Source organism: Piscinibacter sp. PDB1-1, from assembly GCF_056675995.1.
Genome location: NZ_JBWVZJ010000001.1, coordinates 970553 through 1193047 on the forward strand (window position 1 = coordinate 970553; position 222495 = coordinate 1193047).

218 protein-coding genes and 1 tRNA gene (2 of these 219 only partly in view) are annotated in these 222495 nt (G+C 66.7%); 105 read left to right on the forward strand and 114 right to left on the reverse strand.

The window, feature by feature from the left end; genetic code table 11:
- A protein-coding gene (gene rimM, locus AC1KAR_RS04345; protein WP_480314815.1) for a ribosome maturation factor RimM crosses the window boundary here: on the reverse strand, window positions 1–573 show its 5' portion. 21 nt of this gene lie to the left of the window's left edge; only the first 573 of its 594 coding nucleotides appear in the window; it begins with the start codon at window positions 571–573; the stop codon falls past the left edge of the window.
- 8 nt (window positions 574–581) lie between these two features.
- Window positions 582–830 (reverse strand): 30S ribosomal protein S16, encoded by a 249-nt coding sequence (rpsP, locus tag AC1KAR_RS04350; RefSeq protein WP_480314817.1) that lies wholly within the window; start codon window positions 828–830, stop codon window positions 582–584.
- A gap of 178 nt (window positions 831–1008) precedes the next feature.
- Here rpsP and AC1KAR_RS04355 point away from each other — a divergent pair, with 178 nt between their 5' ends.
- Together AC1KAR_RS04355 and AC1KAR_RS04360 are read left to right on the forward strand one after the other, a co-directional pair.
- Window positions 1009–1545 (forward strand): N-acetyltransferase family protein, encoded by a 537-nt coding sequence (locus AC1KAR_RS04355; protein ID WP_480314819.1) that lies wholly within the window; start codon window positions 1009–1011, stop codon window positions 1543–1545.
- Window positions 1542–1985, forward strand: a complete 444-nt coding sequence (locus tag AC1KAR_RS04360; RefSeq protein WP_480314821.1) for a TM2 domain-containing protein — start codon at window positions 1542–1544, stop codon at window positions 1983–1985. The genes AC1KAR_RS04355 and AC1KAR_RS04360 overlap by 4 nt, the downstream gene beginning before the upstream one ends.
- Window positions 1986–1997: 12 nt before the next feature.
- Here AC1KAR_RS04360 and AC1KAR_RS04365 read toward each other — a convergent pair whose 3' ends face one another.
- The 11 genes from AC1KAR_RS04365 to murJ form a co-directional block, all read right to left on the reverse strand.
- Complete coding sequence (locus AC1KAR_RS04365) at window positions 1998–3011, reverse strand: inorganic phosphate transporter (protein WP_480314823.1); 1014 nt, start codon at window positions 3009–3011, stop codon at window positions 1998–2000.
- Between the two features lie 19 nt (window positions 3012–3030).
- Window positions 3031–3678 (reverse strand): DUF47 domain-containing protein, encoded by a 648-nt coding sequence (locus AC1KAR_RS04370; protein ID WP_480314825.1) that lies wholly within the window; start codon window positions 3676–3678, stop codon window positions 3031–3033.
- A 94-nt stretch (window positions 3679–3772) separates the two neighbouring features.
- Window positions 3773–4435, reverse strand: a complete 663-nt coding sequence (locus AC1KAR_RS04375) for a deoxynucleoside kinase (protein WP_480314827.1) — start codon at window positions 4433–4435, stop codon at window positions 3773–3775.
- Window positions 4435–4791, reverse strand: coding sequence for a DMT family protein (locus AC1KAR_RS04380; protein WP_480314829.1), 357 nt, complete (start codon window positions 4789–4791; stop codon window positions 4435–4437). Before AC1KAR_RS04380 ends, AC1KAR_RS04375 begins: the two co-directional genes overlap by 1 nt.
- 1 nt (window position 4792) lies before the next feature.
- A complete protein-coding gene (locus tag AC1KAR_RS04385; RefSeq protein WP_480314831.1) occupies window positions 4793–5989 on the reverse strand; it encodes a serine hydrolase domain-containing protein in 1197 nt (398 codons plus the stop codon).
- The gene (gene folK, locus AC1KAR_RS04390) at window positions 5986–6483 is read right to left on the reverse strand and encodes a 2-amino-4-hydroxy-6-hydroxymethyldihydropteridine diphosphokinase (RefSeq protein WP_480314833.1); all 498 of its coding nucleotides are present in this window, start codon (window positions 6481–6483) and stop codon (window positions 5986–5988) included. Before folK ends, AC1KAR_RS04385 begins: the two co-directional genes overlap by 4 nt.
- A 13-nt stretch (window positions 6484–6496) precedes the next feature.
- Entirely contained in the window at window positions 6497–8074 is a 1578-nt protein-coding gene (gene pcnB / locus AC1KAR_RS04395) for a polynucleotide adenylyltransferase PcnB (protein ID WP_480314835.1), read from the reverse strand.
- A complete protein-coding gene (locus AC1KAR_RS04400) occupies window positions 8074–8739 on the reverse strand; it encodes a histidinol-phosphatase (RefSeq protein WP_480314838.1) in 666 nt (221 codons plus the stop codon). Before AC1KAR_RS04400 ends, pcnB begins: the two co-directional genes overlap by 1 nt.
- Window positions 8736–9410: a DnaA regulatory inactivator Hda gene (gene hda, locus AC1KAR_RS04405; protein WP_480314840.1), complete on the reverse strand. Its 675-nt coding sequence runs from the start codon at window positions 9408–9410 to the stop codon at window positions 8736–8738. The genes AC1KAR_RS04400 and hda overlap by 4 nt, the downstream gene beginning before the upstream one ends.
- Window positions 9411–9576: 166 nt before the next feature.
- Window positions 9577–10446, reverse strand: coding sequence for a SirB1 family protein (locus AC1KAR_RS04410; RefSeq protein ID WP_480314842.1), 870 nt, complete (start codon window positions 10444–10446; stop codon window positions 9577–9579).
- Window positions 10447–10455: 9 nt separating this feature from the next.
- Window positions 10456–12012, reverse strand: a complete 1557-nt coding sequence (gene murJ / locus AC1KAR_RS04415) for a murein biosynthesis integral membrane protein MurJ (protein WP_480314844.1) — start codon at window positions 12010–12012, stop codon at window positions 10456–10458.
- Between the two features lie 120 nt (window positions 12013–12132).
- Here murJ and rpsT point away from each other — a divergent pair, with 120 nt between their 5' ends.
- Window positions 12133–12429, forward strand: a complete 297-nt coding sequence (gene rpsT / locus AC1KAR_RS04420; RefSeq protein WP_027693218.1) for a 30S ribosomal protein S20 — start codon at window positions 12133–12135, stop codon at window positions 12427–12429.
- Window positions 12430–12476: 47 nt separating this feature from the next.
- Here rpsT and AC1KAR_RS04425 read toward each other — a convergent pair whose 3' ends face one another.
- From AC1KAR_RS04425 to AC1KAR_RS04440, 4 genes are all read right to left on the reverse strand, one after another.
- Window positions 12477–12821, reverse strand: coding sequence for a DUF3579 domain-containing protein (locus AC1KAR_RS04425; RefSeq protein WP_480314847.1), 345 nt, complete (start codon window positions 12819–12821; stop codon window positions 12477–12479).
- A 93-nt stretch (window positions 12822–12914) separates the two neighbouring features.
- Window positions 12915–15407: a branched-chain amino acid ABC transporter ATP-binding protein/permease gene (locus AC1KAR_RS04430; protein WP_480314849.1), complete on the reverse strand. Its 2493-nt coding sequence runs from the start codon at window positions 15405–15407 to the stop codon at window positions 12915–12917.
- On the reverse strand, window positions 15404–16282 hold the full coding sequence (locus tag AC1KAR_RS04435; RefSeq protein WP_480314851.1) for a branched-chain amino acid ABC transporter permease: 879 nt from the start codon (window positions 16280–16282) through the stop codon (window positions 15404–15406). Before AC1KAR_RS04435 ends, AC1KAR_RS04430 begins: the two co-directional genes overlap by 4 nt.
- Window position 16283: 1 nt before the next feature.
- The gene (locus tag AC1KAR_RS04440) at window positions 16284–17480 is read right to left on the reverse strand and encodes an ABC transporter substrate-binding protein (protein WP_480314853.1); all 1197 of its coding nucleotides are present in this window, start codon (window positions 17478–17480) and stop codon (window positions 16284–16286) included.
- Between the two features lie 178 nt (window positions 17481–17658).
- Between AC1KAR_RS04440 and AC1KAR_RS04445 the strand changes: the two genes are divergently transcribed.
- The 12 genes from AC1KAR_RS04445 to AC1KAR_RS04500 all read left to right on the forward strand — a co-directional run bounded on the left by AC1KAR_RS04445 (window position 17659) and on the right by AC1KAR_RS04500 (window position 28817).
- A complete protein-coding gene (locus AC1KAR_RS04445) occupies window positions 17659–18561 on the forward strand; it encodes a polysaccharide deacetylase family protein (protein ID WP_480314856.1) in 903 nt (300 codons plus the stop codon).
- Between the two features lie 9 nt (window positions 18562–18570).
- Window positions 18571–19341, forward strand: a complete 771-nt coding sequence (locus AC1KAR_RS04450; RefSeq protein WP_480314858.1) for a GntR family transcriptional regulator — start codon at window positions 18571–18573, stop codon at window positions 19339–19341.
- 16 nt (window positions 19342–19357) lie between these two features.
- Entirely contained in the window at window positions 19358–20014 is a 657-nt protein-coding gene (locus AC1KAR_RS04455; protein WP_480314860.1) for a flavin reductase family protein, read from the forward strand.
- A gap of 118 nt (window positions 20015–20132) precedes the next feature.
- Window positions 20133–21344: an acetylornithine/succinylornithine family transaminase gene (locus AC1KAR_RS04460; RefSeq protein WP_480314862.1), complete on the forward strand. Its 1212-nt coding sequence runs from the start codon at window positions 20133–20135 to the stop codon at window positions 21342–21344.
- Window positions 21344–22273: an ornithine carbamoyltransferase gene (gene argF, locus AC1KAR_RS04465; RefSeq protein ID WP_480314864.1), complete on the forward strand. Its 930-nt coding sequence runs from the start codon at window positions 21344–21346 to the stop codon at window positions 22271–22273. Before AC1KAR_RS04460 ends, argF begins: the two co-directional genes overlap by 1 nt.
- Window positions 22274–22353: 80 nt before the next feature.
- The gene (locus AC1KAR_RS04470; protein WP_480314866.1) at window positions 22354–23097 is read left to right on the forward strand and encodes a metallophosphoesterase family protein; all 744 of its coding nucleotides are present in this window, start codon (window positions 22354–22356) and stop codon (window positions 23095–23097) included.
- Entirely contained in the window at window positions 23087–24601 is a 1515-nt protein-coding gene (locus AC1KAR_RS04475; protein ID WP_480314869.1) for a protein kinase domain-containing protein, read from the forward strand. The genes AC1KAR_RS04470 and AC1KAR_RS04475 overlap by 11 nt, the downstream gene beginning before the upstream one ends.
- A gap of 24 nt (window positions 24602–24625) precedes the next feature.
- Entirely contained in the window at window positions 24626–25258 is a 633-nt protein-coding gene (kynB, locus tag AC1KAR_RS04480; RefSeq protein WP_480314871.1) for an arylformamidase, read from the forward strand.
- 31 nt (window positions 25259–25289) lie between these two features.
- Entirely contained in the window at window positions 25290–26558 is a 1269-nt protein-coding gene (gene kynU, locus AC1KAR_RS04485; RefSeq protein ID WP_480314873.1) for a kynureninase, read from the forward strand.
- A complete protein-coding gene (gene kynA, locus AC1KAR_RS04490) occupies window positions 26555–27409 on the forward strand; it encodes a tryptophan 2,3-dioxygenase (RefSeq protein ID WP_480314875.1) in 855 nt (284 codons plus the stop codon). Before kynU ends, kynA begins: the two co-directional genes overlap by 4 nt.
- Before the next feature lie 15 nt (window positions 27410–27424).
- A complete protein-coding gene (locus tag AC1KAR_RS04495; RefSeq protein ID WP_480314877.1) occupies window positions 27425–28285 on the forward strand; it encodes a DUF6597 domain-containing transcriptional factor in 861 nt (286 codons plus the stop codon).
- A gap of 52 nt (window positions 28286–28337) precedes the next feature.
- Window positions 28338–28817: a VOC family protein gene (locus AC1KAR_RS04500; RefSeq protein ID WP_480314879.1), complete on the forward strand. Its 480-nt coding sequence runs from the start codon at window positions 28338–28340 to the stop codon at window positions 28815–28817.
- A gap of 25 nt (window positions 28818–28842) precedes the next feature.
- On the opposite strand, the gene AC1KAR_RS04505 is transcribed toward AC1KAR_RS04500, so the two are convergent.
- On the reverse strand, window positions 28843–29358 hold the full coding sequence (locus tag AC1KAR_RS04505) for a carboxypeptidase regulatory-like domain-containing protein (protein ID WP_480314881.1): 516 nt from the start codon (window positions 29356–29358) through the stop codon (window positions 28843–28845).
- A gap of 98 nt (window positions 29359–29456) precedes the next feature.
- The gene (locus AC1KAR_RS04510) at window positions 29457–30980 is read right to left on the reverse strand and encodes a Do family serine endopeptidase (RefSeq protein ID WP_480314883.1); all 1524 of its coding nucleotides are present in this window, start codon (window positions 30978–30980) and stop codon (window positions 29457–29459) included.
- Window positions 30981–31180: 200 nt separating this feature from the next.
- Here AC1KAR_RS04510 and AC1KAR_RS04515 point away from each other — a divergent pair, with 200 nt between their 5' ends.
- Entirely contained in the window at window positions 31181–33352 is a 2172-nt protein-coding gene (locus AC1KAR_RS04515; protein ID WP_480314886.1) for an FUSC family protein, read from the forward strand.
- Between the two features lie 19 nt (window positions 33353–33371).
- Here AC1KAR_RS04515 and AC1KAR_RS04520 read toward each other — a convergent pair whose 3' ends face one another.
- Both AC1KAR_RS04520 and AC1KAR_RS04525 read right to left on the reverse strand, forming a co-directional pair.
- The gene (locus AC1KAR_RS04520) at window positions 33372–34271 is read right to left on the reverse strand and encodes an ion transporter (RefSeq protein WP_480314888.1); all 900 of its coding nucleotides are present in this window, start codon (window positions 34269–34271) and stop codon (window positions 33372–33374) included.
- Between the two features lie 55 nt (window positions 34272–34326).
- Window positions 34327–35454: an aminotransferase class V-fold PLP-dependent enzyme gene (locus tag AC1KAR_RS04525; RefSeq protein ID WP_480314890.1), complete on the reverse strand. Its 1128-nt coding sequence runs from the start codon at window positions 35452–35454 to the stop codon at window positions 34327–34329.
- A 133-nt stretch (window positions 35455–35587) separates the two neighbouring features.
- Here AC1KAR_RS04525 and AC1KAR_RS04530 point away from each other — a divergent pair, with 133 nt between their 5' ends.
- The gene (locus AC1KAR_RS04530) at window positions 35588–36751 is read left to right on the forward strand and encodes an HPP family protein (RefSeq protein ID WP_480314892.1); all 1164 of its coding nucleotides are present in this window, start codon (window positions 35588–35590) and stop codon (window positions 36749–36751) included.
- A 38-nt stretch (window positions 36752–36789) separates the two neighbouring features.
- On the opposite strand, the gene AC1KAR_RS04535 is transcribed toward AC1KAR_RS04530, so the two are convergent.
- A complete protein-coding gene (locus tag AC1KAR_RS04535) occupies window positions 36790–37245 on the reverse strand; it encodes an SRPBCC family protein (RefSeq protein ID WP_480314894.1) in 456 nt (151 codons plus the stop codon).
- Window positions 37246–37439: 194 nt separating this feature from the next.
- Between AC1KAR_RS04535 and AC1KAR_RS04540 the strand changes: the two genes are divergently transcribed.
- Window positions 37440–37868, forward strand: coding sequence for a VOC family protein (locus AC1KAR_RS04540; RefSeq protein WP_480314896.1), 429 nt, complete (start codon window positions 37440–37442; stop codon window positions 37866–37868).
- A gap of 22 nt (window positions 37869–37890) precedes the next feature.
- Here AC1KAR_RS04540 and AC1KAR_RS04545 read toward each other — a convergent pair whose 3' ends face one another.
- On the reverse strand, window positions 37891–38061 hold the full coding sequence (locus tag AC1KAR_RS04545) for an oxidoreductase-like domain-containing protein (protein ID WP_480314898.1): 171 nt from the start codon (window positions 38059–38061) through the stop codon (window positions 37891–37893).
- 54 nt (window positions 38062–38115) lie between these two features.
- Between AC1KAR_RS04545 and AC1KAR_RS04550 the strand changes: the two genes are divergently transcribed.
- From AC1KAR_RS04550 to AC1KAR_RS04565, 4 genes are all read left to right on the forward strand, one after another.
- Complete coding sequence (locus AC1KAR_RS04550; RefSeq protein ID WP_480314900.1) at window positions 38116–39336, forward strand: helix-turn-helix domain-containing protein; 1221 nt, start codon at window positions 38116–38118, stop codon at window positions 39334–39336.
- A 58-nt stretch (window positions 39337–39394) separates the two neighbouring features.
- Complete coding sequence (locus AC1KAR_RS04555; protein ID WP_480314902.1) at window positions 39395–40087, forward strand: Vgb family protein; 693 nt, start codon at window positions 39395–39397, stop codon at window positions 40085–40087.
- A gap of 125 nt (window positions 40088–40212) precedes the next feature.
- A complete protein-coding gene (locus AC1KAR_RS04560; RefSeq protein WP_480314904.1) occupies window positions 40213–40980 on the forward strand; it encodes a DUF899 domain-containing protein in 768 nt (255 codons plus the stop codon).
- Window positions 40977–41111, forward strand: coding sequence for a hypothetical protein (locus AC1KAR_RS04565; RefSeq protein WP_480314906.1), 135 nt, complete (start codon window positions 40977–40979; stop codon window positions 41109–41111). The genes AC1KAR_RS04560 and AC1KAR_RS04565 overlap by 4 nt, the downstream gene beginning before the upstream one ends.
- Window positions 41112–41129: 18 nt before the next feature.
- Here AC1KAR_RS04565 and AC1KAR_RS04570 read toward each other — a convergent pair whose 3' ends face one another.
- The 4 genes from AC1KAR_RS04570 to AC1KAR_RS04585 all read right to left on the reverse strand — a co-directional run bounded on the left by AC1KAR_RS04570 (window position 41130) and on the right by AC1KAR_RS04585 (window position 44975).
- On the reverse strand, window positions 41130–41909 hold the full coding sequence (locus tag AC1KAR_RS04570; protein WP_480314908.1) for an ABC transporter permease: 780 nt from the start codon (window positions 41907–41909) through the stop codon (window positions 41130–41132).
- On the reverse strand, window positions 41906–42898 hold the full coding sequence (locus tag AC1KAR_RS04575; protein ID WP_480314910.1) for an ABC transporter ATP-binding protein: 993 nt from the start codon (window positions 42896–42898) through the stop codon (window positions 41906–41908). Before AC1KAR_RS04575 ends, AC1KAR_RS04570 begins: the two co-directional genes overlap by 4 nt.
- A 171-nt stretch (window positions 42899–43069) precedes the next feature.
- Entirely contained in the window at window positions 43070–44269 is a 1200-nt protein-coding gene (locus tag AC1KAR_RS04580) for a pectate lyase (protein WP_480314912.1), read from the reverse strand.
- Window positions 44270–44588: 319 nt separating this feature from the next.
- Window positions 44589–44975, reverse strand: coding sequence for a hypothetical protein (locus AC1KAR_RS04585; RefSeq protein WP_480314914.1), 387 nt, complete (start codon window positions 44973–44975; stop codon window positions 44589–44591).
- Between the two features lie 79 nt (window positions 44976–45054).
- Here AC1KAR_RS04585 and AC1KAR_RS04590 point away from each other — a divergent pair, with 79 nt between their 5' ends.
- Window positions 45055–45576, forward strand: coding sequence for a YgjV family protein (locus tag AC1KAR_RS04590; RefSeq protein ID WP_480314916.1), 522 nt, complete (start codon window positions 45055–45057; stop codon window positions 45574–45576).
- A 54-nt stretch (window positions 45577–45630) separates the two neighbouring features.
- Here AC1KAR_RS04590 and AC1KAR_RS04595 read toward each other — a convergent pair whose 3' ends face one another.
- Entirely contained in the window at window positions 45631–46533 is a 903-nt protein-coding gene (locus AC1KAR_RS04595) for a hypothetical protein (protein WP_480314918.1), read from the reverse strand.
- A gap of 129 nt (window positions 46534–46662) precedes the next feature.
- Between AC1KAR_RS04595 and AC1KAR_RS04600 the strand changes: the two genes are divergently transcribed.
- The 6 genes from AC1KAR_RS04600 (at window position 46663) to AC1KAR_RS04625 (ending at window position 55193) form a co-directional block, all read left to right on the forward strand.
- Window positions 46663–47520: a M15 family metallopeptidase gene (locus AC1KAR_RS04600; RefSeq protein ID WP_480314920.1), complete on the forward strand. Its 858-nt coding sequence runs from the start codon at window positions 46663–46665 to the stop codon at window positions 47518–47520.
- A gap of 80 nt (window positions 47521–47600) precedes the next feature.
- On the forward strand, window positions 47601–47873 hold the full coding sequence (locus tag AC1KAR_RS04605; protein WP_480314922.1) for a PAAR domain-containing protein: 273 nt from the start codon (window positions 47601–47603) through the stop codon (window positions 47871–47873).
- Window positions 47874–47959: 86 nt separating this feature from the next.
- The gene (locus tag AC1KAR_RS04610; RefSeq protein WP_480314924.1) at window positions 47960–49519 is read left to right on the forward strand and encodes a hypothetical protein; all 1560 of its coding nucleotides are present in this window, start codon (window positions 47960–47962) and stop codon (window positions 49517–49519) included.
- Between the two features lie 25 nt (window positions 49520–49544).
- Window positions 49545–53417, forward strand: coding sequence for a type VI secretion system membrane subunit TssM (gene tssM, locus AC1KAR_RS04615; RefSeq protein ID WP_480314926.1), 3873 nt, complete (start codon window positions 49545–49547; stop codon window positions 53415–53417).
- Window positions 53414–54394: a type VI secretion system-associated protein TagF gene (tagF, locus tag AC1KAR_RS04620; protein ID WP_480314928.1), complete on the forward strand. Its 981-nt coding sequence runs from the start codon at window positions 53414–53416 to the stop codon at window positions 54392–54394. The genes tssM and tagF overlap by 4 nt, the downstream gene beginning before the upstream one ends.
- Before the next feature lie 4 nt (window positions 54395–54398).
- Complete coding sequence (locus tag AC1KAR_RS04625) at window positions 54399–55193, forward strand: OmpA family protein (protein ID WP_480314930.1); 795 nt, start codon at window positions 54399–54401, stop codon at window positions 55191–55193.
- A 12-nt stretch (window positions 55194–55205) separates the two neighbouring features.
- On the opposite strand, the gene tssA is transcribed toward AC1KAR_RS04625, so the two are convergent.
- From tssA to AC1KAR_RS04655, 6 genes are all read right to left on the reverse strand, one after another.
- A complete protein-coding gene (tssA, locus tag AC1KAR_RS04630) occupies window positions 55206–56273 on the reverse strand; it encodes a type VI secretion system protein TssA (protein ID WP_480314932.1) in 1068 nt (355 codons plus the stop codon).
- A gap of 100 nt (window positions 56274–56373) precedes the next feature.
- Complete coding sequence (locus AC1KAR_RS04635) at window positions 56374–58200, reverse strand: winged helix-turn-helix domain-containing protein (RefSeq protein ID WP_480317759.1); 1827 nt, start codon at window positions 58198–58200, stop codon at window positions 56374–56376.
- Between the two features lie 2 nt (window positions 58201–58202).
- Window positions 58203–58601, reverse strand: coding sequence for a VOC family protein (locus AC1KAR_RS04640; protein WP_480314934.1), 399 nt, complete (start codon window positions 58599–58601; stop codon window positions 58203–58205).
- Window positions 58598–59389 carry a methanethiol S-methyltransferase gene (mddA, locus tag AC1KAR_RS04645; RefSeq protein ID WP_480314936.1) on the reverse strand — a complete coding sequence of 264 codons (792 nt, stop codon included), beginning with the start codon at window positions 59387–59389 and terminating at the stop codon, window positions 58598–58600. Before mddA ends, AC1KAR_RS04640 begins: the two co-directional genes overlap by 4 nt.
- Window positions 59390–59499: 110 nt before the next feature.
- The gene (locus tag AC1KAR_RS04650) at window positions 59500–59772 is read right to left on the reverse strand and encodes a DUF4242 domain-containing protein (protein WP_480314938.1); all 273 of its coding nucleotides are present in this window, start codon (window positions 59770–59772) and stop codon (window positions 59500–59502) included.
- A 196-nt stretch (window positions 59773–59968) separates the two neighbouring features.
- Window positions 59969–60568 (reverse strand): nickel-binding protein, encoded by a 600-nt coding sequence (locus AC1KAR_RS04655; protein WP_480314940.1) that lies wholly within the window; start codon window positions 60566–60568, stop codon window positions 59969–59971.
- Window positions 60569–60770: 202 nt separating this feature from the next.
- On the opposite strand from AC1KAR_RS04655, the gene AC1KAR_RS04660 reads away from it, so the two are divergent.
- The 5 genes from AC1KAR_RS04660 (at window position 60771) to AC1KAR_RS04680 (ending at window position 64484) form a co-directional block, all read left to right on the forward strand.
- Window positions 60771–61604 carry a glucose 1-dehydrogenase gene (locus tag AC1KAR_RS04660; protein WP_480314942.1) on the forward strand — a complete coding sequence of 278 codons (834 nt, stop codon included), beginning with the start codon at window positions 60771–60773 and terminating at the stop codon, window positions 61602–61604.
- 61 nt (window positions 61605–61665) lie between these two features.
- A complete protein-coding gene (locus tag AC1KAR_RS04665) occupies window positions 61666–62625 on the forward strand; it encodes an MBL fold metallo-hydrolase (RefSeq protein WP_480314944.1) in 960 nt (319 codons plus the stop codon).
- Window positions 62622–63410: an SDR family NAD(P)-dependent oxidoreductase gene (locus AC1KAR_RS04670; protein ID WP_480314946.1), complete on the forward strand. Its 789-nt coding sequence runs from the start codon at window positions 62622–62624 to the stop codon at window positions 63408–63410. The genes AC1KAR_RS04665 and AC1KAR_RS04670 overlap by 4 nt, the downstream gene beginning before the upstream one ends.
- On the forward strand, window positions 63410–63985 hold the full coding sequence (locus tag AC1KAR_RS04675; protein ID WP_480314948.1) for a TMEM165/GDT1 family protein: 576 nt from the start codon (window positions 63410–63412) through the stop codon (window positions 63983–63985). The genes AC1KAR_RS04670 and AC1KAR_RS04675 overlap by 1 nt, the downstream gene beginning before the upstream one ends.
- Before the next feature lie 13 nt (window positions 63986–63998).
- Entirely contained in the window at window positions 63999–64484 is a 486-nt protein-coding gene (locus AC1KAR_RS04680) for a GFA family protein (protein WP_480314950.1), read from the forward strand.
- A 3-nt stretch (window positions 64485–64487) separates the two neighbouring features.
- On the opposite strand, the gene AC1KAR_RS04685 is transcribed toward AC1KAR_RS04680, so the two are convergent.
- A complete protein-coding gene (locus tag AC1KAR_RS04685) occupies window positions 64488–65756 on the reverse strand; it encodes an MFS transporter (RefSeq protein WP_480314952.1) in 1269 nt (422 codons plus the stop codon).
- Entirely contained in the window at window positions 65749–66258 is a 510-nt protein-coding gene (locus tag AC1KAR_RS04690) for a MarR family winged helix-turn-helix transcriptional regulator (protein WP_480314954.1), read from the reverse strand. Before AC1KAR_RS04690 ends, AC1KAR_RS04685 begins: the two co-directional genes overlap by 8 nt.
- Before the next feature lie 50 nt (window positions 66259–66308).
- Between AC1KAR_RS04690 and AC1KAR_RS04695 the strand changes: the two genes are divergently transcribed.
- Together AC1KAR_RS04695 and AC1KAR_RS04700 are read left to right on the forward strand one after the other, a co-directional pair.
- Window positions 66309–66875: a PaaI family thioesterase gene (locus AC1KAR_RS04695; protein ID WP_480314957.1), complete on the forward strand. Its 567-nt coding sequence runs from the start codon at window positions 66309–66311 to the stop codon at window positions 66873–66875.
- Window positions 66876–66884: 9 nt separating this feature from the next.
- On the forward strand, window positions 66885–67304 hold the full coding sequence (locus tag AC1KAR_RS04700) for a VOC family protein (RefSeq protein WP_480314959.1): 420 nt from the start codon (window positions 66885–66887) through the stop codon (window positions 67302–67304).
- Between the two features lie 6 nt (window positions 67305–67310).
- Here AC1KAR_RS04700 and eda read toward each other — a convergent pair whose 3' ends face one another.
- From eda to AC1KAR_RS04720, 4 genes are all read right to left on the reverse strand, one after another.
- Window positions 67311–67934, reverse strand: a complete 624-nt coding sequence (gene eda / locus AC1KAR_RS04705; protein WP_480314961.1) for a bifunctional 4-hydroxy-2-oxoglutarate aldolase/2-dehydro-3-deoxy-phosphogluconate aldolase — start codon at window positions 67932–67934, stop codon at window positions 67311–67313.
- Between the two features lie 51 nt (window positions 67935–67985).
- Window positions 67986–69803: a phosphogluconate dehydratase gene (edd, locus tag AC1KAR_RS04710; RefSeq protein WP_480314963.1), complete on the reverse strand. Its 1818-nt coding sequence runs from the start codon at window positions 69801–69803 to the stop codon at window positions 67986–67988.
- A 112-nt stretch (window positions 69804–69915) separates the two neighbouring features.
- On the reverse strand, window positions 69916–71988 hold the full coding sequence (locus AC1KAR_RS04715) for an AsmA family protein (protein WP_480314965.1): 2073 nt from the start codon (window positions 71986–71988) through the stop codon (window positions 69916–69918).
- A 124-nt stretch (window positions 71989–72112) separates the two neighbouring features.
- Entirely contained in the window at window positions 72113–72604 is a 492-nt protein-coding gene (locus AC1KAR_RS04720) for an OmpA family protein (protein ID WP_480314967.1), read from the reverse strand.
- A 43-nt stretch (window positions 72605–72647) separates the two neighbouring features.
- Here AC1KAR_RS04720 and AC1KAR_RS04725 point away from each other — a divergent pair, with 43 nt between their 5' ends.
- Window positions 72648–73265 carry a gamma-glutamylcyclotransferase gene (locus AC1KAR_RS04725; protein ID WP_480314969.1) on the forward strand — a complete coding sequence of 206 codons (618 nt, stop codon included), beginning with the start codon at window positions 72648–72650 and terminating at the stop codon, window positions 73263–73265.
- Window positions 73266–73284: 19 nt separating this feature from the next.
- Here AC1KAR_RS04725 and AC1KAR_RS04730 read toward each other — a convergent pair whose 3' ends face one another.
- Window positions 73285–73908 carry a nucleotidyltransferase family protein gene (locus AC1KAR_RS04730; protein WP_480314971.1) on the reverse strand — a complete coding sequence of 208 codons (624 nt, stop codon included), beginning with the start codon at window positions 73906–73908 and terminating at the stop codon, window positions 73285–73287.
- Between the two features lie 249 nt (window positions 73909–74157).
- Here AC1KAR_RS04730 and AC1KAR_RS04735 point away from each other — a divergent pair, with 249 nt between their 5' ends.
- Window positions 74158–74832 carry a Smr/MutS family protein gene (locus tag AC1KAR_RS04735; RefSeq protein WP_480314973.1) on the forward strand — a complete coding sequence of 225 codons (675 nt, stop codon included), beginning with the start codon at window positions 74158–74160 and terminating at the stop codon, window positions 74830–74832.
- An 81-nt stretch (window positions 74833–74913) separates the two neighbouring features.
- On the opposite strand, the gene AC1KAR_RS04740 is transcribed toward AC1KAR_RS04735, so the two are convergent.
- From AC1KAR_RS04740 to AC1KAR_RS04750, 3 genes are all read right to left on the reverse strand, one after another.
- On the reverse strand, window positions 74914–75309 hold the full coding sequence (locus AC1KAR_RS04740; RefSeq protein WP_480314975.1) for a group II truncated hemoglobin: 396 nt from the start codon (window positions 75307–75309) through the stop codon (window positions 74914–74916).
- Window positions 75306–76076 (reverse strand): MinD/ParA family protein, encoded by a 771-nt coding sequence (locus AC1KAR_RS04745; RefSeq protein ID WP_480314977.1) that lies wholly within the window; start codon window positions 76074–76076, stop codon window positions 75306–75308. The genes AC1KAR_RS04740 and AC1KAR_RS04745 overlap by 4 nt, the downstream gene beginning before the upstream one ends.
- A 102-nt stretch (window positions 76077–76178) precedes the next feature.
- Entirely contained in the window at window positions 76179–76901 is a 723-nt protein-coding gene (locus AC1KAR_RS04750) for a GGDEF domain-containing protein (RefSeq protein ID WP_480314979.1), read from the reverse strand.
- A 215-nt stretch (window positions 76902–77116) separates the two neighbouring features.
- Between AC1KAR_RS04750 and AC1KAR_RS04755 the strand changes: the two genes are divergently transcribed.
- From AC1KAR_RS04755 to AC1KAR_RS04765, 3 genes are read left to right on the forward strand one after another with little or no spacing between them, the layout of a single operon-like run.
- On the forward strand, window positions 77117–77992 hold the full coding sequence (locus AC1KAR_RS04755; protein ID WP_480314981.1) for a CheR family methyltransferase: 876 nt from the start codon (window positions 77117–77119) through the stop codon (window positions 77990–77992).
- A 58-nt stretch (window positions 77993–78050) separates the two neighbouring features.
- Window positions 78051–78695 carry a chemoreceptor glutamine deamidase CheD gene (gene cheD, locus AC1KAR_RS04760; protein WP_480314983.1) on the forward strand — a complete coding sequence of 215 codons (645 nt, stop codon included), beginning with the start codon at window positions 78051–78053 and terminating at the stop codon, window positions 78693–78695.
- Between the two features lie 32 nt (window positions 78696–78727).
- Window positions 78728–79819 (forward strand): protein-glutamate methylesterase/protein-glutamine glutaminase, encoded by a 1092-nt coding sequence (locus AC1KAR_RS04765; protein WP_480314985.1) that lies wholly within the window; start codon window positions 78728–78730, stop codon window positions 79817–79819.
- A 7-nt stretch (window positions 79820–79826) separates the two neighbouring features.
- On the opposite strand, the gene AC1KAR_RS04770 is transcribed toward AC1KAR_RS04765, so the two are convergent.
- Window positions 79827–80096: a hypothetical protein gene (locus AC1KAR_RS04770; protein WP_480314987.1), complete on the reverse strand. Its 270-nt coding sequence runs from the start codon at window positions 80094–80096 to the stop codon at window positions 79827–79829.
- A 105-nt stretch (window positions 80097–80201) separates the two neighbouring features.
- On the opposite strand from AC1KAR_RS04770, the gene AC1KAR_RS04775 reads away from it, so the two are divergent.
- The gene (locus AC1KAR_RS04775) at window positions 80202–81134 is read left to right on the forward strand and encodes a LysR substrate-binding domain-containing protein (RefSeq protein ID WP_480314989.1); all 933 of its coding nucleotides are present in this window, start codon (window positions 80202–80204) and stop codon (window positions 81132–81134) included.
- Here the strand turns inward: AC1KAR_RS04775 and hemW are convergent, their stop codons facing one another.
- The 5 genes from hemW to AC1KAR_RS04800 all read right to left on the reverse strand — a co-directional run bounded on the left by hemW (window position 81135) and on the right by AC1KAR_RS04800 (window position 85720).
- Window positions 81135–82355, reverse strand: coding sequence for a radical SAM family heme chaperone HemW (hemW, locus tag AC1KAR_RS04780; protein WP_480314991.1), 1221 nt, complete (start codon window positions 82353–82355; stop codon window positions 81135–81137).
- A 60-nt stretch (window positions 82356–82415) separates the two neighbouring features.
- On the reverse strand, window positions 82416–83021 hold the full coding sequence (rdgB, locus tag AC1KAR_RS04785) for an RdgB/HAM1 family non-canonical purine NTP pyrophosphatase (protein WP_480314993.1): 606 nt from the start codon (window positions 83019–83021) through the stop codon (window positions 82416–82418).
- A gap of 2 nt (window positions 83022–83023) precedes the next feature.
- Entirely contained in the window at window positions 83024–83749 is a 726-nt protein-coding gene (rph, locus tag AC1KAR_RS04790; protein ID WP_480314995.1) for a ribonuclease PH, read from the reverse strand.
- Between the two features lie 81 nt (window positions 83750–83830).
- Window positions 83831–84745: a PP2C family protein-serine/threonine phosphatase gene (locus AC1KAR_RS04795; RefSeq protein WP_480314997.1), complete on the reverse strand. Its 915-nt coding sequence runs from the start codon at window positions 84743–84745 to the stop codon at window positions 83831–83833.
- A 6-nt stretch (window positions 84746–84751) separates the two neighbouring features.
- Window positions 84752–85720 (reverse strand): serine/threonine protein kinase, encoded by a 969-nt coding sequence (locus AC1KAR_RS04800; RefSeq protein ID WP_047498909.1) that lies wholly within the window; start codon window positions 85718–85720, stop codon window positions 84752–84754.
- A 28-nt stretch (window positions 85721–85748) separates the two neighbouring features.
- Between AC1KAR_RS04800 and AC1KAR_RS04805 the strand changes: the two genes are divergently transcribed.
- From AC1KAR_RS04805 to AC1KAR_RS04850, 10 genes are all read left to right on the forward strand, one after another.
- Complete coding sequence (locus tag AC1KAR_RS04805; protein WP_480314999.1) at window positions 85749–86681, forward strand: YicC/YloC family endoribonuclease; 933 nt, start codon at window positions 85749–85751, stop codon at window positions 86679–86681.
- A 79-nt stretch (window positions 86682–86760) separates the two neighbouring features.
- Complete coding sequence (locus tag AC1KAR_RS04810) at window positions 86761–89658, forward strand: monovalent cation/H+ antiporter subunit A (protein ID WP_480315001.1); 2898 nt, start codon at window positions 86761–86763, stop codon at window positions 89656–89658.
- 37 nt (window positions 89659–89695) lie between these two features.
- Complete coding sequence (locus AC1KAR_RS04815; RefSeq protein WP_480315003.1) at window positions 89696–90040, forward strand: Na+/H+ antiporter subunit C; 345 nt, start codon at window positions 89696–89698, stop codon at window positions 90038–90040.
- A gap of 71 nt (window positions 90041–90111) precedes the next feature.
- Window positions 90112–91686 (forward strand): monovalent cation/H+ antiporter subunit D, encoded by a 1575-nt coding sequence (locus tag AC1KAR_RS04820; RefSeq protein ID WP_480317761.1) that lies wholly within the window; start codon window positions 90112–90114, stop codon window positions 91684–91686.
- Window positions 91683–92171 (forward strand): Na+/H+ antiporter subunit E, encoded by a 489-nt coding sequence (locus AC1KAR_RS04825; RefSeq protein WP_480315005.1) that lies wholly within the window; start codon window positions 91683–91685, stop codon window positions 92169–92171. Before AC1KAR_RS04820 ends, AC1KAR_RS04825 begins: the two co-directional genes overlap by 4 nt.
- Window positions 92168–92446, forward strand: a complete 279-nt coding sequence (locus AC1KAR_RS04830) for a K+/H+ antiporter subunit F (protein WP_480315007.1) — start codon at window positions 92168–92170, stop codon at window positions 92444–92446. Before AC1KAR_RS04825 ends, AC1KAR_RS04830 begins: the two co-directional genes overlap by 4 nt.
- Complete coding sequence (locus AC1KAR_RS04835; RefSeq protein WP_480315009.1) at window positions 92443–92784, forward strand: Na+/H+ antiporter subunit G; 342 nt, start codon at window positions 92443–92445, stop codon at window positions 92782–92784. Before AC1KAR_RS04830 ends, AC1KAR_RS04835 begins: the two co-directional genes overlap by 4 nt.
- 109 nt (window positions 92785–92893) lie before the next feature.
- Window positions 92894–93514 carry a guanylate kinase gene (gmk, locus tag AC1KAR_RS04840; RefSeq protein WP_480315011.1) on the forward strand — a complete coding sequence of 207 codons (621 nt, stop codon included), beginning with the start codon at window positions 92894–92896 and terminating at the stop codon, window positions 93512–93514.
- Window positions 93515–93538: 24 nt separating this feature from the next.
- Window positions 93539–93742 (forward strand): DNA-directed RNA polymerase subunit omega, encoded by a 204-nt coding sequence (gene rpoZ, locus AC1KAR_RS04845; protein ID WP_480315014.1) that lies wholly within the window; start codon window positions 93539–93541, stop codon window positions 93740–93742.
- Between the two features lie 101 nt (window positions 93743–93843).
- A complete protein-coding gene (locus AC1KAR_RS04850) occupies window positions 93844–96129 on the forward strand; it encodes a RelA/SpoT family protein (RefSeq protein ID WP_480315016.1) in 2286 nt (761 codons plus the stop codon).
- Between the two features lie 26 nt (window positions 96130–96155).
- Here AC1KAR_RS04850 and AC1KAR_RS04855 read toward each other — a convergent pair whose 3' ends face one another.
- The 11 genes from AC1KAR_RS04855 to AC1KAR_RS04905 all read right to left on the reverse strand — a co-directional run bounded on the left by AC1KAR_RS04855 (window position 96156) and on the right by AC1KAR_RS04905 (window position 111678).
- Complete coding sequence (locus AC1KAR_RS04855) at window positions 96156–97577, reverse strand: alpha/beta hydrolase domain-containing protein (RefSeq protein WP_480315018.1); 1422 nt, start codon at window positions 97575–97577, stop codon at window positions 96156–96158.
- 121 nt (window positions 97578–97698) lie between these two features.
- The gene (greB, locus tag AC1KAR_RS04860) at window positions 97699–98268 is read right to left on the reverse strand and encodes a transcription elongation factor GreB (RefSeq protein WP_480315020.1); all 570 of its coding nucleotides are present in this window, start codon (window positions 98266–98268) and stop codon (window positions 97699–97701) included.
- Window positions 98265–99566: an NTP/NDP exchange transporter gene (locus AC1KAR_RS04865; protein ID WP_480315022.1), complete on the reverse strand. Its 1302-nt coding sequence runs from the start codon at window positions 99564–99566 to the stop codon at window positions 98265–98267. Before AC1KAR_RS04865 ends, greB begins: the two co-directional genes overlap by 4 nt.
- Window positions 99563–100537, reverse strand: a complete 975-nt coding sequence (locus AC1KAR_RS04870; RefSeq protein WP_480315024.1) for a peptide ABC transporter ATP-binding protein — start codon at window positions 100535–100537, stop codon at window positions 99563–99565. The genes AC1KAR_RS04865 and AC1KAR_RS04870 overlap by 4 nt, the downstream gene beginning before the upstream one ends.
- Window positions 100534–101502, reverse strand: a complete 969-nt coding sequence (locus tag AC1KAR_RS04875) for an ABC transporter ATP-binding protein (RefSeq protein WP_480315026.1) — start codon at window positions 101500–101502, stop codon at window positions 100534–100536. Before AC1KAR_RS04875 ends, AC1KAR_RS04870 begins: the two co-directional genes overlap by 4 nt.
- Window positions 101503–101578: 76 nt before the next feature.
- Window positions 101579–102475, reverse strand: a complete 897-nt coding sequence (locus AC1KAR_RS04880) for an ABC transporter permease subunit (protein WP_480315028.1) — start codon at window positions 102473–102475, stop codon at window positions 101579–101581.
- Window positions 102476–103240: 765 nt separating this feature from the next.
- Entirely contained in the window at window positions 103241–104269 is a 1029-nt protein-coding gene (locus AC1KAR_RS04885) for an ABC transporter permease subunit (RefSeq protein WP_480315030.1), read from the reverse strand.
- Window positions 104269–105858, reverse strand: a complete 1590-nt coding sequence (locus AC1KAR_RS04890; protein ID WP_480315032.1) for an ABC transporter substrate-binding protein — start codon at window positions 105856–105858, stop codon at window positions 104269–104271. Before AC1KAR_RS04890 ends, AC1KAR_RS04885 begins: the two co-directional genes overlap by 1 nt.
- Before the next feature lie 98 nt (window positions 105859–105956).
- Window positions 105957–107984 carry a M13 family metallopeptidase gene (locus tag AC1KAR_RS04895; protein ID WP_480315035.1) on the reverse strand — a complete coding sequence of 676 codons (2028 nt, stop codon included), beginning with the start codon at window positions 107982–107984 and terminating at the stop codon, window positions 105957–105959.
- A gap of 3 nt (window positions 107985–107987) precedes the next feature.
- Window positions 107988–110003 (reverse strand): M13 family metallopeptidase, encoded by a 2016-nt coding sequence (locus AC1KAR_RS04900; protein WP_480315037.1) that lies wholly within the window; start codon window positions 110001–110003, stop codon window positions 107988–107990.
- A 73-nt stretch (window positions 110004–110076) separates the two neighbouring features.
- The gene (locus AC1KAR_RS04905; RefSeq protein WP_480315039.1) at window positions 110077–111678 is read right to left on the reverse strand and encodes an ABC transporter substrate-binding protein; all 1602 of its coding nucleotides are present in this window, start codon (window positions 111676–111678) and stop codon (window positions 110077–110079) included.
- 186 nt (window positions 111679–111864) lie between these two features.
- Between AC1KAR_RS04905 and AC1KAR_RS04910 the strand changes: the two genes are divergently transcribed.
- Together AC1KAR_RS04910 and AC1KAR_RS04915 are read left to right on the forward strand one after the other, a co-directional pair.
- Window positions 111865–112254: a nuclear transport factor 2 family protein gene (locus AC1KAR_RS04910; protein ID WP_480315041.1), complete on the forward strand. Its 390-nt coding sequence runs from the start codon at window positions 111865–111867 to the stop codon at window positions 112252–112254.
- A gap of 12 nt (window positions 112255–112266) precedes the next feature.
- Window positions 112267–112560: a hypothetical protein gene (locus AC1KAR_RS04915; RefSeq protein WP_480315043.1), complete on the forward strand. Its 294-nt coding sequence runs from the start codon at window positions 112267–112269 to the stop codon at window positions 112558–112560.
- Window positions 112561–112791: 231 nt separating this feature from the next.
- Here AC1KAR_RS04915 and AC1KAR_RS04920 read toward each other — a convergent pair.
- The 5 genes from AC1KAR_RS04920 to hemC form a co-directional block, all read right to left on the reverse strand.
- Window positions 112792–112869 (reverse strand) — tRNA-Arg (locus AC1KAR_RS04920).
- Between the two features lie 34 nt (window positions 112870–112903).
- Window positions 112904–114148 carry a heme biosynthesis HemY N-terminal domain-containing protein gene (locus AC1KAR_RS04925; RefSeq protein WP_480315047.1) on the reverse strand — a complete coding sequence of 415 codons (1245 nt, stop codon included), beginning with the start codon at window positions 114146–114148 and terminating at the stop codon, window positions 112904–112906.
- Between the two features lie 8 nt (window positions 114149–114156).
- Window positions 114157–115269 carry a uroporphyrinogen-III C-methyltransferase gene (locus AC1KAR_RS04930; protein ID WP_480315049.1) on the reverse strand — a complete coding sequence of 371 codons (1113 nt, stop codon included), beginning with the start codon at window positions 115267–115269 and terminating at the stop codon, window positions 114157–114159.
- Entirely contained in the window at window positions 115266–116018 is a 753-nt protein-coding gene (locus AC1KAR_RS04935; protein WP_480315051.1) for a uroporphyrinogen-III synthase, read from the reverse strand. The genes AC1KAR_RS04930 and AC1KAR_RS04935 overlap by 4 nt, the downstream gene beginning before the upstream one ends.
- Before the next feature lie 5 nt (window positions 116019–116023).
- Window positions 116024–116965, reverse strand: a complete 942-nt coding sequence (gene hemC / locus AC1KAR_RS04940) for a hydroxymethylbilane synthase (protein WP_480315054.1) — start codon at window positions 116963–116965, stop codon at window positions 116024–116026.
- Window positions 116966–117100: 135 nt separating this feature from the next.
- Here hemC and ppc point away from each other — a divergent pair, with 135 nt between their 5' ends.
- The 4 genes from ppc to AC1KAR_RS04960 all read left to right on the forward strand — a co-directional run bounded on the left by ppc (window position 117101) and on the right by AC1KAR_RS04960 (window position 122704).
- Window positions 117101–119860, forward strand: a complete 2760-nt coding sequence (ppc, locus tag AC1KAR_RS04945) for a phosphoenolpyruvate carboxylase (RefSeq protein WP_480315056.1) — start codon at window positions 117101–117103, stop codon at window positions 119858–119860.
- Between the two features lie 253 nt (window positions 119861–120113).
- On the forward strand, window positions 120114–121013 hold the full coding sequence (locus tag AC1KAR_RS04950) for a hypothetical protein (RefSeq protein ID WP_480315058.1): 900 nt from the start codon (window positions 120114–120116) through the stop codon (window positions 121011–121013).
- Between the two features lie 156 nt (window positions 121014–121169).
- Window positions 121170–121808 carry a hypothetical protein gene (locus AC1KAR_RS04955; protein ID WP_480315060.1) on the forward strand — a complete coding sequence of 213 codons (639 nt, stop codon included), beginning with the start codon at window positions 121170–121172 and terminating at the stop codon, window positions 121806–121808.
- Window positions 121805–122704: a helix-turn-helix domain-containing protein gene (locus AC1KAR_RS04960; RefSeq protein WP_480315062.1), complete on the forward strand. Its 900-nt coding sequence runs from the start codon at window positions 121805–121807 to the stop codon at window positions 122702–122704. Before AC1KAR_RS04955 ends, AC1KAR_RS04960 begins: the two co-directional genes overlap by 4 nt.
- A gap of 12 nt (window positions 122705–122716) precedes the next feature.
- Here AC1KAR_RS04960 and xdhC read toward each other — a convergent pair whose 3' ends face one another.
- Genes xdhC through xdhA form a run of 3 tightly spaced genes read right to left on the reverse strand, consistent with a single transcriptional unit; the run spans window position 122717 to window position 127525 of the window.
- Window positions 122717–123529, reverse strand: coding sequence for a xanthine dehydrogenase accessory protein XdhC (gene xdhC, locus AC1KAR_RS04965; RefSeq protein ID WP_480315064.1), 813 nt, complete (start codon window positions 123527–123529; stop codon window positions 122717–122719).
- Window position 123530: 1 nt separating this feature from the next.
- Window positions 123531–125945, reverse strand: a complete 2415-nt coding sequence (gene xdhB / locus AC1KAR_RS04970; RefSeq protein ID WP_480315066.1) for a xanthine dehydrogenase molybdopterin binding subunit — start codon at window positions 125943–125945, stop codon at window positions 123531–123533.
- Window positions 125942–127525 (reverse strand): xanthine dehydrogenase small subunit, encoded by a 1584-nt coding sequence (gene xdhA, locus AC1KAR_RS04975; RefSeq protein ID WP_480315068.1) that lies wholly within the window; start codon window positions 127523–127525, stop codon window positions 125942–125944. Before xdhA ends, xdhB begins: the two co-directional genes overlap by 4 nt.
- A 92-nt stretch (window positions 127526–127617) precedes the next feature.
- Here xdhA and guaD point away from each other — a divergent pair, with 92 nt between their 5' ends.
- Window positions 127618–128919, forward strand: coding sequence for a guanine deaminase (guaD, locus tag AC1KAR_RS04980; RefSeq protein WP_480315070.1), 1302 nt, complete (start codon window positions 127618–127620; stop codon window positions 128917–128919).
- Between the two features lie 165 nt (window positions 128920–129084).
- Complete coding sequence (locus tag AC1KAR_RS04985) at window positions 129085–130125, forward strand: ABC transporter substrate-binding protein (protein WP_480315072.1); 1041 nt, start codon at window positions 129085–129087, stop codon at window positions 130123–130125.
- A 776-nt stretch (window positions 130126–130901) separates the two neighbouring features.
- Here the strand turns inward: AC1KAR_RS04985 and AC1KAR_RS04990 are convergent.
- Window positions 130902–131519 carry an ABC transporter ATP-binding protein gene (locus AC1KAR_RS04990; RefSeq protein ID WP_480315074.1) on the reverse strand — a complete coding sequence of 206 codons (618 nt, stop codon included), beginning with the start codon at window positions 131517–131519 and terminating at the stop codon, window positions 130902–130904.
- On the opposite strand from AC1KAR_RS04990, the gene AC1KAR_RS04995 reads away from it, so the two are divergent.
- The 5 genes from AC1KAR_RS04995 (at window position 131518) to AC1KAR_RS05015 (ending at window position 136107) form a co-directional block, all read left to right on the forward strand.
- On the forward strand, window positions 131518–132336 hold the full coding sequence (locus tag AC1KAR_RS04995; protein WP_480315077.1) for an alpha/beta hydrolase: 819 nt from the start codon (window positions 131518–131520) through the stop codon (window positions 132334–132336). The genes AC1KAR_RS04990 and AC1KAR_RS04995 overlap by 2 nt on opposite strands.
- Window positions 132333–133154 (forward strand): ABC transporter ATP-binding protein, encoded by an 822-nt coding sequence (locus AC1KAR_RS05000; protein WP_480315078.1) that lies wholly within the window; start codon window positions 132333–132335, stop codon window positions 133152–133154. Before AC1KAR_RS04995 ends, AC1KAR_RS05000 begins: the two co-directional genes overlap by 4 nt.
- The gene (locus AC1KAR_RS05005) at window positions 133151–133918 is read left to right on the forward strand and encodes an ABC transporter permease (protein WP_480315081.1); all 768 of its coding nucleotides are present in this window, start codon (window positions 133151–133153) and stop codon (window positions 133916–133918) included. Before AC1KAR_RS05000 ends, AC1KAR_RS05005 begins: the two co-directional genes overlap by 4 nt.
- Window positions 133919–133974: 56 nt before the next feature.
- On the forward strand, window positions 133975–134805 hold the full coding sequence (locus tag AC1KAR_RS05010) for an urease accessory protein UreD (protein ID WP_480315083.1): 831 nt from the start codon (window positions 133975–133977) through the stop codon (window positions 134803–134805).
- A 159-nt stretch (window positions 134806–134964) separates the two neighbouring features.
- A complete protein-coding gene (locus tag AC1KAR_RS05015) occupies window positions 134965–136107 on the forward strand; it encodes a DUF6607 family protein (RefSeq protein ID WP_480315085.1) in 1143 nt (380 codons plus the stop codon).
- Window positions 136108–136987: 880 nt separating this feature from the next.
- Here the strand turns inward: AC1KAR_RS05015 and AC1KAR_RS05020 are convergent.
- Window positions 136988–137662 (reverse strand): glutathione S-transferase family protein, encoded by a 675-nt coding sequence (locus tag AC1KAR_RS05020; RefSeq protein ID WP_480315087.1) that lies wholly within the window; start codon window positions 137660–137662, stop codon window positions 136988–136990.
- A 306-nt stretch (window positions 137663–137968) separates the two neighbouring features.
- On the opposite strand from AC1KAR_RS05020, the gene AC1KAR_RS05025 reads away from it, so the two are divergent.
- Complete coding sequence (locus AC1KAR_RS05025; protein WP_480315089.1) at window positions 137969–138733, forward strand: DUF4397 domain-containing protein; 765 nt, start codon at window positions 137969–137971, stop codon at window positions 138731–138733.
- 57 nt (window positions 138734–138790) lie between these two features.
- Here the strand turns inward: AC1KAR_RS05025 and urtE are convergent, their stop codons facing one another.
- From urtE to AC1KAR_RS05060, 7 genes are all read right to left on the reverse strand, one after another.
- Window positions 138791–139483, reverse strand: a complete 693-nt coding sequence (urtE, locus tag AC1KAR_RS05030; RefSeq protein ID WP_480315091.1) for an urea ABC transporter ATP-binding subunit UrtE — start codon at window positions 139481–139483, stop codon at window positions 138791–138793.
- 58 nt (window positions 139484–139541) lie between these two features.
- Window positions 139542–140432 (reverse strand): urea ABC transporter ATP-binding protein UrtD, encoded by an 891-nt coding sequence (gene urtD / locus AC1KAR_RS05035; protein WP_480315093.1) that lies wholly within the window; start codon window positions 140430–140432, stop codon window positions 139542–139544.
- Complete coding sequence (gene urtC, locus AC1KAR_RS05040; protein ID WP_480315095.1) at window positions 140429–141712, reverse strand: urea ABC transporter permease subunit UrtC; 1284 nt, start codon at window positions 141710–141712, stop codon at window positions 140429–140431. The genes urtD and urtC overlap by 4 nt, the downstream gene beginning before the upstream one ends.
- Window positions 141709–143307 carry an urea ABC transporter permease subunit UrtB gene (gene urtB, locus AC1KAR_RS05045; protein ID WP_480315097.1) on the reverse strand — a complete coding sequence of 533 codons (1599 nt, stop codon included), beginning with the start codon at window positions 143305–143307 and terminating at the stop codon, window positions 141709–141711. Before urtB ends, urtC begins: the two co-directional genes overlap by 4 nt.
- 135 nt (window positions 143308–143442) lie before the next feature.
- Complete coding sequence (urtA, locus tag AC1KAR_RS05050) at window positions 143443–144717, reverse strand: urea ABC transporter substrate-binding protein (protein ID WP_480315099.1); 1275 nt, start codon at window positions 144715–144717, stop codon at window positions 143443–143445.
- A 134-nt stretch (window positions 144718–144851) separates the two neighbouring features.
- Window positions 144852–146051, reverse strand: a complete 1200-nt coding sequence (locus AC1KAR_RS05055) for a glycosyltransferase (RefSeq protein ID WP_480315101.1) — start codon at window positions 146049–146051, stop codon at window positions 144852–144854.
- Between the two features lie 21 nt (window positions 146052–146072).
- Window positions 146073–147563 carry an autotransporter outer membrane beta-barrel domain-containing protein gene (locus AC1KAR_RS05060; protein ID WP_480315103.1) on the reverse strand — a complete coding sequence of 497 codons (1491 nt, stop codon included), beginning with the start codon at window positions 147561–147563 and terminating at the stop codon, window positions 146073–146075.
- Between the two features lie 214 nt (window positions 147564–147777).
- On the opposite strand from AC1KAR_RS05060, the gene AC1KAR_RS05065 reads away from it, so the two are divergent.
- Window positions 147778–148374 (forward strand): OmpA family protein, encoded by a 597-nt coding sequence (locus AC1KAR_RS05065; protein ID WP_480315105.1) that lies wholly within the window; start codon window positions 147778–147780, stop codon window positions 148372–148374.
- A gap of 20 nt (window positions 148375–148394) precedes the next feature.
- On the forward strand, window positions 148395–150074 hold the full coding sequence (locus tag AC1KAR_RS05070; RefSeq protein ID WP_480315107.1) for a caspase family protein: 1680 nt from the start codon (window positions 148395–148397) through the stop codon (window positions 150072–150074).
- Between the two features lie 41 nt (window positions 150075–150115).
- Here the strand turns inward: AC1KAR_RS05070 and AC1KAR_RS05075 are convergent, their stop codons facing one another.
- The 6 genes from AC1KAR_RS05075 to AC1KAR_RS05100 all read right to left on the reverse strand — a co-directional run bounded on the left by AC1KAR_RS05075 (window position 150116) and on the right by AC1KAR_RS05100 (window position 157404).
- Complete coding sequence (locus AC1KAR_RS05075) at window positions 150116–150934, reverse strand: c-type cytochrome biogenesis protein CcmI/CycH (RefSeq protein WP_480315109.1); 819 nt, start codon at window positions 150932–150934, stop codon at window positions 150116–150118.
- 124 nt (window positions 150935–151058) lie between these two features.
- On the reverse strand, window positions 151059–151880 hold the full coding sequence (locus tag AC1KAR_RS05080; RefSeq protein ID WP_480315111.1) for a Bug family tripartite tricarboxylate transporter substrate binding protein: 822 nt from the start codon (window positions 151878–151880) through the stop codon (window positions 151059–151061).
- Window positions 151877–152044: a hypothetical protein gene (locus tag AC1KAR_RS05085; RefSeq protein WP_480315120.1), complete on the reverse strand. Its 168-nt coding sequence runs from the start codon at window positions 152042–152044 to the stop codon at window positions 151877–151879. Before AC1KAR_RS05085 ends, AC1KAR_RS05080 begins: the two co-directional genes overlap by 4 nt.
- Before the next feature lie 42 nt (window positions 152045–152086).
- The gene (locus tag AC1KAR_RS05090) at window positions 152087–152776 is read right to left on the reverse strand and encodes a glutathione S-transferase family protein (protein WP_480315122.1); all 690 of its coding nucleotides are present in this window, start codon (window positions 152774–152776) and stop codon (window positions 152087–152089) included.
- A gap of 109 nt (window positions 152777–152885) precedes the next feature.
- The gene (locus AC1KAR_RS05095) at window positions 152886–153866 is read right to left on the reverse strand and encodes a response regulator (RefSeq protein ID WP_480315124.1); all 981 of its coding nucleotides are present in this window, start codon (window positions 153864–153866) and stop codon (window positions 152886–152888) included.
- Window positions 153847–157404, reverse strand: coding sequence for a hybrid sensor histidine kinase/response regulator (locus AC1KAR_RS05100; RefSeq protein ID WP_480315126.1), 3558 nt, complete (start codon window positions 157402–157404; stop codon window positions 153847–153849). The genes AC1KAR_RS05095 and AC1KAR_RS05100 overlap by 20 nt, the downstream gene beginning before the upstream one ends.
- A gap of 81 nt (window positions 157405–157485) precedes the next feature.
- On the opposite strand from AC1KAR_RS05100, the gene ureA reads away from it, so the two are divergent.
- From ureA to AC1KAR_RS05140, 8 genes are all read left to right on the forward strand, one after another.
- Window positions 157486–157788, forward strand: coding sequence for an urease subunit gamma (gene ureA / locus AC1KAR_RS05105; protein WP_480315128.1), 303 nt, complete (start codon window positions 157486–157488; stop codon window positions 157786–157788).
- 44 nt (window positions 157789–157832) lie between these two features.
- Complete coding sequence (locus AC1KAR_RS05110; protein WP_480315130.1) at window positions 157833–158414, forward strand: HupE/UreJ family protein; 582 nt, start codon at window positions 157833–157835, stop codon at window positions 158412–158414.
- Window positions 158415–158424: 10 nt separating this feature from the next.
- A complete protein-coding gene (locus tag AC1KAR_RS05115; RefSeq protein WP_480315132.1) occupies window positions 158425–158730 on the forward strand; it encodes an urease subunit beta in 306 nt (101 codons plus the stop codon).
- Between the two features lie 122 nt (window positions 158731–158852).
- Window positions 158853–160568 (forward strand): urease subunit alpha, encoded by a 1716-nt coding sequence (gene ureC / locus AC1KAR_RS05120; protein ID WP_480315135.1) that lies wholly within the window; start codon window positions 158853–158855, stop codon window positions 160566–160568.
- 111 nt (window positions 160569–160679) lie between these two features.
- Window positions 160680–160979, forward strand: a complete 300-nt coding sequence (locus AC1KAR_RS05125) for an iron uptake protein (protein WP_480315137.1) — start codon at window positions 160680–160682, stop codon at window positions 160977–160979.
- 19 nt (window positions 160980–160998) lie between these two features.
- Entirely contained in the window at window positions 160999–162744 is a 1746-nt protein-coding gene (locus tag AC1KAR_RS05130; RefSeq protein WP_480315139.1) for a PepSY-associated TM helix domain-containing protein, read from the forward strand.
- Complete coding sequence (locus tag AC1KAR_RS05135; RefSeq protein WP_480315141.1) at window positions 162737–163072, forward strand: DUF3325 domain-containing protein; 336 nt, start codon at window positions 162737–162739, stop codon at window positions 163070–163072. The genes AC1KAR_RS05130 and AC1KAR_RS05135 overlap by 8 nt, the downstream gene beginning before the upstream one ends.
- 80 nt (window positions 163073–163152) lie before the next feature.
- A complete protein-coding gene (locus AC1KAR_RS05140) occupies window positions 163153–163809 on the forward strand; it encodes a LysE family translocator (RefSeq protein WP_480315143.1) in 657 nt (218 codons plus the stop codon).
- 2 nt (window positions 163810–163811) lie between these two features.
- Here the strand turns inward: AC1KAR_RS05140 and AC1KAR_RS05145 are convergent, their stop codons facing one another.
- The gene (locus AC1KAR_RS05145) at window positions 163812–164342 is read right to left on the reverse strand and encodes a DUF3016 domain-containing protein (RefSeq protein WP_480315145.1); all 531 of its coding nucleotides are present in this window, start codon (window positions 164340–164342) and stop codon (window positions 163812–163814) included.
- 78 nt (window positions 164343–164420) lie between these two features.
- On the reverse strand, window positions 164421–165002 hold the full coding sequence (locus tag AC1KAR_RS05150; RefSeq protein WP_480315147.1) for a DUF4369 domain-containing protein: 582 nt from the start codon (window positions 165000–165002) through the stop codon (window positions 164421–164423).
- 207 nt (window positions 165003–165209) lie between these two features.
- Here AC1KAR_RS05150 and ureE point away from each other — a divergent pair, with 207 nt between their 5' ends.
- From ureE to ureG, 6 genes are all read left to right on the forward strand, one after another.
- Entirely contained in the window at window positions 165210–165830 is a 621-nt protein-coding gene (gene ureE / locus AC1KAR_RS05155; RefSeq protein WP_480315149.1) for an urease accessory protein UreE, read from the forward strand.
- Window positions 165830–166549: an urease accessory protein UreF gene (locus AC1KAR_RS05160; protein ID WP_480315151.1), complete on the forward strand. Its 720-nt coding sequence runs from the start codon at window positions 165830–165832 to the stop codon at window positions 166547–166549. The genes ureE and AC1KAR_RS05160 overlap by 1 nt, the downstream gene beginning before the upstream one ends.
- Window positions 166550–166566: 17 nt before the next feature.
- Window positions 166567–167283, forward strand: coding sequence for a response regulator (locus AC1KAR_RS05165; protein WP_480315201.1), 717 nt, complete (start codon window positions 166567–166569; stop codon window positions 167281–167283).
- The gene (locus AC1KAR_RS05170; RefSeq protein ID WP_480315203.1) at window positions 167280–168431 is read left to right on the forward strand and encodes an ATP-binding protein; all 1152 of its coding nucleotides are present in this window, start codon (window positions 167280–167282) and stop codon (window positions 168429–168431) included. Before AC1KAR_RS05165 ends, AC1KAR_RS05170 begins: the two co-directional genes overlap by 4 nt.
- A gap of 100 nt (window positions 168432–168531) precedes the next feature.
- On the forward strand, window positions 168532–169422 hold the full coding sequence (locus tag AC1KAR_RS05175) for an intradiol ring-cleavage dioxygenase (protein ID WP_480315205.1): 891 nt from the start codon (window positions 168532–168534) through the stop codon (window positions 169420–169422).
- A gap of 53 nt (window positions 169423–169475) precedes the next feature.
- Window positions 169476–170123 carry an urease accessory protein UreG gene (gene ureG / locus AC1KAR_RS05180; protein ID WP_480315207.1) on the forward strand — a complete coding sequence of 216 codons (648 nt, stop codon included), beginning with the start codon at window positions 169476–169478 and terminating at the stop codon, window positions 170121–170123.
- Between the two features lie 72 nt (window positions 170124–170195).
- Here the strand turns inward: ureG and AC1KAR_RS05185 are convergent, their stop codons facing one another.
- Window positions 170196–172274, reverse strand: coding sequence for a S9 family peptidase (locus AC1KAR_RS05185; protein WP_480315209.1), 2079 nt, complete (start codon window positions 172272–172274; stop codon window positions 170196–170198).
- Between the two features lie 100 nt (window positions 172275–172374).
- Window positions 172375–173301: a LysR family transcriptional regulator gene (locus AC1KAR_RS05190; RefSeq protein ID WP_480315211.1), complete on the reverse strand. Its 927-nt coding sequence runs from the start codon at window positions 173299–173301 to the stop codon at window positions 172375–172377.
- Between the two features lie 81 nt (window positions 173302–173382).
- Between AC1KAR_RS05190 and lysA the strand changes: the two genes are divergently transcribed.
- From lysA to AC1KAR_RS05205, 3 genes are read left to right on the forward strand one after another with little or no spacing between them, the layout of a single operon-like run.
- Window positions 173383–174606 carry a diaminopimelate decarboxylase gene (lysA, locus tag AC1KAR_RS05195; RefSeq protein ID WP_480315213.1) on the forward strand — a complete coding sequence of 408 codons (1224 nt, stop codon included), beginning with the start codon at window positions 173383–173385 and terminating at the stop codon, window positions 174604–174606.
- A 45-nt stretch (window positions 174607–174651) separates the two neighbouring features.
- Complete coding sequence (locus AC1KAR_RS05200) at window positions 174652–175683, forward strand: TolB family protein (RefSeq protein ID WP_480315215.1); 1032 nt, start codon at window positions 174652–174654, stop codon at window positions 175681–175683.
- Window positions 175684–175696: 13 nt separating this feature from the next.
- The gene (locus AC1KAR_RS05205; RefSeq protein ID WP_480315217.1) at window positions 175697–176440 is read left to right on the forward strand and encodes a 3'(2'),5'-bisphosphate nucleotidase CysQ; all 744 of its coding nucleotides are present in this window, start codon (window positions 175697–175699) and stop codon (window positions 176438–176440) included.
- A gap of 15 nt (window positions 176441–176455) precedes the next feature.
- Here AC1KAR_RS05205 and AC1KAR_RS05210 read toward each other — a convergent pair whose 3' ends face one another.
- From AC1KAR_RS05210 to AC1KAR_RS05225, 4 genes are read right to left on the reverse strand one after another with little or no spacing between them, the layout of a single operon-like run.
- Window positions 176456–177484: a S49 family peptidase gene (locus AC1KAR_RS05210; RefSeq protein WP_480315219.1), complete on the reverse strand. Its 1029-nt coding sequence runs from the start codon at window positions 177482–177484 to the stop codon at window positions 176456–176458.
- A complete protein-coding gene (locus tag AC1KAR_RS05215) occupies window positions 177481–177870 on the reverse strand; it encodes a Rieske (2Fe-2S) protein (protein ID WP_480315221.1) in 390 nt (129 codons plus the stop codon). Before AC1KAR_RS05215 ends, AC1KAR_RS05210 begins: the two co-directional genes overlap by 4 nt.
- Window positions 177863–178525, reverse strand: a complete 663-nt coding sequence (locus tag AC1KAR_RS05220; RefSeq protein ID WP_480315223.1) for an HAD-IIIA family hydrolase — start codon at window positions 178523–178525, stop codon at window positions 177863–177865. Before AC1KAR_RS05220 ends, AC1KAR_RS05215 begins: the two co-directional genes overlap by 8 nt.
- Window positions 178522–179529 (reverse strand): RluA family pseudouridine synthase, encoded by a 1008-nt coding sequence (locus AC1KAR_RS05225; protein ID WP_480315225.1) that lies wholly within the window; start codon window positions 179527–179529, stop codon window positions 178522–178524. Before AC1KAR_RS05225 ends, AC1KAR_RS05220 begins: the two co-directional genes overlap by 4 nt.
- Window positions 179530–180195: 666 nt before the next feature.
- Here AC1KAR_RS05225 and AC1KAR_RS05230 point away from each other — a divergent pair.
- Window positions 180196–183258, forward strand: coding sequence for an Rne/Rng family ribonuclease (locus AC1KAR_RS05230; protein WP_480315227.1), 3063 nt, complete (start codon window positions 180196–180198; stop codon window positions 183256–183258).
- A gap of 82 nt (window positions 183259–183340) precedes the next feature.
- Here AC1KAR_RS05230 and nagZ read toward each other — a convergent pair whose 3' ends face one another.
- The 21 genes from nagZ to AC1KAR_RS05335 form a co-directional block, all read right to left on the reverse strand.
- Window positions 183341–184390, reverse strand: coding sequence for a beta-N-acetylhexosaminidase (gene nagZ / locus AC1KAR_RS05235; protein ID WP_480315229.1), 1050 nt, complete (start codon window positions 184388–184390; stop codon window positions 183341–183343).
- A gap of 3 nt (window positions 184391–184393) precedes the next feature.
- Window positions 184394–184789: a holo-ACP synthase gene (acpS, locus tag AC1KAR_RS05240; RefSeq protein WP_480315231.1), complete on the reverse strand. Its 396-nt coding sequence runs from the start codon at window positions 184787–184789 to the stop codon at window positions 184394–184396.
- Window positions 184786–185583, reverse strand: coding sequence for a pyridoxine 5'-phosphate synthase (locus tag AC1KAR_RS05245; protein WP_480315233.1), 798 nt, complete (start codon window positions 185581–185583; stop codon window positions 184786–184788). Before AC1KAR_RS05245 ends, acpS begins: the two co-directional genes overlap by 4 nt.
- Window positions 185584–185593: 10 nt before the next feature.
- Complete coding sequence (recO, locus tag AC1KAR_RS05250; protein WP_480315235.1) at window positions 185594–186391, reverse strand: DNA repair protein RecO; 798 nt, start codon at window positions 186389–186391, stop codon at window positions 185594–185596.
- A 6-nt stretch (window positions 186392–186397) separates the two neighbouring features.
- Window positions 186398–187327 (reverse strand): GTPase Era, encoded by a 930-nt coding sequence (gene era, locus AC1KAR_RS05255; protein WP_480315237.1) that lies wholly within the window; start codon window positions 187325–187327, stop codon window positions 186398–186400.
- 4 nt (window positions 187328–187331) lie between these two features.
- Window positions 187332–188036 (reverse strand): ribonuclease III, encoded by a 705-nt coding sequence (gene rnc, locus AC1KAR_RS05260; protein WP_480315239.1) that lies wholly within the window; start codon window positions 188034–188036, stop codon window positions 187332–187334.
- Between the two features lie 29 nt (window positions 188037–188065).
- Window positions 188066–188434 carry a DUF4845 domain-containing protein gene (locus tag AC1KAR_RS05265; protein ID WP_480315241.1) on the reverse strand — a complete coding sequence of 123 codons (369 nt, stop codon included), beginning with the start codon at window positions 188432–188434 and terminating at the stop codon, window positions 188066–188068.
- A gap of 44 nt (window positions 188435–188478) precedes the next feature.
- On the reverse strand, window positions 188479–189444 hold the full coding sequence (gene lepB, locus AC1KAR_RS05270; RefSeq protein WP_480315243.1) for a signal peptidase I: 966 nt from the start codon (window positions 189442–189444) through the stop codon (window positions 188479–188481).
- On the reverse strand, window positions 189444–191252 hold the full coding sequence (gene lepA / locus AC1KAR_RS05275) for a translation elongation factor 4 (protein WP_480315245.1): 1809 nt from the start codon (window positions 191250–191252) through the stop codon (window positions 189444–189446). The genes lepB and lepA overlap by 1 nt, the downstream gene beginning before the upstream one ends.
- Before the next feature lie 517 nt (window positions 191253–191769).
- Entirely contained in the window at window positions 191770–193197 is a 1428-nt protein-coding gene (locus AC1KAR_RS05280) for a Do family serine endopeptidase (RefSeq protein WP_480315247.1), read from the reverse strand.
- Window positions 193198–193272: 75 nt separating this feature from the next.
- A complete protein-coding gene (locus AC1KAR_RS05285; RefSeq protein WP_480315249.1) occupies window positions 193273–194295 on the reverse strand; it encodes a MucB/RseB C-terminal domain-containing protein in 1023 nt (340 codons plus the stop codon).
- A 20-nt stretch (window positions 194296–194315) separates the two neighbouring features.
- The gene (locus AC1KAR_RS05290) at window positions 194316–194918 is read right to left on the reverse strand and encodes a sigma-E factor negative regulatory protein (RefSeq protein ID WP_480315251.1); all 603 of its coding nucleotides are present in this window, start codon (window positions 194916–194918) and stop codon (window positions 194316–194318) included.
- 72 nt (window positions 194919–194990) lie between these two features.
- Complete coding sequence (gene rpoE / locus AC1KAR_RS05295) at window positions 194991–195599, reverse strand: RNA polymerase sigma factor RpoE (RefSeq protein WP_480315253.1); 609 nt, start codon at window positions 195597–195599, stop codon at window positions 194991–194993.
- 504 nt (window positions 195600–196103) lie between these two features.
- Window positions 196104–197348 carry a beta-ketoacyl-ACP synthase II gene (fabF, locus tag AC1KAR_RS05300; RefSeq protein ID WP_480315255.1) on the reverse strand — a complete coding sequence of 415 codons (1245 nt, stop codon included), beginning with the start codon at window positions 197346–197348 and terminating at the stop codon, window positions 196104–196106.
- 16 nt (window positions 197349–197364) lie between these two features.
- Window positions 197365–197604, reverse strand: coding sequence for an acyl carrier protein (gene acpP / locus AC1KAR_RS05305; RefSeq protein ID WP_201805636.1), 240 nt, complete (start codon window positions 197602–197604; stop codon window positions 197365–197367).
- A gap of 122 nt (window positions 197605–197726) precedes the next feature.
- The gene (gene fabG / locus AC1KAR_RS05310) at window positions 197727–198476 is read right to left on the reverse strand and encodes a 3-oxoacyl-ACP reductase FabG (RefSeq protein WP_480315257.1); all 750 of its coding nucleotides are present in this window, start codon (window positions 198474–198476) and stop codon (window positions 197727–197729) included.
- Window positions 198473–199414: an ACP S-malonyltransferase gene (fabD, locus tag AC1KAR_RS05315; RefSeq protein WP_480315259.1), complete on the reverse strand. Its 942-nt coding sequence runs from the start codon at window positions 199412–199414 to the stop codon at window positions 198473–198475. Before fabD ends, fabG begins: the two co-directional genes overlap by 4 nt.
- A gap of 62 nt (window positions 199415–199476) precedes the next feature.
- The gene (locus AC1KAR_RS05320; RefSeq protein ID WP_480315261.1) at window positions 199477–200469 is read right to left on the reverse strand and encodes a beta-ketoacyl-ACP synthase III; all 993 of its coding nucleotides are present in this window, start codon (window positions 200467–200469) and stop codon (window positions 199477–199479) included.
- Window positions 200466–201575, reverse strand: coding sequence for a phosphate acyltransferase PlsX (gene plsX / locus AC1KAR_RS05325; protein WP_480315263.1), 1110 nt, complete (start codon window positions 201573–201575; stop codon window positions 200466–200468). Before plsX ends, AC1KAR_RS05320 begins: the two co-directional genes overlap by 4 nt.
- 162 nt (window positions 201576–201737) lie before the next feature.
- Window positions 201738–201920 (reverse strand): 50S ribosomal protein L32, encoded by a 183-nt coding sequence (gene rpmF / locus AC1KAR_RS05330; RefSeq protein WP_480315265.1) that lies wholly within the window; start codon window positions 201918–201920, stop codon window positions 201738–201740.
- A gap of 134 nt (window positions 201921–202054) precedes the next feature.
- Window positions 202055–202570 (reverse strand): YceD family protein, encoded by a 516-nt coding sequence (locus AC1KAR_RS05335; RefSeq protein WP_480315267.1) that lies wholly within the window; start codon window positions 202568–202570, stop codon window positions 202055–202057.
- A gap of 95 nt (window positions 202571–202665) precedes the next feature.
- Between AC1KAR_RS05335 and AC1KAR_RS05340 the strand changes: the two genes are divergently transcribed.
- Window positions 202666–203259: a Maf family nucleotide pyrophosphatase gene (locus AC1KAR_RS05340; protein WP_480315269.1), complete on the forward strand. Its 594-nt coding sequence runs from the start codon at window positions 202666–202668 to the stop codon at window positions 203257–203259.
- On the forward strand, window positions 203256–204020 hold the full coding sequence (locus tag AC1KAR_RS05345; protein ID WP_480315271.1) for an SAM-dependent methyltransferase: 765 nt from the start codon (window positions 203256–203258) through the stop codon (window positions 204018–204020). The genes AC1KAR_RS05340 and AC1KAR_RS05345 overlap by 4 nt, the downstream gene beginning before the upstream one ends.
- A gap of 13 nt (window positions 204021–204033) precedes the next feature.
- Here the strand turns inward: AC1KAR_RS05345 and AC1KAR_RS05350 are convergent, their stop codons facing one another.
- Window positions 204034–205437 (reverse strand): DEAD/DEAH box helicase, encoded by a 1404-nt coding sequence (locus AC1KAR_RS05350; protein ID WP_480317763.1) that lies wholly within the window; start codon window positions 205435–205437, stop codon window positions 204034–204036.
- A gap of 182 nt (window positions 205438–205619) precedes the next feature.
- On the opposite strand from AC1KAR_RS05350, the gene rfbB reads away from it, so the two are divergent.
- From rfbB to AC1KAR_RS05435, 17 genes are all read left to right on the forward strand, one after another.
- Window positions 205620–206687 carry a dTDP-glucose 4,6-dehydratase gene (gene rfbB / locus AC1KAR_RS05355; RefSeq protein WP_480315273.1) on the forward strand — a complete coding sequence of 356 codons (1068 nt, stop codon included), beginning with the start codon at window positions 205620–205622 and terminating at the stop codon, window positions 206685–206687.
- Complete coding sequence (gene rfbD, locus AC1KAR_RS05360; protein WP_480315275.1) at window positions 206684–207580, forward strand: dTDP-4-dehydrorhamnose reductase; 897 nt, start codon at window positions 206684–206686, stop codon at window positions 207578–207580. Before rfbB ends, rfbD begins: the two co-directional genes overlap by 4 nt.
- A 21-nt stretch (window positions 207581–207601) precedes the next feature.
- The gene (rfbA, locus tag AC1KAR_RS05365; RefSeq protein WP_480315277.1) at window positions 207602–208495 is read left to right on the forward strand and encodes a glucose-1-phosphate thymidylyltransferase RfbA; all 894 of its coding nucleotides are present in this window, start codon (window positions 207602–207604) and stop codon (window positions 208493–208495) included.
- 2 nt (window positions 208496–208497) lie between these two features.
- Window positions 208498–209055 (forward strand): dTDP-4-dehydrorhamnose 3,5-epimerase, encoded by a 558-nt coding sequence (gene rfbC / locus AC1KAR_RS05370; protein ID WP_480315279.1) that lies wholly within the window; start codon window positions 208498–208500, stop codon window positions 209053–209055.
- A gap of 73 nt (window positions 209056–209128) precedes the next feature.
- A complete protein-coding gene (locus tag AC1KAR_RS05375) occupies window positions 209129–209473 on the forward strand; it encodes a MarR family EPS-associated transcriptional regulator (protein WP_480315281.1) in 345 nt (114 codons plus the stop codon).
- A gap of 41 nt (window positions 209474–209514) precedes the next feature.
- The gene (locus AC1KAR_RS05380) at window positions 209515–210495 is read left to right on the forward strand and encodes an NAD-dependent 4,6-dehydratase LegB (RefSeq protein ID WP_480315282.1); all 981 of its coding nucleotides are present in this window, start codon (window positions 209515–209517) and stop codon (window positions 210493–210495) included.
- Between the two features lie 8 nt (window positions 210496–210503).
- Window positions 210504–211646 (forward strand): LegC family aminotransferase, encoded by a 1143-nt coding sequence (locus tag AC1KAR_RS05385; protein ID WP_480315284.1) that lies wholly within the window; start codon window positions 210504–210506, stop codon window positions 211644–211646.
- Between the two features lie 64 nt (window positions 211647–211710).
- Window positions 211711–212712, forward strand: a complete 1002-nt coding sequence (gene neuB / locus AC1KAR_RS05390; RefSeq protein ID WP_480315286.1) for an N-acetylneuraminate synthase — start codon at window positions 211711–211713, stop codon at window positions 212710–212712.
- Between the two features lie 50 nt (window positions 212713–212762).
- Window positions 212763–213908 (forward strand): UDP-N-acetylglucosamine 2-epimerase, encoded by a 1146-nt coding sequence (gene neuC / locus AC1KAR_RS05395; protein WP_480315288.1) that lies wholly within the window; start codon window positions 212763–212765, stop codon window positions 213906–213908.
- Window positions 213909–213936: 28 nt separating this feature from the next.
- Window positions 213937–215601 (forward strand): ATP-grasp domain-containing protein, encoded by a 1665-nt coding sequence (locus AC1KAR_RS05400; protein ID WP_480315290.1) that lies wholly within the window; start codon window positions 213937–213939, stop codon window positions 215599–215601.
- A 40-nt stretch (window positions 215602–215641) separates the two neighbouring features.
- Window positions 215642–216697, forward strand: a complete 1056-nt coding sequence (locus AC1KAR_RS05405) for a nucleotidyltransferase family protein (RefSeq protein ID WP_480315292.1) — start codon at window positions 215642–215644, stop codon at window positions 216695–216697.
- Window positions 216690–217772 (forward strand): acyltransferase family protein, encoded by a 1083-nt coding sequence (locus tag AC1KAR_RS05410; protein ID WP_480315293.1) that lies wholly within the window; start codon window positions 216690–216692, stop codon window positions 217770–217772. The genes AC1KAR_RS05405 and AC1KAR_RS05410 overlap by 8 nt, the downstream gene beginning before the upstream one ends.
- Window positions 217762–218472 carry an acylneuraminate cytidylyltransferase family protein gene (locus AC1KAR_RS05415; protein ID WP_480315295.1) on the forward strand — a complete coding sequence of 237 codons (711 nt, stop codon included), beginning with the start codon at window positions 217762–217764 and terminating at the stop codon, window positions 218470–218472. The genes AC1KAR_RS05410 and AC1KAR_RS05415 overlap by 11 nt, the downstream gene beginning before the upstream one ends.
- Before the next feature lie 4 nt (window positions 218473–218476).
- The gene (locus AC1KAR_RS05420; protein ID WP_480315297.1) at window positions 218477–219862 is read left to right on the forward strand and encodes a hypothetical protein; all 1386 of its coding nucleotides are present in this window, start codon (window positions 218477–218479) and stop codon (window positions 219860–219862) included.
- An 18-nt stretch (window positions 219863–219880) separates the two neighbouring features.
- The gene (locus AC1KAR_RS05425; protein ID WP_480315299.1) at window positions 219881–221143 is read left to right on the forward strand and encodes a lipopolysaccharide biosynthesis protein; all 1263 of its coding nucleotides are present in this window, start codon (window positions 219881–219883) and stop codon (window positions 221141–221143) included.
- Window positions 221140–221862: an acyltransferase gene (locus AC1KAR_RS05430; RefSeq protein WP_480315301.1), complete on the forward strand. Its 723-nt coding sequence runs from the start codon at window positions 221140–221142 to the stop codon at window positions 221860–221862. The genes AC1KAR_RS05425 and AC1KAR_RS05430 overlap by 4 nt, the downstream gene beginning before the upstream one ends.
- Window positions 221859–222495: the 5' portion of an NAD-dependent epimerase/dehydratase family protein gene (locus AC1KAR_RS05435; RefSeq protein ID WP_480315303.1), read on the forward strand. Its footprint extends 485 nt past the window's final position; 637 of the gene's 1122 nt are visible here — the first part of the coding sequence; it begins with the start codon at window positions 221859–221861; the stop codon falls past the right edge of the window. Before AC1KAR_RS05430 ends, AC1KAR_RS05435 begins: the two co-directional genes overlap by 4 nt.

Consider the following 222495-nt stretch of genomic DNA (forward strand, 5'->3'; position numbering starts at 1 on the left):
GACCGTGATGCGCTTCTCGGCGAGGCTCACGGCGTCGACGTACGCCGCCACGAACGGAATCAGACGCTCGTCTGCCTTGGCATCCGCGGGCTGGGCTCGCAGCACGCTGTGCGGGCCGGTGTCGATCAGGCCGACCACTGTACCCAGGTCTTCGCCCTGGCGATTGACGACTGACAGGCCGATCAGATCGACCCAGTAGTACTCGTCAGTGTCTGCAGTGGGGAAACTCGCGCGGCTGATGAAGATCCTGGCCCCGCGCAGCGCCTCGGCGCCGCTGCGGTCTTCGACCTCTTGTGCCTGAGCGACGACGATGTCGCCATGCTCTTTGGCCTGGGTGATCTTGAGCAGCGCCGGGTAACGGCTGGCTTGGGCGCCCAGCCGCTTCAGAACGGCGTCTTCCGGCGGCTTGATGAACCAGCGGCGGGAAGAAAAAAGCGCCTGGGGGTCAGATGCAAAGGGCTGGATCTTGACCCAGCCCTTCACGCCCCAGGCGTCTACGATGCGGCCGACTTCGATCGCGTCCTCAGGCCAGGCCGGATCACCGGACCCGGCAACCGAGGGCGTCTCGGCCACGATCGATGTCAGGCCGCAGCCTTGGCTTGCGCAACCAGGCGAGCCACCGTCGGCGACAGTTGAGCGCCGTTGTTAGACCAGAAATCGACGCGGTCGAACGCAACGCGCAGCGGCTGCTCGGCACCGGAGGCCACGGGGTTGTAGAAACCCACGCGCTCGATGAAGCGGCCGTCACGGCGATTGCGGGAATCGGAGACGACGATGTTGTAGAAAGGACGCTTCTTGGCGCCACCACGTGCGAGTCGAATCACGACCATGTTGTTTCCTTGAGTATTGAAAACATCCACCGCACCAGGAGACACTCAGGGCGAGCAGATCAAAGGGCAGCAACCACACGTTCCTGCCGGGAACTCGATGTCGTAGATACGCCGGCCATCGGCCAACCGCCATCGAAACCGCGCATTATAAACTCAAGCGCAACTTCTGAGTGCAAACTTGACGCCCCCCTGCATCCGCCCCAGCCAGAACGCCGATCTGGCACGAATTACCGAGATCTACGCCTGGAACGTGCTCAACGGCACCGGAACGTTCGAACTCGATCCGCCCGACTTGGCCGAAGTGACCCGCCGGCGCGACGACGTGATCGCAAAGGGGCTGCCCTGGCTCGTTGCAGAGCAACACGGCCAGGTTCTGGGCTACGCGTACGCGAACCACTTCCGCCCGCGAAAGGCGTATCGGTTCTGCCTGGAGGATTCGATCTATCTGGCCGATTCCGCACGCGGCCGAGGCATCGGCAAGCTGCTTCTCGCCGAGTTGCTGGCTCAGTGCGAGGCGCTGGGCGCCCGTCAAATGCTCGCCGTGATCGGCGATTCGGCCAATGCCGGTTCGATCGGCGTGCACCAGAGTCTCGGCTTCGAACACACAGGTGTTCTCAAGGCCAGCGGCTGGAAGTTCGACGCCTGGCGCGACGTCGTCATCATGCAGCGTGCCCTCGGCGCAGGTGATGGCAGCGCGCCGGCGAGCGACGCATGACCCACTACAAATCAAAGACGCTCGCCACCTGGATCGCGCTGATCGGTGGCGGCCTGGGATTGCACCGCTTCTACCTGCATGGCTTTCGCGATGCCTGGGGGTGGCTGTGGTGGGTGCCGACGCTGCTGGGTGCCTATGGCGTGAAGCGCGTGCTTGACCTCGGCCAGGATGACCAACTTGCCTGGCTGCTGGTGCCCCTGCTGGGCATCGCCTTGTCATCGGCGATGCTCTCGGCCATCGTCTACGGGTTGATGCCAGACGAGGCATGGAACGCGCGGTTCAACCCAAATGGTCGAGCGCATGCGAGTGGCTGGGGGGTCGTGATCGCACTCGTCATCTCGCTGCTCGTGGGAGCGACGGTCCTGATGTCGACCATCGCGTTCAGCGGGCAGCGCTACTTCGAGTACCAGATCGAAGAAGGCCGAAAGATCAGCCAGTGACCCACGCGGGGGTCAAGTGAAGAGCGAAAAGCTGACCCAGTAGAAGACGCCTGCCACGAAGGCGGACGCGGGGATGGTAAAGATCCAGGCCCAGACGATGTTCCCGGCCACTCCCCAACGCACGGCCGACGCGCGGCGCACCGACCCCACGCCGACGATGGCACCGGTGATGGTGTGGGTGGTCGAGACGGGAACCCCCAGCGCCGTGGCCAGGAACAAGGTCAGAGCACCGCCTGTCTCGGCACAGAAACCGCCCACGGGTTTCAGCTTGGTGATCTTCTGACCCATGGTCTTGACGATGCGCCAGCCACCGAACATCGTCCCGAGGCCGATCGCGAGATAGCAGCTCCAGATCACCCAGGTCGGTGGCAGTTTGTCGGCATTCGACGCATAACCAGTGGCGATCAGCAGCATCCAGATGATGCCGATGGTCTTTTGCGCATCGTTGCCGCCATGACCCAGGCTGTAGAGACCTGCCGACAGCAACTGGAGGCGCCGGAACCAGTTGTCCACACGCATCGGAGACGTTCGCCGGCAGATCCAGGCCACCGCCACCATCAGCAGTGAACCCAGCACGAAGCCGAGCAACGGTGACACGAAGATGAAGGCAACGACCTTCATCACGCCAGAGCCCACAAGCGAAACGACACCCGCCTTGGCGATCACCGCCCCGCAGATGCCCCCGATCAACGCGTGCGATGAGCTCGACGGGATGCCGTACCACCAGGTGATGACGTTCCAGATGATCGCCCCCATCAGAGCTCCGAAGACCACGTGGTGATCCACCACACCGGGCTGGACGATGCCTTTGCCCACGGTGGCCGCCACGTTGAGGTGGAAGACCAGGATCGCCAGCACGTTGAAGAACGCGGCGAACAAAACCGCCTGCTGGGGCTTGAGAACGCCTGTCGATACAACGGTGGCGATGGAGTTCGCCGCGTCGTGAAAGCCGTTCATGAAGTCGAAGATGATGGCCAGGACGACCAGCATCACCACCACCCAGAACGCTACCTGGATCGATTCCATCCGAGGCTCCGGGAAACGATCAGGAGTTCTCGAGGACGACGCCCTCGATCAGGTTCGCGACGTCTTCGCAACGGTCTGAAATGGATTCGAGCTGCTCGTAGATCGCCTTCAGCTTGATCAGCTCGCGCACATCGTTCTCTTCGCGAAAGAGCTTGGACATCGCCGAGCGCATCACGCGGTCGGCATCGGATTCGAGCTTGTCGATCTCTTCGCAGGTCTTGATCGCAGCCTCGGCGGAATCTGCCTGGTTCAGCTTGGGCAACAACGAAACCGCATGCTGCACACGCTCGCAGCACTTGGCGCTGAGGTCGCCCAGGCGCATGACTTCATCGGTCATGGTCTTCACGTCATACAGCTGCATGGTTTCGGTGGCGTCTTGCAGCAAGTCGACGATGTCGTCCATCGCGTTGATCAGGCCGTGGATCTGCTCGCGGTCGATCGGCGTGATGAAGGTCTTGTGCAGCAGCCGGTTGACTTCGGCCGTCACCTTGTCGGCCGCGCGCTCTGCGGATACCACGGCGTTGGCGTGCTTCTCGCGCAGGTCGACGTCGCCGTAGTTCTGGATCATCGCCATGAAGGCGTGCGCGCCTTCGACGATGAAATTGGCATGCTGGTTGAAGAGCTCGAAGAAGTTGCCCTCACGTGGAAGCAGCTTGCCAAAGAGCATGGTGTTATCTCCAGGGAATCAGCGGCATCGCGCCGCCTTGTCACAGTTCTGTCACAACGACAAGGCGCGAGTGTAGCGCCGCGTATCCGGCAAATCAGTCGGGAGACAAGTCAAAGACGGCGCGCGAACCGTCAAACGCATTCAAGGCGTCAAGCAGTGCGTCAAAGTCGTCGGCGCGATCGACCGGGTTGAAATGCTCGCTGTTGACGATCATCAAAGGCGCCGCGTCGAAGGCTTGGAAAAACTCGCCGTAGGCATCGCACAAGCGCTCCAGGTAGCCGGGCTCGATGCGCTGCTCCATGGCGATGCCGCGCCGCTGGATCCGCTGCACCAACGTGGCCGGCGTTGCCCGCAGCCACACCACCAGATCGGGTTGCGGCAGCTGCTGCGAGACCTGCGCGTACATCTGGCTGTACAGGCGGTACTCCTCGTCGCTCAGGTTCATGCGTGCGAACAGCGCATCCTTGGCCAGCATGAAGTCGCTGACGATCGCTGGCGAGAACATGCCCGGCTGGGCGAGCTCTCGCACCTGTCGCACCCGCTGGAACAGGAAGAACACCTGTGTCTGGAAGGCATAGCCGGGGCCGTCGGCATAAAAGCGTTCCAGGAACGGGTTCTCATCGGCCCGCTCCAACAGCAGTTCCGCCCCGAGGTGCGCCGCCAGGCGCCGCGCGAGCGAGCTCTTGCCGACGCCGATCGGGCCCTCGATGGCGATATGGCGAAAGCGCTCGAGCCGGTGAGTCTGCGCAGGCTGCATCAGGTTCGGAAGATGAAATACACCGCACCCACCAGGCACAGCCCAGCCCACACGTAATCGAGCTTGAACGGTTGATTCATGTAGAACATGGCGAACGGCACGAACACCGCCAGGGTGATCACCTCTTGTGTGATCTTGAGCTGCGCGAGCGTGAACCCACCGCCATAGCCGATGCGATTGGCGGGCACCTGGAGCAAGTACTCGAAGAGCGCGATGCCCCAACTCACGAGGGCCGCCACGTACCAGGGTTTGTCGGCAAGGTTCTTGAGGTGGCCGTACCACGCAATCGTCATGAAGACGTTCGATGCCACCAGCAGCGCAACGGTCTGCAGGGGGATGGTCAAGTTGCTGCCCACGTCAGTCTCCCAATGCGGCGTACACGAGATTGCGGAACTTCGTGCGAACCTCGTCCGACTGCCCGGGCGCCTGCGCCATGAAGACGGCGTACATCTCCTCCTGGGGATCGATGAAGAAGGTGGTGCAGGCCATGCCACCCCAGTAGTACATGCCCGGCGAGCCCGCGCTCGGCGACAGCCCCGCTTCTCGACGCACGGCAAAGCCCAGGCCGAAACCGAACCCCGGCGGCAGCACCTCGCACACGTTCGGGATATCGCCCAGGTGGTCGCTGGTCATGAGCTCCACCGTCTTGCGCCCAAGCAGGCGGTAGCCGTCAAGTGAGCCCCCGTTGAACATCGCTTGGCAAAAACGTGCGTAGTCGGCCGCGGTCGACACGAGGCCGCCGCCGCCCATGTCCATCGCCACCGGTTCGTGCACGCCGATCAGCCTGACTTCATTTCCGGTGTCGGGATCGGTGGGGAAGGGTTCGGCCAGGCGATGGTGATCCGGCGCCGGCACGTGAAAGCCGGTGTCGACCATGCCCAGCGGCTCGAAGATGCGCCGCTTGAAGAACGCGCGCAAGGGTTCACCCGCCACCACCTCGACCACGCGGGCCAGCACGTCGGTGGCGCGGCTGTACTCGAATGCCGTGCCGGGCTGGTACATCAGCGGCAAGGCAGCCATCGCCTGGCAGAACGTTTCATTGCTCCAGTCGCGGCGGTAGATCTTGGCGCGGACATAAAGCGTGCGGATGGGAGAGGGGGCCAGGATCTCGTACGTGAGCCCTGCGGTGTGGCGCAACAGATCGTGCACCGTCATGGCGCGCTGCACGGGCGCATGCCCGATGCTGCCGTCACCCTGGACCACGCCCACCGGCGTGTCGGCGAATTCGGGAAGGTACTTGGCGACAGGGTCCGACAACAGCAGCCGCCCCTCTTCGAACAGCATCATCGCTGCGACCGAGACCAGGGGCTTGGTCATCGAGTAGATGCGAAAGACGGTGTCACGCTGCATCGGGTCGGGCCGCTGCGGATCGCGCCTCCCATGCGCCTCGAAGTACGCCAGGCGGCCGCGCCGCACGATCAGCGCCACGCCTCCAGGAATGCGCTGCCGCTCGACCTGATCGGCCAGGAAGCCATCGAGCGCATCCAGCCCCGCGGTGGTGAACCCGATCGACTCAGGCGTGGCAGCACGATCGGGCAAGCGTGGCGAACTCATGGGGACTCCTGGCGGTCGATGCGTTGGCCCGCAACGGCTGGGAGCAGCTCGCTCAGCCTGCCGCGCCCCGGCACGTCGAGGGTGGCAGGCGCCACCTCGGCCAGGGGGACCAGGACGAAAGCTCGCTCGTGCATGCGGGCGTGAGGGACGGTGAGTGTGGGGGTCTCGATGACCGCGTCACCATACAGCAGCACATCGAGATCGAGCGTGCGTGGGGCATTGCGATAGGGGCGCTCACGCCCGTGCCGGGCTTCAATACCTTGGAGCCGCTGCAGCAGTGCCTGCGGGTCGAGGCCGGTCTTGATCTGGGCGACGGCGTTGAGGAAGTCTGGCCCCTGGGCATCTACCGGCGCGGTGCGGTAGAAGGACGAGGCCTTGATCAACGCGGTGTCGGGCAGATCGCCAATCGACTGAAGCGCCATCGTCAGCGTGTCTTCGGCATCGCCCAGGTTGGCGCCCAGGCCGACGTAGGCCAGCACGGGCGCAGGCTTCATCGACTGCCCGACGTCACTGCTCGCCGCTGGGCGCCGCGCCGGCACCTGTGCCGGCGGGCTTGCGGCGGCGGCGGCGGCGCTTCTTCGGGGCGTCGCCCTGCTCTTCTGATTCTGGTGCGTCCGCAGGAGACGGGGCGGATGAACCCGCCGCAAAAGAACTCGCGGAAGAACTACCGGCGGCAGAGGCAGATGGCGCACGGCGGCGCGGCGCATCGGTCGTGCGCGCCTGCGCGATCATGCGCGTGCGCTCGTCGGCATCGGCCAGGGAGAAGGCCTCCCACCACTGCGCTAGCGCGGGCTCGATCTCGCCCGCATCGGCACGCAGGCGAAGGAAGTCGAAGCCCGCGCGGAAGCGCGGTTGCTCAACCAGCGTGAGGGGTGCCTGGCCGGTGCGGCGCTCGAAGCGCGTTTGCATGAGCCAGATCTCGCGCATGTCGGCCCCGAGCTTTCCGCGGCCTGAGATGTCGCCGATGCGCGCGTCGAACACCGCGTCGACCGCCTGCTGCAAGGCCGGGTACGGCGCCTCTCCGCGCTTCTTGAGTTTGGCCCAGCCGTCGAGCACGTCGTGCCACAGCATGCAGGCCAGCATGAAGCTCGGCGCCACGGGCTTGCCCTCGCCCACGCGTCGGTCGGTGTCGGACAGCGCCAACTCGACGAACTTGGCGCGCTCGGGGTGCTTCTTCGCGTCATCGAGCACCACGTCGAGGATGGGGAACACGCCCGTGCGCGCACCGACCAAACCCTGCTTGCGCAATTCTTCGATGCTGGACAGCGCGTGGCCGGTCTGCAACAGCTTGATCATCTCGTCGAAGGTGCGCGAGGCGGGCACGCTCTCGAGCAGCGCCGCCATCTCCTGAATGGGAGCGCGAGTCTTGGGATCGATGCTGAAGCCGAGCTTGGCGGCAAAGCGCACCACGCGAATGATGCGCACCGGGTCTTCGCGGTAGCGTGTGACCGGGTCGCCGATCATGCGCAGCACCTTCTTCTTTGCGTCCTTGATGCCGCCGTGGTAGTCGACCACGATCTGTTTCTGCGGGTCGTAGTACATGGCGTTGACGGTGAAGTCTCGCCGTGCCGCGTCTTCGATCTGAGGGCCCCAGACGTTGTCGCGCAGCACACGCCCACTTGCATCCACTGCGTGGTGCTTGTCGACCAGGTCGGCCTTGGACGTCTTTTCATTGCCCTTCACGGGCTCGGCGCCCGCCGCGTCGACCAGCGCGCGGAAGGTCGAGACCTCGATCACCTCATGCTCGCGGCCGCGGCCGAACACCACGTGGACGATGCGAAAGCGCCGGCCGATGATGAACGCGCGTCGGAACAGGCCCTTGACCTGCTCGGGCGTGGCGTTCGTGGCCACGTCGAAATCCTTGGGACGCAGGCCGAGCAGCAGGTCTCGCACCGCACCGCCGACGATAAATGCCTCGTAGCCGGCATCGGCCAGCGTCTTGACGACGCGGATGGCGTGCTCGTCGACCAAGCCGAGGTCGATGTTGTGTTCGGCGAGAGGCACTTCGACCCGCTTGCCCTTCGGATGGGCCGCCTTGGCCGCGCCGGGCTTGCCCAGCAGCTTGTCTATGAGCTTTTTGATCATCAGGAAAACAGCCGAAGAATGCGCCAGCCGCGCTCACGGGCGATTGCCTCGAGCGGCGCGGATGGGTTGGTGGCCACGGGATCGCTGGCCAGTTCGAGCAGGGGCAGGTCGTTGGCCGAATCGCTGTAAACGCTGATGCGTTCAAAGTCCTGCAGCCGGTGGCCCAACTGGGCGAGCCACTGCTGCGTTCGCACCGTCTTGCCTTCTCGAAACGACGGCGTCCCCTGGATCCGGCCCGTGATGTTACCCGCGTGGCCCCGTTCGAGCTCAACGGCCAGCAGATGCTCAACGCCGAAGGCCCGCGCGATCGGTGCGGTGACGAACTCGTTGGTCGCCGTCACGATGGCCACCAGATCGCCCTGCGCCTGGTGGTGCCGGACGAGATCGGCCGCTTCGGGCCGCAGGGGCAGGATCACTTCGCCCATGAAGCGCTCCTGCGCCTGCGCCATGTATGCCGCTGGGTGTTCGCGCCACGGCCGGGTGGCGAACTCGATGTAGGCGTGGATGTCGAGCGTGCCGGCCTTGTATTGCTCGTAGAAGGCGTCGTTGTGGCGCGCGAACTCAGTGGCGTCGACCCACCCCTGGCGCACGACGAACTCGCCCCAGGCGTGGTCGGAGTCGAATGGCAGCAGGGTGTCGTCGAGGTCGAAGAGGCAAAGGTTCATGAGGGGGTTTGCTCCTCGGCAAGCATCTGCTTGAGCAAGGGCACCGTGATCGCGCGCTTGTGCACGAGCGCGAACTCGTCGAGCCGGTCGAGGATGGCCATCAGGTGCTTGAGGTCGCGGGCAAAGCGCGTGAGCAGGTGGTCCATGACGTCGTCGGACAGAAAGAGCCCGCGCCGATCGGCCTCGCGGCGCAGCGCCGCTCGCGCCTCGGGCTCGTTGAGTGGCTGCAGGGCGAACACGTGGCCCCAGCCCAGGCGCGTGCGCAGGTCGTCGCGCAGGGGCAGATCGACCGGCGGAACGTTGCCGGTCGCCACGATGGGGATGCCGTAGGGCGCCGCCTCAACGAACAACGCAAAGGCGGCGTGCTGTTGGGAGGCGTCGAACTGGTCGCAGTCGTCGAGCAGGATCAGCCCGTTGCGCTCCTCGAACGGCCAGGGCGCCGCCACGGCTGCGCTCAGGCAGCTCGCGCGACCGCCCTGCTGCTGCACCTGCCCCGCCAGGGCGTGCAGAAGATGGGTCTTGCCCACGCCAGAGGGGCCCCACAGATAGACCGGCGCTGCCGGCTGCGTGAGCGCACGCAGGTGCGTGACCGCGGGCAGATTGGAACCCGCCATGTAGTTTGCGAACGATCGCAGCGGCTCGCTGCCGATCGCCAGAGGAATCTGCTTCATGCCCGGGACGGCATGCGGTGGGCGCCGAGGGGGCGCAGCCGCGTGGCGAAAGTGAGTTGCATGAGCGATCGTCGGTGGGGGTGCCAGTCAACCGGCCGGTGGATCTGATTCGCAGGGAATGGCGGATTCTAAAGGCAGGCCACCCGCTGCTGGCCATGCATACAGGTCAATGGAGCGGTCCTGAACCGGGCGCTCGAAGCGCCAGGAGCCGCTCGCCGATGGCCGTTCGGTCGGCAGCGTCCGGTGCGTGGGCGAGGTAGTCGCCCAGGTCGTGTGCGGCGGCATCGAGCGAACCCAGTTCGGCCTGCACCAGCCCGCGGTCGCGACGCTCTTCCCACGCCTGAGGCAAGAGCACGACCAGGCGATTCAACACCGCGAGCAGGCGCGGCCAGTCGGCCGCGGCGCGGTGGATTTCCTTCAGATTGCGCAGCATGCGCGCCAGCACGTCCCGAGGCGCGGCCGCCTGGAGGAACAGGCCCAGCGGCACGTCGTAGTCGCCGGTGAGGCCTTGTTGACGGCGGTAAGGCGTCAGGAGTTCGTCGAGTTGCTCGCGCGAGAGCGACTGCCCGGTGAAGGGGTCGATCACGACCTCGCCTTCGGACAGACGCAGCTTGACCAGAAAGTGCCCCGGGAACGAGACGCCACGGGCGGTGAGGCCGATCTGCGTGGCCAGTTCGATGTAGAGCACGGCCAGCGTGATGGGGATGCCACGGCGCGTCTCCAGCACCGTGCTGAGCAGGCTGTTGCCGGGGGCGTAGTAGTCGTTGACATTGCCCGCGAACCCCAGTTCGTTGAAGAAGAACTGGTTCATGAGGCGCAAGCGCTGGCGCGGCCCGGCATCGGCCGGCACGCGCTGCTTGAGCCGCGCCGCGAGGCCATCGATCTGTGCGAGCACCGCCTGGGTGTCGAGCTGAGGATCTTCGTCCTGCCCGATCGCAACCGCCGCCTCGACGAGCGGCAGACTCGCATCGTCGGCCACCAAGGTGGCGAAATACTCGAGCGGCGTCGGGGCTTGGAACTGCAGGCGGCCGGGCATGGCGCAGGATTATCCGCGCCGCATGAACTGACGGAAGTTCAGGCCGCTGCCCAGCAGGGTCGCAAAGTAGACCGCCACGCCGGCGACCAAGCAGCCCGTCATCAGCAGCACACGGCGCCCGTCTTGCGCCTGCATGCCGACCCAGGGCACGGCACCCGCCGCCCACCACAGGAACCCACCCAGAACGGCACTGGCCACCACGACACGCAGCCCGAACGCCAGCCAGCCCGGCGAGGGCTGGTACGCCCCGGCGCGGCGCAGCCCGACGAAAAGCCAGGTGGCGTTGACCATGGCCCCGAGGCTGATCGACAAGGCCAGGCCGGCATGGCCCAGCCGCGGCACGAGCAGCAGGTTCAGCAACTGCGTCAGCACCAGCACCGTCACGGCGATCTTGACCGGCGTGCCCACGTCCTGGCGGGCGTAGAACCCTGGCGCGAGCACCTTGATGGCGATCAACCCGAGCAGGCCGACGCCGTAGGCGATCAAGGCGTGTTCAGTCTGGACCACGTCCACAGCCGTGAACGCCCCGCGCTGGTAGAGCACCGCGACCAGGGGCTGCGCAAAGACCAGCAGCGCCACGGCGCACGGCAAGGCCAGCATCAACACGAGGCGCAGGCCCCAATCGAGCATCGCCGAGTAGTCGGCGGTCGCGCCCTTCCCCTGCGCGGCCGAAAGCTGCGGGATCAGAACCACACCGAGCGCCACGCCGAGCAGGCCGGTCGGGAACTCCATCAGACGGTCGGCGTAGGTCAGCCACGAGACGGCACCGACGCCGATGTGCGAGGCGATGTGCGTGTTGATGATCAGCGAGAGCTGCGCCACCGACACGCCCAGCAGCGCCGGGGCCATCTTCTTGAGCACGGTGTGCACACCGGGGTGGTGCCAGGCAGCTTGCAGCTTCGACCACGTGAGGCCGATGCGCGGCAGTTGCCCCACGCGGCGCAACGCCGGGATTTGCACCGCCAGTTGCAGGACCCCACCCAGCATGACGCCGGCGGTGAGCGAAAAGATCGGCTCGATGCCCCACTGCCTGAACCAGGGCGACAGGCCCCAGGCGGCAGCGATCATCGACAGATTGAGCAGCACCGGCGAGGCGGCCGGCACGGCGAAGTGCTTCCAGGTGTTGAGGATGCCGGCCGACAGCGCCACGAGGGAAATGAACCCGATATAGGGGAACATCCAACGCGTCATCAGCACGGCGCCGTTGAACTCCTTCAGCCCCGAGGCCATCAGCCACACCACGACCGGAGCTGCCACGACGCCCAGAACGCAAGTCAGCAGCAGCGCCCAGAACAGCACCGTCGCGACCGCGCTCACCAGGAGGTGGGTGCCTTCGTCGCCCTCTTTGGCTCGGGTGTGGCCGAGCAGCGGAACGAAGGCCTGCGAGAAAGCGCCCTCGGCAAACAGCCGGCGCAGCATGTTGGGGATGCGAAAGGCGGCCTGGAAGGCGTCCGTCCAGGCGCCGGCGCCGAACAGGGCGGCGACGATCAGCTCCCGGACCAGGCCCGTGATGCGTGACGCCAAGGTGAGCAAAGAGACGATCGAGGCGGCGCGCAGCAGGTTCATGGGCGGCGGGATTATGCCTGCGTGAGATAGCGCCCGCTCACGTATTGGGGCGCGATTTGCGAGCTAGGGGCTTGCCCTGCTATACTCGCGGACTTCGCTCAATCTGGGTACAGATCCAACATGGCCACTTCTTCCAAAGCCAAAAAGACGGTCCGCATCGCTTCGGGCCGCAAGCGCGTTCGCCAAGACGTTAAGCTGAACGCCGCCAACACCGCGCTGCGCTCCAAGTTCCGCACCGTCATCAAGAATGTCCAGAAGGCTGTTGTCGCTGGCGACAAGGCCAAGGCCACCGAACTCTTCCAGTCTGCCCAGAGCGTGATCGACTCCGTGGCCGACAAGGGCCTGTTCCACAAGAACAAGGCCGCTCGCCACAAGAGCCGCCTGTCGGCCAAGGTCAAGGCGCTCGCCGCCGCCTGATTGCCCCCCAGATCGCGAAGACAAAAGCCCGCGCAAGCGGGCTTTTTTCATGGCGCGCCGCCCGCCTTCGTGGGTGCCACCTCCGGCAGCAGGCAGGCCTCGCTCACCTGGAGTTGGTTGTCCCGAGCGAAATTCATCACGAAGTCCCAGGCCATGGGCTCGATCCCGCGCAGCGCCTCGTTCACGATCACGCACCTCACACCGTTGATCGTGCGTGGCACGCAGTACGGCGAATACCCGATGAACGCGCCACGCCCGGGCGCCACCGCGCCCTGCGGACGAAAGCACGACATGGCGCCCGCGAGCCGCTCGGCCCAATCGCTGGGCCGGAAGGTCTTGCCATCCAGGGTGACGCCCTGGATGAAGATTTCTCGGGTGGACGGGCTGCTCATTCGGTGCGCGGGCGGAAGATCAGCATTGTGCCGCTTAAGTGCTGCAGCGCAGCACACGACGCCGTGAACTAAACCCGTCTGCCGGCCGGGTCGCTACGCGGCGCCGAGATAGGCCCGCTGAAGCACCACATCAGCCGACATCTCCGCGGCCGTGCCGCGCGCAACCACCTGCCCGCCTTCGATGACGCAGGCATGGTCGGCCAGCGCGAGTGCGAGCGCCGCCATCTGGTCGACCAGCACGATGGTCATCTGCTCCTCGCGCAGGCGGTCGAGGGCCTGGAACAGCTCCTCGATCACTTTGGGTGCCAGCCCCAGCGAGGGCTCGTCCAGCAGCAGCACCGTGGGCTGTGCCATCAGGCCGCGCGCCACGGCGAGCATCTGCTGCTCGCCGCCCGACAGCAGGCCCGCGCGCTGGTGCAGGCGCTCACGCAATCGCGGGAAGCGCACCAGCATCTCTTCGACCCGCTGCTCGCGCCCTTCGGGCCGCAGGAACGCGCCGAGGCGGATGTTGTCGAGCACGCTCAACTCCGCAAACACCTGGCGGCCTTCGGGTACCAGCACCAGCCCACGCGCCACGACCTGCTCCGCGCCCAGCGGCACCAGGTCTTCACCGGCCAGCGTGATGCCGCCGCGCAGTGGCCGGTGCAGGCCGGCCAACGCGCGCATGAGCGTGGACTTGCCCGCGCCGTTGGCCCCCAGCAGCGCCACCATCTCGCCGCGGCGCACCTGCAGATCGATCCCGCGCAGCACCGGCGCGGCGCCGTAACCCGCGACGAGAGCGCCTACATGCAACACCTCGGGCGCCGATTCGCCCCCCTTGCGCGGCGTGACGCTGCTGCGCTGCAGGCTCAGGCCGCCTTCGCCCAGGTACGCCCTGCGGACGGCCGCGTCGCCCTGCACCTGCGCCGGAGTGCCCGCGGCCAGGCGCTGGCCTGCGTCGAGCACCACGATCTGGTGCGAGATGCCCATCACCAGCGACATGTCGTGCTCCACCAGCAGCACGCCGATGCCCGCCTGTGCAATGCGCTGCAGCAGTGCGGCCAGCCGGGTCTTGTCTTCGGTCGACAGGCCCGCCGCCGGCTCGTCGAGGAGCAAAACTTCAGGGTCGGTAGCGAGCGCCCGCGCGATCTCGACCACGCGGCGATCCACATGCGGCAAGTCGCCAGCGGGCGTGTGCAGCGCGCCCGCGTAGCCGCATGCCGCAAGCAGCGCTCGGCTGCGCGCGCGCACCTCTGCCCGCCGGAACGACTTTGCCCCAAGCAACGGCCCCAGGCGGCCACGGCAGACCGCCAGTGCCACGTTGTCCTCGACGCTGAGCGAGGCGAACAACTGCGAGGTCTGGTACGTGCGCGCCACCCCGCTGCGCGCAACACGGTATGCCGCCAGGCCATGCAAGGCCTGCGGACCCAAGTGGAACCCACCGCCCGACGGTTGGTAGAAGCCGCTCAGCATGTTCAGCGCCGTGGTCTTGCCTGCGCCATTCGGCCCGATCAGGCTGGTGATGGCCGCGGGCGGCGCGGCGAAGCTGAGTTCGCTCACCGCACGCACACCACCGAACACGCGCGACAGGCCCTCGGCGCGCAGCACCTGCCGCCCGCGAGACGACACCGGTAGCGCTTGGCCAGCATCCGCAGGCGGCGGTGTCTCACGGGGCGCCCGCACCCAGCGCGACCACAGGCCAGCCACGCCGTCCGGCGCCACCCACAGCACCACCAGCAGCAGGCCACCAAAGAACAACAGGCGGTATTCCTCCAGCCCGGACAGCAATTCGGGCAGCACACCGACGATCACGGCACCGATCACCGGGCCGAGCACCGAACCGCCGCCACCGATCACGACCACCAGCACGAAGAGGATCGACTGGATGAACGCAAAGCTGTTCGGCGTGACAAAGCCCGACAGCGGCGCGAACAGCCCGCCCGCCAGACCCGCGAGTGCGGCCGAGAGCGCGAAGGCGACCGTCTTCACCTGAAGCGGGTGGATGCCGATCGACTCGGCGGCCGTCTCGCTGTCTTTCACCGCCCGCATCGCCGCGCCCCAGGTGCCGCGCGCGAGGCAGGCGTAACCCACCAGTGCCACTGCCAAGGCCAGCAAGGCAATGACCGCCACGGCACGCTCACCTTCGAGCCAACCGAAGAGACGGGGCTGCGCGATGCCCATGAGGCCGTTCTGGCCGCCGGTGAGGGAGCGCCACTCCACCGCCCCGTGCTCGACGATGAAGCCGAAGGCGATGGTCACCATCGCGAGGTACGGCCCCTTGACCCGCAGCGCCGGCAGCGAAAGCAACCACCCTGCCGCGCCCGACAACAACACCGCCAACGGCCAGGCCAGCCAGAAGCTCAGCCCCGCCTTCAAGGTGAGCGTGGCCACCGCATACGCACCGATCGCATAGAAGCCCACGTGCCCGAACGACACCTGCCCCGTGAGCCCCAGCAGGATGTTCATGCCGACGCCCACGATCGCCAGCAGCGCCACGTTGGCCAGCACGAACACGTAGTAGCCGTTGAGCTGCGAGGCGAGCGCCACGCTGGCGATCAGCGCCGCAGCAGACAGGGCCCACTGCGCGAACCTCCAACCGCCCCTCATACCTTCTTCACGTCCATGCGGCCGAACAGCCCGTTGGGTTTGGCGGCCAGCACCACGATCACCAGCGCGAATGTGATGATCTGGGTGTAGCTTGACCCGAGCGTGGCGGTCACCAAGGCCTCGCTCGCGCCGAACAGCAGACCGGCGAGCATCACGCCCCAGGCGCTGCCGATGCCGCCGAGGATGGCCACGGCGAATGCCTTCAGGCCGAACAGAGTGCCCATGTGCGCCTCGACATTGAAGAGCGGCGCAATCAGCACGCCGGCCATGCCGGCGAAGAGCGTCGACAGCGCGAACGCGCCCGCGACCACGCGCCGGATCGGGATGCCCATCAGCCGCGCCGCATCGCGGTTCTGCACCACCGCGAGCATCGCCACACCCCATCGCGTGCGGCGCGCCACCGCGTGCAGCACGGCTGCGAGCGACAGGCCCACCACCGGGATTAGCAACTGCAGCGGGTACACGCCCAGGCCCACGTCACCCAGGGCAATGGGCGTCTGCGCCAGCGGCGAAGGCAGGCTGCGCGGCTCCTTGCCGAAGGTGAACATCACCACGTTGTCGAGCACGATGCCCAGGGCCACGGTGGACATCAGCCAGGCGTTCGAGCCCCGGTCGGCAAACGGCCGCACCGCAAAGAACTCGACCACCAGCCCGTAAGCCGCGCACAGCAGCAGCGCCAGCGCGATCGCCGGCACCAGGGGCCAACCCAGCGTCTGGGCAAAAGCATAGGTGAGCACGGCACCGAGCATCATCGAGCTGCCCTGCGCGAAGTTCACCGTGCCCGAGACCGCGTAGGTGACGTGAAAGCCCAGGGCCATCAGCCCATACATGCTGCCCAGCCCGAGGCCGCTGATCAGCGCAGAGAGCAACAGCACGTCAGTTGGCCATGCCCACCGGCAGGATGCGGTTGTCGATGAACTGCGCCCACACGTAGTCGTCGGCCGTCACGGCGTCGTGCACCGTCGGCGTGAAGGGCTTGTCGTAGCTCTTGATCAGGCCGTCGTACTTGCCGATCTTGTAGAAGCCCTGGCGCACGGCGTCGCCCTCGGTCGACCCGGCCGCGGCGATGGCGAGCGCCGAGAGCTGCAGGGCGTCGTACGCATTGGCCACGCCCACGGCGGGCGTGATGTCGTCCGGGCCCTTGATGTTGGGATACTTGGCCTTGAGCGCAGCGATCACCTTCTCGCCCACCGGCGACTGCTTGCCGAAGAAGCTGTAGGTCTGCACGAAGTGCACGTTCTTGCCATTGGGGCCGGCCAGCTCAGTGAAGCGGCCGCCCGCCGGCCCCCAGTGCGAGACGATGGGCACCTTCCAGCCCATGCGGTCGAGCGACTTCACCACCTGCGCCGAGGGGCCCACGTTGCCGACCATGAAGAGCACATCGGCACCGGCCTCTTTCAGGCGTGTGAGCTGCGGCACCACATCGACGTCGTTCGCCTCGAACTTCTCCACGCCCACGGCCTTCATGCCCTTGGCCGCGAGCGCGGCATTCAGACCCTTCTCGTTCGACTCGCCCCAGGGGTTGTTCACGAGGATCATCCCGGGCTTGGTCGCCTTGAAGTTCTTCTGCGCGTAGGCCAGCATGCCGATGTCGACGATCTCATCGACCGCCGACACGCGGAATGCGAAGTTCGGGTTGGCGCCGTTCTTGGTGATGGGCGTGCCCGCGGCCCACGGGCCCATGAAGGGCACCTTCTCCTGGTTGGCGATGGGCACGATGGCCATCGAGACCGGCGTGTCCAGCCCACCGAAGAGCACTGCCACCTTCTCCTTATAGATCAGCTCGCGCGCGGCCAGCACGCCCTTGGCGGGGTTGCCTTCGTCGTCGCGACGCACCAGTTCGAGCTTGCGGCCGCCCAGCAGGCCACCTTTGGCGTTGACTTCGTCGATCGCGACCGTGACGCCGCGCGTGATCGCCTCGCCCGCCAATGCCGATTGGCCCGACAAGGCCGTGACCAGGCCGATCTTGATCGGCTCGGCCGCGCGCGCGGCGCTTGCGAACAAGGAGCCGCACGTGAGGGCCGCAGCCAATGCCAGCAGGCCACGACGGGAAGCAAGGAACGAAGAACGCATGAGGAGTCTCCAGAGTCGGCAACAAGGCGATGCCGCGCTCGACGCAAGCTCTGTGCCACGATCGTCCACACCGCGTGTCTGCACCGTGGCTTCGTTCTTGCTCTCACCGATCTATATAGATTGTTGACAATCTAGCCATTCGACTGCGCACCAAAACCAATACCCCGCCGCACCAGACATGAGCCCGCGATTTGCCACGCTGCCCCACCATGGGCGCTTCGATTACTCGGCCATCACGCGCCGCCCCGACTACGACTGGCCCGGTGGCAAGCGCCTCGCGGTGTACCTGGGGCTGAACATCGAACACTTCGCGTTCGGCACCGGCTTGGGCGCCAATCTGGCGCCGGCCCTGCCGCACCCCGATGTCCTGAATTACGCATGGCGCGAGTACGGCAACCGGGTGGGCGTGTGGCGCTGCCTGGAGCTGTTCGACGACCTCGCGCTGCCCAGCGGCGTGCTCATCAACACCTCGCTCTACGACCACTGCCCCGAAGTGGTGGAGGCCTTTGCCGTGCGTGGCGACGAGCTCATCGGCCACGGCCACACCAACGCCGAACGGCAGGGCGAGATGTGCGAGGCCGACGAGCGCGAGTTGCTGCGCCATTGCCGGGAACGCATCGCCACGCACAGCGGCACCGCCCCCACCGGCTGGCTGTCGCCATGGATCTCGGAGAGCCACGCCACCCACGACCTGCTGGCCGAGACCGGCTACCGCTACACCCTGAACTGGTGCCACGACGACCAGCCCGTGCGCCTGCGCACGCGCGATGGCGGCTCGATCTGGTCGATCCCCTACCCGCAGGAGCTGAACGACATCCCCATGATCGTGGCCCGGCAGATGGATGCCAAAGACTTCGCGCAGATGATCATCGACAACTTCGACGAGATGCTCGACCAATCCCAACACCAGCCCCTGGTGATGGGCATCGCCCTGCACCCCTACCTCGTGGGCCAGCCCTACAGGCTGCGCCACCTGCGGCGTGCGCTGCAGCACTTCTGCAACCGGCGCGACGAGATCTGGCTCACCACGCCGGGCGCCATCTGCAATGCGATGGACACTCTTGCCACCTCGACCGCCTGAGCCCGACACATGGCCACCACCACCCGACGAGCCTCCGCCAAGACCACCGCCACGCGGGCCCACGCCGCATCCACCGGGCCGGCGCCTGTGACGCTGCCGGGCCAGGCCAGGGGCACCGACATCGAGCAGCGCATTTACCAATCGGTGTTCGAAGGCGTGATGACGCAGCGGCTCACGCCCGGCACCAAACTGCCCGAGGCAGCGCTGTGCGAGCTGTTCGCGGTCAGCCGCTCGGTGGTGCGCAAGGTGCTGCAGCGCCTCGCCCACGATCGCATCGTCGAACTGCGCCCCAACCGGGGCGCGGTAATCGCGGCGCCCTCGCCCGAAGAAACTCGCCAGATCTTCGAGGCGCGGCGAGCGCTCGAGGCCGCGCTGCTCGAACTCGCGGTGCGCAACGCCACCAAGTCCGACCTCGCCGCGCTGCGCCGCCAACTCACCGAGGAGCACGAGGCCATGCACCGCTTCGACCAGCCCTCGTGGGCCCGGCTGGCAAGCGGATTTCACCTGCGGGTGGCAGCACTGGCGCGCAACCCGATCCTGGAGCGCTATCTCACCGAGCTGATCTCGCGCTGCTCGTTGATCGTGGCGCTCTACGAGCCGCCCGGCAATGCCCATTGCGAGCACCAGGAGCACGCCCAGATCGTCGATCACATCGAGAAAGGTGACACCCGGCGCGCCCTGCACGCCATGGACGCCCACCTGCGCGAGCTGGAGCGTCACATCAGTCTCGAACGCACGCCACCCATCAAGAGCCTGGCCCGCATGCTCGGCCTGGACTGACTTCTCCGAGCGCCCCATGGACATCGACTTCGCCACCCTCACCGAGTACCAGCGCTACAAGCTGATGGCCAGCCTGATCGTGCCGCGGCCGATCGCCCTCGTGACGACGCTCAGCGAGAGCGGCGTCGTCAACGCCGCGCCTTTCAGCATGTTCAACATGCTGGGCGAAGAGCCTCCGATCGTGATGATCAGCATCAACCGCCTGAAAGACGGCGCGCTGAAAGACACGGCCGCCAACATCGCACGCACGAAGGAGTTCGTGGTGCACATCAGCGACGAGGCCATGGCCGAGAAGATGCACCGCTGCGGCGAGCGCATGCCGCCCGACGTGAGCGAACTCGCGGTGGTGGGCCTGCACACCGCGCCCTGCAACGCCGTCAAGCCCTCGCGCATCGTCGAGGCGCCGGTGGCGTTCGAGTGCACGCTGTGGGAGACGCTCGAAACCGACAGCCGGCAGATCTTCATCGGCCAGGTGCGCTGGCTGCACGCGCGCGAGGGGCTCATCGACACCGAGCTCTGGCGCGTGCGCCTGCAGGAGTATTTCCCGGTGGCCCGCTTCGGGGCGAGCTTTTACGTCAATACCCGCGAGCGCTTCTCGCTCGAAGGCCGCAACGAGCCCGGTTCGGCCGCCACCGGCCCGGCCTCGACCACCACGGCCATCGACGAGATGTAGCCTCACGGAGCTGTCATGCAGGGGCATGGCATGCGACCTTAGAATCAAACGCCCCAGGGCCCGCAGATCCTGCGGGCCTTGTCTTTTTCCGAATGGACTTTTCTGCCTGGAGCTCCCCATGAACGCCCCCGACAAAGCCCCCGTTGCCCCCGACCCGCACGTGATGCAAACCTACGGCCGTCTGCCGATGGCGCTCGCGTACGGCCGAGGCTGCTGGCTGTGGGACACCAATGGCAAGAAGTACCTCGACGGCCTGGCCGGCATCGCCGTCAACACGCTCGGGCACGGCCACCCGCGCCTGGTGCCCGCGCTGCAGGAGCAGATCGCCAAGCTGATCCACACCAGCAACTACTACCAGGTGCCGCTGCAGGAGCAGCTCGCCGCCAAGCTCACCGAGCTGTCGGGCCTGACCAACGCCTTCTTCTGCAGCACCGGCCTGGAAGCCAATGAGGCCGCCATCAAGATCGCGCGCAAGTATGGGCACGACAAGGGCATTGACCGCCCCGAGATCGTCGTCTACGAGAAGGCCTTTCACGGCCGCTCGATCGCCACGCTCTCGGCCACCGGCAATGTGAAGGTGCAGGCTGGTTTCGGCCCACTGGTCGAAGGCTTCGTGCGTGTGCCGCTCAACGACGTGGCCGCGATCGAAGGCGTGGCCAAGAGCAACCCGAACGTGGTAGCGGTGTTCCTGGAGGTGATCCAGGGTGAAGGCGGCATCAACGCCGCCACCGTCGAGTACCTGCGCGAGGTGCGCCGCGTGTGCGACGAGCAGGGCTGGCTGCTGATGCTCGACGAGGTTCAATGCGGCATGGGCCGCACCGGCAAGTGGTTCGCTCACCAATGGGCGGGCATCAAGCCCGACGTGATGCCGCTCGCCAAGGGCCTGGGTTCCGGCGTGCCGGTGGGTGCGGTGGTCTGCGGCCCGAAGGCGGCCAACGTGCTCGGTGCCGGGAACCACGGCACCACCTTCGGCGGCAACCCGCTGGCCATGCGCGCAGGTGTGGAAACCCTGCGCATCATGGAAGAAGACGGCCTGCTGGAGAACGCCGCCACCGTGGGCGCTGCGCTCAAGGCCAGCCTGCAAAGGGAACTGTCGGGCGTGGCCGGCTTTGTCGAAGTTCGCGGCCAGGGCCTGATGCTTGGAATCGAGCTCGACCGCCCCTGCGGCGAATTGCTGGGCCAGGCCGCAGAAGCCGGGCTGATGCTCAGCGTGACGGCCGAACGCGTGATCCGCCTCGTGCCGGCGCTGATCCTGAGCGCCGAAGAAGCCAAGCAGATCGTGGCCATCCTGTGCCCGCTGATCAAGACCTTCCTGGGGGCCAAACCGTGATGCCTGGCTCCTCGTTGATCAAGCACTACCTGCAGTTCAAGGACCTGCGCCGCGAGGAGTACGCCTACCTCTTCGAGCGCACAGCGGTCATCAAGAAGCGCTTCAAGAACTACGAGAAGTACACGCCGCTCGTCGACCGCACGCTGGCGATGATCTTCGAGAAGGCCAGCACACGCACCCGCGTGAGCTTCGAGGCGGGCATGTACCAGATGGGCGGCTCGGTGGTGAACCTCACCACCGGCGACAGCCAGCTCGGCCGCTCCGAGCCGGTCGAAGACAGCGCCCGCGTGATCAGCCGCATGGTCGACCTGGTGATGATCCGCACCTACGAGCAGACCAAGATCGAGGCGTTCGCGGCCAACTCGCGTGTGCCCGTCATCAACGGCCTGACGAACGAGCACCACCCGTGCCAGATCCTGGCCGACATCTTCACCTTCATCGAGCACCGCGGCAGCATCGCCGACAAGGTGGTGGCGTGGGTGGGTGACGGCAACAACATGGCCAACACCTGGCTGCAGGCTGCCGACATCCTCGGCTTCACCTTGCACGTGAGCACGCCCAGCGGCTACGAGATCGACCCCAAGGTGGCGGGCGTGTCGAACAGCCGATGCATCAAGGCGTTCAAGAACCCGCTCGACGCCTGCCGCGGCGCGCATCTCGTCACCACCGATGTGTGGACGAGCATGGGTTTCGAGGCCGAGAACGCCGAACGCATGAAGGCCTTCGCCGATTGGTGCGTCGACCGCGAGATGATGGCCGCCGCGCAGCCCGACGCACTCTTCATGCACTGCCTGCCCGCCCACCGCGGCGAAGAGGTCGAAGCCGAGGTGATCGACGGCCCGCAGTCGGCCGTATGGGACGAAGCCGAGAACCGCATGCATGTTCAGAAGGCGTTGATGGAGTTCTTGCTGATCGGCCGCATTGGCTGAGCTCATGACGACCCTCGCATGGCTGCGTTCCTGGCCCCAAGCTGGGCCGGCCCGGCGCTCGGGCGAGTAGTCTTCGTCAGATGAAGCTGGCCCTCATCACCGACCTGCACGCCAACCGCGAGGCGGTCGAGGCCGTGCTCGCGCACTCCCGATCGCAGGCGGCCGAGCAGTACGCCTTTCTCGGGGACTTCGTCGGCTATGGCGCCGACCCCGGCTGGGTCGTCGATTGCGTGCGCGAGCACGTGGCGCAGGGCGCGTTCGCGGTGCGCGGCAACCACGACGCCGCGGCCGTGGCTGGACCGCAGCCATCGATGGTCGAAGACGCGCGCCAGGTGGTGGCCTGGACGCACGAGCAACTCGAGGCGTCGCAGCTCGACTTTCTTGCGTCGCTGCCGCTTACGGCCATCGACGACACCCGCCTGTACGTCCATGCCAACGCCTACGCTCCGGGCGACTGGGGCTACGTGCACTCGCGGCTCGAAGCCGTGCACAGCATGCAGGCCACCGCCGCGCGCGTCACGTTCTGCGGCCACGTGCATGAGCCGCAGCTCTACCACCTGGCCCTCACCGGCAAGGTGGGCGAGTTCGCGCCGGTGCCCGATGTGCCCATCCCGCTGTCGCCACAGCGCCAGTGGCTGGTGATCCCCGGCTCGGCGGGCCAACCACGCGACAACAACCCCGCAGCCTGCTACGCCATGTTCGACACCGAGACGGGCGAGCTCACCTTTCACCGCATTCCCTACGACCACGACACCGCGGCCGCCAAGGTGGTCGCGGCCGGGCTGCCCGCCCGACTGGCGCAGCGCCTAAAAGATGGCGGCTGAGTTCAACGCCACGCCCCCGCCCTCCACCCACCCGCTGCGGCAATTGCACGCGGGCCTGGAGATCGATGGCTTTCGCCTCGAGAAGCACCTGCATCAGGGCGGCATGGCCCACCTGTGGCAGGTAGGCACGGTCGAAGAAGACAGCGCGACCGGCATGCTGCCGGGCGCCGACAACCTCATGCCGCTGATCATGAAGGTGCCCCGCATCCACGGCGGCGAAGACCCGGCCAGCATCGTCGGCTTCGAGGTCGAGCAGATGATCCTGCCGCGCCTGTCCGGCGTGCATGTGCCGCGCTTCATTGCCAAGGGCGACATCACCCGCCAGCCGTACATCGTGATGGAGCGCATCCCCGGCGATTCGCTGCGCGCGCGGCTCGATTCGGCGCCGCTGCCGCTCGACGAGATCGTGAGCATCGGCACCCGCGTGGCCACCGCCCTGCACGACCTGCACCGCCAGCACCTGGTGCACCTGGACGTGAAGCCCAGCAACATCATGTTCCGCCCGATGGTCGACGGCAAAGGCGGCGAGGCGGTGCTGATCGACTTCGGCCTCTCGCGCCACGAGCACCTGCCCGACCTGCTCGACGAAGACTTCGAGCTGCCGCTCGGCACCGCGCCCTACATGTCGCCCGAGCAGGTGCAGTTCGTGCGCAACGACCCGCGCAGCGACCTCTTCGCGCTCGGCGTGATGCTCTATCACCTGACCACCGGCGAGCGCCCGTTCGGCTCGCCCGACAGCGTGCGCGGCCTGCGCCAGCGCCTCTACCGGGACCCGACACCACCCGCCATGCTGCGGCGCGACTGCCCGCCCTGGCTGCAAGAGGTGATCCTCAAATCGCTGGAGCCGCTGCCCGCCAACCGGCAGCAGACGGCCGCGCAGTTCGCCTTCGAACTCCAGAACCCCGAGCAGGTGGTGCTCACCGAGCGCGCCACGCGGCGCGAGCGCAGCGGCACGATGAAAGTGCTGAGCCGCTGGTTCTCGGCCCTCGGCAACGAGCCTTCGCCACGTGCCAACGCCACGGCCCAGCTGGCGCGCAGCCCCATCGTGCTGGTGGCGGTCGACGTCGCCGGCGCGGAGCGCGAACTGCTCGAAACCCAGCGCCTGGCCGTCGAGCGCCTGATGCAGACCGTGCCCGGAGCACGCCTGGCCTGCATGGCCGTGCTCAAGGTCAACCGCATCGGCATGGACGAACTGATGGAAGCCGACGGCAGCAGCAAGCACGTCAACCTGCTGGTGCAGCTCAAGCACTGGGCGCTGCCGCTGAGGCGTTCGCTCAAGCTGACCGCCGACGCGCAGGCCGGTCGCGTGACCTTCCACGTGCTCGAGTCGCCCGATGCGGCGGACGCCATCATCGAGTTCGCGCGCAAGAATCAGGTCGACCACATCGTGATCGGCGCGCGCAGCAGCGGAGGCATCACTCGCTACCTGGGCAGTGTGTCCGCGCAGGTCACGACGCAGTCAGAATGCAGCGTGACCGTGGTGCGCACACCCCGGTCGACGTAGCCCCCCTGGCCCCAGGAGCAAAGCATGACATCTGCCAAGCGCCTGATCGACATTTCGCCCCCCATCGGCCCCGGCACGCCGCCCTTTCCCGGCGACCAGCCCTACACGCAAACCTGGACGGCGCGCATCGGCCCGGGTTGCCCCGTCAACCTGAGCGCAATCACGATGTCGCCGCACGTCGGTGCCCACGCCGATGCGCCGCTGCATTACGCGAACGACGCGGCCGCCATCGGCGAGGTTGATCTCGACCCGTACCTCGGCCCCTGCCGCGTGATCCACGCGATCGGCCCGGCGCGCCTGATCCAGGTCGCCGACCTCGCCTCAGTGGCTCATGGACTGCCGCCGCGTGTGCTGGTACGAACCTGCCAGCGCGCACCCACGGCCTGGTCACCCGAGTTCTCGGCCTTTGCGCCCGAGGCGCTCGCCTGGCTGGCCAGCCTGGGGGTGCGGCTCGTCGGCATCGACAGCCAATCGGTCGACCCCGCCGAGAGCAAGACACTGGACAGCCACCAGCAACTGCTTCGCCACCACCTGCGCGTGCTCGAGAACCTGGTGCTCGACGAGGTGCCCGCCGGCGACTACGAACTCATCGCGCTGCCCTTAAAGCTGACCCAGGCCTGCGCCTCGCCCGTGCGCGCCGTGCTGCGCGAGCTTTGATCGCCGAACAACAAGCCTTCGGGGAGACTCGATGCCCATAACCCGCCAAGACTGCCTCGCGCTCGACGCGCAAGACGCACTCGCCCCCCTGCGCGCGCAGTTCGACCTGCCCGAAGGCGTGATCTACCTCGATGGCAACTCGCTCGGCGTACTGCCCCGTGCCACGGCACCGCGCTTGCAAGAGGCCGTGCGGCACGAATGGGGCCATGGCCTCATCCGGAGCTGGAACACCGCCGGCTGGATCGACCTGCCGCGCCGCGTGGGCGACAAGATCGCGCGGCTCGTCGGTGCGGGAGAAGACGAACTCGTGGTCGCCGACTCCACCTCGGTCAATCTGTACAAGGTGCTGAGCGCGGCCTTGCGCATTGCCCGATCTGACAGCCCCGGGCGGTGCAAGATTGTCTCGGAGCGCAGCAACTTCCCGACCGATCTCTACATCGCCGAGGGCCTTGCGCGCGAGCACGGGCTTCGGCTGGTCCTGGTCGAACACGACGAGATCGCGCAACACCTCGACAGTGACCTGGCCGTGCTGATGCTCACCCAGGTGAACTACCGCACCGGCCGCCTGCACGACATGGCCACCATCACCCGCGCCGCGCATGCAGCAGGCGGCCTCACCGTGTGGGACCTGGCGCACAGCGCCGGTGCCCTGCCGGTCGACCTGACAGGCAGCGGTGCCGACTTTGCCGTGGGCTGCGGCTACAAGTACCTCAACGGCGGACCCGGCGCACCGGCCTTCGTGTGGGCGCACCCGCGCCACGCCGATCGCTTCTGGCAACCGCTGTCGGGCTGGATGGGTCACGCCGCGCCGTTCGAGTTCACGCCCGACTACCGGCCGGCGGCGGGCATCGGTCGCTACCTGTGCGGCACGCCAGCCGTGCTGTCGATGACTGCGCTGGAGTGCGGCGTCGACACCGTGCTCGCCGCCGACATGGCCGCCTTGCGACTCAAGTCCACGGCGCTCACGGAGTTGTTCATCAAGTTGGTCGAATCGCGCTGCGCCGGCCTGCAGCTCGCATCACCGCGCGAGCCCAGCCTGCGAGGCAGCCAGGTCAGCTTTGCGCACCCTGACTCGGGCTACCCGATCATGCAGGCGCTGATCGCGCGCGGGGTGATCGGGGACTTCAGGGGCGGCGACAAGTCTCACCCAGCGGGCGCTCAGGACATCCTGCGCTTCGGCTTCACCCCGCTCTACACCCGCTACACCGATGCGTGGGATGCCGTCGAGCACCTCGTGCAGGTACTGCACAGCGGCGAATGGCGCGAGCCGCGCTTCAATCAACGGGCAGCGGTCACATGAGCGCCAATACGCCGAAAGGCGAGCACGACGAGCAGCGCCACGAAGGCGCGCAACTCGATTTCTCGCGCGACATGAGCTACAGCGACTACCTTCACCTCGACGAGGTGCTGAACGCCCAGGTGCCGCTCTCGCCCGATCACAACGAGATGCTCTTCATCGTGCAGCACCAGACCAGCGAGCTGTGGATGAAGCTGATGCTGCACGAGTTGACGGCTGCGATCCGCTGCGTGGAGAACGACCAACTCGCCAGCGCCTTCAAGATGCTCGCTCGTGTGAGCAAGATCATGGAGCAACTCGTTCATGCCTGGGATGTGCTCGCCACCATGACGCCGCCCGAGTACTCGGCCATCCGCCCCTACCTGAGCAACAGCAGCGGCTTCCAGAGCTGGCAGTACCGCTGCATCGAGTTCAGCCTGGGCAACAAGAACGCGGCAATGCTCAAGCCGCACGCGCACCGGCCCGACCTCCTGGCCTCGGTCGATGCGGCATGGCGTGCGCCGTCGCTGTACGACCACTCACTGCGCCTGCTCGCACGCCGCGGCATCGCCGTGCCCGCCGACCGCATCGAGCGCGACTGGACGCAGCCATACACCGCCAGCCCCGATGTCGAAGCCGCCTGGCTCACCGTCTACCGCAAGCCGCAGCAGTACTGGGATCTGTACCAGCTCGGCGAAGAACTCACCGACCTCGAAGACGCATTTCGGCTCTGGCGCTTTCGCCACGTGACCACGGTGGAGCGTGTGATCGGCTTCAAGCGCGGCACCGGTGGCACCGGCGGCGTGAGCTACCTGCGCAAGATGCTCGATGTGGTGCTCTTCCCAGAGATCTGGTCGCTGCGCACGCAGCTCTGATGAACGGCCTTCGCGATGTTGCTCTCACGCTGCCCCATCGCACCCCTGGCCACCTTTGTCGACACCTTGTGGACCTGCGAACGCGCGCCGCTGCCGCACGCCCGAGAGCGCAACCTGCCCACAGGGCGGGTTGACCTCGTGATCCCCTTGCTCGACGAGCAGCGAATCGGCCGCTTCCGCGATGTCGACGACCTCGTCGGCGAGCACTTCAGAGGCGGAGTCGTCCACGGCGCGCAAGACCGCAGCAGCCAGCGCGCGACGCAGGGCGCCTCATTGGTGGTCGGGGTTCATTTCAAGCCCGGCGGTGCGGCCGGCTTCTTCGGCCCGGTCTTGCCCGAACTGCGCAACACGACCGTGCCGCTCGATGCGCTCTGGGGCCCCAGCGCGCAGCGGTTGCGCGAGCAGCTTCAGGCCATCGCGAACCCGCAGGCACGTCTGCAGCACCTTGAATCCTGGCTGCTCGAACGGCTCAAGCGCGCGTCCGCCGCCGATGCGATGGTGCTGGCGGCACTGGCAACCATGCAGCGCGATCCCGCCTCGGCGGCGGTCGAGCGTATTCAGCGGAGCAGCGGCTTCGGCCCCACGCAGTTCATCGCGCGCTTCGAGCGTGCCGTAGGCCTCACACCCAAACGCTATGCGCGGGTTCTGCGCTTCAACACCCTGATCGACAGGCTGGCGCAGCACATGCCGGGCGACTGGGCGCTGGCCGCGCTCGACGGGGGCTACGCCGATCAGTCGCACCTTGCCAACGAGTTCAAGCGCCTCGCCGGCATCACACCCGGTGCTTACCGGCCGGTGTCGCCCCAGCAGCCGACGCATGTGGCCGTGCGCGCAGCCTCCGCAGCTGTGAGCGAAAAAATCTCCAATACACGGTGAGGCGGGCGGCCTAGCATCGCTCGGTCTGCAGATCGAACTCAAGGAGACGGACATGAGCCAGCCGGATACGACAGCGCACAACGCCGTTCACGAGATGTACCCGTATCTTTGCGTGGGCGATGTACCCCGGGCGGTCGCCTTTTACACCGAGGTGTTCGGGGCCGTGGAGCTTTTCCGCCTCACCGAGCCGTCAGGGCGCGTCGGCCATCTTGAACTGCAGCTGGCACCGAACATGGTGCTGATGCTCAGCAGCCCTTACCCGGATCTGGGCTTCGTACCGCCAGACGCAGGAGCGCCCCGCAGCCTGACCATCCACCTGCACGTCGACAACTGCGACAAGATGCTCGAACGCGGGATCGCGGCAGGCGCGACGATGTTGCGCCCACCTGCGGACCAGTTCTACGGCGAGCGCAGCTGCCTGATGCGCGACCCCTTCGGCCACGTGTGGCTGCTGGGCCATTCGATCGAGAACCTGCAGCCCTCCGAAATGCAGCGACGCTACACCGCTCTGCTGGCGGCGAGCGGCAGCTGATCCCGACTGCGGCGCTCGCGCGCAATCAGCGCTGCGAGACCTGCTGAGACTCAGGCGTGAAGACGAAGATTGCACGCGTCGACCGGCCGCTGGCCACCGACACGCGTTGCTCCTTGGTCACGCCATTGAGCGTGGTCGCCACCTTGTACTGGCCCGGGGGCACCTTGGCCCAGAGGTAAGGGCCGTCTGAGCGGGTGTCGACCAGCACCTTGCCGCTGCGGTCCATCAGCTTGACCTGCGCGTCGGCGGTGAACTGGTTGCGCGCACCGGCCTTCTCGTAGATCTCGATGTTGAGCGGGTACTGCGTGCGCGCCTTGTTGAAGGCCGGCAATTCTTCGTACACCACGCCACCGGTCACGTAGGCCACGCCGCCTTCGCCTTGCTGGGCATCCGGCAAAGGCACGGCCTCACCGGGGGCGACGGACTGTGCCGCCTGGCCCGGGCCCGGTGCAGGCACGGCCTCTTGGGCCCATGCCGACGTTCCGGCGAGGAGAGCCGCGGCGGCCACGGCGGAAAGCAGGTGTTGGGACTGAAACTTCATGACGAGATCCTCATGGTTGATGAGAGACGTTCATCAAATCACAGCCCGATCGCCCTGTGTCGCCGCCGAAGCGCCTTGCGCTCTTGTCCTACGCGAACTCAGCCCAGGCTTACCGGCACGAAGATGCGTTCTCCGTCACGCTCGATCAAAAGGGCCACGCTCTTGGGCTTGGAGGCCATCACGCTCTTCACCAGATCGACCGATGTGACCGGCTTGCCGTTGATGGCCACCAGCACATCACCCGCCTCGACACCCGCCCGCGCGGCCGCACCGCTCACGTTCTCGATCACCATGCCGCCATCGCCCTGGACCTCGCGGCGCTCGTCGCGCGTCAGCGGGCGCAGCGACAAGCCGAGCTGGTTGGCTTGCTCCGCGGGGTCTTTGCCAGCCGCTTGCTTGGATGGCTCGTCGGCGCTGCCGAGCTTGGCGTCGATGTCGATCGACTTCTGATCGCGCCAGACCTTCAGCTTGACCGACTCGCCCGGGCTGCTCATGCCGATCGTGCTGCTGAGCGAGCCCGAGCGGACGATGGGTTCGCCGTTCACCTCGGTGATCACGTCACCCGGCTTCAGGCCTGCCTTGGCCGCCGCGCTGTTGCGCTGCACGCTGGCCACCAGCGCGCCATCAGGGCGCTTCATGCCGAAGGATTCGGCCAGCGACTGGTTCACGTCCTGCACCGTCACACCCAGCCGGCCATGGCTGGCCTTGCCGGTGGCGACGATCTGGTCCTTGACCTTCAGCGCCACGTCGATCGGGATCGCGAACGCGAGGCCCTGGTAGCCGCCCGAGCGCGAGTAGATCTGCGCGTTGATGCCCACGACTGCCCCGCTGCCGTCGAACAGCGGGCCGCCGGAGTTGCCGGGGTTCACCGCTGCATCAGTCTGGATGAAGGGCACCACCGAGTCGCCGGGCAGCGAGCGGCCCTTGGCGCTCACGATGCCTTGCGTGGCGGTCTGCTCGAAACCGAAGGGCGAGCCGACGGCGAGCACGGGGTCGCCCACTTCGAGCTGCTTGGGGTTGCCCAGGCGCACGGTCGGCAGATCCTTCGCGCTGATGCGCAGCACGGCGATGTCCGTCGTGGGGTCGGCGCCGAGCACCTTGGCCGAGAACTCGCGCCGGTCGCTCAACTTGACGGAGACCTCCTTGGCCTCGCGCACCACATGAGCGTTGGTCAGGATCAACCCATCGGCGCTGATGATGAAGCCCGAACCCTGGCCGCGGAACGGCTCCGACGGCGCACCGCCCCGGCCGCGCGGGGCCTGCATGCCCGGCAGGCCACGGAAGAAGCGAAAGAACGGGTCGTTCTCCATGCCCGGCGGCAGGCCCTGCAGGGGCTGCTCGTCGTCCGACACCTTGTGCTCGCCCGACACGGTGACACCGACCACGGCCGGTCCGGCCTGCGCAAAGATGGCGCGGTAGTTCGGCACTACGCTTTGCGGCGGAATGGGCGCCACCGGCGCCACGGCAGCAGCCGCCGCGACGGGCGTGCTCAGCGCGGCCACGGATGTGGCTGGTACGGGCTCGTCCTTCTTCATCCAGTTGGGCAGACCAAAGGCACCCGCGGTGCCCATGGCCAGCGCGCCAGCCGCCACGAGGGTTGCGTTCAGGGGATTGAGTTTCATGGTGAGCCTTTCTTCCGATGCGGCGGGGGAAACATGTGCGGCAGGTTGCCGCGCCTGCAGCGAAAGATAGGCACGCGCGGTGAAGCGTTCATTAGCCGAGCGTTAGGCCAAGGTTAAGACGGCGGCAGAGAAGACGCCGCGGCGCCCGTGTGTGCGGCCAGCATCCCTGTCAGGCGGGTCTGCCCTATGCTGCGCAGCCAATGGCCTCCCTCACCGACCCTGTTCCCCTGCCCGCCCTCGCTCGCCGCGCGCTGGCCCTGCCCGCGCATGTGCTCAACGGCATCACGGTCGGCATCGGCATCGGCCTGCTGCAGTTGCTGTTCGGCCTCGCCTTCGGGGCGCATGTGGCGGCGCTGGCGGTCAGCGGTGCGGTGTATTCCAGCCTGGCCGACATCCCCGAGACGCCCGCGCGCTCGTGGCGGCGGGTGCTGAGCGCGGGCGTCGGGGGCACGCTCGCGGCGCTGGTGATCTCGCTGCTGATGCCCTACCCGCTGTGGCTGGGGCTGGGCATCTCGCTCGTGGTGTTCATCGCGATGATGATGATGGCCTGGGGCCCGCGCGCCGGTGCCGTGTCGTTCGCACCGATCCTCGCAATCGTCTTCACCATGGGCCTGCCTGCGGGCCACGACACATGGCAGGTGATGGGGTGGCACGCCGCGGGCGTGCTGGGCTACCTGCTGTGGTCGCTCGGTGTCGTGAGCGTGCTGCAACGGCGCTATCGCCGCTTGGTGCTGGCCAATGCACTGGGCGCCATGGTGCGGCTGATGCGTTCGCGCGCCGACCTGCTCGACGCGGTGGAAGACGACCAGAGCGGCCCTTCGGCCAGGTTGCAGACCTGGGTGCTCAACGAGGCGGCGCTCGCCGACCGCTTGCAAACGGCGCGTGACCTGAGCTTTCCGGCGGCCGAAGGGCGCCATGCCAGCCGCGAGATTGCGGTCTTGCTGCACACGCTGGAGCTGCGCGACCTGCTGCTGGCCAGCCAGCTCGACATCAACCTGCTCGGGCAGGACAACGCGGGCCGCCAGGTGCGCCGCGCACTAGGTGCGCGGTTGCGCCGCATGGCCGACGAACTCGAGGGCCAGCGGTCGGCTGTGCTGGGCGGCGCCGCACTGGCGCCGCCCAGCACGCCGCGCGAAGCCTGCACCGTGGGCACGCTGTTCGGCGGCGTCACCCTGCCCACCGGCGACGCCCGCGCGCGGCTGCTGCCGGCGCTTGTCAACCGCGTGCTGCACATGGAGCGCGAGCTCGATCAGATGCAGGCCGCGCTGCGCGGCGCGCCCGTCGCGCAACCGTTCTCGAACAAGGAGCTCGCGCAATTCGTCGGCCCCGCGGGCTGGCCGCTCGCAGCGCTGCGGCCACATGCCACGCTGAAGTCACCCGTGATGCGCCACGCACTGCGCGCAGCACTCGCGCTGGGCTCGGCATACTACATCGCGCTGGCCCTGCCCTGGGCCTCGCACCCGCAGTGGCTGGTGCTCAGCGTGGCGGTGGTGCTGCGCGGCAATCTCGGGCAGACGCTCGCCCGCCGCAACACGCGGGTGCTGGGCACGCTGGCGGGCTGCCTGCTGGTGCTGGTGCTCGCACATGTGCCGTCACAGGCCATCATGGGCCTGGTGTTCCTGCTGGCGGTGAGCCTTGCGCATGCATTCGCGGTCGAGCGCTATTTCGTGACCGCCGTGGCCGCCACGGTGATGGCCTTGCTGCAGGCGCACCTCGCCAACCCCGGCGCAGGCTTCCCCATCGCCGAGCGCGTCGCCGACACCGTGCTCGGCGCGCTTCTCGCGTGGGCCTTCAGCTACGTGCTGCCGTGGTGGGAGCGCCGCAGCCTGCCGCAGACGGTGCAGCGCTGCGTGCGGGCCCTTCACGACTACGCGCGTCAGTCGCTCGGCAACCTCGACGCCGCCGCGGCGGTCGATCAACGGCTGGCGCGGCGGCGCGCGTACGACGCGCTTTCTGCACTGGCCGCCGCCTTGCAGCGCAGTGCCGCCGAACCGGCCACCGTGCGCCCGCCCGTGCAAGACCTGACGGTGCTGCTCGACCACGGCCAGCGCCTGATGGCCCACGTGGCGGTGCTGCGACTCATGCTCGCGCGCAACGCGGCAGAACTCGACCGGCCCGAAGCCGCTGACGCCATCGAGCAGGCCACGCGCGTGCTGAGCGAGGCCCTCGCCACGCCGCCCACAAGCGCCACAGCCGCTGAAGGGCCTGGCAGCACGCCATTGGCGGCACCGAGCATCGAGCTTCTGCCAACTGAGCCTCCGACGCAGGCGATGCTGCCGTGGCTGATCTGGCGCCTGCAGATCACGGCACACGACGCACGCCTGACCGGCCAGGCGGCGAGCCGCGTACTGGCCTTGCTGTCGGCTCGGTGAGCTTCGGCCGCTGAGCGGCTCAGCTCTTGTCCGCTGCGCCGGGAATGGCGGCTTCGTGATCGTGGCCGTCGCGTATCCACGCAGGCAGGCGCGCACCGCAATCGCGGCAGAAGCGCGCCTCGGGCAGGTGGCCTTCGCTCAGGCACTCGTGGCAGGTGCGCGTGGTCGGGACGCCGCGGCGCATGCGCTGCGCGGTGAACTCGGCACTCACGATGCCGGTCGGCACGGCCAGGGTGCCCCAGCCCAGAAGCATCATCACCGAGGCGATCAGGCGTCCGAGGTCGGTTTGCGGCGTGATGTCGCCGAAGCCGACGGTGGTCATGGTGGTGATTGCCCAGTACACGCTCATCGGGATGCTGGTGAAGCCGTTGTCGGGGCCCTCCACTACATACATCAGCGTGCCCATGATCAGCACGACCAGCATCACGAACGAGATGAAGACGAAAATCTTGCGACGTGACGCGGCCAGCGCGTGGCCCAGCGCGCCGTACTCCGCCACATAGGCGCCCAGCTTGAAGATCCGGAAGACGCGCAATAGGCGTAGCACCCGCACGTCGATCAACGCGTGCAGGCCGGGCACCAGCACGGCAAGGTAGGTCGGCAGCACCGCCACCAGGTCGATGATGCCGAACACGCTGCGCGCGTAGCGGGTCGGGTGGCGCACGCAGGCGAGCCGCGCGATGTACTCCACCGTGAAGGTCGCCGTGAACACGACCTCGAGCACATGGAAGAGGTCGCCGTACTGCGCATGCACCGACGCCATGCTGTCGGCCATCACCACGCCCACGCTCGCCAGGATCATGACAAGCAGCGCCACGTCGAAGGCACGCCCCGCGCGGGTGTCGGCCTCGAAGATGATCACGTAGAGGCGCAGCCGCCAGCCCTGCAACGGGCGGCCGAACTCATCGGGGACGGACATCGGCTGCCCTGCGTGGGCGGAGCCGGAAGGCACCTCGCTCGACACGGCCCGCGGCTCAGCCGATGCGGCTCAGCGCATCGTCAAGCGTCTGCACGCTGCGCTGGACGTTGCCGAGCTTTTCCAGCCCGAAGAGGCCGATGCGCCAGGTCTTGAAGTCAGCGCCTTCGTCACACTGCAGCGGCACGCCGGCGGCTGTCTGCAGGCCCAGGCCCGCGAACTTCTTCGACGACTGGATCTCCGGGTCGGTGGTGTAGCTGACCACCACACCCGGCGCCTCGAAGCCGGGCGCTGCCACGCTCTTGTAGCCCTTCTTCGCGAGCAGCGCACGGACCTTGTCGCCCAGCTCCTGTTGCGCCTTGCGCGCGTTCTCGAAGCCGAACGCCTTGGTTTCGAGCATCACGTCGCGCACGCGCGTGAGTGCATCGGTCGGCATGGTGGTGTGGTACGCGTGGGCATTGCTCTCGTAGGTCTCCATGATCTGCAGCCACTTGCGCAGATCGCACGCGAAGCTCGTGCTGGTGGTGTGGTCGATGTGCTGGCGCGCACGCTCGCTCAGCATCACGAAGGCGCTGCCGGGCGAGCCGCTCCAGCCCTTTTGCGGCGCACTGATGAGCACGTCCACGCCATTGGCGACCATGTCGACCCAGATCGCACCCGAGGCGATGCAGTCGAGCACGAACATGCCACCGACCGCATGCACCGCCTGGCCGACCGCGCGCAGGTAGTCGTCGGGCAGCAGCATGCCGCTTGCGGTCTCGACGTGCGCGGCGAACACCAGCGCGGGCTTCTCGCGCTCGATGGTGGCGACCACCTCGTCGATGGGCGCTGGCGCAAAGGCCGATTGCGGCTCAGCAGCCAGCGGGCGTGCCTTGAGCACCGTGGCGCTGGAGGGGATGGACCCCATCTCGAAGATCTGCGTCCAGCGGTAGCTGAACCAGCCGTTGCGGATCACGAGCACCTTCTGGCCGGTGGCGAACTGGCGCGCCACGGCTTCCATGCCGAAGGTGCCGCTGCCCGGCACCACGACGGCCGACTTCGCGTTGTAGGCCTCTTTCAGCGTGGCCGAGATGTCGCGCATCACGCCCTGGAACTTCTTGGACATGTGGTTGAGCGCGCGGTCGGTGTACACGACCGAGTACTCGAGCAGGCCTTCGGGGTCGACGGTGGGCAGCAATCCGGGCATGGTGTCTCCGCTGTGCGAGTTCTGTGAACAGCCGGGCAGCTTAGCAGTCCACGCCGCAACCTGCCTGCATGCTGGAACGCCCTGGCCGACAATGCCGCGCACCTGCCCGCCCGCGCCTCGAGCGCTGCTTCGCATGACAACGCCCACGCCTTCCAGCCCCCCCGCCCTACCCGCCCGCGAGCGCGCCCGCGCCTGGCTGCGCGACTTCATCCCTGCGCCCATGCAAGTGGACAACCGCGAGCGACTGCGCGTGGCCGGCGGCGCGGCGGTGGGCCTGCTGGTGTCCGGGCTGCTCGGCATCGTCTTCGCCGGCCAGAGCGCCCACACGCCGTGGCTGATTGCGCCGATCGGTGCCAGCGCGGTGCTGGTCTACGGCCTGCCGGCCAGCCCGCTGGCGCAACCGTGGTCGGTGGTGGGTGGCAACACAGTGTCCGCACTGGTGGGCATTGCCTGCGTGCTGGCCTGGGGCATCACGCCCTGGGTGGCCGCGCTCGCTGTGGGCCTGGCGATCGCGGCAATGTTCGCGCTGCGCTGCCTGCACCCCCCGGGCGGCGCTAGCGCGCTGCTCGTGGTGCTCTCGGGCGTGCACGACCCGGCGTTCGCCGCTGTGCCGGTGCTCACCAATTCACTGCTGCTGGTGCTGGTGGGCATCGCCTACAACAACGCGACGGGGCGGCGCTACCCGCACGGGCAGTTGCTCGCCCCGGCCGCGCCGAGTTCACCCAAGGCGGCCATCACCGACGCCGATCTCGACGCCGTGCTCAAGCGCTACAACCAGGTGCTGGACGTGAGCCGCGACGACCTGCAGGCCCTGCTGGCTCAGACCGAGATCGAGGCCTACCGCCGCCGGCTCGGCGAACTGCGCTGCACCGACATCATGTCCACCGACCTCGCCACCGTGGAGTTCGGCACGCCGCTGCAGGAAGCGTGGTCGATGCTGCGCGAGCGCCGCATCAAGGCGTTGCCGGTGATCGATAAGGTGCGCCGCGTGGTGGGCATCGTCACGCTGGCCGATTTCATGCGCCATGCGGATCTCGACTTCCACCAGGGTTGGGCGCAGCGCCTGCGCCATTTCATCTCTCCCACGTTGACAAGCCACAGCGAGAAGCCCGAGGTGGTCGGCCAGATCATGGTGCGCCAGGTGCGCGTGGCCAGCGCTGACCGCCCCATCGCCGAGCTGGTTCCGCTGTTCGCCGACACCGGCCACCACCACATCCCCATCATCGACGCGGAGCGCCGGCTTGTGGGGATCATCACGCAATCGGATCTGGTGGCGGCGCTCACGCGCGCGGGTTGAGCGCGCGCGCTTGGTTCTCGCGCGCCGGCTGAGCGCACTCACTCGTCGGGGATCTCGGCCTCGACCAGCGCAGCCAGCAGCGCGAGCGATTCCTGCCAGCCGAGCATGCAGCCGTCAGCCGGAATCACGGCGGGGATGCCTTCCTGCGTCACGTGAACCGCCGTGCCCACGCTCACCTTCATGAAGGTGATGCTGGTCTTCATCTCGCCCGGCAGGTTCGGGTCGTCGAACACATCGGTGTGCACCAGGCGCTCGCCAGGTTTCATCTCCAGGTAGTTGCCACCGAAGGAGTGCGTGTTCCCCGTCGTGAAGTTGGTGAACGACATGCGGTAGCGCCCGCCTACGCGCGCGTCCATCTCGTGGACCTTGCCGGTGAACCCGTTCGGCGGGAGCCACTTGGCCATCGCGTCAGGGTCGATGAACGCGCGGTACACGCGATCGGGCGGCGCGCGCAGCACGCGGTGGAGGTGGACGGTATGCGTGGAGATGTCCATGGAGGTGGCCTTTCCTTCTGGTTGATCGGGGGCGCGAGCGCGGCCCTCTGAAAGCACGACGAATCGGCATCGCGATGATCGACATCCTCTGCCCAGAAATGCTCGGCCACTGACAAGGCCTGACAGATCGCAGGGTGCAACCCGGCACGGCGATTGCCGACTAGCATGGCTCGACCCACTCCCCGGAGGCCATCATGGAAACCAACGAACTCCACCGCGGCCGGATGCTCGACCACCTGCAACTCGTCGTGCGTGACCTGCCCGTGAGCCAGCGCTTCTACACCGCCGTGCTCGAGGTGCTGGGCATACCGATCGGCGGCACCGGCGACGGCTTCTTCTGGGCCGACGAACTGTTCGTCTCGACGCCCAGCAGCGACGCAGCGCTTGGCGAGCTGACAGGCCGTTGCCACTTCGCCTTCCAGGCCAAGGACCGCGCTGCGGTCGATGCCTTTTACAAGGCTGCGCTGGAAAGCGGCGGGCGCGACAACGGTGCGCCCGGCGAGCGGCCCTACCACCCGGGCTACTACGCGGCCTTCGTGCTGGACCCGGACGGCAACAACGTCGAGGCCGTCTTCCATGGCCCCGCCAAGCGCAGCGCTGAATCGGTCAAAGTGACGTTCTGAACCGCCGTCGCGCCCGGCGCAGCTACCCCGCCTCGGGGTGGCGCGCCTTCCACGCGCGCAAGGCCTGCCGGTACTGATCCATCGCCATGTCGTGCAGGTCGAAGATGCACGGCTCGCAGCCGTTGCCGCAGCACTGCTCGAAATCGGGTGCTACCGGCGGCTCGGGGCGGGGGTCTTGATCGGGCGAATCCATGCCCCGATTGTCTTGTACCTGTGCGCATCGGCGACTCCCCGCTACCCTTGCGCGGTGGACTCCCTCATCGCCGCCTCGGCCCGCGCCCTCGCGTCGGGCGACGCACTCAACGCACTCAAGCGCATCAGCCTGCGCGACGATCCCCCCGCGCTCGCGCTGCGTGGCATCGCGATGGCGCAATTGGGCGAGCTGCCGCGGGCGCGCGAACTTTTGCGCCGCGCGGCACGCGCCTTCGGGCCGCATGAAGAACTTGCACGCGCCCGCTGCGTGGTCGCCGAGGCCGAGGTGGCCCTGGCCCTGCGCGAGTTCGGCGGCGCACCGCGCGCGTTGGGCGACGCCGTGGCAAGCCTCGAAGCACATGCCGACCATGCCAACGCGCTGCACGCGCGTCTGATCGAAGCGCGCCGCCACCTTCTGCTCGGCCAGTTGGACCGGGCCGCCGATTCACTGCAGGCGCTCGACGGGCGCAGCCTGCCGCCCCCGCTGCGCGCGATTGCCGAGCTGGTGTCGGCCGAACTCGCCTTGCGTGCCCTGCACACCACCCATGCACACGGCGCACTGGCTCGCGCACAGTCCGCGGCCGAGCGCGCCGACGTGCCCGCACTAGTGGCCGAGGTCGCCGAGGCACGCAACGCGCTCGATCGGCCGGCCGCGCGGCGCATCGGTGCCGACGGCGAGACGCCGATGCGCCTCGATGAAGTAGAAGCGCTCTTCGACTCCGGCGCACTGGTGCTCGACGCCTGCCGCCACGGCCTGCGCGCAGGCGAGGTCTGGCTGCCGCTCGCGCGCCGGCCCATCCTCTTCTCGCTGGCGCGTACGCTCGCCGAGGCCTGGCCGCACGACATGCCGCGCGACGAGCTGATCGCCCACGCCTTTCGCACCCGCAACCCCGATGACACGCACCGCGCCCGCCTGCGGGTGGAGATCGGTCGCCTGCGCAAGCTTGCGGCCCCGGTGGCCCGCATCGACGCCACCGCACGGGGCTTCGCGATCACACCGCTCGCCGACCGACCGCTGGTTGTGCTGGTGCCGCCCATCCACGGCGAACAGGCGTCGCTGCTCGCGCTGTTGGCCGATGGTGCCGCGTGGTCAACCTCGGCGCTCGCGCTCGCGATGGACACCAGCCAGCGCACGGTGCAGCGCGCGTTGGCCGAGCTGGAGGCCGCAGGCCGCGTGCGCGCCATCGGCCGCGCCCGCGCGCAGCGCTGGCTCGCCCCGCCCCTGGCCGGATTCACGACGATCTTGTTACTCCCGTCTTCGCTGCCACTCGCCTAAATTGCTTTCACGGCGCCGCGATTCGCAACCCCACACAGGACGCACCAGGAGCAACACCATGCCCATAACTACCCCGCAAACCGACACCCCGCCCGATAACCTGAGGGTCAGGCCGCAGCCCGCGCAAGTCACGCGCGAGTACGGCCCCTACGACGGCCACAACTCCGTGGCTGGCGTCACCCACGACGGCGAGCGTGTGTGGGCCGCCGTCGGCACCCAGCTGATCGCCATCGCACCGGCCAGTGGCCAGATCGAGCGCACGCTCGACTGCCCCGCCGATGCCGGCACCGCGTTCGACGGCAAACACCTCTATCAGATCGCCGAATCGCACATCGACAAGATCGACCCGAGCAGCGGCCGCGTGCTCGGCTCCATACCGGCGCCAGGCCAAGGCGGCGATTCGGGCATGGCCTGGGCCGATGGCAGCCTGTGGGTCGGCCAGTACCGCGACCGCAAGATCCACCAGATCGACCCCGCCACCGGCCGCGTGCTGCGCACCATCGAATCGAACCGCTTCGTCACCGGCGTGACCTGGGTCGACGGCGAGCTGTGGCACGCCACCTGGGAAGGTGACGAGAGCGAGTTGCGCCGCATCGACCCGCACGACGGCGACGTGAAGCAGCGCCTGCGCATGCCGCCCGGCGTGTTCGTGAGCGGCCTCGAATCCGATGGCGCCGACCTCTTCTATTGCGGCGGTGGCGGCAGCGGCAAGGTCCGCGCCGTGAAGCGCCCCAAGGCACAGGCCGCCTGATCCCGGCTCGTTGATCCCCGCGCGCGCCGCACCGCCCTGCGTCGCGCCACATCCGGTTCCCCGTTCGAGCGCGCCCCGCGAGGGTGCTGGGCAGCGCTTTGTCTCAACCCAAGGAGTCCACCACCATGAGCACCACCACCACCGTCACCCCCTCTCAACCCGTCGTCACACCCGACCGCTGGATCGCCGCGCGCAAGTCGCTGCTGGCTCGCGAGAAGGAGCTCACCCGCCTGCGCGACGAGATCGCCCGCGAGCGCCGCGCCCTGCCGCGCGTGCGCATCGAGGCACCCTATGTCTTCGACGGCCCGCACGGCCCGCGCACGCTGGCCGACCTGTTCAACGGCCGCCGCCAATTGCTGGTGCAGCACTTCATGCTCGCCCCCGGCTGGGAAGAAGGCTGCCCTAGCTGCTCGTTCATGGCCGACCACGTCGATGGCGCCCTGCCGCACCTTGCCCAACGCGACGTGAGCTTCGCGGCCGTCTCGCGCGCACCCATCGCCGAGATCGAGCGCTTCCGCACGCGCATGGGCTGGCAGTTCCCCTGGGTCTCTTCGTTCGGCAACGACTTCAACCGCGACTTCCACGTCAGCTTCTTCCCGGGCGAGCGCATCAACGGCGAGGTCTACTACAACTTCGGCATGACGCCCTTCCCGCAGCAAGAGGCGCCCGGCATCAGCGCCTTCCTGCGCGACGATGCGGGGAACATCTTCCACACCTACTCGACCTACGGCCGCGGCGTGGAGCTGATGATGGGCACCTACGAGCTGCTGGACATCACGCCCAGGGGCCGCGACGAAGACGGGCAGCCCTACGCCATGGCGTGGGTAAGGCACCACGACCGCTACGAGACCGCCGGCCAGCCTCACGGCGGTTGCGGTTGCGCCCGGTCATGAGCCGCATCGCCAAGGGTGCCGCGGCCTGTGCGGCGCTGGTGCTCGGCCACTGCGGCCTCACCCTGTTGGTGGCATCCGTCAACGGGGCGTGGATCGCGCTGGTGCCCTTGCTGGCGCTGTGCCGGGCCTGAGGCGCTGCCGAGAGCGCATCAGTTCTTCAGCCGATAGCCGGTGCGAACCATCCACGCGACGACGCCCAGGCACACCACGAGCAGCAGCGTCGTCGCAGCCAGGCTCCAGCCCACGCCCACGTCGGCGCTGTCGACGAAGCTCCAGCGGAAGCCATCGATCAGGTACACCACCGGGTTGAAGAGCGTGACGGTGCGCCACAACGGCGGAAGCATGTCGATCGAGTAGAACGCCCCACCCAGAAAGGTCAGCGGCGTGATCACGAGCATCGGGATCAGCTGCAACTGCTCGAAGCCCTTGGCCCAGATGCCCAGGATGAACCCGAAGAGACTGAACGTGACGGCCGTGAGCACGAGAAAGCCCAGCATCCACAGCGGGTGCGCGATGTGCAGCGGCACGAAGAAGGCCGCGGTCGCGAGCGTCACCAGGCCGAGCGCCACCGACTTGGTGGCCGCCGCGCCCACGTAGGCCAGCACCATCTCGTAAGGCGAGACCGGTGCGGACAAGATCTCGTAGATCGTGCCCGTGAACCGCGGGAAGTAGATACCGAATGAAGCATTCGACAAACTCTGCGTGAACACCGACAGCATGATCAGCCCCGGCACGATGAAGGCGCCATACGGCACGCCATTCACGTTCTGCATGTGCTGCCCGATGGCCGAGCCGAAGACCACGAAGTACAGCGAGGTGGTGATCACCGGCGTGACCAGGCTCTGGCCCACGGTGCGAAAGAAACGCGCCATCTCGAAGCGGTACAGCGCCCACACGCCGTGGCGGTTGAATGTTCCGACCTGGCTCATGCTGCGGCCCCTTCCTTGTTGTCGTGCACGAGGCTCACGAAGATGTCCTCCAACGAACTCTGCTGCGTGTGCACGTCCTTGAAGCCGATGCCCAGTTCACCCAGGCGCCGCAGGATCGGCGCCACGCCGGCACTCGCTTCGCTCGCGTCGAACTCGCGCAGCAAGGTGTGCCCACCTGCCTTGAGCGTGAGGTGGAGCGCCATCAGTTCGGCGGGCAGATCTGAGAGGGGCTGCTCCAGCTCGATGGTGAGCTGCTTCTTGCCCAGCTTCTTCATCAACGCAGCCTTTTCCTCGACCAGGATCAGCTCGCCCTTGCGGATCACGCCCACGCGGTCGGCCATCTCTTCGGCCTCTTCGATGTAGTGCGTGGTAAGAATGATGGTCACGCCGTCTTCGCGCAGGCGGCGCACCATCTCCCACATGTCGCGGCGCAGTTCCACATCCACGCCGGCAGTGGGCTCATCGAGGAAGAGGATTTCCGGCTCGTGAGACAGCGCCTTGGCGATCATCACGCGCCGCTTCATGCCGCCCGAGAGCGCCATGATCTTCTCGTTGCGCTTGTCCCAGAGCGACAAGTCGCGCAGGACCTTCTCGATGCGCGCCGGGTCGGGTGCGCGGCCAAAGAGCCCGCGGCTGAAACTCACCGTGGCCCACACGGTCTCGAAGGCGTCGGTCGCCAGCTCCTGCGGCACGAGGCCGATCTTGCTGCGCGTGGCGCGGTAGTCGCTGACGATGTCGTGCCCGGCCACCATCACGCGGCCGCTGCTTGCCGTGACGATGCCGCACACGATCGAGATCAGCGTCGTCTTGCCAGCGCCGTTCGGCCCGAGCAGGGCAAATATCTCGCCCCGGTGGATGTCTAGGTCCACGCGCTTGAGCGCCTGGAATCCACCGGCATAGGTCTTGGTCAGGCCTTCGATGGAAACGGCGGCTGCATGGGCGGTGCCGGTGACCTTGGAGGCGACGGGGCTGGGCAGGCGGTCTGTCATGGGCGCTTCGTGGGGGTTGAGGCGCGCATGGTAGGCACAAGCCGAAGACCTTGCCGGACTCCGCAGCGATGGCGGGAGGCTGCAGCAGGTGCTGCGAGGTCAGGTCACGGCGCGCAGGCTTCGCCCGCCGCGCTCGGCAAGGCCCCGGCTCCCGCCGGGGCCCTGCTGCGCTCAGCGTTGAGCGCAGCTCGCGTACTTGCCGCCCGAGTAGCACACCGCCCGCACGTTCGACAGCTGCGCGTTCGTCAGCAGGAAGGTGCTGCGGTTGCAGTCCGATCGGAAGACCGCCTCGGAGATGTTGCTGAGCCTTGCGCGGTTGACCGTGACCTTCACCGGGTAGCACTTGCCGCCGTTCTCGCGCACCAGCTTGCCCGCTGTGTTGACGACGATGTTGTCCACCGTCACCGTGGCAGCCGCATTGATCTGGAAGAACTTGTCGCTGGCCGAGTTGCCGGTGATGTTGCGGATCGTCACGGTCGCCGGCGCCTTCACGGTGAGGGCGTCTTCGCCCACGTCGGTCCAGGTGATGTTGTCAATCGTCGCGTTGCCGTACACGTGGATGCCGTCGGCCCCGTTGCCGCCGATGATCACGTTGCGCAGCACGCCACCGGCCTCGACGCGGAACACCGGGTCCTGGCCTTCTTCCTGACCACCGCCGCCGAAGCTCGGGTTGTAGGTTCGGCAACCGCCGTCGAAGGTTTCGCCGGCGCGGATGACGCGGGTTGCGGTGAGCGTCGTCGAGCCAGTCGAGCGGCAGCTCGCACCCGTGGCCGCACCCGTCGTGGGCGGCGTTGGGTCGCCATCGCCAGGTGGCGGGGTCGTGGTGCCGGAGTTGTAGACCTCGAACTCGGTGATGCGCGGGATGGCCGCAGCGGTGTCGATGTACAGATCGAGCTTGCTCGAGTTGACGGCGGCGAACGAGATCACCTTCTGTGCACCCAGCGTGGTGCCCGAGGCCAAGACGCGCCCGCTGTTGTTGTTGATGAGGCGCCAGCTGCGAACGGCGGCGCTCGGCTCATCGACCATCACCGTGTCGACGGTCGCCGAAAAGCCCTTGATCGAGATGCGCTGGCTGCGCAGCCCGGTCGGCGACCAGAAGGTCCCGTCGTTCGAGTCGACCACGTTGCCGTAGCTCGTGCCCGTGGCCTTGGAGGTGCCATCGGCGGCGGTCGCGAGGTTCGTCCCGCTCGAGACGGCAGCCAGCGCTGCGGCCGAGCGCTCGCGCTCTTCGCTGCCGGCATCGGCCGCGCTCGCCGAGGCGACGGTCGACGTCTCGCCACCGAGGTCGCCCCCGCCGCAGGCGCCGAGCATGGCGCCAAGCAGGGCGGCGGACAGCGCACCGCACAAGCGGTTCTTCCGGATCTTCATCATGTATGTCTCCTGGGTCATTGAGAGGGATGCGGCGCAACCCCGACGGGGCAGCGCGAGACCGTGAATGGAAACGCCGGATACCTGATGCGCGTGGTCTGTGGGCCAGACGTCTTCTTGTCTCCTCCACCGCCTTCCGCTTCACGCAACGCCGCGCCGGGTGGCGGGCGAAGAAAATCATTTCAGCACTGGCGTGCATTTTTGATTCGCGGGTATACCCCATTGGAGGTAGGTCGAGAACGGAACGCCTGGATGACTGCTGCCGAGCCTCCCAGAGCAGCACGGTGGCGTGGCGGGCAAGCCGCCGCGCCACCGACGGCCGTCAAGTGGTGCGTGCCCGCCCGGCCCTCAGGCGCCAAACGCCCCACGCGAGCAGGCCGCCGATCGGCCCGATGACAAGCACGTTCCACACAGGCATCACCACCAGGCCCAAGGCTGCCGTGGAACTCTGAGGTGCGACGAAGACCGTGTAATGGACGTACAGATCGGCCAGCAGACAAGCCGCTGCCGCGCCGAGCGCAAAAACGGCCAGACGCGGTTTGATCGTCAGCAGAACGGCAATCACATACGGCAAGGCCGAGAACGCCAGCAGCCCCACCCTGAAGGCGCTGAACCCGCCCTGCGCCAGAAATGCGACCTCGTACACGTGAAGGGCCGCCCCAAGAAGGCAAAGGACAAGAGCGGCCCGGGCTCCTGAGGCATGGGTCATGGGTTCGTCCTCCAGGTGCGTGTGAGTGGCGCGGCCAATCTGCCGCGCCCCCCGAGTATTGCCGGCAACAATCCAGAGCATGACGACAGATTGGTTCTCTGCGGCTCAGTGCGTGGGTTACGTCGCGTTCGTTCTGGGTGTGGGTTGCTTTCTTCAGACCGACGACAGGAGATTCAAGCTCTTCATGGTGAGTGAGTGCGTGGCCTACGTGGCGCACTTTGCCTTGCTGGGCAACCCGACTGCCACGGCCAGTTCGGCGATCTCGACCCTGCGCTCGCTGCTCGCGATGTGGACGCGATCGCTCTGGATCGTCGGGGCGGTTCTCTCAGCCAATATCGGCTTCGGTCTCGTCGTGGCCGCCACCTGGAGCGATTGGTTGCCACTGACGGCCTCGTGCATGGGAACGGTGGCTCTGTTCCTGATGAGAGGCATCCCCATGCGTCTCGTGATGCTGTGCGGCACCGCCTGCTGGCTCGCCAACAACTTGATCGTGGGGTCGATCGGCGGGACAGCACTGGAGATCGTGGTCGCTGCGACCAATATCGCCACGATCGTGCGCATGGCACGACAACAGCCTGCGCAGGAAGCGCGCGTGCCTTGACGACGCGGCGCACACCGCGCCGAGACACCCTGGTCGCTGCTTGCGTGATCCGCGCTACGGAGCCGCGGTCGCCGGGCACGCGGCGTCGCTGCCCTGCCGGCCATTGCAGAACCGCACGCGGCAGCTGGCTTCGGCTTCACCGCTCAATTTGCCGCATCGCTTCTCGTAAGCCGGGCTGGTGGGCTCGCCTGACAGGCGCGTGAGGTGGGGCAGCATCGCCGCGAGCAAGGCCGCGTCGGACTCGATCGACGGATTGGCCTTTTTCGCTGCCGCCTTGGTCTGACCGCGTGAGGCTTCCTTGGAACGCGCCGGTGCGGGCGAGGTGCTTGCTGTGGACTTGCCGGCACCTTTGCCAGGCGCATTGCCAACGGCGACATTCGCCGGCTTGGCTGCGGCTGCCTGCGCAGTCTGGGTGTCGATCTGGGTTGCATTGCCGGACGACCCCTCAAGTGCAAGCTGCAGGCTGCTCGTCGCACCTGTTGTTGCCGAGGCACTTGCCGCGGTCCCGGCCGGTTCGGACACCGTGGGCTGCGGTGCCGGCACACTCACGATGCTGGCCGCGCCTTGCTGTGCGTCGTCGGGCAGTGTGGGCGCGATCTCGGCCGCATCGGTGGGCGCTACCTTCGCTGCAGAGGGTGCTGGCGTGCGTGTGCTTGTCGCGACGGCAACGATCTCGTCCTGCGGGTTGGCGGATGCACGCGCCTGGTTGAACTTGATCCCCATGTACACGGCCGCGATCACCAATGCGAACACGGCCAGCAGCAGCACGCGCCTGACAGGCGATGCGTCGGGCCGCCTCGATGCGCGGCCCTGATCACCGTCGATGGTGGCTAAGATGCTCGGCCCGAAGTCGGCCTGACCCTTGCTGGCGCCCTCGGTGGCATGCGCAGCGTTCGGTGCTGCAAACAGCTGGGGGCGCGCGGCGCGTGAGGGGATGGGTGGGTTGGGCTGGGACATGGCACGGGTTCCGGGCACGGCCGCAAAGTGCCGCCGATGCGCACGCAGGCGCAAATAGGCGGGAATTCTAGAGACGCCCTTCAAGGGGGCAACGCCCTCTTGGGGGACATTGCAAAGCCTGCTTACAACATGATGTGGATCGCCATCGCGGCGTACTTCCTGCTCGCCTGCGTGCTTTCGGCGCTGCTATTGCTCCCCTCGTTTCGTGAGGCAGTGCTGCAGCGCATCGGGCAACTCACGCAGCGCCTGGGCAACGCTCAGCTGCGCGCGCACCGCTCGGCCAGCCGCCGTGCAAAGGACGGCATCTCGCACGCGAGCGGTGCCGCGCGTGGCGGGTCGCAGTGGCTGCAACGGCACTGGGTGATCGTGTGCGTAGCCGCAGCGATCCTGATCGTGCCGCCGCTCGCGGTGTTCTCCCTGCGCAGCCTGCACACGCTCGACGCCTACGACGACAGCGTGACCGCACGCCACGAAGACAACGTGATCGCCGCCTTGCTGCAGGGCGAGCAGCTGGTGCCCCCACCGCCGTTGCCGCCCGAGGTGTTCACGACTGCCGAGGTCGAACTCGTTCGCCCGAAGCTCGGCAGCGCCGATCGCCGATGGGATGCGCTCGACCCCGACTTCCGCCAGCGCCTGCTCCTCGCCTACCGCTTGATGCGCGACGAGTACGGCTACGAGATGGCTTTGATCGAGGGCTATCGCAGCCCCGAGCGACAGAACGATCTCGCGCGGCTCGGAACGCAGGTGACCAACGCCGCTGCATGGCAGAGCTACCACCAATACGGATTGGCGGCCGACAGCGCATTCATGCGCGACGGCAAGCTCGTGATCAGCGAGCGCGACCCATGGGCCGCCAAGGGTTACGAGTTGTATGGCGTTGTTGCGCAACGTGTCGGGCTCACATGGGGCGGACGCTGGCAGAACGCGGATCTGGGCCATGTGGAGCTGCGCAAGGCCATGCCGGCACGCCCGAAAGTGGGGGGCTGAAACACAAGCCCAGCCAGTAGACTCGCCCGCTAGTTTCAAACGGCGAATCGGCCGGAGATTGTTCACAGAGGGAGTAGATGATGGGACGACCTTTCATCGTGCTGGGAGACAAGACCGATCACGGCGGCGAAGTCATCGAAGCATCTGGCGTGACCGACACGCACGGCAAACGCATCGCACGCCTGGGAGACAAGGTCAGCTGCCCCAAGAAGGGCCACGGCGGCACCACCACCATCGTCTCGGGTGATCCCACCATGATCATCGACGGCCAAGCTGCCGCACGCCATGGCGACAAGACCGCCTGCGGCGCCACGCTGATCTCGTCGCAGTCGGTCACCACCGACGCGTGCTGAAGCCCGCATTCATCCGCATCCCCGTCGGGGCCACTCACGCATCGGCCCGCCCGTTGTAGGCGCCCACAGCGCCAGCAGTTCAACCCATGTCCAAAGTCTGGAAGATCCTCGCGCTGCTGCTGGTGATCACCGCGCTCGTGTGGATCACGACGATGTGGCGTTGGCAGTCAGCGCAGGTCGACCCGAGCGCGAGCGATCTGGTCTGGACACTCGGCGTGCTCCCCGTGGCGCTCACTGTGTTGCTGGTGAGTGTCATCTGGTCGGTCGGACGCTTGCGCAGCTACGCGGCCGCGCCCACCATCCCCGTCGCATCGGGGGCCACGCCACAGGCTGCCGCCACCACACCAGAAGCCCCACGCAGCCCGCGCTTCCATGTGTTGGCCAGCGCAGCGCGGGTGCGCGCGGGCACCGAATGGCGGGCCGCGCAGTCGAACATCGCCACCGGCATCTGCAAACCCGATCTTGATCAGCAACTCAAGGACGACGACGGCATCGCGGTCTTCACCGCGCCCATGCCCGACCTGTCGACCGACGGCGTCGCCACGGCGTTGGAAGAGATCGTCGCCCGGTTGCGCGCAGCGCAGACCGCCGAACAGGCCAGCGCCTGGGCCATGTACGAAGCCCCACCCGAAATGCTGCGCGCGCTGGCCCTGCTCGAAGCGGTGGCGCATTCAATGGGCGACACACTCGAGGCGCAATGGCCTGTGCTGAGTGCGCCACCGCCCCCGGTGCGCAGCAAGGCCGCAGCCCCCAGCCTGCCCCCTTGCGTGTCGATCCGCGTGGCGATCCCTGGCCGTTGGTCGGCGCAGTCCCAGCAACTCACTCAAACTTGGCTCGAACAGTCCTTCGAGCCCTACGTCGAAGCCGGGCTCCAGGCGGCTGGCCAATCGCGCGCCATGGCGCACAGCGCGCGCCTTGCGGTGCAACTGCACCTGCACCCCGTGGAAAGCGCCGAAGCCTTTTCGCAATTGCTCGATCAGCAACTGATGCAGTGGCAGCGCGAGAAGGAACCCGGCCTGCTGTGGGTTCTCGCGGCCGACAGCCTCATCAGCGAGAACGACACCACCGCGATGGCCGCGATGCAGCAGCTCTTCTCGGGCGCCAACCAGCGTGGCCGCGTTCCCGGCGAAGGCGCCGCCGGGCTGCTGCTGGCCTCGCCCGACTGGCCAACGCCTGACGAGACCCCCGCGCCGATGGCTCAGCTCCACCGCGCCAACATGCTGCGTCGAGACAAGTCCGCCGATGCCTCGGGCCGGGTTAGCCCGCAGACACTGCTGCAAAGTGCCACCGACGTGCTGCGCGCGAGCGGCTGGCAACCGGCTCAGGTACAGCATGTCACAAGCGATGCCGATCACCGCGCCTCACGGACCGGCGAGGTCTACGAGACGCTGCAAGACCTGATGCCTCACCTCGACACCAGCGAAAACGCGTTGCGGCTCGGGCTCGGCTGCGGTGATCTGGGTGTCGCACGCCTCACCGCCTGCCTCGCCCTGACAGCCGGCCAGGTGAGCGAGTCGCAACAGCCGGCGCTCGTGCTCGGTGCCTTCCACCCCTTTGATCGCTTCGCGGCCGTGCTGACACCGCATGCGGAGCCACCCGCCGCGCCCCCTGAAGCCGCCACCGCATCGGCCGCGCAGCCCGCCTGAATCGAGAGACCCACCGGAAGTACCCATGCAACGAATCTGGCAGTTCCTCCTGAACGCCCGCACCTTGGCCGTGATCGGCCTGTTGGCGCTGGCCGCCCTGCTCTTCATGAGCGCCGACGCACTCAGGCTCGGGGCGATCTGGGTCGTGGTCATCCTGGCGGCGCTGATGCTCGGGTGGCTCACGGTGTGGGCCGTTCGGCGCTACCGCGCTCGCAAGGCCGGACAGCGCCTCGAAGCGGCCATGGATGCCGAGGCCGACCGCGCGATCAAGAGCGCCCCCGACCGCGAGAGCCGTGCCGAGATGCAGGCCGTGCGTTCGCGAATGCACGACGCGGTCAAGACCATCAAGACGTCCAAGCTCGGCCAGACCTCGGGGTCTTCCGCGCTCTATGAACTGCCCTGGTACGCGGTGATCGGCAACCCCGCGGCCGGCAAGAGCACGGCCGTCGTGCGCTCGGGTCTCAACTTCCCGTTCTCGGACAAGACCTCGTCGGTGATCCAGGGGATCGGCGGCACGCGCAACTGCGACTGGTTCTTCACCACCGAGGGCATCCTGCTCGACACCGCCGGGCGCTACTCCGTGCACGAAGAGGATCACGCCGAGTGGCTGGGCTTCCTCTCGCTGCTCAAGCGCTACCGCCCGAAGGCGCCGCTCAACGGCGTGATCATCGCGGCCAGCCTGGCCGAGCTGTCGAGCAATCGGCCAGAGTTCGCCATCACGCTCGCCAAGCAACTGCGCCAGCGCGTGCAAGAGCTCACCGAGAAGCTCGAAGTCTTCGCGCCCGTCTACGTGGTGTTCACCAAGGCCGACCTGATCTCCGGCTTTGCGGAGTTCTTCGAAGACCGCGACCGCGACGAGCGCGAGCGCGTGTGGGGCGCCACCCTGCCCTACGACCCCGCCGCCAAGAGCGATGTGGTGGCGAGCTTCGACCGCCATTTCGACGAACTGCACGACGGCCTGAAAGAGGCCTCGATCGTGCGCATGTCCATGCACCGCGGCGAGAAGCTTCCGCCGGGGGTGCTGACGTTCCCGCTCGAGTTCAATGCGCTGAAGGCGCCGCTGCGCACCTTCATCACCACGCTGTTCGAAGACAACCCGTACCAGTTCCGCCCCGTTTTCCGTGGCTTCTACTTCACGAGCGCCGTGCAAGAGGGCCAATCGACCGGGCGCGCCAGCCAGCGCGTGGCAGAACGTTTCGCGCTGACTCCCGCCGCGAGCTTGGCACCGACCGCCGCCGTGGTCGCCCAGAACGGTTTCTTCCTGCGCGACCTGTTCTCCAAGGTGATCTTTGCCGACCGCTCTCTGGTCCAGCAGTACACGAGCCGCAACAAGCTGCGCTGGCGCTACGCCGCGTTCTTCGGTGGCGCGTTGCTGCTGGGTTCGCTGCTGGCAGGCTGGACGTGGTCGTACGTCGGGAACCGCCAACTCGTCGCCAATGTGCAAGCCGACCTCAACAAGGCCATCAAGCTTCAAGAGGGCCGCATCGACCTGCAATCGCGCCTCGAAGCACTGCAGATCGTGCAGGACCGTGTCGAGCAGTTGCAGCGCTACCGCGACGAACGCCCGTGGACGATCAGCCTCGGCCTCTACCAGGGCGATGCCGTCGAGCAGAAGCTGCGTGCCACCTACCTCGCCGGCCTGGAGGAGGTGATGCTCAAGCCCACCGCCGCCGCCATCGCGGGCTACCTGGGCGAGGTGAACGCCAATGCCGCGCACCTTCAGCCGCTCATCCGCGCCGCCGATGGCAGCCCCACGCCGAGCCGCACGGCCACGACTGCAAGCGCCGAACCTCTGGGCGTGTACTCCGCCGCATCGGCCACCAGCGTCTCGGACGCCTACAACGCGCTCAAGACCTACATCATGCTGGGCGATCACAGCCGCATCGAGGCGGGCCACATGGGCGACCAGATCACGCGCTTCTGGCGTGGCTGGCTGGAGGCCAACCGCGGTTCGATGCCACGTGAAGAACTGATCCGCTCGGCCGAGCGCATCCTTTCGTTCGCGCTCACGCAGGTGTCTTCTCCTGACTTCCCGCTGACCCAGACCAACCTGGCGCTGCTCGACTCGACACGCGAGAACCTGCGCAGGGTCGTCAAGGGCATGCCGGCGCGCGAGCGGGTGTACGCCGAGATCAAGGCACGCGCCGCCACGCGCTTCCCGCCCATGACGGTGGCACGCATCGTCGACGACGCAGACCGCGACATCGTGGCCGGCAGCTATTCCATCTCGGGCACCTTCACGCGCGAAGCCTGGGACGGCTTCATCGACGACGCGTTCAAGGAAGCATCTACCAAGGAGAGCAAGGCCGACGACTGGGTGCTCAAGACGGCCACGCAGGACGACCTCACGCTCGAAGGCAGCCCGGAGCAGATCCGCAAGTCGCTCACGCAGCTCTACAAGACCGAGTACGTGCAGGAGTGGCAAAAGTTCATGCAGGGCGTGAGCGTCAAGGAGTTCGGCAGCTTCGAGCAGGCGGTGGCGCGGATGAACCGGCTGGGCGATCCGGCGGCCTCGCCAGTGGGAAAACTGATCCAGACGCTCTACGACCAGACCTCGTGGGACAACCCCAGCCTCCTCAACGAACGGCTTGCCAAGGGGCAGAAGAGCTTCGTTCAATGGTTCAAGCAATCGATTCTTCGCATGTCGGCCTCGCCCGTGGAGGTAAGAGTCGACGTGGCCACGGGCCAGGCGGCCATTCCGATGGGTCCGATCGGCAAGGAGTTCGCGGGGCTCACGCGCTTGATGATCAACCGCGACAACAGCCCGACGCTGCTGCGCAACTACCTTCTCTCGCTGTCGAAGATCCGCACCCGTTTCAACCAGATCAAGAACCAGGGTGACTACGGTCCGGCAAGCCGCCAGCTGATGCAGCAAACGCTCGACGGCTCCTCCGAGTTGAGCGAATCGCTGCGGTTGGTCGAGGAGCAGATGCTCAATGGCCAGACCGAGGCCGCCAAGGCCACGCTGCGGCCCCTGCTCGTTCGCCCGCTGATCCAGTCGTACGCGGTGATCGTTCCGGCCGCAGAAGACGAGCTCAATCGCATCTGGGTGGCCCAGGTGCACGAGCCCTTCCTGCGCACACTCGCCGGCAAGTACCCGTTCGACAAGGCCTCTCGGCTTGAAGCCACCAGCGGTGAGATTGCCAAGATGTTCGGCCCCGAAGGCAGCGTCGCGAAGTTCGGCAACGATGCCATCGGGGCGCTCGTAGTGCGCCGCGGCGACACCGTCTCACCGCGCACCTGGGCCGACATCGGCCTGCGCCTGCGGCCCGAGTTCTCCAGCGGGTTCCCGACCTGGGTAGCGCCGATCGGCGGCCAGGCGGGTGGTGGTGGGGGCAACGGTGGTGGATCGGGCAGCGGGTCTGCATCTGCAGCCGACCAGCAGACGCACTTTCAGATGCTGCCCACGCCGGTGCCCGGTTTGTCCGAGTACACGATCGAGGTCGATGGCCAGCAGATGCGGTATCGCAATGCGATGGCCGAATGGAACAACTTCGTCTGGCCGGGCCAAGGGCAACCCGGCGTGCGCATCAGCGGCATCACGACCGAGGGGCGCACGATCGAGTTCCTGAGCGAGCCCGGCGGCTACGGTCTCGAGAAGATGATCGGCAAGGCCAAGCGCCGCAAGCTCGACACCGGCGCGTTCGAGCTCACCTGGGCGAACGGTGCCCATGCGGTCACGGTGCAACTGCGCCTCATCTCCAGCCCGGCGGTGGGTTCGCCCACGGCAGCCGGCTCGCCGGATACGCCCAGCGCATCCGGCGGTCTGAAGGGCGTGCAGCTGCCGCCTCTGGTGGTCGGCGTGAGTACCGACCTGCCGAAGGCAGCGGGCGCGCCAACGGCGAACGGAAACTCAAGCAGCAACACAAGCGGCATCAGCAACGGAGCGCGCCCATGAGCGCAGTCATGGCGCAATCGCTCTACTTCGGCAAGCTGCCTTCGCGCGGCGATTTCGTGCGCAGCGCGGCAGGTTCAGCGCTCATCCACAGCATCGATCAGTGGATGTCGCAGACCATGGAGCTGCTGGCCGGCGAGACACGATGGAAGATCGTGTACGACGCGGCGGCCCCGGTTCACTTCGCGATTCTCGGCGCACAGAGCCGGGCCGGGCTGGTCGGCCACATGGCGGCGAGCCAGGACGCATCGGGCCGTCGATTCCCCTTCGTGATGGCGGCGTCGTTCGAAGTGAACGACCCGGCGAGCTTTCTGCCTTACAGCCCGCAGGCGCTGAGCCCGATGTGGGGGCGCCTGGACATCAACGTGCGCCAGGCCTTGCAGGCGGATGACTTCGCTCAGGTGCAAGAGCAACTCAGCTCCCAAGCAGTTGAAATGGAGCAGCGCCGCGAGATCCTGCTGGGCGCCTACAAGGAGTTCGCGCAGCAGTTCACCCTCGAACGGCTCGAAGCTGCGGTGTCACCGCCTGGCGAGCCGATCTCGTTGCGCCAAACCATGCTCGCGCTGGGCTTGCTGTTGCAACCCGTTCTCTCTCAAGGCCACAGCGATCTGACCAAGGGCCTGTTGTTGCCGTTGCCACGCGACCCGCTGCACCTGCCGCAGGTGCTCACGCTGTGGGTCGATCTGGTGGCGCGCTTCTTCAAGCGCACCTCGGCCGAGACCGCCATCTTCGTCACCCTGCATGGTGACAAGCCGGTGCTCGTGCTCGGCTTTCAGGGCGCCTCTGCGGCCACGCTGCGCTCGGTGCTCGACCCCGAGGTGTCGCGCGCCGAGAACGTGGCGATCACCGAGGCCGAATGGGTCGAAGACTGGATCGGCAACGACTACGGACTGCGAAAGCTTTCCAACCATCTGCGCGACCCCTCCTTGTCGGTCGCGGCCGCGGTCGACATGTTCCGCGAAACCTTTCTGGGGGAATGACACCATGAGCATGCCGCGATGGATGATGCGCGCTGCACCGGCGTTGGCGCTGTACTGCTTGGCCTGGGCTGCAGCAGCGCAGCCCGGCGCGAACACGATCGCCACACCCAACCAGGTGGTGGTGGCAGGCACGGTGCCCGACGAGGCCACGCGCAACGCGATCCTCGCGCGAGTGCGCGAGGTGTACGGTGCCGAGCGCGTGGTCGACCAGCTCGGCGTCGGCTCGGTGGTCGCGCCACCCAACTGGAGCGGCTACGTGCAGAAGATCGTGTCGCCGCAGCTCAAGCAGGTGTCGCGCGGCCAGTTGTCGATCAACGGCAACAACATCGAACTGAAGGGCGAGGTCACCAACGAAGCCCAACGCCAGCAGGTGGCTGCTGACATGGCCACGTCGCTCAACCCCACCTACGCGGTGCGCAACGCCCTGCGCGTGGCCGTGCAGGAGCAGGCGGTACTCGACGCCACGCTGGGCAACCGCATCATCGAGTTCGAACCGGGCAGCAGCCTGCTGCGACCCACGGGCGAGGCCATCCTCAACGAGATGGCCGTCACCTTGCAGAAGATGGGCACTCGGCAGGTCGAGGTGATCGGCCACACCGACTCGGTCGGATCGCGCGACGCCAACATCGTGCTCTCGCTCGCGCGGGCCGACACGGTACGAAGCTACCTCGCGAGCAAAGGTGTCCCGTTCACGCAGATCAGCACCTCCGGCTCGGGGCCCGACCGACCCGTGGCAAGCAACGACACGCCCGACGGGCGCGCGCGCAACCGGCGCATCGAGTTCCGCCTCGGGCAGTAAGGGCCGATTCGCTCAGGCGCTCGGGCTGTCGCCTCGCGGCTGGAGCCCGAGTAGCTCTTCGACGTGCGCGAGCGCTGCGCCGTCCTTGACCACGGCGCGCAGCCACTCGTGCAGGGGCATGTCGCCCCAGTGCACGGCCTTGTCGGCCAGGTAGGCGACGGGGCTGTGCGGCTCCGTGGCGCGAAAGAAGGCCGCCACCTCGCGCAATTGCGCCAGTGCCTGCTCCCGCGTGCGCAGCGGGCCCGCCACCTGCGATACGCCAACCCCGGTACGGCTATCTGTGCTGCCGGCCGCACCATGCGCAGCGCCTGGTGCTGCGGGCGAGAGCGCACCCACTTCGCGGGCCAGGCCCTGCGCCTCGTGGAGAGCACTGGCCAGCGCCTCGCGCGCCGGCACGAAGCTCGGCCCGTCGGCACCCAACTTGGCATCGATCACCTGCTGCCACGCAGCGAGCGCCTCGATGCTCGCCTGGATGCTTGCCAGCACCTGCCGAATGTCGTCCTTGGGGCTGTCGCGCAGCGCACGGTTGAACTTGTCCAGCGTGACGGCATCGGCCGGCACCTGGGCCGCCTTCTCGGCGCCGCGCTCGATCGCAGATTGCAGCGAGCGAGCCTGATGCAGTTGCTGCAGCGAATAGACCGCGGTCTTGCCGCGCACCAGCGGGGCCGCTGCGGCCAGCGTGACCACGCGCCCGAGGAACCAGCTGACGTTGCCCACGCGCTGGTCGATGTCACCGTCTTCGATTTCGGGGTAGAGGCCGTCCCAGAACTGCTCGCACAGTCGCGAGCACAGCACGAGCCCCTGCTGCAGGCCAGGGTAGCCGTCGGTCAACGTGGCGGCTTCGGCCCACCACATGGCCAGGCGCAAGTCCTTGGAGCGGTTGGACAGCAATTCGGCGCAGCGCTCCTTCACGGCAGGCCAGTCGGCCGTCTTGAGGGCCGTCACCCACTCGCCCTGATCCAGGGTGGGATCGTCTTCTCGGCGCGACTCGGCGATCTGGTCGAACTCGCTCGAGAACGACAGGTCTTCGCCGCAAGGGGCCGCCTCGGACATGGGGAGAAGGAGTGCATCGATGTTCATCGGGCCAGTTTAGCGGCGCCCCCTGCGCACGAACACCGCCAATCCGGGCGTGTCCAGGCGCGCAGGTGTGAACGTTTGTGAGCGGAGCCTGGGAGCGAGTTCAAGCACTGGAGGCGAGCGCGGCGCGCAGGCCGTCCACCCGCGCGCGATGGGCGAGCACGCCGGCGGCGAACCTGGCCTCCAGCGCATGCACCTCCAGCTCGCACCCAGCGGCGTCCTCGGCCAACCACAGGCACTCGGCCAGGCGCAAGCGTGCCTCGGCTTCGCCTACCGGCGACCCCAGCTCGCGCCAATGTCGGATGGCTTGCCGCAGCTTCTGCAAGGCGAGCTTGAACTCGCCGTCGTGGATGGCGACCTCCGCCTCGGCGCTGCAATGCATGGCCTTGAGCGCATCGGTGGCCAGCATCTCCGGGTCGGTGGCCAGGGTGCGCAATGCCAGGCGCGCGCGCTGCGCATCGCCGCACAGCACGGCGGCATGCGTCAAGAGGCACAGCAACTGCCCGCGCCGCTCACGCAAGATCCAGTCGGTTTCCTCCAGTGCACGCTCCAGTTCACGCTGGGCCAGCGCGGCACGGCCCGTGAGCAGGTACAGGCGCGCCAGGCCGGGCTGAGGGTCCCAACCCAGCGCATGGGCCTGGCGGAACGACGCCTCGGCGCCTTCGAAGTCACCGTGGCTGATCTGGATGTTTCCCAGCACGCAGTAGGCATCGCCTTCGGCCCAGGGTGCGGCGCGCGCCAGCAATTCGGCAGCGGCGCGCACTTCGGAGGTGGCCCGATCGAGCTCGCCTTGCACGCCCAGCACCGCGGCGCGGTGCAACTGGCACGTGCCCGGAAACGCCGGCATCTGGCTCGCTTGCGTCCATTCGACGAATGCCTCCGCGAACTGCGCGGCACGCAGCCAGTCGCAACGGTTGCGCGCGGCGTAGAGGATCGAGCACAGGGCCCACCCGGCCACCCAGGAGCGCACACCGCCGAGGCGGATCACGGCCGCGGCCTCTTCATGCTGCGCCAGCCCAGATGCCACCTCGCCCTGCGCCATCAACGCATGCCCGCGGTAGACGAGGCCCAGGCACTCGACATCGGGGTCGCGCAGGCTGCGCCCGAGCTTGCAGGCTTCGTCGGCGAGCGCGAGTGCCAACGCGGCATCGCCGCTGCCGATCGCCATGCGGCTCGCCATCCAGGCGAAGTGGCCGCGCTCCATGCTGTCGGCCCGGCCCTCGAGATAACGAGAGGCGCGCTGCAGCAGGCCACGCGCGAGGGCGGCCTGCTTGTGGTCGATCCGGATCTGCACCAGCAACAGCGTGGCACGGGCCGCAGCGAGCACGTCGCCGGCTGCATCGCACTGCCCCACCGCGCGCTCCAGAGCAGCCACGACGCTCGGGCCGAGGCCGGCGCAGATGGCGGCACGCGCCCATTGCTCCACGTCGTCGGGCGGCAGCGCCGACTGAGCATCGGCGGCGGCATAGGCCTCGCACGCGGCCACCCAATCCTGGCGCTCGCCGGCACGGCGGGCCTCGCCCAGGCCGGGCGCACCCTCGCCGGGCTCGGTGCTTTCGTCGAGACAGAAGCGGTAGCCGTGCCGCGGATACGTTCGCACCGCCTCGCCGAGCCCCACCTCGGCCAAGGCCGCACGCGCCAGACTCACCACGCGCTGCAAGGCGTTGTCGACCACCACCGTGCCGGGCCACAGGGCGTCGAGGAGTTCGTCCTTGGTGACGACGCGATCGCGGTGGCGCGCCAGGTAGCACAGCACGTCGAAGACGCGCGGCTGCAACTTGATCTCCTGCCCGTGCGCGAGCAGAAGGCGCCGCGCCTCGTCGAGTTCGCAGGGGCCAAAACGGAAGATCGTCGCGTTCGTCACGAGCACCATCGCAGGGGCAGCCACGGGGGTGGGCGAATTGTGCCGCAGCGTGCGCAGCGCAGCCATGCTCACTGCGCGCTCCCGTCCTGCCACAGGCCGAGCAGGGCGCCGACGGCATCCTCCACGAGCGCGATGCGGGCCATGCCGCCCACTTCGAAAGGCGCCACCACCAGTCGACCGCCCGCCTCGACCACGTGCCGCACCGATGCATCAACGCGCTGGCAACGCAGATAGGGCGTCCAGTGCGAGGGGGCGCCGAGATCGAGTTGCGCTCGCTGCATGGGGTAAAGCGATGCCACGTCGTGGCCGCCGGCCTGGCACACGGTGAAGTGCCCGCCGTTGGCCCGCCGCTCTTCGAAGGTCCAGCCGAAGGCCTCGGCGTAGAACCGCCGCGCCCGCGAGGCGTCGGTGGCCGCGAGGTCTAGCCAGCAGAAGCCTCCCGGCACGCGCGCGGCTACCACGCTCACCGCCGAGCCTCACCGTGCCGGCCGCCCACAGCCGACTCGCCGCCGTTGCGTCGCAGTATCCGTGGCAGCAGCATGCCCACCTGTTCGCGGTAGTCGCGGTAGCGTTGGCCGAACTGCGCCACCAGATCACGCTCCTCGAACCAGATCCCTACCAGGATGTAGGCCGTGGTCACCCCCGCGAACAGCAGGTGGCCGGTTGTCATGCGCGGCGCGCCCCAGAACGCGAAGATGAATCCGAGGTAGATCGGGTGCCGCACGTGACGGTAGAACAGCGGCGTGCGGAACACCGGCAGCGCCGCGTAGCGCCCGGTGAGCCGGTGCCAGACCTGCTTCAGGCCGAAGAGCTCGAAGTGGTCGATCTGGAAGGTGCTGATCAGCACCAGTGCCCAGCCCAGCACGTACATCAGCGAGAGCAAGGTGCCGCCGGCGTTGAGCGAGGCGTCCCAGACCACGGCGCCGAGTGGGCGCCACTGCGCAAAGAGAAGAGCGAGCGCCAGGCTGGCCAGCAGCACGAAGGTGCTGCGCTCCATGGCCTGCGGCACGAATCGCGTCCACCAACGCTTGAAGGCGGGGCGCGCCATCACGCTGTGCTGCACGGCAAAGAGCGACAGCAGCAACAGGTTGACGAGCAGCGAGGTACCGAGCGGCTCGCCGGCTGCGCCCGCAGGCACGCCGATGTCGACCGACTTGGGCACGAACAGGTTGCCGGTGAAGCCGGCGGCATAGACGAAAGTGGCAAGGAAGATGGCATACGCCACCACGCCGTAGAGAGCAATGAGCAGGCCCATGGCGAGCACTCCAGAAAGAGGGATGAGGAAGGGGGTGAAGCAGAAGCTGACGGAAGAGACGGGCCGCCCCGCGCCGAAGCACACGGGCGGCCCCGCGGACCGTGCCGGTGTCAGATGGCAGTCATCGGTTCGATGATGGTGCGCACCTCGGTCACCTTGTTGGCAGGGAAGCCGCTCAGCTTGGCGTGCTCCTGCACATCGGCTTCGTGGTCAGCGAGGTAGATGCAGAAGGTCTTGTCGTCGACGACGTACGAGTGAACCCACTGCACCTTGCCCGAGAGCTTGGTCAGCGCGGCGTTCGAGGTGGCCGAAGCCTCCTTGAGCTGCTGCGCGGTCATGCTGCCCACGGCGGGGATGTGGCGTTCGATCAGATAGCGTTTCATGGTGTGTTGCCTTGAAGTGAATCCCGCAGAGAAATGAAGAACCTGTGAGCCGCGCTGCGGGGTCGCGGCCATGGGTTGTGGCGCCTTGCAGGCTGCGCATCGGCAGGTGATCGGGCCATGGGGAAATCGTAGGAAGCGGGGGCGTTGGCGTCCTCTGCGCAAGCTGATCGTTTCCTGATCCATCGCCCCTACGCGATCAGGCCGACGCGCTGCCGGCGGCCTCGGGCAGGCCTTGCGCCTGGGCGCGAAACACGATGCGACCCAGCACCGGATGGATGACGTCGGCAGGGATACCGGCGCGTGCCGCGTGAGCGCCCAATGCGATGGCGCTCACGCCCTGGTACAGGCACACCGATCCGAGGCTGCCGTCGGGCTCGCGCACGGCGTAGCTGTGCAACCAGCTCACCAGGCGCGGCATGTGCTCTTCGGCCACATGGCGGGCGGCGGCTCGAGCCAGTTCGAGATCGGACATCGTCGACCAGCCTCGGCGGCGCCGCACCAGATGCACCAGCGCCGGTGCGAAGGCACGCTCTTTCTGCAGGCTGGCCACGGGGAGGATCTCCTGCGCAGGCAGCTGGCACCGCTCGGCATGGCGGTGCAGGGTGCCGAGTTCGTCGGCGCGGAACACACAGGCCAGGCCGAAGCGGCCGTCGGGTTCTCGCAGCACGTACGAGTGCAGCCACTGCGCGCGCAGTGCCGAGGGCGCTTCTTCGAAGTCGCGCAGCCGCATGAATGCGGCGTCGAGCTCGCACGCGTTGGCGGCCACGCCGACGCGCCGAACGATGAAGGTGTGCATGGTCAGATTGGCTTCGTGGTTCACGGATGTGCTCAGCCTAGGCAGCGACGCCGTGCCTGTCCTTGTCGGGCGCTGATCGATTCCTGATGCTTCGGGCCCGCATCGCAACGGCTGTCGGGAATCAGCAATCGATCAGCGCCAGCGCAGGACGCCACGCGCGGCCCTGCCTAGGCTGGAAGCTCATCGTTCAAGGAGCTCTCTCATGGCCAACGCCACCCTTGCCGCCACCCGCGCGCGCAGCCCTCTTTCCACCCTGCGCCCGGCCACCGGCCGCAGGCTCGACAACAAGGTCATCCTCGTCACCGGCGGCAGCTCAGGCATCGGCCGCGCCACCGCCGAGGTGCTGGCGCGCGAAGGCGCCACGGTAGTGATCGCCGATTTGGACGAAGCCGGCGGCGCGGCCGTGGCGCACGCGATTCGGCAGGCTGGCGGCGAGGCGCACTTTCGCGCCATGGACGTGCGCGATGCGGCGCAAGTGCAGAGCACGCTGCAGTACGTGATCACCCACCACGGTCGGCTGGACGGTGCCTTCAACAACGCCGGCGTGCTGGACGGCACCTTTCTCGCGTCGGCCGACCAGGCCGAGCCGGTGTGGGACCGCGTGATCGACGTCAACCTGAAAGGCGTGTGGCTGTGCATGAAGCACGAGATCCCGCTGATGCTGGCGCGTGGCGGCGGCGTGATCGTCAACCACGCGTCGGTAGCCGGTCTGTTTGCCAACCGCATCGTCGGGGCCGCGTACATCGCCAGCAAGCACGGGGTGGTCGGCCTCACGCGGGCCGCGGCGCTCGAGTACGCGAACCAGGGGCTGCGCATCAACGCGGTGTGCCCAGGGATCATCGACGACACCACCATGAGCGACGTGATCTTCGGGGGCGATGCCGAACGCGAGGCGCAGATCAAGGCGCTCTACCCGGCCGGGCGCGTGGGCGCGCTCGCCGAGGTGGCCGAGGCCGTGGCCTGGCTTTTCTCGGACGCCAGCAGCTTCATCACCGGCCACGCGCTGCCGATCGACGGTGGCCTGCTGGCGGCATGACGAGCGGGCGCGCATCACCCACGCGAGAGTGCGGCGCACGACCCCGCTCCTAGAATGCCCCATGCCTTTATCCACCCCCTCGGCGACGGAGCTGCCGCGCGGCATCCACGTCATCGACACCGCCTTCCATCGGCCGGGTTTCGATGCGGCCTATCTGCTCAGCCACCAGGGCCGCGCCGCCTTCATCGACACCGGCACCAGCCACAGCGTGCCGCGGCTGCTCGATGCCTTGGCCACCGCGGGCTTGCGCCCCGATGCCGTCGACTGGGTGATCCCCACCCACGTGCATCTCGACCACGCTGGCGGCGCCGGCGCACTGATGGCTGCCCTGCCCGCGGCGCGCCTGCTGATTCACCCGCGCGGCGAGCGGCACATGGTCGACCCGGGCGCACTGATCGCCGGTGCAAGCGCGGTCTATGGCGCCGAGGAGGTGCAACGCTCTTACGGCACCGTGGTGCCAGTGCCCCAGGAACGTGTCGTCGTCAGCACCGATGGCATGACCATCCACCTGGGTGACCGCCCCTTGCAAATGCTGCACACGCCCGGCCACGCCAAGCACCACCACTGCGTCTGGGATGCCACGAGCCGCGGCTTCTTCACCGGCGACACCTTCGGCCTGAGCTACCGCGAGTTCGACACCGTGCGCGGCCCCTGGATCCTGCCCACCACCACACCCGTGCAGTTCGAACCCGAGGCGCTGAAGCAATCGATCCAGCGCATGCTGTCGTACGCGCCCGAGGCCATGTACCTCACCCACTATGGCCGCGTACAGAACGTGGCCGCACTCGGCGCCTCGTTGCTGGCGCAGATCGACGAACTCGTTCACCTTGCGCACGCCGTGCGCGGCGACCCGGATCGCCACGATCAATTGAAGGGCGCGCTGCGCGCCACCTACCTGCGCCGCGTGCGAGCACACGAATGCGCCTTGCCTGAAGCGCAGGTGCTCGACTTGCTCGCCAGCGACATCGAACTCAACGCCCAGGGCCTTGCCGTGTGGCTGGATGGAGGAGCACGCCCATGAGCCGCGTTCATTTCGGTTTGCAGGATCAGGTGGTGATCGTCACCGGCGCCGCACAGGGCATCGGTGCGGCGTGTGTGGATCGCCTGTCGCAAGATGGCGCGGCGGTCTCGCTGTGGGATATGGACGACGTGCGCGGCCAAGCGCTGGCGGCATCGCTCGTCGCACAGGGGCGGCGCGCGGTGTACGTGCACTGCAACGTCGCGTCCAAGGCCGAGGTCGATGCAGCGGTGGTGCAAACAGTGTCGGCCTTGGGCCGCATCACCGGGCTGGTCAACAACGCGGGCATCTTCAAGGCCGCCGAGTTCCTCGACATCACCGAATCTGACTGGGATGCCGTGCTCGACGTCAACCTGAAGGGCTCGTTCCTGGTCGCGCAGGCCGTGGCACGCGAGTTGGTCCAGACGGGCGGCGGTGCCATCGTCAACATGAGTTCGGTCAATGGCGTGATGGCCATCCCCAGCATCGCCAGCTACAACGTGAGCAAGGGCGGCATCAACCAGCTCACGCGGGTGATGGCCTTGTCGTTGGCCGACCGCGGGATCCGCGTCAATGCCGTGGCGCCAGGCACCATCGCCACCGAGCTGGCACGCAATGCCGTGCTGGGCAGCGAGGAGGCCAAGGCCCGCATCATGAGCCGAACACCCATGAAACGCCTGGGCGAGCCCGACGAGATTGCTGAGGTCTGCGCCTTCCTGTTGAGCAGCGCGTCGAGCTACATGACGGGTGAAATCGTGTACGTCGACGGCGGGCGCATGACGCTCAACTACACGGTGCCGGGCAATTGATGGCCTTCGATGCGTTCCTGACGTCGACCGGCATCGTTGCGATCAGCGAAATCGGCGACAAGACCCAGTTGCTCGCCCTGCTGCTGGCCGCGCGCTACCGCAAGCCTGTGCCCATCATCCTCGGCATCCTGGTGGCGACTCTCGCCAACCACGCGGCGGCGGCGGCTCTGGGCTCATGGATCGAGAGCCTGATCGACCCGACATGGATGCGCTGGGTTCTCGGCGGCTCCTTCCTCGCCGTGGCGACATGGATGCTTGTGCCCGACAAGATGGACGACGACGGCGAAAGCGCGAGCGCCGGGCGCTGGGGGGTGTTCGGCGTCACGGTCATCGCGTTCTTTCTTGCCGAGATGGGCGACAAGACCCAGGTGGCCACGGTGATGCTCGCGGCGCGATTCAAGTCGTTGCTGTGGGTGACGCTCGGCACCACCTTGGGCATGATGATCGCCAACGTGCCGGCCGTTCTCTTCGGGGAGCGGGCCGTGCGCTTCGTGCCGCTGGCCTGGGTGCATGCCGTGGCCGCCATCGTGTTCGCCATCGTCGGGGTGCTGGTACTGCTCGGCGTGGGCCTCTGAAGAGTCGATTGCCATGACCGAACCCGCCACCCTCTTGCCCGCCGTGACAGGCGGCTGCCTCTGCGGCCATGTGCGCTACAGCGCCACGCCCACGCACCGCGAGGGCTACTACTGCCACTGCCGCATGTGCCAGCTCGCCATGGGCAACACGCGCGCCACGTTCTTCAACCTCAAGCAGGCGCAGGTGGTGTGGACGGGTGCCGAGCCGAGCTACTACGCGTCGTCACGGCTCGCGCAACGGGGCTTCTGCAATCGATGCGGCACACCGCTCAGCTTCAAGTACCTCGATTCCGAGAACATCGACCTCACCGTGGGCAGCCTGGACGAACCGGCAGCCTTCAAGCCGACGAGCCACTTCGCGGTGGAGACACGCGTCGAGAACTGGCACACCGACGACGGCCTGCCCGGCCAACGCCTCGACGAGTACGCGCCCATCGTTTCGCGCTGGAAGACCGCCTACGGTGAGGACGTGACACCCGGGCTAGACGCCACGCGTTAGAACTCAGGCCTTCGCAGGCTGCATCGCTCGCGGCGCCGCGGCCTCGCGGATCGGCAGGTGGATCAGCGCCGCACCGATGGCGAGCACGATGTCGACGTACCACATCCAGTTGTAGCTGCCGGTCCACTCGAAGGCCTTGCCACCGAAGTACGCACCCAGAAAGCCGCCGATCTGGTGCGCCAGCATCACCAGGCCGAACAAGGTCGCCATGTGCGACGGGCCGTAGAACTTGGCCACCAGGCCCGCCGTGGGCGGCACGGTCGAGAGGTAGCTGACGCCGATGACGGCGGCGAACACGAGAAAGGTGAGCTCGGTCTTGGGGGCGATCAGGAACAGCAGCACGGCCAGCGCCCGGGTGGCATACACGAGCGACAGCAGAGACTTCATCCGCCAGCGCCCGCCCTGGAACGACACCGCCCAGCCCATGGCCACGCTGCCCACGATGTTGAACAGGCCCACCGTGCCCAAGGCCCACGCGCCCAGCGCAGGTGGCAGGTTGCACGATGCCACGACGCCCGGCAGGTGCGTGGCGATGAAAGCAACGTGGAAGCCGCACACGAAGAAGCCCGCACACAGCATGCGGTAGCTTGGGTCGCGCACCGCGCGCGCGATGGCCTCGCGCGTGGTCTCGCTCTTGGTGCTGCCGGCCCCCGCGCTGGCCGCGCCAAGCTGCCTGGCATTCCCGCGCAACACCCAGGCGGCCGGCAGGGCCAGCAGGGTGATGACGGCCATGCTCTGCAACGCGGCCACCCAGCCTGCGGCGGCCGTGATGCCGGCCGCCAGCGGTGCAAACACGAACTGCCCGAATGAGCCACCCGCATTGACGATGCCCGACGCCATGCCGCGCTTCTCCGCGGGCACGAGACGCGTGGTGGCGGCCATCAGCACCGCCGGGCCCGCCATGCCGGCACCACCCGCTGACAAGACGCCGATGGCGAAGATCAGCCCGAGCGTGGTCGTCATGAACGGCACCAACGCCGTGCCCACCGCGATCAGAACCACGCCAAGCACCAGCACGCGCGCCGCACCCACACGGTCGGCCACCATGCCGGCGAAGGGCTGCGTGAGCCCCCACCAGAGCTGGCCAAACGCGAAGGCGAGGCTGATGCTCGCGATGCCAAGCCCCGTGTGGCTGTTCAGCGTGCCAAGAAAGAGGCCCATCGACTGGCGCGCACCCATCGTGAGCGAGAAGGTGCCCGCTGCGGCCAGCAGGACCAGCCAGACGGCGAGCTGGCGTTGCGGCGCCATCGCGCCTCCGGTGGCGTTAGTCATTCGTGTCTCCTTGGGCGTCTGCGGCCATGAGGGTCATGCATTCGTCGAGCAGCGCGTGCAGGCGTGCCACGCGTTGTGCACCCAAGTGCGAGTTGATGTCGAGCTGTGCCTGCTTCCACAGGCGCTTCGCCTCGGCCCACTTGGCACGGCCCGCTTCGGTGATCGTGACAAGACGGCTGCGCGCGTCGGCGCCGGCGCCGAGCTCCAGCCAGCCCTGCGCCACGAGCGGCTGCAGGTTGCGCGTGAGGGTCGAGGCATCGAGGCTCATGCGGTCCGCCAAATCCGAAGGCCGGATCGGCCCCAGCAGCACCACATGGTTGAGCAAGGAGTACTGCGTGGTCTTCAGGCCACTGGCACCCACCGTGGCATCGAAGCGCCGGCTCACGCTGCGCGACAGCTGCTTCAGCTTGAAGTGGGTGCAGCCGCGCGGGGCGGGGTCGCTGGATGGCGGGGGCGGTGTGTCGGGCTGCGAAGCGCCCGACGAACGGTGTCTTGCTTGCATGCATTAAGTGTATCTACAATCGTTGTAATTGCAATCATCAAGGAACTCACATGTCGCAGGATCTCGACACCGCCGCCAAGACGCTCGCCGAATGGGAGGCCGACGAAGCCGCCGTGCGCGCGCGGCGCAGCGCCATCGGCGTGATCCGCCCCGATCAGGTGGCAGGGAAATCGGGCATCGAAGTGTTCAACGCCATGTTCTCGGGCGAGTTGCCGCAGCCCTTCATCGGCGAGACGCTCGACTTCCTTCCCGTGCTCATCGAGCCGGGGCGCGCCATCTTTCAGGGGCGCCCGCGCCGCGCGCACTACAACCCGCTGGGCACGGTGCATGGGGGCTGGTTTGCCACGCTGCTCGACTCGTGCGTGGGTTGCGCAGTGCACTCCTCACTGCCCGCCGGCAAGACGTACACGACGGTCGAACTCAAGATCAACATCGTGCGCGCGCTCACGGAGCATGTGCCGTTGGTTCGCGCCGAAGGAAAGGTCATTCACATGGGCCGCAGCATGGGCACGGCCGAGGGGCGCCTCTATGGGCACGACGGCAAGCTCTACGCCCACGCCACGACCACCTGCTTCATCATGGACCTGACGCCAGCCAAGGCATCCAGCGCTTCCTAGAATGGCGCGATGAAGTACCTCCACACCATGGTGCGCGTCACCGACATCGAACAGTCGCTCAAGTTCTACCGCGACGCCCTCGGCCTTGAAGTACTCTCCCACAAGGAGAACGAAAAGGGCCGTTTCACGCTGGTCTTCCTGGCTGCGCCCGGTGACAGCCAGGCGCAGGTCGAACTCACCTACAACTGGGATCCCGAGCCCTACACCGGGGGCCGCAACTTCGGGCACCTGGCCTACGCGGTCGACGACATCTACGCAAGCTGCCAACGCCTGCAGGAGCACGGCGTGACGATCAGCCGCCCACCGCGGGACGGACGCATGGCCTTCGTGCGCTCGCCGGACCAGATCTCGATCGAGCTGCTGCAGAAAGGCGAGGCGCTGGCGCCCGCCGAACCCTGGGTGTCGATGCCGAACGTCGGCGCCTGGTGAGAACTCTCAGGCCCGCAGGCGAGTCGCCGCGCGGGCCAGTTCGGTAATGCGCACCCAATCGCCGCTCGCCACCGCATCGGCCGGCGTAAGCCATGAGCCACCGCAGACCTTCACGTTGGGCAGCGCAAGAAACTGCGGCGCCGTCTCGGGCGTGATGCCGCCTGTGGGGCAGAAGCTCACGTCCGGGAAGGGGCCGTTCAGCGCCTTGAGCAACGGGATGCCACCCGCAGCCGTGGCCGGGAAGAACTTGAGAAAGTCGTAGCCGTCTGCGTTCGCCTGCATCACCTCGCTGCCGGTAGACACGCCCGGCAAAAGCGGCAGACCGATCTCGCGGCAGGCATGGCCAATGGCGCTCAGGTAACCAGGGCTCACCGCGAACTGGCAGCCCGCCTGTTGGGCCGCCTGCGCATCGCGCACGCTGCGCACCGTACCGGCGCCGACGATCGCGCCCGGCACATCGCGCGCAATCGCTTCCATGCACTGCAACGCCACCGGCGTGCGCAAGGTGATCTCGAGCACCTTCACGCCGCCTTCGACCAGCGCGCGTGCCAGGGGCACAGCGTCGGCCACACGATCGAGAACGATCACCGGGATCACCGGTCCGTGCGAGGCTAGTTCGAGTGGGTTCATGGAGGATGGCGTATTGAGGGTGTCTGGTTGGCGCGCTCCCGGCACGCCGATTCACAACCAGGTGATGGCGCCCTCTTCGGCGCTCAGCACATTGCGACGCATGCCGCCGAAGAGATCTCGGCCGAGGCCGTGGCTGTTGTCGGCGCGGCGGGCGTCGCTCAGATCCACACCCGAACGCGCAGCCCATTCGGTCGCATCGACAAGGGCGTCCAGCGTGCCGACGACGGAGTCAAGGCGGATCACATCGCCCGTGCGCACCTTGCCCAACGGGCCATCGGCCAGCACCTCGGGGCTCACGTGGATGGCAGCCGGCACCTTGCCCGATGCGCCGCTCATGCGGCCATCGGTCACCAGGGCGACCTTGAAGCCCTTGCCCTGCAGCACCGACAAGGGCGGCGTGAGGTGGTGCAGCTCAGGCATGCCATTGGCACGCGGCCCCTGGAATCGCACCACGGCGACCAAGTCGCGTTCGAGTTGCCCCGCCTTGAAGGCCGCAAGCAACTCTTCCTGATCGTCGAACACCACCGCGGGGGCCTCGATCACATGGTTGGCTTCCGGCACGGATGACACCTTGATGACCGATCGCCCCAGGTTGCCGGTGAGCAGCTTCAGGCCGCCGGTGTCACTGAATGGCTCCGTGGCGTGGCGCAGCACTGTGTCGTCGCTGGTGTGGTCGGGCAGGTCACGCCACACCACGCCGGCATCGCCACGTGCGGGCAGCCGCGCGTAATCGCGCAGCCCACCTGGCGTGACGGTGGCCACATCGGCGTGCAGGCAGCCGGAGTCGAGCAACTCGCGGATCACGAAACCGGGGCCACCCGCCGCCTGGAACTGGTTCACGTCGGCGCTGCCGTTGGGGTACACGCGCGCCAGCAGCGGCGCGGCGTGCGACAAATCAGAGAAATCGGTCCAGTCGATCAGGATGCCGGCCGATCGCGCCACGGCCACCCAATGGATCAGGTGGTTGGTCGAGCCACCAGTTGCGAGCAGCGCCACCATGGCGTTGACGATCACGCGTTCGTCCACAAGGCGGCCGATCGGCGTGAAGCGCGGGCCGCCATTCACGATGCCGAGCACATGCCGCACTGCCTGGCGCGTGAGCTGCTCGCGCAGCTCGGCGTGCGGGTGGACGAAGGCGGCCCCCGGCACGTGCAGGCCCATGGCTTCGAGCAGCATCTGATTGCTGTTGGCCGTGCCATAGAACGTGCAGGTGCCCGGGCCGTGGTAGGCCGCCGATTCGGCGTGCAGCAACTGATCACGCCCGACCAGGCCCTGCGCAAACTGCTCGCGCACCTTGGCCTTGGCGTTGTTCGACAAGCCGCTGCTCATCGGCCCCGCCGGCACGAAGACGCAGGGCAGGTGCCCGAAGTGCAAGGCACCGATCAGCAGGCCGGGCACGATCTTGTCGCACACGCCGAGCAGCAGGGCCGCGTCGAACACATCGTGCGTGAGCGCGACTGCCGTGCCCATGGCAATGGTGTCGCGCGAGAACAGGCTCAGTTCCATGCCGGGCGTACCCTGGGTCACGCCATCGCACATGGCCGGCACGCCACCGGCGACTTGCACCGTGGCGCCTGCGCGATGGGCCTCGTCGCGGATGACGGCCGGGAAGCCCTCGTAGGGCTGATGCGCCGACAGCATGTCGTTGTACGCCGTGACGACCGCAATGTTCGGGGCTCGCTCGACCACCACGCGCAGCTTGTCATTGGCAGGCAGCGCCGCGAAGGCATGCGCCACATTGGCACACCCCATGCGATCGGCGCCGCGTTGGCGCGTGGCCAGCGCGTCCACCCGCTGCAGGTAGGCCGACCGCAGCCCCGCGCTGCGCTCACGGATGCGCTCGGTAACGTCGATCAGGGCTTGCTTCATGCGGGCTGGCCTCGGGCAGGAACGCCGTAACTCGTTGGTCGATTATTAGGTAACCAAGTTACACCGTCAAGAAAGCCGTCTGGCCGGACGCGGGCAAGGGTTGCAAGGGCCCTCAGCCGCTGCGCGGCTTTTGCAGTCGCCCCGCTTCGCGCGCTCGATCGAGCAGCTGCACGCAGTTGTCGTGGCCGTCATCCTTCTTGCCAGGGTCGACGAAGGGGATCAGCGCCGCCAGTGGGTTCACGAACGACAGGAGCACCGCCGCTCCAACGCGTGCAGCCACCGGGGCCTTTTCGATGGAGACGCTGGGCGAGCCGAAAGTGCCGGTCACCTTGAGGGGTGAACGAAGCGACATCGGGCTGAAGTCCTTGGGGGCAACGACGACGCGCAAGTCGATACCCTCGTCCTTCATCGAGACCGAGCCGTCGGCCCAGATGACGGAGTCACCCGTTTCGAGCACGAAGGCGCGCGGGCGCATGACACCCTGATTCGCCTGCATGTCGGCGATGGCGCATTCCACCGGCATCGCGTTGTCGCCCTTGACGAGCACGCCAAGCGCCTGCGCCACGTCGAGGCCCATGCCTTCGACCACAAGGTGAGAGATCTGCCCGCGCCGCAAGGTGGTGGCCACTGCGCCCTCGAAGCTGCCGAGGATCTGCGCCGTGGACTTGCCCTGACCCTTGAGCTGCGCCCGGCCGGCGAGCGACCCACTGACGTAAGGCGGTGCGTTGCCACCTCGCTCCTGCTTGAGCCAACTCTCGAGGCGCACGCCCCACCAGCGCAAGTCGGTGCCCCACCGGGCGACGTCCTGCGTACCGTCGAGCGACACGCTGCCCGCCAGATTGCCATCGGCCGTGCCGGCGCGAAGGTCGTCGAGGCGCAGCACACCGTCCTTGAGCACGAGATGGGTCTGCAGCGGCTCCAGCGGGCGCGCAAACAGGCTGCCGAGTTCGACGCGATCGAATGACATGAGTACATCGGCATTCATCACCCGCAAGGACGGGAGATCGAATTCCTTGTCGGGGATCACGCGTGCCGCGGCCGGTGTGCTCGAACTCGCGGGCAATGCCGCGCTCGCGTCGGGGTCGCCACCGATGGTGGGCGCCAAGTCGGCGAGCAACAAGCGCGAACCCGTCACGCGGCCGGACAGCATCGGCACGCGGGGGCGCATGTCGTAGGTCATCTCGGCCTTGAGCTTGCTGGCGCCCACGGTCGCGTCGTCGGCCACCACATGCCAGACCTGGCCCTTCTTGACAACGCGGCCACGCAGCTTGAAGGCGCCGGTGGACGGCAAGGTCACACCGAGCGGGTCGCCAGCCGCCGCAAGAGAACTGCCCGACACGCGGAACTCACCACGCATGTCGGTGAGCTTGAAGACATCGGTCACCGTGCCGTTGAAATCGAGCCCGGCGGTGCCGGCCTTGAGTTCGAGCACGATCGGTACGGGCATGGCCTGGTCGCCCTCTTGCAGCAGCGGGGCGACACCGCTGGTGCGCAATTCGGCCGTCAGCCTGGCTGGCCCATAGGTGCCCTTCGCAGTGGCGACCAGGCCCTTCACGGCCTTGCCGATCGGCTGCGCCTCGGCTGAACCTTCGGACACCTGCAACTTGGCGTCGATGTTGGCCCTGAGTGGTGCATCGACAAAACTCAATTCGCCCTGCAGCACGCGCAGATCACGGATGGCCGGGAACACAGCCGCTTTGTCGGCCTCGGCAGGCGCCGGCGCAGGTTTCTTGTCGGGGTCGCCAAAGGCCCACGAAGCCCGGCCGTCGGTCAGGCGTTCGGCATGCACGTTCAGCGTATCGGCATGCAGCCGCTCGATGGCCAGCGGGCCGCGCCGGCTCGCGCGCCAGATGTCACCGTACGACAAGCGCATTTCGGCCTGGCTGGCATGCAGAAAGAAGGGTCGCTTGCTCCATTGCGGCGCAGCGATCTGCAACTCGGGCACCTTGACGGTAAGGCCGCCCAAAAAGCGCACAGTGGCATGCTCGTTGGCGCCTTCACTCGAACTGGACTGCGCGTTGAGCTGAACCTCGCGGTCGAGTGCCTTGCTCAAGGCTCGCTCCACCGGGCCGGCGAGAAAGGGCCAGCCTGCGATCTCGCAGGCCCCGATCCCCAGGACCACCAGCCCCAGCAGCCCAGCTGCCACGACCCAGCCCTTGCGGCCGCGTCGGACGGGTTCATCCATGCAGTACCTCCAGCCTATCGACGTCGACCGACCTTAGGCGCGAAGGGGGCCCACCCCTATCAGCGGCAACCCTCAGCCGCTGTGGGCTATCTCCTACGGCGCAGGACTCAAGCGCTTACGCCGTTCAGGGGGCTGTGACAGTGATGTCGACGCGACGCGCCTCGCGCGGATCGGCGCCGCCGGTGGTCACGGCGGGCTTGTCCAGTTCGGTCTGGGCGCTGGGCACGCCGTTGGCTTCGAGTGCGTGCTGAACCATCTGGGCGCGTTGCTTGGCCAGTTCGGCGTTGGCCGCGGCGTCGCCCGATGCGTCATGGAAGCCAGAGATGCGCACGCGAGCCTGCGGATGCCGGCGGGCTTCTTCGGCCACTCGCACGATCAGGGCTTCGCCCTCGGGCCCCAACTTGTCCTGGCCGAGTTCAAAGTAGACGTGCTGGGTCGCGCCCAGCAGCGAAGCAGACGTGGCTGTGGCCGTCGGCGCAGCCGTCGGCGCAGCCGCAGGCTTGCTGTGCAACTGGCGGTAGACGCCCAGGCCGACCACGCCGGCCACGACCGCGCCCACGATGAGCCAGATGATGCCCAGCACATAACCCTGCAGATCGTCGTCTTGTGTACTCATGAGTCCTCCTTGAATGGAACAAACCATTCTAGAGTGGCAGCCCATGAATCATGTCGAACCGCTGCGGCCCTTGTCACCCGATCGCGAGCCTGCGCACCTGCTCGCGCAGACCCATGCCGCATGGGGCGGCCACAGCGATCTGTGGGTGTTCGGCTACGCCTCGCTGATCTGGCGGCCCGAGTTCGAATCGATCGAGCAGCGGCTAGCCCGGGTGCATGGTTGGCACCGCGCCTTGGAGATGCGCTCACGCATCAACCGCGGGACGCCCGAGTTCCCCGGGCTGGTGTTCGCGCTCGTGGGTGGTGGGTCGTGCCAGGGCATGGTCTATCGCATTGCCCGCGACCGCGTCGAAGAAGAACTGCCAAGGCTGTGGGCGCGCGAAATGCCCAACAGCGTCTACGACCCTCGCTGGCTGTCATGCCGCACCGCGCAGGGCGACGTGACGGCACTTGCCTTCACGCTGAGGCGCTCCAGCCCCAATTACACCGGGCCGATGGACGATGCCCAACTGGTGCAGGTGATGCGCCGTGCGAGCGGGCGGTACGGCACCACACTCGCTTACGTGCTCGAGACGGCGAATGCGCTCTCCACGCATGGCATTCGCGACAAGAAGATCGAAAGACTGGTCGCGCTCGCACGCGAGCACGCCCTCATGACCTGAACGCGCTCGGCCAGCGCGTTCAGCGCGCCTCGCGCAGGTGCATCTGCTGCTGCGCCACGCGGACGCGGGCCAGATCGTCCTCGGTGTCCACGTCGAGCAGCACGCCGGGGTCGTCGACCTCCACGCCCTGCGAAGGGTAGCGGGCCAGCAGGCGGCGTGCGCCTTCATCGCCCGTGAGCATCACCAGCTCGGAGTACAACTCGGCACCAAAGCCAACCGGGTGGCCGCGCCGGCCCCGATGCTGCGCGTAGGCCACAGGGTGCGCGTCGAGTTCGCTCGCCACAGCCAGCAGCGTGCTCGTTTGCACCATGGGCATGTCGGCCGGGAGGATCAACCAGCCCGACGCATCAGAACTCGAGGCGACACCGGCGGCGATCGAATAGCCCATGCCCAGCGCGAGGGTGGCAACCGACTGCACGCTCGGCAGCACGACCATGTTCCGACGGGCCACATGGCGACCGACCAGTTCGGCCAGCGGCTCGGTCGTCACGACGAGCACGGGCAGCTCGGTGGCCAGCGCATTCGACAGTGTGGTCGCGAGCACCGTGGACGCGCCCAGGCCCTGCATCAGCTTGTGCTGCAGCCCCCGAAAGCGCGAGCCCTGGCCCGCCGCCAACACCACCACCACCGGCCGTGCGTTCATGCGGCCTTCTCCCAACTGTTGTGTAACAAGCAGGCCGCACCCAGCGACCGCCCTGAGCCAGAGCATGGAAGCTCGCGGCTTTGCGAGGTAGTGGGGGCTTCACTTAAGGCCTTCCCCGTAAGCTGTTTTCTGGACTCGCGTGCGATCTGATCAGAACAGGCCCAAACGGTTCACGCAGATTGGAAACTCCATTCAGGTTCACCCGGATGGCGCCCCGGGAACCCTGGAACGCGGCGATAAAGTCCCTGCATGAGCACGCGCCGCCGTACATCACCCCCTGCCCCCGCGGAGCGTGGCCTGGACTCGCTGGCTGCCATCAAGCGCACGCTGGAGGATCAGCGCCGCGAGGCTGAACACCAGTTGGCCTTGCAGCGTGAGATCGCGGCTCGCGAGAGGCGAGAGCGCGAACTCTTCGCCACCTCGGTCGGCCCGGTGCAGGCCCTGCGACCGACCGGCCGCGTGCCGCAGGCCGCTTCGGCGGCATCGACCGAGCCCTTGCAGCGCCAGCGGGACGAACGCGAGGCCCTGCGCGAGTCGCTCTCCGACGAGTTCAACGTCGATACCCTGCTCGAAACCGACGAGACGCTGTCGTTCCGCCGCCCCGAGATCGGGCTGGACGTCGTGCGCAAGCTGCGGCGCGGCGGCTGGGCCATCCAGGCGCAGCTCGACCTGCACGGCTTGCGGCGCGACGAGGCCCGCTTGCAACTCAACCGCTTCATTCACGACGCCGCGGAACACAGCCTGCGCTGCGTGCGCGTCGTGCATGGCAAGGGCCACGGCTCGCCGGGCCGCGAACCGGTGCTCAAGGCGCGCGTACGCAGTTGGCTGGTGCAGAAGAACGAGGTGCTGGCCTTCGTGCAGGCACGCCCCGCCGATGGGGGCAGCGGCGCGCTGGTGGTGCTGCTGAAAGCGCCAGCGGGCTGATCAGACGCCGTGCGCAGTCTTGCGCGGGGCCACCCCAATCCAGGCGGCGCACCTCGGGGGCGCGAGGGCAGCGACCTGGGGTTAGACGTTGCGCATCCAGTCGGCGGTCTTGAAGAATGATTCTTCGAGCCGCTGCACCAGCACCGGGTCAAGCGCCACATCCACCATCGCCTGCTTCATGCAGGCCATCCACTGGTCGCGCTCCGCAATGCCAATGGCAAACGGCAGGTGCCGTGCGCGCAGCATCGGGTGGCCAAAGCGGTCGGTGAAGTACGACGGCCCGCCGAGCCAGCCGCAGAGAAACCAGAACAGCTTGTCGCGCGAGCCTTCCATCGTGCTCGGGTGCAGCGCGCGGATGCCGGCGTAGGCCGGCTCCAGCTCCATCAGGTCGTAGAAGCGGTCGACAAGCGCGCGCACGGCGTCTTCGCCACCGACCCACTCGAACGCGGTCGCCGGCTTGGAGATTTCTTCAGTCATTCGGGCATCGTAAGCCGGGAGGCAATAGCGAGCACGCCCTTGGCCGCCTCGCTCCCAGGCAGGCTCTCCAGCAGCAACTGGCGCTTCTGCACGGCCTCGCGCACGGCGGGGTCGACAGGGATCTCGCCGATCATCTCCAGCTTGACCGGTGCACTGCCCTCGCCCAGCATCGGCGACACGAAACGATCCACCACCTGCTGCAACTGGCCCCGGATGACGCGCCCCTCGCCGACGCGGTTCACCTGGTTCACGACCAGCGAGATGCTCGTGCGCTGCTGTTGCGTGGCAAGCACCTTGATCGTGGCGTAGGCATCGGTGAGCGAGGTGGGTTCGGGTGTGGCCACCACCAGCACCTCGGAGGCGAGCGAAACGGCAAACAGCACCACGTCGGAGATGCCGGCGCCAGTGTCGAGCAGCACGCGGTCGAAGCGCGGCGCCACGGTCTCGATGATCTTGAGCAACTGGTCGCGCACCTCGATCGTCAGTCGCGAGTACTCCACCAGGCCCGAGCCCGCGAGCAGCACCGAGAAGCCACCCGGCGCGGGCAGGATGGCGTCTTCCAGCCTGGCCTTGCCGGTGAACACGTCGTGCAGGGTGATCTTGGGGAAGAGGTTGAGCACCACGTCGAGGTTGGCCAACCCGAGGTCGGCATCGAGCACCAGCACGCGCTCGCCGCGGCGGGCCAAGGCGGCCGCCAGGTTGGCCGACACGAAGGTCTTGCCCACCCCGCCCTTGCCGCTCGTGATGGCCATGATGCGCGCGGTCATGACAGCACCCCGTTCGCCGGAACCGGCAAGCGCCCTGCGGTGAGGGCCTGGCCCTGCAGGGAACGGCCCGGTGCGTTGCGTGTCGAGAGGGTCGTCATGGGCTTACTCGAGTTCATGGAGCTGGGAGTGGCCGAAGAGCATGCCCTTCTCCTCGGCACTGACGAGAGACACAGGCGGCGACTCCAGGCAGGCGCGATTGCGGCCCTCGGCCTTGGCGCGGTAGAGCTGCTGGTCGGCGCGCTCGATCCACAGCGGCGCGGACGACCGCACCCACTGCGGCGCGAACGCACCACCCAGGCTGATCGTCACCTTGAGCGACTCGCTCGGGTTGATAGGCACCTCGCGCTGCTCCACCTTGCGGCGGATTCGCTCCGCCACGGTCTGACCGAAGGCCGGCGGGCAGTTGGGCAAGATGACGGCGAACTCTTCGCCACCGAAACGCGACACCGTGTCCATCGGCCGCACGCAGTCCATCAGGCTCTGCGCCACGGCCTGGATCACCAGGTCGCCTGCGGCATGGCCGTGGGTGTCGTTGACGGCCTTGAACCGGTCGATGTCGATCATCAGCACCAGCGCCGGCTCGCCGGCGCGCGCCACGCGGTCGATCTCGCGCGCCAGCGCCAGCTCGAACTGGCGTCGGTTGGCCAGGCCCGTCAACGGGTCGCGGCTCGACAGATCGCACAGCGCATCGATTACCGCTTGCAGCCAGACCGTGCGGCCGACTTCGTCGCGATTGGGCAGGGGGTGGCCAGATTGACGCAGCAATTGCAGCGCCGCTCCCAGCTTGAGCTGCGAGTGTTCGTTGGGTGCGGGCGGCTGGGTCACGTGTGTGCGAGATGGACCACAAGGGGTTCGATCCAGTCTAGCAGCGGCCCCTTCGCGCACAGGGCACGAGATGCAACGTGAATCCCCGCCAACTTGGCCCTTCGTCTCGACTCAAGCCCAGCAGACTTCCTACCGATAAACCCGATAGACCGCTTCGACGGCCCGGCAGCGCTTGCGCAGGCCACCCCGCCGACCCCTACACGCCTGGAGCCCGAATGAGTGCAGCCGCCTCCCCCGCCGAACTCGCCGCCCTGCGCAGCGCCGCTGGCGCCGACCGCGCGGAGCAGGAGTTCGCCTTCAGTGCTGCCGACTTCGATCGCGTGCGCCAGTTGATCTACCAGCACGCCGGCATCAGCCTGCATGCCGGCAAGCAGGCGATGGTCTACAGCCGCCTGTCGCGCCGCCTGCGCGAGACCGGGCTGCGCTCGTTCGGCCAGTACCTGCAGTCGCTCGAGAAGGCCCACGCGGCCGACCCCGAATGGCAGGAATTCGTGAACTGCCTCACGACCAACCTGACGGCGTTCTTCCGGGAAGACCACCACTTCCATGCGCTGGCCACCGAACTGAAGGCACGCGCCAGCGGCCAGGGCCTGCGGGTGTGGTGCAACGCGGCATCGACCGGCGAAGAGCCGTACTCCATCGCCATGACCTGCGTGGAGGCGCTGGGCGCCAACGCCTCGATCAAGATTCTGGCCAGCGACATCGACACCAAGGTGCTCGCCACCGCGGGCCGCGGCGTCTACGGCGCCGACGCGCGCGGGCTGTCGCCCGAGCGGCTGCGTGCTCACTTCCTGCGCGGCAAGGGTGCCAACAGCGGTGCGATCCGCGTCAAGCCCGAACTGGCGCGCCTGATCGAGTTTCGCGCGCACAACCTGATGGATGCGCGCTGGTCACTGGGCGAGCCCTTCGACATCGTGTTCTGCCGCAACGTGATGATCTATTTCGACGCCCCGACGCAGCGCCGCGTGCTGGAGCGCATCCACGGCGTGATGAAGTCCCGAAGCCTGCTCTTCGTAGGCCACTCCGAGAACTTCACCGAATCCAAAGACCTGTTCCGCCTGCGTGGAAAGACGGTTTACGAACGCGTTTGAGTGAGCACTTGTCAGCACCGCTCAAGCCCCTGCAGATCCACACCGATATCGGGACACCATGGCTTTGATCTCTTCCTCCCACGCGGCCCCGGGCTCACGCCTGGACCGGCTCAAGGCCCAGCCCCGCAAGCCGGGTGAAGCGTCGTTCTTCTTCTACGACGCGCACTTCAAGAACGACGCCGTGAAGATCCTGCCCGGCGAGTACTTCGTGCATGACGAAGACATGCTCATCATGACCACGCTCGGCTCGTGCATCGCAGCGTGCATCTACGACCGCCAGGCCAAGGTCGGCGGCATGAACCACTTCATGCTGCCCGATGGCGCGGGCGACTCGGGACGCTATGGGTCGTATGCAATGGAACTGCTGATCAACGAGATGATGAAGCGCGGCGCATCGCGCCTGACCATGGAAGCCAAGGTGTTCGGCGGCGGCCAGGTGGTGAGCGGCATGACCACCATGAACGTGGGCGAGCGCAACACCAACTTCGTCATGGACTACCTCAAGACGGAGCGCATCCCGGTCGTCTCGAAGGACGTGCTCGATGTGTACCCGCGCAAGGTGTGCTTCCTGCCGAGCAGCGGCAAGGCGATGGTCAAGCGCCTGGCGCCGACCAACACCGAGGCCCTGGTGGCCCAGGACCGCGCCGCGGCGCAAAAGGCCGTACCGGCCACAACCGGCGGCGGCTCCGTCGACCTGTTCTGAGGCTCGCCGACAAGGACGCAAGGGAGAACAACATGGCCAAGACCCGCGTGGTGGTGGTGGACGACTCTGCGCTCGTGCGCAGCCTGCTCACCGAAATCATCAATCGCCAGCCCGACATGGAATGCATCGGCGCCGCAGCCGACCCCCTGGTCGCGCGGGAGATGATCCGAAACCTCAACCCGGACGTCATCACGCTCGACGTGGAGATGCCCCGCATGGACGGCATCGACTTCCTGTCCAAGCTGATGCGCCTGCGGCCCATGCCGGTGGTGATGGTCTCCACCCTGACCGAACGCGGTGCCGACGTGACGATGAAAGCGCTCGAACTCGGCGCCATCGACTTCGTCGCCAAACCCAAGATCGGCGTGGCCGATGGCCTGCGCCTGCTCGCCGAAGACATCACCGACAAGGTGCGCGTGGCGTCCAAGGCGCACATCAGGAAGTTGGCCGCGCCCGCACCGGCCACCCCGGGCGCCGTGGCTGCGGCCCGCCCGCCAGTCACGCTGAGCTCGATCGGGCGCCTGTCGACCGAGAAGATCATCTTCATCGGCGCATCCACCGGCGGCACCGAGGCCACGAAAGAGGTGCTGATCAACCTGCCGCCCGATTGCCCAGCGGTGGTGATCACGCAGCACATGCCGCCCGGCTTCACGAAAAGCTACGCCGCGCGCCTCGATGGGCTGTGCAAGATCCGCGTGGCCGAGGCGCGCGATGGCGAGCGCATCCTGCCCGGCCATGCCTACATCGCACCGGGCGGGTTCCACCTGAGCGTGGAGCGCAGCGGCGCCAACTACATCGCCCGCGTGCAAGACGGCGACCCGGTCAACCGGCACAAGCCGTCGGTCGAGGTGCTGTTCAAGTCGGCCGCGCGCGTGGTCGGCCCCAATGCGTTCGGCATCATGCTCACCGGCATGGGTGCAGACGGCGCCAAGGCCATGAAAGAACTCCACGACGCCGGCAGCTACAACTACGTGCAGGACGAAGCCACTTGCGTGGTCTTCGGCATGCCGCGCGAAGCCATCGCAGCGGGCGCCGCGCACGAGGTGCTGCCGCTCACGCAGATCGCGCCCAAGCTCATCGATCGACTTCGCAGCACGGCCGGCATGTCGATGAATCGCGTCTGACGACGCATCAGCCGCCGCGCCACTGGCGCAGATCGAGCAGCCGCAAGCCGTCCAACTCGCGTCGGCGCGCGGAGCGCTCCACCCATTGCTCCGGGGCGCCGATATCGCGCAGGGTGTCGGCGTTGAGTTGGCTCATCAACTCGGTCTCTTGCCGCTGACGCATCGCCTCGAGGTGTGCCGACCAGCGCGCAGCCAAGTCGTGCCACAACTGCCATGTATGCGAGGGGCGGCCGGCAGAGGCATTGAGGTGCGCGGGTGCTGCGGTACATGTGTTCATGTCGGCTCCAGATGTCGTTCGGTTCGTGCTGGTAAGCATAGAAGCCCAGCTTTCGCAGAGGAATCGATTTGTTCTCGCCTTTTTGGTAAGCCATACTTACCAGCTATGTCGCGTCTTTCGTTGCACACCCTGCCCACCTTCCAGGCCGTCGCTCGCCTGCAGAACCTGCGCGCGGCGGCTGAGACGCTGTACATCACCCACAGCGCGGTGAGCCAGCAGATCCGATCACTCGAAGACCAGATCGGCTTCCCGCTTTTCGACCGCCGTGGGCGCCGCGTGGTGCTCAACGCGGCGGGCCAGGCGCTGCTGCGCAGCGTGGAACCCGCCCTCGCACAGATTCAAGATGGCGTGCAGATGGCCGCGGCAGCGGCCAGTGGCTCCGCCCAACGGCTGCGCGTGACCATGCTCCCATCGTTCGCCAACCGCTGGCTGCTGCCGCGCATGGCGCGCTGGCGCGAGCGCCACCCCGAACTCGCGATCGAGATCGACGCCACGCCACAGGTGGTCGATCTGGTTCGCGAAGGATTTCATGTCGCACTGCGCCAAGGCATCGGCCCGTGGCAGGGCCTCGTGTCGGAGCGCCTGTTCGACAAGCCCATGCCCTTCGTCGTGGTCGGCTCGCCATCGGCCGCCACACGCTTGCGCGGCGCCTCTCCCGAGATGATCGCGCGCGAGCCACTGCTTGGAGACAACGATGTATGGGAGGCCTGGTTCACGGCTGCCGGCGTGCGCGCGCGCATCGTGCCGATCGCGAGCTTCAATGACGCAGGGCTGATGCTGCAGGCCGCCGAGCAAAGCCTGGGCCTTGCCGTTGCGCGCGAGCTGCTTGCCGCCGATGCGCTGGTTTCAGGCCGCTTGATTCAGCTCTCGCCGCTGACGATCAACTTCGAAGCGGCCTACGCCTATCACCTGGTCTACCCGGAAGCCTTGCAAGACTGGCCACCGCTGCATGCTTTGCGCAGTTGGCTGCGAGAGGAGCTGAGCCTGTCGATGCTGGCCTTGCACCCGCAGCCCACCAAGCGCACGCGGCGCCAGTGATCAGTCCGCGAGAAACAGCGCCTGCAGGTCCGACAGGAAATCGAACCCGCGCACCGTCGGCCTGACACGGGCAAAGTCGCGCTCGATGAACCCGCGCGCTTGGGCTTCGTCGAGCGGCTTGGCGATCGCCGACAGGGGCAGGCCGGTGCGTTCGGTGAATCGCGCGAGCTCGAAGCCATCGCGCAGGCGCAATGCGTTGAGCATGAATTCGAAGGCGAGCGCATCGCGCTTCACCTCTTCGTCGTTCGACACCGCCAGGCCCTGCGCGGCCTTGTCCATGTAGGTTTGCGGTTCGCGCCAGCGCACCTGGCGCACCACGCGGTGCGGAAAGCTCAGCTTGCTGTGCGCGCCCGCGCCAATGCCCAGGTAGTCGCCGAACTGCCAGTAGTTCAGGTTGTGCTGGCAGTGGTGGCCGCGCTGCGCAAAGGCCGAGACTTCGTAGCGCGCCAGGCCGGTGGCTTCGGTCTCGGCGGTGATGATGTCCAGCATGTCGAATGCGGTGTCGTCGTCCGGGACGATGGGCGGGTGCTTGGCGAACCAGGTGTTGGCCTCGATCGTCAGGTGATAGATCGACAGATGCGGCGGTTTGAAGGCGAGCGCCTGGGCCAGGTCCTCGCGCAGCTCGTCGGGGGTCTGGCCCGGCAGCGCATACATGAGGTCGAGGTTGAACGTCTCGAAGGTATCGCGGGCCTCTTCCACCGCAGCACGGGCCTGCGCGGCATCATGCACGCGGCCGATCGCGTGCAGCTTCTCATCGTTGAAGCTCTGCACGCCGATGGACAAGCGCGTGACGCCCGCCTCGCGGTACCCACGGAAGCGATCTCGCTCGAACGTGCCCGGGTTGGCTTCGAGCGTGATCTCGCACCCCGGCTCCAGCGGCAAACGCGCGCGCAGGTCGGCGATCAACTCGCCGATGGCACCTGGGGCAAACAGACTCGGCGTGCCGCCACCGACGAAGATGCTGTGGATGCGGCGGCCCCAGACGAGAGGCAACGCGGCTTCGAGGTCCGCGCGCAAGGCGGCGAGATAGGCGGCCTCGGGCACACCACCCCGCTGTTCATGGGAGTTGAAATCGCAGTAGGGGCACTTCTTGAGGCACCAAGGCAGGTGCACATAGAGCGACAGTGGCGGCAGCGCGCCAAGGTTCATCACGCCGGGGCGCATGTAGCGCGCGACAAGATCATCCGTGCGGCCGGGGCTGGCTGGTTGAACTGGAATCACGGCCCGAACCTCTGATCGCGCGGCTGCCGCGGGCCCGGCGTTGCCGGGCGGCTCGTCCGCTCAGCCAAGGCGCCACACGTCGCGCATCATCGCGAGCATCTGGCGCGATGCGATCGCGCGGTGGCTGTGCGCGTTCTTCGTAGCGGGGTCGAGCTCGGCCACGCTCTTGTCCAACGACGCAATGAAAAGCAGCGGGTCATAGCCGAAGCCGCTTGCGCCGCGTGGAGAACTCAGCACCTCGCCGTCCCAGCGACCGAAGGCGATCAGCGGCTCCGGGTCGTCCGCCGAGCGGACCGCGACGAGCGCGCTCACGAAGCGTGCACGGCGGTCAGCCTGGACGGCCATGTTTTCGAGCAGCAGGCGGTTGTTCTCGTCGTCGCTCTTGGGTCGGCCGAAGAGCGTGGCGTAACGGGCCGAGAGCACGCCGGGCGAGCCACCCAACGCATCGACGCACAGGCCCGAATCGTCGGCAATCGCCGCGGTCTTGGCGTGCCCGGCGGCGTGGCGCGCCTTGGCAAGCGCGTTCTCGACGAAGGTGACGTGCGGCTCCTCGGCCTCGGGGATGCCCAGGCTGCCCTGCGTGATGAGCTCCACGCCGAGCGGCGAAAACAAGGCCTGCAACTCCACCAGTTTCTTGGCGTTGTTGGAAGCCAGCACGAGGCGCATCGTCAGGCCTCCAAAGCCGCCCGCTGCGCAAGCACGAGTTCGCGAATGCCCTTGTCGGCCAGCGCGAGCAACTGGTCCATGTCACCGCGCGAGAAGGCCACGCCCTCGGCCGTGCCCTGCACTTCGACGAAGCTGCCGGCGGCGGTCATCACGACGTTCATGTCGGTGTCGCACGCCGAATCCTCGACGTACTCGAGATCGAGCAAGGGCGTGCCTTCCACGATGCCCACAGAGATCGCTGCCACCGCCTCGCGGATCGGTGACTCGACCAGCAGGCCCTGCTTTTGTAACCACTTCACGGCATCGGCCGCCGCCACGTAGGCGCCCGTGATGGCGGCTGTGCGCGTGCCGCCGTCAGCCTGGATCACGTCGCAATCGAGGTGGATGGTGCGTTCGCCGAGCTTCTTCAGGTCGAACACGCAGCGCAGCGAACGGCCGATGAGCCGCTGGATCTCTTGCGTGCGGCCGCTCTGCTTGCCGCGCGCAGCCTCGCGGTCGCCGCGGGTGTGCGTGGCACGCGGCAGCATGCCGTACTCGGCCGTCACCCAGCCTTCGCCGCTGCCGCGCTTGTGCGGGGGGACCTTTTCTTCGACCGAGGCGGTGCACAGCACCTTGGTGTCGCCAAAGGCGATCAGGACGGAACCCTCGGCATGCATGGTGTAGCCGCGGGTGATGGCGACGGGGCGCAGCGCGTCCGCCGCTCTGGATTGGGTGCGTTGGAATGTCATGGGCCGTATTGTCCGCGAAGGGCGGTCCGCGCCACTCGGCGGATCGCTCCCGCACTCGGGAGCGAGGGGCTTCCCAGCCCCTCAGGACTTCTTCTGCGACGAGCGCCGGATGGCCTCGTTGATCTCGCGGATCGAGCGTTCGATCTCTGCTTCGTCGAGCTCGTCCGGCGGCTCCTGGCCCAGCACGCTTGCCTGAATGGTGGATGCGAACACCTCTTCGCCCAGCGATTGCGTGGAGATCGCGCTCTGGCTGTCGCCGTCTTCGGCCGACTCCCACTCGACCGCCAGCACCGAGACGTTGTCGCTCTTCGGGCCGCCGTTGCGCAGGGCTTGCTCGACCAATTCAGGGACGGCATCGGCGATGGTGTTCCTGCCGAGCTGATCGGTGATCTCAGTATCGGAAACCGTGCCCCACAAGCCATCGGAGCAGAGCAGCAGGCGGTCCCCGCGTTGCAGCACCAGCGGGCCGACCGTGTCGACCACCGGCTTGCCTGGGCTGCCCAGGCAGGTGAACAGCACATTGCGGTTGAAGCGCTCGCCCATGGGCACGACGTGGCTCATGGTCTCTTGCAACTCGGAATACGAGTGGTCGCGCGTGCGGGCGACGAGCTTCTCGCCGCGCACCAGGTACAGGCGCGAATCGCCGCAGTGCGCCCAGTAGGCGTTGTTGCCCTGGAGCACGCAGGCCACGATGGTCGTGCGCGGGGTGTCGATCAGCGCCTTCTGCGTGGCGTAGCGCAGCAACTGGTGATGCCCGGCGATGATGGCTTCGTGCAGGAAGCGCATCGGCTCTTTCAGCGTGGGCTTGGCATCGCGCTGGAACATTGCGGCCAAGGTCTGCAGTGCGAGTTGCGAGGCCACTTCACCTTCGGGGTGGCCGCCCATGCCGTCGGCCAGGGCGAACAAACCGGCATCCCGCGTGTAGCAATAGCCCATGCGGTCTTCGTTCTTCTCGCGGCCGCCCTTGCGGCTGACCTGATAGACCGTGAATTGCATGATGCGTTAGGCCTTCGCGCCGGTGGTCAGGTTCTCGAGCTGCAGCTTGAGCCGCTCGCTGAAACTCAGTTTGGTATAGCGGCGCTCGGTCTCGCGCGCCAGTTCCTTTTGCAGCGAGAACACGCTCTGCGGGCGCGACAGCGGGTCGAGGGACATGCACCACTCGGTCACTTCGATCAGGTTGTCTGAGTACACGTTGCGCAGGCGCGAGAGGCTCAGCGCGAGGCGGTCCTTTTCGATGCGCTGCGGCGCATCATTGGGCGGGTAGCCCTGCATGCAGGCGTAGATGCAGGCGCCCACCGCGTAGATGTCGGTCCAGGGACCGAGCGTGCCGTCGCGGCGGTACATCTCGGGCGCGGCAAAGCCGGGTGTGTACATCGGGCGAATGAAGTTGCCCTCTTTGCTCAGCACTTCGCGTGCGGCGCCGAAGTCGAGCAAGACCGCCTTGTTCTCGTTGGTGATGAAGATGTTGGCGGGTTTGATGTCCAGGTGGAGCATCTTGTGCTGGTGCACGATGCGCAAGCCGCGCAGGATCTCGTCGAACAGGCTGCGGATGGTCGATTCGCGGAAGACCTTGTCGCGCTTGAGATCACGCGCGGTGACGATGAAGTCCTGCAGGGTGTCGCCCTGCAGGTAGTTCATCACCATGTAGACGGTGTCGTTCTCGCGGAAGAAGTTGAGCACCGAGACCACGCTCGGGTGTGAGATCTGCGCGAGGTTGCGGCCTTCTTCGAAGAAGCTCTTCAGGCCCAAACGATAAAGCGGCTGCTTCTCGGGCTTGACGCGGGGCATCAATTCGCCAGGCGCGCGTTCGGCGAGCGACGAGGGCAGATACTCCTTGACCGCGACCAGATGACGATCGGAATCTTCGGCCAGATAGACCACGCCAAAGCCGCCGGCTGCCAGTTTCTTGATGATCTGGTAGCCGCCGACCACGGTGCCCGAAGGCAATGGCGCTGGTTTCGGCTTTGACATAATCTCTTTTTGCAATGCGATAAGTCGAATGCCAGTCTACAGCATGACCGGGTACGCAAGCGCCACCGCCGGGGCGCAATCTGCGACAGAAACCACAGGCGCCGCCGAGGCTTCGAGCGCGCGATCAGGTGCCAGCGTGACGGTGGAGTTGCGCTCCGTCAACGGGCGATTCCTGGACCTGGGGTTTCGCTTGCCCGACGAGCTCCGCGCCTTGGAGCCCGCCTTGCGCGATCTCATCACCGGGGCGTTCCGCCGCGGCAAGATCGAACTGCGCCTGAACGCGAAGAGCGAAGCCGACAACGCCTGGCCTTCGCCTCAGCCCGAACAACTGAACCGGCTGGCGCGCCTGGAAAGCACCGTTCAGGGGTGGCTGCCCAAGGCACAGGGCCTGTCGGTGCATGAGGTCATGCAGTGGTGCAAGGGCGGCAGCGCAACCGAGAAGCTCGACGAGGTGGCCCTCGACGCCGCGCGGCGGTGCATCGTCGGCCTGCGTGAGGCGCGCCAGCGCGAAGGCGAGAAACTGGTCGCGATCCTGATGGAACGAGTGAACGGCCTCCGCGAGCTGGCGACCAAGGCCGAGCCTTTGGTACCGGCTGTCGTGCAACGCCAGCAACAGCGCTTCGTCGAGCGCTGGCAAGAGGCGCTGGCGGCCACGGGCGGTACGCAGAGCGTGTCTCAGGAAGCACTGCAGGAACGTGCGCTGAACGAAGCGGCTGCCTATGCCATCCGCATCGACGTGGCCGAAGAGCTGGCCCGCTTGCGCGCCCACCTCGACGAGATCGCCCGCCTGCTCAAGGCAGGTGGTGAGGTGGGCAAGCGCCTCGACTTCCTGATCCAGGAGCTGCTGCGCGAGGCCAACACGCTGGGCTCGAAGGCGTCGTCGCTGGAGTTGACCAACATCTCTGTCGAGATGAAGGTGCTGATCGAGCAACTGCGCGAGCAAGTGCAGAACCTCGAGTAGGCGATTCTCGGCACAGCCCGCATAGCGCGGCGCTGTGTTTCTCTCGAATGTGCGGCGGCATCTCCTAAACTGCCCGGCGATGCCTCTGCTGATTCTCCTGCTGTTGCCCTTCGTCGGTTGCGTGGTCGCAGCGCTGCTGCCGACGAACGCACGCAATCTCGAATCGTCCTGGGCATCGCTGGTCGCGCTGGCCGTGGCCGTCCCCCTCGCGATGCTGTACCCGCAGATCGCGGCAGGTGAGGTGGTCTCGGAACGCCTGCCCTGGCTCACCAGCCTGGGCATCGACCTCATCGTGCGCATCGACGGCTTCGCATGGATGTTCGGCATGCTGGTCAGCGGCATGGGCTTGCTGGTTGCCATCTACGCGCGCTACTACCTCTCACCTGAAGACCCTGCGGCGCGCTTCTATTCGCTGCTACTCGGCTTCATGGGCGCGATGCTCGGTGTGGTGCTGTCGGGCAACCTGGTGCAGCTCGTCGTGTTCTGGGAGCTGACGAGCGTCTTCTCCTTCCTGCTCATCGGCTACTGGACGCACCGCAAAGACGCGCGCCGCGGTGCGCGCATGGCCTTCACCGTCACGGCGACAGGCGGGCTCGCGCTGCTGGCAGGTGTGCTGCTCATCGGGCACATGGCGGGTAGCCTGGAACTCGATGCCGTGCTCGCGGCCGGCGACCGCGTGCGAGCCCACGCGCTTTACCCGTTGGCGCTCGTCTTGGTGCTGCTGGGCGCGCTGACCAAGAGCGCGCAGTTCCCCTTTCACTTCTGGCTGCCACATGCGATGGCGGCGCCGACGCCTGTGTCGGCGTACCTGCATTCGGCAACCATGGTGAAGGCCGGCGTCTTCCTGCTCGCGCGGCTGTGGCCGGTGCTGGCCGGCACCGACGCCTGGTTCTGGATCGTCGGAAGCGCAGGCCTGGCCACCTTGCTGCTGGGTGCGTACTCGGCGATGTTTCAGAACGACCTGAAGGGCCTGCTCGCCTACTCCACCATCAGTCATCTTGGGCTGATCACGCTGCTGCTGGGCCTGAACAGCCCGCTTGCCGCAGTCGCGGCCGTCTTTCACATGATGAATCACGCGACCTTCAAGGCCTCGCTCTTCATGTCGGTGGGCATCATCGACCACGAGACCGGCACGCGCGACATGCGGCGCCTCGACGGCCTGTACCGCTCGATGCCCATCACCGGCACGCTCGCCATCGTGGCCTGCGCGGCCATGGCCGGTGTGCCGCTGCTCAACGGCTTCCTGTCGAAGGAGATGTTCTTCGCCGAGACCGTATTCATCACCGGCACCCCGTGGCTGGAATGGGGACTGCCCGCCGCCGCCACGCTCGCCGGCGTGTTCGCGGTCGTGTACTCGCTGCGATTCGGGCACGACGTGTTCTTCGGTGCGCCACCCGATTGCCCGCGCCGCCCGCACGAGCCAGTGCACTGGATGCGCGTGCCGATCGAGTTGCTGGTGATCGCCTGCGTGGTCGTGGGCACGCTGCCGGCGTGGTCGGTCGGCCCGTTGCTCGCCACGGCAGCCAAGCCGGTGGTGGGAGGGGTGTTGCCCGAATACAGCCTCGCGATCTGGCACGGCTTCAACACCCCGCTCGTGATGAGCCTGGTGGCGCTGGTCATCGGCACCGCCATTTATCTGGTGTTCGCGGAGCGGTTCAAGCAGCGGCGATCGCGCAGTGCCCCGCTGCTGCTCGGGCTGGACGGCAAGCGCATGTTCGAGGTGTCATTGGCCTTCGCAACGCGCTCGTCGTCGTGGCTGCTGCGCCACTCGAGCACCAAGCGGCTGCAACCTCAGCTTTTCGCGATGGTGCTGATCGCCGGTTTGGCCGGCCTGGGTTCGGCACTGATCGTGCCGCTCGAATGGGGCGATCGCGCGCGCGTGCCGGCCACGCCGGAGTTCGTACTGATCTGGATCGTCGGCTGCGTGTGCGCGGTGGGTGCGGCGCAACAGGCCAAGTTCCACCGCCTTGCAGCGCTCGCGATGCTGGGCGTCGTCGGACTCGTGCTGTGCGTCACGTTCGCATGGTTCTCGGCACCCGACCTCGCGCTCACGCAGCTCGCGGTCGAGGTGGTGACGCTGGTGCTCTTTTTGCTGGGGCTGCGCTGGATGCCCAAGCGGGTCGCGCAGGACGACCCGCGCATCGCCACCCGCGTATGGTGGCGCCGCCGCCGCGACGTGATCCTGGCCGTGCTCATCGGCGTCGGCCTCGCCACACTCTCGTACGCGCTGCTCACACGAACCGCGCCGCTGTCGATCGCGCCGTTCTTCATCGAGCAGGCGCTTCCAGGCGGCGGTGGCACCAATGTCGTCAATGTGATGCTGGTGGACTTCCGCGCCTTCGACACCTTGGGCGAGATCACCGTGCTGGGCATCGTCGGCATCACGGTGTACGCACTGCTGCGGCGCTTTCGGCCGCCACAAGAGACCATCGAGCAGCCGGCCCAGCAGCGCCTGCGCGGCATGGGGCGTGATCTCGTCGACCGCGCCGACGACACCGACCGCCTTCAGGAGTACCTCGAGGTGCCCTCGGTTCTCGTCCGGTTGCTGTTGCCGGTGGCAGGCGTCTTCGCCTTCCATCTCTTCATGCGCGGCCACAACGAGCCAGGTGGGGGCTTCGTGGCGGGGCTGGTGGTTGCCATCGCGTTCATCGCGCAGTACATGGTGGGCGGCACGCGCTGGGTCGAGGCCCGCATGCGGTTGATGCCTCCGCGGTGGATCGCCTTCGGCCTGCTGATGGCGGTGGGCACCGGCCTGGGCTCGATCGTGCTGGGCTACCCGTTCCTGACCACATACACCGCGCACGTGCACTGGCCGCTCGTCGGAGAGGTGCACCTGCCCACCGCGGCCCTCTTCGACCTCGGGGTGTTCGCCGTCGTGGTGGGGTCCACCCTGCTGCTGCTCACGGCCATCGCCCACCAGTCGTTGCGCGCGCAACGCCGACAAGAAGCGGGCGACGACGACAAGGACTCACCATGAACGCGATCGACTCGCCTCGCGCCGAAGGGGGCCGCTGATGGAATCCGTGGTCTCGATTGCCATCGGCGTGCTCGCCGGCGCAGGCGTGTGGCTCGTGCTGCGCCCACGGACCTTCCAGGTACTGATCGGGCTGTCGCTGCTGTCGTATGCGATCAACCTCTTCATCTTCAGCGTGGGCAGCCTGGCCATCGGCCGCGAGCCCATCGTCAAGCTTGGCGTGCCTGCCGATCTGGCCCACTACAGCGATCCGGTCCCGCAGTCGCTGGTGCTCACGGCCATCGTCATCGGCTTTGCGACGACGGCCCTCTTTCTCGTCGTGCTTCTCGCGCTTCGCGGCCTGTCTGGCGGAGACCACGTGGACGGCCAGGAGGAGCGCCCTTGATCCACGTCGAGTACCAGGCCAACCACCTGGTCGTTGCCCCCGTCCTGTTGCCTCTTGCAACGGCCGCGCTGATGCTGATGCTCGGCGAGGGCCGGCGCGGCATCAAGAGCGTGATCAATCTGGCGTCTACCGCAGTCGGCCTCGCGCTGGCGGTGCATCTCCTGCTGAACGCCGCGCATCAAGGGCCTGCGGCCTTCGGCATCTACTTGCCGGGCAACTGGCCGGTGCCGTTCGGCATCGTGCTCGTGGCTGACCGCCTCTCGGCCCTGATGGCCGTCTTGACCGGCTGCATCGGATTGGCCACGCTGCTGTACGCGCTTGCGCGCTGGCAACACGCGGGGGTTTACTTCCACGTGCTGTTCCAGCTGCAGCTGATGGGGCTGTACGGCGCCTTCCTCACGGCCGACCTGTTCAACCTGTTCGTCTTCTTCGAGGTTCTGCTCGCCGCAAGCTACGGGCTGCTGCTGCACGGGGGGGGCATGGCGCGTGTCCGCGCCGGGCTGCACTACATCGCCATCAACCTCATGGCGTCGCTGCTGTTTCTCATCGGCGTGGCGGTGCTCTACGGCGTGACCGGCACGTTGAACATGGCAGACATCGCCAACAAGTTGCCGCTGGTGCCAGCGAGCGACCGTGGCCTGTTGCACGCGGGCGCCGCCATCCTCGCGGTGGCTTTCCTCGCCAAGGCGGCACTGTGGCCCTTGAATGCCTGGCTGCCTCCGGCCTACGCCGCAGCGAGTGCGCCGGTGGCGGCGCTGTTCGCCATCCTCACTAAGGTCGGCGTCTACGCGGTGCTGAGGCTGTGGACCTTGTGCTTCCCCGCCAACGCAGGCGACTCGGCGTCGTTCGGCGGCGACGTCCTCGTGTGGGGCGGCCTGGCCACGCTCGCCTTCGGCGCGGTCGGCATGCTCGCCTCGCAGCAGGTGTCGCGGCTCGCGGGGTTCAGCGTGATCGCATCGTCGGGCACCCTGGTCGCCGCGGTCGGCTTCGACTACCAGGTGCTGACCGGCGCGGCCTTGTTCTACCTCGCCAGTTCCACACTCGCGGGTTGCGCGCTCTTCTTGCTGGTCGAGTTGCTCGAGCGCAGCCGCCAGGTCGAACTCGGCCCACAGGAAGTCGATGCCGGCGGCGACGCCCTCCCCGCGTTCATCGACGCCGAGCCGCCCCAGGGCGCCAACCTCGACGACGACGAACAGGCCCTCACCGGGCGAGCGATCCCCGCCGCGCTGGCTTTCCTGGGCGTGGCGTTCATCGTGTGCGCCATGGTGGTGGCGGGCCTGCCCCCGCTGTCGGGCTTCGTCGCCAAGCTGACCATGCTGACCGCCTTGCTCGACCTGCAGAACCTGCCGGCGTGGGTGCTCTTCGGCTTGTTGATCGTCTCTGGGCTGCTCGCCGCCATGGCCATGATGCGCGTGGGCATGCGCCATTTCTGGGCGGGTACTGAACGCCCATCGCCCCGCCTGCGCGTCGCAGAGACGCTTCCGATCGCCGGACTGCTTGTCGCTGCGGTGGCCCTGGTCGCGCAGGGCGACCGCGCATTGCACTACACGCAGGCCACGGCTGCCGCCCTGCACGCGCCACAGCAGTACATCAAGGCGGTGATGGATGCGCGCCCCGTCACGCGCAATGTGGAGGCCGCACGATGAAGCGCCTGCTGCCCTCACCCTGGCTGTCCCTGGGACTCTTCGCCGGCTGGCTGCTGCTCAGTCGAAGCGCCAGCCCGGGGCAGTTGATCCTCGGCCTGGTTGTGGCGTGGGCACTGCCGCTGCTGATGGCTCCGCTGCGGCCGGCACCCGGACCACTGAGGCGCTTCGTCACGCTCGCCGGGTTGGTGCTGCGCGTGGGCCGCGATGTGGTGCGCTCGGCGATCGAGGTGGCGATCGGCGTCTTCATGGCGCGGCGCCGGCCGCCGCGCAGCGCCTTCGTCACGGTGCCGCTCGAGCTGCGCGACCTGCACGGGCTGGCCGCGCTCGCCATGATCACGGCCGTGATCCCCGGCACCGTGTGGTGCGAACTCGCGCCCGACCGCAGCGCGCTGCTGCTGCATGTCTTCGACCTGGATGACGAGGCCGCCTTCGTGGCCCATCTCAAGACCGAATACGAACAACCGCTGAAGGACATCTTCGGATGAGCACCCTGCTGTCGATGGCCATCACGGCCACGCTGCTGATGTACGTGGCCGCCATGGGCCTCGGGCTCGTGCGCATGCTGCGGGGCCCCTCCGCGCAGGACCGCGTTCTGGCACTCGATTTCATGTACATCGTTGCGATGCTGCTGATGCTCGTGCTGGGCATCCGCTACGACAGCGACATGTACTTCGAAGGCGCCTTGCTGATGGTGCTGTTCGGCTTCGTGGGCTCGGTGGCGCTCGCCAAGTTCCTGCTGCGCGGCGAGGTGATCGAATGAGCTGGCCCCCGATTGCCGAAGCCGTTGTAGCGGTGCTGCTGCTCGCAAGCGGCGTCGTCGTGCTGGTAGCTGCGCTCGGCCTGGTGCGCCTGCCCGATTTCTTCGCGCGCATGCATGCCCCCGCCTTGGCTTCCACCCTGGCCGCGTGGATCGTGAGCCTGGCGTCGATCGTGCACTTCAGCACGCGCGCAGGAACACTGTCGCTGCATGTGTGGCTGATCATCATCGTGCTGTCGATCACGGCCCCGGTCACCACCATCGTGCTGGCACGTGCGGCACTGTTTCGCCGCCGGCAGGCCGGTGACGCCCTGCCAGCCCCGCTGGACGGCGAAGCCTGACTTGCCGCCGCGCCGCGGTGTGATATCCGACTGCCTCACGGGCGTTCCGGTGTCGCCCGCGCGCACCGGCCGACCCTGCCCCCCCCGTGTTCGGGGCAAAATCGCGCGCATGGACTATCCCGGCAACCTCTTCGTGGTCGCGGCGCCCAGCGGCGCCGGCAAGTCAAGTCTGGTCAAGGCCCTGCTGGAGCTCGATTCGCACCTGGTGGTGTCGATTTCGCACACCACGCGCAAGCCGCGTGGGCAGGAGCAGGAAGGGCGCGAGTACTACTTCATCGACGAGCCCAGCTTTGCCGGCAAGGCCGATCGTGGGGAGTTCCTCGAACACGCCGAGGTGCATGGCAATCGGTACGGCACCTCGCGGACCGAAGTCGAAAAGCGCATCGCCGGCGGAGAAGACGTGATCCTGGAGATCGACTACCAGGGCGCCCTGCAGATCAAGCAGATCTTCCCGAACGCCGTGCTGATCTTCATCCTGCCGCCGAGCTGGGAAGAACTCGCCCAGCGCCTCACCCGCCGCGGCGAGGACCACCCCCACGTGATCGCCGAGCGGCTCCACAATGCCCGCATCGAGGTGGCTCAGGCCCGGCATTTCGACTTCGTTATAATCAACGCCCTGTTTGAAACGGCGCTTTTTGACTTGAAAGCGATCGTTCATTCACAGCGACTCAAGTACGCTGCGCTGCGAAGAAGCAAATCCGGCGTCTTCGCAGCTCTCAACCTCAGTTAGACCGCCTGCAATATCGGAGCATCCATGGCCCGCATCACCGTTGAAGACTGCCTCACCAAGATCCCGAACCGCTTTCAGCTGGTGCTTGCCGCCACCTATCGCGCACGGATGCTGAGCCAAGGCCACGCCCCCAAGATCGAGACCAAGAACAAGCCTGGCGTGACCGCGCTGCGCGAAATCGCCGCCGGCGAAGTCGGCCTCGAGATGCTGCGCAAGGTGCCGGTCTGAACGAAACGCTCCACGCACACTGAACAAAACGGCCCCACGCGGGCCGTTTCCTTTTGGCAAGCCCCAGGTCGCCTGAGCGCGATCCGCGATAAATTCGGGGCATGGCCAGCCAGATCACTACCTGGATCCGCGATGCCGCGTCTGGCGTCGGTCGACGTGTGCGCGAGCCCGCCGCACCGCCGTCGGCTACAGGGGACGCGGCCGCTGCGTCATTTGCCACGCTCACCGACAAGCTGAGCTACCTCGGCGCGCCGGACATCAAGCGCGTGCGCGAGGCCTATCGCTTCGCCGACGAGGCTCACCTCGGCCAGTTCCGCGCAAGCGGCGAGCCGTATATCACCCACCCCATTGCAGTCGCCGGCCTGTGCGCCGACTGGAAGCTCGACGCCCAGGCCATCATGGCCGCGCTGATGCACGATGCGATGGAGGACTGCGGCGTCACCAAGGTCGAGTTGATCGAGCGATTCGGCGCCGCCACCGCCGACCTGGTCGACGGCCTCACCAAGCTCGACAAGCTGCAGTTCTCGACCAAGGAAGAGTCGCAGGCCGAGTCCTTCCGCAAGATGCTGCTGGCGATGGCACGCGACGTGCGCGTGATCCTCATCAAGTTGGCGGACCGCCTGCACAACATGCGCACCATGGAGGCGGTGGCCCCGGCCAAGCGGGCGCGCATTGCGCGTGAAACGTTGGACATCTACGCTCCCATCGCCCACCGGCTGGGCCTGAACCAGACCTACCGCGAGTTGCAGGAGCTCTCGTTCCAGCACATCCGCCCCTGGCGCCATGCGGCGCTGTCGAAGGCGGTGCTGCGCGCCCGGGGTTACCGCCGCGACATCGTCGACCGCATCCAGCGCGAGGTGGAGAAGGCCTTTGCCGACACCCGCCAGAAGGTGCAGGTCTACGGCCGCGAGAAGACGCTGTTCTCCATCTACACCAAGATGCGCGAGAAGCACCTCAGCTTTGCCCAGGTGAACGACATCTTCGGCTTTCGCATCGTGGTCAACACGCTGCCCGAGTGTTACCTCGCGCTCGGCGTGCTGCACCAGCTCTACAAGCCACTGCCGGGCCGCTTCAAGGACTACATCGCCATCCCCAAGGCCAATGGCTACCAGTCGCTGCACACCACGCTGGTGAGCCCGCTGGGCACGGCGGTGGAGTTCCAGATCCGCACCGAGCCCATGCATGCGGTGGCCGAAAAAGGCATCGCCGCACACTGGATGTACAAGATCGGCGGCTCCGGCCAGCCACAGGATGCGCAACGACTGGGCGCGCTGTGGCTGCAGTCACTGGTGGACATCCAGGACGAGACCCGCGATGCGACCGAGTTCCTGGAGCACGTGAAGATCGATCTCTTCCCGGATGCGGTCTATGTGTTCACCCCCAAGTCGAAGATCATGGCCTTGCCGCGCGGCGCCACACCGGTGGACTTCGCGTACGCGATCCACTCCGACGTGGGCGACCACTGCGTGGCGGCCAAAGTGAACGGCGACCCGGTCGCGCTGCGCACCGAGCTGCGCAGCGGCGACGTGGTTGAGATCGTCACCGCGCCCGGTGCACGCCCCAACCCGGGCTGGCTGAACTTCGTGCGCACCGGCCGAGCGCGCTCCAAGATCCGGCACTACCTCAAGAACATGGAGCAGGAGGAGTCTCAGCAGCTCGGCGAGAAGCTCCTGGCCCAGGCGTTGCGCAGCGAAGGTTTGTCGATGCCGCCGAGCGACCCGTCTGACGGCGCGGCCGCGGCCCTGTGGCAGGCGCTCACCAAGTGGAGCGGCAACCGCACGCGCGCCGACCTGCTCACCGACATCGGCCTGGGCCGCAAGATCGCGATCATCGTGGCCAAGCGGCTGGCGCAGCTCATGCTCGAGCGCGGCGCCAAGGTCGACCCACTCACACTCACCATGGGGCGCTACGCCACCGCCGAAGACACGCCCACGCAAGGCCTGGTGGTGATCGACGGCACCGAGGGCGCGTCGGTTCAGATGGCGCCCTGTTGCCGGCCGATCCCGGGTGACGGCATCGTGGGCTACCTCGGCCGTGGCGAGGGTCTGCTGGTGCACACCGCCGAATGCGGTGTCGGCAAGCGGCTGTTCGAACGCGACAGCGAGCGCTGGATCAGCGTGGAGTGGTCCGAAGAACCGGCGCGTGCCTTCGAGACCGGCATCACGCTGCTGCTCACCAACGGCAAGGGCGTTCTCGCCCAGGTGGCCTCGGCGGTCAGCAGTGCCGAAGCCGACATCACGCACATCGACATGGACGACGAACCGGCCGCCAAGACCACCGAGCTTCGGCTGCTGGTGAGCGTGCGCGACCGCCTGCACCTGGCCGACGTGATGCGCACGCTTCGCCGTTCGCCTGCGGTGCTGCGCGTGACGCGGGTCAGGCCCTAGCGGGGCCCGACCTTTCATCGACTCCTTCAGCGAGGGATCGGTGCCACGGCCGCTTCGGCCAGCGCCTTCGCGTGGTCGGCCGGCAGCAGGTAGCCGGCCGCCAGCGCCGCATCTGCCGCTGCCTTGTACTTGCTGTAGTAGCTGGCGCGGTCCGGGTAAAGCGACAGCAACCTGGATGCCGAGAAGGGCTCCGTGCTGCCGCTGGTCACGCAGGCGAACAGGTCGAGGAAATCGCGCGAGCCCGTCGTGGAGTTGTCGATCCCATAGGTGGCAAACGGCACGTTGATCTCGGGCAGGCGCAGGCCGCCGAGGGCGTTGCCGCTGCTGTCACGCTGGATGCGCCCGGTCAAGCGGCTGCGGGTGATGCGCGGTGCGGTTGGCGGCGGGGTGCCTTGCGTGGACCACTTCACCAGGTGCGAGTACATCGCGTTCATGGCGCGGTACGAGGGCATCGCATTGGCCGGCAACTCGCACTGCGCCGGCGGCCGCGTGCTCACGGCGTAGATCGACTGCAACATGTAGGCATCGGAGTGCGAGCCGCCGGCGATCTCCCAGTAGCGGATCTTGGCGGTGTCCACGGCTTTCGAGGTGTCGGGCTGCGAGTCCACATCCATCTCGGTCTGGAACTGGAACACCGGCTCCTGCAGGTCGTTGCGGATCACGGTGCTCGAAGGCGTCCCCCGCAGGTCGGTCGACGAGATCTTCGTGCCCGAGTTGCCGCGGCCGTGGATCACGAATCCGTCGAACACGCGGTCGAGCGGGTGGATGGCGTTCACGTAGGTCGTCAGGCGCAGCGCCGATTGCGAGTGCCCGGTGGCGAACACCTTGTTCGGTACCAGACCGCCGAGCAACACGCCGTACTGGTCACGCACCGCCTTGGCGGCCTGCGACAGGATGTCGTAGGAGATGTTGTCGTTGGGCAGGTTGCCGGTGGCGTAGCGCGTCGGGTTCTTCTCCTGCAAGCCCTCCATGCCGGTCTTCTGGTTGGTCAGGCCGACATAGGCGTAGCCCGCCCGCAGGAACTCCTCTTTGGACATGGCCCAGTCGATGTCGAGGATGTAGCCGGAGCTGACGTTCAGCCACTCGACGATCACGATGCCGTTGAAGCGCGCCGGGTCGGCGGGCCTGCGCACCAGCATGACCGTCGCGTAGGGCGTGTTGGTCGAGACGACGGTCGCGCTCCACTTGCCGTCAGAGCGCAGCGTGCTGGCCGCCCGATAGGTCTTGGCAAGGCCGGACATGCGGAACTCGCGGTCGGTGTAGCCCGCTACACCGATCTGGCTACTGCGATCCAGGAAGTGGGCGCCCGCAGGAGCAGGCTGGATGGCAGCCTGCGAGACGGCGGCAAGCGCTCCGCTCGCGGCAGTGATCAGTAAGGAACCGGCCAGAGCCAGGCGACGCAGGCGCGACAAGGTGCCGCGGCCGCCATTCAAGGCAAGGTGATGCATGTGGTCTCCTTCGAATAGTGTGAATTACTGCACGACTGTGCGGCATTCATCCTAAAGTGGAGGCTCGTGCATTTCTTGTATTGGGTTGCCGAGAAAGCGCGGGTAAGCCCCTAATTTGCCCTCACGCCACTGGAACGTCCGGCGCCGGGTACTGCACTTCGACCACCTCTAGCTTCTGCAATCCGCCGGGCGTCATGAGGGACACCTCGTCCCCGACTCGCGCCTTGAGGAGCGCGCGGGCGATCGGCGATACCCAGCTCACCTCCCCTTGCAGGTTGTCGGTTTCGTCGATGCCCTTGATGGTGATGGTGCGCTCCTGCCCCTGCGCGTCGGCGTAGGTGACGGTGGCGCCGAAGAAGATCTGGTCGCTCCCGTGGTGCACCGACGGATCGGCCACTTCGGCGATGTCGAGCCGTTTGGTGAGGAAGCGGATGCGGCGGTCGATCTCGCGCAGGCGCTTCTTGCCGTAGAGGTAGTCGCCGTTCTCGGAGCGGTCGCCGTTCTTGGCGGCCCACGAGACGACCTCGACCACCTTGGGCCGCTCCGCGTCGAGCAGGTTCATCAACTCCTCGCGCAGCCGCTTGTAGCCGGCAGGCGTGACGTAGTTCTTGCCGCCGGGCGGCAGCGCGGGCAACGCGATGTCGTCGTCGTCTTCGTCGCCGTCGCTTTCCTTGGTGAATGCCTTGTTCATCGCCCGATTGTCGAAGACGACGAAGCCTCCCTGGCCTGCAGGGTTTCGGCCTGGCGCCCGAGTGACCACGCAATCGCCACCCAGGCCATCGCGACCGGCACCGAGAGCCACGAGATCTGCACGCCGGTCAACCCGAGCGCGCGCAGGCCGGCAAAGACCCAGCCCGAGGCGGTGTCGCCGGTGCGGTGCACCAGCGTGTCGATCACGTTCTTGGCCTTGTACTTCTGCTCGGGCGGGAGCACGTTGAAGAGCGTCTCGCGCGCCGGTTTGCTCAGTGCGTACTCGCCGGCCCGGCGCAACACGCCGAACGCCACCACCACCGCTACCACGGGGTACAAGGCCAGCGCCACGAAGCCGAGCACCGACACGATGGGCAGCAGCATCAGCGTCCAGCGCGTGCCCAGCCGCGTGATCAGGCCCTTGAAGGCCAGCACCTGCAGCAGCAGCGCGAGCACATTCACCACCAGATCGATCTTGGCGAGGAGCTGCGTGCGTTCGGTGGGGTCGGTGTAGTGCTGGGGGATCAGGTCGACGCTCTGGAAGTACAGGAACGTCGACAACAGCGCGTAGCTGAAGAGAAAGAAGCAGATGCCCAGCAGGTAGCGCGAACGCAGCACATCGGTGACCCCGCTCCACACCCCACCTTTCAGGCCCGCGTGCTCTCCGTCGTCGGGTTCGGGCCGGCCCGCTTCACGTTCACGCGCCAGCCCGCGCAGCTTGAAGATCGCCACGATCGCCAGGCACAGGAAAGCCGCCGACACCAGCACCAGCAACTTCGGCCCGAGCACCCGCACCAGCCCGGCCGTGATGAGCGGCCCGGTCAGCGCGCCGAGCGTGCCGCCGGCCGAGATGAAGCCATACAGGCGCTTGGCCTGTTCGGTGTCGAACAGGTCGGCCATGAAGCTCCAGAAGACCGAGATCACGAACAGGTTGTAGACGGCCACCCACACGAAGAAGGTGCGCGCCACCGCCGGGCTCTGCGTGCCGCCCCCCTGGAACACCACAAAGAAGCCGAGCAGGTTGACGGCGAAGAAGCCATACAGCCACGGCAGCAACTGGCGCCGGGCGAAGCGCCGGCTGAGCCAGCCGAAGGCCGGCACGAGCAGCAGCATCACGATGAAAACCGCGCTGAACAGCCACTGCAGCGATTGCGCGCCGAGCTGCAGCCCCATCTCGTCGCGGATCGGGCGCAACACGTAGTAGCCGGCGAGCAGCGCGAAGAAGTACACGAACGACCAAAGCACCGCCGCCAGCTCGTGCGGCATCGCCTGGGTGCGGCGCAGCAGCCAGCCCGTCATGCCGGGATGGTTTCAGCGTAGTGGCACGCCACCTCGCGCCCGTCCACCGGGCGCAACAACGGCACCTCTTCGCTGCAGCGCGCCTGGGCGTAGGGGCAGCGCTTGTGAAAACTGCAGCCGCTCGGAGGGTTGAGCGGCGAAGGCAGCTCGCCGACGATGCGGATATTCTTCGCCCGCCGGGCCGGGTCGATGCTGGGCGTGGCCGACAGCAGGGCCTTGGTGTACGGGTGCAGCGGCTGCGCGAACAGCGTGGCCTTGGGTGCGAACTCGACCACGCGGCCCAGGTACATCACCATCACCCGATCGGCGATGTGCTCGACCACGCTCAGGTTGTGCGAGATGAATACGTAGGCGACCTGCGTGCGCTCCTGGATGTCCATGAACAGGTTCAGGATCTGCGCCTGGATCGACACGTCGAGCGCCGAGGTGGGCTCGTCGGCCACCAGCAGCCCGGGCTGCAGCATCATGGCCCGCGCGATCGCGATGCGCTGGCGCTGCCCGCCCGAGAACATGTGCGGGTAGCGTTGCGCATGCTCCGGCCGCAACCCCACCTGCGTGAGCACATCAGCAATGCGCTCGCGGCGCTCGGCGGGGGTGAGCTGCGTGTTGAGCAGCAGCGGCTCGTCCAGCATCTGCGCCACACGCTTGCGCGGGTTGAGCGAGGCGTACGGGTTCTGGAACACCATCTGCACCTGGCGGCGCAGCGCACGGGTCTGGTCTGCCGAGGCGCTGGCCGCGTCGGTGCCGGCGAGCCGCAGGCTGCCGCTGGTGGGCTTCTCGATCAGCGTGAGCGCACGCGCAAGCGTCGACTTGCCGCAGCCAGACTCCCCGACCACCGCCAGCGTCTGCCCGGCGTCGAGCGTGAAGCTCACGCCGTTGAGCGCCTTCACAGTCGCCGGGGGCTTGAACAGGCCGCGTGACACGCGGTAGTGGCGCGCGAGGTCGCGGGCTTCGAGCAAGGGGGCGGTCATGGCGCGGTGTCGACGTTGAGCGGGAACAGGCAGCGCGCGCTGCCACCGTCGGGCATGGGCTGCAGCCCGGGGTGGGTCACGCGGCATGCCTCGCGCACGTGCGGGCAGCGCGGTGAGAGCAGGCATGCGGCGGGCCGGTCATGCAGCCCGGGCACCACGCCACTCAGCGTGGGCAGGCGCTTCGCGCCGCGGCTGTGTTCTGGGATGGAAGCGAGCAGCGCTTCGGTGTAGGGGTGGTGCGGCCGGTCGAACAAGGCCGGCACGGTCTGTACCTCGACCACCTCGCCTGCGTACATCACGGCGATGCGCCTGGCGTGCTCGGCCAGCAGCGCCAGGTCATGCGTGATGAGCACGAGAGCCATGTCCTGCTTGCCCTGCAAGGCCACCAGCAGGTCGAGCACCTGGGCCTGAATGGTCACGTCGAGCGCCGTGGTGGGTTCGTCGGCAATCAGCAGCTTCGGCGCGCAGGCCAGCGCCATGGCGATCATCACGCGCTGGCTCATGCCGCCGGACAACTGGTGGGGATAGGCATCGAGGCGCGACTCGGGGTCTGGGATCTCGACCAGCTTGAGCAGCTCCAACGCGCGGTCGCGCAGCGCGCCCTTGCTCCCCTTCTGGTGCACCTTGAGTGTCTCGATGATCTGGAAGCCCACGGTGTAGCTCGGGTTCAAGCTGCTCATCGGGTCCTGGAAGATCATCGCCATGTCGCGGCCCACGATCTCGCGGCGCTGCCGTGGCGCGAGCGTGAGCAGGTCGTGGCCATCGAAGCGCAGCACGTCGGCCGTCACACGCCCGGGGGCCTCGATCAAACCCATCAGCGCGAGCATGCTCACGCTCTTGCCCGACCCCGATTCGCCGACCAGGCCGAGCAGCTCGCCGCGGTCGAGCGTGATGTCCAGGCCCTGCACCGCGGCAAAGGCGCCGAACTGCACCGAGAGGTTGCGTATCTCCAGCAGGTGACTCATGCCTGCCCCCAGGGCGCTGCGCGCCGGCCCCCCGAGGGGGCGGAGCAAGTCTTGAGGCGGCTCGGTGACTTGCTCATCACAGCCTTTTCATGCGCGGGTCGAGCGCGTCGCGCAGGCCGTCGCCCATCAGGTTGATGGCCAGCACGGTGACGAGGATCGCCAGGCCAGGAAAGGTGACCACCCAGTTGGCACGCTCGATGTAGTCGCGTGCCGAGGCGAGCATGGTGCCCCACTCCGGCGTGGGCGGTTGCGCGCCCAGGCCCAGGAAGCCGAGCGCCGCCGCGGTGAGGATGGCGTCGGAGAAGCCGAGCGTGGCCGTCACGATCACCGGCGCCATGCAGTTGGGCAGCACGGTGTTGAACATCAGACGCATCGTGCCGGCACCCGCGAGGCGCGACGCCACCACGTAGTCGCGCGTGAGTTCGGTCATCGCGGAGGCACGCGTGAGTCGCACATAGCTCGGCACGGCCACGATGGCGATCGCCACCATCGTGTTCACCAGGCCGGGGCCGAGCACCGCCACCACGGCGATCGCAAGCAGCAGGCTGGGCAAGGCGAGCATCACGTCCATCAACCGCAATATCGCAGTGCCGACGCGAGGGAAGAACGCCGCGGCGAGGCCGAGCGCGATGCCCGGCAGCATCGACAGCAGCACGGCCACGAAGCCGATCGCCAGCGAAAGCCGGGCACCGTACAGCAGGCGCGAAAGCACATCGCGGCCGATGTCGTCAGTGCCGAGGATGAACCTGGCGCTGCCACCTTCGGCCCACATGGGTGGGGTGAGCAACGCGTCGCGGTACTGCTCGATGGGGCTGTGCGGTGCGATCACGCCGGCGAAGACGGCGCACAGCAGCACGGCGAGGAAGACGAACAGGCCGGCGACAGCGCCCTTGTTGTGGGAGAAGGTGCGCCAGAAGTCGCGCAAGTCGGAGCTGGCGAGGTGAGGGGTGTCGGGGGTGAGGACGGCGCTCATGGTTTGTTGCCTTCCGCCAAGGCGGGATTCCTCAGCACGCGCGCACTCTCATCCGGTCGGCCTGACCCTTCGACAGGCTCAGGACAGGGTCCGCTTCGCGGATCGAAGGCTCGTGCTGCTCTTCGCATGGCTTGTTCACTGCGTGAGGCCGCGCCGGGGTTTCGGCCCGGCGGCCGACCCCCTTTCTTTGTGTCGACAAAGAAAGGGGGCAAAGAAAGCGACCCTGCCTCCTCGGCCCTCGCTGCGCGAGGGCTGCCTTGCGCTGCTCGGTCTTGGTGGGCGGGGCAGAAACTCGCTTCGCGGCCTGCGGCCGCTGCGCTCAGACATCTGCCCCAAGTCAGTTTTGGTTGATGCGCGCTGCGCGCGCGCCCACCAAGCCCTGCGCTGCTCAGCTCGTCCGAAGGGCCAACCGGCACGGCGCGTCGCTGCGCTCGCGCCCGAGCATGCCGATGCGAAGCGAGGCGAGTGGGGAAGAAATCGCAGCAGGTGTTCGGCGGCTCGCTCGGGCATGGCAAAGACAAGTCGCGTCTTGCCGCCACGCAGTTCGGCCAAATGAAGGGCCCTTTGCTTTGGTTACTTTCATTTGGGCCAGCAAATGAAAGTGACCCGCCCGCCGGGGCGGACTCCCGGCGCACCCGCGCGAAGTACGAAGAACAAACCACGCGAAGCGCCACAAAAGGAGCAGGCCTTCGATACCTCAGGCTGAGCGGGTTGTGATGCGCGCAGGCACTGAGCGGCCTGTGATGCGCGTCGATGCAGGGCAAGTCACTTCGCATGACGAATCCGCGGGTTCACCCACCCGTACATCAAATCCACCAGCAAATTCACGGCGATCACCAAGCTCGCCACGATCAAGATCCCCCCCTGCACCACCGGGTAGTCCCGACGGCTGATCGCATCGATCAACCACTTCCCCACACCCGGCCAGGAAAAGATCGTCTCCGTCAGCACCGCCCCACCCAGCAAGGTCCCTACCAGCAAGCCGATCACCGTGATCACCGGCACCAGGGCATTGCGCAGGGCATGGACGAACACCACACGTGCAGGCGAGAGCCCCTTGGCGCGCGCGGTGCGCACGTAGTCTTCGCGTAGCACCTCCAGCATCGACGAGCGCGTCATGCGCGCCACCACCGCCAGCGGCACCGTGCCCAGCACGATGGACGGCAGCACCAGGTGCTTCGCGGCCGAGACGAAAGCGCCCGGCTCACCAGACAACCATGAGTCGACGAGCATGAAACCCGTGCGCGGCGTGATGTCGAACTCCAGCGCCATGCGCCCCGACACCGGGAGCGCCCAAGCCGGCGCCCACTCGCGCATGTAGACCGAGGCAAACATGATGAGCAGCAGCCCCCACCAGAAGATCGGCATGGAGAACCCGGTGAGCGACAAGCCCATCACGCCGTGGTCGAGCACCGAGCCGCGCTTGATCGCCGCCACCACGCCCGCCAGCACGCCAGCGGTGACTGCAAACAACATGGCGCACACCGACAACTCCAACGTGGCCGGGAAAAGCTTCAGGAACTCGCTCCACACCGGCTCGTGGGTGACGAAGCTCTCGCCCAGATCGAGATGCAGCGCCTTCCACAGGTACACGGCGTACTGTTCGTACAGCGGTCGGTCCAGGCCGAGCCGGTGCAGCACCTCGGCGTGGAAGGCCGGGTCGAGGCGGCGCTCGCCCACCATCACCTGCACCGGGTCGCCGGGGATCAGGTGAATCAGCGAGAACGCAAGCAGCGTGATGCCGATGAAGGTCGGGACGATGAGCGCCAGGCGCCGCAGGACGAACGCGAACATCAGGGGCGCACGCTCACGGCACGGAAGTCGTTGTTGGCGAACGGGTTGGGCACATAGCCCTGCACGCGCTTGTTCACGGCCGTCATGTTGACGGGGTACACGGTCGGGATCACGGCCACGTCGTCATAGATGAGCTTCTGCGCCTTGGTGTACAGCTCGGTGCGTTTCTTCACGTCGGTGGCCTTGCGGGCCTGGTCGAGCAAGCTGTCGAATTCCTTGTTGCACCACTGGCTCTTGTTGCCACCGCTCACGACCGAAGCACATGCCAGGTTCGGCGTGAGGAAGTTGTCGGGGTCGCCGTTGTCGCCGGCCCAGCTCAGGAAGGTGATGTCGTGCTCGCCCTTGCCCACGCGCTTGAGCAGTTCGCCCCACTCCATCATCTGCAGGCGCACCTTGATGCCCACGCGCGCCCAGTCGGACTGCATCAACTCGGCGGCGCGCTTGCCATCGATCGAGCCGCCGATGCGCGTGACCAGCACCAGCTCGCTGCCGTCGTAGCCGCTCGCCTTGACGAGTGCCTTGGCGCGCTCGGGGTCGTAGCGGTTGGCGAGCGACTTGTCGTGGCTCCAGATCGAAGGCGGCAGGAAGCTGCCCGCGATGGTCGCGTTGCCGCCATACACCGCCGCGAGGTACGTCTTCTTGTCGAGCGAGAGCCACAGCGCCTCGCGCAGGCGCTTGTCGGAGAGGAACTTGCGCTTGGCGTTGGGTGCGATGTAGGCCGTGAGCAGCGGGCTGTTGCGAACGATCTTCACGTTGGCGTCGTTGTCGAAGGTGCTCACCGTCTCGGGCTTCATGTTCGTGCCCACCAGGCACTCGCCCGCCTTGAGGCGCTGCACGCGCACGTTCGGGTCGAGCGTCACCGCGAAGATCAGGTTGTCTACCTTCGGTGCGCCGCCCCAGTAGGCGGTGTTGGCGGTGTAGCGAATCACCGCATCTTTCTGGTAGCTCTTGAAGACGAAGGGCCCCGTGCCCACCGGCTGGGTGTTGATCTGATCCAGCTTGCCGGCCTTGAGCAGTTGCTCACCGTACTCGGCCGAGTACACCGAGCCGAGGGCTTCCATCGCCATGTCGGCGAGGAACGGCGCTTCGGGCCGCGTGAGGCTGATGCGCACGGTGTGGGGGTCGATCTTTTCCACCGCCTTGATCAGCGCCGACATCCCCATGCCCTCCCAGTACACGTAGCCGTTCTTGGCCACGCCATGCGCCGGGTGCTTCTTGTCGTTCACACGGTTGATGGACCACAGCACATCGTCGGCGTTGAATTCGCGCGTGGGCTTGAACCAAGGCGTGGTGTGGAACTTGACGCCACGGCGCAAGTGGAAGGTGTAGACCAGACCATCGTCGCTGATGTCCCACTTTTCGGCCAGGCCGGGTCGGATCTCGGTGGTGCCGGGCTTGAAGCCGAGCAATTGGTCGTAGATGGTGCGGCCCGCCGCATCGTTGGTGACGAGGGATTCGTACTGCGCAATGTCGAAGCCATCGGGCGAGGCCTCGGTGCAGACGGTGAGGGTGCCGGCCGCATGGGCGGCGCTTGCAGCGAGGCCGAGCGCCAGTGCGGCGGCCTGCATCAGGGAGTGCGTTTTCTTCATGGCGTCGAGTGTGAGCAAAAGGCCTGCCGATGGCGAGGGGAGCAACCCCTGTGCCCGGCGGCGGGCCACAAGTTGGCGACCAGATATCTACCAGCGCGCTACCAGATGCGAATGCGCTGCTTGCTCGGTTTGTACATGCGATCGCCGGGCTGCGTGCGGTAGGCCTTGTGGAATACATCCATGTTGACCACCGTGCCGTTGGCGCGCGTGGCGGCGGGTGCGTGCGGGTCGCTCACCAGCAACTCCAGCATGCGCTGTTCGCGCATGTTCTCGCGCCACGAGATGCCCCAGGCCAGGAAGAAGCGCTCGTCGCCGGTCAGCCCGTCGATCACCGGCGGCTCCTTGCCCTTGAGCGAGAGGCGCCAGGCCTTGTAGGCAATCTCGAGGCCCGACAGGTCGGCGATGTTCTCGCCCAGCGTGAGGCGACCATTGACCTTGCGGCCCGGCACGGGCTCGTAGGCGTCGAACTGCTTGGCCAGGCGGTCGCCGAGCTTGTCGAAGGCCTTGCGGTCGGCGCGCGTCCACCAGTTGTTCAGCTTGCCGGTGCCGTCGTACTGGCTGCCCTGGTCGTCGAAGCCGTGGCTGATCTCGTGGCCGATGGTGCCGCCGGTGGCCGCGTAGTTGGCGGCGTCGTCGGCTTCGAGGTCGAACAACGGCTTGTCGAGGATGGCTGCCGGGAACACGATCTCGTTCATCGTCGGGTTGTAGTACGCGTTCACCGTCTGCGGCGTCATGCCCCATTCGGTGCGATCGACCGGCTTGCCGATCTGCACCGCGGTGCGCTCGTGCTCGAAGCGGCGCGCACGCGCCAGGTTGCCGAGCGCGTCGCCGCCGATGACCTCGAGCCGGGTGTAGTCACGCCACTTGTCGGGGTACCCGATCTTCACCATGTAGCTCGCTAGTTTCTTGTGCGCCTGCTTCTTGGTGGCGGGTGTCATCCAGGTGAGCGTGTCGATCGACTGACCGAAAGCGACGAAGAGGTTGTCCACCAGGATCTTCATGCGAGCCTTGGCTTCGGGCGGGAAGTGCCGCGCCACGTAGACCTGCCCCACGGCTTCGCCGAGTGCCCCATCGATGGCCGCCGTGGCCTGCTGCCATCTCGGGCGCGGTTGCTCCAGGCCGCGCAAGGCCTTGCCTCGGTAGGCGAACTCGGCGTCGCGCCAGGCTTGCGGGAGCACCGCGGCCATGGCGTCGTACAGGCGCACGCGCTGGTAATGCCGCCAGGTGGCGATGGGCTCGCGGTTGACGAGCCGCGCCAGCGCACGCGCGTAGCTGGGCTCGTGCATCGAAAGCCGGTCAATCTTCGGCATGGCAGCCGCCTTGTAGTAGGCCGCCCAGTTGAGCCCCGGTGCGCGGGCGCTGAGCCCCTTCACCGTCATGGGGTTGTAGGTCTTGAGGGCATCCTGCGCGTCGACCTGGTCCCACTGCGCCTTGGCAATGCGGGTCTCCAGCGCCATCACATCGCGTGCATGGACCGCCGCGTCGGCATCGCCGCCCAGGCGAAGCAGCGTCTCCATGTAGGTGAGGTAGGCATCGCGCGCCTTGACGAAGTTCGCCTCGTCTTTCAGGTAGTACTCGCGGTCGGGCAGGCCCAGCCCCGATTGATAGGTAGCGACGCGGTTGATGGCCGGCTGCTTGGGGTCGCCGCCCACGTAGGTCGCGACCGGTGCCTCGACGATGCCCGCCCAACGCCCCCACAACGCGGCCAAGTCAGCCGTTGTGACGACTGCATCGATCTGAGCCTGCCATGGCGCGAGTGGTGCCATGGCGGCGGTGTCGATGGCGGCCACGTCCACATAGCCGCGGTAGTAAGAACCCACCTTCTGCTCGATGCTGCCCTGCGCGGCGCGCGCATCGGCGAGCTCTTCGCAGATGGCACGCACGCGCGCGTCGGCGCGGTCTGCCAGGATCTGGAACAGGCCATAGGCCGACTTGTCCGCCGGGATGGGTGTGTCCTTCAGCCACTGGCCGTTGGCTGCCAGAAAGAGGTCGTCCTGCGGGCGCACGCTGGCGTCGAGCCCCGCGCGTTCGATGCCGCTGTGCAGAGGCGGTGCCGCGAGCGCGGCAGGGGCCGAGGCGAGCAGCGCGGCGGCGAGAGCGAGTTGCCTGAAGCTGTGTCCTTGCATGGGTCACCAGATGCGGATGCGCGCGTCGGCCGGCTTGTACATGCCATCGCCGGGTTGGGTGCCGAAACTCGAGTGGAAGCCGTCGTGATTGACGGCTGCACCGTTGGCGCGGAACTCCGGCGGCGAGTGACTGTCGACGGTCAGCAGCATGGCCTCGCGCTCGGCGCGCGACTTGAGTCGCCAGGCCTTGGCCCAGGACAGGAAGAAGCGCTGGTCACCCGTCATGCCGTCGACCACGGGTGCTGTCTTGCCGGCCAGCGCCAGGTGGTAGGCCTTGTACGCAATCTGCAAGCCTGAGAGGTCGGCGATGTTCTCACCCAGCGTGAGCGTGCCGTTGACCTTCTTGCCGGGCAACGGCTCATAGGCATTGAACTGTTCCACCAGGCTCGCGGTCAGTTTGTCGAAGGCCTTGCGGTCGTCTTCGGTCCACCAGTTCTCGAGCTTGCCTGCCGCGTCGAAGCGGCTGCCCTGGTCGTCGAAACCATGGCTGATCTCGTGGCCGATGATGGCGCCGATTGCGCCGTAGTTGGCCGCGTCGTCAGCGGCCATGTCGAAGAACGGCGGCTCCAGGATGGCCGCAGGGAACACGATCTCGTTGGCCAACGGGTTGTAGTAGGCGTTGACGGTCTGGGGTGTCATCTCCCACTCGCGGCGGTCGACCGCGTGGCCCGCCCGCAGCGCGCGGAACTCGTAGCTGAAGCGCCCGGCGCGCATGGCATTGCCGACCGGGTCGCCATCGCGCACGGTGAGCGCGCTGTAGTCACGCCACGCATCGGGGTAGCCGATCTTGGTGGTGTAGGCGGCGAGCTTCTCCTTGGCGCGCAGCTTGGTCTGCGGGCCCATCCAGGTGAGGCCGTCGATCGAGGTGCCATAAGTGGCGAGCAGGTTCTTCACCAGTTCGCTCATGCGCGCCTTGTAGGCCGGCGGGAAATGCCGCGCCACGTAGATCTGGCCCACCGCCTCGCCCAGCGCGCCGTCGAGTGCCGCCGTGGCCTGCTGCCAGCGCGGCAGGGGCTGCTCCTTGCCTTGAAGGGCTCGCCCTCTGAATTCGAAGTTGGCGTCGCGGTAGGCCTTCGGCAACACAGGCGCCACGTCATCGAGCAGGCGCGCGCGCAGGTAGAGCTTCCAGTCGTCGAGCGGCACCTCGGCCACCGCTTTCGCGAGAGCACGTGCATAGCTCGGCTGGCCCACGATGAACCGCTCGCCCGCCGGCAGACCCGCGTGCTGGAGCATCAGCGCCCAGTCGAGCCCCGGCGCCTCGGCCGTCCACGCGGGCAACTGGTACGGGTTGTACATCTTGATCGGATCGCGCACGTCGACGCGCGACCACTGCGCCTGCGCCAGCCGCATCTCGATGGCATAGATGCGCTTTGCGTTCGCCGCTGCGGCCGTGTCGCCGCTCAGCGTGAGCAAGGTCTCCAGGTACTGCATGTACGCCGCACGGGCCTTGTCGAAGCGCTCGTTCTTCTCGACCAGGTAGTAGTCGCGATCAGGCAGGCCCAGCCCACGCTGCCAGAAGTACACGCGGTAGACCTCGGGCTGCTTGGCGTCGGGTTCGACATCGGTACTCAAGGGTGTGGGCACCCGCCCCTGCCAGCGGCCGAAGAGCGCGGCGAGATCGGCGCGGGTCTTGAGTGCGGCGATCTCGGCCAACCAGGGCGCAAGCGGCGTGAGGCCTGCCTTGTCGATCGCCGCCTCGTCCACGAAGCTGCGGTAGTAGGCGCCGATCTTCTGCTCGTTGCCCGCCGCATCTTTCTTGGCAGCAAGCTCTTCAACGATCTGGCGCACGCGTGCGTCGGAGCGGTCGCTCAGGACGTAGAACGTGCCGTAGCTGGACTTGTCGGCGGGGATCGGCGTGTCCTTCATCCACTGCCCGTTCACGGCACGGAAGAGGTCGTCTTGCGCGCGCACGCTGGCATCGAAGCCGCTGCGATCGAGGGAAGCCTTGTTCTGGGGGGGCGTGCTGCACGAGCTCGCCACCAGGGCAAGCGCGGCGAGCGCCAGGGTCGTCAAACGCATCGGGAGTCCTCGTCAGGAAAGGGGAGGTTCATGCGCGCCGTGCACCCGCTACGGGCGCACGGCGTTCGTGGGTTCACTTCAGGCTCACGCCGTAGAACTGCACGGTGCCGAAGGGGCTCATCTTGTAGCCCTCGACGTTCTTCTGCATCGGCTGGTACACCACCGAATGCGCCATCGGCACCCAAGGCGCCTCGCGCTTGAAGACCACCTGCGCCCGCTCGTAGAGCTTGGTGCGTTCGGGCAGGTTGCTCGTCTGCTTGGCCTTGTTGACGAGGTCGTCGTATTCCTTGTTGCACCACTGACCGTAGTTGGAGCCCCCCACCGCCGCGCAGCTCAGCAGCGTGGCCATGAAGTTGTCGGGGTCGCCGTTGTCGCCGGTCCAGCCGAACATGCCGATGTCGGCCTCGCCAGCCTTCGCGCGCTTGAGGTACTCGGCCCATTCGTACTTGACGATCTGCGTCTTGATGCCGATCTTGGCGAGATCCGCCTGGATCAGCTCGGCCGCCTGCTGGCCGTTGGGGTTGTAGGGCCGCTGCACCGGCAACGCCCAGAGCTTGGTCTCGAAGCCAGTCGGGTAGCCCGCCTTGGCCAGCAAGGCCTTGGCCTTCTCGGGGCTGTACTCATAGTCCTTGATCGACTTGTTGTACGACCACATCGTGGGCGGGATCGGGTTCGTGGCCGCTGCACCCGCGCCCTGGTACACCGCCTCGACCAGCGACTTCTTGTTGATCGCCATGTTGATGGCCTGGCGCACCTCCAGGCTGTCGAACGGCTTGTGCTTCACATTGAGAACGAGATAGCCCACGTTCAAGCCCTGCTGCGACATGAGCTTGAGGCGGGGCTCCTTCTTCAGCGCTTCCACCTCGGCCGGCTTGGGATAGGCAGACATGTGGCACTCGCCCGCCTTGAGCTTTTGCGCACGCACCGCCGAGTCGACGGTGATCGCGAAGATCAGGTTGTCGATCTTGGCCTTGCCCTTCCAGTAGCTCTCGAAGGCGGCGTAGCGGATCTGTGAATCCTTCTCGTAGCGGCGCAGCACGAAGGGCCCGGTGCCGATCGGCTTCACGTTCAGCTCGGCGCCCTTGCCCGCCTTGAGCAACTGATCGGCGTACTCGGCCGAATGAATGGAGGCGAAGTCCATCGCCATGTTGGCCAAGAATGCGGCGTCCACTGTCTTCAGCGTGATGCGCACCGTCATCGCATCAGGCTTCTCCAACTTGACGACGTTGGTGTTGAGCCCCATGTCGGAGGCGTAGTCGAACGACGCGGGTGACGCCTTCTGGAAAGCGTTCTCCTTGTTCGTCATGCGATCGAACGTGAAGATCACGTCGTCGGCGTTCAGCTCGCGCGTGGGCTTGAAGTAGTCGGTGCTGTGAAACTTGACGCCCTTGCGCAGATGGAAGGTGTAGACCAATCCATCCGGGCTCACCGTCCAGCGCTCGGCCAGGCCCGGCACGATGTTCGTGCCGCCGTCCTCGAACTCGACCAGCCGATTGAATAGCGGCCGCGAACTCGCGTTGAACGTGGTGCCAGCGGTGTAGCGCCCGGGGTCGAACCCCTCGGGGCTGCCCTCTGAGCAGTAGATGAACGTGGTGGCGGCGTGGGCGCCGATGGCCGTGCCTGCCACCACGGAAACCGCCAGGGTACGGCGGGCGATGCGAATCAGTTTCTTCATGAGCCACCTTTTGGATGACGAACGAGCGGCGAGTCTAAGGCAACGCTGAGCAAAAACCGTGCGAGGGACCACCGCCGGGCGGCGTCCTTGGCGGTAGCGAAGTGCCGCCCTATATTCGGCGGTGAAGCAGCCATCGGCGAAGGCGCTAAAGAGCCCGCGCCGAACATCCGCATTGAAAGGAACCCCGTGACCATCGCTACGCTGCCCACCTGGCACCAGCTCGTCGCCTCTCGCAACGCCGCCGGCCTATCCGAACTGTTGGCCGACGACGTCGTCTTCCATTCGCCAGTGGTCCACACGCCGCAGGTGGGCAAGGCCATCACCACGCAGTACCTCGCGGCCGCATTTCGCGTCTTCTTCAATCCGAGCTTCACCTACGTGCGAGAGATCTCGGGCCCGAGCGACGCCGTGCTGGAGTTCCAGGTCACCATCGACGGGATCGCCGTGAATGGGGTCGACATGCTCAAGTGGGACGAGCAAGGCCGCATCGTCGAGTTCAAGGTGCTGATCCGCCCGCTCAAGGCCGTCAACCTGATTCATCAGAAGATGGGCGCCATGCTCCAGGCACAGCAGTAGCGCCGCCACGGCATGCGCTACCTGAGCTTCGACCTCAGCGACAACACCGAAGGCGTCACGACACTGGAGGCCATGGCCTCGACGCAGCTCGAGCACCACGAACGACTCATGCGTGAAGTACAGCAGGTGCTCGATTGGGCCTGGCAGCACTATCCGCACACTCACGGGCCTGCAGACGAAGGCATGGATTGGGACCACGACCTGCAAGTCAACGTGGAAGCCGGCGGCTGGCACACCGTCACGCTCACCCTGACCGGGTCGCCGAGCTTCATCGAGCAGTTCTCGCAGGCGTGGCGAGCGGAGTGAACCGGGCCGCCAATCCACCAATCGGTGCGGCCAGCGGCATTGGCGCTACCTTGATTTGCGAGGGGACGGCCCGAGTTGCCCGGTGCGCCCGAGCTTGAGTCATGTGACCAGCCTTGAGGGCCAGCGGGCGCAGGCAGGCTCTTTATCCCCAAGAGCGTGGAAGGCGTAGGCAGAAAGAAAAACAGCCTAGGGGCTTGGCGCCTCTAAGCTGTTGATCCATTTCTTATTGTTTGGTGCGGCTGGCAGGATTCGAACCCACGACCCCTTGGTTCGTAGCCAAGTACTCTAATCCAACTGAGCTACAGCCGCGAAGACCGAGAGTGTAGCACGGATCTGCAGGCGTCTACAACTTGGCCGCAGCCTCGTAGCAAATCGCGGCGCGTTCGGTGTTGGACTGCTCTTCGGCCATGCGTGCCAGCAGGAGCCATGCATGCCGACGCGCGTCACGCGGCAGCTCACGGGCTACGGAGGCTTGCTCCAACAACAATCGGGCCTTGCCCCACAACTCGCGTTCGGCCAAGGCGCAGCCGACTGCGTAGGCGACCGCCGCCTCTCGAGGGTGCGCCTGCGCGGCGGATTCGAGCCGCGCCAGCCAATCCGGCGACAGGCCCGCCATGCTCGCCACCAGGCCATGCGAGAGCGCCGCGCGCTCGTCAGCGCTCAAGTCGCCGAGGCGGTCCCAGAACGGGCGCAGCCAGGCTCGGCCTTCTGCGCCTGCACCGTGCTGCGCGAGCGTGGCAGCAGCCCGTGCGGCCACAAAGGGATCACGCCGGTCGGCGCCGTCGAGCGCGAACCACATGCTGCGCACCTGGTCGGCGTCACGGGCAGCGTCTAGCGATTCGAAGGCCAGCGATCGCAGCAAACCTTGCGCAGCACCTTTCGAGAAGGCCTGATGCTTGGCCAGAAGCCGGGCGGTCTTCAGGGCTTCCTGAGGCTGATCGGCGAGGCGGCTTGCCTGCAGCTTCATGCGCAGCGCGTGGGTGCGCCGGGCCACGCCCGGGGGCAATGCGGCGAGCAGCTCCAGGGCGCGCGGCGCGTCGCGGTCTTCGAGCGCCCATTCGGCGGCAAGAAGCCGGGCCCCTTCCTCTGCAGAACGGGCCAGCATGCTGCGGCTGCTGAGTTCGAAGGCGCGCTCCAGCTGATCATCGCGCCGCGCGCGATCCTGCAGCCGGTGCGCGCTGCCTGCGGCAAGCAGGTGGCCCAGCACGGTGAACTCGTTGTCCTGCACGAGCTCGGGCGTTTCGGACTGGATCAGCAAGGCGCGCTGCGCAGATTTCTGCGCCCGCGTGTAGCGGCCGCCAAGGTACTGCGCCAGCGCCTCGCGCAACGAGGCTTGCGCCGTGCGATCCCGGCGCGCCACACGCCATTCGTGGGCACGGCGTGGCAGGCTGATCAACCCACCTACAGCCTGGATGGCCGCCACGAGGGCGAGGCACACGCCCAGAAGCACCAGCAGGAACAGGTTCATGGAGACATCCATGCGCCAACCGTTCCAGTAGATCGACACGAGCCCGTCGTTCGCACCGAAAGTGGTGGCGGCCACGACGGCCACCGCGAACAAAAGAATGAACCAGATGACTGCGCGCATGGAAGCGATCAGCGCCCAGCCGTGGCCGCCGCCAGCGCAGCGAGTGTGTTGTCAGGACGCGGCAGGCTCACCTGGCGGGCGCCCGCCGCCACTTGCTTGCACAGCTCGGCGGCAACCGCCGTGCGGCGTGAGCTGCGATCGAAGTAGCGGTCGAGGGTCTGCTGCGCGCTCTGCAGATCGGTCTGCACGGCGTCGAACTGGCGGCTCAACAAGGCAAGGCGCGCGTTCAGCAAGCGCAGCTTGAGGTTCTCGCGCAGGAAGAACGCCTGCTCAGGTGCCAGCAGCATGGCATCGTGATGCTCGATGCGCGTGACGCGGACCAGGCTGCGCGTTTCACCCCACACGCGCTCCATAAATGCGGCCCAACCGCGCGATACGGCCGACGACCAGCCGGATTCGGGCTGCGATGCACCTGACGCGCTGCGCGCCATCGGCTTGGGCGCCGCGGCAGATGCTGCCTTGGCAGGCTCCTTGCGCGGCTCGGCCTGCGACACCAGTGGCAGTTCATCGATCAGGCGGATGGCTTCGTCGAGCTTGAGCGACAGCGCCGCGACATCGGGCACGCCCACGTCGCGTACGCGATCGATGTCGCGCGCGATGGCACGCCGGACGCCTTCGAGCCGCGGTTGGTTGTAGCGCGAGACACGCTCGTCGGCCTGCTTGAGCGCAGCCACGAGGGGCTCCGCGCTGCCGGTGATCGTGGCCTGCTGCTGCGCCAGGCGCAGACCGGCGTCGATGTCGACCAGCACATTCTCGTCACGAGATCTTGCGAGCGATTGAATGAGGTCTTCGAGCTGCGTGCGCTGCATCGAGACTTCTTGCAGGCGCGATTCGAGCAGCGACACCTTGGAGGCGCTCTCACGTGCCGTCTCGTCGGCGCGCTTGGCCAGCAAGCGGGCCTCGGCGGACACCGTCTGCATGTCTTGCTGGCGCCGCACCAACTCCTGTTCGAGCTTGCGGATTCGGCGTTCGGCAGACCACGCGAGCGCAAGCGCCAGAACGACCAGAAGGGTGAGCACACCCGCAACGATCCATGCGACACGCTGCTGACGCGCGTTAGCCGGTGCAGCCACTGCAGGCGCAGGCGGCGGGCTGGCAGGGGTTTGTGTGACGTCGCTCACGATGCGAACGATTGTATGCACGCGATCACGGCTTCGTGCGATGGCCGCGCTTCGGTGACATGGGCTATGCCGAGACGACGCGCACGCTCGGCGATGCGCGAATGTGTCGCGATCGCCCGGGTCCGGTCCCATCGTGCGCGCGGCGCCAGGGGTTCGAGGTTCGTGATCGCCTCCGAGCTGCTGAAGAACCACACGTGACCCGCGGGATCTGCCAGCGCCTCGCTCAGCAAACCCTGCTGCGGCGTGGTGAGGCTCGGCGCGCCACGCGAATAGGCCGTGACGAACTCGACGTGCGCACCCTGCTCGCGAAGCCGCGACGCCAACCAGTCACGCCCGCCGTCGCCTCGCACCACGAGCACCTGCCGGCCAAGCCAGTCGTGCGATTCGAGCTGCAGCCACAGCGCCTCGGAGTCGAACTGCGGCGAGTCGGCGGCGGGCTCGACGACCTGGGCCACACCCAAGTCGCGCAGCGCGCGGCTCGTACCGGGGCCGGGGGATGCAGCCCAAACGTCGTCAGGCCAGACCTGCCCGGCGGGTCGCGCCGCGAAGAATTCCGTGACGGCGTTGGGGCTCACGAATACCACCATGGTGTGGGCCGCCAGCTTTGACCACGCACGGCCCACGGCGATGGCATCGGGCGCCGGTGCGATGTCGATCAAAGGCAGAGCTTCGGCCTCGATGCCCGCGGCGCGCAGGCGCTCGACCCATTCGCGGGCCTGTGCAGCAGGCCGTGTGACGAGCACGCGCATCGTGCCTACGGCGCGGCCAGGTAGTCGGCGGCGCCCTGCTCGCGCAGCATGGTCGCAACCTGCTCACCGAGCGCGCGCGCCGCATCGTCGTCGACGACGCTGGACCGCAACTCGGCACGGAGCAGCGCCCGGGTGGTGTCCTGGCCGTCACCCAGCGCGGCCACGATGTGCAACACATCGGCGCGCCACACCGCGTGAGCGGCGAGCGGCATGCTGCAGCTGCCGCCCAGCGCACGCGAAACGGCCCGCTCGGCCTGCACCGCCAGCCAGGTGGGGCGGTGAATGAGTTCGGCGAGCTGCTGTCGCAGAGGCATGGCGTCGGCCAGCACTTCGATGCCCAATGCGCCCTGCCCGGCCGCGGGGATCATCTGATCGGGCTCGAACGTGGACCGGATGCGATCGGCGAGCCCCAGCCGCTTGAGGCCCGCGGCCGCCAGCACGATGGCATCGAACTGTCCTTCATCGAGCTTGCGCAGGCGCGTGTCGAGATTGCCGCGCAAGGGCTCGATGCGAAGGTCCGGCCGCAACGCGCGCAACAGCACCACGCGGCGCAAGCTGGACGTACCCACGCAGGCCCCCTCGGGCAGGTCGGACAGCGATGCGTAGTTGTTGGACACCAGCGCATCACGCGGGTCTTCGCGTTCAAGCACGGCGGCGAGCGCAAAACCGTCGGGCAGCTCCATCGGAACGTCCTTGAGCGAGTGCACTGCGAGGTGTGCTCGGCCTTCTTCTAGCGCTGTTTCAAGCTCTTTCACGAACAAGCCCTTGCCACCCACCTTCGACAGGCTGCGGTCGAGGATCTGGTCCCCGCGGGTGGTCATTCCGAGCAGTCCCACGTCGAGGCCAAACTGCTGCTTCAGCAGGGCGCGCACATGCTCGGCCTGCCAGAGCGCGAGGCGGCTTTCACGCGTGGCGATCAACAAGGGAGTGGGCTGTGGATGAGGCATCGGGCGATGCTAGCAGGGGGCCTTGCGCCCGCCTCACCACCGCAAGAAACCGGTACCATCACAAGGGTGTAACCAAATTACGGGGACGGGTCCCCGCCAGCGTTTCTGCACCGCCCCTGTTCACAAAGGATGACCATGCCCCGCGCCCAGCCTGACGATGCCAAGAACCTCCCCCTGGTCACCGACATCCGCTTGCTCGGCCGCATCCTCGGCGACGTGATCCGCGAGCAGGAAGGCAAGGCGGCCTTCGAGCTGATCGAGCGGGTTCGCCAGCTCTCGGTAGGCTACCGCCTGAAGCGCGACGCGCAAGCCGGCCGCTCGCTCGACAGGCTGCTGAAGAACCTCTCGGGCGACCAGACGGTGAGCGTGATCCGCGCCTTCAGCTACTTCTCGCACCTGGCCAACATCGCCGAAGACCGGCAACACGTGCGCCGCCGCGAGCACCACGATCGCCAGGGGCACCTGCAAGAGGGCTCGCTGGCCATGTGCCTGGAGCGCCTCGCCGAGGCCGACGTGCGCGCCTCGACCATCGCCGAAACCCTGCAGCACGCCTATATCTCACCCGTTCTCACGGCGCATCCGACCGAGGTGCAGCGCAAGAGCATCCTCGACGCCGAACGCGCCATCGCCGAGCTGATCGGGGTGCGCGACACGCTCGTCACCGCGCGCGAACTCGCCGAGAACGAAGCTCTGCTGCGCGCCCGCGTGACGCAGCTGTGGCAAACGCGCATGCTGCGCTACACCAAGCTCACCGTGGCGGACGAGATCGAGAACGCGCTGAGCTACTACCAGACCACGTTCCTGCGCCAGATCCCGCGCATGTACCGCGAACTCGAAGACGCCCTGCCCGGCCACGGCATTGCCTCCTTTTTTCGCATGGGCAACTGGATCGGTGGCGATCGCGACGGCAACCCCAACGTGACCGCCGAGACGCTGCAGATGGCCCTGCGCCGCCAGAGCGAAACCGTGCTGCGCTTCTACCTGACAGAAGTGCACGAGCTGGGCGCGGAGCTGTCGATCTCGGCCATGCTCGCACCGGTCACTCCCGCAATGAAGGCACTGGCCGAGGCGTCGCCCGACCACGGCGTGCACCGTGAGGACGAGCCCTATCGCCGCGCGCTGATCGGCATGTACGCGCGCCTGGCTGCCACGCTGCACAAACTCACGGGCACAGAAGCCCTGCGCCATGCGGTTGCGCCGCAGGCACCCTACAGCCGCAGCGAAGACTTCCTGCACGACCTGGGTGTGATCGAGCAATCGCTGCAAAGCCATCATGCGCACGCGCTGATCGCGCCCCGCCTGCGCCCTCTGATGCGTGCGGTGCAGGTGTTCGGCTTTCACCTGGCCACGGTGGACCTGCGCCAGAGCTCCGACAAACACGAGGCCGTGGTGGCCGAGCTGCTCCAGGTGGCGCGCATCGAGGCCGACTACAGCGCGCTCGACGAGCCCGCGCGACGCGCGCTGCTGTTGCGCCTGCTCAACGACGCGCGCCCGCTGCGGGTGCGTGCGGCGAGCTACTCCGAGCATGCGCAGGGTGAACTGGCCATCTTCGAGGCCGCGGTGACGATGCTTCAGGCCTACGGCCGCCAGGCGCTGCGCCACTACATCATTTCGCACACCGAAGAGGTGAGCGACCTGCTCGAAGTGCTGCTGCTGCAAAAAGAGGTTGGCCTCATGCGTGGCACGCTGGAGGAGAACGCCGAGTGCGACCTGATCGTCTCGCCGCTGTTCGAGACCATCGGCGACTTGCGCAATGCCGGGCCGATCATGCGCGCCTACTACGCGCTGCCCGGCATCGCGGCGATGATGCAGCGCTCCGGCGGCGAGCAAGACGTGATGCTCGGCTACAGCGACAGCAACAAGGACGGCGGCTTCTTCACCAGCAACTGGGAGCTGTACCGCGCCGAGATCGCGCTGGTCGACTTCTTCGGCGCCCTGCGCGCCGAGCACGGCATCACGCTGCGGCTTTTCCACGGCCGCGGCGGCACGGTCGGGCGCGGCGGCGGCCCGAGCTACCAGGCGATCCTCGCGCAGCCCCCGGGCACGGTGAACGGGCAGATTCGCCTGACTGAACAAGGCGAGGTGATCGCCTCGAAGTACGCCCACCCCGAGATCGGGCGGCGCAACCTCGAAACGCTGGTGGCGGCCACCCTGGAGGCCACGCTGCTGCACCCCACCAAGAGTGCGCCCAAGAGCTTTCTCGAAGCGGCCGATGCCATCAGCCACGCCAGCATGAGCGCCTACCGCAAGCTGGTGTACGAGACCCCGGGCTTCACGGATTACTTTTTCGCCGCCACGCCCATCCGCGAGATTGCAGAACTGAACATCGGTTCGCGCCCCGCTTCACGCAAGGCCACGCGGGCCATCGAAGACCTGCGTGCGATCCCGTGGGGGTTCAGTTGGGGCCAGTGCCGCGTTGCACTGCCCGGCTGGTACGGCTTCGGTTCGGCGATCCAGGGTTTTCTGTCGGAGTCGCGCAAGGAGCGGCTCGCACTGCTGCAACGCATGCACCGCCAGTGGCCCTTCTTCCGCACCCTGCTCTCCAACATGGACATGGTGTTGGCGAAGAGCGATCTCGGCATCGCAGCACGCTACGTCGAGCTGGTGGAAGACAAGCGCCTGGGCAAGCGCATCTTCGCGGCCATCCAGGCCGAATGGCAGGCCACCTCGGCCGCCCTCGCACTGATCACTGGCGAGAAACAGCGCCTGGCCACCAACCCGTCGCTGGCGCGTTCGATCGAACACCGCTTCCCGTATCTCGACCCACTCAATCACTTGCAAGTCGAACTGATGCGCCGCTACCGCCGTGAAGGCGAACCCGTCAACGAGCGCGTGCAGCGCGGCATTCACATCTCGATCAACGGCGTCGCGGCGGGCTTGCGCAACACGGGTTGAGGCCGACCGGGCGCACCAAATGTCACTTGTATGAGCCGGATCTGAACAGGCGTGCCAAAAGTTGCCTCATACGGTGGCAAAACCGCCCAGACCGCGCGTATTCCCGGGGCTCGATTAGCAACTGAATTCAAGTTGCACGGCTAAGCTCCCACGAAGATGCACACGCGTTCACTTCTTGATGAACGCACGGTTTGCCAAGAGCCACACGTCGTGTGTGCCGCGGCAAGCCGACAACAACTTCGTCGGAGACAGCATGACTCATATCACTCGCCTTATCGCCCGCGTCGGCGTGGCGCTTGCGATCACCTCGATCGCTTCGATCGCGACCGCGCAGACCTCATTCACCGCGTCGTACAAGGGCGGCAGCACCGCCTCGTGCGGCACCACCTACGCCATCAGCGGCGCCGAGCCCAGCGCATCGGGCAAGTACCCGGTGTACGTGCACATCGGTGGCACTGGCGAGTCGTACACGAGCAACTGGGCCAAGGCCGCAGTGAACGCCATGGCCGCCAAGGGATTCGTCGCCGCATCGATCCAGTATGACAACGGCAGCTTCGGCACCTGCTCGACCATCGGCACGCGTGCCAAGTGCATCTTCGATCAGAGCAAGGCCACCAGCGCCATCCAGACCCTGTGCTCGCGCGCCAAGGCCGATTGCTCCAAGGGCATCGTGACCGGCGGTCTGAGCCAGGGCTCGATCATCTCGGTGCTCTCCAAGAACTACGACAGCCGTATCCGCGCCTCCATGGGCCAGGGTGCCGGCGCCACCTATACCGCGGCTTACAACCTGGGTTCGTGCATCGCCAGCGGCAAGTACACGCAATCGCCTGATCGCGTGCGCATCATCAATGGCCAGACCGACATGTTCGTGGGCGGCACCGTCACCACCGCAGGCAATTCCGGCAAGCTGGTCACCGGCAAGAGCTGCACCACGGGCTCGACCTCGTGCCTGAACAGCAACGGTTCCGGATGGCTGGTGGTGCGCAGCATCGAAGTGAGCGACCTTGACGCCGACCATTGCTTCATGGGCTACGGTGGTGTCATCGGCATCCAGTGCTCGGGCGCCTTGGTCGACCCGATCTACCAATCCGGTTCGGCGGCCTGGGCCTTGCCCGCCACCGCGAACTGGCTGGCAAGCTTCGTCACACCGTAACGGGTGTTACCGCAGGGGCCGCATGACGATGCACCCCAGCGGCATGTAGAGTGAAAACGTCTGAGTTCGCCCTGCGCTCCGAATGGTCCGCAGGGCGCCTCGCGTCTGGGGCTGGCGATTCTCGCCCCACCGTAGTGCAGCAAAGAGGGTGACGTGATGGGCGGGATCATTCACGCTGAAACCAAGTCCAGGCCCGGGCGGGCGGCCTTGATCACACTGTGCGCAGCCGCGCCCGTTGCGGCGCTGATCTGGTGGCTCAGCGGTACCGGTGAGCCTGAACCCATGGCGCCGGTCACGATGACAACTGCCGCCTCGCCCCTGCGGGCCGATGTGCCCGACCAGCCAGACACCGACGCTGCCCTGCCGATGCAGGCAGCCGCGGCGTCAGGGGGATTCACGCAGGCACTGCCGGAGTCTTCTGCGCTGGCCGACATCGCCGAACGCAATGCCAAGGTCGATGTTCAGCTGCTGTCGGCCACGCGCCAGAACGCCGCGCGCGCCTTTTTGAACGAAGTGCACCTGCAGCCCAGCCCGCAAGGCGGGTTCGTCGTGGCAGAGGTCATGCCCGAGAGCCGCTACGAGAAGCTCGGCCTGCGCCCGGGTGACCGCATCTACACGCTCGACACGCCCAAGATGACGGCGATCGACGACAGCTCGATGATTGCGCTCACGCAGCAAAGCGAGATCGAACTCGAGGTCTATCGCAACGGGACGCTGACGCGGCTGTACTACAACTACGGCAGCCAGCACGAGACAGACGACGAGGGGAAAAGCAACGGGGAGACGGCCAAATGACCATCCAGGTTGACGACACGACCGCCACCCCGTCCAACAAGTCGCAGGTGTTCGTGTTTTCGGGCGGCTTCATCTTCTCGAGCCAAGGTGTGGTGACCACCCCCACCGAGCGCTTCTACGCAATGCTGCTGCTGACCACCGGAGAGCCGCAGTTCGAGATCGACGTGAACGGCCGCAAGGAGCGCCTCGGCGCGGTCGCGATCAAGCCCTTCATGATGCGCAGCCTGAACGCACACAAGGTGCCGTTCGTCTCGATCGGCATCAGCCCGGCTCACTCGGCCTACCGCACCTTCTCGCTGCTGGACGAGCCCGGGTTCATGGCGCTGCCGCGCGAGCTCTTCTTCGATCAATTGCAGGGCTTGCGCGAACTGATCGAAACGCGTGCCGGCCTCAACCACGCCATCAGCATGTTCCACGAGTGCATCGGCGTGGCCACCGCGCTGCTGCCGCCGCCGAAGCCGATGGACGCCCGCATCGAGCGCGCCCTGCAGTGGCTCAAGCAAGACCCGGCGCAGGGTCTGGACACGCTGTCCCACCGGGCGTGCCTTTCCTATCACCGCCTGTCGCACCTGTTCACGCAGGAGATGGGCGTGTCGCTGCGCCAGTACCTGCCCACCTACAAGATCATCGCGGCAGTGCGGGCGCTGGGCCAAGGCATGAGCGTGACCGACGCAGCGCACGCCTCGGGCTTCAGCGATTCGGCCCACCTGTCGCGCGTGTGGGCCAAGGCTTTCGGCGCGCCGCCATCGTTCTTCTTGAACAGCAACTCGATCTCGTTGTACCCGCCGTTGAAATCGGGGCCGTCGACCGTTCCGATCTCTCACACCGGCGTGGCTCGCACACAGGCGCCCGACAGCACTCGAACGCAGGGCAGTTTCGCAGACAGCGTCTACTGACCTTCTGCGTGTTCAGCGCTGCCCGCGCAGCGCGAGCAACTGCGCGACCACGCTCACGGCGATGACCTCCGGCTCCTTGCCGGCGATGCCCGGCAGGCCGATGGGGCACACCATGCGGTCGATCGCCGATGCGGGCACTCCCCGCTCCTGCAGGCGATGCACGAAGCGCTGCTTCTTGGTCTTCGATCCGATGAGGCCGAAGAACGCGAAATCGTTGCGGCGCAGGATAGCTTCGGTGATCCGCAAATCGAGGTCGTGCTGGTGCGTGAGCACGAGGTAGCACGCGCCGGGTGGCGCGTGGCGCACCTCGGCCTCGACCGCATCGACGGCGAGTTTGCGAATGTGCGAGGGCCAGTGGTCATCGATCAACGTGCGTGGGAATTCTTCATCGCGCTCGTCGATCCAATCCACATGCACCGGCAGTGTGGCGAGCAGCCGAGCGATCGCCCGGCCCACATGACCGGCGCCGTAGAGCTGCAGGTGCAGGCGCGGCGCCTGTGCCGGCCAGGCCGCCAGGTGGGCCGCCTGCAGGGGCTCAAAGCTCAAGGTGACGGCGCCGCCGCAACACTGGCCGAGCGCCGGCCCCAAGGGGTAGTGAATGGTTTGTGGCGGCTGCGCGGGGTCGCCAAGCAGCTCGCGGGCCCGCGCGATCGCCTGCCACTCGAGGTGCCCGCCGCCGATGGTGCCGAGCGTCTCACCCACAGCCACCAGCATGCGCGTACCGGCCTCGCGCGGCACCGACCCGCGCGCGTCACACACCTGTACCAACACGGCGGCACGCCCGGCGCCCAGCCAGGCTTGTGCCGCGTCGCGCAGTTCATCCATGTCAGGCAGCAGCAGCCTGCACCGCGTCGATGGCGCGCAGGATCGCCTCGCTCGTGGCCGGCGCGCTCAAGGGCGGGTCCACGCGATGCCCGCCCACCGACGAGACCGCATCGCGGATCGCGAAGAACACCGAGAACGGCAGCAGCAGCGGCGGTTCGCCCACGGCCTTGCTGCGATGGATGGTGTCTGCGGGGTTGTCGGCGTCGAACAGGCGCACATTGAACACGGGCGGGCAGTCGTTCGCCGTCGGGATCTTGTAGGTGCTCGGTGCGTGGGTGGTGAGCATGCCGGCTTTCGGCGAGCCGTCGGCGGGGTGCCACACAAGCTCTTCGGTCGTCAGCCATCCCATGCCCTGGATGAACGCGCCTTCGACCTGGCCGATGTCGACCGCCGGGTTGAGCGAACGGCCCACGTCGTGCAGGAGGTCGGCACGCAGCAGCTTCCACTCACCCGTGAGCGTGTCCACGACCACCTCGCTCACGGCAGCGCCGTAGGCAAAGTAGAAGAACGGCTTGCCCTGCATGGTCTCGCGGTTCCAGTGCAGGCCCGGGGTGGCATAGAAGCCGTCGGACCACAGTTGCACGCGCGCCATGTAGGCCTGCGTGACGAGCTCGCAGAACGAAAGATCGTGCGGCTTGGTAGCCACCTTCTTGCCACTCTTGGACTTGGCTGCGCCGATGAGCACGCGGTCGTTCGCGAACTGCACCTCGTTCGGCTTCACCCCTGCCTGCTCCGCCGCGAAGGCCGCCAGCCGATCGCGGATCTGCCGCGCGGCGTCTTGCGCGGCCTTGCCGTTCAGGTCGGTGCCGGTCGACGCTGCAGTTGCGGATGTGTTGACCACCTTGTGCGTGTCGGTGGCCGTCACGCGCACACGCTCGAAGCTCACGCCCAGTTCATGCGCAACCACCTGCGCCACCTTGGTGTTGAGGCCCTGGCCCATCTCGGTGCCGCCGTGGTTCACGAGGATGGAGCCGTCGTTGTACACATGCACCAACGCACCGGCCTGATTGAAGTGCGCCACATTGAACGAGATGCCGAACTTGACGGGCGTGAACGCGATGCCGCGCTTGAGCACCGGGCTCGTGGCGTTGAACTGGGCGATGGCATCACGGCGGGTGCGGTACTCGCTCGTCACTTCGAGTTGGTCGCTCAGCTCCTGCAGGATGTTGTCCTCGATCACCTGCCCGTAGGGCGTGATGTTGTGGCTCTCCTTGCCGTAGTAGTTGATACGGCGCACATCGAGCGGGTCCTTGCCCAGCGTGCGCGCGATGCTGTCGAGCACGTACTCGATCGCGATCGCGCCCTGCGGGCCGCCGAAGCCACGGAACGCGGTGTTGCTCTGGGTGTTGGTCTTGCCCGAGTAGCCGTGCAGGGCCACATCGGGCAGCCAGTAGGCGTTATCGAAGTGGCACAGCGCCCGCGTCATCACGGGCCCTGACAGATCGGCCGAGTGGCCGGCGCGCGAGACCATGGTCACTTCGCCCGCGAGCAGGCGCCCGTCGTCGTCGAAGCCGATGTCGTACTCGTACCAGAAGCAGTGGCGCCGGCCTGTGATGAGGAAGTCGTCGTCGCGGTCGAGGCGCAGCTTCATCGGGCGATTCAACTTGCGCGCCGCCACGGCCGCGATGCAGGCGAACGGCGCCGATTGCGACTCCTTGCCGCCAAAGCCGCCGCCCATGCGGCGGCATTCGACCTGCACGTGGTGCGCCTGCAGCTTGAGCGCATGGGCGATCAGGTGCTGCATCTCGCTCGGGTGCTGCGTGGAGCAATGCACCAGCATGCCGTCGTTCTCTTTCGGGATCGCGTAGCTGATCTGGCCTTCGAGGTAGAACTGCTCCTGCCCGCCGACGTCGAGCGTGCCCTTCAGGCGCCGGGGGGCGCGCGCGAGCGCTGCCGCCGCATCGCCACGCACGAGATGCATGGGCGGCAGAACATACTCGCCCGCGGCATGTGCGGCCTGGGGCGTCAGCACCGGGGGCAGGGCTTCGGCTTGAATCACGCTCCTTGCACGCGCCGCAGCGCGACGGGCGGCGTCGCGCGTGTGCGCCACCACCGCGAACACCGGTTGGCCGAGGTAGCGCAAGTCACCATCGGCGAGTATGGGCTCGTCGTGCACGATCGCGCCGCAGTCGTTGGGGCCAGGGATGTCACCGGCGGTGAGCACATCCACCACGCCAGGCAGCGCGCGCAGCGCCTCGAGGTCGATGGCGACAAGCCGGCCACGCGCCACAGGCGACAGGCCGAGCGCGATGTGCAATGTGCCGGCCAACTCGGGCAGGTCGTCGATGTAGGCCGCTTCACCGGCCACATGCAGGTGGGCCGATTCGTGCGGCCGGCTGATGCCCACGCGCGCCCCAGCGCGCAAGGCCTTGGCTTCGTCGGGCGCGTGCAGAAAGGGTTCGTGCGGCTTGTTCATCGCCGTCCTTCCAAAGAGGGCTGCGCGTGGGGCATGCTGCTCCACACGCTCATGGCCTGCGCCGTCAAAGGGTTCTGCCGGCGGGTTTCGAGCCAGAAGCGCTGCAGCAGGTTCTGCGCAACGCGCAGCCGGTAGGCCGCACTGGCTCGCATGTCGGTGAGCGGCTTGAAGTCTTCCGCCAAGGCCGTTTGCGCCAGCGCCATGTTCTCTTGCGACCAGGCCCGGCCGCTAAGTACCGCCTCGGCAGCGGTCGCGCGGCGCACGGTGGCGGCCATGCCGCCGAACGCGAGGCGCACATCCTTGACCGTGTCGCCCGCCAGTTCGATCGACAAGCCCGCGCACACGGCCGAGATGTCGCAATCGAATCGCTTGCTGATCTTGTAGGCACGCACCTGGCGCATGGCCTGCGGCACGGGCAGCGTCATCGCTTCGAGAAACTCGCCTTCGTGCAGCGCGTTTTTCATGTAGTCGAGGTAGAAGTCCGTGAGCGGCATGCGGCGCAGGCGCGTGCCCTTGCGCAGCACCACCTCGGCGTCGAGTGCCATGAGCACGGGTGCGGTGTCGCCAATGGGCGAGCCGTTGGCGATGTTGCCGCCCATGGTGCCGGCGTTGCGGATCGGTGGCGCTGCAAAGCGCAGCCAATGGTCGGTGAGGGTGGGCCAGCGCTGCGCCAGCGCACGCCACGCGTCTTCGAGCGAGGCGCCGGCGCCGATCCACAGTGCGCCTCCGCGCTCTTCGATGCGCTTGAGCTCGGCCACCTCGCCGACGTAGATGATGTCGCCCAGCGGCCTGAACTGCTTGTTGACCCACAGGCCGACGTCGGTGGAGCCGGCCAGCAACTGCGCATGCGGGTGGCGCTCACGCAGCGTGGCGAGCGCGTCCAGCGTGCGCGGCGCATGGAAGTGATCGATGCGGTGCTGCCCTTCGACCTGCCGGTTGAACGCCGCATACAGCATGCCTTCGGTGCGCCGCATGGCTTGCAGCGCCTGCACCACGGGTGCGGTGTCGAGCGTGGCCGCGGGCAGGTCGAACATGCGCTCGCCGGCATCGAGGATGGGCCGGTAGCCGGTGCAGCGGCACAGGTTGCCCGAGAGCTCGTCGGCGAGTTGCTGGCGGCTCGGCCGCGCGCTGCAGGCCATCTGCCGCTCGTAGGTGGACCACAAGGACATCACGAAACCCGGCGTGCAGAAGCCGCACTGCGAGCCGTGGCAGTCGACCATCGCCTGCTGCGCAGGGTGCAGGCCTTGGGCGCCTTTCAGGTCTTCGACGGTGAACAAGGCCTTGCCATCGAGCGTGGGCAGGAACTGGATGCAGGCGTTGACTGCCCTGAGCGCGAGGCCGCGCACGGCCGTGCTGTTTGAGTTTGCGTTTGCGTTTGCGTTTTCGTCTGCGCCTGATGCCTCAGCCAACTCGCCGATGACCACAGTGCAGGCGCCGCAGTCGCCTTCGTTGCAGCCCTCCTTGGTCCCGGTGCAGTGAGCGTCTTCGCGCAGCCAGTCGAGCACCGAGCGCGTGGGGTGGGCGCCATTCACTTCAACGATGGCACCACGGTGATAAAAGCGAATGGCTTGCGGGTTCATGCAGGAAAGCTTATGTCAGCGCTTGGTGTTTGTCACAGCGCAGACGTAGCATGCAACGTGCCGCAGGTACGGCACTTGCTCGACACACCCACATGCCCCCTGCTACCCATCCTGTTCGCCTGGCTTTGCGTGGCGACCTGCTTGATTTCACCGGCGCGCCGGCCTGGGGCGCGATCGACACCCCTGTGGTGCGCTTTCGGCCCGACCACTGGCTGCTGATCGAAGACGGCCGCATCGTCGGGGCGCAGGCCGACGCGCCCGACTCCACCTGGGCGCACCACGACCACAGCGGCCGGCTGATCCTGCCGGGCTTCATCGACACCCACGTGCACAGCCCGCAGCTCGACGTGATCGCAAGCTACGGCACCGAACTGCTCGACTGGCTCAACAACTACACCTTCCCCGCCGAGCAGCTCTACGCCAACGGTGCCGAGTCCGCCGCGGGCGCGGCGCGGTTTCTCGACGCCCTGCTCGCCCACGGCACCACCAGTGCGGTGGTGTTTGCCACCGTGCACAAGGTCAGCGCCGAATCGCTCTTTGCGGCCGCGCAGGCACGCGGCATGCGGCTCATCACCGGCAAGGTGTTGATGGACCGCCACGCCCCCGAAGGCCTGCGCGACGACGTGGCCAAGGCCGAGCGCGATTGCGTCGAGCTCATCGAGCGCTGGCATGGGCGAGACCGCCTCGCCTATGCCGTCACCGTGCGCTTCGCGCCCACCAGCACGCCCGAGCAATTGGCCATGGCCGGTGCGCTGTACCAGGCCCACGACGGCCTCTACATGCAGACCCACGTGGCCGAGAACCGCGCCGAGGTCGCCTGGGTGCGCGAGCTCTTCCCTGAAGCACGCAGCTACCTCGACGTCTACGCCCGCGCCGGCCTGCTCGACGAGCGCAGCGTGCTCGCGCATGGCATCTGGCTCGACGACGACGACCGCGCCGCGCTGCGCGACAGCGGTGCGCAGATCGCACACAGCCCCTCGTCGAACCTGTTCCTCGGCAGCGGCCTGTTCGACTGGCGCGCCGCCGAGGCCGCCGGCGCCGCGGTGAGCGTGGCCAGCGACGTGGGCGGTGGCACCAGCCTGTGCCAGCTCAGGACCCTGGCCGACGCCTACAAGGTGCAGGCCATGGCGGGCCAGCGGCTCACGGCATGGAAGGGCCTGCACGCCATCACGCTCGGCGCCGCCCAGGCACTCGGCCTGGGCCACGAGATCGGATCGCTCGAACCCGGCCGCATGGCCGATGTGTGCGTGTGGGATTGGGCCGCCGGCCCCGTCGCCCAGCGCCGGCTTGCCGTGGCGCGCGACCTGCACGAGAAGGTGTTCGCGTGGATGACGCTCGGAGACGAACGCAATCTGGCCGCCACCTACATCGCCGGGCAGCGGGTGCAGCCCTGAGCCGGGGCAACCCTCGACGAGCATTTGCGATAAAGACTGCGCAAAGTTTGCTCAATACAGGGAGCGACGAACAATGAAAAGGGCTGCTGCGCACGCTTCTTGCGAACCACTTTGGGTGGCCCACAAGCCTTGACCTTCATCAACTCTCACGAGACAAATCAACCCATGATGCTCAGCAAACGCTCACTCATCGCCACCCTTTGCGCAGGGCTTCTTGCCGCTGCACTGCCTGCGGCCCATGCCCAGGAGACACCGGTCAAGTTCCAGCTCGATTGGCGGTTCGAAGGCCCCGCCGCGCTGTTCCTGGTGCCCGAGACCAAGGGCTACTACAAGGCCGAGAAGCTCAAGGTGACGGTCGACGCCGGCAACGGCTCGGGCGGCACCGTGACACGCGTGGCCTCCGGAACCTACGACATGGGCTTTGCAGACCTGGCGGCGTTGATGGAGTTCCATGCCAACAACCCGAACGTGCCCAACAAGCCCGTGGCGGTGATGATGGTCTACAACAACACGCCGGCCGCCGTGCTGGCGCTCAAGAAGTCGGGCATCAAGAGCCCCGCCGACCTCAACGGCAAGAAGCTCGGCGCACCGGTGTTCGATGCCGGCCGCAAGGCTTGGCCGATCTTTGCCAAGGCCAACAACGTGACCAACGTGGCCTGGACGGCCATGGACCCGCCACTGCGCGAAACCATGCTCGTGCGCGGCGACATCGACGCCATCACCGGCTTCTCGTTCACCTCGCTGCTCAACCTCGAAGCGCGCGGCGTCAAGGCCGACGACATCGTCGTGCTGCCCTACCCCACCTACGGCGTAAAGCTCTACGGCAACGCCATCATCGTGGGCGAAGACTTCCTCAAGAAGAACCCCGAGGCTGTCAAAGCCTTCCTGCGCGCATTCACCAAGGGCGTGAAGGACGTGATCGCCGATCCCAAGGGAGCGATTGCCACTGTCAAGGCACGCGACGGCATCATCAACGAAGAACTGGAGACCCGCCGCCTGAAGCTCGCGCTCGAAGCAACCGTGCTCACGCCGGACGCCAAGGCCGAGGGCTTCGGCGAGGTGAACCCGGGGCGTTTGTCCCTGATGGCCAGCCAGGTGTCGGATGCGTTCGGCACGAAGGAGCGGGTGAATGCGGGGGCGGTGTGGAGCGGTGGCTATCTGCCGGCGGCTTCGGATCGGGACATCTTCAAGGCGGCTAAGAAGTGATGTAAGGGGGGTGGTAGCGTGAACACGGGATCGCACAGCCCGTGGGATTGAGGTCCTCCAGTTCGCACGCCACCACCCGCTCAGCCTGAGGTATCGAAGGCGCGTGGCGCTATTCGCGTGATGCAGTTGTTCACTGCGTGAGGCCGCGCCGGGGTTTCGGCCCGGCGGCCGAGTTACTTCTTTTGCTTCGCCAAAAGAAGTAACCAAGAAAAGGCGACCCTGCCTCCTCGGCCCTCGCTGCGCAAGGGCTGCCTTGCGCTGCTCGGTCTTGGTGGGCGGGGCAGAAACTCGCTGCGCGGCCTGCGGCCGCTGCGCTCAGACATCTGCCCCAAGTCAGTTGTGGATGCGCGCTGCGCGCGCGCCCACCAAGCCCTGCGCTGCTCAGCTCGTCCGAAGGGCCAACCGGCACGGCGCGTCGCTGCGCTCGCGCCTGATCAAGACGAGAAGGGTCGAGCCCATGCGCAGCGAGGCGAGTGGGGAAGAAATCGCAGCAGGTGTTCGGCGAGTCGCTCGGGCATGGCAAAGACAAGTCGCGTCTTGCCGCCACGCAGTTCGGCCAAATGACGGGCCCTTTGCTTTGGTTACTTTCATTTGGGCCAGCAAATGAAAGTGACCCGCCCGCCGGGGCGGACTCCCGGCGCACCCGCGCGAAGTACGAAGAACAAATCACGCGAAGCGCCACAAAAGGCGCGGGCCTTCGATACCTCAGGCTGAGCGGTCTGTGATGCGCGTGGACTCTGAGCGGGTTGTGATGCGCGCAGGCCCCGAACAGCCCCTCACCGAATATCCACAGAAAACTGGAACATCAACGCCGAGTTCCCGAGAAAGTTCAGCTGCATCGAATACATCGGCGTGAACTGCCATCCGATGGCCAACACGACCCCCGGCGAAAACCCGTTGTGATTGAACGGCACCTTGTCCTTGTACTCACCCTTGTAGCCGTACAACAAACCGGCCGTCCACTGGGCAAACAGCTCCGGGTAAGCGCTCCAGTTGTTGAGCCGCTGGCCGGCGTACACATACCCGCTGGGTTGCCCGAAAGAGTTGCTGAAGTACGTGCCACCCCACAGGAAGCCGGAGTCGTATTCGCGCTCCACCCCGACCATCCAGACTGGGCGGTGCTCCGGGTCCATTGAATAATGGATCGAGAACGGCGAGGCCATGAGACGCCATATGCCATCGGATGGCGGGGCCGGCTCGGCGGCAGGTGCGGCGGCAGACGGCGGCACCTCGGCCGTGGTCGACTGAGCCAGCGCAGGGACACCACACACGAACAGGCCAGCGGCCAGAAGCAAAGTAGAAAGGGTTCGCATGCGCGCGATTGTCGCGGGGTTTTTTGAGGCTTCCAGCCGAGGTGGGCGCGCCATCGCGGGCTTGTGTGTGACCATTTGCATGCTGTCTGCGCTCGGTGGCTGCGCATGGTGGGACCGCAAGGAGCGCCAGCTCGTCTACCGCCCAACGCCCGGGCGCATGGCCGACTTCAACGGCCTGCGCCCCGAAGACAAGGCGTATTTCATCAACGTTCGCGGCCCGAACGACACGCCCCAGAAGCTGCAGATCTGGTGGCTGCCTCACGCCGACCCCAAGGCGCCCACCCTGCTCTACCTGCACGGCACCTTTCGCAACCTGTTTCGCAACTACCCCAAGATCGAGGCACTGCGCGAGGCCGGCTTCGCCGTGGTGGCAGTCGACTACCGCGGATGGGGTGAGAGCGAAGCCATCATCCCGTCGGAGGCGAGCATCCTGGCCGATGCCGACGTCGCCTGGACGGAGCTGGTGCGACACCAGCCCGATCCGGGCAAGCGGGTGATCTTCGGCCACTCGATGGGTGGCGGCGTGGCGGTCGACCTGGCCAGCCGCAAGCACTACCGCACCGACTACGGCGCGCTGATCCTCGAAGCCACCTTCACCAGCCTGCCGGATGTGGCGGCGGCCAACGGCGTGATCGGCACCATCGGTTCGTGGATCACGAGCCAGCGCTTCTATTCGATCGACAGGATCGGCATGGTCGACGCACCCATCCTGATGATGCATGGCGACGCCGACCAGACGGTTCCGATCGCCCTGGGCCGGAACTTGCGTGATGCAGCCCGCCCCGGTGTGCACTGGGTGGAGTTCGCAGGCGGCACCCACAGTCGGTTGCACAGCGAGTTCCCCGAGCCGTACCAGCAGTCCGTGAAATCCGTCATCCAACAGCTTCCAAGTCCATGACAGCCTTTGTCGATTTTCGTAACGTCTGGCTCGCCTACAACGATGAACTGCTCGCCAAGAAGCAGTTCGCCGTCGAAGACATCACGATGCAGGTGGAGCAAGGCGAGTTCATCGCCATCGTCGGGCCCTCGGGCTGCGGCAAATCCACCTTCATGAAGCTCGCCACCGGGCTGAAGATGCCCTCGCAGGGCAGCATCCTGATAGATGGGCGCGAGGTCTCCGGCCCGCTCAAGATCACCGGGATGGCGTTCCAGGCCTCTTCGCTGCTGCCCTGGCGCACCACTTTGGACAACGTGCTGCTGCCGCTCGAGATCGTCGAGCCCTACCGCACCAGCTTCCGCTCGAAACGCGCCGAGTACGCCGAGAAGGCGAGAAAGCTGCTCGGCGCCGTTGGCCTGGCCGGCTACGAGGACAAGTTCCCCTGGCAGCTCTCGGGCGGCATGCAGCAGCGGGCGTCGATCTGCCGCGCGCTCATCCACGAGCCCAAGATGCTGCTGCTCGACGAGCCCTTCGGCGCGCTCGATGCCTTCACCCGCGAAGAGCTGTGGTGCATCCTGCGCGACCTGCATGCCGCGCAGAAGTTCAACGTCATCCTGGTCACGCACGACCTGCGCGAGGCCGTCTTCCTGGCCGACACGGTGTACGTGATGAGCCGCAGCCCGGGGCGCATGCTGGTGCGGCGCGAGATCGAGATACCGCGGCCTCGCCCGCTGGAGCTCACCTACACCAAGGAGTTCACCGACCTCGTGCTCGAACTGCGCGAACACATCGGCGCCATCCGCCAGCCCGCAGGCCAAACCACGAAGGTGGTGGCATGACGAACGCACAACGCATGAAACTCGCGCCGTGGGTGCTGCTGATCGGCGTGCTGCTACTGTGGGAGCTGCTGTGCCGCGGCTTCAACGTGTCGGAGTTCATCTTCCCGGCGCCCACACGCATCGCCGAGCAGCTGTGGGAGTTCCGCGGCGTGATTGCAGGCCACGCCTGGCGCACCTTCTGGGTCACGATGCTGGGCTTCGGCATTTCGATCGTCGTGGGCACGCTGCTCGGCTTTCTCATCGGCAGCTCGCGCCTGGCCTATGCGGCGATGTACCCGCTGATGACGGCCTTCAACGCGCTGCCCAAGGCGGCCTTCATCCCGATCCTGGTGGTGTGGTTCGGCATCGGCGTCGGCCCCGCGGTGCTCACCGCGTTCCTGATCTCGTTCTTCCCGATCACCGTCAACATCGCCACCGGCCTGGCCACGCTGGAGCCCGAACTCGAAGACGTGCTGCGCGTACTCGGCGCCAAGCGCTGGGACGTCCTCATCAAGGTCGGCTTGCCGCGCTCCATGCCCTACTTCTACGCGTCGCTCAAGGTCGCGATCACGCTCGCGTTCGTGGGCACCACCGTGTCGGAGATGACGGCCGCCAACGAAGGCATCGGCTACCTGCTGATCTCCGCCGGCTCGTCGATGCAGATGGGCCTCGCCTTCGCCGGTCTGGTGGTCGTCGGCGTGATGGCCATGGCGATGTACGAGCTGTTCGCGGTGGTCGAGAAGCGCACCACCGCCTGGGCACACCGGGGGTCTGCAGGGCACTGAAAGTACCGAAGGCAACGCCCCTAAACTCGGCGCTCCTTCGGCACCCCGACACCGACATGGGCTGGCACGGCCACCTGCAACTCCGCTACCGCAACGACACGCAGCGCACCGTTGTCCACGACAAGCACAACGGGCCGCTGCGCATCCTGCAAAGCCTGTATCCCGAGGGCGATGCCATCTGCCACAACGTGCTGGTGCATCCCCCCGGCGGTGTGGTGGCGGGCGACGTGCTCGCGATCGACGTGGGCGTTGGCGCGGGCAGCCATGCACTGATCACCACGCCGGGGGCCACCCGCTTCTACCGCAGCACCGGGTCGCCGGCGCTGCAGACGCTGGCCGCGCGTGTCGAGGGCGGTGCTCGCTTCGAGTGGTTGCCGCTGGAGACCATCCTCTACCGCAACACGCTGGCTGAGAACCGCATGCGTTTCGATCTGGCGCCCGGCGCCGAGATGATCGGTTGGGACGTGCTGGCACTCGGCCTGCCCGCCAGCGACGAACGCTTCGACGCCGGCCGCTACACGCAGCAGATCGAGTTGCCCGGCGTGTGGCTGGAGCGCGGCACGATCGACGGTCGCGACGAACGGCTGCTTCACTCGCCGCTCGGCTGGGCGGGACACAGCGTGCTCGCGACGATGTGGTTCGCCACCGGCACGGCGCTGACGGCTGGGCGGCGCGATGAGATGCTCGATGCGGCGCGCGATGCGATCGCGGCCGACCCCCTGCGCGCCACCGCTGGCTGCACCTCTCCGCACGGCGAGGTGGTGGTGCTGCGTGCCCTTGCGCACCGCGTGGAACCGGCCATGCACCTGCTGATGGAGGTATGGCGGCGGTGGCGCAAGACGGCCTGGTCGCTGAGCGCAGCGCAGCCACGCGTGTGGCGCACCTGACATCGGCCGCACCCAACCATTGATCGCGCGACACAGTACGGTTCAATGACCGCAGGCGGGGCAAGGTCTGGTCACAGGCGAGCTTCTAAACTGCAACGCTCTGCCAGCAGCACGCACCTTGCACGCCAGCCGATGACCCACCTTGGTTCGAACCTGCGCATGAAGACCACACTGCTCATCTGCCTTGCCGCGCTGCTGCCTGCCACCGCGATTGCCGCCGGCCCGGCAGCGTCTGCCCCTGCTCCCACCGCCCCGCAGCGCTACACCTTCTCATGGCCGCTCGGTGCGGACTCCCCCAAACCCCGCGGCGGCACCACGCGCGGTGTGCCGGTGGTGGCCGACACCTCGCCCTCGGCCGAGTGGAAGGCCCTGCAAGCAGAGGGCCTCACGCCGCAGGAGCGCGACCGCCGCGCGATCCTCGCGATGGCCGGCACCTACCGCGTGAATTTCGACTTTCTCGAAGTGGCTTCGTATACCGTTGCGTCCGACGACGCACCCAAGCTCGGCCCCTATCAATCCTGGGGTACCGAGAAGGTGTACGTCGATCGCGACGATCCGGGCTTCGTGAGTCTGGTGCACATCCTCGAGATGCGTATCGTGCAGAAGGACGGCAAGATCAGCGACGCGATGGTGACCAAGCACTGGCGGCAGGACTGGCGCTACGAGCCCGAGGCCATCGTCGAGTACCAGGACCGTGACCGCTGGAAGCGCCGAGCCGTTCCCGATGCCGAGCGCCGCGGTGCATGGATGCAGGCCGTCTACCAGGTCGACGAATCACCGCGCTACGCGAGCCTGGGCCGCTGGCAGCACAACGCGAGCTTCTCCACCTGGATCAGCGCCGAGACGCGGCGACCCCTGCCGCGCCGCGAATGGAGCGTGCGCAAGGACTACGACACGCTGATTGGCACCAACCGCCACACCGTGACGCCCACGGGATGGACGCAGGAGGAGAACAACCTCAAGGCACGGCTCGACGCACAACGCGAGCCCGACGCCGGCTTCCCCTACCTCGGGCGCGAGTACGGTATGGCCCGCTACGAGCGCCTGAAGGGCGCCGATTTTTCTGCGGCCGACCGCTACTACTCAGCCACCAAGGCCTTCTGGGACGAGGTTCGGTCGGCCTGGGATGCATCGTTCGCCAGGCACGGAAGCATCACGCTCAAGGGGCCCGTCGACAAGCTGGGGCTTTTTGTGCCGCTGTTCGAGCGGGCGGACTTGATCGAAGAGGGCAAGGCGCCAGGCGGGATGGGAGATGCGGAGGTGATCCGCAAGGCGCTTGCGGATATGGGGGTGGTGCAGTAGCCGGAGTTGGGCACTGCCTGTGTGTCCGCGTCGTTCGGTCGCCTGCCACCGCCCCTCCCTGGGCATGAGATGGCGCGCCGATCGCGCTGGCATCAATTCGCACGCCATCACCTCCTCGGCAGACTCGCACGCCACGACCCGCCCAGCCTGAGGTATCGAAGGCGCGTGGCGCTATTCGCGTGATGCAGTTGTTCACTGCGTGAGGCCGCGCCGGGGTTTCGGCCCGGCGGCCGACCCCCTTTCTTTGTGTCGACAAAGAAAGGGGGCAAAGAAAGCGACCCTGCCTCCTCGGCCCTCGCTGCGCGAGGGCTGCCTTGCGCTGCTCGGTCTTGGTGGACGGGGCAGAAACTCGCTCCGTCGCCTGCGGCGACTGCGCTCAGACATCTGCCCCAAGTCAGTTGTGGATGCGCGCTGCGCGCGCGCCCACCAAGCCCTGCGCTGCTCAGCTCGTCCGAAGGGCCATTCGGCTCGGCGCATCGCTGCGCTCGCGCCTGATCAAAACGAGCAGGGTCGAGCCGATGCGCAGCGAGGCGAGTGGGGAAGAAATCGCAGCAGGTGTTCGGCGGCTCGCTGTGGCATGGCAACGACAAGTCGCGTCTAGCCGCCACGCAGTTCGGCCAAATGAAGGGCCCTTTGCTTTGGTTACTTTCATTTGGGCCAGCAAATGAAAGTGACCCGCCCGCCGGGGCGGATTCCCGGCGCACCCGCGCGAAGTACGAAGAACAAACCACGCGAAGCGCCACAAAAGGAGCGGGCCTTCGATACCTCAGGCTGAGCGGTCTGTGATGCGCGCAGGCACTGGGCGGCGAGTCGAGTTACCTAGACACGCCTGCACAAGCACGTTGACCAATCAGCGCCTCACCAGCACCCCCCACAACCCTCAATCATTCGCAAAGCTGTAAGGCCCGCCCCTCTCCAACGCCCGCCGAAACGCCTCCCGCCCGTGAATCCGCTTCAGGTACGCCATCAGCCGCGGCCATGACCCATTCAGCCCCCCACGCTGCGCCGCCGCTTCAATCGGAAAGCTCATCTGGATGTCAGCCACGCTGAATTCATTTCCCGCAAACCATTCGCTCTTGCCCAACTCCGCTTCCATGAAGTCGAACTGCCGCTTCAGGTTGGGGTCGACCAATGTCGATTGCACCTTCTTCGAGATGCCCACCACGATCGGCTTGATGAAGAACGGCATCTTGCGCTTCTCGACGGTCATGAACACCAGCTTGAGCAGCAGCGGTGGCATGGCCGAGCCTTCGGCGAAGTGCATCCAGTAGCGGTAGCGAAGTTGCTCAGGCGAGCCATTCGCCGGCACGAGGCGGTTGTCGCCATGGCGCTCGGCGATGTACTCGAGGATCGCACCGGATTCGGCGACCGTGGCTGACCCGTCGGTGATGACCGGCGACTTGCCCAGCGGGTGCACCTGCTTCAGCGACTCCGGCGCGAGCATGGTCTTGGGGTCGCGCTGGTAGTGCTTGATCTCGTAGGGCACACCGAGTTCTTCGAGCAGCCACAACACACGTTGCGATCGGGAGTTGTTGAGATGGTGGACCGTGATCATCGGGGCGCCTCGCAGGGTGATCGGAAGGGCGTTCATTGTGGCGCGCAGCAATGCATCGCGCTTCAACGCACGAAAGTTCCCTCGACGTCTGCGCGATGCCTGGGTCGAACCGCGAATGGCGGCGTTGTCTGACAAGCATCTCAGGCTCGGACGACATGCCGAACCCTGACCGTCCGACATTCAAGCGCCGGCCGCGACCCTAAATTTGCTCCCACTTGCAGGCACTGCTTCACGTGTTCTTGGTGGGGCCAGCAAGAAGAACTCGAACACATTGCCCACAACTCAGCTCTACAAAGGTGACAGACCATGAAAACATACTTGAAGCTCCTGCTGGCCGCCGCTCCCATCGCCCTCGTCGCTGCCTGTGGCGGCGGAGACGACAGCCTCGATGACCGCCTCGACATTGCGGACCCCAAGGTCCGCTTCGTGCACGCCATCCCCGCCGGCCCGAACGTCGATCTGCTGCGCAACGGCACCGTCGTCGGCAGCGTGAGCAACACCTCGTACAAGTACGCATCGAAGTACTTCGATGTGGACACCGCGCCTGCCGAATACGCGGTGCGCGCAACCGGCACCACCACCACTGTCGGCGCTGTGAACTTCAACCCGACGCGGGGCAACAAGTTCACCGTGGTTGCGATGCCAGGGCAAACGGCCACCACGTCCAACATCCTCCTCATCGACGATCCGTATGACAAGGAACTGACGGCCAACAACGCCCGTGTCCGCGTCGTGAACGGCTCATTCAATGCGAACAACGTCGACGTCTACCTCACGGCCTCCAACGTCGACATCACCACGGTGGCGCCGAACTTCGCGGCGGCTGCGTACGGCACTGCAGTGCCAGCGAGTAGCTCGAATTCGAATGACTTCACCGCCGGTGCGTACGTTCTGCGCGTGACCGCGGCCGGTAGCAAGACGCCGCTCTTCACTGCACCGGTGAATGTGCAGAACAACGCCGACCTGCTGCTGATGACGCTGCCCAACAGCCTGCTGCCCGGCGACGTGAAGATCCTGTCTGTCGTTGCCGACAGCGGCCAGGAGAGCACCGAGATCCTGAACCAGCCGTAACGGTTTCAGGCTCGTGCAACGGCCTCGCTTCGGCGGGGCCGTTCTACGTGGTGCAGGTCAGATCGACATGCGCTCGCGCACGCCTTCGGCTTCCATGTTGTCGCCGTGGCCACGTTGCACGATCTCGCCGCGTTCCATCACGATGTACTGGTCGGCCAGTTCGGCCGCGAAGTCGTAGTACTGCTCCACCAGCACGATGGCCATCGTGCGCCGATCGGCCAGCATGCGGATCACGCGGCCGATGTCCTTGATGATGCTCGGCTGGATACCTTCGGTGGGTTCGTCCAGGATCAGCAGCTTCGGGCCAGCCGCCAGCGCCCGCGCAATCGCCAACTGCTGTTGCTGGCCACCGGAGAGGTCGCCGCCACGGCGACTGATCATCTGCTTGAGCACGGGGAACAACTCGAACAGCTCCGGCGGGATCGGTGTGCTGCCCTTCTTGTAGGCCAGCCCCATGCGCAGGTTTTCTTCCACCGTGAGGCGGCCGAAGATCTCGCGCCCCTGCGGCACGTAGCCCACGCCCTTGCGCACCCGGTCGTACGAGGTGTCGCGGGTGATGTCTGACCCATCGAGCTGGATCGTCCCGGTCTTCACCGGCACCACCCCCATCAGGCTCTTGAGCAGGGTCGTCTTGCCCACGCCATTGCGCCCGAGGATGACCGTCACCTCGCCGATGCGCGCCTCGAACGAGAGGTTGCGCAGGATGTGCGAGCCGCCGTAGAACTGGTTGATGCCTTCGACTTTGAGCATGTTGCTTCTTTCTGTTCACCTGCCTGCGCCCACTCACCCTGAGCGGATGAGGATGCGCCTATCTCCCCAGATAAACCTCGACGACCTTCTCGTTTGATTGCACATCGGCCAGCGAACCCTCGGCCAGCACGCTGCCCTCGTGCAGCACGGTCACCTTTTTCGCAGCGTTGTCCCGCGTGAGTTCGTGGATGAACTTCATGTCGTGCTCCACCACCACCAGCGAGTGGTTGCCTTCGAGTGAGAGAAACAGCTCGGCGGTGCGCTCGGTCTCTTCGTCGGTCATGCCGGCCACAGGTTCGTCGAGCAACAGCAGCTTGGGGTCCTGCATCAGCAGCATGCCGATCTCGAGCCACTGCTTCTGCCCGTGGCTGAGCAGGCCTGCGGTGCGCTGCGCGCTGTCTTTCAGGTGGATGAGCGTGAGCACCTCGCCAATGCGGTCGGCCTGCACGCCATTCAGGCGGAAGAACATCGACGAGCTGACGCCGCGCTCGCCCTTCAGCGCCAGCTCCAGGTTCTCGAACACGGACAACTGCTCGAACACCGTGGGCTTCTGGAACTTGCGGCCGATGCCAATCGAGGCGATCTCGTTCTCGCGCATGCGAAGCAGGTCGATGGTCGACCCGAAGAACGCCTTGCCCACATCGGGCCGGGTCTTGCCGGTGATCACGTCCATCATCGTGGTCTTGCCGGCACCGTTGGGCCCGATGATGCAGCGCAGTTCGCCCGCGCTGATGTTGAGGCTCAGTGCGTTGAGCGCCTTGAAGCCGTCGAAGCTCACGGTGATGTCGTCGAGGTACAGGATGGCGCCATGCGCCACGTCCACCTCGCCCGGTGTCACCACGCGGCTGTAGCTGTGCTGGCGCCCGCCCGACGTGCCGGGGCCGATGTTCTTCTTGTCTTCGAGGGCCTGGCGCGTGCGCGCGCCGGCCTGCATCAGCTCGGGGGTCATGGCTTGCCTCCGCGCGCGTTGGCTGCCCGTGCCGCTCGTCGCCGGCTCAACTCTGCTGCAGCACCTCCGCCGGGCACGATCAGCGCCGCGGCAACCAGCAGACCGTCAACCAGAAGGTCGGTAAAGTACTTCTTCTTTTCAGCCTCGGCCGCCAGCCCATCGGTCACAGCGGTCTTGCGGAAAAGGCCGATGATCCCCTGCGGCAGGAAAATCGTCACCGCGATGAAGAGCGCACCCAGGAAGTAGAGCCAGAACTCAGGGAAGGCCTGCGTGAACCAGCTCTTGGCTCCGTTGACGAAGAACGCACCGACGATCGGCCCGATAAGCGTGGCGCGCCCACCTACCGCGGCCCAGATGGCCATCTCGATGCTGGCCGCAGGCGACATCTCGCTCGGGTTGATGATGCCCACCTGGGGCACGTAGAGCGCGCCGGCCACGCCGCACATCACCGCCGAGATGACCCAGATGGTGAGCTTGTAGCGCAGCGGGTCATAGCCGGTGAACATCACGCGGCCTTCGGCGTCGCGGATGGCCTGCAGCACGCGGCCGAACTTGCTGGCGATGAGCCAGCGCGCGAAGACGTAGAAGCCGATCAGCGTGACGCCCGTCAGCACGAAGAGGAACATCTTCATCTGCGGCGTGGTGATCGTGACGCCGAGGATGCGCTTGAAGTCGGTGAAGCCGTTGTTGCCACCGAAGCCCGTCTCGTTGCGAAAGAAGAGCAGCATGGCCGCGAAGGTCATGGCCTGCGTGATGATCGAGAAGTACACGCCCTTGATGCGTGAGCGAAATGCAAAGTAGCCGAACACATAGGCCAGCAAGCCCGGCACCAACACGACCATGGCAGCCTGGAACAGGAAGCTGTCACTGCCCGCCCAGTGCCACGGGAATTCCTTCCAGTTCAGGAACACCATGAAGTCGGGCATGTCGGACTGGTATTGCCCGTCTCGGCCGATCTGGCGCATGAGGTACATGCCCATCGCGTAACCGCCGAGCGCGAAGAACAGCCCGTGGCCAAGCGAGAGGATGCCGGTGTAGCCCCAGATCAGGTCCATGGCCAGCGCGCAGATGGCGTAGCACATGATCTTGCCGACCAGCAGCACGGCGAAGTCGCTCATGTGGAAGACGCTGTCGGGCGGCACCACCAAGTTGAGCACCGGCGCGACCACCATCACCACGAGCAGTGAGACGAGCACGCCGGCCCAGCTCTTGAGGGACATCAGTCGCGTGGGCGACGGCACGGCGGGAATCGCTGATACGTTTGGAATGACTGCACTCATGCTTCAGCGCTCCGGCCTTTCATCGCAAAGATCCCTTGCGGACGTTTCTGGATGAACACGACGATGAACACCAGCACCATGATCTTGGCCAGCACCGCACCGGCCCAGCCTTCGAGAATCTTGTTGAGCACACCCAGGCCCAGCGCCGCATACACCGTGCCGGCCAACTGGCCCACGCCGCCCAGCACGACGACAAGAAAGCTGTCGACGATGTAGCTCTGGCCGAGATCGGGCCCCACATTGCCCACCTGCGACAAGGCACAGCCCGCCAAGCCCGCGATGCCCGAGCCGAGCGCGAACGCGTAGGTGTCGACGCGGGCCGTGTTGACCCCCACGCAGGCGGCCATGCGGCGGTTCTGCGTGACGCCACGAACGAACAGGCCCAGGCGCGTCTTTGCCACCAGGAAGGCCAACCCGCCCAGCACCAGGACCGCGAAGACGATGATCGCGATGCGGTTGAATGGCAGCGTGAGGTTCGCCAGCACCGAGAAGCCGCCGGACAGCCACGCCGGGTTCTCAACCGGCACGTTCTGCGCACCGAAGAGGCTGCGCACCGCCTGCATCAGCACGAGGCTGATGCCCCAGGTGGCGAGCAGGGTCTCCAGCGGCCGGCCGTAGAGCCAGCGGATCACGCTGCGCTCCATGGCAGCTCCGACCAGGGCCGAAGCGAGGAAGGACAGCGGGATCGCGGCGAGCACGTAGTAATCGAACGCGCCGGGCAGGTAGTTGCGAAAGGCCGCCTGCGTCACATAGGTGGCGTAGGCGCCGATCATGATCAGCTCGCCATGCGCCATGTTGATGACGCCCATCAACCCGTAGGTGATGGCCAAGCCGAGCGCGGCCAGCAGCAGGATGGAGCCCAGGCTGATGCCGGTGAAGACCACGCCGGCGTACTCGCCCCAGGCCAGTTTGGTGCGGATGCTGTCCAGCGCCTTGACGATCGCACCGCGCACTTCGACGTCGGTCTCGCCATCGGCGGCCAGGCGCTCCTGCAGCAGGCTGGCCACCGCGGGCTCGCCGCTCGACGCGAGGGCGTCCACTGCGGCGAGCCGCTTGGCTTTGTCGGGCGAGGTCACGAGGATGGTCGCGCGCATGCGGCCAAGCTGCTGCTTGATCGAGGCGTCGGTCTCGGTTGCCACGGCCTTGTCGAGCAGCGGCAACTGCGATTCGTCGAGCGACTGCTTGGCGAGCTCCGCGACGGCGCTTCGGCGTGCGTCGATGTCGGGAGAGTTCAGTTGCAACGCAGCGAGCGCGGCCTGCAAGGCCCCGCGCATGCGGTTGTTGTTGACCACGTCGTCCGCACTCTCGGGCAGGTCGGCTGGCGCGCCGGTGGCGGCGTCGATCGCCTTCTCGTCGCGCACCACGTAGACCTTGTCACCCGAGATCTTCACCGCGCCGTCGAGCAAGGCCTGCACGAAAGGCGCGAGGTCGCTCGCGCCATCGGCCGCGGCCTGGTTCAATGCGGCGATGCGCTCGTCGCTGTCGCCCTCGGCGATGGCCTTGGCCTGCTGCGGGGTGAGCGCGCGCGCGTGACCGAAGGCCATCAGCAGCAGCGCGAACAAGGCACAGGCGAAAAGTCTGGATGTCAGGGACATGGCTTTTTAGGAGTGCCCCGCCCTCCGCGGGGTCAAACATGAAGAGGCCCCGCCTGGGCGGGCAGGGCCTCCGCGGCTATGCCGGCCCGCGCCCCGTCAGGGGCGCGCTCGATGCGTGCATCGAGCGCCGGGCCGTCACTTCTTCTCGGGCACGTTCTTCTTGCCCTTGTTCTCGGGGATGTAGTCGCTCCACGGGTCGGCAGCCACCGGGCCCTTGGTCTTCCACACCACGTTGAACTGGCCATCGGCCTTCACTTCGCCGATGAACACCGGCTTGTGCAGGTGATGGTTCTCCTTGTCCATCGTGGAGGTGAAGCCACCCGGCGCCTTGAAGGTCTGGCCCGCCATGGCCGCGATCACCTTGTCGGTGTCGGTCGACTTGGCCTTCTCGACTGCCTGCGCCCACATGTGGATGCCGATGTAGGTGGCTTCCATCGGGTCGTTGGTCAGCGGCTTGTCCTTGTGGCCAGGGATGTTCCTGGCCTTGGCGTAGTCCGACCATGCCTTGATGAACGCATCGTTGGTCGGGTTCTTGATGGACATGAAGTAGTTCCAGGCGGCCAGGTGGCCCACCAGCGGCTTGGTGTCGACGCCGCGCAACTCTTCTTCACCCACCGAGAAGGCCACCACCGGCACATCGGTCGCCTTCAGGCCCTGGTTGCCCAGTTCCTTGTAGAAGGGCACGTTGGAGTCGCCGTTGATGGTGGATACGACGGCGGTCTTCTTGCCTTCGGACGAGAACTTCTTGATCTTGGCAATGATGCTCTGGTAGTCGGAGTGCCCGAACGGGGTGTACTCCTCCATGATGTCGGCGTCCTTGATGCCCTTGCTGTGCAGGAAGGCGCGCAGGATCTTGTTGGTGGTGCGCGGGTAGACGTAGTCGGTGCCCAGCAGCACGAAGCGCTTGGCCGAGCCGCCATCCTTGCTCATCAGGTACTCGACGGCGGGGATCGCCTGTTGGTTGGGGGCGGCACCCGTGTAGAACACGTTCTTGCTGAGCTCTTCACCTTCGTACTGCACGGGGTAGAAGAGCAGCGAGTTGTTTTGCTCGAAGACCGGCAGCACCGACTTGCGGCTCACGCTGGTCCAGCAGCCGAAGACCACGGCGACCTTGTCTTGCGAGATGAGTTGCTTGGCCTTCTCGGCGAAGAGCGGCCAGTTCGAGGCCGGGTCGACGACCACGGGCTCGAGCTTCTTGCCCATCACGCCGCCCTTGGCGTTGATCTCGTCGATCGTCATCAAGGCCACGTCCTTGAGCACGGTCTCGGAGATGGCCATCGTGCCGGACAGCGAGTGCAGGATGCCGACCTTGATGGTCTGGGCCTGGGCGAAAACCGGCAGGCCAATTGCGGCCACGCCAAGCGACACGGCGCTGAGGGCCTTCGCGAAAGTGCGACGGGTGGAAGTCATGAACAGATGCTCCTTGGGTTGTGTCTCACACGTCCCCTCCTGGGGTGGACAGAACGCAGATTACGGAGCGGGGCGGCGCCGGCATATACGCCAGAAGGCGTAGGGCTCCGACAGATGTGCGCCGGGCGCCGGGCTCAGCGGGTGCGAACGACCGACTCTGCCGCGTCGGCAATGAGGCGGGTCAGGCGGGTCGAGTCGAAGCCGCCATGCCGCAACGCCAGAGAGCGGGCGCTCGCCGTCCAGGCATTGCCGTCGGCCAGCATCGCCTCGAGCAAGGCGGGGTACCCCACCGGTTGTGGGCGCACGGCGGCGTTCACGCAAACGCCGGTGCGTTCGAGCTGACGAGCCAGCAGGAACTGCTCGGCATGCACCGGCAACACGAGTTGCGCCACCCCGGCGCGCACGCCCTGGGCCAGGGTGGCGTGGCCTGCATGCGAGATCAGAAGCGCGCAGCGGTCGAGCGCTCCGCGCATGTCGAAGGCCTGCCTGCTCAGCACGAGGGTGGGCGACGCCTTCAGCACGTCGAACTCAGGGGGAGCATCGGGCACGAAACACAGCGCGGGCACGCCAAGCGCGGCCAGGGCCTGCAACAGCGGCAGGGTGTCGGGGTGCGTGGCGCGCAGGTAGGCAAAGACACGCGGCCCGCCCGCATCCGGCCATGCAGCCGGGGCGCCAGGCATCACCTCGCAATCCGGGCCCACAAACTCTTCGGGGTCTCGCCCTCGCCCACCGTAGTGGTCGAACTCCGGCCAGCTGCACAGCAGTGTCGATGGCGGGTGAAAGATGTCGCACAACGCCGCGTACGGCTCGGCCCCGCGTGACACCAGCGCGGCATTCACATGCGCGAGGGCCTGCGCGTCGGCGCGCGCCGCATGGTCTTGAGCACTGGGTACCCAGTCGCGGAACACCGGCAGAGGCGAGACCTTTGGCGGCACGGAGAAGCCATGGCCCACATGCACCACCGGCAACCCGCGCACACGCGCAGCCAGCATGGCAGTGGGCGCGTGGTCAATGACCAGGGCGTCGCAGGCGCTGGCCTCCAGCAGCGACAACCAGCCGTCGACCAGCGCGCCCAGCCCCTCGGCGCTGCCGTAGCCGCAACTGAGCAGCACATCGGCCATCGTCCACGCGGTGCGGGGCACCGCACTGATCGCCACCGGCGCCTGGTACATCCGGCGCGCGAGCGGCTTCAGCAGGGCACGCGCTCCGGGCAGGTCGCGCACGGCGGCGTCCACCTCGTGGCCACGCTGGAGCAGCGCCTCGCCCACCGGGCGCAGGCGCGTCGCGTGGCCGAGGTTCGCGCCCAGCTCCCAGGCAAAAAGAAACCGCGCCATGCCAGCGAGCCGTTGCGCGCCTCAGAGCTCGAACCGCATGCCGAGCGACACGCGCTGCGCCTTGTAGCCCGTGAGGCCGAAGGCACTTTCGAAATCGGCGAAGAAGCTCATGCCACGCTGGTTGAGCGTCGACAGGCCGACAGCGATGCGCCCGAAGTCGGTGTCGAGTTCGGAGCCAGTAGGCAGCAGCATCGTGGTGTTGTCGGCCAGCAGCGTGATGGTGGCGCCTTCGCGGGTCTTGTCGCTGCGCCGGGTGTATTCGAGTCGCGCGTAGGGCAGCACGAGACCCCAGGACACCGGCAGGGCCACCTGCGCCTGCGCACCGAGGTTGACGCTGCGCGAGCGGAAGCGCTGCTCGCTCACCGCCAGGGGCGACGAGCCGCCGCTCTCTTCGAAGGCCTCGATGCGGGTGTCGATCTGATCGAGGCGCAGGTACGGGCCGACCGACCAGGCATCCAGCACGAAGTCGTGGCCGGCCGACACGCTGAGCGCCGTGGCTCGCCCCTTGGGCTCGGAGTACGACAGATCGCCCGCGCCGTCGTCGCGCGACACGTCGGAGCGGCTCGACTCCATGCTGAACGTGGCGCTCGCGTACGTGCCGGTCGAGGTGCTCCAGCCTGCATAGGCGGCACCTTGCGTGGCGCGCGTGGTCTGGCGGCTTTGCAGGTCCGAGAAGTTCAGCTTGGAGCGGGATGTGCCCAACGTGGCTCCGATCACCCAATCGTCGCTGACGCGGTAGTCGGCACCCACGGTGAGCGCCTGCGTGCGCAGCGCGAACTCGTCGCGCTCGGCCGTGCGGTCCTGACGGAGATAGTCGCCCAGGCCAAGGATGTAGACACCCGCGCGTGACCGCTCCTGCGCCTCGCCCTTGGCTTGCGCGGGCAGGGGCACACCTTGCACGTCGAGCGTGGGCATGTCGGCCTGCGCGCGCAGGCGGCGCAATCGGTGATCGACCGCCTGCAACTGCTGTCGCATGCGCTGCGTCTGACCCGCCATGAGCGGCGCGCTCAGTTGGGTGGCGCGGGCCGAGACTGCCTCCAGGCGGCAGTTGTGCGAAAGCGGATTGACGCGGCGGCGTGCGGCGGCGAGTTCGGGCTCCGCCGCAGGCGCTGGTGGCGCGATGCTGCATGAGTTGCGCACCGTGACGCTCGGGTAACTGCCCCCCGTGCCGAGATCGACCAGGCCGCCGTAGCCACCGTAGCCCGTGTCGACGGCCGAGATGTAGTAGCTGTTCTCACCCGGCAAGGCCGGCACGACCAGCGGGCCGCTGCCGATGCTGCGCGAGCCTATCGACGACACCTCGCCGTGGTCGTTGAGGTTCCAGATCTCGGTGCCCGAGGTCAGCGCCATGCCGGTGTCGGTGTCCATGCAGTTGCCCTGCAGGGCGATCTCGCTGCCCGAGACGGTGGCGGTCGGGCTGCAGACGATCGCGGCAGACGCAACGTCCGACAAGGCGAACAGGCAAGGCAATGCGACAAGTGATGACAGTTGGGTGATCGTTGCTTTTTTCATGTGACGGTGAAGCACGGTCCCTCTCCGTGCGCGGGGTTGTGAAAGGCAAAGCCCGCCATCATCCGCAGGCCGCTCCGCTCGCAACATCCCCTTTGCGGGGGGCGAGCCGTGATGTTTCTTCTTGTTGCATCACGACCCACCGAACCCCCTCCGACGTGGGTCTCATCACGCACATGCTGCGTGTGAGAATCCGCGCCCTGATCAGGGAGTGAAGATGCATACCAAGAACAGTCGCAGCGCCACACGTGCGCTCGCGTGCATGGCGCTCGCCGCGTGCGCGCTGCTCGTCTCGAACGCCGCGCGCGCGCAGGCCGTGATGGTCTATGACGAGGTTCAGAAGCCGTCCGCGCAAGACATTGCCGACATCCTCTCGCGCGGCGCAAGCGAAGCCATCAAGGAGCGCGGCCTGGGTGGCACGAATGGCCGCTCGCCCTTCGCCGCGCTCGAACAGACTCCCACGCGCAACGTCTCCGAAGCGAGCGCCGTCTCGGTACCCGTTCACTTCGAGTTCGACTCCGCCGTGTTGTCGGCCCAGGCCCGCGAGCAACTCGACGTCATTGCCGAGGGCATCCGCCTGACCGAAGGCACCGTGAAGGTGGTGGTCGAGGGCCATACCGATGGCAAGGGCAATGTCCGCTACAACGAGAACCTCTCGTACCGCCGGGCCGAATCGGTGCGCGCCTACCTCGTCAACGTCAAGAAGCTGCCCGTGCAGCTGCTCACCGTCGAAGGCAAGGGGCCGCACCGGCTGCTCGACAAGTCGAATCCCTACAACGCCGTCAATCGCCGCGTGCAGTTCCGCGCCGGTTGATCGGGCGGCAGTTCCTTCTCATGAACAACCACCCGACACCGCGCGCCCGCCGCGGCGTGGTGCAAACCATGGCCACCGTCGGCTTGGCGTGCCTCGCGAGCTTCGCGTCGATCGTGCCAGCGTCCGCCGCCGACGAGCAAGGTGCCGAGGCGCCTGCCGACGGCCTCGTGCATTGCATGCTGCCCGGCCAGGTGCGTCGCATGGGCGCGTTCGCCACCACGGTGACGCCGCGCCGCGCCACGCGCACCTCACCCGCGCAATGCCGGGCCGCCGGGGGTGAGTACGTCGAGCCGCAAGACACCAATGCGGCCGTGAAGATGTGGCTGCCGATGGCCAACGAGGGCCTCGCCGAGGCACAGACGACCGTCGGCGAACTCTTCGAACAGCGCGGCAACCGTTCGATGGCGCAATCCTGGTACGAGAAAGCCGCGGCCCAGGGAGACGCCCGCGCGCTCATCAACCTCGCTGGCCTGTTGCTGCAGCCCACCGCGGCTGCAGTGGGCGCCACCGGGCTCAAGGCCAGCGCATCGGTCGAGGCCTTTCAACGCGCAGGAGACCTCGTGCAAAAGGCCACCGGCGGGCTCGTGGCCGGCCTGGCCTTGCAGCGCACCGAAGCCTTGCGCGTCGACTTCGTGTCGCCGGTGGGCGCTTCGGCCTTGCCGCGGACGCAGAAAGAAAAACTCGTCGTCGAGCACACGGGCGGTCCGCTCGACGTGGTGGTGCGCGTCGCCGCGCCCGCCGGCCTGAAAACACTCAAGGTGAACGGGCAGGCCCAGACACCGGACGCGCAGGGCCTGCTCAGTATCCCGGTCACGGTAGGTGAGGCCAAAGCCACCGTGATCGTCGAAGCCGAGGATCAGGCCGGTGCCCAGGCGCACGCCGAGCTGGCGCTGGTGCAACGCGCCGCGGCCACGAGCATCGCCAAGACGCCCGATTCACCCGCGCTCGCACCACCCCTGCTGACTGGCAAGCGCCACGCGCTCGTCGTCGCCAACCAGAAGTACCAGCGCTGGGCGCCGCTCGCAACGCCACGCGCCGACGCCCAGGCCGTCGCTGCGGTGTTGAAGGAGCGGTTCGGCTTCCAGACCACGCTGATCGAAGACGCGAACCGCCAGCAGCTGATCGCGGCACTCGGGCGGCTGCGACAGCAGGTCGGCCCGCAGGACCAGGTGGTCGTGTTCTACGCCGGCCACGGCCAGATGGACCCCGTGACCGCCCGCGGCTACTGGATTCCAGTCGATGGCGACGAGAAGGACATCTCGCAGTGGGTGTCGGTGATCGATGTGACCGACCAGCTTTCGGCCATGAGCGCGCGTCACGTTCTGGTGATCGCCGACTCGTGCTACTCCGGCACGCTCACGCGTTCGCTCGTGCCCAGCATCGACCAAGCGCTCACGCTGGAGCAGCGGCAAGCGCCGCTCAAGCAACTGAGCACCCAGCGCGCACGGGTCGCAATGACGTCAGGCGGTCTGGAGCCGGTGGTCGACGGCGGCAGCGTCAACCACTCGCTCTTTGCTCGCAGCCTGCTCGACGTGCTCAACCAGGTGAACGCCCCGGTGGCCGCACAAGAGCTCCACAACGCGGTCGCGGCACGGTTCACGCGCCTTGGCCGGCGCATGAAGATCCAGCAACAGCCGCAGTACGCCCCCATCGGCTTTGCCGGGCACGAGGCGGGTGACTTCGTGTTCGCTCCGATCTGAGGCCGCGCGGCGCGGCCGTACGGCAGAACGCTTGGCGGGATCTACTGCTGGACGATGTCGCCAATCTCGATGTGCAAGCCGGCCACACCGGCTGACACCGGCGCGGAGCGCCCCTCAAGATCACCCGCACGCGGCTGGCCGTCGCCGCTGCGGCTCACGCGGGCGGTGACCACCACCTTCGGATAGGCCGACACGACCGCGGTGGGCCACGTGGCCATGCTGTCATCGAGCCTGAAGCTGTAGGGCAGGTCTTTCACCTGCTTGCGGATCACCGCGAGCGGCATGGGCGGCCCATCAATGGCACGCGCGAAGATGAACAACGTGTCCTGCGGCTGCACGCGATCCGTCATGCCCGGAGCGAGCGCCACGGTGCCGCTGATGGCCGAAGCCGCCGGCGCATCAGCCGCCGCCGAAGCACCGGCCTCGATCACCGCCCCCTGGTACGGCGCGTCGGCGGGTGGCGCTGTCGAACCCACCTGCACGGCAGGCGCCACGTCAGCCACGCCTGCCGATGGCGGCGGGCGCGTGGACACCGCCCACCAGTAGGTGAGCGCCGCCAAGGCCAGGGCGACACCGCCCACGCCCAGCGCCCAGCGCATGCGGCTTGGCGCGGGTGGCATGGCAAAGGCCGGCACCGGTGGCATCGGGATGCCGTCGGCGCGCATGTCGCCCATCAGCACGGTGGCGGGCCACTCGTCGTCGTCCTTGTCATCGACGGGGCCGCGCATGACCGCATCGACGAGCCTGCGCTCGAGCAGCGCGCGGCTTTGCGCGAACTGCTCGTCGTTGACGAAGCCGGTGAGGTGCTTCTCGTGGAGGTCTTGCAGTCGCTTGCGCAGCGACTCGACTTCTTCGTTCATCTGCGTATTGCATCACGCCGGACGCGAACGGGCAGCCCCTCAAGGCGGCGATGCAGCGCGATCCCCCTTTTCGGTGGTGCGGGGTGTGCGCAAAGCGCGACGCCCCGCCCCGGGGTAGTTCGACTCACTCGGGTTCGATCTTCGCGGCTCGGATCACCGCGCCCCAGCGCTCGATCTCGCTGGCGAGCAGCTTCTCCAGCTCGTCGGGTGAACTCGGGGCGACTCGCATGCCCAGCCGGGCTAGTTTGTCGCGCACGGCCGGCGTGGCCACCGCCTCGCGGGCGGCGCGGTTCAGCGTGTCGATCACGATCGCCGGGGTGCCGGCCGGGGCTGCCAACGCATTCCAGGAGGCGACGTTGTAGCCCGCGACGCCACCTTCGATGGCGGTGGGCACCTCGGGCAATGCCGGGTTGCGCCTGTCCGATGTGACGGCCAGCGCCTTGACCACTCCGGCCTGCAATTGCGGGAGCATGGGGCCGAGGATCTCGATGGCGAGGTCGATCTCGCCAGCGCGCAGCGCCGTCAACACGGCCGGGCTGCCTTTGTAGGGGATGAGCACCATGTCCAGGCCGGCCACGGTCTCGAACATCTTGGCAGCGAGATGCTGGGTGCTGCCGGCAGAGATGGTGCCCACATTCAGCTTGCCCGGGTTGGTCTTGGCGTAGGCAATCACATCCTTGAGCGACGCGAATCGAGAGCCGGTCGCAACGAACACCCCGAGGTCGAAGTAGCCGAGCGTGCTGATGCCGACGAAATCCTTGCGGGTGTCGTAGGGCAGCCTCTTGAAGAGACCGACGCTCACGGCATTGCCATTGCTCATCAGCAGCAGGGTGTAGCCATCAGGCTTGGCGCCGGCCACCGCCTGGCTGGCCACGATGCTGCCGGCGCTGGGCCGGTTGTCGACGACCATCGGCTGGCCGAGCCGCTGCGCCATCACTTCGGTCACCGCGCGCGCGGTGATGTCGGCGATGCCCCGGGGGCGAAGGGCACGATCACGGTGATCGGCTTGTCGGGAAACTTGCCCTGCGCCCGTGCGAGCCCGGGCAGCGCGGAAGCGCCAAGCAGCGCAACGGTGTGGCGCCTGCGGATTGAAATCGGAGTCTCGCGCATGACTTTCAGTGTCTCGATGAGTCCCCAAACGTGGGCAGCGATTCAGGCCACGGAAGGGTCGAAGAAGCGGATCGGCAGCCCGGCACGGCCGGGGTACCACTTGAAGAAGGGGCGTGCGCCCTCGACCGCGCGGACCACCGAGGGCCGGGCCATCAGCCGCTCGAAGTAAGCCGTGAGATGCACCCGCTCGCTCGGCCAAGGCACATAGGTCGCCGCATAGAAAAGTGACGGCGCCGCGGCGCAATCGGCCAGAGTGAAAGCATCGCCCATCACCCAGCTTCGGCCGTCGAGGCGGCGGTCGATGAACTCATAGGCGATCAGCAGGCCGGCACGCGCCTTGGCCACGGCGGTCGGGTCACGGTCGTCAGTGGCGCGCAACAGGTCGTTGGTGTGGGCCTGCATCGGCGTCATCACGTATTGGTCGAAGAGGCGATCCCACAGCCGCACATCGAGCGCCGCTTCGGGGTCGGCGGGGATGAGTTCCCGGCCCGCGGGCGCGTGATGCTGCTGCAGGTACTCGATGATGATGCTGCTTTCGGGCACCACCTTCTCGCCGTCCACGAGCAGCGGCATCTTGCCGGTGGGCCAGAGCTTCAGGTAGGCATCGCGCTCGGCCGGGTCGCCGAGATTGAGCAGTCGCAGGCCGGCCTCGATGCCCAGTTCATCAAGTGCGATCAACACCTTCTGGCAGTAGGACGAGAGCGGGTGGTAGTGCAGTGTCAGTTGGGGCATCGCGCGGCCTGGTGATTCTCGGTGGCATCACCATAGCCGCAGACCGGCCCCGACCGCAACAGGCCGGTGTGGGTCGACCCGAGATACAGCGCTGCCCTCGTTCCCAGCGTCAACCCGCCAGCAGCCGCACCTTCTTCATGGCCAGCGACGCCGCGGCGTTGCGCGTCTCCACGCCGAGCTTCTCGAACACATGCTCCAGGTGCTTCTTCACCGTGGCCGGGCTGCTGCCGAGGATGTCGCCGATGTCGCGGTTGGTCTTGCCCTTGACCACCCAGTACAGCACCTCGGCTTCTTTCATCGTGAGCTTGAAGGCCTGTAGCACCGCCTCGACCACGGCGGCATCGGAGACCTCGCGCATCACCATCAGCCAGTCGTCGTCGCTGGTGCGCTCCTGCAGCGCGAAAACGAGTTGACGCTGCTCTCGGGACACCGTGCGCGCCACCGTGAGTGGCTGGGCGTCGCGGCCCGCGTCGGCCAGAGCCGATTGTTCGCGCAGCCACTGCAGCACGTCTTCGGGCACGTGGCCCGGTTCGACCGCGAAGTAGGCGTGCATCAGCTGGCGAGCGAGCGGCGTCTGCCATACCGCCTTGCCGCGAAGGCGGTCGTTGCTCACGTGCACCGCCATCGTCGCGTGGCCGAACGCATCGAGCGCATTGCGTGCCTGCCGCGCCTGGCGCGCGCTCTGCATGTGCACCGCCATGCGCGCGAGCACCTCTTGCGGGCGGATGGGCTTGGTGACGTAATCGGCGCCACCTGCGCCGAAGGCCGCCACCACATGCTCGGTTTCAGTGAGGCCGGTCATGAAAAGGATCGGGATGTGCGCGGTGTCGGGGTCGGCCTTCAAGCGCCGCGCCACCTCGAAGCCGTCCATGCCGGGCATCACCGCGTCTAGAAGCACCACGTCGGGCACGGCCTGGGCCGCGCGCTGCAGAGCCGTCTCGCCGCTGGTGGCCACGAGCACGGTGTAGCCGGCCTCGTCGAGCGCGTCGTGCAGCAGCGAGAGGTTGTCGGGCACGTCGTCGACGATGAGCACCACATCGCTCGCGGCGCGATCGGGCAGCATCGGGTCGTCAGAGTGTCGCGGGGTCATTCAGGGCTCGGCTCAGCAACGCGCTCATGGCATCGAGTTGGAAGTTACGCGCCAGGCCGCGCAAGTGGGCGACGAAGCTGGCGCATTCGGCATTCTCGCCTTCGATCTCGTCGAGCTTCTTCACGATGCCGCGGAAGTACCCCAGCTGCACCAGCTCACCGAGCGCCTTGAGTTGCGCATCGTCGGGCAGCACCCAGCGCATAGGCGCGGGCACGTCGCCGGCCTGCAGCGTGGTCAGGGGCGCCTCCAGCCACTCGAGTCGCAAGCGCGAGCCCAACCAGTCGAGGAGTTCGTTCACGCGCACGGGCTTGAGCACGAAGTCTTGCGGGGTGATGCCGACGTCGTTCTCCAGGTCCTTGTCGAAGGCATTGCCCGAGACGATGGCGATGGGCGCGCTGCTCAGGCCCTGTGTGCGGATCGCGCGGATGGTGGCCCAGCCGTCGATGCCAGGCATCGCGAGATCCATCAGGATGGCATGCGGATCGAACCCCGCCACGACCGCCAGCGCCTCGTGGCCCGACGCCGCCTGCATGAGCTCGAAGCCGAGCGGCTGCAGCACCGTCACCAGCAGCGAGCGGTCGACTTCTTCGTTGTCGACCACGAGGATTCGGCGGCGTTCGCCACGGTAGCCGGTGCGCACGGCGCGCGGCACCTCGAGTGCCGCCACGGCGCCGCGCGCTTCGGGCAGGAAGAGCTTGATCCTGAACACCGTGCCCTGACCCACCGTGCTCGACACCGTGAGCTCGCCGCCCATCAGGTCGGTGAGCATCTTGGCGATGGTGAGGCCGAGGCCCGTGCCACCGATGGTGGTTTCGCTGCCGCGCGCGAAGGGCTCGAAGATGTGGTCGAGCTCCTCGGGCGCGATCCCGGGGCCGGTGTCGTCGATCTCGAACACCGCCATCTCGCGCGCGTACCGCAGGCGGAAAACCACGCGGCCGGCCTGCGTGAACTTGACCGCGTTGCCCAGCACGTTGATGAGGATCTGGCGCAGGCGCTTTTCATCGGCACGCACCACCTCGGGCAGCACATGGCCGAGGTCCGCGATGAACTCGATGCTCTTGGCCGACGCCTGCAGCTCGAACATGTGGGCGATCTGCTGCAGCGCCTCTCGGAAGCGCAGCGGGCGCGGCTCCAGGCGCAGCTTGCCGCCTTCGATGCGGGCGATGTCGAGCGTGTGCTCGATCAGCGACAGCAGGTGGTCGCCGCCGCGGCGGATCACGCTCACCGCCTGTCTGCGGTGTGGTGGGATCGCGGGATCTTCCTCCAGCAACTGCGCATACCCAAGGATGCTGTTGAGCGGCGTTCGCAGCTCATGGCTCACGTTGGTGATGTAGCGGCTCTTGGCCTGGTTGGCGAGCTCGGCCGCGAGCTTGGCCTCTTGCAGGCGCAGGTCGGTCTGGCGGTGCGAGTCGATCTCGCGGCGCAGGGCCAGCGTCTGCTCGTTGGCGGCGTGGGTCTGGCGGTTGGACTCCTCCTGCGCGACCTGACGGCTCTGGTGCGTGAGCACCAGCCACCAAGCCACGATGCCGCTCACCACCAGCAACGCCGCGAAGGCCTTCAGAAAGCCCAGGCGCAAGGTGGGCCCGAAGGTGAGCGCGCTCTCGCCCATGGCGCGCAGCTCCTGGTAGTACAGCAGGCCGAAGGTGCCTGCCAGCACCGGCACCACGATCGCCATCAGAAGCAGGTAGTGGCCCAGGCCGGTCTCGATGTACGGCCACATGCGCCGCGGCAGCACGGCGCGCATCACGGCGGCCCATTGGGCAGACAGGCGCGCATCGGGCTTGCAGAGATCGTGGCAGCGGGCATCGAGCGAGCAGCACAGCGAGCAGATGTTGCCCAGGTAGGCGGGGCAGTGCGCCAGGTCGTCCGACTCGTACTCACGCTCGCAGATCACGCACGGCTGCAAGCGTGTGAACAGGCCGTTCCGTTGAGTGATGGCAGCTTCCGGCTTGCGGGCGATGTAGTAGCGCCCCTGGGTCCACCACGCAATCAGCGGCGAGACCACCATGGCCGTCACGAGCGCGATCAAGGCCGAGAACGCCTCGGCCAGGGGGCCGAAGAAGCCGAGGTAGGCCACCACCGAGAGCAGCGAGGCGGCGACCATGGCGCCCACGCCCACCGGGTTCACGTCGTAGAGATGCGCGCGCTTGAACTCGATGCCAGGTGGCGACAAGCCCAGCGGCTTGTTGATCACCAGATCGGCCACCACGGCCATCAGCCACGAGATCGCGATGTTGGAGTAGAGCCCGAGCACGCCGCCGAGCGCACGGAAGACATCGAGCTCCATCAGCAACAGCGCGATCATTGTGTTGAACACCACCCACACCACGCGCCCCGGGTGGCTGTGCGTGAGCCGCGCGAAGAAGTTGCTCCACGCGAGCGAGCCCGCATAGGCATTGGTGACATTGATCTTGAGTTGCGAGATCACCACGAACAACGCCACCGCTGCCACGGCCCAGCCGGGCCGAGAGAACACGTACTCGTAGGCAGCGAGGTACATCTGATTCGGGTCGACCGCGCGATCGAGCGGCACCGAATGGCTGATGGCCAGGTACGCCAGCAGCGCGCCGCCCAGCATCTTGATGACGCCCAGCACCACCCAGCCCGGCCCGCCGATCAGCACGCCGGCCCACCAGCGCTTCGTATTGCTCGGCCGCGCGGCGGTGGCGTCGCGCTTGTCGACCCGTTCGGGCATGAATCGCAGATAGTCGACCTGCTCGCCCATCTGCGTGATGAGGGCGATGCCCACGGTCATTGCCGCGCCGAACAGGTACACGTTGAACTGGCTGCCCTGGCCCTCTCGGGCGATATCGCCGCCACCGTAGTTCGCCAGTTCGCCCAGCAGGCCGGGGTTCTTGGCGAACACATAGACGTACGGCACGACGAGCATCACCAGCCACAGAGGTTGCGTCCACACCTGCAGGCGGCTGATTGCGGTGACGCCGTGCGTGACCAGCGGGATCACCACCAAGGCGCAAATCAAGTAGCCCCAGGCGGGCGGGATGTCGAAGGCGAGGTCGAGCGCGTAGGCCATGACGGCCGCTTCGAGCGCGAAGAAGATGAAGGTGAAGCTCGCGTAGATGAGCGAGGTGATGGTCGAACCGATGTAGCCGAAACCTGCACCGCGCGTGAGCAGGTCCATGTCGAGGCCGTGACGCGCGGCGTAGATGCTGATCGGCAACCCGGCCAGAAAGATGATCAAGCCCGTGGCGAGGATGGCCCAGAAGGCGTTCAGAAAGCCGTACTGCACCAGCAGCGTCGCGCCGACGGCTTCGAGGATGAGAAACGAGGCCGCCCCGAAGGCGGTGTTGGCCACGCGCATCTCGGACCACTTGCGAAAGCTGTGCGGCGTGAAGCGCAGCGCGTAGTCTTCCATCGTCTCGCGGGCGACCCAGCTGTTGTAGTCGCGCCGGACCTTGACGACCCGCTGAACCGCTTCGCCTTGCGTGCCTTCGCGCACATCATTGGTGCGTGCAACGGGTGCCACGGCGGGGCCCATGCTGGGTTCACGCGGGGGCGGCGAGGTGGCAAGCTTCATGCGTTCGCTCCGCGCAAGCACCATGCCACGGCGGCTTGCTGCGCCCTAACATGTGGCATACCTTCTGATCTGCGCACCACCATGGAACTCACTCCCCGCGAAAAAGACAAGCTGCTGATCTTCACCGCCTCGCTCCTTGCCGAGCGCCGCATGGCACGCGGCCTCAAGCTGAACTACCCGGAGGCCGTCGCCCGGATCAGCGCGGCCATCATGGAAGGCGCCCGCGATGGCAAGACGGTTGCCACCTTGATGAGCGAAGGCAAGACCATCCTCACCCGCGCCGATGTGATGGACGGCATCGCCGAGCTGATCCCCGAGATCCAGGTCGAAGCCACCTTCCCTGACGGCACCAAACTGGTGACTGTGCACCAACCTATTGCATGAGCCCGCCACGCGCTGCTCGCCACCCCTTACAGGAGACCCCTTTCATGACGTTTCGTCGCCTTGCTCTGATCGCACTGGCCGCCGCCCCCGCTGTGGCGCTGGCCCACACCGGCGATGCCGGCCACAGCCACGGCGCCGCCGGCGCGTTCGCTTCGGGCTTCACCCACCCCTTCACCGGGCTCGACCACTTGGCCGCGATGGTGGCCGTGGGCGTCTGGAGCGCGATGAGTTCGCGCAAGCCTTGGCTCGCCCCGCTGGCCTTCGCTGCCACCTTGTTGCTGGGCGCCCTGCTGGGGCTGGCCGGGGTCGCGCTGCCGGCCGTGGAGCCGATGATCGCGGTGTCGCTGCTGGTGCTGGGTCTGCTGGTGGCCACGCGCAAGTCGTTGCCGCCCGCAGCCGGTGCCGCGCTGGTGGCGGTGTTCGCGCTCTTCCACGGCGCCGCGCACGGCCAGGAACTCGCTGGCCCGACCGCGGGCTTCGCGCTCGCCGGGATGGTGCTCGCCACCGCGCTGCTGCACGGCCTGGGCATCGTGATCGGCCTGCAACTGCGCGAGCGCGCCGTGTGGATGGCACGCATCACCGGCGGCCTCGTGACGCTGTTCGGCGCCGCGCTGCTGATTGCCTGAGGGCCGCCACGTGATCCCCGGCGAACTCCTGACCGACGGCCCCGACCACGTGCTCAACGCAGGCCGGCGCACCCTCACGCTCGTGATCGAGAACAGCGGCGACCGGCCGATCCAGGTCGGCTCGCACTACCACTTTGCCGAGACCAATGCGGCACTCCGCTTCGATCGCCAGGCGGCGCACGGCATGCGATTGAACATCGCCTCGGGCACCGCGGTGCGCTTCGAGCCCGGGCAGCAGCGCACGGTGGAGCTCGTGGACTATGCCGGCGAGCGCATGGTCTATGGGTTTCGCGGCCTGGTGCAGGGCGAGCTCTGACGGCTTGCCCGCACACCTTCATCCGCTCAGCCTGAGGTATCGGGGCCCGCGCCGATCTGAGCATGCCTTCGATACCTCAGGCTGAGCGGGCTGAGTACTGACCAGAGAAGAGAAGAAGACTCATGGCAACCATCACAAGACGCGCCTACGCCGAGATGTTCGGCCCCACCACCGGTGACCGCGTGCGCCTGGCCGACACCGGGCTCATCGTCGAGGTGGAGAAGGACCACACCCTCGCCGCCGGCACCTACGGCGAAGAGGTCAAGTTCGGCGGCGGCAAGACCATCCGCGACGGCATGGGCCAGAGCCAGCGCCTCGCGAAAGACGTGGCCGACACCGTGATCACCAACGCGCTGATCATCGACCACTGGGGCATCGTCAAGGCCGACATCGGCATCAAGGCCGGGCGCATCAGCGGCATCGGCAAGGCCGGCAACCCCGACGTGCAACCGGGCGTCGACATCGTCATCGGCCCGGGCACCGAGATCATCGCGGGCGAAGGCAACATCATCACCGCAGGCGGCATCGACACGCACATCCATTTCATCTGCCCGCAGCAGATCGAAGAGGCATTGATGAGCGGCGTGACCACCATGCTGGGCGGCGGCACCGGGCCTGCCACCGGCACCTTTGCCACCACCTGCACGCCAGGGCCGTGGCACATCCACCAGATGCTCAAGGCCGCCGAGAGCTTCCCGATGAACCTGGGGTTCCAGGGCAAGGGCAACGCCAGCCTGCCCGGTGCGCTGGATGAACAGATCGAAGCCGGCGCCTATGGCTTGAAGCTGCACGAGGACTGGGGCACCACACCCGCGGCCATCGACAACTGCCTAAGCGTGGCCGAGCGGCACGACGTGCAGATCACCATCCACACCGACACGCTCAACGAATCGGGCTTCGTCGAAGACACCATTGCCGCCTTCAAGGGCCGCACCATCGCGACCTTTCACACCGAAGGCGCGGGCGGCGGGCATGCGCCCGACATCATCAAGTGTGCCGGCCTGCCCAACGTGCTGCCCTCGTCGACCAACCCGACGATGCCCTACACGGTGAACACCATCGACGAGCATCTCGACATGCTGATGGTGTGCCACCACCTCGATGCGAGCATCGCCGAAGACCTGGCCTTCGCCGAGAGCCGCATCCGCCGCGAGACCATCGCCGCCGAAGACATCCTGCACGACGTGGGTGTGTTCTCGATGATGTCCTCCGACAGCCAGGCCATGGGCCGCGTGGGCGAGGTCATCATCCGCACCTGGCAGACGGCCGACAAAATGAAGCAGCAGCGCGGCACGCTGCCCGAGGACAACGCGCGCCACGACAACTTCCGTGTCAAGCGCTACATCGCCAAGTACACGATCAACCCGGCCATCACGCAGGGCATCTCGCACGAGGTGGGTTCGGTCGAGGTGGGCAAGCTGGCCGACCTGGTGGTGTGGAAGCCGGCGTTCTTCGGCGTCAAGCCCTCGCTGATCCTGAAGGGCGGCGCGATCGCCGCGGCGGCGATGGGCGACCCGAACGCCTCCATCCCGACGCCGCAGCCAGTCCACTACCGGCCGATGTTCGCAAGCTTCGGCTCGGCCATGAACAACACCTGCATCACTTTCGTGTCGCAGGCCGCTGTCGATCTCGGCGTGGCCGATCAACTGGGCCTGACGCGCCGCGTCGCCGCCGTGCGAAACACCCGCAAGATCGGCAAGGCCGACATGATCCATAACAGCTTCACGCCCAAGATCGAGGTCGACGCGCAGACCTACGAGGTGCGCGCCGACGGCCAGTTGCTCACCTGCGAACCGGCCACCGTGCTGCCCATGGCGCAGAAGTACTTCTTGTTCTAGGCGTGATGTGCCATCAGATTCAGTTCAGGACTGGGTCAATCCGGGCGCGGTAGGCCATAATGCGAACCATTCGCAATTGCGCCCCGTGCGCAGCCACAGGGTCGCCCGCCGATGTCCGCCTCCACGCAAGCTTCACCTCTGATCGTCCTCAGCCGCATCGTCGCCGGTGTCTTCGGAGGTTGGGCCTTCACCTGGGGCTTCGTCACCCTGGGCATTGCCACGGTCGTTGCCGCGGGCATGACTTTCGGTGATGCGCGCGCGCTCTTCTTTCTGCTCGCCTTCCTGGTCTACCTCGTCGCCTTCATCTGGGCTTTCTCGGCCCAAAGCCTGCGCCTGGTCTGGCTGGTGCTGGCGGGGGGTGGCGGGCTGATGTCGCTGGCCGCGTGGGGCCTTGCACGCACCCTCGCCTGATCGTTTCGGAGACCCCAAGATGTTCCAGTCGTTTCGCCACTCGATGACCTGGGTTCACACCTGGTTCGGCCTCGTGCTGGGCTATGTGCTGATGGCCTGCTTCTTCTTCGGTTCGCTCTCGGTGTTCGACCGCGAGATCGACCGCTGGGCCATCCCGGAGACACGTTTCCCGGCGCAGCCCATGCCGTCTTTCGACCGGGTGCTCAAGCCGGTGTTCGAGGGGCTGCGCCCGCATCCGCTCGACATGGCGGCCACTGCCGAGCGCGTGATCGGCGAGCTGCCCGACCCGAACACGATGCCGATGGCCTCGCTGTACGCGTACACGACGCACCGTGACCCGGTGCTGCGCATCGGCAGCGAGTTCAGCATCCCCAACAAGCCGAAAGACGCCTCCGACGAGCATCAGCACGTGCACGGCTGGGCCACCATCGACCCGCGCTCAGGCGCCGTGCTCCCCGAAGACCGCCTGAAGATCGGCAGCGAGTTCTTCTACCCGATGCACTACAGCCTGCACCTGCATTGGATGGATCTCGGCTACTGGATCGTCGGCTTCGCCGCGCTGGTGATGCTGGTGGCGCTGGTCAGCGGCGTGGTGATGCACCGCAAGATCTTCCGCGAGTTCTTCACCTTCCGCCCCAAGAAGCACACGCAGCGCAGCGCGCTCGACCTGCACAACCTGACCGGCGTGGTCGCGCTGCCCTTCCACTTTTTCTTTGCCTTTACGGGCCTCGTGATCTTTGCCGCCATCTACCTGCCGGTCACCGACACGCCCATGTTCAAGCCGATCGCGCAGGCCTTCGACAAGGCCGAGGCAGCTCGCAAGAACCTGCCGCACGAAGCCGCAGGCATCCCCGCGCCGATTGCATCGGTCGACGCCATGGTGGCCGAAGCCAAGCGCCGCTGGGATGCGCGCGGCATGCCCGGTGAAGTGGGCTACCTGTTCATGGACCATCTGGGCGACAAGAACGGCTTCGTGAGCGTGTACCGCGCCGGCAGCGACCAGGTCGCACTCGTCGGCCAGGGCGTTCACTTCGAGGCGTCCACCGGCCGTGTATTGCGCGAAGACCCGCCGCCCAACGCCATCGAGAGCGTTCAGGAATACCTCACCGGCCTGCACCTGCAGCACTTCCGCCATTGGCTGCTGCGCTGGCTGTACGTGGTCGGTGGCCTGGCCGGCTGCGTGTGCATCGCCACCGGGTTCATCTTCTTCGTGCAAAAGCGCAAGCGGCAGCACGCCGCGAAGGGCGTGGCCGGCACGCGCGTGGTCGATGCGCTGGCGGTCACCACCGTCACCGGCATGGTGGCCGCGGCGATCGCCATGCTTGTCGCCAACCGCCTACTGCCGGCCGAGCTGCCACAGCGCGGCACGTGGGAGGAGTACGGCTTCTGGGCTGCGTGGGTATTGGCCCTGGTGCATGGGCTGTGGCGCTCCGCGCCGGTTTCGCAAGCGCGAATCGCGCCGGCGTGGCGCGAGCAGTGCTGGGCCATCGCCGCGCTGGCCATTGCTGCCGTGCTGCTCAATTGGGCCACCACTGGCGACCACCTGATCAAGACCCTCGGCAACGCCTACTGGCCCGTCGCCGGCTTGGATCTCTCCCTGCTCGTGACGGCTGGCTTGGCCGTGTTCGCCGCGCGCAAGCTGGCCCGCCGCGAGGCAGCAGACCGCAACGGCATGCCCAGCCCATCGGCCGACACGCCTGCCGAAGACGTTCGCGGCGCTGGGCTGACGCAGCCTGCGCTGCAGCGGGAGGGCGGCCATGTCTGAGCCCCTGATGCAGGCCCTGCTGCTCGCCGCAGCGCTCGCGACGAGCCTCATGGGCTTTGCGTGGCTGGCGCTCGCCATGGACGTGCACTGGGAACAGGTGCGCGGCCCGAAAGCTGCGTCGCCGGCGACTGTCCGTTTGCTGCGCGCGCTCGGCGCCATCGGGCTGGCGGCCTCGCTGGCCCTGTGCCTCGCCGCAGACCACCCGACGATGGCCGCGCTGGTATGGATCATGGCCCTGGCCGCCGGTGCCATCGGCGTGGCGCTGACACTGGCCTGGCGCCCCCGCGTGCTGGCCCCCCTGGTCGCCTGGGCGCCCGGTGGCCGTTGATGCAACCGGTGCAAGACCCCGCGCCGGCCGATTCGCCGAAGCACGCGTGATACTGACGGCCCCACACTCGGGTGCCCGTCATGCTTGCCCTGCTCGTCCCGCCCCTTCCGCTGCTGTTGGCGTTTCTTGGCGCCAGCCTGATCCTTGCCGTGACGCCCGGTCCGGCCGTCGTGTACATCCTGGCGCGTACCTTGTCCCAGGGCCGCGCCTCCGGGCTGGCGTCGGTGGCCGGCGTGGCGCTGGGCAACCTGGGCAACGCGCTCGGCGCAGCGCTCGGCCTGGCCGCACTCTTCGCCATCTCGTCGACCGCGTTCACCGTGGTCAAGTGGGCCGGTGCGGCCTACCTCGTCTGGATGGGCGTTCGCATGCTGCGCACGACGGCCACGCCGGCCGGCGGCGACGCGCTGACGACAAGCCCCATGAGGCCGTCGAAGGTCTTTCGTGACGGATTCGTCGTGGCGCTGCTGAACCCCAAGACGGCGCTCTTCTTCGCAGCCTTTCTTCCGCAGTTCATGAGCCCGACCGCGCCGCATCTCGCGCAAAGCGTGGTACTGGGCAGCATGTTCTGCGCGGTGGCGGCCTGCACGGATCTCGCCTACGTGCTGGCCGCCAGTCTGCTCGCGCCGCGCATTGCGCAACTCGGCGCGCACGCGCGCTGGGGCCAGCGCGCCGCGGGTGCGTCGTTCATCGGCCTGGGGCTGCTGACCGCGCTTTCGGGCCGTCCGGTCGGCAAGTAGGCCTACATCGCGCGGCGCTCGAAGCGCTGGCGAAACCAGTCGTCGAGCATGCGTCGCTCGTAGGCCAGCGGCTCGTTCCGGTACGGCAGGGGCAGCGTCATCATGTAGTTCATGTCGCTCACCGAGGCGTTCCCCCGGTCGGCCTTGCCGTCGGCACCCGTGATCTCGTAGCTGAACTCGATGCGCGGCCAGTCGGCGCCGCTGCCGAGAACGCGTAGGCGATTGATGGCCGTCGGCGGGATGCGCCCGGCGAGGTCGATCTCGGTGACGTTGAGCTTCAGCGTGCTGCCAGGCGCCAGCCATCGAGCACCGAGTTCCTGGAGATGTTTCGTGAGGGCCTTCTCCACGCGCGCTTCGTCCATTTGCGTATCGCCTGCGTCGAAGAAGCGCCCCCGCGGCGGCGAGTACGACACATCGACCGCGCCCGCCGCAGCCGGGGCATCACCCGCGCCACCGGCAGTGGCGACGGTCTCGGCGGGCGCACCCATCGCGCCCAGACACAGGGCGACGGACAACCAGATCTTGCTGTTCATGACGACCTCCTTTCAGCCATCGAACGGAGAAGAAGGATTCTGCGCCTCGCGGGAGCAGACTGGTTCAGAGAACGCGCCTCAGACGCACGCGACCGCGATCGCCGTGGCCGTGCCGGTGACGACACTGCCGGAGCCATGGGTCACCACGCAGACTTGCCCGGCAGGTTGCTGGTGCACGGTGACGCTGTAGGCGGTTCCGGCCGCCAGGATGCCGGGGAAGGCGAACACGCCATTGACCGCCACAGGCAACAGCGTGACGCCGTTGTTGACCAGCGTGACCGCCGCACCGGCCGCCAGCCCGCTCACCGTACCTGTGACCGATGCGGTGGTGGTGCAGGTGACCGTGACGCCGCTGACATCGCTGGCCCAGGTGTCGATCGTGCCGCTGCCGTTCGCGACCGTGCAGTTGGCACTGACCGGCTGCGTCAGCACCGTCACGGCGTACTTGCCGCCCGAAGCGATCGGGGTACTGAACGAGAACTTTCCGTCGGCCGTGACCGCGAGATCGTCTGCCGCGTTGTTCTGCAGGACCACCGTCGAGCCGCTGGGCAGCCCGCTCAAGGTGCCGCCCACCGTGGCATCACCACCGCCGCAGGCCGTGAGAAGGAACGCCGACGACAGGATGGCGACGAGTGTGGGAGCGAAGCTGATGCGCGGCATGGGGAGATCCTCTCTTCGTTGTCGAATGTTAGCTCTGCAGGGGTGCCAGGTCTGGCAGCGGCAAGGATCAAACCATGCCTGCGAAACGCTTGTTTGAAGCGCGTGAAAAGCTGCGTAAACCATGTCGCACCCTGCGGACATGAATGCCGGGCGTCGGGATGTCACACTGGCGAACAAGGCACGACTCCGATACCGATACCGACCACCATGCTCACCGTCAACAAGCTCATCTCCCAAGGCCACGGCCTCGCACCCGTGTTGCTCAAGCGCGCCTCGACCGTCGTTCTCGATTGGGACACGCGCCAGAAAAGCCGTTTCGACACCGATGACTCCGCCGGCCGCAAGCTCGGCGTGTTCTTGCCGCGCGGCACCGCCGTTCGCGGCGGCGACGTGCTGGTGGCCGAAGACGGCTCGCTGATCAAGGTGATCGCGCAGCCGCAGCCCGTGCTCGTGGTGCGGGCCTGCGCCGAACACGGAAGCCCCTTCGACCTTCTGCGAGCGGCCTACCACCTGGGCAACCGGCATGTGCAACTCGAACTTCAACCCGGCCACCTTCACCTGGAGCCGGACCACGTGCTGGCCGACATGCTGCGCAACATGCACCTGATCGTGACGGAAGAACTGGCGCCCTTCGAACCCGAAGGCGGCGCATATTCGGCGGGCGGCCACGCCCACCAGGGGCATGCCCACGATGACGGCCATGCCCACGAACACCATGGCCATGTGCACGCGGCATCGCACGACCGCTCAAGCGATCACTCGCACGGCCACAAGCACGACCACGGGCATGGCCACGTGCACGGCCCCGGCTGCAACCACGATCACTGATGAGATCCTCGCCCCGCCTGCGGCGCGAGCCGGCCCTCTCGGCCACCTCGCTGCTGCAACTGATGTGGCTCGCCTCCCCCGCCCTGCCGGTGGGCGGGTTCAGTTATTCCGAAGGACTTGAAGCTGCCGTGGAGGCTGGCCTCGTGCGCACCGAAGCGCAGACCGCCACCTGGTTGCTCGATCAGCTGCAACTCGGCCTGGCGCGCAGCGACCTTCCAGTGGCCAGCCAGGCCTTCAAGGCCTGGCAACGCAACGACATCGAGCGCATCCGCGAATTGAACGCCTGGGTGGGCCAGACGCGCGAAGCCGCCGAGATGCGCCTTCAGACCGAGCAGATGGGTCGCTCGCTCGTCGAGTGGCTCAAGAACCGCGCAGGCAACGAAGACGCGCGCGTGGGCACCCTGGCCAAGCTGCAGCCGGCTCCCACTTGGCCGGTTGCGTTCGCCCTCGCTGCCGCACAGACAGGCGCACCGCTGCGCGAGGCGCTGCTGAGCTTCAGTTTCGGCTGGGCCGAGAACATGATGCAGGCGGCACTCAAGGCCGTGCCGTTGGGCCAAAGCGCCGGCCAACGCGCGCTCGCGCAACTGAGCGCATCGATCCCCGATGCGGTCGACCGCGCCATGCGCACCACCGACAGCGAGCGCCAGGCCTTCACGCCGATGCTGGCGATCCTCTCGGCGCAGCACGAGACGCAGTACTCGCGCCTGTTCCGTTCATGAGCCTCGGCCAGGTCGCCATGACCCGCGTTCTCCTGGTCGATGACGACGCCGAACTGCGCAGCCTGCTGGGCGAGTACCTGCAGCGCTACGGCATGCAGGTCAGCGCCGTGGCCAACGGCGCGGCGCTGCGCCGCACGCTGCCGACGGGGCAGCCGGGCAGCGCGCAGCCCTTCGACATCCTGCTGCTCGACCTGATGCTGCCTGACGTGAACGGCCTGGCCCTGTGCCAGTGGGTACGCGAACACCACCCCCTGCCCATCATCATGCTCACCGCGCAGGGCGACCCGGCCAGCCGCATCGTCGGGCTGGAATTCGGCGCCGACGACTACCTGCCCAAACCGTTCGAGCCGCGCGAACTGGTCGCGCGCATCCACGCCGTGCTGCGCCGTGGCGCGCCTCGCCCGGCGGCGGGCGCTGCCGCTGCACCGGCCAGCGTGGTGCGCTTCGAGGGCTGGGCCTTCGACCGTTTGCGCCGACTACTCACCTCGCCCGCGCAGGTGGTGCTGCCGCTGTCTGGTGCCGAGTTCCGCCTGCTCTCCACCTTCGTCGAGCACCCGCGGCGCGTGCTCGGCCGCGAGCGCCTGCTCGAACTCACCCAGACGCCCGGTGCCGAGGTGACCGACCGCAGCATCGACCTGGCCGTCTCGCGCCTGCGCCAAAAGCTCGACATGCCCCGCCTCATCCGCACCGTGCGCGGCGAGGGCTATGTCTTCGACGCCGACGTCACCCCATGAAGCACCTGTTCGCCGACACGCTGTTCAAGCGGCTGTTCTTCCTGATGTGGATGGCCTTGCTGGTGAGCCACCTGGCAGGCTTCCTCACGGCCGATGCGGTGTTCGGCCCCCCCGGCGAACTGCGCGGGCCGCCGCCGCGCGACCTGATGCTGCGCGACGAACTGCCGCCCCTGCCCGATGGCCCGCCCCCCGCGGACAACCCACCACTGCGCGACGGCCCGTTCGAACGCCGCCCCGGCGAGGCACGGCCCCTGGGCCCGCCGCCACACCACACCGACTGGCTCTGGCTCGACTACCTGGTGCGCACCCTGGTCATCGGCGGCGCCGCCTGGCTGGGCGCACGCTGGCTGGCCGAGCCGATGCGCCGGCTCTCGAGCGCCTCGCAGGCGGTGGCCGTCTCGCTGGCGCAGCACCGCCGCCCGCCCCCGCTGGACGAGGGGGCCGGCACCGTCGAGACGCAGCAGACGGCCCGTGTCTTCAACCGCATGGCCACGCAGCTGCACGAACAGTTCGAGGCCGGCAACCTGATGATGGCCGCCATCTCGCACGACCTGCGCACCCCGCTGCAGCGCCTGCGCTTGCGACTGGAGCAGCTCGACAGCGGCCAGCTGAAGGAGCGCTGCGTGGCCGATGTGCAAAAGGCCGAGCAGCTCATCGCCAACGTGCTCGACAGCCTGCGACTGCGCCACGAAAGCAGTCAGCCGCAGCGCCTGGACATGCGTGCGCTGCTGCAGTCGCTGGTGGACGACCTCATCGAGCAGGGCCAGCGCGTGGACCTGCTCCCCCTGCCGCTGGAGCGGCCGCCGGTGGTGCTGGCCGATGCCTCCGAGCTGCAGCGCGCCATCGGCAACCTGGTGGGCAACGCGGTGCGCCACGGCGGATCGGCCGAGGTGATGCTGGCCGAACAAGCCGGCCGGCTGCTGGTACGTGTGGACGACCGCGGCCCGGGCATCCCCGAGGCCGAGCTCGAAGCCGTCTTCCAGCCCTTCTACCGTGTCGACAGCTCGCGCAGCCGGCACACCGGTGGCACCGGCCTCGGGCTGTACATCGCGCGCGACCTGGTGCGCCGCCACGACGGCGACCTCACGCTCGCCAACCGGGCCGAGGGCGGCCTGCGCGCCGAGCTGTCGCTGCCATTCGCCGCCTGAGGGGCCCGGTATCAACCGTGTCGGCGCCGACACAAAGCGGCGAAGCTGCGTTCACATCACCTCCGCAGACTGCAGGGTGTCCCTCACACCGGAGCCACCCATGCCACACGATCCCCGCGAGCCCCACGACCTGGGCCTGGCCCACGACCTGCGCACCCTGGCCGCCCAAGCGCAGCGCCGCAAGGCCCTTGGCTGGATGGCGGCGTTAGGCGCCATGGGAGCCGGCACCTTGTTCGTCGGTTGTGGCGGCGGCGATGACGACGACAGCAGCAGCACGTCGACCGCCACCGGCAGCGGCACCGGGAGCAGCGGCAGCACAGGCACCGGCACAGGCACCAGCAGCAGCTGCGCCGTCATCCCCGAGGAGACCGAAGGCCCCTACCCCGGCGACGGCTCCAACAGCGCCAACGGCAGCACCGCCAACGCACTCATGCTCTCGGGCATCGTGCGCAGCGACATCCGCGGCAGCATCGCTGGCGCCAGCGGCACCGCCGCCGGTGTGCCTCTCACGCTCACGCTTCGACTGGTCAACACCAAGGCCAGCTGTGCCGACCTCTCTGGTTTTGCCATCTACCTCTGGCATTGCGACCAGCTCGGCCGCTACTCCATGTACTCGTCGGGCGTGACGGCGCAGAACTACCTGCGCGGCGTGCAGCCCACCGCAAGCGACGGCACCGCGACCTTCGTCACCATCTTCCCTGGCTGCTACTCGGGGCGCATGCCGCACATGCACTTCGAGATCTACCGCAACACCAGCACGGCTCTCAGCTACTCCAACAAGCTGAAGACCTCGCAACTCGCCTTCCCCGACGACGTGTGCGACGCCGTCTACGCCACCAGCGGCTACACCACCAGCGCCAGCAACTACGCGCGCATGAGCTTTGCCAACGACGGCATCTTCAGCGACGGCGTCTCGCTGCAGATGAGCACCGTCACCGGCAGCGTGGACAGCGGCTACCAAGCCACGTTGACGTTGGGCATCTCGGTGTGAACGAACCGGGGCGCTCGATACACTGAACGCATCACCCGCTTCACCACACCGTCATGAGCACCCTGCATTCCATCCCTGGCCGCACCAAGAAACTGCCCCCCCTGCGCGTGGGCGTCGGCGGCCCGGTGGGTTCAGGCAAGACGACCCTGGTCGAGATGCTGTGCAAGACCATGCGCACGCAGTACGACCTGGTCGTCGTCACCAACGACATCTACACCAAGGAAGACCAGCGCCTGCTCACCGTGGCCGGCGCACTCGAGGCCGAGCGCATCATGGGCGTGGAAACCGGCGGCTGCCCGCACACCGCGATCCGTGAAGACGCTTCGATCAACCTCGAAGCGGTGGACCGCATGCTGGAGAAGTTCCCGAACGCCGACGTGGTGTTCATCGAATCGGGCGGCGACAACCTGGCAGCCACCTTCAGCCCCGAACTCTCCGACCTGACCATCTACGTGATCGACGTGGCCGCCGGCGAGAAGATCCCGCGCAAGGGCGGCCCTGGCATCACCAAGAGCGACCTCTTCGTCATCAACAAGACCGACCTGGCACCCTACGTGGGCGCCAACCTCGACGTGATGGAGGCCGACACCAGGCGCATGCGCCCGAACCGGCCTTTCGTGATGAGCAATCTGAAGACACAGGCCGGGTTGCAGGAGGTGGTCTCGTTCATCGAGACCAAGGGGATGCTGACGGCGGTGTGAGCGGTTGCCGCCCGTGACGGGCCGGTCGGAGCCCCTGCGCGCATGCCAAGACGATGCAGACGCAAAGGCCCGTCACTTCACCGCCATCGCCTCCTTCAACCCGCGCGCAAACTCCGCCCCGTGCTTCACCTGCGCCGTGGACGCCTTCAGCGTGGCCCCGATCGGTTCGGCGCGCCCACCCAGGCATTCGTTGAGAAAGTTCTCCGCCACCGCGTTGAACGCGATGTTGTTCACTGGGCGCGCAAAGCCATGCCCTTCGTCAGGGAAGAGCACGTAGGTCACCGGGATGTTCTTGGCCGCCATGGCCGCAACGATCTGGTCCGACTCGGCCACGTTCACGCGTGGGTCGTTGGCGCCCTGGCCGATGAGCAGCGGGCGCACGATCTTGTCAGCCGCGTTGAGCGGTGAACGCTCCTTGAGCAAGGCCTGCCCTTGGGGCGTGGTCGGGTCGCCCATGCGGCGGTACATCTGCTTCTTGAAACCCTCCCAGTACGGCGGGATGGTTTGCAGCAAGGTGAACAAGTTCGACGGGCCGACCACATCAACGCCGCAGGCAAAACGATCGGGCGTGAAGGTCAACCCGGCGAGCGTGGCGTAGCCGCCGTAAGAGCCACCCATGATGGCCACCTTGTCCGGCGTGGTGACGCCCTGCTTCACCGCCCAATCGACGGCGTCGAGCAGGTCGTCCTGCATCTTGCGGCCCCATTGCAGGTCACCCGCCGAGATGAACTTCTTGCCGAAGCCCGTGGACCCACGGAAGTTGACCGACAGCACCGCGTAGCCACGGTTGGCGAGCCATTGGTGGTAGCTGTGATAGCCGTACTCGTCGCGCGCCCACGGCCCGCCGTGCACGAACAGCACCATGGGCACGGGTTGTGGGGCCTTGCCGCTGCCGGTGGGGCCGGCTGCGCGCGGCAGAGCCTGCGGTTGAGGAGAAGGAAGAGACAGGTACGACACCATCGTCAGCCCGTCGCGGGTGCGGATCTCGTGCGGCGTCATCTGCACCAGCGGGGCGCCCTCGAGTTCGGGGCGGCTCACGAAGAGCTTCGTCAGTCGGGGTTCGGTTCCCGTGCTGCCGCGCTCGTACAGCCAGGTCGATGCCGGCGCCGTCACCGGGTCGGTGACCACCAGCCATTTGTCGTCGGCGTCGTTGCGGGAGGTGATGAACATCTGACCCGGCAAGCGCGCCGCGAGGTAGTCGAGATCGCCCTTCACTGCGGCGTCCAGGGGTACGTATTCGTTCTTGAGGTAGTTCACCGAGTAGGCCTGCACTCGCCCTGTGCGCGGGTCGAACAGCGACCCGATCACGTCGGCGCGCGGGTCTTGCGCAATCACGCTGATGCGGCCGGAGTCGACCTCTTGCGCCACGAGCGCGGCGGTGTCGCGCTCGCGTGACTCGGCCCAGTACAAGGTGCGGCCATCGGCAGTAAAGCCCACCGGCATGGTCGTCTGCGAGTCCTCGAAGCCCACCTCGACGAACGGCTTCGCCTCGACCTGATCGCCATGGACGCGGTGGTAGTGCATGCCGCCGTCGGCGCTGGGCTTGAGCGCCAGCCGCAGGTTCAGGTTCTCGTCGCTGACGAAGCCGCCATAGCCGTCGTTCTTCATCACGAGCGTGAGCTTGTCGCTGGCGAGGTCGAGGCTGTACACGTCGTGCCAGCGAGGGTCGCGGTTGTTCACGCTGACGAGGATGCGATCCGTGACGCTGCGGCTGATCTTCGCGATGGTCGCTCGGGTCTTGTCGAACGGCGTGTAGTTCTTCTGGACGCCGCTCACCACGTCCACACCGTAGAGCAAGTTGTTCTCGTCGCCGCCCTTGTCGTTGATGAAGAGCACGGTCTTCGAGTCGGGCGCCCAGAAAGCGCTTCGGATCGGACGCGTGGTCTCGTGGGTGATCGGCCGGGCCAGCGTGGCGTCGCTCACCGGCGCCACCCACACGTTGAGCACGCCATCGCGCGGCGCAATCCACGAGAGCCAACGCCCATCGGGGCTGATGCGCGCGGCGGTCTTGCTGGGGTTGCCGAAGAACTTGGCGCGCTCGATCAGCGGCGCCTGCGTGAGCGAAGCGGAAACAGTGTCAGGCGCGGTGGGAGCCTGCGAGCAAGCGGCCAGCGTGGCGATGGACAGGGTGGCGATGCAAAGACGGATCACTGGCTTCCTCCGGGGTGCGGGCGCGATGCGGGCGAGGTACGGGCGGGATGCGGTCTTCCGCGTGCCCATGTTTGTACCGCAGCCGCCATCAACCTCTCAGTCAGCGAGGCGCGCGCGACAGCAGCTTCAAGCGCGCCTGCAGGCCCTGCGCGGCGCTGTGCAGGCAGGCCACGAAAGCATCGCGCAAGGGGCTGGCCGGCCGCAGTTGCGGCACCACCAGCGTCACCGCAAACGGGATCGACACCGACAGGGGCCGCACCTGCAGGCCTGCTCCGGCCAACTCCATCGCCGTGAGCGGGTTGACGATCGCCACGCCCAGCCCCTGGCGCACCAGGGCGCAAACCGATGCGGCGCTGGCGGTCTCCAGCGCAAGCCGGCGGCGCACGCCCTCGGCCTCGAACAGGGCATCCACCTGCTGTCGGTAGGGGTCGGACGGCGCAAAGCTCACGAAAGCCTGGTCGGCGAAATCTCGCAGCTTGAGCACGCGGCGAGCCAGCAGCGGGTGGCCGTCGGGCAGCACGCAGACCTCGTCGGCCTGCAGCAAGGGCGTGAGGCTGGTAGCGGCGGGTGCATGAAGGCGCTCGCACAGGCCGATGTCGAAGCGCTGCTCGGTGAGCCACTCTTCGAGCAGGGGTGACTCCTGCGGCGTGATGGACACGCCCACGCGCGGGTGCGCCGCCACGAAGGCCTGCGTGGCCAGCGGCAGCAGGCCGTGCGCCAGTGCGGGCAGGCAGGCCACGGCCACGCGACCCTGGGTGAACTCACGCAGCGAGCGCGCCGCCGCAGCGATGCGATCCAGCCCGAGGTAGGAGCGTTGCACCTCTTCGAGCAGGGCCAGCGCCTGGGCGGTGGGCCGCAGGCGCCCGCGCACACGGTCGAACAGATTCATCTGCAGGAGATGCTCGAGGCGCGCCAGCTCGCGGCTCACGGTGGGTTGGGAGGTGTGCAGCGCAAGCGCGGCCTGCGTCACGTTGCCGGTGTTCATGACGGCGCGGAACACCTCGACTTGGCGTTGCGTGATCTTCATGCGCACAGCATATCAACAGTGAATTGATTATCGACAAATCAATACTTTTCAGAATGCCCAGCTTGGCGCACGATTCGACCCATGAACCCCTTCTCCCCCGCCACCCTGCGCGCCATCGCGCGCGACCACGGCACGCCCGTCTGGGCTTACGACGCCGCCACCATCCGCAGCCGCATCGCCGCGCTGCGCGCCTTCGACACCATTCGCTTCGCACAGAAGGCGAACTCGAACACGCACGTCCTGCGGCTGATGCGGCAAGAGGGCGTGAAGGTCGATGCGGTGTCGCTGGGCGAGATCGAGCGCGCGCTGGTTGCGGGTTACAGCACCGACGAGATCGTCTTCACTGCCGACCTGTTCGACCGCGCCACACTGGCGCGCGTTGTCGAATTGGGCGTGACAGTGAATGCCGGTTCGATCGACATGCTGGAGCAACTGGGCGTGGTTTCGCGCGGCCACGGCGTGTGGCTGCGCATCAACCCCGGCTTCGGCCACGGTCACAGCAACAAGACCAACACCGGCGGCGAGCACAGCAAGCACGGCATCTGGCATGCCGATCTGCCCGAGGCGCTGACGGCCATCCGCCGGCACGGCCTGAAGCTCGTGGGCCTGCACATGCACATCGGCTCGGGCGTCGACTACTCGCACCTGCAAGAGGTGTGCAGCGCCATGGTCGACCTGGTCAGCCGCGTCGACCTGCCCATCGACGCCATCTCGGCCGGTGGCGGCCTCTCGATCCCCTACCGGGCCGGCGAGCCTGTGATCGACACCGCGCACTACTTCAGCCTGTGGGACGCCGCCCGCAAGCGCATCGAAGCGGCTCGCGGCCACAAGATCCACCTGGAGATCGAACCCGGCCGCTACCTGGTCGCCGAGTCGGGCGTGTTGCTGGCGGAGGTGCGCGCCACCAAGCACATGGGCGCCAATCACTTCGTGCTCGTCGATGCGGGGTTCAGCGAACTGATGCGCCCGTCGATGTATGGCAGCTACCACGGCATCGAGCTGCTTGCGGCCGACGACGCGCCGCGACCACCTCAGGCCACCGTGGTCGCCGGGCCGCTGTGCGAGTCAGGCGACGTGTTCACGCAAGGCGAAGGCGGTGTAGTGCTCACACGCGAGCTGCCGCAAGCGCGCGTGGGTGACCTGCTGGTCTTTCACGATGCCGGCGCCTACGGGGCCTCGATGTCGTCGAACTACAACTCGCGCCCGCACATTGCCGAGGTGCTGGTCGATGGCGGGACAGTCAAGCTGATTCGCCGCAGACAGTTGCTTACCGAGTTGCTGGCGCTGGAAGACACCAGGAGCTGACAGCTGGGCGAAGATACGCCCCATTGGCTCCTCGAAGGAACGCTCATGCGTATCTTGCTCGCCACCCTGCTTACCCCCGTGCTCGCCGGGCTGCTCGCTGCCTGCGGTGGGCCCACGGACGACCCTGCGGCCTCGACACCCGGCACCTGTACCGGCATCACCGCCACCAACCCGGAGCTTGCGAGAAATCAACTGCTGTTCGACTCTGACCGGGCCGATGGCCGGCACGAGATCTACGTGATGCGCACCGACGGCAGCTGCGTGTTCCGGCTCACCAACAACGCGGCCTATGAGAACTGGTGGCCGCGCGCATCGCCCGACCGCCGCAAGATCCTGTTCTACCGCTCCCCTGCAGGCGACCCAGAGAACTATTTCAACGCGAGCCTGTGGGTGATGAATGCCGATGGCAGTGGCCAGACGCAGCTCATTGCTCGCGGTGCGAACGGCTGGGCTGCCCATGGCCACGGCGAGTGGTCGCCCAACGGCACGCACATCGCGATGTTCGGCGCGTTGACCAACACGCGCGCGGAGATCTTCGTGACCGATGCAAACGGGCAGAACCCGGTGCAGTACACCAACCGCAACGGCTGGAACACCGACGTCTCGTGGTCGCCCAACGGCCAGCAGTTGCTGTTCAATGGTTGCGTCTCGGCCGCCGCCTGCGCACCGGCCAACTACGAGATCTTCCTGATGAACGCCACGCCGATGGCCTTGGCGGTGCAGGTCACCAACGACAACCTGGCCGACTACGACGCCTACTTCTCGCCCGACGGCAGCAAGATCGCCTGGCTGGTCAACACAGACCCCAACGCCAACCCGCTGCCCAACAGCAATGTGCGCCTCGGGCGCTGGGCGATCCGCGTCGCCACCATCGGCCAGCCGGCCACCTACCTCATCGACGACGGCCACATCAACAGCAAGCCCGCGTGGAGCCTCGACAGCCAGAGCATCTACTTCCACCGCATGGTGCCGAGCGAGGGCTATCGCTTTCGCGTGTTCCGCATCAACCCCAACGGCACCGGGCTCACCGAACTCACGCCGGGGAACACCGGCAACAGCGAGCATCCGTCGAATTGACCGACAAGGCCCGATGACCGATCACGAACTCGCCGCCGACCTGGCCCAGCGCGCCGGTGCCCTGCTCCTGGCCTTGCGTGCTGAAGCGGGCGGCACCCGCGGCGATGCTCTCGGTGCGCGGGGCGACTTGGAGGCGAACGCGCTCATCCTCCAGTTGCTGCGCGAGGCCCGCCCCGAAGACGCCTTTCTCTCCGAAGAATCGATCGCCGACCCGGCCCGGTTGCAGCGCAAGCGCGTGTGGATCATCGACCCGCTCGACGGCACTCGGGAGTTCTCGGACACCCAGACCGATCGCACCGACTGGGCCGTGCATGTCGCACTCACCGAGGCCGGCCTGGCGACTGCCGCGGCCGTGGCCCTGCCCGCGCTCGGCTTGACGTACAACACCGCCCAGCCGCCCGCCTTGCCGCCCCCGCCTGCGGGCCGGTTGAAGATTCTTGTGAGCCGCACGCGCGCCCCCGCGCTTGCCACCGCGGTGGCCGAATCCCTGGATGCAGAACTCGTGGGCATGGGCTCGGCCGGCGCCAAGGCCATGGCGGTGCTGCGAGGCGAGGCACACGCCTACCTGCACGCGGGAGGGATGTCGGAGTGGGACACCTGCGCCCCCGTGGGCGTGGCCTTGGCGGCGGGCCTGCATGCATCCCGCATCGATGGCCAGCCGTGTGTGTTCAACCAGTCGAGCGTGCTGATGCCCGATCTGCTCGTCTGTCGCCCCGAACTTGCCGCGCCGCTGCTGGCGGCCATCACCCGCTGCTGACGCGGGCGCCCCGATTCAGCGCAGCGGTGCCCAGCTGCGCATCGCCTTGGCCGCACCGGCGCCAACCGACGCACCGAAGCGCCGCACCAGCCGCTCGGCCACGTTCTCCTTCGGCGTGTAGTCGATCACCTCTTCGGCCTTGATCACCTCGCGCGCCACGTAGTCGAGGTTGCCGAGGTGATCTGCCAGGCCCATCTGCACGGCCTGCTCGCCGGTCCAGAACAGGCCCGAGAAGGTGTCGGGCGTTTCCTTCAGCCGCGCGCCGCGGCCCTCCTTCACCACCTTGATGAACTGCTGATGGATTTGGTCGAGCATGGCCTGCGTCAGCTCGCGCTGCTTGTCGGTCATGGGCGAGAAGGGGTCGCCGATGCCCTTGTTTTCTCCGGCCGTCAGCAGACGTCGCTCGATACCGAACTTCTCCATCGCGCCGGTGAACCCGAAGCCGTCCATCAGCACGCCGATGGAGCCGACGATGCTGGCCTTGTCGGTGTAGATCTCATCGGCCGCGACGGCGATGTAGTACGCGCCCGAGGCGCAGGCCTCTTCGACCACCGCATAGACCTTCTTCTTGTGCAGCACGCGCAGGCGGCGGATCTCGTCGTTCACGATGCCGGCCTGCACCGGGCTGCCGCCGGGCGAGTTGAAGCGCAGTACCACGGCCTGCGAGCCACTGTCCTCGAAGGCGGCCCGCAGCGCCGCCACCAGCGACTCCGCGTTGGCTTCGGTGTCTTCGGCGATTTCGCCCCGCACCTCGACCAGCGCAGTGTGCGGGCTGCTGGGCGCACTGACCTGGTTGCGCGCGCCCAGGAAGGCCCAGAACGCGAGCGCAAACAAGGCGAGCCACAGCAGTCGAAAGATCAAACGCCAGCGGCGATCGGAGCGGCGGTCAGCGATGTAGTCCCGCGCCAAAGCAGCGAGGGTCGGGTCGAGTGCAACAACGGGCGCTGCAGCCGACGCAGGGCCCTGGGCAGCGGGCTGAGCGGCCACGGGTGGTGCCACCGCAGCCTGTGCAGGCGCGGGCGGAATCTCGTCTTGGGGGTTCATTCAGGAAAAGCCGGTTGGGTGTCGCGGGAAGGATACCAATACACCTGCCCGCCACGTTCTTCGACGGGGATGACCGTGAGGCGACCGCGGCCACACGGTCCGCCTGCGCAGCGCCCGCTTCGTGGCTCGTAGGCCGCCCCGTGGATCGAGCAGAGGATGAACTCGCGGCCACTGTCGAGAAACTCTCCCGGCTGCCAGTCCATCTCAGCGGGAACGTGCGCGCAGCGGTTGAGGTATGCGACCACCTGGCCGTCGAAGCGCAGCGCGAAGGCGCGCGCCGGCTGCCGGTACTGCATCACGTCGAACACGATGGCCTTGCCACGCTCTGCCAGGTCGGCCGACGCGCACAAATGTTGCGCGGGCCCAGCCTCTTGCGCCTCAGGCATGGCGGGCGAGCCAGTCATTGAGGTCCGACACGGAGTGCGCGATGTGCAGGGGCCCGAAGCTCCCGAAGGTGTCAGGCTCGTGTGCCCCATAACTCACGGCGACGCACGCGGCACCAGCGTTGGCCGCTAGCTGCAGGTCGTGAGTCGTGTCACCGATCATCAGCGTGCGCTCGGGGTCCACGCCGAACTCGCGCATGAGCTCGAGCAACATCTGGGGGTTCGGCTTCGATGCCGTCTCGTCGGCGGTTCGGGTTGCATCGAACATGCCGCGCAGTTCGACGCTGGCCAGGGCCTCGTCGAGCCCGCGACGCGATTTGCCCGTGGCCACCGACAGCCAGTGGTTGCGCGCCTTGAGGGTGTGCAGCATGTCGAGCGTGCCTTCGAAGAGCACGATCTCGTGCTGGCTCGCGAAGTAATGATGCCGGTAGCGTGCGCCGAGTTCGCTGTAGCGCTCGCGTGGCAGGCCGGGCACGGCATGCTGGAGCGCCTCGACCAGGCCCATGCCGATCACATAGCTGGCGTCCTTGTCGCTCGGCACGGCCACGCCCAGGTCGGCGCACGCCGCCTGGATGCTGCGCGAGATGAGCGCGGTCGAGTCGAACAGCGTGCCATCCCAGTCGAAGGCGATGAGGTCGAAGCGGCGGGGTCGGGTCATGGTGCGGGGTGGGAAGAAGAAAGCGCCTGGACGAAATCTGCGCACTCAGGGGGCAAGGGTGCCTCAAGCGACAACTCTTCGCCCGTGGAGGGGTGCTCGAACCGCAGCCAGCGGGCGTGCAGGAACATGCGGTCGAAGCGATGACCCTGCGCGGTCTCGCCTTTGGCCACGGCCTTGTTGACCGCGAAATCACCGTACTTCTCGTCGCCGACGATCGGGTGGCCTTCGTGCGCCAGGTGCACCCGGATCTGGTGCGTGCGCCCGGTCTTGATGGTCACGTCGAGCAGGGTGAACGGGCCGAGCGCCTGAGCCACCTTCACCAGGGTGATGGAGCGCCGGCCCACTTCTTCCCGGTCTCTTTGGGCCTGCTCACTCTGGGCCTGTCGAGGAGCGTCCACGACACGCACGCGCCGCTCGCCGTCGCCGGTCAGGAATTTGTGCAGCGGCACGTCGATGACCTTGCGCCGGGCCGGCCAGGCACCGATCACCAGCGCGGCGTAGGTTTTTCCGGTCTCGCGGTTGCGAAACTGGTCTTGCAGCGCGACCAGCGCAGAGCGCTTCTTGGCGATCAGCAACAGACCGGAGGTCTCCTTGTCGAGCCGGTGCACCAACTCCAGGAAGCGCGCCGTCGGGCGTGCGCGGCGCAGTTGCTCGATCACCCCGGAACTCACGCCGCTGCCGCCGTGCACCGCCACGCCAGCCGGCTTGTTGACGGCGATCAGGTGCTCGTCTTCGAAGACGATCGGGAACTCCCGGGCCGGTGCGGCCGGTGCGTCGGACTTGTCGGCGACCCGCACGGGCGGCACGCGCACCACATCGCCCATCGAGAGGCGTGTATCGGCCGAAGCCCGGCCCTTGTTCACCCGCACCTCACCCGACCGGATGACCCGGTACACGTGGGTCTTGGGCACGCCCTTGAGCAGTTTGACCAGGAAGTTGTCCAGCCGCTGGCCTTCCGACGCCTCGTCGATCTCCACGCGATAGACCGCGGGTTGAGGGGCCATCGGGCGGACACTTGCTGCCGGTTCAGGTTTCGCCCTTATAATGCGCCGCACCACGTTTTCGCTGTAAGTGATTGATTTTTCTGAGTTTACGCCGCGCAAGCAGCCTCCCTCAGACAAACACCCAGTACAACGTGGCCGGCCGGCTCGAAAACCCGGCCACAAGGTGATGCAACGCACGCGGCCTGCGGCGGGCCGGGTCCCCAAGTGACTCGGCGGCAAGCAGCCCGGTGCGGCAGAGAAACAAAGAACGAACCCTGCAAACAAGGTTTTCAGGCGGGAGACACCCCCGGCACAGCCTGCGCCAAAAGCGCCAGCGGCTCCGGCAAGACGTCTTCCTCCCGCGTCCAGCCATCAATTCGGATGTTGTTCCCGACCCCCACCCCACACAGCCCTCGGCGCGTTCGTTGCGCCTGCGGCGCCGTGGCCCGGTCGCGAGCGCGCGCCACCCGGCGCTCCCCTTTGCCAGCTGCCACGCACGCGCCAACGCTGCCAGACGGCCCGCCGATCGATCACTGATCGGCACCCCGTCACCACAGTCCAGGGCGATTCCTTCCGGTTCATCCACGTTTCTCGTGCATCGATGAGTCGCCCCTGAGTTTTCAGTGGCGGCATGTTGAGTGAGCTGTGCCCAGCCGCGATAGCGGCGAGTGCAGCCAAGGAGCGCACATGAAACGCATGCTGATCAATGCGACGCAGCAAGAAGAGCGTCGCCTGGCCATCGTCGATGGCCAGAAGCTGATGGACTTCGAAACCGAGATCGAAGGCCGCGAACAACGCAAAGGCAACATCTACAAGGCCGTCGTCACCCGCGTCGAGCCCTCGCTCGAGGCCTGCTTCGTCGACTACGGCGAAGACCGCCACGGCTTCCTGCCCTTCAAGGAAGTCTCGAAGAACTTCTTCCGCGAAGGCACCGACGTGCGCAACGCGCGCATCCAGGACGCCCTCAAGGAAGGCGACCAACTCCTGGTGCAGGTCGAGAAGGAAGAGCGCGGCAACAAGGGTGCTGCACTCACCACCTTCATCTCGCTGGCCGGCCGCTACCTGGTGCTGATGCCCAACAACCCGCGTGGCGGTGGCGTGTCGCGCCGCATCGAGGGCGAAGACCGCGAAGAGCTGAAGGAAAACCTCGACCAGCTCGAGTACCCCAAGGGCATGAGCCTGATCGCCCGCACCGCCGGCATCGGCCGCTCGGCGCCTGAGCTGCAGTGGGACCTGAACTACATGCTCAAGCTGTGGAGCGCCATCGACGGCGCCGCACAAGCGGGCAAAGGTGCGTTCCTGATCTACCAGGAGTCGTCGCTCGTGATCCGCGCGATCCGCGATTATTTCACCGCCGACATCGGCGAGATCCTGATCGACACCGACGACATCTACGACCAGGCCCAGCAGTTCATGACGCACGTCATGCCTGAGGCATCGTCCAAGGTGAAGCGCTACCGCGACGACGCGCCGCTGTTCAGCCGCTTCCAGATCGAACACCAGATCGAAACCGCGTTCTCGCGTACGGTGAACCTGCCCTCGGGCGGCGCCATCGTGATCGACCATACCGAAGCGCTGGTCTCGGTCGACGTGAACTCCGCCCGTGCCACGCGCGGCTCCGACATCGAAGAGACCGCCACCCGCACCAACCTCGAAGCGGCCGATGAAATCGCCCGCCAGATGCGCCTGCGCGACCTCGGCGGCCTGATCGTCGTTGACTTCATCGACATGGAAGAGTCGAAGAACCGCCGCGAGGTCGAGACCCGCCTGCGCGATGCGTTGCGCCAGGACCGCGCCCGCGTGCAGTTCAGCTCCATCAGCAAGTTCGGCCTGCTTGAACTGAGCCGCCAGCGCCTGCGCCCGGCCCTGAGCGAAGGCAGCCACATCACCTGCCCGCGCTGCAACGGCACCGGCCACATCCGCGACACCGAATCGAGCGCGCTGCAGATCCTGCGCATGGTCCAGGAAGAGTCCATGAAGGACAACACCGCGGCCGTGCATGTGCAAGTGCCGGTCGAAGTGACCTCCTTCCTGCTCAACGAGAAGCGCGCCGAGATCACCAAGATCGAACTCAAGCAGCGCATCACCGTGCTGCTGGTGCCCAACAAGCATCTGGAAACGCCCAACTACAAGCTCGAACGCCTGCGCCACGACGATCCGCGTCTGGAAAGCCTGCAGGTCAGCTACTCGATGATCGAGGAGCCGGACGACGAGGTCGGCATCACGCGCCGCGAGAAGGCCAAGGCAAAGCAGGAGCCAGTGATCAAGGGCATCCTGCCCGAAACACCTGCACCGATCGCACCGCCCAAGCCCGAACCCGTGGCCGTGGCCCCGGCGCCTGTGGCCGCTCCAGCGGCAGCGGCTCCCGCCTCCGGCGGCGGCTTCTTCGCCTGGGTCAAGAAGTTCTTCGGCGCGGAGCCGGCACCGACCTCGAACGCACCGGCGGCCCGCCCGGCGACCACCGAGAAATCGGCGGAACGCGGCGAGGGCCGTGGCGACCGCAACAACCGCGGTGGCCGTGGCGGCCGCGACGCGGGTCGCCGTGGTGAACGCGGCGAGCGAGGTGACAAGAGCGAGCGCGGCGAGCGCTCAGGCCGTGACGGTGGCCGTGGCCGCCGCAATGAGCGCGCCGACAAGCCGGAGGATGCAAGCACCGAAGCTGCCCGGGGCGAAGACCGGGGCCGCCGCCAGGAAGCGCGCGGTGGCAACGCACCTGAAGGCCGTGGTGACGCTGGGCGCCAGGAAGGCCGACGCGGCCCGCGCCCCGAGCGCAACGAGCCCCGTGAAGCGCGCCAGCCTGCACCGGTGGCCGAAGGCGCGCAGGACGAAGCCGCCGCACAAGCGCGCGCCTTTGTCGACACCGTCCCGGGTGGTGAACTGCCCGAGACCGCCGTTGAGGGCCAAGGCGAACGCCAAGGCCGCCGCCGCAACCGCCGTGGCGGCCGCGGACGGGACCGCGACGACGCTCGCCAAGGCGAAACCGCCGTCACCGACAACCTCGCCAACGCAGACGAGGTCGCAAGCGCTGCTCAGAGTGCAGACGCGTCGCAAGTCGATGCCGACGTCAACGTCTCGTCGGAGGAATCGACGGGTGAACGCAACGGCGAGCGTACCGAGCGTGGTGACCGCGACGGCCGCCGCCGGCGTGGCCGCGGTGGGCGTGATCGCCAACGCCGTGACGAGAACGGCAATGTGATCGCCCGCAGCGACGAGGCCGTTGAAGGCCAGGAGATCACCGGCGCGGATTCAGGTTCGCGTTCAGAAATCGAGACTCCTGCCGAAGCCACCTACGTGGCCCAGGCCGAAGCGCCGATCGCGAACGAGTCTGCCGTCGAGAGGGTCACGGCACCTGTCGTCGCCGCCGCGGCACCGATCGAGCCCGCAGCGGTCGAACCTGCAGTCGTCACCGCGGCTCCCGTGGTCGAAGCGACGCCCGTCGCCGTACCTGCCCCGGCCCCGGCCCCGGCCGCAGCTGCCCGCAACGAGCACTTCGAGTTGCCGACGGCGCAGCTGATTCAGGTGGCTGAATCAGCCGGCCTGCAGTGGGTCAACTCGGATGCCGAGAAGATCCGCGCAGCGCAGGAAGCCATGGCCCGCGAGCCCAAGCCGGTGCATGTGCCGCGCGAGCCCAAGCCGGTCGCGCTCGTCGACGAAGGCCCGCTCGTGTTGGTCGAGACGCGCAAGGATCTGTCGCAGATCAAGCTGCCATTCGAGACAGCGCAGGGGTCGCCATCACAGCCACAGGCTTGATGACGGTCGGCCCTCGGGCCGGTACGTGACAAGGGCGCCCCTCGGGGCGCCCTTTCTCATGGGGAGATCGTGCTTGCCCGCCTCAGGGCAAGCGCTCCAGCGAGCGCTGATATGCCGCGTCGTGCATGAGGTCGTCCCAGCCGATGGGGGGCGATTGCGGCACCAGCTTCAGACGGCGAGCCTCGCTGTCAGGGTCGGCCTGCCAGTGGCCCTGGGCCATTGCATCACTGAGACCGTCCAGCAAGGCATCGACCGCCTTGCCACCGTCGAGCGACTGGTTGCACAACAAGACCATGTCGCAGCCGGCGTTGAGCGCGGCCAGTGCAGCATCGACCTGACCGCCTGCGACCTTGGCGCCTTCCATGCTGAGGTCGTCGCTGAAGATCGCCCCCGTGAACCCGAGTTGCTGGCGAAGAATCTCCTTCAACCAGAGCGGCGAAAAGCCGGCCGGGTGGGTGTCTACCTTGGGGTAGATGACGTGCGCCGGCATCACACTGGACAAGCTGGTGCTGAGCCATTCGTAGGGCTTGGCGTCATCACTCAGGATGGCCTTGAGCGATCGCTTGTCCACGGGCACTTCGGTGTGGCTGTCGGCCTTGACAAAACCATGACCGGGAAAGTGCTTGCCGCAGTTGGACATGCCCGACAGCAGCAAGCCGTGCATGAGGCTCTTGGCAAGCATGGTGGCCACACGTGCATCGCGGTGGAAGGCACGGTCGCCGATGACGCTGGAGCCCCCGTGATCCAGATCGAGCACCGGCGTAAAGCTCAGGTCCACGCCGCAGGCGCGCAACTCGGCCCCAAGCACGTGACCCGCAGCGGTGGCCGCGTCGGTGGCCGTGAGTGCATCGCGCATCCAGAGTTCGCCCAAGGTGCGCATCGCCGGCAAGTGCGTGAAGCCGTCGGTGCGAAATCGCTGCACGCGGCCCCCTTCGTGATCGACGCTGATGAGGATGTCGGGGCGGATGGACTTGATCTCGGCCGACAGCTCGGTGAGTTGTTGACGGTTCTCCCAGTTGCGGGCGAAGAAGATCAGCCCGCCCGTGAGCGGATGTTCGAGGCGGCGACGGTCATCACGGTTGAGCGTGGTGCCGGCCACATCGAGAACTACGGGCGCGTGTGCATGCGTCATGTTTCAGTCTTTCGTTTCGACGACCACGAAACTCGCGGCATAGTCGGATTCATCGGTCACGGTGACATGGGCCACCAGCTTGCGGGCCTCGAACCACGCGGCGAGCCTGCCGTGCAAGTGGATCTCGGGCTTGCCGCTTTCGGCTTTGACGACCTCGCAGTCACGCCACGTCATCGGTGAGCGCAAGCCCAGACCGATGGCCTTGGAAAAGGCTTCCTTGGCCGAGAAGCGCGTCGCCAGGTAGCTCATGCCGCGCTCGTGCACCTTGCTGAGCCGGAAGCGGAACACTTCGATCTCATGCGGGCCCAATACCTTCTCGGCAAACCGCTCGCCACGGCGCTCATAGGCCGCCGCAATGCGGCGCACATCACAAAGGTCGGTGCCGATGCCGTAGATCATGCGGTCGCGGCATGGATGCAGCGAAGGTAGGCGCGCACCGCTTCCGTCATGCCCATCTCGAGCGTGTCGGCGATCAAGGCGTGGCCGATCGAGACCTCTTGAACTCCAGGCACCGCCCGCAAAAAATCACCCAGGTTGGCGAGATTGAGGTCGTGCCCCGCGTTGACGCCCAGGCCCGCGCGCAGAGCCGCCGCGGCGCTGTCGGCGAAGCGGGACAGAACCTCAGCCTGATGGCCTGTCCCGTGGGCGCGCGCGTAGCTCTCGGTGTAGAGCTCGATGCGATCGGCCCCCACGGCGCTCGCAGCTTCAATGGCCCCGGGCTCGGGGTCCATGAAGAGGCTGACTCGGATGCCGAGCGCATGCGCTTCGTCGATCAGCGGCCGCAGTTCAGCTGCGTCCTGCGGAAAGCGCCAGCCGTGGTCGGATGTCGCCTGCGACTCGTCGTCGGGCACAAAGGTGCATTGCTGCGGCGCCTGGCCCTTGGATGCCAACTCGCGCAACAAGCCCATCAGGTTATGCAGCGGGTTGCCCTCGATGTTGAACTCCGCCTGCGGCCACTTCACCATCAACTCGGCCAAGTCGTGCACGTCGTGCGTGCGGATGTGGCGCTGGTCGGGCCGCGGATGGATGGTGATGCCCTGCGCGCCAGCTTCGAGCGCACGCGCGGCGAGGCCCGTCACGCTCGGGAAGCCCAGCGGGCGACGATTGCGAATCTGCGCCACGAGGTTGACGTTCACCGACAAGGCGGTGACGCCGCGGTGGGCATCGAGCCCGGTGGTCATCAAGGGGTTCATGGGAGCGTGTTCATGGCAGCGCGAATCGACTCATGGCTTGAACATCGATCATCACCTGTCGAGTTCGCAACACAGGCGAGCCCAGATGATAGTGAAGCAAGCCGCGCAATGCGGGTTTGAGCTCGGGCAAGGCTTGCGCGCTCGCCTGCTGCAGTGCCGCCACGCTGCCGTGCTGCAGTGCTGCCTGCAGGCCGATCAGCATCTGGCCCTTTGCACCAGCGTCACCCGGGCGCGACACGACGACTCCGGCTTCGGCGGACAGGCCATAGCGCTGCTCTCGGTGGACGGGCTCTTGCGTGAGCGTGACGAGGCTCAGGTCCGGCAACAGGCCCAACTGGCTGAGCAGTGACACTTCGAACGCGCGCAGTGCGGCTTCCTCGTTCGCGCCGCCGTTGTCGGCCAGACTGCCCAGGGTGGCCGCATAGACGTCGAACAGCGCCGGGTGCGAGTCGCCACGCGCGGTCAACTTCATCAGCAGTTCGTTGAGGTAGAAGCCGCTGAAGAGTGCGGCACCTGTGAGCATGGGCTGGCCACCGGCCCATTCGGCCGTGCGCAAGGTCTGCACCTCGCTCGTGGCTTCACCCGTGGCATCAGTCTTGGGCGCACGACCGAGCCCTACCTGGATGCGCTGGAAAGGCAGCAGCACCGAGCGCAGCTGCGAATACGGGCGCTTGGCGCCCTTGGCGATCACCGCCACGCGACCCTGCTCGCGCGTGAAGAGGTCGAGGATCAGGCTGGATTCGCTCCAGTCGTAGCGGTGGAGCACGTAAGCAGCCAGCTGCGCCGACGCGCGCGGTGCACGCGACATTGCCATCTACTCGTAGCCGTAGCTGCGCAGATGCTCTTCGTTGTCGGCCCAACCCGATCGCACTTTGACCCACAGCTCAAGGAAGACCTTCGCATCCATCAGATGCTCGAGCTCCTGGCGCGCCTCGGAGCCGATGCGCTTGAGGCGCTCGCCCTCGTTGCCGATCACCATGCCTTTGTGGGCATCGCGCTCGACGATGATGGTGGCGGCAATGCGCCGAAGGTTGCCCTCTTCCTCGAACTTATCGATGACGACCGTCGAGGTGTAGGGCAACTCGTCGCCCGTCAGGCGGAACAGCTTCTCGCGGATCAACTCGCTCGCGAGAAAGCGGTCGCTGCGATCGGTGAGCGCATCCTCGTCGTAGAACCACGGCTGATGCGGCAGGTAGGGCTTGACGATGTCGAGCAGGCGCTGCACGTCGGCCGCCTTCTTCGCCGACAGGGGAACAAACTCCGCAAACGCGTGGCGGTCCTGCATACCCTTCAGCCAGGGCACGAGTTCTGCCCGACGGTGGACAGCATCAAGCTTGTTGGCCACCAGAATCACCGGCTTGTTGGACGGCATCAACGCAAGCACCTTGGCGTCGTCGAGGCCGAAGCGGCCAGCTTCGACAACGAAGAGCACGACATCGACGTCGCCCAACACACCTTGCACCGTGCGATTGAGATTGCGGTTGAGCGGTGCGCTGTGGCGAGTCTGGAACCCTGGAGTGTCGACAAACACGAATTGGCTGTCGTCCGCCGTGCGGATGCCCGTGATGCGATGCCGCGTCGTTTGTGCCTTGGCCGAGGTGATGCTGACCTTCTGGCCGACCAGTGCATTAAGCAAGGTTGATTTGCCCACGTTGGGCCGGCCCACGATGGCGACCAGGCCGCATCGCATGCTTTCACCGCCGTTCGCAGCGACGTCGATCTCGCCGGGTTGTTCTTCGTTCATGCGGTCACGAGCGCAAAGCGCTGCCGGGCTTGTCGCTCGCCTTCAGCGCAATCAGCATGCGGCGCGCGGCTTCTTGCTCGGCCACGCGGCGCGAACGGCCCTCGCCCGTCTCGGTGAGGCTCAACGCGGGCACCAGGCATTCCACCTCGAAGGTTTGCGCATGGGCCTGGCCTCGGGTGTTGGCAATGCGGTACACCGGCACCGGCAGCCGCCGGGCCTGAAGCCATTCTTGCAGTTCGGTCTTGGCGTCCTTGGTCCAGCTGTCGATGTCGGTCGTGGCGATCACTTCGCCGAACAGCCGCTGAACGAGGGCACGTGCCGGGTCGAACCCTCCATCGAGGAAGGTCGCGCCGATAATGGCTTCGAGCGCATCGGCCAGGATGGATGGGCGTTGCGCGCCGCCACCGCGGGCCTCGCCTTCGCTCAGGCGCAAGACCTCCGGCAAACCCATGACGAGCGCGACGCGATGCAGCGTGTCTTCGCGCACCAAGTGCGCGCGCACGCGGGTCAGATCACCTTCGTCGGACCCTGCGAAACGCTCGAACAGCAGTGCACTGATGGCTAGGCTCAGGACCGCATCACCCAGGAACTCAAGGCGTTCGTTGTGATCCGCGCCGAAACTGCGATGCGTGACCGCGCGGCTCAGCAACTCGGGCGCGGCAAACCGGTGGCCGAGGCGTTGCTGCAGTGCGTTGAGGCGTGGATCCACGGATTCGTTGCGCGAGAAGGGCCTGGGCCTTACTTCGAACGCCCCTCGTATTTGATCAACAGATAGACGGGTGCCATGAGTTCAATCTGCTTATCGTAGGCAAAGCTGATCACCACCTTTTCATTCACCTTGGTGATCTCCAGATCGTTGCCGCCGATGGACTGAATGGAGTACTCGATCTCCTTCTGCTTCTCGAAGGCGGTACGAATCTCGGGCACCGTGGTGGCACCGCTCGTGGCGATCTTCTCCACCGCGCGCTTGATGGTGAAGTATTCGTTCATCGTCGGCAGTACGCGCAAGGCGACCAGCGCAATGAAACCAACGACGATGGCCCAAAACATCAGTCCGAACAGTGTGACGCCACGCTGCGAACGTGCTTTGTAAAGCTCAACGAACATGGTTTCCTGCTCCTCTAGATGACGTGGTGTTGGATCGCGGGGCGTCACTTGAATGAACCAATGCGCCCGAGGTTACCGAAATTCATCCACACGAAAAAGGCTCTGCCCACGATATTCTGGTCCGGCACGAAGCCCCAGAAGCGCGAGTCTTCAGAGTTGTCGCGGTTGTCGCCCATCATGAAATAGTGGCCCGCCGGTACCTTGCAGGTGACGCCCTCGGCACTGTAGCGACAGTTCTCCTTGAAGGCGTAAGCGTCCGTGGGCCGGATAAACGAAGGCCGCTGCACATCCACCAGGATGCGATGGTCGACCGCACCCAACTTCTCGCTGTACTGCTTGAAGTAGCTCGTGCGATCGTCGTCGTAGAACTCGGGCAATGCCTGCGTCTCGACCAGTTTGCCGTTGAGGTACAGACGCTGGTTCAGGTAGGCGACCTCGTCACCCGGTACGCCGACGACACGCTTGATGTAGTCCACGCTCGGATTGATGGGGTAGCGAAACACCATCACATCGCCTCGCTCTGGGTTGTTGAGGTCGATGATCTTCTTGTTGATCACCGGCAGGCGAATGCCGTAGTGGTATTTGTTGACCAGGATCAGGTCACCGATCAGCAGCGTGGGGACCATTGATCCCGAAGGGATCTTGAACGGCTCGAACAGGAACGAGCGCAACAAGAAGACGACGAGGATCACCGGGAACAGCCCGGCCGTCCAATCGAGCCACCAGGGTTGGGCCTGCAGCGACTCGCGCGCCGCGCTGATGTCGCCGTCGACCTTCGCGATGCCTTTGCGAGCCAGTTCGTCGCGGCGCGCGGCGTCATGCTGTTCGAGCGTGCGAACCGCCTTGGCTCGCGCAGGAGCGAAATAGAAACGCTCGGCCAGCCAATAGACCAGCGTCACGACCGTGAGGACAAACAGAAGCAGGGAGAAGTTCCCAGTCCACTTGCCCATGTACCAGCCTCCCAAATAGACCGCGAGGAGGGCATACAGCAAACCAGTCAAAGAACCCATCAGTCGTCCACTTGGAGGATGGCCAAGAACGCTTCTTGCGGCACCTCGACGGAGCCGATCTGTTTCATGCGCTTCTTGCCTGCCTTTTGTTTTTCGAGCAGCTTGCGCTTGCGGGTGATGTCACCGCCGTAACACTTGGCAATGACGTTCTTGCGAAGGGCTTTGATTGTCTCACGCGCAATGATGTTGGCCCCGATGGCACCTTGCACCGCCACGTCGTACTGCTGGCGTGAGATCAACTCCCGCATCTTGGCAACAACAGCCCGCGCCCGGTACTGGCTCTGGGCTCGATGGACGATGATCGAGAGCGCGTCGACGCGGTCGCCATTGAGCAGGATGTCGACCTTCACCACATCGGAAGCGCGGTACTCCTTGAACTCATAGTCCATGGAGGCATACCCACGCGACACGCTCTTGAGCTTGTCGAAGAAGTCCAGCACGATCTCCGCGAGCGGCATGTCGTAGGTCAGCATCACCTGACGGCCGTGGTAGGCCATGTTGAGCTGCACGCCACGCTTCAGGTTCGCAAGCGTCATCACCGGGCCGACGTAGTCTTGCGGCATGTACAGATGCACCGTCACGATCGGCTCGCGAATCTCGCGGATCCTGCCCAGGTCAGGCATCTTCGAGGGGTTCTCGACCTGGAGCAGCTCGCCGCTGTTGAGCTCGACCTCGTAGACAACGGATGGCGCGGTGGTGATCAGGTCCTGATCGAACTCGCGTTCAAGCCGCTCCTGGACGATCTCCATGTGCAGCAGGCCCAGGAAGCCGCACCGGAAGCCAAAACCCAGTGCCTGCGACACCTCAGGCTCGAACCGCAGCGAGGAGTCATTAAGTTTCAGCTTCTCCAGGGCGTCGCGCAGCTGGTCGTATTCGCTGGCCTCGGTCGGATAGAGGCCCGCAAACACCTGCGGCTGTATCTCCTTGAACCCCGGCAACGCCTCCTCGGCCGGGCCGAGGTTGTTGGGGAGCTTCTTCTCGACGGTGAGGGTGTCGCCAACCTTGGCCGCCTGCAGTTCCTTGATCCCAGCGATGACGAAGCCGACTTCGCCAGCCTTCAGGGAGTCGCGTGACAGCGACTTCGGTGTGAACACCCCAAGCTGCTCGGCGGCGTAGGCAGCCTCGGTGGCCATCATCTTGAAGCGCTCGCCCTTCTTCAACTCACCATCGACCACGCGGACCAGCATGACCACGCCCACATAGTTGTCGAACCATGAGTCGATGATCATGGCGCGCAGCGGCGCCTGGGCATTGCCCTTGGGTGGCGGCATGCGAGAAATCACGGCCTCGAGGATGTCGTCGATGCCTTCGCCCGTCTTGGCGCTGCACGGAATGGCGTGCTCGGCGTCGATGCCGATCACATCTTCGATCTCTTCCTTTGCGCGAGCCGGGTCGGCCTGCGGCAAGTCCATCTTGTTCAGGACCGGGACCACTTCCACCCCCAGATCGAGCGCGGTGTAGCAGTTGGCCACGGTCTGGGCTTCGACGCCCTGGCTCGCGTCGACCACCAACAGAGCGCCTTCGCAGGCCGACAAGGAACGGCTCACTTCATATGAGAAGTCCACGTGCCCGGGTGTGTCGATCAGATTGAGCTGGTAGGTCTTGCCATCGCGCGCCAGATAGGTGAGCGCGGCAGTCTGCGCCTTGATGGTGATGCCACGCTCGCGTTCGATGTCCATCGAATCAAGAACCTGCGCCTCCATTTCGCGATCGCTCAAGCCGCCGCAGCGCTGGATCAGACGGTCGGCGAGCGTTGATTTGCCGTGGTCGATGTGGGCAATGATGGAGAAATTGCGGATGTGATCCATGCGAACTGCTGTGTGCTCGTCGAGAGCCCCTGCACCGCGGTCATGCCGCACCTGCACAGAAGCAAAGAGGCCTTGGCGCGGGTCGGGGGTGCGTTGCGCGAGGCGTCGCGCTGAGGCTGATTGAGGCTAAAAAAAAGGCACGTCGAATCTTTGACGCGCCTTCCAACAAAACGTATGGCAACTGCTTGTTGGGCTTTCATTGTAGCCAAAAGGGTCCGGCTGAAAACCGCGCCATTGCTTGATTTCGCGTCGTTGCAGGCCGCCAACATGAAAATCCATCAACAAGTTATCCACAATTGCTTGTGGGTAGCTTGGGGATAGTTTGAAGGACCGCAACTTGTTGCTAACAGTGAGGGTAAACGCAGCCAGAGTTTAGCAATTGCATGCCGAGTCGGGATGAATCCACCAACAAAGCGAGCACACACAAACTTTTCAGAGACCAGCGTTTCGGCCCTGAATATTTTTCCTACCCAAGCCCCCAAGCAATGCTCGACTTTGAGCCAACAGGGGTTGCGCTTCACTTCAAGACTGGAATCCGAAGGAACTGCGCCCACTCTCCGCGCAGGACCGTCACCGGAAGCGACCGGCCTTTGTCGAGCTTCGCAACGGCAGCGTCGAACTGCTTGATATCGCCGACATCGGTAGTGCCCACGGCAAGAATCACGTCACCCGTCCGCAAGCCGACCGCCTCAGCCCCAGCGGACACTGCAGTCACACGAACACCCGACACACCACGCGCAGCCTGCCGTTCGCTGTCGGACAGATTCGCCACCGTCAAACCCCAAACCTTCGCCGATGCCGAGGTACGCGCGTCGCTGCTCTCAGCACGCTCGCTGGCCACAACCTGAGGATTGAGTTCCCCCAGGTTCGGTTTGAACTCCATCAACTTTCCTCGACGACTGACCTGTAGGGCGACCGTCGTACCCGGCTTGATAACGGCCAGAGTGCGGCGCAAGTCCACGGCACCGTCTACCGCTTTGCCGTTGACGGACAGCACCACATCACCGGGCTGGATGCCGACCTTGTCCGCCGGACCGCCCGGCACCACCTGTCGTACGAAGGCGCCCTTCGACTTGCCCTTGTTCAGCCCGTACTCTTCAGCCAACTCGCGCGGCACATCCGTCGGCTGGATTCCCAGGTAACCACGCACGACGCGTCCAGCCGCTTTCAATTGATCGGCGATGCGCATGGCTTCGTCGATCGGGATCGCGAACGAGATACCGACAAAGCTGCCAACCGGGCTGAGGATCTGCGAATTGATACCCACCACCTCGCCCCGAACGTTCATGAGTGGCCCGCCCGAATTGCCGGGGTTCACGGCCACGTCTGTCTGGATGAAGGGAATATCCAGACCCGTCTCTCGCTGCTTGGCACTGACGATGCCAGCGGTCACCGTGTTGTCGAGCCCGAAAGGCGAACCGATGGCCACGACCCATTCACCCACCCGAAGACGGCTCACGTCGCCAATGCGCAAGAGCGGCAGGCCAGTGCCCTCGATCTTGACCAGCGCCACATCGGTGCGCTCGTCGGCTCCCACGATCTTGGCCTTGAACTCGCGCTTGTCGGTAAGCGTGACGTAGACTTCCGTCGCACCGTCGATCACATGCGCGTTGGTCATGACATATCCGTCAGCGCTCAGGATGAATCCCGACCCCTCGCCACGCGGCACCTCGTCGTTACCCTGCAGCGTGGGGGAACGGCGCCTAAACGGGGAACGCGCCCCTTCGGGGGCCCGCTCGGTGGTGCGAATGTTGACGACGGCAGGACCTACTCGCTCTACCAAGTCGGCGAAATCTGGCAATTCGCGCGCCTGCGCAAGGGCCACAGGCGGCACAAATGCGGCCGCAAGCAAGACGATGCCTGTCGCCAGGATCCAAACGGCGACCTGTCGCTGAAGGGCACGCTGGCCGCAAACGGCAGCACGGACGGAAAAGCCTGCACGCATACGATTCCCTCGATCCTGAATGAACTGACTCCCTGCCTCGATCGAACTGCGCTCACCGGCAGCCCGGGGCGACTGTTATTTTCGGCGCTCCACCGCTTTCGCGAATTGCCGCAACGTGGCCGGAGGTACATCGCCCATCACTGTGACCCACCAGTCGCCTTCGCGATGCATCATGGTCTGGGTGGCACCGAGCGACGCCGCCATGGGCCGGCCATGGCGCTCCGGGTGATAAGGCTCGATGAAAATCGACACGAAGGTGAGCCCGTCCGAAAAGACGGCCTGCAGCAACTGACTGGATGCGGATGGCGCCGCGTCGGGCGCACCGTCGAACTGTCGCTTCACGCAGCTGACCATCTGGAAGCCAGGCACCTTGGCCTTGATCGACCATCCTTCGGCCTCCAGCTTGGCTGGTGCCAACATCGGCTTGACCACACGGAACCCGTCGAGTCGCTTGATCGGTTGGGTGATGGCCTCGGGTTGGGCACGCACACCGATCTCCACATCCGAAAACGCAGACGATTCGAGCACTTCACCGCGCTCTCCGAGCACCTCGGTGCGCAAGAGAAGGCCCGTGGCTCGCTCGGACCAGAGCCGATAGCCGAAGCGCAGCTTGTCGCGCGGCTTCAGCAAGAGCACGTTGGCTTCATGGCCTGCCACACGCTCCACCGACATGGGCTTCAAGTCGTAGTACTCCTGAACGCGCTCAGCCCCGGCCTGCAAAAGCCCGGGAAATGACGTCATCTGGTCACGCTGCTCGACCACCGCCACGCGCCGCTTGGGCCAGACGGTGTGAACCACGTTGTTGTGACGGAAGACGTTACGCACCTGCCCGTCGAGCGATTCGATGCGCTCGAACTGGTCGCGGCCCTCGCAGTAGTGCGCGATTCGGGTGCTGGCCACTGCGCCTCCGGCACTGACGACAACCGTGCCGGCGAAGTTGCTCGTGTTGGCCGCATTCTGGATGCGAGTCAACCAGGCGCGAGTCTCTCGCGCCTCGACGAGAGGATCACCACTCGCAAGCGCGCTCTGGCCGCGGGCAAGCGGAACAAACGCAATCGTGGCAAATGCAAAGACGACGGCTGGCAGGCGCAACAGCATGGGGTATGAGGGCGTGGAACTCAGCGTCCGGCGTTGGTGGCGGCCGCGTTGCGCAGGAAGCCCGAAGGACCACCGGGAAGAGAGCTACCGCCGAACTTCTTGTGGGCAGCCAAGTACTCGTCGAGGCGCACATCACGGATCAACTGCCCGTCGAGCACGATCGGAGATTCGCCAGTGATGCCAGAGGCACCACCCGCCGATACGGGGACGATCCCCGGCGCAATAGCCGGCGCCTGCGCAAAGCCTGCGTCAACCTGCGGACCAGTCGGGGTGCCTGGCATCTGCGTCACCACCAGGACCCCCGCCACGGCCATGAACCCTGCAGCAACTGCCACTGACGCCGCCCACTTGCGAGGCGGCCTCGTGGCCACGCTGGGTGACGCGGGAGCCGCCGCAGGCGCGAGCACCACCGGCTCCTGCGCCAGCCGTTGACGAAACGCTGCCATGAAGCTTGCGTCGTGACCCGCGTCAGTGGCCAGATCGTCCGAGCGGAGAACATCCCCGATCAGCTGATAGGCATGCCACGTGGCTCGCGCTTCGCCGCTGTCGCGCCATTGGCCGAGGGTCCGACCAACGGCCGACACCTCCAACTCGCCATCCATCAGCGCAGACAAATCAGCCATCGTCGGCCGTTCACTATCAGACCGTTGAGACATCGCAACCTCCAGCACACAAACTCTTGACCACAAAAACACTCACCATCGCTCACCGTCCCGCGTATCCAGCAAGGGGCGCAAGCGTTGGGCGATGGCTTCACGCGCGCGAAATATCCGCGACCGCACGGTACCGATCGGGCAATTCATGACCTCGGCAATCTCTTCATAACTGAGGCCTTCGATCTCCCGCAACGTGATGGCCTGGCGCAAGTCTTCAGACAGCGCCTCGATGGAGGCGTTCACGGCAGAAGCAATCTCCTTGCTCGCCAGCATGGCATCGGGGGTTTCGCTGTGGCTTAGTTCAGTTTCGACGACGGAAGTTTCATCGTCGTCAGAACGCCCCAAACGTGCCGATTCCGTCACGATCGGGTCACGCTTCAGATCGACCAGCGCCTTCTTGGCCGTGTTGACGGCAATGCGGTAGAGCCAGGTGTAGAACGCGCTTTCCCCACGAAACTGGGGGATCGCGCGGTAGGCCCGGATGAATGTTTCCTGCGCGATGTCAGGCACCAGGTCGACATCACGCACCATGCGACCGATGAGTCGTTCAATGCGCCGCTGGTACTTGACCACCAGCATCTCGAACGCCTTCACGTCGCCGAGTTTCACGCGCTCGATCAGCGGGGCATCTGCATCAGTGGCGGACATTCGACGGCTTCAGAACGGCGCCGCAGTGGGCAGGGAGAGAGGTCGGGCGCAATATACCGTAGCGCGCAACGCGTGCCATTCGGTCTCGTGTCCGCGGCGCTGCACCGGCAGCCAGACGTGTCGGGCCTGTGCCAATGCGGTATCGGGTACGAACCGAAGAAGCATCCAGCCGCCCAGATCGAGAGCTACCGTCAAACGACCGACCGTGGGTTCGTGACCCGCGGTTGACGCTGGGCCAAGGTGCCAATTCTGGGTATCCCATCGCAGGCTTGAAGGCTTCAGGCGTCGGAAGTGCCTCAACGAAGCTGCTCCACAGCCAAGCAAGACGGCGAACGACGCCGCCAGCGCCAAAGGGTAGACAGGCGCTGCGCGCAACGCCCAAGCACACAGTACGGATGCGCCAACACCAAGGATGGCAGACACGGCAATCCGCCATACGCCGAAACGGCGCACAACCATCTGGAAGGGAGGTGCTGCGTGCATGCCCGCCGATCGGCGGCGGCCTCAGATGCGCTTGAAGACCAACGTGCCGTTGGTGCCGCCAAAGCCGAAGTTGTTCTTCACCGCATAGTCGATCTTCATGTCACGCGCCGTATTGGCGCAGTAGTCCAGGTCGCACTCGGGATCCTGGTTGAAGATGTTGATGGTCGGCGGAGAAATCTGCTTGTTCACCGCCAAGGTGGTGAACACCGATTCGATCCCACCCGCGCCGCCGAGCAAGTGGCCGGTCATCGATTTCGTCGAATTGACGACAAGCTTCATTGCGTGGTCGCCGAACGCCAGCTTGATCGCGTTGCTCTCGTTCACGTCACCCAGCGGCGTGGACGTGCCATGCGCGTTGAGGTACTGAACCTGGCTGCCATCGATGCCTGCATTGCGCAGAGCAGCCTTGATCGAGCGCTTCGGGCCATCGACGTTGGGGGCAGTCATGTGGTACGCGTCGGCCCCCATGCCAAAGCCGGCCAACTCAGCGTAAATCTTTGCACCGCGCTTCTTCGCGTGCTCGTACTCTTCGAGGACCAGCACGCCGGCACCTTCGCCGAGCACGAAGCCGTCGCGATCCTTGTCCCACGGACGCGATGCAGTCTTCGGATCGTCGTTGCGCGTGGACAGCGCTCGTGGAGCGGTAAAGCCACCGATGCCCAAAGGTGAAATCGTCGACTCGGCACCGCCGGCAACCATCACATCTGCTTCACCGTATTCGATGATGCGCGCCGCCTGCCCGATCGAGTGCAAGCCGGTCGTGCATGCCGTCACGATGGCCAGGTTGGGGCCCGTGAAGCCGAAGCGGATCGACACGTGGCCCGAGATCATGTTGATGATCGATGCAGGCACGAAGAACGGCGAGATGCGACGCGGACCGCGCGCGGCGTAGTCGGCGTGCGTCTCTTCGATCATCGGCAAGCCGCCGATGCCTGAACCCACCATGCAGCCGATGCGCTCGGCCTGGTCTTCGCTCAGCTGGTCGCCTGTCGGGAGGCCGGCATCACGCACAGCCTGGATCGAAGCGGCTACGCCGTAATGGATGAAGGTGTCCATGTGGCGCGCTTCCTTGCCGGGAATGTAATCCTCGACCTGGAAGCCCTTCACCTCACCCGCGAACTGGCAGCTGAAAGCCGACGCGTCGAACCTGGTGATGGTGTCGATGCCGGAGCGGCCGGCAACGAGATTGGCCCAGCCTTCTTCCACCGTGTTGCCCACGGGGCTGATCAGCCCCAGACCGGTGATGACGACGCGGCGACGAGACATGGACAACTCTCCGGGATCAGGCCTTCTGATGCTTCAGCGCGTAGTCGATCGCCAACTGGACAGTGGTGATCTTCTCGGCTTCTTCGTCAGGAATCTCGATGCCGAATTCATCTTCCAGCGCCATGACCAGTTCCACCGTGTCAAGCGAGTCGGCACCCAAGTCGGCCACGAAGGCCTTCTCATTGGACACATCGGCCTCAGGCACGCCGAGTTGTTCGGCAATGATCTTCTTCACACGTGCTTCGATATCGCTCATGACTCCTCCAGGAGGGTTTACTTAAACAGCCCGAGATTCTACGGCCTATGGGGTGTCTGCTCTAAGACACCCTGACGCGTGCCGGTCGGGCGTGGGAACCGGTTGGAAACGAACAGGAAAGCTCAGTTCATGAACATGCCGCCATTGACGTGCAGCTCTGTTCCCGTGATGTAGCCAGCTTGCGGCGAGGCAAGAAACGCCACCGCATGCGCAATGTCAGTCGCCTGGCCCAGGCGCCCCAGCGGAATCTGGCCGAGCAAGGCGCTGGTCTGCTGCTCCGACAGTTTCTTGGTCATGTCGGTTTCGATGAAGCCCGGGGCGACGCAGTTGACGGTGACACCACGACTACCCAGCTCGCGGGCGAATGCGCGAGTCATACCGGCCACTCCCGCCTTGGCCGCCGCGTAGTTTGCCTGACCCGCGTTGCCATTCGCACCGACCACCGACGTGATGTTGATGATGCGGCCATAGCGCTGCTTCATCATCGGGCGCGTTGCCGCGCGGCTCGTGCGGAACACCGCCTTGAGGTTGGTATCGATGACCGCGTCCCAGTCTTCATCCTTCATGCGCATCGACAGCATGTCGCGCGTAATGCCGGCGTTGTTGACCAACACGTGCAAGCCACCGTACTCCTTGACGATGGCGTCGATGGCGGCATCGACGCCGGCGCCATCGTTCACATTGAGGCACACACCTTTGCTGCCCGGGAACGCACCCAGGGCATCTCCAATGGCCTGCGCGCCAGCCTCGGTCGTGGCGGTGCCGATGACCTTCAAGCCCCTGCTGCCCAACTCGACCGCAATGGCACGGCCGATGCCACGCGACGCGCCGGTGACAAGCGCCACTTGATCAGACACCTGAATTTCGCTCATGCCAGTTGGCCCTTTGCTTCGGCCAAAGTGGCCGGGTCGAACATCGCGAGGCCGGTCGCCTCTGCGTCAATGCGCTTGACCATGCCGGCCAGGACCTTGCCGGGCCCGCACTCGACGATGGTCGAAATGCCTCGCGCACGGATGGCCTGAATGGTCTCGACCCATCGCACGGCACCATACGACTGGCGGTAGAGCGCATCGCGTATGGCCTGCGGATCGGTTTGAACCGCTACATCGATGTTGTTGATGAGGGGGATCTTGGGGGCGGCAATCGCGGTATCCGCGAGGCGGATCTTGAGTTGCTCCGCAGCAGGGCGCATCAGGCTGGAGTGGAAAGGCGCTGAAACGGCGAGCGGCAAGGCACGCTTGGCGCCCTTCGCCTTGAGCACCTCGCACGCGCGATCCACAGCCGCCTTGGTGCCCGCGATGACCGTCTGCTTGGGATCGTTGAAATTCGCCGCCTCCACCGGTTCGCCCGCAGCGGCAGCCGCTTCGGCGCACCCTTCGATCACTGTCGAAGCATCGAGGCCGAGGATGGCCGCCATCGCCCCCTGCCCGACCGGCACAGCCTGCTGCATGGCCTGCGCGCGAAAGCGCACAAGCGGCAAAGCCTGCGCAAGGTTCAACGAACCTGCGGCCACAAGCGCGGTGTATTCACCCAAGGAGTGGCCTGCCACCACGGCCGGTTGCGCACCTGTCTCGGCCAACCAGGCACGCAGGCACGCCACGCCGGCAGTCAACATGTACGGCTGCGTGTTCGTGGTGAGATCAAGAATGTCTTTGGGGCCTTGCTGCACGATGCCAGCCACGTCTTCACCGAGTACCTCGGAGGCTTCGGCGAGGGTCTCGCGCACGGCAGGGTGATCTCCCCACGCGTCGAACATCCCGACAGACTGAGAGCCTTGGCCCGGAAACACAAACGCAAAGGGAGTTGTCATTGGCAACGCTTTCTTGGACGTACGTAGGGCGACGATGAGATCGATCGCGAGCCGTCGGCCGCTCAGAAGTCGAGCAGCACAGCACCCCAGGTGAAACCACCACCCACGCCTTCGAGCATGAGCGTGTCACCACGCTTGATGGAACCCGAGCGCACCGCGGTATCGAGCGCCAGCGGGATCGACGCGGCCGAGGTGTTGCCGTGCTCATCGACCGTGACGACAACCCGCTCGAGAGGAAGCTTCAGCTTCTTGGCCGTGCCATGCATGATCCGGATGTTGGCCTGGTGCGGGATCAGCCAGTCGATGTCGGCCGCGGTCCGCCCCGCCTTCTGCAGAACCGAGCGCGCCACCTCTTCGAGGACACCCACCGCCAGCTTGAACACGGCCTGGCCGTCCATCTTCAGGAAGGGCAATCCGAGAATCTCGCCGCCGGACACGGCACCGGGCGTGCACAGGATGTCGACATGGCGCCCGTCGGCGTGCAACTCCGTAGCGACGATGCCCGGCGTGTCGCTCGCTTCGAGGACGACTGCACCCGCGCCATCACCGAACAGCACGCATGTGGTGCGGTCGTTGAAATCGAGCAGCCGGGAGAACACTTCAGAGCCGATCACGAGCGCCTTGCGAGCGGCGCCGGTGCGAATCATCGAATCGGCAATCGTCAGCGCGTAGACGAAGCCCGAACACACGGCCTGCACATCGAAGGCCGCGCAGCCCTGGATGCCAAGCTTGCGCTGGACGATGCAAGCGGTCGACGGGAACACCATGTCCGGCGTGGACGTGGCGACGATGATCAGATCGATTTGCGATGCGTCAACGCCCGCCGACGCAAGCGCCTGCTGCGCCGCATTGACAGCCAAGTCGCTGCCGGGGACGTCGGGCTCGGCGAAATGGCGTGCGTGAATGCCGGTGCGCGCGACGATCCAGTCATCGGATGTCTCGACACCCTTCTCTGCAAGCTGGGCAGCAAAGTCGGCATTGCTCAGGCGCTTGGGGGGCAGGTAGCTGCCCGTGCCGGCGATGCGCGAATAGCTGGCTGGAAGTGGTGATGTCATGCAGCGAGGGCGTCACCAGGATTCGTCGGATCGTCGGCGGCGTTGGAGCCGGACGGCATCGCCTCGAGCGTCTCGAGAATCTGGTCGTGGACCCGTTCAAGCAAACAATTGCGGGCCGCATCATAAGCCCGATTCAAGGCCCCTTCGAACGCAAAGGCGTCGGCGGAGCCATGGCTCTTGAAGACCAGCCCACGTAGCCCCAGCAAGGCCGCTCCGTTGTAGCGGCGAGGGTCAATTCGGCGCTTCAGGCTGTTGAGCACCGGCAAGGCCGCCACGGCCGCCAGCTTGGTGAAGATGTTGCGGCCGAACTCCTGCTTGATGAAGCCCACAAGGGTGGCGATCAAGCCTTCAGCGGTCTTCAAGGCCACGTTGCCGACAAAACCATCGCAGACCACGATGTCCGTCGTGCCCTTGAAGATGTCGTTTCCTTCGACATTGCCGTAGAAGTTGATGTGCTTGCCTTGCGCTGCCTGGCGCAACAACTCGCCCGCTCGCTTGATGGTCTCGCTGCCCTTGATGACTTCTTCACCGATGTTCAAGAGGCCGACGCTCGGGTTCTCCTTGCCCTCGACGGCCGACACCAGCGCGCTGCCCATGACGGCGAACTGCAGCAGATGTTCAGGCGTGCAGTCGACATTGGCGCCCAGATCGAGCACGGTGGTGTAACCGTCGCGCTCATTCGGCATCACGGTAGCAATGGCAGGGCGGTCGATGCCTTCGAGCGTCTTCAGCAGATAGCGCGCGACCGCCATGAGCGCGCCGGTGTTGCCTGCGGACACGCATACGTGAGCGCTCGCTGGCGCGCCATCTGCGCCAGCCTTGAGTTGATTCAGAGCAACCCGCAGCGACGAATCCTTCTTGCGTCGCAAAGCGACTTCGATCGGGTCGTCCATCTCCACCACCTCGCTCGCAGCGACGATGGTGCAGCGATCCCACTTGGCAGCCGACGCAAGTGCGTCCGGCTTGCCCACGAGGATCAAGTGGGCCTGAGGGTGAGCGTCGAGGAAGGCACGACAGGCCGGCAACGTCACCGAGGGGCCGAAATCCCCCCCCATGCAGTCGACGGACAAGCGCACGAATTCGATGGGCTTCACATGGGATGTCATGAATGCCACAAGACGAAAGAATGCGCGCAAGCACGCGCAGAAAAGCAAACACCCGACGCTGCAACGGCTTGCAGGCCGGGTGGAGGTGTCATTTCAAGCATCAGAGGCGTACGCGAGGAGTCGCGATCGGGCACCTGAAGGCACCCTGCCCCGCCACGACGATCAGGCGTCGGCCTTGGTCTTGAGAACCTTGCGCCCACGGTAGAAACCGTTGGGGCTGATGTGATGGCGCAGATGCGTCTCACCGGTGGTCGGCTCGACAGCCGTGCCCGGGGTGGTAAGGGCATTGTGTGCACGATGCATGCCGCGCTTGGAAGGCGACTTCTTGTTTTGCTGAACGGCCATGGAAAACTCCTTAGATCTCCTGCAGCTCGCGCTCTCACATTGGGAGCACAGGAGCCAGGGGGTAGGTGCCAGTGTTCGGCACCAGAACGGAAAGCCTGCGATTCTAGCATGGGCCAGCCGCGTTGTGTCTTTCGTCAGTTGGGGAGGCTGCCCCTCTTGAGGGCTGCCAATGCAGCAAACGGGTTCGGCACACCCTCACCCTCTTCGAGCTCAGGGTCGGCGCCCGGGACAGGCAATGGTGCCGGGCAGGTTTCATGACGCGGAACGAGCGGCAGGGAGAGCAGCAACTCGTCCTCGATCAACTCGACCAGATCGAGGGCTCGCGTCAGGGCCAGCACGTCATCCTCGCTGTCCGAATCGAGTTCGGCCGCGGTGTTTTCACCGTGAACGAACTGGAAAGACCGATTTGCCTCGACGACCGAGCCGACCGGCGACAGGCAGCGCTGGCACTCGAGGTTGACCTCGGCCGATGCCTGAACATGAAGCCAGACCTCGCCCGCCGCACCGCGCACCGGTCGCAACTCGCCGCGGGCGCTCCACCGGGCTGCCTGGGCCTCTTCCGGCAAAAGCGTCGACGCAGACAGGCGCTCCAGCGCAGACAGCGGCCACGCGCCCTCCAGGCTGGCACCAGCCTTTGCGAAGGCCTCCACGTCCAACTTGGCGGGGTCGAACTCACGAGATTTCATGGGCCGAAGTGTATGCCTCGCCCTGCAAGGCGAGGGCGACTGGAGGGAGAATCCCGGCCATGACCTCGCGCCCTGCTTTGATACTCGGATCGACCTCGCGCTACCGGCAAGAAATGCTGCAACGCCTGCGAATCCCGTTCGATATCCAATCCCCCGAGGTCGATGAGACGCCGCTCGACCGCGAGAACCCGGCCGCGCTCGCGCAACGCCTGGCCTTGGCCAAAGCCCGTGCCGTGGCACAGCGCTTCCCTGCCGCCACGGTCATCGGCTCCGATCAAGTGGCAGACCTGGCCGGCCAGCCCCTCGGCAAACCGGGGACGCACGATCGCGCGGTCGAGCAACTCCGCGCGATGCGCGGTCGGGCCGTGGTGTTCCAGACTGCCGTTGCCGTCGTCAACCTGAACCGCAGCTATGAAGGGGTGGCCCTGGTCCCGGTCACTGTGCGGTTTCGCGACCTGAGCGATGCCGAGATCGAGCATTACCTGCGCGCCGAGCAGCCGTATGACTGCGCCGGCAGTGCCAAGTCGGAAGCACTCGGCATCGCCTTGCTGACAGCCATCGAGTCCGACGACCCCACCGCCCTGGTGGGCCTGCCACTGATCAAGACCTGCGAGCTGCTTCGCGCGGCCGGCATCGACCCTCTGCAGCCATGACTTCGCCACGCGGCAAACTCGTGCTCGTCCCCAACACGCTGGATTTCGGCGTTTCGGCTGACACCGACCTTCAGCACGTCTTGCCACTCGGCGTGCTTCAAACGGCCGCACGCCTGAACCACTGGGTCGCCGAGAACGCGAAGACCACACGCGCCTTCCTCAAGCGCGTCGGGGCGTCCGTGCCGCTGGACCGTGCCTTGCAGGATGTGTCGATCGTCGAGTTACCGCGCCCAGCCAAGGGCACCCGCACGCCCGCCCCCGCCGACATTAAGCCGCTGCTGGCCCCTGCGCTCGAAGGCCACGACGTCGGGCTGATCTCGGAGGCCGGACTCCCCGCAGTGGCCGACCCCGGCGCGGCGGTCGTGCAGGCGGCCCACACGATTGGCATCGAAGTCCTCGCACTCAGCGGCCCGAGTTCGCTCGTGCTGGCCTTGGCCGCCAGTGGGTTGAACGGACAGAGTTTCGCCTTCGTCGGATATCTGCCGACGGACGCAGGCGCGCGCAGTCAACGCATTCGGGAGCTCGAGGCACTGTCTCGGCGTGCAGCGCAAACGCAATTGATGATCGAGACGCCCTACCGCAACGAGGTGCTCGTTTCCGCGCTTGTCTCGCACCTGCGCGGTGACACGCTGCTCTCGGTCAGTTGCGGTCTGACCTTGCCGACGGCCTGGACCCGCACGGCGACGGTGACGCAGTGGAAGAGTTCGCCCAGGCAACTGCCAGACGACGTGCCCGCGGTCTTCTGCCTACTTGCGCGCTGACGCGCGCCGACCATCAACTCGACGACTTGCCGCCGAACAGCGCGGCGACCTTCTTCTTGGGCTTGATGTTCGGAGACAGCCCCCGAGAGGGCGTCGGCGCCGCCGCCTTTACTTCCCAAGCTGGAGCCTCGGTAGGAACGCTTGGCTCGTAGGGCTTGTCGAAGAACGGATCGCGCGGCGCCTTCGAAGGCTGGGCATAGCTGCGCATGGGGCGACGCGGCTCATTGGCATCGCCGTCCTCGCGGGCACGGCGCGGCCGCTCCACATGCATCGGACGCGCGTCGTCCAACTCGAGGGCTTCGAGCTCGACCTTCTTCTTGATGAGCTTCTCGATGTCGGACACCAGGCGGGCGTCATCGCGCGTGACCAGCGTCACCGCGAGCCCGGAGGCGCCGGCCCGGCCGGTACGCCCGATGCGGTGCACGTAGTCCTCGGCATTGAACGGCACGTCGAAATTGAAGACGGCTGGCAGGTCGGCGATATCGAGACCGCGCGCTGCCACGTCGGTACACACGAGCACATCGACCTCGCCGCGCTTGAAGGCATCGAGCGCCTTCAGGCGTTCATCTTGCGACTTGTCTCCATGCAGCGCATTGGTCTTCAAGCCATCGCGCTCCAGCGAACGCGCAAGCCGCGCGCAGCCGAGCTTGGAATTGACGAACACGATGGCCTGGGTGATGCCACGCTCCTTGAGCAGTTTGATCACCGCTGGGCGCTTGTCGTCGGAGGTCACGCTGTAGAAGCGCTGTTCGACCGTCGAAGCCGTTGCGTTCGGACGCGCCACCTCGACCAGCACAGGGTTCTGCAGGTAGCTCTCGGCCAGGCGCTTGATCTCGGGCGAGAACGTGGCAGAGAACAGCAGGGTCTGGCGCTGCTTCGGCAAGTAGCTCAGGATACGCTGCAAGTCCGGCAGGAAGCCGATGTCGAGCATGCGGTCGGCTTCGTCGAGCACCACGTACTCGACCTGGTTCAACACGCAGTTCTTGGCCTCGATGTGATCGAGCAACCGGCCGGGGGTGGCCGTCAGCACCTCGATGCCGGTCTTGAGCTCCAGCGTCTGCGGCTTCATGTCGATCCCGCCGAACACCACCATGCTGCGCAGCTTGGTGTGCTTGGAATACGTCTTGATGTTCTTGGCCACCTGGTCAGCCAACTCGCGCGTGGGGGCGAGCACCAGAGCGCGCACGGGGTGGCGCGCCGGCGAGGCGCTGCTGTTCTCGTGCTTGAGCATCTTGTGCAGCAGGGGCAGAGAGAACGCCGCGGTCTTGCCGGTGCCGGTCTGCGCCGCCCCCATGACATCACGACCCGACAGGACGATGGGAATCGCCTTGGCCTGGATCGGCGTCATCGTGGTGTAGCCGGATTCGGCGATGGCCCGCTCCAGCACCGGCGACAGGCCGAGAGAGGCGAACTCCATGGTGGCCGGCGCGACAGGTTCGGCGTTGGGTTCTTGCGCTGCCGCGAGACCGAGGGGTTCAAGTGCTGGTTGGGTCATCCTACGATTATCCCCCGGGCCGTGAATACCCTTGGAACGCAGCTCCGCGACACTAGAATCCGGTCGTCCAAGCCGGTCGAAACCCCTCTACCCGAGCCACACTCATGATTCTTGTCACCGGCGGCGCCGGCTTCATCGGCGCGAACTTCGTTCTGGACTGGATTGCCGCCACCGGCGAGCCGGTCGTCAACCTGGATGCCCTCACCTACGCAGGCAACCTGGAGACCCTGAAGTCGCTGGAAGGCGATGCCAGCCACGTTTTCGTGAAGGGTGACATCTGCGACCGCCCCCTGCTGGACAAGCTGCTGGCTGAGCACAAGCCACGCGCCGTGGTTCACTTCGCGGCCGAAAGCCATGTCGACCGCAGCATCCATGGCCCAGGTGCTTTCGTGCAGACCAATGTGAACGGCACCTTCGCGCTGCTCGAGGCAGCCCGCGGTTACTGGATGCAGTTGCAGGGCGCCGAGAAAGATGGCTTTCGCTTTCATCATGTCTCGACCGATGAGGTCTACGGCTCGCTGAAGCCCACCGACGCGCCCTTCACTGAAACGCATCCCTACGAGCCCAACAGCCCTTACTCGGCCAGCAAGGCGGCCAGCGATCATCTCGTGCGTGCCTGGCACCACACCTACGGCATGCCGGTGGTCACCACCAACTGCAGCAACAACTACGGGCCTTATCACTTCCCCGAGAAGCTGATCCCGCTGATGATCGTCAACGCGCTGGCCGGCAAGCCGCTGCCGGTGTATGGCGATGGCCAGCAGGTGCGCGACTGGCTCTACGTCAAGGACCATTGCTCGGCCATCCGCGAGGTGCTGGCCCGCGGCACGCTCGGCGAAACCTACAACGTGGGCGGCTGGAACGAGAAGCCCAATATCGAGATCGTCAAGACGGTCTGCGCCCTGCTCGACGAACTCAAGCCCGACCCGGCTGGCAGCTACACACGCCTCATCACCTACGTGACCGACCGCCCAGGCCACGACCGCCGCTACGCCATCGACGCGCGCAAGCTCGAGCGCGAGCTGGGCTGGAAGCCCGCCGAGACCTTCGAGACCGGCATCCGCAAGACGGTGCAGTGGTACCTCGACAACACGGATTGGGTGAAGAACGTGCAAAGCGGTTCGTACCGCGAATGGGTCAGCCGCAATTACGCTGATCGGGCAACCTCATGAAGATCCTGTTGCTAGGCAAGAACGGCCAAGTGGGCTGGGAGTTGCAGCGCGCACTGGCTCCGCTTGGGGAAGTGATTGCGCTTGATTTCGACAGCCCCGGACCGCTGAGTGGCGACTTCTCTAAACCCGAATCGCTGGCTGCAACCGTGCGAGCGGTCGCACCACAGATCATCGTGAACGCCGCGGCGCACACAGCGGTCGACAAGGCCGAGAGCGAGCCCGAGCTGGCGCGCGCCATCAATGCATCTGCCGTTGGGGTGCTGGCCCGCGAGGCGGCGGCCAGCGGCGCCTGGCTTGCGCACTACAGCACCGACTACGTGTTCGACGGCAGTGGAAGCACACCTTGGCTCGAAGACTCACCCACCGGCCCGCTGAGCGTCTATGGCCAGACCAAGCTCGAAGGCGAAGAAGCCATCCGGGCCAGTGGCGCAAAGCACCTGATCTTTCGCACGAGCTGGGTCTATGCCGCACGCGGCGGCAACTTTGCCAAGACCATGCTGAAGCTGGCCAAGGAGCGCGACAAGCTGACGGTGATCAACGACCAGTTCGGCGCCCCCACCGGTGCCGAACTGTTGGCCGACGTCACCGCCCACGCGCTGCGTGTTGTGCAGCAGCAACCCCTGCTCGCCGGCACTTACCACGCGGTGGCGGGCGGCGAGACCACCTGGCACGGCTACGCCAGCCACGTGATCGAGTTCGCGCGCGCCGCAGGCCAGCCGATCAAGATTGCGGCGGACGCGATCGCGCCCGTGCCGACCAGCGCCTTCCCGACCCCGGCCAAGCGGCCCGGCAACTCGCGCATGAACACCCGCAAACTGCAAGACGCTTTCGGACTCACCCTGCCGCAATGGCAATTAGGTGTTGAGCGCATGCTCACCGAAGTGCTCACCTGAACTCCGAAACACACGCACACGATGAGCACCCCCCCCACCCGCAAGGGCATCATCCTCGCCGGCGGCTCCGGCACCCGGCTCCACCCGGCCACGTTGTCGATCAGCAAACAACTGCTGCCGGTGTATGACAAGCCGATGGTCTATTACCCGCTGGCCACCTTGATGCTGGCCGGCATCCGCGACATCCTGCTCATCAGCACGCCCCAAGACACGCCGCGCTTTGAAGCGCTGCTGGGCGACGGCACGAAGTGGGGCGTCAACATCAGCTACTGCGTGCAGCCCAGCCCCGATGGTTTGGCACAGGCCTTCATCCTGGGCAAGAACTTCGTCGGCGGAAAGCCGAGCGCTCTTGTTCTGGGCGACAACATCTTCTACGGGCACGACTTGCAAGGCTTGCTGCACTCTGCCGCAGGGCGGGATAGCGGTGCCTCGGTCTTCGCCTACCACGTGCACGACCCCGAGCGTTACGGCGTGGTCGCGTTCGACGCGAACAGGCGGGCACTGAGCATCGAAGAAAAGCCCAAGGCGCCCAAGAGCAACTACGCCGTCACCGGCCTGTATTTCTATGACGAGCAGGTGTGCGACATCGCGGCAAGCATCAAGCCTTCGCCACGCGGCGAGCTCGAGATCACCGACGTCAACGCCCGCTACCTGGATCAAGGCCAGTTGAACGTAGAGATCATGGGCCGCGGCTACGCATGGCTCGATACCGGCACGCACGACAGCCTGCTCGAAGCCGGCCAGTTCATCTCGGTGCTCGAGAAGCGACAAGGCCTCAAGGTCGCCTGCCCCGAAGAGATCGCCTACCGCTCAGGGTGGATCACCGCCGAGCAACTCGAAGCCATGGCTCAACCGATGCTCAAGAACGGCTACGGCCAGTACCTGATGCAGATCGTCAAGACGCAGGTGTTCTGAACATGAAGGTAACCAAGACAGCGATCGAGGGCGTGCTGATCCTCGAACCCAAGGTGTTCGGCGACGAACGTGGCTTCTTCTTCGAGAGCTTCAACCAGAAGGTGTTCGACGACGCCGTCGGGTACGAAGTGAAGTTCGTACAAGACAACCATTCGCGTTCCGCCAAGGGCGTACTGCGCGGCCTGCACTACCAACTCCCGCCGCACGAGCAAGGCAAGCTGGTGCGCGTCACGCAAGGCAGTGTGTTCGACGTGGCGGTGGACATCCGCGCCGACAGCCCTACCTTCGGTCAGTGGGTGGGCGTGGAGCTGACCGGGCAGAACCATAAGCAGTTGTGGATCCCGGCCGGGCTGGCGCATGGCTTCCTCGTCACCAGTGACAGCGCCGACTTCCTCTACAAGACGACCGACTACTACGCCCCGGCCGCCGAAGGCTGTGTGCGGTGGGATGACCCGAAACTGGCCATCCCCTGGCCGCTCGACGGCCTGGTGCCCAGCCTTTCAGGCAAGGACGCGGCCGCACCGCCGCTCGCCGACCGCCTTCAAAAGCTCGGCGGCTGACCTGGGCAAGGGTTTTCCCGCCCCTAGAGCGCAGGTATCATCCGGCGCGTTCATCGATTGAACGCACTCATGGATGACCAACGACAACCTCGACTACCAGTTGCTCAAGGAGCTGGCGAAAGAACCCACTGCCAGCCAGCGCAGCCTCGCCAGCCGCTTGGGCATCAGCGTGGGCAAAGTCAACTACTGCCTGCGCGCGCTGGTCGACAAGGGCTGGGTCAAGGCCAACAATTTCCGGCGCAGCGACAACAAGTGGGCATACACCTATCTGCTAACACCACAGGGCATTGAAGAGAAGCTGTCGCTGACGCGCACGTTTCTAGCAGCCAAGGAAGCTGAATTTGAGCGCCTACAGGTCGTGATCGCGCAGCTCCGCTCCGAGATCGATCGCGCGAACCTGCCCGAATCAAATTCCTGAAAGCCCTTCACGATCTTCTTCTCACGCCACCCAACACCCCAATGTCAAAAGTTCTCGTCACAGGTGCCGACGGATTCATCGGCTCCCACCTCGTCGAATTGCTGCTAGAGCAAGGGCACGAGGTACGCGCGCTGTCGCAATACAACTCCTTCAACTCCTGGGGCTGGCTGGAAGACATCCCTCGCATCAAGGACATCGAGGTGCTGAGCGGCGACATCCGCGACTCCCACTACTGCCGGCACATCTCACGGGGCGTGGACACCATCTATCACTTGGCTGCCCTGATCGCGATCCCGTACTCCTACATCGCCCCCGAGAGCTACGTCGACACCAATGTGCGTGGCACCTTGAACATCTGCCAGGCCGCACTGGACAACGGCGTCAAACGCGTCATTCATACGTCGACCAGCGAGGTCTATGGCACAGCCCGCTACGTCCCGATCGACGAGAAGCACCCGCTGCAACCACAGTCTCCCTACAGCGCGTCGAAGATCGGCGCCGATGCGATGGCGATGAGTTTCTTCAACTCCTTCGGTCTGCCACTCACGATCGCGCGACCATTCAACACCTACGGCCCTCGGCAATCAGCCCGGGCGGTGATCCCGACCATCATCACGCAGATCGCCTCGGGCGCGAAGCAGATCAAACTGGGAGACACCACACCCACGCGTGACTTCAACTACGTGGCCGACACCTGCCGCGGCTTCCTGGAGCTGGCCCACTGCGCTCCATCGACCGGCGAGACCGTCAATATCGGCTCCAACTACGAAATCTCCGTCGGCGACACGCTGAACCTGATCAAGGAGCTGATGGGCAGCGACGTTGAGTTCATCACCGATGACCAGCGCATCCGACCGGAGAAGTCCGAGGTCTTCCGCCTGTGGTGCGACAACTCCCGCATTCGTGCGCTGACCGGCTTCGAGCCGCGTCACGACATCCGCGACGGCCTGCAGCGCACCATCCACTGGATGACGCAGCCGGCCAACCTGGCCAAATACAAGGCCCACATCTACAACGTCTGAGGTCCAGGATGTTCGACGGCCTCGTCAGCTTCGTGCGCGACCAATACGCCACGACCGAGTTCATCCCGCTGCATGCGCCGGTTTTCCGCGGCCGCGAGCGCGAGTTGGTGCTGGACACCATCGACTCGACTTTCGTGTCCAGCGTGGGCGCGTACGTGGACCGCTTCGAGCGCGACACCGCCGCGTTTTGCGCCAGCCCGCGGGCCGTGGCGGTAGTGAACGGGACGGCGGCACTGCACATCTCGCTGGTGCTGGCTGGCGTGGAGCACAACGACTTGGTGGTGACGCAGTCGCTGACTTTCGTAGCCACCTGCAATGCGATCGCGTACTGCGGCGCGCAGCCGCTGTTCATCGACGTGGACCGTCGCACGCTGGGCCTGTCGCCAGCGGCGCTGGACGCGTGGTTGCAGGAACATGCATTGATCGACGACACCGGCGACTGCCGCACGCGAGACGGTCACCGCCGCATCCGCGCCTGCGTGCCCATGCACACCTTCGGTCATCCGGTCGACCTGGACGCGCTGGTCGAGGTCTGCGCGCGCTGGCACCTAGTGCTGATCGAGGACGCGGCGGAGTCACTGGGCAGCTACTACAAGGGCCGCCACACGGGGACCTTCGGCCGCATCGGAGTGCTGAGCTTCAACGGCAACAAGATCATGACGACCGGAGGCGGCGGCATGGTGCTGGCGGACGAGGAGCTAGGCAAGCGCGCCAAGCACTTGACCACGACGGCCAAGATCCCGCACCCGTACGAGTTCTTCCACGACGAGGTGGGTTACAACTACCGCATGCCCAACCTGAACGCGGCGCTGGGCTGCGCGCAGCTGGAGCAGTTGCCGGCGTTCCTGGAGTCGAAGCGCGCGCTGGCGCAGCGCTACATCCAGTTCTTCGAGGGCACCGACCTACAACCCATCGTCGAGCCTGAGCACTGCCATTCCAACTACTGGCTGAACGGCGTGATTTGCGAAAGCCCCGAGCAGCGCGACGCGCTGCTGAAAGCGACCAACGACGCCGGCGTGATGACGCGCCCGATCTGGGCGTTGATGACGCGGCTGCCCGCGCATGCGAATGCGCTGAGCGGCCCGCTGGAGAACGCGCAGTGGCTGGAAGCGCGCGTCGTGAATCTTCCGAGCAGCGTGCTGCCCGTCTGAGGCGGCACCCATCCCCTCACCCACGAGGCTTGACCTGAACCACGAAACAACGATCGGACCGGACATGGACCAGACGCTTGTCATCGCCGAGATCGGCGTGAACCACAACGGCGACATCGGGCTCGCCAAGGAAATGATCGCCGCGGCGAAGGACACCGGCGTCGACGTCGTGAAGTTCCAGACCTATAAGGCCGAGGAAGTCATGACCGACCAGACCCCTCTGGCCGGCTACATGAAGGATGGAGACAAGAACTTCCTCGAGCTGGCGCGCCGACTGGAGCTGTCCTTCGACGAGACGCTTTCCCTGCAGGCCTACGCCAACGACATGGGCGTGGAATTCCTCTCCTCGCCTTTTGACGTCCCGTCGACCGAGTTCCTCGGCACCATCGGCATGCGCCGCATGAAGATTCCGTCGGGCGAGACGGTCAATCCGTTCCTCCTACGTGCCGCCGCCGTGACGAAGCTGCCGCTGATCGTGTCGACCGGCATGGCAACGCTGGAAGAAGTCCGCCGGTCGCTGGCCTTCCTGAAACACCACCAGAGCGGCCCCGTCACGGTGCTGCATTGCACGACGCAATACCCCGCGGAGCCTCAGCTCTCCAACCTGCGCGCGATGGCCACGATGGCGCGCGAGTTCGGCCTGCCGGTCGGCTACTCCGACCACACGCCGGGCATCGAGATCTCGCTGGCGGCCGTGGCCCTGGGCGCGACCGTCATCGAGAAGCACTTCACGCTGGACAAGAAGCTGCCCGGCCCGGACCAAGCGGCCTCGCTGGAGCCGCATGAGCTGCGCGCGCTGGTGGACGGCATCCGCAACATCAACTCGGCACTGGGTCACGGCGAGAAGCGCCCCTGGCCGGTCGAGCTCGAAGTCGCCAAGGTGGCGCGCAAGTCCATCGTCGCCGTTCGCGCGATGTCCGTGGACCATGTGATCGTGGACGCGGACCTGACCGCCAAGCGGCCCGGCACCGGCATCCCCGCGATGGACGTCGACCAGGTCATTGGCCGCAAGCTCGCGCGCGACGTCGCCGAGAACGCGCTGATCGACTGGGCCGACCTGGCCTGATCGCCAGCCGCCCCGCAGCCTCCGACGCCATCGACGCCAAGCCCCCATCCATGTCTTCCCGGCCCCTCACGCTCGCCTCGCTCACGGTCGCGCGGTCCGACTTCGGCCGCATGGAGGCGCTGTACCAGTCGCTGCATGCGTCGCCGCGCTACCGCCTGCTGCTCGCGGCGGGTGCCGGCCACCATGACGAACGCCTGGGCCGCACCTTGCAGGATGTCGAGCGCAGCGGCCTGCCGCTGGACTGCCTGCTGCCGGCTGTCGAGGGCGGCGCCAGCGTGCAGAGCGCCGCCGTGCTCGCAGGCGTGGCGCAGTGGCTGGAGGAGCGCCGGCCCGATGCGTTGCTGATTCTGGGAGATCGCTATGAAATGCTGGCCGCCGCGCAAGCGGCGATGCTGGCGCGCGTGCCGGTGATTCACATCGGCGGCGGGCATCTGACGCTGGGCGCGCTGGACGAGCGCGTGCGGCATGCGCTGTCCAAGCTGGCTGCGCTGCATCTGGTCGCGTCCGAGGGCTGCGGCGCACGCGTCGCCGCGCTGCATGAGGACCCGGCGGCCATCCATGTGCTGGGTGCGCCGGAGCTCGACGCGCTGGTGCAGACGGCGGTCACGCCGCGCGAGGAATTCTGCGCCGTGCTCGGCCTGGACCCGGCCCGCCCCTTCCTGCTGGTGACGCTGCACCCCGAAACCAACGTCGACGACGCCACCAACGCGCGTCTGGCAGAGGCAGCGCGACAGGCCCTGCTGGCCACGCCGCGTCAGGTCCTGATCACCGCGCCCTGCGCCGACCCGGGCAACGCGCCCTTCCTCGCGCTGTGCGAGTCGCTGCCGGGCCTGCGCGCCGACGCGCGCTACGTGCCCAACCTGGGACTGCGCCGCTACGTCGCCGCACTGCACCACGCCGCGGCGATGGTGGGCAACTCCTCGTCAGGGATCATCGAGGCGGCCACCGCCGGCCTGCCCGTCGTGAACATCGGCGCGCGCCAGGCCGGCCGTGACCGTGCGGCGAACGTGCTGGACTGCGCCTTCGACGCGGCGGAGATCGGCCGCGCCATTGTTGCGGCGATCGACCCGGAATTCACGGCGCGCAGCCGCAGCGTGGTCAATCCGTATGGCGATGGCACCTTCGCCGCGCGAGCCCTGTCCCTGTTCGATCGCCTGCGCTGGCCGCTAGCCGTAGACAAGCCCTGGCTGGCCTGAACCGGCCCGCACACCCTCCGCTCCCGCCATGAACGTCTTCTTCCTCAACGTCGGTCGCCGTTGTGAACTGGTGGAGGCCTTCGCGCGGGCGCTGCCGGCGGTGTCGCCGGGCCTGATCTGGGGCAGCGACCCCAACCCGCTGGCGCCCGCGCTGGCCGTCGTCGATCGCCGCGTCGAGCTGCCGACGCCCATCGACAGCGAGGCCTTCCTCGACGCGCTGTGCGACTTCCTCGTGCGCGAGTCCATCGATCTGGTGATTCCCACGATCGATCCGGACCTGGTGCGCCTGGACCGCTGGCGTGCGCAGATCGCCGAGCGCGCGCCCCAGGCGCGCCTGCTGGTGTCGCCGAGTTCGGTGATCCGGATCGCGCGCGACAAGCGGCTCAGCCGCGACGCGTTCGCCGCGCTGGGCGCCGAGGTTCCCGAGGCGGTTGACCCGGGCGCCCCGGACCTCGTGTTCCCGCTGTTCATCAAGCCGGCGTCGGGCTCCGCATCCATCGGCGCGGTGCGCGTGAACGACGCGGACGAGCTGCGCGCGCGGCTGGCCGAGACGGCCGATCCCATGGTCGAGCGCCTGATCGGCGGCGACGAGACGACGGTGGACGTGCTGCTGAACCTGTCGGGCCAGGCGCTGTGCGCGGTCCCGCGCCGCCGGCTGCAGGTGCGCGGCGGCGAGGTCACGCGCGGCGTTGTCGAGCGGTCTCCGGAACTCGAAGCGCGCGCGATGGCGATCGCGTCGGGCCTGGGCTGCATCGGCCCGGTGACCGTGCAGTTCCGCAATCCTGCGCCGGGCCGCTGGGTGGCAATGGAACTGAATGCCCGCATGGGCGGCGGTCTGCCACTGGCGATCGGCGCGGGCGCGGACTGGCCGCGCTGGATCCTGCAGATGGCCGCCGGGCGCGCGCCGTCGGTAGCGGGCGCGACGGTGCATGACGGCATGGTCATGACCCGCACCGATCGCTCGATCTTCCTGCCCCCGGCGAGCTTGACGGTGCCGCGCGGCCTGGACGCGCCGCTGCCGGCGGTGATCGTATTCGACATGGACGACACGCTGTATCCGGAAGCCGACTTCGTGCGCTCGGGCCATCGCGCCCTGGCGGAACGCGTCTGGCAGGACCTGCGCGTGGACATCGAACCCGAACTGCGCCGGCGCTTCGCCGCCGGTCAGCGCGGCGACCTGATGAGCGCGGCGCTGGCGGCGCTGGACGTCGCGGCTCCGCAAGACTACGTCGGCCGCGTGCTGGTGCCGGTCTATCGCGAGCATGCGCCGGCGATCCGCCCGCATGTGGAGACAGTGCCGGTGCTGACCGAGTTGCGCGCGCGCGGCCATCGGCTGGCGCTGCTGTCCGACGGCTGGGCGGAGGTGCAGCGTCGCAAGCTCGCGGCGCTGGGCGTGGCGGCGCTGTTCGACGAGGTGGTCATCACCGACGAGCTGGGCCGTGACGCGTGGAAGCCGTCGCCGGTGGGCTTCGAGCGCATCCTGACCGCGTTGGGCGTGGCGGGGGACGCGGCGATGTATGTGTCCGACAACCCGCACAAGGATTTCGCCGGTCCGCATCGGCTGGGCATGTGCACGGTGCGCATCATCCGTCCGGGCACCGAGCACGGCGAGGCGCTGGCCCCGGCCCCTGAACATCAACCGCAGCGCGTGATCCACGCGCTGCAAGAGCTGCTGGCGGCCCCGGTCCGTTGAGGACCGCCGACCAACGCGAAGTCTTCCGGAACGACCGACGATGAAAAACTGGGAAACCGTTCTTATCTCCCCGCAAGCGACGTTGCATGACGCGATGGCGGCGCTGGACCGCGGCGGCCTGCAGATCGCGGTGGTCGTGGACGAGCATCGCCATGTGCTCGGCACGCTGACCGACGGCGACATCCGCCGCGCGCTGCTGCGCCAGCTGCCGATGCGCACGCCGGCCGAGGAGATCATGGGCCGGTCGCCGGAGAAGGCACCGGCGTCCGCGTCCAAGGAAGAGGTGCTGGCGCGCATGGAGCGCCGCCGCCTGCTGCAGATCCCGATCGTGGACGAGCAGGGGCGCATCGTGTCGATCCAGACGCTGCACGACCTGTTGCATCCCAAGCGCCGCGACAACGCGGTGTTCCTGATGGCAGGCGGTTTCGGCAAGCGGCTGCAGCCGCTGACGGACCACTGCCCCAAGCCACTGCTGAACGTCGGCGACAAGCCCATCCTCGAGATCATCATCGAGAACTTCGTGGCGGCTGGGTTCCACCGCTTCTTCATCTCGACGCATTACCGGCCGGAGATGATCCGCGAGCGCATCGGCGACGGCGGGCGCTGGAACATCGACGTCGAGTACGTGCACGAGGACGAGCCGCTGGGCACGGGCGGCGCGCTGGGCCTGTTGCCCAAGGACCGGATCCGCGAGCCGATGTTCATGATGAACGGCGACCTGCTGACGAATCTGGACTTCAACAAGCTGCTGGACTTCCACGACAGCCACGACGGCGTGGCGACGATGTGCGTGCGCGAGTACGAGCATCGCGTGCCCTACGGCGTGATCGAGAGCGACGGCCTGCGGGTGACGTCGATGGTGGAGAAGCCGGCGTACCGCTACTTCATCAACGCGGGGATTTACGTGCTGTCGCCGTCGGTCCTGGACGCGGTGAGCGAGGGCCAGCGCATCGACATGCCGACGCTGCTGGAGCAGCGCATGACGGCCGGCGAGCTGGTCAACATGTTCCCGGTGCACGAGTACTGGCTGGACATCGGCCGCATGGAGGACTTCCAGCGCGCGCAGGATGAAGTAGCCGGGGTGCTCCGTGGCTGAGGCGGGAGCGCGGCGCGACGCCGCCGGCCGCTACGAGGCACTGGACTGGCTGCGCGGCCTGCTGGCCGCGTCCATAATGCTGTACCACCTCATCACCTGGGATGTCGCGCCGCAGAAGGCCGACACGGTGCTGGGCCGGTTCGGTGTGTACGGCGTGTCGATGTTCTTCGTCTTGTCGGGCCTGAGCATCGCGGTGGGCTATCACCGCTTCCTGGGCAGCTGGGCAGGCGTGTGGCGCTTCGGCGTGCGGCGCATCTTCCGCATCTGGCCGCTGCTGTGGCTGGCCGTCTTCACGATCACGGTGCTGCTGGTCTCGCGCGGTGAAGCGCCCAGTTGGCGGCTGGTCGCGCTGAACCTGACGACGCTGTTCGGCATCATCCTGCCGACGGGCTACCTGAACGTGGGCGCATGGTCGATCGGCAACGAGATGGTCTATTACAGCCTGACTCCGCTGATCGTGATCCTGTATAACCGCAGCCGCCAGCTGGGCAATGCCTTACTGCTGGTGACGCTGGCGATTGGCGCGGGCTTCGCTTTCCGCTGGATGAGCCCGCAGGCGACGCTCGCGGCGCAGTGGGCGACCTACGTCAATCCCTTCAACAACCTCTTCCTGTACACGGCCGGCGTCGCGCTCTACTTCAACGCAAAGGGACCGGCCTGGTCGACGGCCCGTGTGCTGTCGGCCATGGCGGTCGCGCTGGGCGTGTTCGTGCTGTATCCGGTGGTCGGTGACCAGGCGCTGCTGGTGACGGGTGCCAACCGCTTCGTCTTCAGCGCGGCCTCGGTGCTGCTGGTGCCGGCTTTCTTCAAGTCGGCGATCGCGCTGCCCAGGCTGCTGGCGATGCCCTTGACGCAGCTGGGTCTGGCGACCTACGGGGTCTACCTGCTGCATCCGCTGGTGCGCGAGGGTTGCCGTCTGTGGCTACCCGACGTGGGCGCGGCCGTGCAGGTGCCGCTGATCGTGGCGCTGACCGTGGTGGTGTCGGTCGTGCTGTACCACCGCTTCGAACTCCCCCTGATGCAGATCGGCAAGCGCCTCGCGCGGCCGACGCCTGTGCCCGCCCATGCCGTTTGACGCCCGCCTCCTCGCCATCGTTCCCGCGCGCGGCGGCAGCAAGCGGCTGCCGCGCAAGAACGTGCTGCCGCTGGGCGGCAAGCCGTTGATCGCGTGGACCATCGACGCGGCGCGCGAGAGCGGCTGTTTCGTCGACGTGCTGGTCTCCACCGACGACGCCGAGATCGCCGAGGCGGCGCGCGCGCACGGCGCGCTGGTGCCTTGGCTGCGGCCCGCCGAATTCGCGACCGACACCGCGCGCAGCATCGACGTGGTGCTGCATGCGCTGGACTGGTACGAGCACGAGCGCGGCACCGTCGCCGGCATGATGCTGCTGCAACCCACCTCGCCGTTCCGTTCCGCGGCGACCATCCGTGACGCCGCGTCGCGTTTCCTCGCCCTGGGCGCCGATGCGCCGGTGGTGGGCGTGAGCCCCGCCGAGAACCATCCCGCCTGGACCTTCTCGGTCGAGGGCTCGCGCATGCAGCCCTTCTGCGGCTGGGACAGCCTCAAGCTGCGCTCGCAGGACCTGCCGCAGGCCTACACGCTCAACGGCGCGATCTACGTGTCCACGCCGGCGCGCCTGCGGGCCACGCAGAGCTTCTATGCCGAGGACATGCACGCGCTGGTCATGCCGGACCGCGCCGAGAGCCAGGACATCGACACGTCTGAGGACTGGGCGCGCGCCGAGCGGCTGCTGCCCTCGTCGTCGCGGAGCTGAACCGATGGACGTCCTGGAGTTCAACCGCCGCTTCATGCAGATCGAGGAAGAGCTCGCGCTCTTCCCCGACACCCGCGTGGCCGATCCCGGCTGGTGGGACGTGGTGCGCCACGATGTGATGAAGCAGGTCTACAACCAGATCGCCGGCGTAGGCCCCGAGACGCCCACCCCGCCCAGCTTCGCGATGCGTCTGCGCCATCTGGCGACGCGTCTCGCGCTGCGAGTCGACCTGGAAGTCCGCCTGTGGGTGGGACGCCATGACGTGCTGGTCTACCGCGCGCCGCGCCTAGTGCGCGACGGCCGCCGCATCGACACCGGACTGGACCAGGTGATCGCTGCCTGCCCCGGACGCAAGCTGGTCATCAACACCTTCCCGCATCGCTACGACCGCGGCTATGCCCGCGCAGGCCGACTCGCTCCGCGTCCCGCGCAACTCGATGCGCTCGAACGCCGCCTGAACGGCGAGTTCGGCATCCCGGTCGACCTCGACGCGTTCGTGCGCCAGCGTCTGGCCGACTTCGAGATCGGCCGCCGCCGCTATGCCCAGGTGCTCGCACGCGTGCGGCCGCGCCTGGTGCTGCTCAACCAGAACGGCATCGAGAAGGCGTTGTTCCGCGCCACGCGCGAAGCAGGCATTCCCTGCCTGGAAGCGCAGCATGGCCTGATCAACGCTGCGCATCCCGGCTACGCCTATCCCGCCAGCGTGCATGGCGCCGGCCGAGCGATGTTCCCGGACGTGATGTTCGCGTTCTCCCAGTTCTGGATCGACGGCTGCCATTACCCCGCGCGCCATCGCATCGCGATGGGCAACGACGTCTTCCACCCCGCGCGCATGGCCCCCACGCCCGCCGGTGGCGCGGTGCTGGTGATCAGCGCGCTGAAGTACCACGACGCCCTAGTCCGCTGGCTGCGCGAGACCGCGCCGCGCGCCCCGTCGCGCCGCTTCCTCTACAAGCTGCATCCCGGACAGGCCTCCAGCCTGGCCGCCATCCAGGCCGAACTCGCCGATGTGCAGAACGTGACCGTGCACGGCACCGACGTCACGGTCCAGACCCTGCTCGCCGGATCCTCGGATGTGCTGCTCATCCAGTCGACTGTCGCGTATGAGGCGGTGCAGGCCGGACGCCGGCTGCTGATCATTCCCGAGCTGGACTACGCCACGCATTCGGACCTGATGACGCTGGACGGCGTCGAGGTCGTGAACGACGCCGCCGCGCTGGTCGAGGCGCTGGCGCACGACCGGCCGCCGCGCGCGCCGCAGGTGTTCTTCGAGCCGTTCGACGCTGCGCGGGCCACCCGCATCCTGGAGCGGCTGCTGCGCACCGGCGAGCCTTTCGCGCCCTCGGCATCCGCCGCGCCGGCTGCCCTCGCGGCCACGCCTCGCGCCTGACACAGAGCGGCCCCCGTCATGAGCCTGAAGCGTTCCTTCGTCATCTACACCGCCAGCAGCATCATCGGCAGCGCGCTGCCGCTCGCGCTGCTGCCGCTGATGACGCGTTATCTCAGCGTCGAGGAGTACGGCATCGTCGCCACGATGACGACGCTGATCGCCTTCTTCACGCCGCCGCTGACCTGGGGCGTGCCGGGCATCGTGTCCGTCGAGCACGGCCGGCTGGACCCCGACTCCTTCCGCCGCTTCGTGGCGACGGCCTTGAGCGTGCCGCTGGTGTCGCTGGTGCTGATGACGCTGCTGGCTGCCATCGCCGCGCCTTGGGCGGCGCCGCTGCTGCAGGTCCCCTCCTCGTGGTTCGCGGCCATGCCGCTGATCGCCGGCCTGGCCGTGCTGCCGCAGGTGCTGTCGTCGATCCTGCGCATGAGCAACCGCCCCCTGTCATTCGGCTTGGTCGAGGTCGGCCAGGCGCTGGCGACGGTGCTGCTGTCGTATGCGTTCGTCGTCTCGCTCAACGGCCACTGGCAAGGCCGCATGTGGGCCTACGCCAGCGCGGGCGGTCTGGCGTCGCTGGCGGCACTAGTCTGGCTGGGCCACCACGGCTACCTGCGCCGGCCGGCCGGCGCGGAGATGCTGCGCGAGGTGTTCCGCTTCGGCCTCGGCCTGCTGCCGCACGACCTGGGCAACCAGGCGATCCGGCTCGCCGACCGGCTGTTCCTGGTGGCGCTGGTCGGCCTGACCGGTGCCGGCCAGTACGCGGTGGCCGCGCAGGTGACCGCCGTGGTCATGGTCCTGCTGTCGGCCTTCAACCGCGCCTGGGCGCCCTATCTGTTCCCTCGCCTGCGCGATCCTTCGCCCGACACGCAACGCCAGCTGGTGCGCATGTCCTACGGCGTGATGGCCGGCTTCCTGGCCTTCTTCGTGGTCTTCAACCTGCTGGTGCCGGTGGCCTTCCGCTGGTTCATCGATCCGAAGTTCCACGAGGCGATCGCCTACGTGCCGTGGCTGACCGTCGGCTACTTCTTCACGTCGGTCTACATGACGTACATCGATTACATCTTCTTCGTGAAGAAGACCTATCTGCTGTCCATGGTGACGACGCTGAACATGTCGTTGAACCTCGGCCTGAACTACCTGCTCATCCGCGAGTTCGGCCCGATCGGCGCGGCCTACGCGTTCGCCACCACGATGTTCGTCGTGATGCTCGTGGCCTTCTGGCTCAGCAACAAGGTGCACCCCATGCCGTGGTTCTGCTGGGCGCGCCGGAGGGCCGCCGCATGATCGGCCGCCTGATGCGTTTCTGGCGCCAGCCGCCCACGCGCCGCCGGCAGCGTCTGAGCTTCCTGTGGGCGGGGTGGGTGACGCGTTTCTGGCACGGTCCGCGCCTGCGCTCGCTGGGCCGCGGCACCATCATCCAGGCCCCGCTGTTCTGGACCCCCGAGTACCTCGAGGTGGGCAACGACGTGCTGATCTGGCCGGGTTGCCGCTTCGAGGGCATCGACCTCGACACGACCACCGCCGGCACCGCGCCGCGCATCGTGCTGGGCGACGGCGTCAGCTTCCAGCAGCATTGCCACCTGACCGCGGCCCGGCACGTCGAGATCGGCGCGCGGACCTCCGTGCTCTTCGGCGTGATGATCACCGACACCGATCACCGCTACGACCGCATCGACCAGCCGCCGGCGCTGCAGCCGCTGGACATCCGGCTGACCATCATCGGCGAGGACTGCTTCATCGGGGCGCGCGCCAGCATCCAGGCCGGCACGCGGCTGGGACGCCATTGCATCGTCGGCACCAACGCCGTCGTGCGCGGCACCTTCCCGGACTACTGCGTCCTCGTCGGCACGCCGGCGCGCATCGTCAAGCGCTACGACGCGGCGTCCGGCGAATGGCGCCGCACGGCACCCGACGGCAGCTTCCTCGCCGCGCCGGCCGACCCGATCGCCTCGCCGTTGAGCGAGCCCCAGGCATCCGACGTTTCTCCGAAGACCCACCCATGAACATACTCATCACCGGCGGTGCCGGCTTCATCGGTTCCAACCTGGCGCGCTCGCTCGTGGCGCGCGGCCATGTCGTCACCGTCATGGACAACCTCTCGCCGCAGATCCACGGCGAGGACTCGCCGCTGCTGGCCACCATCGCCGGCCAGGTCCGCTTCCTGCGCGGCGACGTGCGCAACCGCGAGGACTGGATCACCGCCCTCGAAGGCCAGAACTCCGTCGTCCATCTGGCAGCCGAGACCGGCACCGGCCAGTCGATGTACGAGATCGAGCGCTACGTCGACGTGAACATCCGCGGCACCGCCCTGCTGCTTGACCTGCTCGCCAACCATCCGCACAGCGTGCGCAAGCTGGTCGTCGCCTCCTCCCGCTCCATCTACGGCGAGGGCCGCTACCGCTGCGCCGAGCACGGCGTCGTCTACCCGCTGGCGCGCGAGGCCGCGCACATGCAGGCCGGCGACTTCCACGTGAAGTGCCCGCACTGCGGCACCGACGCCGAGCTCCTCGCCACCACCGAGGACAGCCGCATCCACCCGTCCTCGCTGTACGGCATCACCAAGCAGAACCAGGAACAGATGATCCTGACGCTGGGCCGGTCGCTGAACATCCCCGGGGTGGCGCTGCGTTACCAGA

What these genes read in the sequence shown, in the direction of transcription:
- rpsP (WP_480314817.1), bottom strand. Translation starts at nt 830, where the DNA reads ATGGTCGTGATTCGACTCGCACGTGGTGGCGCCAAGAAGCGTCCTTTC.
- AC1KAR_RS04360 (WP_480314821.1), top strand. Translation starts at nt 1,542, where the DNA reads ATGACCCACTACAAATCAAAGACGCTCGCCACCTGGATCGCGCTGATC.
- AC1KAR_RS04365 (WP_480314823.1), bottom strand. Translation starts at nt 3,011, where the DNA reads ATGGAATCGATCCAGGTAGCGTTCTGGGTGGTGGTGATGCTGGTCGTC.
- AC1KAR_RS04370 (WP_480314825.1), bottom strand. Translation starts at nt 3,678, where the DNA reads ATGCTCTTTGGCAAGCTGCTTCCACGTGAGGGCAACTTCTTCGAGCTC.
- AC1KAR_RS04375 (WP_480314827.1), bottom strand. Translation starts at nt 4,435, where the DNA reads ATGCAGCCTGCGCAGACTCACCGGCTCGAGCGCTTTCGCCATATCGCC.
- AC1KAR_RS04385 (WP_480314831.1), bottom strand. Translation starts at nt 5,989, where the DNA reads ATGAGTTCGCCACGCTTGCCCGATCGTGCTGCCACGCCTGAGTCGATC.
- folK (WP_480314833.1), bottom strand. Translation starts at nt 6,483, where the DNA reads ATGAAGCCTGCGCCCGTGCTGGCCTACGTCGGCCTGGGCGCCAACCTG.
- pcnB (WP_480314835.1), bottom strand. Translation starts at nt 8,074, where the DNA reads ATGATCAAAAAGCTCATAGACAAGCTGCTGGGCAAGCCCGGCGCGGCC.
- AC1KAR_RS04400 (WP_480314838.1), bottom strand. Translation starts at nt 8,739, where the DNA reads ATGAACCTTTGCCTCTTCGACCTCGACGACACCCTGCTGCCATTCGAC.
- hda (WP_480314840.1), bottom strand. Translation starts at nt 9,410, where the DNA reads ATGAAGCAGATTCCTCTGGCGATCGGCAGCGAGCCGCTGCGATCGTTC.
- AC1KAR_RS04410 (WP_480314842.1), bottom strand. Translation starts at nt 10,446, where the DNA reads ATGCCCGGCCGCCTGCAGTTCCAAGCCCCGACGCCGCTCGAGTATTTC.
- murJ (WP_480314844.1), bottom strand. Translation starts at nt 12,012, where the DNA reads ATGAACCTGCTGCGCGCCGCCTCGATCGTCTCTTTGCTCACCTTGGCG.
- rpsT (WP_027693218.1), top strand. Translation starts at nt 12,133, where the DNA reads ATGGCCACTTCTTCCAAAGCCAAAAAGACGGTCCGCATCGCTTCGGGC.
- AC1KAR_RS04425 (WP_480314847.1), bottom strand. Translation starts at nt 12,821, where the DNA reads ATGAGCAGCCCGTCCACCCGAGAAATCTTCATCCAGGGCGTCACCCTG.
- AC1KAR_RS04430 (WP_480314849.1), bottom strand. Translation starts at nt 15,407, where the DNA reads ATGAGGGGCGGTTGGAGGTTCGCGCAGTGGGCCCTGTCTGCTGCGGCG.
- AC1KAR_RS04440 (WP_480314853.1), bottom strand. Translation starts at nt 17,480, where the DNA reads ATGCGTTCTTCGTTCCTTGCTTCCCGTCGTGGCCTGCTGGCATTGGCT.
- AC1KAR_RS04445 (WP_480314856.1), top strand. Translation starts at nt 17,659, where the DNA reads ATGAGCCCGCGATTTGCCACGCTGCCCCACCATGGGCGCTTCGATTAC.
- AC1KAR_RS04450 (WP_480314858.1), top strand. Translation starts at nt 18,571, where the DNA reads ATGGCCACCACCACCCGACGAGCCTCCGCCAAGACCACCGCCACGCGG.
- AC1KAR_RS04455 (WP_480314860.1), top strand. Translation starts at nt 19,358, where the DNA reads ATGGACATCGACTTCGCCACCCTCACCGAGTACCAGCGCTACAAGCTG.
- AC1KAR_RS04460 (WP_480314862.1), top strand. Translation starts at nt 20,133, where the DNA reads ATGAACGCCCCCGACAAAGCCCCCGTTGCCCCCGACCCGCACGTGATG.
- argF (WP_480314864.1), top strand. Translation starts at nt 21,344, where the DNA reads ATGCCTGGCTCCTCGTTGATCAAGCACTACCTGCAGTTCAAGGACCTG.
- AC1KAR_RS04470 (WP_480314866.1), top strand. Translation starts at nt 22,354, where the DNA reads ATGAAGCTGGCCCTCATCACCGACCTGCACGCCAACCGCGAGGCGGTC.
- AC1KAR_RS04475 (WP_480314869.1), top strand. Translation starts at nt 23,087, where the DNA reads ATGGCGGCTGAGTTCAACGCCACGCCCCCGCCCTCCACCCACCCGCTG.
- kynB (WP_480314871.1), top strand. Translation starts at nt 24,626, where the DNA reads ATGACATCTGCCAAGCGCCTGATCGACATTTCGCCCCCCATCGGCCCC.
- kynU (WP_480314873.1), top strand. Translation starts at nt 25,290, where the DNA reads ATGCCCATAACCCGCCAAGACTGCCTCGCGCTCGACGCGCAAGACGCA.
- kynA (WP_480314875.1), top strand. Translation starts at nt 26,555, where the DNA reads ATGAGCGCCAATACGCCGAAAGGCGAGCACGACGAGCAGCGCCACGAA.
- AC1KAR_RS04495 (WP_480314877.1), top strand. Translation starts at nt 27,425, where the DNA reads ATGTTGCTCTCACGCTGCCCCATCGCACCCCTGGCCACCTTTGTCGAC.
- AC1KAR_RS04500 (WP_480314879.1), top strand. Translation starts at nt 28,338, where the DNA reads ATGAGCCAGCCGGATACGACAGCGCACAACGCCGTTCACGAGATGTAC.
- AC1KAR_RS04505 (WP_480314881.1), bottom strand. Translation starts at nt 29,358, where the DNA reads ATGAAGTTTCAGTCCCAACACCTGCTTTCCGCCGTGGCCGCCGCGGCT.
- AC1KAR_RS04510 (WP_480314883.1), bottom strand. Translation starts at nt 30,980, where the DNA reads ATGAAACTCAATCCCCTGAACGCAACCCTCGTGGCGGCTGGCGCGCTG.
- AC1KAR_RS04515 (WP_480314886.1), top strand. Translation starts at nt 31,181, where the DNA reads ATGGCCTCCCTCACCGACCCTGTTCCCCTGCCCGCCCTCGCTCGCCGC.
- AC1KAR_RS04520 (WP_480314888.1), bottom strand. Translation starts at nt 34,271, where the DNA reads ATGTCCGTCCCCGATGAGTTCGGCCGCCCGTTGCAGGGCTGGCGGCTG.
- AC1KAR_RS04525 (WP_480314890.1), bottom strand. Translation starts at nt 35,454, where the DNA reads ATGCCCGGATTGCTGCCCACCGTCGACCCCGAAGGCCTGCTCGAGTAC.
- AC1KAR_RS04530 (WP_480314892.1), top strand. Translation starts at nt 35,588, where the DNA reads ATGACAACGCCCACGCCTTCCAGCCCCCCCGCCCTACCCGCCCGCGAG.
- AC1KAR_RS04535 (WP_480314894.1), bottom strand. Translation starts at nt 37,245, where the DNA reads ATGGACATCTCCACGCATACCGTCCACCTCCACCGCGTGCTGCGCGCG.
- AC1KAR_RS04540 (WP_480314896.1), top strand. Translation starts at nt 37,440, where the DNA reads ATGGAAACCAACGAACTCCACCGCGGCCGGATGCTCGACCACCTGCAA.
- AC1KAR_RS04545 (WP_480314898.1), bottom strand. Translation starts at nt 38,061, where the DNA reads ATGGATTCGCCCGATCAAGACCCCCGCCCCGAGCCGCCGGTAGCACCC.
- AC1KAR_RS04555 (WP_480314902.1), top strand. Translation starts at nt 39,395, where the DNA reads ATGCCCATAACTACCCCGCAAACCGACACCCCGCCCGATAACCTGAGG.
- AC1KAR_RS04560 (WP_480314904.1), top strand. Translation starts at nt 40,213, where the DNA reads ATGAGCACCACCACCACCGTCACCCCCTCTCAACCCGTCGTCACACCC.
- AC1KAR_RS04565 (WP_480314906.1), top strand. Translation starts at nt 40,977, where the DNA reads ATGAGCCGCATCGCCAAGGGTGCCGCGGCCTGTGCGGCGCTGGTGCTC.
- AC1KAR_RS04570 (WP_480314908.1), bottom strand. Translation starts at nt 41,909, where the DNA reads ATGAGCCAGGTCGGAACATTCAACCGCCACGGCGTGTGGGCGCTGTAC.
- AC1KAR_RS04575 (WP_480314910.1), bottom strand. Translation starts at nt 42,898, where the DNA reads ATGACAGACCGCCTGCCCAGCCCCGTCGCCTCCAAGGTCACCGGCACC.
- AC1KAR_RS04580 (WP_480314912.1), bottom strand. Translation starts at nt 44,269, where the DNA reads ATGATGAAGATCCGGAAGAACCGCTTGTGCGGTGCGCTGTCCGCCGCC.
- AC1KAR_RS04585 (WP_480314914.1), bottom strand. Translation starts at nt 44,975, where the DNA reads ATGACCCATGCCTCAGGAGCCCGGGCCGCTCTTGTCCTTTGCCTTCTT.
- AC1KAR_RS04590 (WP_480314916.1), top strand. Translation starts at nt 45,055, where the DNA reads ATGACGACAGATTGGTTCTCTGCGGCTCAGTGCGTGGGTTACGTCGCG.
- AC1KAR_RS04595 (WP_480314918.1), bottom strand. Translation starts at nt 46,533, where the DNA reads ATGTCCCAGCCCAACCCACCCATCCCCTCACGCGCCGCGCGCCCCCAG.
- AC1KAR_RS04600 (WP_480314920.1), top strand. Translation starts at nt 46,663, where the DNA reads ATGATGTGGATCGCCATCGCGGCGTACTTCCTGCTCGCCTGCGTGCTT.
- AC1KAR_RS04605 (WP_480314922.1), top strand. Translation starts at nt 47,601, where the DNA reads ATGGGACGACCTTTCATCGTGCTGGGAGACAAGACCGATCACGGCGGC.
- AC1KAR_RS04610 (WP_480314924.1), top strand. Translation starts at nt 47,960, where the DNA reads ATGTCCAAAGTCTGGAAGATCCTCGCGCTGCTGCTGGTGATCACCGCG.
- tssM (WP_480314926.1), top strand. Translation starts at nt 49,545, where the DNA reads ATGCAACGAATCTGGCAGTTCCTCCTGAACGCCCGCACCTTGGCCGTG.
- tagF (WP_480314928.1), top strand. Translation starts at nt 53,414, where the DNA reads ATGAGCGCAGTCATGGCGCAATCGCTCTACTTCGGCAAGCTGCCTTCG.
- AC1KAR_RS04625 (WP_480314930.1), top strand. Translation starts at nt 54,399, where the DNA reads ATGAGCATGCCGCGATGGATGATGCGCGCTGCACCGGCGTTGGCGCTG.
- tssA (WP_480314932.1), bottom strand. Translation starts at nt 56,273, where the DNA reads ATGAACATCGATGCACTCCTTCTCCCCATGTCCGAGGCGGCCCCTTGC.
- AC1KAR_RS04635 (WP_480317759.1), bottom strand. Translation starts at nt 58,200, where the DNA reads ATGGCTGCGCTGCGCACGCTGCGGCACAATTCGCCCACCCCCGTGGCT.
- mddA (WP_480314936.1), bottom strand. Translation starts at nt 59,389, where the DNA reads ATGGGCCTGCTCATTGCTCTCTACGGCGTGGTGGCGTATGCCATCTTC.
- AC1KAR_RS04650 (WP_480314938.1), bottom strand. Translation starts at nt 59,772, where the DNA reads ATGAAACGCTATCTGATCGAACGCCACATCCCCGCCGTGGGCAGCATG.
- AC1KAR_RS04655 (WP_480314940.1), bottom strand. Translation starts at nt 60,568, where the DNA reads ATGCACACCTTCATCGTTCGGCGCGTCGGCGTGGCCGCCAACGCGTGC.
- AC1KAR_RS04660 (WP_480314942.1), top strand. Translation starts at nt 60,771, where the DNA reads ATGGCCAACGCCACCCTTGCCGCCACCCGCGCGCGCAGCCCTCTTTCC.
- AC1KAR_RS04665 (WP_480314944.1), top strand. Translation starts at nt 61,666, where the DNA reads ATGCCTTTATCCACCCCCTCGGCGACGGAGCTGCCGCGCGGCATCCAC.
- AC1KAR_RS04670 (WP_480314946.1), top strand. Translation starts at nt 62,622, where the DNA reads ATGAGCCGCGTTCATTTCGGTTTGCAGGATCAGGTGGTGATCGTCACC.
- AC1KAR_RS04675 (WP_480314948.1), top strand. Translation starts at nt 63,410, where the DNA reads ATGGCCTTCGATGCGTTCCTGACGTCGACCGGCATCGTTGCGATCAGC.
- AC1KAR_RS04680 (WP_480314950.1), top strand. Translation starts at nt 63,999, where the DNA reads ATGACCGAACCCGCCACCCTCTTGCCCGCCGTGACAGGCGGCTGCCTC.
- AC1KAR_RS04685 (WP_480314952.1), bottom strand. Translation starts at nt 65,756, where the DNA reads ATGACTAACGCCACCGGAGGCGCGATGGCGCCGCAACGCCAGCTCGCC.
- AC1KAR_RS04690 (WP_480314954.1), bottom strand. Translation starts at nt 66,258, where the DNA reads ATGCAAGCAAGACACCGTTCGTCGGGCGCTTCGCAGCCCGACACACCG.
- AC1KAR_RS04695 (WP_480314957.1), top strand. Translation starts at nt 66,309, where the DNA reads ATGTCGCAGGATCTCGACACCGCCGCCAAGACGCTCGCCGAATGGGAG.
- AC1KAR_RS04700 (WP_480314959.1), top strand. Translation starts at nt 66,885, where the DNA reads ATGAAGTACCTCCACACCATGGTGCGCGTCACCGACATCGAACAGTCG.
- eda (WP_480314961.1), bottom strand. Translation starts at nt 67,934, where the DNA reads ATGAACCCACTCGAACTAGCCTCGCACGGACCGGTGATCCCGGTGATC.
- edd (WP_480314963.1), bottom strand. Translation starts at nt 69,803, where the DNA reads ATGAAGCAAGCCCTGATCGACGTTACCGAGCGCATCCGTGAGCGCAGC.
- AC1KAR_RS04715 (WP_480314965.1), bottom strand. Translation starts at nt 71,988, where the DNA reads ATGGATGAACCCGTCCGACGCGGCCGCAAGGGCTGGGTCGTGGCAGCT.
- AC1KAR_RS04720 (WP_480314967.1), bottom strand. Translation starts at nt 72,604, where the DNA reads ATGAGTACACAAGACGACGATCTGCAGGGTTATGTGCTGGGCATCATC.
- AC1KAR_RS04725 (WP_480314969.1), top strand. Translation starts at nt 72,648, where the DNA reads ATGAATCATGTCGAACCGCTGCGGCCCTTGTCACCCGATCGCGAGCCT.
- AC1KAR_RS04730 (WP_480314971.1), bottom strand. Translation starts at nt 73,908, where the DNA reads ATGAACGCACGGCCGGTGGTGGTGGTGTTGGCGGCGGGCCAGGGCTCG.
- AC1KAR_RS04735 (WP_480314973.1), top strand. Translation starts at nt 74,158, where the DNA reads ATGAGCACGCGCCGCCGTACATCACCCCCTGCCCCCGCGGAGCGTGGC.
- AC1KAR_RS04740 (WP_480314975.1), bottom strand. Translation starts at nt 75,309, where the DNA reads ATGACTGAAGAAATCTCCAAGCCGGCGACCGCGTTCGAGTGGGTCGGT.
- AC1KAR_RS04745 (WP_480314977.1), bottom strand. Translation starts at nt 76,076, where the DNA reads ATGACCGCGCGCATCATGGCCATCACGAGCGGCAAGGGCGGGGTGGGC.
- AC1KAR_RS04755 (WP_480314981.1), top strand. Translation starts at nt 77,117, where the DNA reads ATGAGTGCAGCCGCCTCCCCCGCCGAACTCGCCGCCCTGCGCAGCGCC.
- cheD (WP_480314983.1), top strand. Translation starts at nt 78,051, where the DNA reads ATGGCTTTGATCTCTTCCTCCCACGCGGCCCCGGGCTCACGCCTGGAC.
- AC1KAR_RS04765 (WP_480314985.1), top strand. Translation starts at nt 78,728, where the DNA reads ATGGCCAAGACCCGCGTGGTGGTGGTGGACGACTCTGCGCTCGTGCGC.
- AC1KAR_RS04770 (WP_480314987.1), bottom strand. Translation starts at nt 80,096, where the DNA reads ATGAACACATGTACCGCAGCACCCGCGCACCTCAATGCCTCTGCCGGC.
- AC1KAR_RS04775 (WP_480314989.1), top strand. Translation starts at nt 80,202, where the DNA reads ATGTCGCGTCTTTCGTTGCACACCCTGCCCACCTTCCAGGCCGTCGCT.
- rdgB (WP_480314993.1), bottom strand. Translation starts at nt 83,021, where the DNA reads ATGCGCCTCGTGCTGGCTTCCAACAACGCCAAGAAACTGGTGGAGTTG.
- rph (WP_480314995.1), bottom strand. Translation starts at nt 83,749, where the DNA reads ATGACATTCCAACGCACCCAATCCAGAGCGGCGGACGCGCTGCGCCCC.
- AC1KAR_RS04795 (WP_480314997.1), bottom strand. Translation starts at nt 84,745, where the DNA reads ATGCAATTCACGGTCTATCAGGTCAGCCGCAAGGGCGGCCGCGAGAAG.
- AC1KAR_RS04800 (WP_047498909.1), bottom strand. Translation starts at nt 85,720, where the DNA reads ATGTCAAAGCCGAAACCAGCGCCATTGCCTTCGGGCACCGTGGTCGGC.
- AC1KAR_RS04805 (WP_480314999.1), top strand. Translation starts at nt 85,749, where the DNA reads ATGCCAGTCTACAGCATGACCGGGTACGCAAGCGCCACCGCCGGGGCG.
- AC1KAR_RS04810 (WP_480315001.1), top strand. Translation starts at nt 86,761, where the DNA reads ATGCCTCTGCTGATTCTCCTGCTGTTGCCCTTCGTCGGTTGCGTGGTC.
- AC1KAR_RS04815 (WP_480315003.1), top strand. Translation starts at nt 89,696, where the DNA reads ATGGAATCCGTGGTCTCGATTGCCATCGGCGTGCTCGCCGGCGCAGGC.
- AC1KAR_RS04820 (WP_480317761.1), top strand. Translation starts at nt 90,112, where the DNA reads ATGCTGATGCTCGGCGAGGGCCGGCGCGGCATCAAGAGCGTGATCAAT.
- AC1KAR_RS04825 (WP_480315005.1), top strand. Translation starts at nt 91,683, where the DNA reads ATGAAGCGCCTGCTGCCCTCACCCTGGCTGTCCCTGGGACTCTTCGCC.
- AC1KAR_RS04830 (WP_480315007.1), top strand. Translation starts at nt 92,168, where the DNA reads ATGAGCACCCTGCTGTCGATGGCCATCACGGCCACGCTGCTGATGTAC.
- AC1KAR_RS04835 (WP_480315009.1), top strand. Translation starts at nt 92,443, where the DNA reads ATGAGCTGGCCCCCGATTGCCGAAGCCGTTGTAGCGGTGCTGCTGCTC.
- gmk (WP_480315011.1), top strand. Translation starts at nt 92,894, where the DNA reads ATGGACTATCCCGGCAACCTCTTCGTGGTCGCGGCGCCCAGCGGCGCC.
- rpoZ (WP_480315014.1), top strand. Translation starts at nt 93,539, where the DNA reads ATGGCCCGCATCACCGTTGAAGACTGCCTCACCAAGATCCCGAACCGC.
- AC1KAR_RS04850 (WP_480315016.1), top strand. Translation starts at nt 93,844, where the DNA reads ATGGCCAGCCAGATCACTACCTGGATCCGCGATGCCGCGTCTGGCGTC.
- AC1KAR_RS04855 (WP_480315018.1), bottom strand. Translation starts at nt 97,577, where the DNA reads ATGCATCACCTTGCCTTGAATGGCGGCCGCGGCACCTTGTCGCGCCTG.
- greB (WP_480315020.1), bottom strand. Translation starts at nt 98,268, where the DNA reads ATGAACAAGGCATTCACCAAGGAAAGCGACGGCGACGAAGACGACGAC.
- AC1KAR_RS04865 (WP_480315022.1), bottom strand. Translation starts at nt 99,566, where the DNA reads ATGACGGGCTGGCTGCTGCGCCGCACCCAGGCGATGCCGCACGAGCTG.
- AC1KAR_RS04870 (WP_480315024.1), bottom strand. Translation starts at nt 100,537, where the DNA reads ATGACCGCCCCCTTGCTCGAAGCCCGCGACCTCGCGCGCCACTACCGC.
- AC1KAR_RS04875 (WP_480315026.1), bottom strand. Translation starts at nt 101,502, where the DNA reads ATGAGTCACCTGCTGGAGATACGCAACCTCTCGGTGCAGTTCGGCGCC.
- AC1KAR_RS04880 (WP_480315028.1), bottom strand. Translation starts at nt 102,475, where the DNA reads ATGAGCGCCGTCCTCACCCCCGACACCCCTCACCTCGCCAGCTCCGAC.
- AC1KAR_RS04885 (WP_480315030.1), bottom strand. Translation starts at nt 104,269, where the DNA reads ATGTTCGCGTTCGTCCTGCGGCGCCTGGCGCTCATCGTCCCGACCTTC.
- AC1KAR_RS04890 (WP_480315032.1), bottom strand. Translation starts at nt 105,858, where the DNA reads ATGAAGAAAACGCACTCCCTGATGCAGGCCGCCGCACTGGCGCTCGGC.
- AC1KAR_RS04895 (WP_480315035.1), bottom strand. Translation starts at nt 107,984, where the DNA reads ATGCAAGGACACAGCTTCAGGCAACTCGCTCTCGCCGCCGCGCTGCTC.
- AC1KAR_RS04900 (WP_480315037.1), bottom strand. Translation starts at nt 110,003, where the DNA reads ATGCGTTTGACGACCCTGGCGCTCGCCGCGCTTGCCCTGGTGGCGAGC.
- AC1KAR_RS04905 (WP_480315039.1), bottom strand. Translation starts at nt 111,678, where the DNA reads ATGAAGAAACTGATTCGCATCGCCCGCCGTACCCTGGCGGTTTCCGTG.
- AC1KAR_RS04915 (WP_480315043.1), top strand. Translation starts at nt 112,267, where the DNA reads ATGCGCTACCTGAGCTTCGACCTCAGCGACAACACCGAAGGCGTCACG.
- AC1KAR_RS04925 (WP_480315047.1), bottom strand. Translation starts at nt 114,148, where the DNA reads ATGCGCGCAGTCATCTGGTTCATTCTTTTGTTCGCGGTGGCCGTCGTG.
- AC1KAR_RS04935 (WP_480315051.1), bottom strand. Translation starts at nt 116,018, where the DNA reads ATGCGCGTGCTCGTCACACGGCCTGCTGCACAGGCCCGCGAATGGGTC.
- hemC (WP_480315054.1), bottom strand. Translation starts at nt 116,965, where the DNA reads ATGCCTCATCCACAGCCCACTCCCTTGTTGATCGCCACGCGTGAAAGC.
- ppc (WP_480315056.1), top strand. Translation starts at nt 117,101, where the DNA reads ATGCCCCGCGCCCAGCCTGACGATGCCAAGAACCTCCCCCTGGTCACC.
- AC1KAR_RS04950 (WP_480315058.1), top strand. Translation starts at nt 120,114, where the DNA reads ATGACTCATATCACTCGCCTTATCGCCCGCGTCGGCGTGGCGCTTGCG.
- AC1KAR_RS04955 (WP_480315060.1), top strand. Translation starts at nt 121,170, where the DNA reads ATGGGCGGGATCATTCACGCTGAAACCAAGTCCAGGCCCGGGCGGGCG.
- AC1KAR_RS04960 (WP_480315062.1), top strand. Translation starts at nt 121,805, where the DNA reads ATGACCATCCAGGTTGACGACACGACCGCCACCCCGTCCAACAAGTCG.
- xdhC (WP_480315064.1), bottom strand. Translation starts at nt 123,529, where the DNA reads ATGGATGAACTGCGCGACGCGGCACAAGCCTGGCTGGGCGCCGGGCGT.
- xdhB (WP_480315066.1), bottom strand. Translation starts at nt 125,945, where the DNA reads ATGAACAAGCCGCACGAACCCTTTCTGCACGCGCCCGACGAAGCCAAG.
- xdhA (WP_480315068.1), bottom strand. Translation starts at nt 127,525, where the DNA reads ATGAACCCGCAAGCCATTCGCTTTTATCACCGTGGTGCCATCGTTGAA.
- guaD (WP_480315070.1), top strand. Translation starts at nt 127,618, where the DNA reads ATGCCCCCTGCTACCCATCCTGTTCGCCTGGCTTTGCGTGGCGACCTG.
- AC1KAR_RS04985 (WP_480315072.1), top strand. Translation starts at nt 129,085, where the DNA reads ATGATGCTCAGCAAACGCTCACTCATCGCCACCCTTTGCGCAGGGCTT.
- AC1KAR_RS04995 (WP_480315077.1), top strand. Translation starts at nt 131,518, where the DNA reads ATGCTGTCTGCGCTCGGTGGCTGCGCATGGTGGGACCGCAAGGAGCGC.
- AC1KAR_RS04990 (WP_480315074.1), bottom strand. Translation starts at nt 131,519, where the DNA reads ATGCAAATGGTCACACACAAGCCCGCGATGGCGCGCCCACCTCGGCTG.
- AC1KAR_RS05000 (WP_480315078.1), top strand. Translation starts at nt 132,333, where the DNA reads ATGACAGCCTTTGTCGATTTTCGTAACGTCTGGCTCGCCTACAACGAT.
- AC1KAR_RS05005 (WP_480315081.1), top strand. Translation starts at nt 133,151, where the DNA reads ATGACGAACGCACAACGCATGAAACTCGCGCCGTGGGTGCTGCTGATC.
- AC1KAR_RS05010 (WP_480315083.1), top strand. Translation starts at nt 133,975, where the DNA reads ATGGGCTGGCACGGCCACCTGCAACTCCGCTACCGCAACGACACGCAG.
- AC1KAR_RS05015 (WP_480315085.1), top strand. Translation starts at nt 134,965, where the DNA reads ATGAAGACCACACTGCTCATCTGCCTTGCCGCGCTGCTGCCTGCCACC.
- AC1KAR_RS05020 (WP_480315087.1), bottom strand. Translation starts at nt 137,662, where the DNA reads ATGATCACGGTCCACCATCTCAACAACTCCCGATCGCAACGTGTGTTG.
- AC1KAR_RS05025 (WP_480315089.1), top strand. Translation starts at nt 137,969, where the DNA reads ATGAAAACATACTTGAAGCTCCTGCTGGCCGCCGCTCCCATCGCCCTC.
- urtE (WP_480315091.1), bottom strand. Translation starts at nt 139,483, where the DNA reads ATGCTCAAAGTCGAAGGCATCAACCAGTTCTACGGCGGCTCGCACATC.
- urtD (WP_480315093.1), bottom strand. Translation starts at nt 140,432, where the DNA reads ATGACCCCCGAGCTGATGCAGGCCGGCGCGCGCACGCGCCAGGCCCTC.
- urtC (WP_480315095.1), bottom strand. Translation starts at nt 141,712, where the DNA reads ATGAGTGCAGTCATTCCAAACGTATCAGCGATTCCCGCCGTGCCGTCG.
- urtB (WP_480315097.1), bottom strand. Translation starts at nt 143,307, where the DNA reads ATGTCCCTGACATCCAGACTTTTCGCCTGTGCCTTGTTCGCGCTGCTG.
- urtA (WP_480315099.1), bottom strand. Translation starts at nt 144,717, where the DNA reads ATGACTTCCACCCGTCGCACTTTCGCGAAGGCCCTCAGCGCCGTGTCG.
- AC1KAR_RS05055 (WP_480315101.1), bottom strand. Translation starts at nt 146,051, where the DNA reads ATGGCGCGGTTTCTTTTTGCCTGGGAGCTGGGCGCGAACCTCGGCCAC.
- AC1KAR_RS05060 (WP_480315103.1), bottom strand. Translation starts at nt 147,563, where the DNA reads ATGAAAAAAGCAACGATCACCCAACTGTCATCACTTGTCGCATTGCCT.
- AC1KAR_RS05065 (WP_480315105.1), top strand. Translation starts at nt 147,778, where the DNA reads ATGCATACCAAGAACAGTCGCAGCGCCACACGTGCGCTCGCGTGCATG.
- AC1KAR_RS05070 (WP_480315107.1), top strand. Translation starts at nt 148,395, where the DNA reads ATGAACAACCACCCGACACCGCGCGCCCGCCGCGGCGTGGTGCAAACC.
- AC1KAR_RS05075 (WP_480315109.1), bottom strand. Translation starts at nt 150,934, where the DNA reads ATGAACGAAGAAGTCGAGTCGCTGCGCAAGCGACTGCAAGACCTCCAC.
- AC1KAR_RS05085 (WP_480315120.1), bottom strand. Translation starts at nt 152,044, where the DNA reads ATGCGCGAGACTCCGATTTCAATCCGCAGGCGCCACACCGTTGCGCTG.
- AC1KAR_RS05090 (WP_480315122.1), bottom strand. Translation starts at nt 152,776, where the DNA reads ATGCCCCAACTGACACTGCACTACCACCCGCTCTCGTCCTACTGCCAG.
- AC1KAR_RS05095 (WP_480315124.1), bottom strand. Translation starts at nt 153,866, where the DNA reads ATGACCCCGCGACACTCTGACGACCCGATGCTGCCCGATCGCGCCGCG.
- AC1KAR_RS05100 (WP_480315126.1), bottom strand. Translation starts at nt 157,404, where the DNA reads ATGAAGCTTGCCACCTCGCCGCCCCCGCGTGAACCCAGCATGGGCCCC.
- ureA (WP_480315128.1), top strand. Translation starts at nt 157,486, where the DNA reads ATGGAACTCACTCCCCGCGAAAAAGACAAGCTGCTGATCTTCACCGCC.
- AC1KAR_RS05110 (WP_480315130.1), top strand. Translation starts at nt 157,833, where the DNA reads ATGACGTTTCGTCGCCTTGCTCTGATCGCACTGGCCGCCGCCCCCGCT.
- ureC (WP_480315135.1), top strand. Translation starts at nt 158,853, where the DNA reads ATGGCAACCATCACAAGACGCGCCTACGCCGAGATGTTCGGCCCCACC.
- AC1KAR_RS05125 (WP_480315137.1), top strand. Translation starts at nt 160,680, where the DNA reads ATGTCCGCCTCCACGCAAGCTTCACCTCTGATCGTCCTCAGCCGCATC.
- AC1KAR_RS05130 (WP_480315139.1), top strand. Translation starts at nt 160,999, where the DNA reads ATGTTCCAGTCGTTTCGCCACTCGATGACCTGGGTTCACACCTGGTTC.
- AC1KAR_RS05135 (WP_480315141.1), top strand. Translation starts at nt 162,737, where the DNA reads ATGTCTGAGCCCCTGATGCAGGCCCTGCTGCTCGCCGCAGCGCTCGCG.
- AC1KAR_RS05140 (WP_480315143.1), top strand. Translation starts at nt 163,153, where the DNA reads ATGCTTGCCCTGCTCGTCCCGCCCCTTCCGCTGCTGTTGGCGTTTCTT.
- AC1KAR_RS05145 (WP_480315145.1), bottom strand. Translation starts at nt 164,342, where the DNA reads ATGAACAGCAAGATCTGGTTGTCCGTCGCCCTGTGTCTGGGCGCGATG.
- AC1KAR_RS05150 (WP_480315147.1), bottom strand. Translation starts at nt 165,002, where the DNA reads ATGCCGCGCATCAGCTTCGCTCCCACACTCGTCGCCATCCTGTCGTCG.
- ureE (WP_480315149.1), top strand. Translation starts at nt 165,210, where the DNA reads ATGCTCACCGTCAACAAGCTCATCTCCCAAGGCCACGGCCTCGCACCC.
- AC1KAR_RS05160 (WP_480315151.1), top strand. Translation starts at nt 165,830, where the DNA reads ATGAGATCCTCGCCCCGCCTGCGGCGCGAGCCGGCCCTCTCGGCCACC.
- AC1KAR_RS05165 (WP_480315201.1), top strand. Translation starts at nt 166,567, where the DNA reads ATGACCCGCGTTCTCCTGGTCGATGACGACGCCGAACTGCGCAGCCTG.
- AC1KAR_RS05170 (WP_480315203.1), top strand. Translation starts at nt 167,280, where the DNA reads ATGAAGCACCTGTTCGCCGACACGCTGTTCAAGCGGCTGTTCTTCCTG.
- AC1KAR_RS05175 (WP_480315205.1), top strand. Translation starts at nt 168,532, where the DNA reads ATGCCACACGATCCCCGCGAGCCCCACGACCTGGGCCTGGCCCACGAC.
- ureG (WP_480315207.1), top strand. Translation starts at nt 169,476, where the DNA reads ATGAGCACCCTGCATTCCATCCCTGGCCGCACCAAGAAACTGCCCCCC.
- AC1KAR_RS05190 (WP_480315211.1), bottom strand. Translation starts at nt 173,301, where the DNA reads ATGAAGATCACGCAACGCCAAGTCGAGGTGTTCCGCGCCGTCATGAAC.
- lysA (WP_480315213.1), top strand. Translation starts at nt 173,383, where the DNA reads ATGAACCCCTTCTCCCCCGCCACCCTGCGCGCCATCGCGCGCGACCAC.
- AC1KAR_RS05200 (WP_480315215.1), top strand. Translation starts at nt 174,652, where the DNA reads ATGCGTATCTTGCTCGCCACCCTGCTTACCCCCGTGCTCGCCGGGCTG.
- AC1KAR_RS05205 (WP_480315217.1), top strand. Translation starts at nt 175,697, where the DNA reads ATGACCGATCACGAACTCGCCGCCGACCTGGCCCAGCGCGCCGGTGCC.
- AC1KAR_RS05210 (WP_480315219.1), bottom strand. Translation starts at nt 177,484, where the DNA reads ATGAACCCCCAAGACGAGATTCCGCCCGCGCCTGCACAGGCTGCGGTG.
- AC1KAR_RS05215 (WP_480315221.1), bottom strand. Translation starts at nt 177,870, where the DNA reads ATGCCTGAGGCGCAAGAGGCTGGGCCCGCGCAACATTTGTGCGCGTCG.
- AC1KAR_RS05220 (WP_480315223.1), bottom strand. Translation starts at nt 178,525, where the DNA reads ATGACCCGACCCCGCCGCTTCGACCTCATCGCCTTCGACTGGGATGGC.
- AC1KAR_RS05225 (WP_480315225.1), bottom strand. Translation starts at nt 179,529, where the DNA reads ATGGCCCCTCAACCCGCGGTCTATCGCGTGGAGATCGACGAGGCGTCG.
- AC1KAR_RS05230 (WP_480315227.1), top strand. Translation starts at nt 180,196, where the DNA reads ATGAAACGCATGCTGATCAATGCGACGCAGCAAGAAGAGCGTCGCCTG.
- nagZ (WP_480315229.1), bottom strand. Translation starts at nt 184,390, where the DNA reads ATGACGCATGCACACGCGCCCGTAGTTCTCGATGTGGCCGGCACCACG.
- acpS (WP_480315231.1), bottom strand. Translation starts at nt 184,789, where the DNA reads ATGATCTACGGCATCGGCACCGACCTTTGTGATGTGCGCCGCATTGCG.
- AC1KAR_RS05245 (WP_480315233.1), bottom strand. Translation starts at nt 185,583, where the DNA reads ATGAACCCCTTGATGACCACCGGGCTCGATGCCCACCGCGGCGTCACC.
- recO (WP_480315235.1), bottom strand. Translation starts at nt 186,391, where the DNA reads ATGTCGCGTGCACCGCGCGCGTCGGCGCAGCTGGCTGCTTACGTGCTC.
- era (WP_480315237.1), bottom strand. Translation starts at nt 187,327, where the DNA reads ATGAACGAAGAACAACCCGGCGAGATCGACGTCGCTGCGAACGGCGGT.
- AC1KAR_RS05265 (WP_480315241.1), bottom strand. Translation starts at nt 188,434, where the DNA reads ATGTTCGTTGAGCTTTACAAAGCACGTTCGCAGCGTGGCGTCACACTG.
- lepB (WP_480315243.1), bottom strand. Translation starts at nt 189,444, where the DNA reads ATGGGTTCTTTGACTGGTTTGCTGTATGCCCTCCTCGCGGTCTATTTG.
- lepA (WP_480315245.1), bottom strand. Translation starts at nt 191,252, where the DNA reads ATGGATCACATCCGCAATTTCTCCATCATTGCCCACATCGACCACGGC.
- AC1KAR_RS05280 (WP_480315247.1), bottom strand. Translation starts at nt 193,197, where the DNA reads ATGCGTGCAGGCTTTTCCGTCCGTGCTGCCGTTTGCGGCCAGCGTGCC.
- AC1KAR_RS05285 (WP_480315249.1), bottom strand. Translation starts at nt 194,295, where the DNA reads ATGCTGTTGCGCCTGCCAGCCGTCGTCTTTGCATTTGCCACGATTGCG.
- AC1KAR_RS05290 (WP_480315251.1), bottom strand. Translation starts at nt 194,918, where the DNA reads ATGGCTGATTTGTCTGCGCTGATGGATGGCGAGTTGGAGGTGTCGGCC.
- rpoE (WP_480315253.1), bottom strand. Translation starts at nt 195,599, where the DNA reads ATGTCCGCCACTGATGCAGATGCCCCGCTGATCGAGCGCGTGAAACTC.
- fabF (WP_480315255.1), bottom strand. Translation starts at nt 197,348, where the DNA reads ATGTCTCGTCGCCGCGTCGTCATCACCGGTCTGGGGCTGATCAGCCCC.
- acpP (WP_201805636.1), bottom strand. Translation starts at nt 197,604, where the DNA reads ATGAGCGATATCGAAGCACGTGTGAAGAAGATCATTGCCGAACAACTC.
- fabG (WP_480315257.1), bottom strand. Translation starts at nt 198,476, where the DNA reads ATGAGCGAAATTCAGGTGTCTGATCAAGTGGCGCTTGTCACCGGCGCG.
- fabD (WP_480315259.1), bottom strand. Translation starts at nt 199,414, where the DNA reads ATGACAACTCCCTTTGCGTTTGTGTTTCCGGGCCAAGGCTCTCAGTCT.
- AC1KAR_RS05320 (WP_480315261.1), bottom strand. Translation starts at nt 200,469, where the DNA reads ATGACATCACCACTTCCAGCCAGCTATTCGCGCATCGCCGGCACGGGC.
- plsX (WP_480315263.1), bottom strand. Translation starts at nt 201,575, where the DNA reads ATGACATCCCATGTGAAGCCCATCGAATTCGTGCGCTTGTCCGTCGAC.
- rpmF (WP_480315265.1), bottom strand. Translation starts at nt 201,920, where the DNA reads ATGGCCGTTCAGCAAAACAAGAAGTCGCCTTCCAAGCGCGGCATGCAT.
- AC1KAR_RS05340 (WP_480315269.1), top strand. Translation starts at nt 202,666, where the DNA reads ATGACCTCGCGCCCTGCTTTGATACTCGGATCGACCTCGCGCTACCGG.
- AC1KAR_RS05345 (WP_480315271.1), top strand. Translation starts at nt 203,256, where the DNA reads ATGACTTCGCCACGCGGCAAACTCGTGCTCGTCCCCAACACGCTGGAT.
- AC1KAR_RS05350 (WP_480317763.1), bottom strand. Translation starts at nt 205,437, where the DNA reads ATGGAGTTCGCCTCTCTCGGCCTGTCGCCGGTGCTGGAGCGGGCCATC.
- rfbB (WP_480315273.1), top strand. Translation starts at nt 205,620, where the DNA reads ATGATTCTTGTCACCGGCGGCGCCGGCTTCATCGGCGCGAACTTCGTT.
- rfbD (WP_480315275.1), top strand. Translation starts at nt 206,684, where the DNA reads ATGAAGATCCTGTTGCTAGGCAAGAACGGCCAAGTGGGCTGGGAGTTG.
- rfbA (WP_480315277.1), top strand. Translation starts at nt 207,602, where the DNA reads ATGAGCACCCCCCCCACCCGCAAGGGCATCATCCTCGCCGGCGGCTCC.
- rfbC (WP_480315279.1), top strand. Translation starts at nt 208,498, where the DNA reads ATGAAGGTAACCAAGACAGCGATCGAGGGCGTGCTGATCCTCGAACCC.
- AC1KAR_RS05375 (WP_480315281.1), top strand. Translation starts at nt 209,129, where the DNA reads ATGACCAACGACAACCTCGACTACCAGTTGCTCAAGGAGCTGGCGAAA.
- AC1KAR_RS05380 (WP_480315282.1), top strand. Translation starts at nt 209,515, where the DNA reads ATGTCAAAAGTTCTCGTCACAGGTGCCGACGGATTCATCGGCTCCCAC.
- AC1KAR_RS05385 (WP_480315284.1), top strand. Translation starts at nt 210,504, where the DNA reads ATGTTCGACGGCCTCGTCAGCTTCGTGCGCGACCAATACGCCACGACC.
- neuB (WP_480315286.1), top strand. Translation starts at nt 211,711, where the DNA reads ATGGACCAGACGCTTGTCATCGCCGAGATCGGCGTGAACCACAACGGC.
- neuC (WP_480315288.1), top strand. Translation starts at nt 212,763, where the DNA reads ATGTCTTCCCGGCCCCTCACGCTCGCCTCGCTCACGGTCGCGCGGTCC.
- AC1KAR_RS05400 (WP_480315290.1), top strand. Translation starts at nt 213,937, where the DNA reads ATGAACGTCTTCTTCCTCAACGTCGGTCGCCGTTGTGAACTGGTGGAG.
- AC1KAR_RS05405 (WP_480315292.1), top strand. Translation starts at nt 215,642, where the DNA reads ATGAAAAACTGGGAAACCGTTCTTATCTCCCCGCAAGCGACGTTGCAT.
- AC1KAR_RS05415 (WP_480315295.1), top strand. Translation starts at nt 217,762, where the DNA reads ATGCCGTTTGACGCCCGCCTCCTCGCCATCGTTCCCGCGCGCGGCGGC.
- AC1KAR_RS05420 (WP_480315297.1), top strand. Translation starts at nt 218,477, where the DNA reads ATGGACGTCCTGGAGTTCAACCGCCGCTTCATGCAGATCGAGGAAGAG.
- AC1KAR_RS05425 (WP_480315299.1), top strand. Translation starts at nt 219,881, where the DNA reads ATGAGCCTGAAGCGTTCCTTCGTCATCTACACCGCCAGCAGCATCATC.
- AC1KAR_RS05430 (WP_480315301.1), top strand. Translation starts at nt 221,140, where the DNA reads ATGATCGGCCGCCTGATGCGTTTCTGGCGCCAGCCGCCCACGCGCCGC.